Source organism: Billgrantia bachuensis (assembly GCF_011742165.1).
GTDB classification, from domain to species: Bacteria; Pseudomonadota; Gammaproteobacteria; order Pseudomonadales; family Halomonadaceae; genus Halomonas; species Halomonas bachuensis.
On the sequence record NZ_JAAQTO010000028.1, the window covers coordinates 1 to 226267 of the forward strand.

Consider the following 226267-nt stretch of genomic DNA (forward strand, 5'->3'; position numbering starts at 1 on the left):
ATCGTCATTACCCTGTCGTTCTTTCTGATGCATCTGGCACCGGGGGGACCGTTCGACGGCGAGCGCCAACTGCCGGCCGAGATCGAGGCCAACCTGCGCGCGGCCTACCACCTCGACCAGCCTGTATGGCGGCAGTATCTGATCTATCTGGGCAACCTGCTGCAGGGGGATTTCGGCCCTTCCTTCCGCTACAAGGACTTCACCGTCACCGAACTGATCGCCCAGGGTTTTCCGGTCAGTCTCGAGCTGGGCCTGTGGGCCATTGTCCTGGCCATCGCACTGGGGCTTCCGCTCGGCATCGTGGCGGCGCTACGGCGCAATACCGGCGTCGACTACCTGGTGATGGGCACGGCGCTGGCCGGGGTCGCCATTCCCAACTTCGTCATTGCGCCGATCCTGGCCCTGGTCTTCGGCGTGCTGCTGGCGTGGCTGCCGGTGGGCGGCTGGAACGATGGCCACTGGCGCAACATGGTGCTGCCGGTGGTGGCGCTGTCGATCCAGCAGATCGCCTATATCGCCCGCATGACCCGGGCCAGCATGATCGAAGTGCTGGGTAGCCACTTCATACGCACCGCCCGCGCCAAGGGCCTGTCGGAGCGCGAAGTGATCTGGCGCCACGCGCTGCGCCCTTCCCTGTTGCCGGTGGTCTCCTACCTGGGGCCGGCCATCGCCGGGATCATTACCGGCTCGGTGGTGATCGAGCAGATCTTCGGCATTCCCGGCATCGGGCGCTACTTCGTCCAGGCCGCGCTGAATCGCGACTACACCCTGGTGATGGGCACGGTGGTGTTCTACGGCATCCTGATCGTGCTGCTCAACCTGATCGTCGACCTCCTCTATTCCGCCCTCGACCCGCAGATCCGCTATGACGACTGAACATACGACGACCCACCCGGGCGCCGGCGACCTGCCGGTGGGCGACAGCCTGGGACGCGACGCCTGGCGCCGCCTCAAGCAGAACCACGCCGCCATGGTCAGCCTGGTGCTGCTGACCCTCATCGCAGTGGCCTGCCTGGCGGGCCCCTGGCTCACGCCCTGGGGGCTCAACGAGGTGGACTGGGCCGCCTTCAACGCACCGCCCAGCCTCGCCGACGGCCATTACGCAGGGACCGACGCCAACGGCCGCGACCTGCTCACGCGGACGCTCTTCGGCGGCCAGATCTCGCTCTCGGTGGCCGTGGTGGCCACCTTCGTCTCACTGGTGATCGGCGTGATCTATGGCGCCGTAGCCGGCTATCTCGGGGGGCGCGTCGACAACCTGATGATGCGCTTCGTCGACATCATGTATTCGCTGCCGTTCATGTTCCTGGTGATCCTGCTGATGGTGGTGTTCGGCCGAAACATCCTGCTGATCTATGCCGCTATCGGCGCCGTCGAGTGGCTCGATATGTCACGCATCGTGCGCGGCCAGACCCTGGCGCTCAAGCGGCGCGAGTTCGTCGAGGCAGCCCGCGCCCTGGGCGTTCGGTCGCGCACCATCGTCATGCGCCACCTGATTCCCAATACGCTGGGGCCGGTGATCGTCTATGTCACGCTCACCGTGCCCAAGGTGATCCTGCTGGAGAGCTTCCTGTCGTTCCTGGGGCTCGGCGTACAGGAGCCAATGACCAGTTGGGGCGTGCTGATCAGCGAGGGCGTGGACATGATGCAGAGCGCCCCCTGGATGCTGCTGGTGCCGTCGATCTTCCTCGCTGTCACCCTGCTGTGCCTGAATTTCCTCGGCGACGGGCTGCGCGACGCCCTCGACCCACGCACCCGCTAACGGAGGCCTGCATGTCTCAGCCACTACTGGAACTCGATCGCCTGCAGGTCGACTTCGAACTGCCCCATGGCCGGGTGCCCGCGGTCAAGGAGGTCAGCTTCTCGCTCCATGAAGGCGAGACTCTGGCGCTGGTGGGCGAATCCGGCTCGGGGAAGTCGGTCTCCTCCACCGCCATCCTGCGTCTGCTGCCGGAATTCGCCTCGACCCGGGGCGCCATCCACTGGCACGGCAGCCAGGGCAGGGAGGAGCTGCTCGGCGCCACGCTAAAGCGCATGCGCCGGATTCGCGGCAACGAGATCTCGATGATCTTCCAGGAGCCCATGACCTCGCTGAACCCGCTGCAGCGCATCGGCCGCCAGGTACGCGAGGTACTCGACAAGCACACCACGCTGCGCGGCCAGGCGGCGAAGCGGCGTGTAATAGAGCTGTTCGAGCAGGTCGGCATTCCCGAGCCGGAGCGGCGCGCAGCGAGCTACCCGCACGAACTCTCCGGCGGCCAGCGCCAGCGTGTGATGATCGCCATGGCGCTGGCCTGCGAGCCGCGGCTGCTGATTGCCGATGAACCCACCACGGCGCTGGACGTTACCGTCCAGGCGCAGATCCTGACGCTGCTCAAGGACCTGCAGCGCCAGTACGGCATGGCCATCCTGTTCATCACTCACGACCTGGGCATCGTCCGGCACTTCGCCGACCGCGTCTGCGTGATGCGCGATGGCGAAGTGGTCGAAAGCGCTCCGACACGGGAACTGTTCGCCTCGCCCCGGCATGACTACACGCGCATGCTGATCGACGCCGAACCCCATGGGCGCAAGGCGCCGGTGCCGAAGACTGCCCCGGTGATCATGCAGGCGCACGACCTCAAGGTGCGCTTCGCCATCAAGAAGCGCCTGTTCCGACCCAGCGACTATTTCGAGGCCGTGCGCGGCATCGATCTGACCATTCGCCAAGGCCAGACGGTCGGCATCGTCGGCGAGTCGGGCTCCGGCAAGTCGACGCTGGGCCGTGCGCTGCTACGGCTGCTGGCGAGTTCGGGTGACGTCTGCTTCGAGGATACCGACCTGACCCACCTCGACAGCGGCACGCTACGCCCGCTGCGCTCGCGCATGCAGCTGGTGTTTCAGGACCCGTTCGGCTCGCTCTCGCCGCGCCTGACCGTGGGCGAGATCGTCAGCGAAGGCCTGCGCGTCCATTACCCGGAACTGACCCGCCGGCAGCGCATCGAGCGCGTAATCGAGGCGCTGCAGGAGGTCTCGCTGGACCCCGCCACGCGACAACGCTACCCCCACGAATTCTCCGGCGGCCAGCGCCAGCGCATCGCCATTGCCCGGGCACTTGTGCTCAAGCCGCGTTTCCTGTTGTTGGACGAACCCACCTCGGCGCTGGACCGTTCGGTGCAAGCGACGGTGATCGAGCTGCTGCGCACCCTGCAACACAAGCACGACCTGACCTACCTGTTCATCAGCCACGATCTCGCCGTGGTGCACGCGCTGGCCGACACCGTGCTGGTGATGAAGGAGGGCCGCGTGGTCGAACAGGGCGAGACCGACGCACTATTCCGCTCGCCCCGCGAAACCTATACCCGCGAGCTGATACGCGCGGCCTTTCTCGACCAGGCGGCGTAGGAAAGATGCAAAGCAACAGGCCCGGCATGCGCCGGGCCTGGGAAGTACTAACCACAGAGGGCTTCGATACGATCAGAAGCGGTAGGTCAGCTGAGCGCCGAAGCCATGGGCTTCGTTCTTGTAGTCGGAAGCATAAGTGGAGGTCACCGGCGGCGTACCAGAGAAGCTGTCGGTGCGCTCCTGCTCGACCTGGGTGCCGCGCTCGGTCAGGTAGGAGTATGCGAAGTCCACAGTCAGGTTCTCGGTAGGCGTCCAGCCGGCACCGATGGAGAAGATCCGCCGGTCGTCGGAGGGAATCCGCACGCTGCGATACTGATCGCTCGTCGGTGTAAAATCGAGTGTCACACCGGCACGCAGCGCCAATTGAGGATTGAGCTGGTATTCGCCACCTACGCCATAAGCCCAGGCATTGGAGTAATTCTGTACCTCGCGGGTGATCTCGGGAATGCTCTCGCCTTCGATCAGGATCTGGTCGAACCGGCTCCAGCGGGTCCAGGAGGCGCCCAGCATCAGTTTGAGCCTGTCGCTCATTTGCTGAGTCACGGAGAAATTGACGGTTTCGGGTGTCGTCAGGTCGAGCGAGGCGTTGTCCGTGACTTCTACGCCGACATCCTGTGCGACGGCGCGGAAGTCCCCCGTTAGGTTGTAATCAACCTTGGAGCGATAGGTTAGGCCAAGGGTAGTTTCCGGCACTGGTTGGAAGATGACCCCGAGATTGTAGCCCCAACCATCATCGTCACCCTCGACGCGGGAGTCCGCTTCGGTATACACCGGCGCACCAGGCGCCCCGCCTATCAACACCGGGACCTGACGATGCAATTCACCTTCGACACGGTTGTAGGTAATACCCGCCCCGACCGACCACTGCTCATTGAAGCGGTAGGACACGGTAGGCTGAGCGCTCATTACCTTCAACTCGGTGTAGTTGCCCAGGTTGCGCCCCAGGAACCCGTCTTCGTAGTCGGTCTTGGAACCGAAGGGGGCATATACACCAAAACCGAAGGCAAGTCGGTCGTTGACGGGATGGGCATAGAAGGCGAAGGGAATTAGCGTGCCGGGCACCATGTCTCCGTCGGTCGTGCCCGAAACAGGCACCCCCACTCCTCCTGTCAAGACGCTACTGCGAGTCGCTTCGGCATTGCTGATCTCGCTATTGACGTTCAGATAGGTCCCGCCCGCGGTCAACTGAGCGCGGTCGAGGAAGGACATGCCCGCCGGGTTGCCGAAAACGATGGTCGCGTCGTTGATGTTGGAGCTCCGACCCGCGTGGCCATAGCCCTGGCCGCTGACGCTCTGTTCGTTGATCTGATAACCGCCGGCGTTGGCCTGGCTGGCGAAGGCGGCGGCCGCGATGGCCACGGCCCAGGTGATCTTGTTGAACTTGTTCTGCATGTCTCGACGTCCTCTTCCAGATGCGAGCTGGAGCTGGTTATTTGTTCCGCCCTCCCCGGAGCGGTGCCCTACCTGGTCAGTTTTCGCCAAACATCCGTTCGGTTCAAGGCCAAACGTTCGTTTTAATGCGAGATTTACTAATACTTTAGTTTCAATCTGCCCTAAGTCATTGAACTTTTTCATTGTGCAATGCAGCATCTCTCACTCACGGACCCCGCTAGACGCATTGACCCGCTAGGCAGGCATAGAGGTAGCACCTGCTAAGCTGAAGAACATATGGCAGAAGGAGAGAAAGCCATGCCCAGACTCAACGGCGTACTGGAGACCGCGCTCTACGTCGACGACATGGATCGGGCGCGGGTCTTCTTCGAAGGTGTGATGGGGCTCGAGCCCTTCAATGCCGACCATCGCTTCACTGCCTACGATGTCGGCGCCGGCTCGGTGCTGCTTTTGTTCCTGCAGGGCGAGACGCTGGAAACCGTGGTGCTGCCCAATGAGATGGGTACCATACCGCCCCACGATGGCAAGGGACGAGTGCACGTTGCCTTTGCCATTGCCAAGCCAGAGCTCGCCGCCTGGGTGCGTCAACTCGACGACCACGGCATCGCCATCGAAGGCCGCACCCACTGGCCCCGTGGCGGCGAGAGTCTCTATTTCCGTGACCCCGACGGACACTTGATCGAGCTGGCAACTCCAGGCGTCTGGCCCAACTACTGACAGAGCTATGCCCGTCACATTGCCGAGCGCAGCCACTTTTCAGCTCACGCCCATGTAGCGGCCGGGCTTGTGGTTAAGGGCAACGATCAGGTTGAGCGCCACGGCGCCCAGCACCGATAGCCCGACTCGCTCGGGCGGCAGCACCAGGAAGGCGACCAGCATGATCAGCCCATCGATGCCGAGCTGCACGTAGCCGGCACGCAGGCCGTAGCGCCCCTGCAGGTAGAGCGCGAGGATGTTGATGCCGCCGAGGCTGGTGCGGTGACGAAACAGCACCAGCATGCCGATGCCGATCAGGCTGCCGCCCATCAGCGAGGCGTAGAGCGGATTGAGGCTATCGAAAGCGACCCACTGGCCGGTCAGCTCCGAGAACAGCGACACCAGGGCGATGGCACCGAAGGTGCGCAGCGTGAACGACCAGCCCATGCGCTTCACCGCCAGGTAGTAGAACGGAAGGTTGATCAGGAAGAACCACACGCCGAAGCGCCAGCCCGTGGCGTACTGCAGCAGGAAGGCCATGCCGGCGGTACTGCCGGTCAGCAGCAGCGCCTGAGTATAGAAGCTCACCCCGAGCGCGACGAACAGTGTGCCCACCAGCATGGCCATCACGTCCTCGTAAGGGCGATGGGGGTCGGTGGGGAGGTCTTGTGGATCCATGCGGAATACCTTGCAACTGGCAGGCGATGTTCGATTGGCCGCACCGGCCGGGCTTGTAGGTCGACCGCTGGGTAGGAAGCCGGATTCTAACGGGGTCGAGGGCTCGTCACCTTGACTCAGCTCAGCCGCAGGTATCGCGGCCGCCCCGGCGATCAGCGACCAATCGGCTCGGCATACTCCACCATCAACTGCAGCGACTCCTGCCCCCGCCAGCGATTGCGATTCAGCCGGTAGGCACAGCGCAGCCTATCTCCCAGGGCGAAGGCCGGCAGCTCGCCGGGCGTGAGGGCACGAAACCAGATCGCCTTGAGACTCGTCGGCCCGGTGGAAAGAAGCATGGAGAGGTGAGTACCGTCGGCACCGACGGAGCGCATCGACTCGACCAGGAACTCCCCCTCGAACAGCGGCGCATCGAATTCTCGACCGTAGGGGCCCAGTGCCTCGAGTTCGCCCAGCGTGGCCAACTGGAACTGCTCGGGCGAAAGCGTCCCGTCGGTCAGCACGTGGGGAAACAGCTCGACCCCGTTCAACTGCTCGCCCACCGCCTGCAGGAAAGCCGCTCGGAAGGTCTCCAACTGATCGACCGGCACGCCAACCCCGGCCGCGCCACGATGACCGCCAAAGCGCGGCAGCGCCTCCGGGGCGAGGTCAAAGGTGCGCTGCAGCGCCTCGCGCAGGTGCAGCGCCTCGATGGAACGCCCCGAGCCGGTGAGCATACCGGGAGCCGCCGCCGGTGTCAGAACCAGCGCGGGACGGCCATAGGCCTGTACCAGGCGCGAAGCGACGATGCCCTGCACGCCCGGGTGACCGCTGTCGAGGAACACGACGAGTGCCGGCTGATCGGACTCGAGTTGCGGCAAGGCCAACGCACGGGCTTCCTCCACCATCTCCGCCTCGATCGCCTTGCGTGACTGATTGTCGTCATCGAGTGTCTGCAAGTGGCGTATCGCCGTGGCATCATCGGCTGCCAGCATGAAATGCAGCGCCGCGTAGGGATCGTCGAGGCGTGAGCGAGCGTTGATGCGCGGCCCCATCTGGAAGGCCAGGGTCTCGGCGGAGAACGGCACGCTGTCCTCACCCAGACGTGCCGCCATGGAGCGCCAGCAGGCGGCCTCCATGCGATTGATCAGCGCCAGGCCGTGGCTGACCACGGCGCGGTTGGCCGGGCTCGCTCCCAGTGACACGCAATCGGCCACGGTGCCCAGCGCCACGTAGGAGAGCCAGGCGGAGAGCTTGGGCGTGGCCTCGGGCAATGCGCCCCATTCGACCAGCACGCTGCGCGCCAGCGACATCGTAAGCCACGCCACCATGCAACCGGCAATGGTGCGGTCGGGGTAGCCGCAGTCGTCTCGCGTCGGGTTGACGGTGGCATAGGCCGAGGCCGGCGGCCCTTCTATCGGCAGTGCATGGTGGTCACTTACCACCACGTCGATGCCCGCCGCCTTGAGCCGGGCAATACGCGGCTCATCGGAGCTGCCGCAGTCAGCGGTAATCACCAGGCTCGGCCTCGGCGTCAGCTTCAGCGTACGCTCGACCAGCGGCAGGCTGATACCGTAGCCGTCATGGATGCGGTGACCAATCAGGCTGTGCAAGCGCGATTCCGGCACGCCAAACAGTTCCACCAGGGTACGCCGAATGACCACGTGGGAAGTGATGCCGTCGACATCGTAGTCGGTGAGGATGCCGATATGCTCACCATCCACCACGGCCTGAGCAATACGCTCGGCGGCACGACGGCCGTCGGCCAGGCGCTCCGGGTGTTCGAGGTAGCGCAGGCTGGGCTGGGTCAGCGGTGCCAACTCGCCCTCGTAGCCGGCCAAGCGGCCAGCCAGTACGCGGGCCTGCAGCTCGGTCAGCCCCTCGGCGAGAGCGCGGGCATAGAGTGCCTCGTTGCGTGGGCGCAGCAGCAGCCTTGGCTTGAGGCGGGCGTGCAGGTCGGGCGGCGCGGTCACGTCCAAGCGTGGCTCCTGTTACATGAGGGGGGGGGTTGCGGCCAACTTACGGAGATTGCGGCGCGGCTTCTCGAGCTGGCCTCGATGCGGGGGCGCCGGGCATCGCCCACCGCTCGGGCTAGCCCGCGGCAGGTCGACGAGGAGGCGCTGTGAACCCATCCCTGGGCGCTACCGATGCCATCCCTGGCATCGGACCCCCTCAGCGACCTGCCCCCGGCGCCGCTCATCTTGGCGCTCCCAGTCTCGTTCCAAATTACTCCGCGGGAGCGAATTCCAGCAGCACATCCCCCTGGCCTACCGTATCGCCGGCGTTGAAGTGGAAGCTTTCCACGTGGCCGTCGGCGGGGGCGGTCATGGTGTGTTCCATCTTCATGGCTTCCATGACCATCAGCGGCATGCCTTTCTCCACCTTCTGACCGGCTTCCACCAGCAGCGCGACCACGGTGCCGTGCATCGGCGCGGTGAGGGTCGATTCGGCTTCGTGGTGGCCGTGGTCGATGGCGTCGATACGGCGCCAGAACAGACGGGTTTCGCCACGCGGATCGACCATGACGACGACGCTACCGTTGCGCCGGGCCTGCAGCCGGCGGCGGTGGCCGTTGAGGGTAACGGCCACGGCGTCGCCTTCCAGATGCTGCAGGCGGGCGGTGAGGGTCTCGCCGCCGATGGTCAGGTCCCATGGGTCCGCGCCGCTGGCCCGGGTGCCTTCCACGACCACCACGCTCGCTTCGTCCTGCACATGGGCCGGGTCGCAAAGCGAGATGCGGATGGTGTGCGGGGCGTTGAGGCGGAAGCCGTCGTGGCGGTCCCAAGGGGAGTCGCTCTCGCACTCGCGGGCAAGCTGGTTGAGGCCGATCAGGGCGGCGCCGGCGTACTCCTCGGTGGTGTACTGTTTGGGCGCGAACAGGGTAGCTTCGTTCTTCTCGATGAAGCGGGTATCCAGCTCGCAGGCCTTGAACGCGGGGTGCGTGGCCAGCCGCTGCAGGAAGGCGCGGTTGGTCACCACGCCCTGCACGTCCAGCGCGGCGAGCGCGCGGTTGAGGGTGGAGAGCGCCTGGTCGCGGTCGTCGCCGTGGACGATCAACTTGGCGAGCATGGGGTCGTAGTGCATCGAGACCGCGTCGCCGGTTTCCACGCCGCTGTCCAGGCGCACCTGGCGCGGGTCGAGTCCGGCGCCCTTGAGGTCCATGGCGAAACGCTCGAGCTTGCCGGTGGCAGGCAGGAAGTCCTGCTCCGGGTCTTCGGCGTAGAGGCGCGCCTCGAAGCTGTGGCCGGTGATGGTCAGCTCCTCCTGCTTGAGCGGAAGGGCTTCACCCATGGCCACGCGCAGCTGCCACTCGACCAGGTCCTGGCCGGTGATCATCTCGGTGACGGGGTGCTCCACCTGCAGGCGTGTGTTCATCTCCATGAAGTAGAAGGAGCCATCCGCATCCAGGAGGAATTCGACGGTCCCGGCGCCCACGTAGCCGATCTCCTTGGCGGCGCGCACGGCGGCTTCGCCCATCTCGCGGCGCAGCTCGGGCGTCATGCCGGGGGCGGGGGCTTCCTCGAGCACCTTCTGGTGGCGGCGCTGCACCGAGCAGTCGCGCTCGAACAGGTAGACGCCGTTGCCATGGCGGTCGCAGAACACCTGCACTTCGACGTGGCGCGGCTGGGTCAGGTACTTCTCGATCAGCATGCGGGTGTCGCCGAAGGCGGCCTGGGATTCGCGACGGCAGCCGTCCAGGGCGGCCTGGAACTGCTCAGGGGCTTCCACCACGCGCATGCCCTTGCCGCCGCCCCCGGCACTGGCCTTGAGCAGCACCGGGTAGCCGATCTTGTCGGCCTCGGCCTTGAGCAGGGCGTCGTCCTGGTCGTCACCGTGGTAGCCCGGTACCAGCGGCACGCCGGCGTTGGCCATGCGCGCCTTGGCGGCGGACTTGTCGCCCATGGCGGCAATCGCCGAGGCAGGCGGGCCGACGAAGGTGATGCCGGCAGCATCCAGCGCCTCGACGAAGGCGCCGTTCTCGGAGAGGAAGCCGTAGCCGGGATGAATGGCGCCGGCGCCGGTGCGCTTGGCGGCTTCCACCACGGCTTCTACCTTCAGGTAGCTCTCGCGTGCGGCGGCCGGGCCCAGGCGCACGGCCTCGTCGGCTTCGCGCACGTGGCGTGCGTTGGCGTCGGCGTCGGAGTACACGGCCACGGTGCGCAGGCCCATGGCGCGGGCGGTGCGCATCACGCGGCAGGCGATCTCGCCGCGGTTGGCGACCAGCAGGGTGTCGAAGGGCGTGGTGCGGGAATCGTGGGTCTGACTCATGAGCGGCGCTCCGAGGAATTCGTGTTGTCGTCGGCCCAGGCGGGGCGGCGCTTCTCGAAGAAGCTGGTCAGGCCTTCCTGACCTTCGGCGCTCACGCGCAGCTCGCTGATCACGCGGCAGGTGTGCTCGCGGGTGGCCTTGCTGTCGGCGTCGCGAGCCACTTCGGCGAGCAGCGACTTGGTGGCGCGCTGGGCCTGGGGCGAGCCGGCCAGCAGGGTCTCGATCATTTCACTCACGGCCTCGTCGATATGATCGTGGCCGACGATCTGGTGGGCCAGGCCCAGTTCCAGCGCCTTGTCGGCGTCGATCACCTCGGCGGTGAGCGCGTAGCGGCGCATCTGACGCGAGCCCAGGGCGCGCTGCACGTAGGGGCTGATCACGGCGGGCGAGAGACCGATCTTGACCTCGGAGAGGCAGAACTTGGCCTTCTCGGAAACGATCACCACGTCGCAGCAGGCGGCCAAACCTACGGCCCCGCCGAAGGCGGCCCCCTGCACGCGGCACACGGTGGGGCAGGGCAGGGTGTCCAGGCCGTGCATCAGCTGCGAGAGCTTGCGCGAGTCGGCCAGATTGCCCTCGAAATCGTACTCCACCATGCGCTTCATCCAGTTCAGGTCGGCGCCGGCGGAGAAGCTCTTGCCCTCGGAGCCCAGCACCACCACGCGCACCTCGCCGTGGCGAGCGGCGTCGTGGAGCTTGTGGAGATGCTCGTTGAGCTCGGCGATCAGGCTGTCGTCGAAGGCGTTGTGCACCTCGGGACGGTTCAGCGTCAGCCGGGCGGCGCCGCGATCGTCGATGTTCAGGTTCGAATATGTCTGTGTGGTCATGTCACTGTCCTGATGGCTGCGAGCCCGAGGAAGAGTGCGGCTGCGCCGCTATAAGAGGGAAGAACGGCGCTGCGCGCCTTGAAGAGGGAAGAACCCCTATCTTGCCTTCCTTCTTCTGTATTCTTCACTCTTACATCTTCTCTCTTCCTTCTTACCTCTTCCTTCTCGCGCAACGCGCGGCTACATCCGGAAGACGCCGAACTTGGTTTCCTGTACTTCCGCATTCATCGCCGCGGCGAGCGACAGCCCCAGCACGTCGCGGGTCTGGGCCGGGTCGATCACGCCGTCGTCCCACAGCCGCGCGCTGGCGTAGTAGGGGTGGCCCTGGTGCTCGTACTGCTCGCGGGTGGGCTGCTTGAAGGCTTCCTCCTCCTCCTTACTCCACTCGCGGCCTTCGCGCTCGTACTGTTCGCGCTTGACCTGGGCCAGCACGCCGGCGGCCTGTTCGCCGCCCATTACCGAAATGCGCGCGTTGGGCCACATGAACAGCAGGTTGGGTTCGTAGGCGCGGCCGCACATGCCGTAGTTGCCGGCGCCGAAGCTGCCGCCGATCAGCACGGTGAACTTGGGCACCTTGGCACAGGCCACGGCGGTGACGAGCTTGGCGCCGTGCTTGGCGATGCCTTCGTGCTCGTACTTGGAGCCGACCATGAAGCCGGTGATGTTCTGCAGGAACACCAGCGGGATCTTGCGCTGGGCGCACAGTTCGATGAAGTGGGCACCCTTCACCGCGGATTCGGAGAACAGCACACCGTTGTTGGCGACGATACCCACCGGGTAGCCGTGGATGTGGGCGAAGCCGGTGACCAGGGTGTCGCCGTAGTAGCGCTTGAATTCGTCGAAGTCGGAGTCGTCGACGATACGGCCGATCACCTCGCGCACGTCGAACGGCTTCTTGAGGTCGGTGCCGACGATGCCGTAGATCTCGCTGGGGTCCAGCCGCGGGGGCTTGGGCTCCTGCATCTTGAGCTGGCCGCGCTTCTGCCAGTTCAGCCGCGACACACAGGCGCGGGCGAGCTGGAGGGCGTGGGCGTCGTTCTCGGCGTAGTGGTCGGCCACGCCACTCTTCTTGGCGTGCACGTCGGCGCCGCCCAGGTCCTCGGCGCTGATGCTCTCGCCGGTAGCGGCCTTCACCAGCGGCGGGCCGCCGAGGAAAATGGTGCCCTGCTGCTTGACGATGATCGACTCGTCGGCCATGGCTGGCACGTAGGCGCCGCCCGCGGTGCACGAGCCCATCACCACGGCGATCTGCGGGATGCCTTCGGCTGAGAGGGTGGCCTGGTTGTAGAAGATGCGCCCGAAGTGGTCGCGGTCGGGGAACACTTCGTCCTGGCGGGGCAGGAAGGCACCGCCGGAGTCGACCAGGTAGATGCACGGCAGGCGATGCTTGCGGGCGATCTCCTGGGCGCGGATGTGCTTCTTCACCGTGAGCGGGTAGTAGGTGCCGCCCTTGACGGTGGCGTCGTTGGCGACGATCACGCACTCCACGCCACTCACACGGCCGATGCCGGTGACTACGCCGGCGGCGGGTACGTCGCTTTCGTATACCTCATGGGCGGCCAGCGCCGAGAACTCGAGGAAGGGCGAGCCTTCGTCGATCAAGTGGTCGATGCGGTCGCGCACGAACAGCTTGCCGCGGGATTCGTGCCGGGTGCGGGCCTTCTCGCCGCCGCCCTGGCTGATCGCCGCGGTCAGCTCGCGCAGTTTCATCACCTCGTGGCGCATGGCCTTTTCGTTGGCCTGGAAGCCGTCGCTGCGCGGGTTGACCTGGGTGTTCAAAATCGCCATCGGGGCTCCCCTTACTTGGACTCGTTGAAGAGTTCGCGGCCGATCAGCATACGGCGGATTTCACTGGTGCCGGCGCCGATCTCGTACAGCTTGGCGTCGCGCAGCAGGCGCCCGGTGGGGTACTCGTTGATATAGCCGTTGCCACCGAGCAGTTGGATGGCGTCCAGCGCCACCTGGGTGGCCTTCTCAGCGCAGTAGAGGATCACGCCGGCGGCGTCCTTCCGGGAGGTCTGGCCGCGATCGCAACCGGCCGCCACGGCATAGAGATAGGCGCGGCAGGCGTTCAGCGTGGTGTACATGTCGGCGATCTTTCCTTGTACCAGCTGGAACTCGCCGATTGACTGGTCGAACTGCTTGCGCTCGTGGATGTAGGGCACCACGACATCCATGGCGGCCTGCATGATACCGATGGGGCCGGCGGCGAGCACGGTGCGCTCGTAGTCCAGGCCGCTCATCAGCACGCGCACGCCTTTGCCTTCCTCGCCCAGCACGTTCTCGATCGGCACTTCGCAGTCCTGGAATACCAGCTCGCAGGTGTTGGAGCCGCGCATGCCGAGCTTGTCGAGCTTCTGGGCGGTGGAAAAGCCCTTGAAGTCCTTCTCGATGATGAAGGCGGTGATGCCCTTGGAGCCGGCTTCCGGGTCGGTCTTGGCGTAGACCACCAGCACGTCGGCGTCGGGGCCGTTGGTGATCCACATCTTGTTGCCGTTGAGCACGTAGTGGTCGCCTTCGCGACGCGCACGCAGCTTCATCGAGACCACATCGGAACCGGCGCCCGGCTCGGACATGGCCAGCGCGCCAACGTGTTCGCCGCTGATCAGCTTGGGCAGGTACTTGGCTTTCTGTTCGGCACTAGCGTTGATCTTGAGCTGGTTCACGCACAGGTTGGAGTGCGCGCCGTAGGAGAGACCCACTGAGGCGCTGGCGCGGGAGATTTCCTCCATGGCGATGCAGTGCGCCAGGTAGCCCATGCCGCTACCGCCATCCTCTTCCGGCACGGTGATGCCGAGCAGGCCCATGTCGCCGAACTTGCGCCACAGATCGTTGGGGAACTCATTCTTCTCGTCGATCTCGGCGGCGCGCGGGGCGATCTCGTCGCGGGCGAAGGCATTCACATGGTCGCGCAGCATGTTGAGTTCGTCATCGAGGCCGAAGTCGAGGGGCTTGTAGGACGTGAACATGGCGGCGGAACTCCCTAGTGTCAGTGGTAGACCAGCTGTCTGGTGATGCGGGCCGCGCAGGCGCAACCCGCAGTGCTATTTACGAATGGTACTAGACTAGGCGAGGTTTACGTTAACGTAAAGTGCAGCTTCCGGGGGTGCGACGAATGTCGAAGATGGAGAGCGGGAAGGGACGTAGAACAGGGGCTAAAGGGAAGCGTGGCAGAAGGTTGGGATGGGCGCCACCGGTCGGTATGGCCGGTGGCGCAGCGCCAGGCTCAGCTTGACTCAGCCCAGCCACATGGCGAGCTGGTGGTAGATGGGGATGCCCACGATCACGTTCAGCGGGAAGGTAAAGCCGAGCGAGGCCAGCATCGCCAGGCCGATGTTGGCCTGGGGAATGGCGGTGCGCATGGCGGCCGGGGCGGCAATGTACGAGGCGCTGGCAGCGAGGGCGGTGAGGATCATCAGCGAGCCGGTCGGCAGGCCCAGCAGCAGCCCGACCGCGAGACCGGCCATGGCCAGCGCGAACGGCGCTGCCAGGGCGAAGGTAAGCAGGCGCCAATGGAACCAGGGAATCGGGCGCAGGGTTTCCGCCGCGGTCAGGCCCATCTGCAGCAGGAACAGGGCCAGCACGGCATGGAAGGCGCCGGTGAGCAGGTCGGTGACGTTGGCGCCTTCGGCAGGGCCGTACATGGCGCCGATCACCGCGCCGCCGGCCAGCAGGATCACGCCGCGGTTGGTCAACGTCTCGTGCCAGATGCCTTGCAGCGCTTCGCTGGAGTCCTTGCCCGAGTGGCGGCGAAACAGCGCGATGGCGACCATGATCGCCGGTAGCTCCATCATCACCAAGTAGAGGGTGACCTCGGCGCCGATGGGCAGGGCGCGGCTTTCGGCGAAGGCCAGCGCCACGGCAAAGGTGCCGGCGCTGACCGAGCCGTAGTGGGCGGCAATGCTGGCGCTATCGGCCGGCGATAGCCGTACCAGGCGACGCAACACCGGCATCAGGGCCAGCGGGATCAGCCCGCCCAGGGCGGCTACGGCGAGCAGTTCGGGTATCAGCGACCAGCTGAGGTTGCCGTACAGGGACATGCCACCCTTGAGGCCGATGGTCAGCATCAGCAGCAGGCTCAGGGTGTCGTAGGCGGCCTTGGGAATGGTGAGATCGGATTTCACGACGCCGGCGAGCAGGCCGAGCAGGAAGAACATCACGACGATGTCGGGCATGGGCTCTCTTCTTCTGGAACGCAATGGCAAGGTAGTCGCGGATTGTGAGGAATGCCTGGTATTGATTCCAATTGAATGTCATGACAATTAGTATAGATATTTATCTATGAAAGCTGTTTCGGAGCTGCGCCGTGAACGTACGCCATCTGACGTTTCGCCTGCTGCAGGTGTATGTTGCCGTGGTGCGAACGGGCTCGGTCAGCGAGGCCGCACGGCAGCTTCACCTGACCCAGCCCACCGTTTCCCAGCAGCTCAAGCGGCTGGTCGAAGCAGTAGGGGAACCGCTGCTGCAAAGCGGCCATGGGCGATTGACCACAACGCAAGCAGGCCAGGAACTCTACCGCGCCAGCCGCGAGGTGCTGGGCCGCTTCGACGACTTCCAGGATTACCTCACCGCACTGCGCGGCGGCGAGCGGGGGCGCTTCAGCATCGCCCTGGTCAATACCGCCCAGTACGTCCTGCCGCGCCTGCTCGGCCCCTACAGCCAGGCCTTCCCCGATGTCGACGTGACCCTGCACATCGGCAACCGCCGCCAGATGCTCACGCGCTTCGAGCGCCAGGACGACGATCTCTACGTGTTCAGCCACCCGCCCTCGCTGGCCCATGCCCTGGCCGGCCGCTTCCTGCGCAACCCCCTGGTGGTGGTCGCGCCACAGGGGCACCCCCTGGCGGATCGCGACCGTATCGCCATGAGGGAGCTGCTTGGGGAACGCTTGCTGCTGCGCGAACCGGGCTCGGCGACGCGCATGATGTTCGAGGGCTGGCTCCAGGAGCATGGCCTGTCGCTGGGCCCCACGCTGCAGATGGCCAGCAACGAGGCGATTCGTGTCGGCGTGGCGGCCGGGCTGGGCCTGGCCGTGCTATCCGAGCACGTGCTGCCACCGGAACACCCCGATATCGCGATCCTCCCAGTGACCGATTTCCCCATCGAGAGCCACTGGCAGTTCATCGTGCGCCGCGACCGCCGCCTGCCCCATGCCGCGCTGGGATTCCTGCGCTTCGCCTCGGAGCATCTCGACGAGTGCGTGGAGCCGCGCTTCGTGGCCAATGAGTTGGAGGTGATGCTGGGGCGGCGGTTGGAAGACTCCTCATGAAGGTCTCAGGCAGCTTGATCCTGCGACTGGCGACGATGACGCAGCGTCTTCCACAGCTGCGAGAGCAGCACCACGGCCAGCAGAGCGATGATGCCCAGCGAGATGGGGCGGGTGAACAGCACCGTCCAGTCGTTCTGGGCAATCAGCATGGTCAAGCGGAAGTTCTGCTCCGCCATGGGGCCCAGCAGCACCCCCAGCACCACGGGCGCCAGCGGGAAACCAAGCCGGTTCAGCAGGTAGCCGGCCAGGCCGAAGGCCAGCATCACGTAGAGATCCGTGACGTTGCCGTTCACGGTGTACACGCCCACCGCCATCAGCACCAGGGTGGTGGGCACCAGCAGCGCGGAGGGCATGCGCAGCACCTGGGCGAACAGGCGCGTCGCCACCATGCCGCCGAGCAGCAGCAACAGCATGGCCGTCAGCAGCATCTGCCACATGAAGCCGAATGCCACGTCGGGGGAGCGGGTGAACAGCTGCGGACCGGGTTGCAGCCCATGGATCATCAGTGCGCCCAGCACCAGTGCCGCAACCAGGTTGCCGGGAATGCCCAGCGTCAGCGAGGGGATCATGGCTGCCGCGTTGTCGGCGCTGTTGCCGGACTCCGCCGCGGCGACGCCGACCGGATTGCCGCTGCCGAAGGTCTCGGGGTCCGGCGCCTTGCGCTTGGCCTCGTTGTAGCTGAGCAGGGCGGCCAGGTTGCCGCCGGCGCCCGGCAGGATGCCCACGGCCACACCGATCAGCGAAGAGCGGCTCCAGGTACGCCAGTGGCGGCGCAGCAGGCCCAGGCTGCCACCGCTCGGCTTGGCGCGAAAACTGTCGCTGTTGAAGTAGGATTCGTTGCGCTTTTCCGCCATCTCGAGCACGGGCGGCACGGCATACAGCCCGATCAGTACGATGAGTAGCTCGAAACCGCCTGACAGATAGAGCGAATCGAAAGTGAAGCGCTCTTCCCCGCTGATGGTATCGATACCCACCAGGCCGATGATGACGCCGAGCAGGGCGCTGAGCATGCCCTTGCTGACATCCTGGCCCACCAGCACGGCGATGCTGACGAGGCCGAATACGGCCACCCAGAAGTACTCCGCCGGGCCGAACGCCAGGGTTACCTTGGCCAGCATGGGGGCCAGCGTCATCAGGGCCAGGGCGCTGACGATACCGCCGATGGCGGACGACCAGCAAGCCGTCTTCAGGGCCAGCCCGCCTTCGCCCTTGCGTGTCATCGGGTAGCCGTCGAAGGTGGTGGCGATGGCAGCGGGCGTGCCGGGAATGTTGAGCAGGATGGCGGGAATGGCGCCGCCGTACATGGAGCCGTTGTAGATCCCGGCGACTAGCCCCAGGGCAATGATGGGGTCGAAGCCGTAGGTCAGCGGCAGCATCAGGGCAATGGCCATGACCGGATTCAAGCCGGGCAGCGCACCGATCAGGATACCGATCAGCGTGCCGACGAACAGGCTGATCAGCGAGCCGAGCTGCAGGGCCACCGGGAGCGCATTCAGGAGCGATTCGAACATGAGCTGGACCCTATCTAGGAGGCGAGGAAGAACTCGACGGGAAGGGGGCGCTTGAGCACCACGGCGAACAGGGCGTACAGCAGCGTGATGAAGCCCAGGGTAATGCCCGCCACCACGGCGGGGCGCCGCTCTCCCAGCAGCACGGCCAGCAGCGTGATGAACAGGGCGCTGGTGGTATAGAAGCCGACGATCGGCAGGGCCGTGTAGTACACCAGACAGCAGCCCAGGGTTGTGGTGAAGCGCGGCGCGTGATCGACCAGGGCGGGAGCCGGGTGGGGCGTCGTGTGGCGGCCGGCGGCGGTCGTGGTTCGCGCGGCCAGCACGCTCTTCATGCCTCGCCAGATCAGGGGCAGGGAGAACGCGCCCATCAGGGTGCCGACCCCGATGGGAACGTAGGCGGCATCGGCAAAGAAGCCCTTCCCCATCCAGACGGTGGTGACGCCAATGATGAGGAAGGCAATGCCAGAGAAGAGATCTCTGTAGTTCATGGTCTTATCGATGCCTTTGCCGGTCACTGTTGCTTGAGGCCGAGGTTTTCCAGGGTCTCGCCGATGGCCTGGGTTTCCTGTTTCAGGCGTTCGCGCAGTTCTTCACCACGAACCAGGTTGAGGGTTTCGCCCTGGGCGGCGAGGAATTCCTGGAACTCCGGGTGCTCCACGGCGCGGGCCACGGCATCGGCGACCGCTTCGGCGCGCTCTTCCTCCATGCCTTCGGGGCCCAGCATCATGCGCCAGAGCACGGTCTCGAGCTCGGGATGGCCCAAGGCGGCGAGTCCGGATGCCTGGGGCAAGGCTTCGTTGTCATCGGCAGAGGTGACCAGCAGGCACTTGGCCTGGCCTTCCTCGACATAGGGCAGCACCGGCGTGATGGAGCCGCCGTAGATGTCGACGTGGCCGCCGAGGAAGTTCTGCAGGGTCTCGCCGGCACCGCCGAAGGGAATCGGGCGGGCGGTGATGTCGTAGGCTTCGAAGATCCGCTCCGCCGCCAGGCGCATGGTGCCGCCGACGCCATCGTTGCCATAGGTATACTTGCCGGGGTTGGCTTGCAGCTCGGCAAGGAACTCCTCGCCGCTCTCGGCGGGGAAGTCGGGCGCGACGCAGAGGGTATAGGCGCTCTGCGAGGTGCTGGTAATGGGGGTCAGCGTCTCGTAGGAGTACTGCACACGCTGCATGTGCGGCACCGTGGTGATGGGGCTGTTCCAGGTGGAAAGCAGGGTATAGCCATCGGGGCGCGCGCGGGAGAACTGGTTGACGCCGATGGCGCCGCCGCCGCCCGCCACGTTGAGCACGGCGACGGGCTGGCCCAGTTCCTCCTCGAGGTACTGGTTGAGCATGCGCGCCACGTTATCGGTGCCGCCGCCTGCGGGTGCCGGCACGATGAGCTCGATGGGGCGGTCCGGATAATCGGCCATGGCCGGGGTGAAGGCAAGGGCCGATACGGTGGCGGTGGTGAGGAGCAGCGTGGTTTTCATTTGTCGTACCTGTTGTTGGAGTCGTTGGGACATGGGGCGGGCATCGAGGCCCGCTTCAGGCGTTTTGCTCGCCAAGGGTGACGCGATAGCGGAAACGCTCGGGTCGGCCATGCACGAGTCGATACTCGATGACGCGGCCCACGGGGTTGCGCGCGATGCGCTCGATGACGGCAACCGGCGAATTGGCAGGCAGTTCCAGGTGCCTGGCGCTTGCCTGGGTGGCGGTGCCGAACGAAAGCTCATCCGTCGCTGACGTGATGAGAATCCCGAACTCCTGAAGGAAGACGGGGTAGAGCAGCGGTCCCATGTCCTTGGGATCGAGCGCCAGCAGCCCTTCGAAATCGGGCAGGCGCAGGTAAACCTCCTCGAACAGCATCGGTTCGCCGGACCACAGGCGAACGCGCTCGAGCTTGATGCAGCGCGTCGCGTCCGGCTCGCCGAAGGCCAGTCGGACCTCGGCGGGCGTTTCGACTTCCTCACGGCTGAGAATGCGGCTCTCTGGAATCATGGAGCCGTCGGGATCGTCGGCATCGTGCACATGGAAGAAGCGGAACAGGTCGGCGCGAAACGCCGGCTGCTTGACGAAGGTGCCGGTGCCGCGGCGACGCTCCAGCAGGCCTTCGTCCACGAGCTGCTTCAGCGCCATGCGCATGGTGGCCAGCGCCACGCCGTACTCTTCGGCCAGGCGGTTCTCCGAGGGGATCGTGTCGCCCGGCGACCACTCCCCATTGGCGATCCGCGACGCCAACTGGTCGCGCAGCCGGGCATAGAGGGGAAGGCGCCCGTCGGCTTGGGGCATGCGCAGTGCACACATGGGTTCGTTCTCCTGGATTCGCTGCCTTGTTGCTGTCACTAAAGACCAGTGTATACTTCTAGTCAACCAGTTCTCTAGAGAACTAGACTTAAGTCTAGGCAAGGCACCCTCGAGTATTCAGCAAAGGGCCAGGCGATGGGGAAGCCGGGTGAGGAAACCAGGATGAGGAAACCAAGGTGGGAGCCAAAGTGAAGCAAGGATTCGACTGTCACGCCCATGTCTATCCGCAGGTGGATGAGATCGAGGGCTCCAACTATCGTCCGTCGCGGCCGGCGCCCTTGCATGAGTGGCAGGCACATCTGGAGGCATGCGAGCTTCGCGGTGGCGTGCTGGTGCAGCCGAGCTTCCTCGGCCACGTCAATCGTGAGCTTTTGCTTATCCTCGGCGAACTGGGGGGAAACTACCGCGGAGTGGTCCAGCTTCCCAAGGAGGCCAGCTTGACCGAGATGCGCCAGCTCGATGCGGCCGGCATCGTCGGCGTGCGCTGGAACCTGATCGAACGGCGCCGCGAACTTCCTGACCTGGATGATCCGCAATGGATCGATTTCCTCGACCGGCTGAAGGCGCTGGACTGGCACCTGGAGCTGCACCTCGAGGGAGATCGCCTGCCCGAACTCTTCCCCGCGCTGCACGAGCATGGCGTCACCCTGGTGATCGATCACCTGGGTCTGCCCGTCGAGGCCGATCCTGGCGCCGATGCCGGTTTCCGCCTGTTGCTGAAAGCCGGCCGGTACGGCCACACCTGGGTCAAGCTGTCGGCACCTTATCGCTCCCCGGTGCGCGACCTGCGCCCCCATGTGCGCGAGTTGCTGAGCGAGCTGGGGCGCGAGCGGCTGGTGTGGGGCAGCGACTGGCCCTGGACCCGCCATGAGGGCAAGCATAGCTACCGGGACACCTTCGACTGGCTGGCCGGTTGGATCGGCGATGAAGACGACCGTCGTTATATCCTGGAGGAATCGCCACAAGCTCTCTTTCGGTTGGGCGACGTTACCTGACTGGGGAAGGACCGAATGATAGAGAGGGCCCCGCCGCTCAGTGCGAGCGGCTGGGGCCTGGGGTTTTGGGTAGCCGTCAGGCGAAGGCGTCGTGACGCCGTCCTGCCGTGGCCAACCAGCCCGCAAGGTGGAGACTCAGGTCGCGGGCATCGTCGTCGGCGCCGTGAATGGCGCCCGACTTGCGCCGACGCATGAAGGGCAGGCCCATGGCGTAGAGGCCTGGCGCCACTATGCCGCCCTCGTGCCGCAGGCGTCTGCGGGCATCGAATACCGGTGCGTCCAGCCAACTGAAGTCTGGCTTAAAGCCGGTGGCCCACAGCACCGTGCGGATTTCGCCGCTGGCGAGGTCGAGCCCGAGGCAGGGCCGCTGCGGTACCCGCGTAGGGGGCAGGCGTTCCGGGGCGGGCAGGGCGTCGTGCCAGCCGTGGGTGATGGCCCAGGCATCCAGGTTCTCGAGCAGCCGCCCCAGCTTGAGGTCCGCCGCCGTGGCGTGCATGGCAAGCGAGCCTGAAAACTGCAGCTGGGTGCCGGCCAGGCCTGCCAGACGACCGACCAGACGAACGCCGCGCTCGCTCAGAGCGTTGAGGTCCAGGTCCTGCGGCTCGACGCTGCCCAGCAGCTGCGGCGAGGGCTGGCGCCGGGCGCGGGCCAGGTCGTCCACCTCGTCGAAGCGCTGGTCGAGCATTCCCGCTCGTTCCAGCCACCACTGGATGTCACGGCCGCGGTAGCGCCGCGGCAAGCGCAGGTGTTGCCCCACGGCAAGCGTCACGGGGCGGCCGCTGCGCTGGATCTCGTCGGCCAGCTGCACGCCGGTGGCCGAGGCGCCCACCACCAGTACGCCGCCCGGCGGCAACTGCTCCGGGCGACGATACGCATGGGGCGTAAGGCTTTCGATCCAGGGCGGTAGGGCCTCGGCCATGGCGGGCACGACGGGAAGCTGGCAGGCGCCGGTGGCGATCACTACCGCCCGGCAGTGCCAATTGCCCCGGTTGGTCACTACCCGGTAGCCGCCATCAGAGGGCCATACCGCTTTCACCTCGGTGCCCGTATGCAGCGGGGCCGAGAGGCCCCGTGCATAGCGGTCGAGCAAGGCGACCAGTTCCGGCACGCCCATGAAGCCTTCCGGATCCGGTCCGCCGTAGGCCTGGTCGGGCAGCCGCGTCTGCCAGTTGGGCGTGAGCAGGCGCAGCGAGTCCCAGCGTTCATTGCGCCAAGCATTGGCCACTTCGCCGCGCTCCAGGATCACATGGTCGATGCCACGTCGCGCCAGATGGTGGCTCATGGCGAGCCCGGCGTGTCCCGCGCCGATGACCACGGTGGTCACGGCCTTCATTACTTCACCTCGACCTTCACGTGGGTGGGGTTGGTGAGCAGGTCGTAGACCGCCGAGCGCTTCTGCGACTGGGCCACCAGTGCCTCGATGTCGGCGCGGCTGGCATCGGCGTCGATCTCGAACATCACGCGGATGTCGTCGAAGCCGTTGCGGACGTCGGGGTCCATACCGAGGATGCCCTGGATGTCCATGCCGCCTTCCACCATGGCCTTGACCGAGTGCAGCTGAATGCCGCGATGCTGGGCCACGGCGGCGACGCCGGCGGTGAGGCAGGCGGCCAGGCCGACCAGCACGTACTCCACCGGGGTGGGGCCGTGATCCTCGGAAGCGAACACCTCGGGGTGGTCCGCCTCGAAGGTGAAGCGTGAGCGGTGCTGCTGCGCTTCGCCCAGGCCATGGAAGTCCTCGACGGCGATGCGGCTGTGGGTGCCACGGACCCAGTCGCAGTGAGCGCGCCAGGTGAAGCGCGCGGCGGCGGGGGCCTGGGCCAGCGCCTCGCGGGCGCCCAGCAGGGCGGTGACGTTGACACCGTTGTCGATCGGTTGGGTGGCGGTGTGCATCTTACTCTCCTCGTCGTCTTGTTTTATCTCGTCAGGGGTTGACCGTCAGCGGTCAACGGCGAGATTCGGCGGGCGAGGTGTAAGCCAGCGTGGGAGAGGGCGTGGTTTTTCAGATGAGTGGTGTGGAATCCACCACGGGGGCGATGCGCTGAAAGGCCCAGACGTGGGTGACCGGCATGCCGGCCTGATGCTGGGCCAGGCGTACCGATTCGGCATCCGGGGCCTGGTAGAGGCAGAGCATGCGCTGCCGGTCGAGCGAGAAAATAGTACGCACGAAGCGCACCTGATGATTGTCCAGACACGCGGATCCGGCCTCTTCCAGGGCCTGGATCGCCTCGAAGGTCACCGCCGCGGCGAAGCGGCGCTCCACCATGACGTTGGCAGCCGCCAGGTCCGTGATACCCAGGCTGGGGGCGTCGTGCACGCTGCCGCCCCACAACGAGCTGATGTCGGCGCCGGCCTGGCGCAGGCCGATGCGTGCCGATTCCACGTCGGGGGCCTGGAAATGGCAGACCAGACGGCGTCCATCCCGTGCCAGCAAGCTCTCCTGCCATTCAATCCGATGCAGGTGGAAGCAGGGCTGGGCCGCCTCGCTCAGCGAGCGAACCAGTTGCGATTCGAGGGGGCGGTCGAAGCCGCGCTCCAGGATGACGTCGATCATGCCTCATCCTCGGCTGCGGGCTGGGCCAGAAGCGCTTGCCAGCGTCGTCGGGCCCAGCCGGCGACGGGCTCCCGTGCCAGTGCTTCGGCGGCCTGGGCATGTTGATGCCGGCCGGCCGTGTCGCCAAGGCGTCGGGCGCACTCGGCCAGCAGTGCATGGGCCAGCAACTGCTCGCTGCGACGCTCCAGCACCCGGGCGTGCTCCAGGGCTTCGGTGGCGCGATGCTTGGCGCTTTCAGCTCTCATGCGGGCAAGGTCGAGCCGGGCCGCCTGTAGCAGCAGAACGGCCAGGCGATGGCGGGCGTCGGCGTGGCGCAGGGTGACGAGAGCGACGCCGAAGGGGCCGGGGTCGTCTTCCAGGGCGTAGTGGCACAAGGCTTCGGCAGCGGCGGCATAGGGGGCCTCGCTGCCGTCGCGCAAGCGTTTGCCGAGTTCGCGCAACTGGGCGCAACGATCACGGGCCGGGGCGTATTCGTCACGCTCGAAGTCCATCAGCAGCAGTGTCTCCTGGGCCTGGAATTCGCCCAGCTTGTCGCCCATGGCCTTGCACAGGGTGCGGGCTTCCTTGAAGTAGGATTCCGCTTGATCGAAGCGATCCTCATGCAGGCTGAGCAGGCCCTGGGCCAGAGGAATGGCGGGATGGCCGATATTGTGCTGGATGGCCAGTTCAAGAGCCTGGGCCAGCAGCTCGGCCGCCTGGTGCAGGTCGCGCTCGAGCATGGCCAGGCAGCGGGCGGTTTCGGCCATGGCAATCACCTGCTCACGTCTTTCGCCGCAGCGGGTCGCGCGTTCCGCCTGCAGGGTCTGCTCATGGGCGTCGCTCCACTGACCGTGGGCCCAGCGAATATGGCTGGCCAACTGGTAGCCGAGCCGCGCATGGGCCAGGGCGCCATGCTCCAGGGCTTGCTCGGCAAGCGCGACCACTTCGCCGGCACCGGCCTCCCAATCCGCCAAGGGCGCGGCACTGTAGAGAAGGTCATGGAGCTCGAGGGCCAGGCATACGCGCCGGGTACCGGTCATGTCGTCGATCAGCGCCAAGCCTCGCTGGGCAAAGTGTTGGGCTTCTTGGTTGGCGAAGATACGCAGGCAGAAACGGCCGGCTTCGACCAGTGCCCGAGCGGCCAGTTCGATGTCGCCGCTGGCGTGGGCGTGGTGGGCCAGGCTGCTGGCCTGGTGCATGTCGTTGAGAGGCCCTTCGGCCAGCCATTCGGCAACGCGACGATGCATGGCCTGGCGCCTAAACGGGGAAATTGCCTCATACAGCTCGGTAGCCACTTCGCTGCGTGTGAAGCGCAGCCCCTGGGGGCCGGTGGTGAGCCACTGGTGCCGTTCGGCCACTTCCAGGGCCATGCCGATACGGTTGGTGTCGAGCCCCGAGACCCGACCCAGAGTGGCGGGGTCGAGCTCGGGAGCCAGCAGCGCCGCCCAGCGCATCACTTCGAGGGTATCGCCCTCCAGCACCGAGGGGCGTTCATTGTCGGTTGGGCGTGGCGGTATCGCCGTGTGGGTACTTGGCTCCAGCGGGCCTTGAGCGAGCTTGGGTTCGCGCCAAGCACGCAGCAACTGGCCGTTGAGCGGCAGGCCCGCCTCGCGAATGAGTCGCGTACCCAGCTGCAGCTGTCGTTCGGCTTCTCGCGGCCGGTGCAGGGCCAGCAGCAGACGCACCAGCCAGGCGCGTGCCGCCTCGTCGAAGGGGGCGAGGCGCACCCAGGCATGGGCGTGGGGCAAGGCGCGTTCCGGTTTATCGGCGAGTCGCCCGACCAGCGTCGTCAGCAGGTTCGTCTGGGCGCGCATGGCAGCTTCCCGCTCGGTCAGGCACCAGGCGTGGAAGTCGGGAAACCTGTCCAGCTCCAGGCCTTCCAGGAAGGGGCCGCGGTACCGACAAGCGGCATACTCGAGCACTTCGATGTCGGCCGTCGCCAAGCCCTCTTGGCATAGCGCATGCAGGTCGATCACGTCGATGTCGATGTCCGTGGTATCCAGGCTCACGCCCAGCCGGTCCGCCTTTAATCTGCTCCTGTCTGCATCGTTGACCAGGCGGCGCAGCTTCGACAGGCTCCAGCGCAGCGAGCCGCGCGGGTCGTCGGGCAATTCCCACAGCAGATCGCACAGGTGTTCACGACTCAGGGGGCGGGAGTGGCGGGCCAGATAGGCGAGCAGCGCACGGGTTTTCCTTGAGGGCGGCAGCGCCAATACCTGCCCGTCCCGAATCACTTCGAGATCGCCGAGCAGGTTGAGGGCCAGCGCATTCATGTCAGGACCCTATGGGAGAACGCTAGCAGTATAGTTCGCGATCGTACCGGGCCGTCCGACCATTTTTTTACTTCTTTGGCAGGAAAACCACGCTGGTTTACACGCCGGCTCCCTCGGCATGGGCCAACGCTGTCGGTCTACTCACCCGAGGAGACTCACCATGACCCGCTACGCCAGCATATTGGAAACCATCGGCCGCACGCCGCTGGTACGGCTTGCCCGGCTCGCCCCGCCGGACATCAACGTGCATGTGAAGGTGGAAGCCTTCAATCCCATGGGCTCGGTGAAGGACCGCATGGCGTTGGCAGTGATCGAGGCGGCCGAGCGCAGCGGCACCTTGCACCCGGGCCAGACGGTGATCGAAGCCACTAGCGGCAATACCGGTATCGGCCTGGCCATGGTGTGCGCCCGCAAAGGCTACCCGCTGGTGGTGACCATGGCCGAGAGCTTCAGCCTGGAGCGGCGGCGTCTGCTGCGCTTCCTCGGTGCCCGGGTCGTGCTCACGCCGGCCTCCGAGAAGGGCAGCGGCATGCTGGCCAAGGCGATCGAACTGGCCGAAACCCATGGTTACTTCCTGTGCCGCCAGTTCGAGAACGAGGCCAATGCCGAAGTGCACAGCCGCACCACGGCGCGGGAGATCCTCGACGACATGCAAGGGGAGCCGATCCATGCCTGGGTGACCGGCTTCGGCACCGGCGGGACGCTCAAGGGCGTCTCCCGGGTGCTGAAAGCCGCCGATCCGGCGACCCGCGTGGTGGTCGCCGAGCCCGACAATGCCCCGCTGCTGGCCAGTGGCGAGGTCCAGCCGGCAGGTAGGAGCCACACGCGTTTCCGCCCCCACCTGATGCAGGGCTGGAGCCCCGATTTCATCTCGGCACTGACCCAGCAGGCGGTGGCTGCCGGCATGGTGGACGACGTCGTGCCGGTGGCGGGAGAGGATGCGCTGCGCCTGGCCCGCGAGCTGGCCCGCAAGGAGGGCATCTTCGTCGGCATTTCTGCTGGCGCGACCCTGGCCGCGGCTTTGCAGGTGGCTCGGCAGGCGCCGGCCGGCAGCCATGTGGTCTGCATGTTGCCCGACACCGGCGAGCGCTATCAGTCAACGCCGCTGTTCGAGGGCATCGAGGACGAGATGAACGAGGAGGAGCTGGCGCTGTCGCGCTCCACGCCCGGTTGCCGCTTCGACACGCCCGCGCCCACTCCCCAGCCAACTGCCGTGCCCGCGGCACGAGTCACCGCAGCACAGGAAGCGGTGAAGGATGCTGAAGCCGAGCGCCGGCTCGATGACTGCCTGGCTCAGTCCCCGGTGGTCATGTTCGCCCTGGCCTGGTGCGAGTTCTGCTGGGCGGCGCGCAAGCTCTTCGCCCGGCTGGGGGTCGATTACCTGAGCGTGGATCTCGATTCGCCTGACTATCAGGCCGACGACATGGGCGTGCGCCTGCGTCCTGTGCTGGCGCGGCGCACCGGGGCGCCTACCATTCCGCAGATATTCATCGGCGGCGAGCCGCTGGGCGGCTGCGGTGAGCTGTTCGAGGCCTGGGCCGACGGCAGCCTTGGCGAACGCCTTGCAGCCTGTGGCGTCGCTTTCGACAGCGGGGCGAGGATCGATCCCGAACTCCTGCTGCCGGCCTGGCTGCATCCACGCTCCACCACGGCCTGAATCGGAGGAAGCCGACATGAGCTACATCGATACGATTGCCCCGGAACTGGCCGAGGGCGAGGTCAGGGAGATGTACCGGCGCCAGGAGGCCCACTTCGGATTCTTGCCCAACTATGCCCGCGTGTTTTGTCACCGCCCCGAGGTAATGAAGTGCTGGGCGGCGCTGATTGCGACTATCCGCCGGCCCATGGAGTCACGTCGGTATGAGCTGGTAACGCTCGCCGCCGCCCGGGCCCTGGGCAACACTTACTGCTCGCTGGCCCATGCCAAGGCGCTGTCGCAGCTCATGGGCATGGAGGCCGCCCAGGCCATGCTGGCGGGCGAGGCGGGGCCGCTCAGCGAGGCGGAACGCATAATGATGGAATTTGCCGCCAAGGTGGCCTGCCGTGCCCAGGAGGTCGGCGCCGAGGATATCGAAGCGCTACGGGCTCACGGCTTCGCCGACGACGAGATCTTCGACATCGTTGCCGTCGTGGCGGGGCGCGCCTTCTTTACGCGCATTCTCGACGGCCTCGGGGCCGAGGCCGATACCGTCTTTCGCCAGCTCCCCCCCGGACTGGTGGAGCCGCTCAGCGTGGGCAGGCCGATAGCACGTGACACAGCGCAGGCCTGAACCGTCGACGAACTACGCCGAAACGGATCAGGGGGCTAGCGTTCGGACATATCGGGCATGTTACGGGTGCGCGCCACGCCCGGGAGCCGCCGACGCAGGGCGGCCTTGCCCAGCATGTGGGCGCTGACCGGGGCGGTGACGAACAGGAAGATCGTCACCAGCGCCTCCTGGAACGAGACGCCGCCCTGCTGGTAGCTGTAGTAGAGCAGCGAGCCGATCAGGGTGCAGCCGACGCCCAGGGTGCTGGCCTTGGTCGGGCCATGAAGGCGCGTGTAGAAATCGGGCAGCTTGGCCAGCCCCCAGGAGCCGATCAGTGCCACCAGCGCACCGAACAGCAGGAATGTGGCGACGACGAGCTCCAGGTACCACGGCATGTCGATAGTGGTCATTCGATGACGTCCCCCCGTAGCAGGTACTTGCTCATGGCGACGGTACTGACGAAGCCCATCAGCGCGATCAGCAGGGCCAGCTCGAACAGCACACCCAGCCCCATCCGGATGTCCGCCAGCACGATCAGCGCGATGCTGTTGACCATCAGGGTGTCCAGCGCCAGGATCCGGTCGACGATATCCGGTCCGACGGTCAGCCGGTAGAGATTGAGCAGGGCGGCAATGGCGAAGAGCGTCATGGCGACCGTGATGACGGTGGCGATCATCGGAAGATCTCCTCGAGCGGCTGCTCGTAGCGTTCGCGAATGGTGGCGATGGCCTCGGCTTCGTCCTCCAGGTGCAGGGCGTGGACCAGCAGGGTGTTGGCCTTCGCATCGTAGTGGATCGAGACGGTGCCTGGCGTCAGTGAGATGGTGCTGGCCAGGATGGTGATGGCGAAGTCGTCGTCCAGGGTCAGTGGGTAGAGGAAGAAGCCCGGCTGCAGGTGCCTGGCGGGGCGCAGGATGCGAATGGCCACCACCAGGTTGGAGCGCAGGATGTCCACCAGCAGTACCAGCAGGTAACGCAGCAATGGCAGGGGGCGCTTGATCTTCGCCTCTTCGGCCCAGAAGGCGTGGGTCACGAAGGGAATGGCCACGCCCAGGGCCAGTCCCAGCAGGGCATGGGCCACGCTGAAGTCGTTGACCATCAACAGCCACAGCAGTGCCAGGAACAGCGAGAACAGTGGATGCGGCAGCCAGAACTGCCGCGAGCGGAACGGCGACGGCGTCATGGGGCGATCTCCTGTGCCGCAGCGTTGGCCTGCGGCAGCACGGCGGCAATATAGGCCTGTGGGTCGAGCAGCTGATCCGCGGTCAGCTCGAGATAACCCATCACCGGCTCGCCGAATGCCGCCAGCAGCCCATTGAGGCCGACCATGACGGACACCAGGGCCAGCGGGCCGCGCTCGAGCGGGTATGGCTTGGCCATGTCCTCGGGTCGCCAGAACCAGTTGCTGCCGGTGCGGCTGAGGGCGATCAGGGTCAGCAGCGCGGCGGTGAGCAACACGCCCCACAGCCACAGCCCCTGGGGCTCCTGCGAACTCGCCTGAAGGATCCACGCCTTGCTGACAAAGCCGCTGAACGGCGGCAGGCCCGCCATGGCGATGGCGGCGACGAAGAACAGAGTGCCCAGCAGCCAGCGATGGCCGATGGGGCCGATCGCCGAGAAGCGGTCGTAGCCCGCCTCGCGCTGCCGGCCCAGCAGGTCGGCGAGCAGGAAGAAAACGGCGGTCATGCCGGTACTGTGGATCAGGTAGAAGAGCGCGGCGCCTAGCGAGTCTGGGGTGACAAAGCTGATGATGGCCAGCAGGGTGCCTACCGAGAGGATTACCAGATAGGCGGTCAGGGTGCGCAGGCTGTTCGAGCCCAGCACCCCGACGCCGCCCAGCGCCAGGGTCAGCAGCGCCAGCGGCCACAGCCAGGCCCAGGCGGTCGCGTTGACCGGCGCTTCGCCCAGCGCGAAGACCAGCAGGAAGACCCGCAGGATGGCGTAAACGCCGACCTTGGTCATGATGGCGAAGAGCGCGGCCACCGGCGCACTGGAGGCCGAATAGGCGCGGGGCAGCCAGAACAGCAGCGGCAGGATGGCGGCCTTGATGCCGAACACCACCAGCAGGATCAGACTGGCGGCGGCGAGCAACGGCGCATCTTCCGGCGGTGCCTCCGCCACGCGCAAGGCCAGGTCGGCCATGTTGAGGGTGCCGGTGAGGCCATAGAGGGTACCCAGGGCGATCAGGAACAGCGCGGAGCCCGCCAGGTTGATGACCACGTAGTGCAGCCCGGCGCGGCTGCGGGCACGGCCGCCCCCGTGAAGCAGCAGGGCATAGGAAGCGATCAGCAGAATCTCGAAGAACACGAAGAGGTTGAACAGGTCACCGGTCAGGAAGGCGCCGTTGAGGCCGGCCAGCTGGAACTGGAACAGAGCGTGGAAGTGCGCGCCGCGCCTGTCGGCGCCGCTGCTGGCATAGAGCAAGCAGCAGAAGCCCAGCACGGCGGTCAGCGCCAGCATGATGGCGGAGAGTCGGTCGAGCACCAGCACGATGCCGAAAGGCGCGGGCCAGTCACCGGCGTGGTAGAGCTGGTACTCCCCCGAGCCGGCCATGGCCAGCCCCCACACCCCCAGCAGTACCAGGCCCAGGGTACTGGCGACACCCACCAGGCGCTGTACGCCGAAGGGCAGCCGGTAGAGCAGCAGCTGGCTCGCTCCGGTGACCAGCGGCAGCAGTATCGGCAGGATCAGGGCGTGGTTCATGCAAGGTCCTCGTCCGGATTCTCGCCGTCGACGTGGTCGTTGCGCAGCTCCACCGCCGCCTTGAGAGCCAGCACTACCACGAAGGCGGTCATGGCGAAGCCAATGACTATGGCGGTCAGCACCAGGGCCTGGGGCAGCGGGTCCGCCGTTCGTTCGCTGTAGCCGACGATGGCCGGCGCGCCGGCGACCAGGCGGCCCGAAGCGAACAGGTAGAGGTTGACGGCGTGGGAGAGCAGAGTGAGCCCCAGGATGACCGTAAAGGTGCGCGCCCGCAGCAACAGATAGATTCCGCAGGTGGTCAGCACGCCCAGGGTTATCGCATAGAGCAGTTCCATCAGCCGATCTCCTTGCCGGGGCCCGCCACGGTCATCAGCTTGCCGAGGTTGGCCAGTATCAGCAGCGTTGCCCCGACCACGGTGGCATAGACCCCGAGGTCGAAGAGCATCGCGGTGGCCAGCTCGAAGTCGCCGATCAGCGGCAGGTGCATGTGGCCATGGGCCGAGGTGAGGAAGGGGTAGCCGAACAGCCAGCTGCCGAGGCCGGTGAGCACGGCGATGAGGATGCCGGCGCCGATCAGTGGCCGGAAAGCGGTCAGCATGCGCGCCTGCGCCCAGACCAGCCCGCCCGCCATGTACTGCAGCGTCAGCGCCACGGCGGTGATCAGCCCGGCGATGAAGCCGCCGCCCGGCAGGTTATGGCCGCGCAGGAAGATATAGGCCGAGACCAGCAGGGCGATCGGCAGTACCAGCCGAGCCACGGTGCCGAGCATGATCGGGTGCGGCTCGGCGACCCAGTGCTCGGGGTTGGTGTCGACCACCCGCTCCTTGAGGTGCAGGTCACGGGTGAAGGCGAACACCGCCACCGCCGCGATGCCCAGCACGGTGATCTCGCCCAGGGTATCGAAGCCGCGGAAGTCCACCAGAATCACGTTGACCACGTTGGTGCCGCCGCCGCCGGGCAGGCTGTTGGCGAGGAAGAAGTCGGAGATGCTCTGCTGCGGCCGGGTCAGGATGGCGAAGCTGAAGGCAGCCACGCCGACGCCCATCAGGCCGGCGATGGCGAGGTCCCGTCCCATCCTGAAGCGCGTGGCTTCCCTGGGCGATTGTTGGGGCAGGAAGGAGAGCGCCAGCATCATGATCACTACCGCCATCACTTCCACCATCAACTGGGTCAGGGCGAGGTCCGGCGCCGAGAAGCGGGCGAAGGCGACGGTGACGAAGAGCCCGGTCACCCCGAGCAGCAACAGGGCCGGCAGCCGATAGTGGTGGAAGACCACCACGCCGATGGCTGCCAGGCAGAGCAGGATGGCGGCCAGCACGGTCAGCGGGTCGAGAGGTGCCAGCGGCACGCCGCCGTTCCAGCGCGCCACGGCGAGCAGTTCCACGCCGACCAGCACCACGACGGTAACCATGATGAAGGTCAGGTAGCGCTGCTGCGAGCCGTTCTCGAGCTGGAAGACGCGCTGCTGGGAGAAAGCGATGATGCGCAGCATGATCCAGTCGAAGATCTCCTTGGCATCCACCTCGGGCAGCCGGGCGTGGAGGCGGAACAGCGGATCGCGAATCATGTAGAAGAGCGCGCCGCCTGCCAGCGCGACAAGGCTCATGAGCATGGGCAGGGTGCCGCCCAGTGTGGAGAAATCGTAGGCGGAGAGTTCGGCCTGGCGCGAGGCGAGGAACGCGGGGTGGACCAGTAGTGCGTTGAGTCCTGCCGGTGCCAAGCCTACGTAGAGCGTGGCCAGGGCCAGCAGTGCGATGGGCGTCAGGGCCGCCAGGCGGGGTTGCCTGGGCGGCCAGACGGGCAGATCGATGGGCCTGCCATTGAAGTAGACGTTGTGGAAGATGCGAATCGAGTAGGCCACCGAGAACAGCCCGGCCAGGGTCACCCAGACGGGGATTACCACAGTCGCCCAACTGGGCGTCGTTACCAGCAAGCTTTCGCCGAACAGCATCTTCTTGCTCAGGTAGCCGCTCATCAGCGGCAGGCCGGCCATGGCGGCGGCGGGGATCGCCGACAGCACCATCAGCACCGGCATGAAGCGCCACATACCGTTGATCTGGCGCATGTCGCGGGTACCGGTCGCACGGTTCACGTAGCCCGCCATCATGAACAGCGGTGCTTTGAACAGCGCGTGGCACACCAAGTGGAATAGCGCCGCCGCCACCGCCATGGGCGTGCCCAGGCCCAGCAGGAGCATGATCAGCCCCAGGTGCGAGACCGTGGAGTAGGCCAGCAGCCCCTTCATGTCGTGCATGAACATGGCCACGAAGGCACCCACCATCAGCGTCAGCATGCCGGTCGGGGTGACCAGGTGGAACCACAGTTCGGTCTCCGCCAGGGCAGGATGCAGCCGGGCGAGCAGGAACAGCCCCGCCTTGACCATGGTGGCGCTGTGCAGATAGGCGGAGACCGGTGTCGGCGCGGTCATGGCGTGGGGCAACCAGAGATGGAAGGGAAACTGGGCCGACTTGGTGAAGGCTCCGAGCAGGATCAGGTTGAGCATCAGGGCGTAGTGCTCATGGGCGCGGATTCGCTCGCCGGCCTCGAGCACCACCGAGAGTTCATAGCCGCCGGCGGCCTGACCCAACAGCACGATGCCGCCCAGCAGCAGAAGTCCGCCGCCGCCGGTGATCACCAGCGACATCCGTGCGCCCAGCCTGGAGGCATGACGGTCGCTGTGAAAGCCGATGAGCAGGAACGACACCAGGCTGGTCAGCTCCCAGAACACCAGCATGAACAGCAGGTTTTCGGATAGCACGATGCCCAGCATGGCCGCCATGAACAGCAGCATCAGGATGTAGAAACGCGCGACCGAAGCGCTGCCTTCGAAGTAGTAGCGGGCATACAGCAGGATCAGGCAGCCAATGCCGGTAATCAGCAGGGCGAACAGCAGGCCCAGGCCGTCCAGGCGCAGCGCCACGTTCAATCCCAGCGAGGGCAGCCAGCTCAGTTCGAGAATGACGGTCTCGCCGCTCGAGACTCGCGGCAGCCAGCTCAGCAGCAGGGCGAGACTCGATATCGCGGGAAAGGCGGCGAGAGTCGCCAGCTGCCGGGACGAGCCGCCCTGGCGAAGCGCTGGCAGCAACGCTCCCAGCAGGGGCAGCAGGATCACGAGGGCAAGGGACATGCGGTCGCTTGCGGCTATCGTGGGGAGGCGTGCTGACGGCTGGACCGCCTCAGGCGCCGGCCCGGAGGCGCGGGTTGACTCGCATATGGGTGTGGATACCGGTGAATGATCCCTCGCATGTCGCCCCCTGAAGCCTGAGAACTTCATCGCATCGCCGCGGCGTCGCCAGTGACGGGGCTGGCGTCGCCTGCCGGAAGATGTCGTCAACGGCATCAATATAGTGGGCTTTGGCGGCCCGTTCCTTGGCTCGTGTCAACGCTGGGCGAGGTTTCCGATCCTCGCAGGCGAGCGCTTGGCCAGCGACACCTTGGCATGTCGGCGCACGGTGATATCTGCCCGGCCCTGGCTCCGGGCATTTCAGTCAGCGGGCTGCTGGTTGGGCGGCACGATCCCCAGCCGTTTCATGCGCCTGTAGATGGTGGGGCGGGAGAGCCCCAGCTCCCGGGCCGCCGCACTGATGTTCCATTGGTGACGAACCAGGGCGCGGTAGAGCAGGTCCTGCTGCGGCGTGTGCGCTGTGGCCGGGTGCGCCGATGAGTCGGAGCAGCCGCGGCTGGCACCGGGGTGCGCGAGCTGGCCATGGGTACACTCCTCGGGCAGGTCGTCGACCACCACCTCGTCTCCGTCGCAGGTGGCCAGGGCGAAGCGCAGGGCGTTATGAAGTTCGCGAATGTTGCCGGGCCAGGGGTAGGCGAGCAGGGCGCTCATGGCATCGCCGCGCAGGCGCACGCGTGAGTCGCGCTCGCCGTTGATCTCGTCGAAGAGCCGGCGAATCAGGTAGCCCTTGTCGGCGCGTTCACGCAGCGGCGGCAGGCGCAGGCTGGCGCCGTTGAGGCGATAGAACAGGTCCTCGCGAAAGCGCCCCGTGTGGATCAGCTCGCGCAGGTCGCGGTGGGTCGCCGCCACCACACGCAGGTCGACCTTGATCGGTCGGCTGGCGCCGATGGGCAGCACCTCCTGTTCGGCCAGCACCCGCAGCAGCCGGGTCTGCAGCTGTAGCGGCATGTCGCCGATCTCGTCGAGAAACAGCGTGCCGCCGTCAGCCTGGGCGATCAGCCCCTTCATGCCCTTGCTGCGCGCCCCGGTAAAGCTGCCCGGCTCGTAGCCGAACAGCTCGCTCTCGATCAGCGACTCCGGCATCGCTGCGCAGTTGATCGCGACGAAGGGTTTGTCGTGGCGTCGGCTCGATTCGTGCAGGGCACGCGCCATGCGTTCTTTTCCGGTTCCCGTCTCGCCGATGACCAGGATGTTGATCGGCTCGTTGCGCAGCCGGGCGGCACGGGTCAGGGTGTCGCGCATGCTGGGGTCGTCGTCGGCCAGGGCTTCCAGCGGTGCCAGGCTGGAATCATGCTGGCTGGGCTGGCCCGATGCGCTGCGGCGGGGCGGTTCGATCAAGGTGGCGAAGTGGATCTCACGGTGGCGACGAGTATGGAAGGCTCGCACCCGGTCGTCGCTGTGGTGAGGGATGCCGAGAATCTCGTCGGCCTGGGCGTCGAGCAGGTCCTGGATGTTCCAGGCCTGGAAGGGGCGCGGCTCGCCGGCCTCCGGCAGGGGGAGCTGATGGTGTCGCAGCAGTTTGCGCCCGGCGGTGTTGGCCGCTACCAGCCTGCCGTCGGGTTCGATGGCGAGCAGGAAACGCCGATTGATCTGGACGAACTCCCGCGAACGATCCAGGCAGAGGATGGCATGATCGCCGTAGCGCTGAAGGAAGTAGGCATCTTCGATCATCTTGGCGGTGAACCTCACCACCTGCAGGGCGAAGGTCTGGGAGTCGCGGGCCGTCGGTGAGCGATAGGCGGAGATATCGAGCACCGCAAGCAACTGGCCATGAGGGTCGAAGATGGGGGCCGCGGTACAGGTCAACTGGATGTGATGGGCACTGAAGTGATCGCTATGGTGGCAGGTCAGGGCGCTGCGTTCGTGGATGCAGGTACCGACGGCGCAGGTCCCGGCATGAGCCTCGCTCCAGTCTGCGCCCAGGTAGAGCCCGGTGCGCTGGTGTTCGCGCTGGTCGGCCTTGGCACCGAGAAACTGCACGGCGATGCCTCGGGCGTCGGTCAATAGCACCACGTAGCCGAGCGGGGCCACCTGGCGATAGAGCTGTTCCACGCCGGCCCTGGCCACCTGCAGCAGGTCATCGGCCTGGTCCTGGCGTTCGCGCAACGTGGCGCCCGGCACATAGCGCGGCGGCGTCGGGCGAGCCGGATCCAGGCCGTAGCGATCGATGCAGCGCCGCCAGGAGCGACTGATGATCGTGTTATCGCTGGGCGGCTGTCCTGCTTCGGGGCTGGCCACGGTCTGCAGAATCGTGTCGATGTGCTCGCGCTGGCTGATGGTCGTCGGCATGGCGTGCCTCTGCCGCTAACGGCGTGCTTTCAAGTTTATTGTTTTCCTTTCTTCAAGGTACGAAGAGCGTGTCCGGCATGAGATACGACCTTCGTCGCCCCTCGTTACACCTGCGTTCGCCCACCTGTCAACGAAACTGTCACGCCGCGCCTGATTCACGGCTGGCTGGCTCCTTGTGGATTTGAAAAATATCAAGACTAACAGTGGCTTGGAATGATTGTTCGTCGAGCTGGCACGGAAGCTGCCTTGGTTGGAGCGTGGCCGCCATCGCGAATGGCGGATTCCAACAACAATCGAGGATTCACACCATGACCACGCCTCTCGAGGCGACACTGAGTCGCCGCCGCTTTCTCACCTTCACCGGTGCCCTGGCAGGCGCAGGCCTGACGCTGGGCATGAGCTCCCTGTGGCCGCGCTGGGCACAAGCCGAGCCGGACCTTGCCGGGCGCCTGTTGCGCCTGGGGCGTGACATCTACCCCCACGCAGCCATCGAGGATCGTTACTACCTGGCGCCGCTGACGCCGCTGCTCGAGGAACGCCACGAGCTGATCGTCGCCGGACTCGATGACCTGGATCGTCGCGCGCACGAGGCGCATGGCCGCGACTACACCGCCATCGAGAGCGCCACCGAGCGCGAGGCGCTGCTGCGCCAGATCCAAGATGGCGAGTTCTTCCAGGCCGTACGCAACACCTTGGTGGTGGGGCTCTACGACACGCCCGAACTGTGGCAAGCCCACTTCGGCTACGAGGGCTCCTCGTGGGAGCAGGGCGGCTATGTCGGCCGCGGCTACAACGATCTGGTGATCGACTGGCTGTGACGCACGCGCGCCACGCACCACAACAACAAACGCTGCAATGAGGAGACACGCCATGAGTACCCGATTCGAGCATGACGACGACGGGGTGGTGGTGATCATCGGCTCCGGTGCCGGCGGCGGCACCCTGGCCCACGCCCTGGCCCGCAAGGGCATCAAGAGCGTGGTGCTGGAAGCCGGCAAGCGCTATGCCCTGGAGGATATCGAGAACGACGAGTGGGCCATGTTCGAGAAGATATCCTGGCTCGACGAGCGCATTACCGCCGGTCCGCGCCAGCTGACCGAGACCTTTCCCAACCTGCCGGCGTGGATCGTCAAGGGCGTGGGCGGTAGCACCATTCACTGGGCCGGGGTGGCGCTACGCTTCCAGCCCCACGAGTTCCGCCTGCACAGCGAGGTGGGTGACATCGCCGGCGCCAACCTGCTGGACTGGCCCCTCTCGTATGAGGAGCTCGAACCCTACTACGTCCAGGCCGAGCGGCACATGGGCGTGACCGGCGAGGCCTCGGGCATGCCGCTGCACGACTGGAACAACAACTTCATGGTACTGGCCGAGGGGGCCAGGCGGGTGGGCTACGAGAAGCTGCGCGCCGGCCCAATGGCGATCAACACCCGGCCTTACGACGACCGCCCCCAGTGCATGCAGGCGGGCTTCTGCATGCAGGGCTGCCGCTTCGGCGCCAAGTGGTCGACGATGTACACCGACATTCCCCGCGCCGAGGCCACCGGCTACTGCGAAGTCCGCCCCGACGCCATGGCGCTCACCATCGAGCACGACGAGCGCGGCCGGGTCAACGCCGTGGTCTACGCCGATGCCGAGGGCAACCGGCAGCGCCAGCGGGCTCGGGCAGTCTGCGTGGCCGGCAACTCCATCGAGTCGCCCAGGCTGCTGCTCAACTCACACTCCGCGCTGTTCCCGGACGGCCTGGCCAACTCCTCCGGCCAGGTGGGGCGCAACTACATGACCCACGCCACCGCCTGTGTCTTCGCCGAAATGCCCAAGCCGGTGAACATGCACCGCGGCACCACCTTCGCCGGCATCATCTCCGACGAGGCGCGGCTCGACCGCTCCCGCGGCTTCGTCGGCGGCTACACCCTCGAAGTGATGTCGCTGGGCCTGCCGTTCTTCGCCAAGTTCATGGACCCCGCCAACGGCGGCTGGGGGCGCGATTACGCCGCGATTCTGGAGAAGTACGACCACCTCTCGGGAGTGTGGATCTGCGGCGAAGACCTGCCCATGGAGGAGAACGGCATCACCCTCCACGACACCCGCAAGGATCAGTACGGCCTGCCGGTACCCATCGTCTACAAGGGCGATCACCCCAACGACGAGGCCCTGCGCCGCCACGGCCAGCAGCAGGCACGGAGCTGCTACGAAGCGGTGGGCGCGGTGCGGGTGTTCGACGTGCCGGACTTCCCCACCAGCCACAACGTGGGCACCAACCGCATGAGCGCGCGCCCCGAGGACGGCGTGGTGAACCAGTGGGGGCAGGCCCACGACATCGACAATTTGTTCGTCTCCGACGGCAGCCAGTTCACTTCGAGCGGCGCCGAGAACCCCACCCTAACCATCGTCGCCCTGGCCCTGCGCCAGGCCGATCACATCGCCGAGCGCATGTCGCGCGGCGAACTCTGACAGGAGCCATCCCATGCAACCGACAGCCGACCAGCGGCGCTGGATGTACCGCCACATGGTACTCAGCCGCTACCTCGAGGAGCGCATCGAGGCGCTCTACATGGAGGGCAAGACCCCGGTCTTCAACATGGCCAAAGGGCCGATTCCCGGCGAGATGCACCTCTCCAACGGCCAGGAGCCCTGTGCGGTGGGCGTCTGTGCGCATCTCGACGCTGACGACATCGTCACCGCCACCCACCGGCCACACCACATCGCCGTGGCCAAGGGCGTCGACCTCGACGCCATGGTCGCCGAGATCTTCGGCAAGGCCACCGGTCTCGCCGGCGGACGCGGCGGCCACATGCATCTGTTCGACGCCGCGGTGAACTTCTCCTGCTCGGGCATCATCGGCGAGGGCCTCGGCCCGGCGGTGGGCGCCGCACTGTCGAGAAAGATGCAGGGCAAGCCGGGCGTGGCGGTGGCCTTCATGGGCGAGGGGGCGGCCAACCAGGGCGCCTTCCACGAGGCGCTCAACCTCGCCGCGGTATGGCAGCTGCCGGTGGTGTTCGTCATCGAGGACAACGCCTGGGGCATCTCGGTGGCCAAGCAGGCCTCCACCGCGGTGCCGCGCAACGACCTGCGCGCCGCCGCCTACGGCATCCCCGGCCACCACGTCGCCGACAACGACGTGGAGGGCGTATTCGCCGCCGCCGGCGAAGCCATCGCCCGGGCGCGAGAAGGGCAGGGGCCGAGCCTGATCGAGATCGAGACCGCACGGCTCGCCGGCCACTTCATGGGCGACGGCGAGGACTACCGGCCCGAGGGCGAGAAGGAGGGGCTCAAGGCCCGCGACCCGATCCCGCGCTACCGCCAGGCGCTGCTCGACGCCGGCGTGCTCGACGAGGCCGGCGACGCCGCGCTGGTGGCCGAGGCCCACGCGCGGGTCGAAGCGGCCATTCGCTTCGCCCAGCAGAGCGAGTTCCTGCCGCCCGAGGCGGCGCTCGAGGCTGTATTCGCTTGACGCGAGGAGAAGAAGCATGACGACTACTACCAAGAGTTCCACACGCAAGCTCACCATTGCCCGGGCCATGGCCGAGGCCACGGCCCAGGAGATGCGCGTCGATCCACGGGTCTTCGTGATGGGCGAGGACGTCGGCCCCCTGGGCGGCGTGTTCGGCAACACTCGCGGGCTGTTCGACGAGTTCGGCGCCGAGCGGGTGCGCGACACGCCGATCTCCGAGACCGCCTTCATCGGCGCCGCGGTGGGTGCCGCCTCCGATGGCATGCGCCCCATCGTCGAGCTGATGTTCGTGGATTTCTTCGGCGTGTGCATGGACGCCATCTACAACCTGATGGCCAAGAACACCTACTTCTCCGGCGGCAAGGTCAAGGTGCCGATGGTGCTGATGACCTCCACCGGGGGCGGCTACTCCGACGCCGGCCAGCACTCCCAGTGCCTCTACGCCACCTTCGCTCACCTGCCAGGCATGAAGGTGGTGGCGCCGAGCAACGCTTACGATGCCAAAGGACTGATGACCGCAGCGATCCGCGACGACAATCCGGTGGTGTTCATGTACCACAAATCGCTGCAGGGCATGGGCTGGCTGGGCACCGAGAAGGGCGCCACCGTGCCGGTTCCCGAGGAATCTTACACGGTGCCCATCGGCAAGGCCGCGGTGGTGCGCGAGGGCCACGACGTGACGCTGGTCAGCCTTGCTGCCGGTGTGCACCACTGCCTGCGCGCGGCCAAGGTGCTGGAAGAGGAGGGCTTTTCCGCCGAAGTCGTCGACCTGCGCAGCCTGGTGCCGCTGGACCGCGAGACCGTACGCACCTCGGTGGCCAAGACCGGACGCCTGATCGTGGTCGATGAGGACTACCACAGCTACGGCGTCAGCGGCGAGATCATCGCCACCGTCGCCGAGCATGTCGCCTGCCGACTCAAGGCCGCACCGAAGCGCGTGGCCTACCCCGACATTCCGATTCCCTTCGCGCCGACCATGGAGCAGTGGGCGCTGCCCAATGCCGACAAGATCGTCGCCGCCTTTCACCAGATGATGCGAGACCAGTGAGGAGACCTGCATGACGAACGATATCCGTGTGCCCGATGACCTGTGGGAAGGCGACACCGTGGGCGTCATCACCGCCTGGTTGGTCAGCGACGGCGCCGAAGTCGCCCAGGGGGACCTCGTCGCCGAGGTCATGGTGGAGAAGGCACAGTACGAGATCGAGGCGCCGCTCTCGGGCAAGCTCACCATCGCCAAGGAGGAGGACGAGGTGGTGGAGAAGGGCAGCGTGATCGCCACGCTGGAGAGCTGAGGAGAGCAGCCATGAAACTCGATAGCACGACACGACTCGACACGACCCGCCCTGTGGGGGCGGGTCCGTTGTCGGCCCGAGCGGGCGACGAACCACTGAGCGAGGCCACGGCGAGAGAGATACCGCTGAAGGGCATGCGTGGCATGATCGCCTCGAAGATGCTGCAGAGCCTGCAGACCTCGGCGCAGCTGACCCATCATGCCAGCGCGTGCCTGGAAGCGCCGCAGGCGCTGAGAGCGCACTGCCGGCAGCAGAGGCTCGCCGTGCCCTCGCTGCAGGACCTGTTGCTGCGCCTGGTGGTACAGACCCTGGCCGACTTCCCTGCGCTCAATGCCACACTGGAGAAAAACCGAATCGTCGAGCATGGTTCGGTGAACCTAGGCCTGGCGATACCGCTGCCCGACGACCTGCTGGTGGCACCGGCCCTGTTCGGTGCCGAATCGCTGGGCCTGGGCGAGCTGCCCGCAGCGCGGCGCACGCTGACGGCCAAGGCCCAGGCGGGCCGGCTCGGCGTGCGCGAGCTGACCGGCGCTACCTTTACGGTGTCCAACCTGGGGCGCTCGCGGGTGCACCACTTCACGCCGATACTCAATGTGCCGCAGGTGGCCATCCTGGGTATCGGTGGGATCGAAACGCGCCCTGTGCCACTATCCGATGGCTGGCGGGCGGCTGATTTCATCGGCCTCTCGCTGACGTTCGACCATCGTGCCGTCAACGGTGCACCGGCGGCGGCATTTCTCGATGCGCTGTGCGAGCGCATCGAGACGCTGTCCCCGGATGCCTTCGATCATGAACTCGGCGAGACATCGAGCTCCTAGCGAACTTCGAGAGCCCTTGGAGAGAGGAAACCTGCCATGACCGCCGTGCCGCCCATCGACGGAAACGGCCTGCAGCGGCTCAGTGTGGAAGCCGGCCTGGCTGCGGAGGAGGCCCGGCTGGAGGCAATCTGCCAGGGCGAGAGCCAGTTCGAACTGCTGGCCTGGCAGCCGCTGGATCGCGCCCTGGTGATGCCGCGCCGCCACGAGCGCAACGAAGGCTTTCCCGAGGCGCGCCAGGTCCTGCGCAAGCTGGGCTGGCCGATCCTGTTCCGCGCCACGGGCGGCACGCCGGTGCCGCAATGCGCCTCGGTGGTCAATGTGGCGTTGGCGCTGCGCTGTCGGGTGGGCAGCTCCGCGGCGCATCTCGAGTGGGGTTACCATCGCCTGGGTGAGCCCTGGTGCGAGTGGCTGGCCTCGCTCGGGGTCGAGGGGGCCGATCTGGGCGAAGCGCCGGGCGCATACTGCGACGGTCGCTTCAACGTGCGTATCGGCGGGCGCAAGCTAGTGGGCACGGCTCAGCGCTGGCGTCGGGTACGCGGCTGCCGCGACATGGCGATGCTGGTCCACGGTGCCATGCAGGTGAGCGGCGATCCGGCTGAGCTCGTCGGTGTCGTCAATGCCTTCCAGGAAGCCATCGACGATCCCCAGCGCTTTCTGGCCGCGAGTCACGTCGCGCTCACGCAGGCGCTGCCCGGGGTGGACATCGGGACGGCGCTGCCCGATCTGCTATGGCGTCTGGCCAACGCGCCATGAGTCGGCGATGACATGACCTTGAACCGCTGGGCCTGATCGTATCGATAGCGGCGCCGACATGGCGCCGCTGTTTTTACTCAATGGCGCGGATCCCACAGCCGGCTGCCGGTTTTGGCCTCGTAACCCATGCCATGCGGTGAACTGACCAGCTCCAGCTGCATGCCCCAGGGTGCCATGAAGTAGACCCAGGTCAGCCCGCTCATGGGGCCTTCGGTAAAGGTCTTGGGTTCGCCGAGCACATCGAGCCCCTGTGACTCGAGATAGGCCACGGCTTCGTCCATGTCATCCACGTAGAAGGCGATGTGATGGCCGCCGATATCGCTGTTGCGCGGTTGTTCAGTACGTTGATCGGGCGCGGTGTACTCGAAGATCTCGAGGTTGGTGCCGTTGCCGCAGCGCACCAGGTGGGCGGCAGGAATGGTCGCCTCTGCATGCACGTCGAGGTTTTCCGTCATCCAGTCGTTCCCGAAGGGACCGAAGGGGCCGATGGTAAAGAAAGCTTCGCAGCCCATGACGTCGACGAAGAAATCTACCGCCACCTGTCGATCGGGTACGGTAAAGCCGAAATGCTGCGTGCCGCGCATGCCCGGCAGTTCTGCGTGTGCGGTGTGGCTGGTCAGCAGCGCTGCAAGGGCGGGCCCCACCCATTTGGTCTTGTTCATGGCATGACTCCTTGTTGTTGCCGTTTTTTGGCGGCTTGTTTGCCACCGAAGTTATGACGGCAAGGAGCATGCCAAGGCGGTACAGAAAATAAGCTCCTGTTTTTCCATGTCAGGGAGGCGGAAACACGAGGCCTGGGTGTACTCCACGATACAGCCATGTGACAGCTGTCACGTTACGCTCATGAGCCGTCACCACCTGCCACGTCCTCGCTCCGGCACCATGCGGCCGAAGTAGAGCAGCCCGAAGGCCAGCCAGGCCACGGTGAGTACCAGCGTCAAACCGAGGATGGTGAGCGGGCCGAACTGGGCGATCAGCGGGAGCGAGGCGGCGGTGAACAGGCCGCCGCCGACCACCGGTTCGAACATCAGTTGCTTGTAGCCGAAGCTTTCGAAGGCGCCGGAGCGGTTCTTGGGGTCGGCCATGCGCATCAACAGCAAGCCGGTGACGGTGACGCCCATCGACTGGCCGAAGTCGCCGATGCCGCGCTCGAACCAGTTCTCGGGAATCACCCGCGGGGCGATCACGATCAGTACGAACAGGCACCAGCCGATGCCGGCCGCGGCCAGCAGCAGGAAAGGAATGAGATATTCGCCCAGGGCGGTGAGCGACAGCGTGGCCAGGGCCGCGACGATGGTGAAGTCCAGCGCGGTGCCGGCGATACGCGCCATGGTGCGGCTCGAGACGTGGGGCTCCAGGCCGAAGCGGGTAACACACAGCTGCACGATCACGCCGCCGATCATGGCGAGGGGAAACAGCGGCACATGAGCGAGGATTTCGATTCCGCCGTCGCTGGCCCAGGTCTGTTGCTCGACCCACTGCAAGGCACTGAGGATCAGCCAGCCAATGACGATGGCGATGCCCACCAGGCCGATGTGCAGGCTCAAGGGATCGGCCGTTTCCTCTTCCTGGGCCAGATCCTTCTTGAACTCGGCGTAATCCTCGGTAGAGGGCAGCTCACTCTCCTGCTCGCTATCGATCTCCTGGGCCTGGCGTTGGCTACGGGGTGTCTCGACCTTCTCCTCCAGTTTGATCACCCCGCGCCGGGCGGCCAGGTTGATCATCAGCGTGCCGATCAGCACGCCCGATACGATACCCACGGTAGCCAGCCCCAGGGCCAGGTCGGCACCCTCCTCGAAGCCAAGCTCGTCGAAGGTATCCGCCATGCCAGCCGCCGTGCCGTGGCCGCCTTCGAAGCCGATCTCGATCAGCGCGCCGGCCATGGGGTTCATGCCGAACACGGGAGCCAGGACCAACAGCGCCAGCGAGAGGCCGACCACGTACTGGCCCCAGGCCATGGTCTGGCCGACCACCACCTGTGGTCCGGCACGCAGCCAGATGGTGCGCAGGCCGGGGATCGGACGGCCGATGAAGAGTGCCGCGAACACCACGTTGATCAGCAGGCCGGGCAGGGCGGCCCAGCTTTCGTGAACGAAGGCGGGAAACAGCCCTGCTGGTTCTTCGAAGGGCAAGGGCACGACCTGGCCAAGCGCATCGGGCCCGAGCAACAACAGGATCAGGCCGCCTATGACGGAGCTTGGCAGGAACAGGCGCCGCAGCATGGCGGAGTGCGACAGAACGACATTGCTCGCCAGCAATGCCAGTGAGATCAGCATCAACGCGACGAACAGCTCGCCTACGGAAAACGACATGAACGACTCCTTCCTTGGACTGTCTGGGTGCCATTCGAGGCAGCTTGTCTCAGCGTAGACGAATCCCTCCTCTGTCCCGAGCAGTGCCGAAGCAACGATGACCATGGTGGGCGCGAGAGGCGGATGCGCGGCATGGCCCGAACATGTCAGTATTGGAGCTGGCCGTTCTTGCAAGGAAGCCATTCATGACCCGACTGTTCCAGAAGCACTATCACCCGGCCGGCACGGCGCCCGGCACGCTGCGCGACCTGTCCCTCGAACAAGTCGCCCTGCAGGGGCCGGCGACGTTCCTGCTGGCACGACGCGAGGGCGGCCGCTGGGGCGAGATGCGCGAGATCGTGTCCGAAGCGATCCCCGAAGTGTCGGCGGAAGGGCCGCTGTGCTGGCTAGACGTGCAGGGCATGCCGACGACCGAGGAGCTCGAACTGTTCGGCGAGCGGGTGGGACTGCATCCGCTGGCCCAGGAGGACATCCTCAACGGCGGCCAGCGGCCCAAGGTCGAGCGCTTCGAGGAATCGTTGGTGGTCACCCTCGGCATCCCCGAGGTGGACGACGAAGGTAACCTGAACCTCTACCAACTGACCCTGTTCATGGCCGGCAACATCGTCGCCAGCGTCATGGCCGAAACGTTGGATCCGTTCGTCGAGGTGCGGCGTCGGCTCAAGGAGCGCGGCGGGCGCGCCTTGGGAGAGCCGGACGACCTGCTCTATGGCCTGCTCGATGCCGCCGTAGACCACGCCTTCCCGGTGCTGGATGAAGTGGGCGAGCGCATCGAGGAGCTCGAGATGGAAATCCTCAATCAGCCCGACAACTCGACGCTGGAGCGCCTGCACGGGCTGAAGCGCGACCTGATCATGCTGCGCCGCGACCATGACGACCTGTTCACGCCCGATACGCGCTTGTGGATGCGAGACGTCTACGACCATACCGTGCAGGTGCTGGACCTGGTGGAAAGCTATCGCGACATGACCGCAAGCCTGCTCGACATCTATCTCTCCAGCATGAGCCATCGGCTCAACGAGAGCATGCGTAAGCTCACCATCGTCGCCACCGTGTTCATGCCCCTGACCTTCATTGCCGGCGTGTACGGCATGAACTTCTCTCATCCCACCAGCCCCTTCGCCATGCCCGAGCTGGGCTGGTATTGGGGCTATCCTATGGTGTGGGGCCTGATGGTCGCCGTCGCCATCGGCATGGTGGTGTGGTTCAAGCGCAAACACTGGTTCTAGCATGGGGTCTGACACTCTGGAACGTCCGGTTGTCGAGGCGCGACGCTACCCCGATCGCGTGCTGAGCGACCGTCATGATTACCACCAGCTGCTGCTGGGGCTCGACGGTGCGTTGGAGCTCGAGTCGGCCGGCCAGCTCATGCACGTGACCCGCGGCATGCTGACCCCGGTGGCGAGCGGTGACGTTCACTACTACCTGGCGCCTGGCGACAACCGCGTGCTGGTGCTCGACCTGCCCGAGGCGTGGTGCGAAGCGCTGGCCTTCGAGGGAATGTTCGACAGACAGGCCCGACGCCTGCCCGAGGCGCTGGTGAGCCGGGGCGAAACCTTGTGTGAAGACCTGGATAAACGGGAGCTGGGAAAGACGAGCCAGGCGCTGGCCCACTGGCTTGAGCTGGCGTTCGCTGCCGGTGGCCGGCGCGCGGTACCGCCGCGGCTGAAACTGCTCGAGCTGCTGCCCACCGTGCGTGCCGAGCTGGCGTACCCATGGCGTGTCGCCGACATGGCCCGGCGTTGCCACCTGGCCGAGGCCGTATTCGCCCGGCAGTTCCGAGCCTTGACCGGCCTGTCGCCCCACGCGTGGCTGGTCCGTCAGCGGTTGGCTCACGCCTGTGAGCTGCTCAAGGTCGGCGGTGCCTCGCTCACCGAGGTGGCCCTGGCCAGCGGCTTTGCCGACAGCGCCCACTTTTCGCACAGCTTCCGACGCCGACATGGTGTCTCGCCGAGCGAATGGCGGCGGCTGCAGGCCTCGGGCGGCAACCCGTCAAGAGGTCAGGATTCGACAAGCCTCGCCGCGCCCTGAGACCCATGCTGTGGCCTCGACAACGCTGACGAGGTCTCATCATGTCCGCTCCGACCCGACGCCAGGCCACGTCCATTGGCGCCACCACCATTCTCAACTGGGCGCTGCTCGCTACCCTGACCCAGCTCTCGGGGCCGGTACCGCCATTCCTGCTGACCGGCCTGGCCTTCGGCATCGCCTTTTTCTGCTTTCTCGCCTGGAACCTCGTACGGGGCGAGTCGTTTATCGCGCCGCTACGCCAGGCTACTTCGGTCTGGGCGCTGGGGGTCGGTGGGCTGTTCGGCTATCACGCGCTCTACTTCGTCGCCCAGCAAAATGCGCCGCCGGCCAACGCCGGGCTGATCAGCTATCTGTGGCCGTTGTTCATCGTGCTGCTCGTCGGTCTGTTGCCGGGCGAGCGCCTGCTAGCCAGGCACGTGGTCGGCGGGCTGTTGGGCTTCGCCGGGGCGGCGCTGTTGATCGGCGGCGACCTGAGCGGTGGTGGCAGCGCACTGGGCTATGGAGCCGCTTTCGCCTGTGCCTTGGTGTGGAGCGGTTACTCCGTGCTGTCGCGGACCAAGAGGGCGGTACCTACGGCGACGGTGGGCGGTTTCTGTCTGGTAACGGCGTTGCTGGCCTTCGTCTGCCATGGGTTTTTCGAGGCGCCGCGCTGGCCCCAGGGCATGCAATGGCTGGGCGTGATCGGCCTGGGTCTGGGGCCGGTGGGCAGCGCTTTCTTCACCTGGGACATCGGCGTCAAGCACGGTGACCTGCATCTGCTTGGGCTGCTGGCCTACGCTACGCCGCTGCTCTCCACGGTAGTACTGATCGTGGCCGGCCATGCCGAGGCCACGCCGCTGCTGGCGCTGGCGGCCGGTGTGATCACGTTGGGCATGCTGGTCGGCAGCGGTGCGCTGGGCCGACGCCGGAAGCGGGAGACGCCGGCGCGCACCGATCCCGCCTGAGGTCGGGGTGGCCTGGCCGGTGTGCGGTCATGCATTGTCCGGTCGATCGGCAGAGCGAGAAACGGGGCGGAACGTGTCGCTGAACACGGCATCTAGATCGAAAGTGGAGTGGTGGCCCAAGGCGTCGAAGTTCTCCGCGAGCCAGAGATCGGCCCAACCTCGGCCCTGGCGATACAGCCGCGAGACGAAGTCCCACTGGGCGTTGAACTTGCTCGATGCTGAGAGCTCTTCCACCTCCTGTTCGGCGTGGATCAGGTGCAGGCGCATGGAGCGGTAACGCTCCACGTCGAGACCTTCGGCATCGATCAGCTGCTGCAGTAGCTGGATGCTGCGCAGTTCCTTGATCAGGCTGGTGTTGAAAGTGATCTCATTGATGCGATTGATGATATCCCGGGCGCTGTCGGGCAGCCGCTGACGTACCAGCGGGTTGACCTGCACCACCACCAGATCCTGGCAATCCATGTCGTCGACCAGCGGGAAAAGTGCCGGGTTACCGCTGTAGCCGCCGTCCCAGTACGCTTCGCCATCGATTTCCACTGCAGGGAACATGAACGGCAGGCAGGCCGACGCCATTACCGTATCCACCGAAATCTCCGGTTGGCGAAACACCTTGGCGCGCCCGGTCCTGACATTGGTGGCGGTGACGTATATCTTGGCCCTGCGGCAGGCGTTGACGCGCTCGAAATCCACCAGCTTGCACACCAGATCCCGTAGCGGATTGATCTTCAGCGGATTGAGCTTGGCGGGGGCGATGAGCTGGGTGAGGCTCTCGAACATCAGGTAGCTGGGCGAATGATCGAGGCTGCCGCTACCGGTCAGCCACTCCCATGGCGTCGGTTGAATGGGCGAGAATCGAGCCGCTTTGCTGACGCCGCGCCAGAAGGCATGGAGCGCTTCGCGCGCCCCGTCGCGGCCGCCGCGGTGCAGCCCGTCGGCCAGTACCACAGCGTTCATCGCACCGGCGCTGGTACCGCTTACGCCGTCGATTTTCAGACGTTCCTCCTCCAGCAGCCTGTCCAGCACGCCCCAGGTCAGCGCGCCGTGGGAGCCGCCTCCCTGCAGGGCGAGATCGATGTGCTTGCGTTCTCCCTTGGGCATGCCATCTCCTGTGTCATTCATGCTGCAATGCAGTGTAGTCCTCTTGTGGGCGTACCCGATACCGGTGCCTTCTTTATCTGCGTTACAGAATGCCTGCCACTTGCCGTTCAGGAGCCGCTCGGGGAATCGGTAGCTTGCAGCTTGATCAAGGTGGTCACCAGACGCTGGCAAAGCGCATCGAGCCGCTGCTGCTGGCTCTCGTCCACCAGTTCGCCGTTTTCGCCGAAGGCCTGGGCGGCGCGGGGAACGGCCAGCGGGTTGGGCAGCACGGTCACTCCGAGGTTGCCGAGCAACTGGCGGATCAGCGCCAGGCTGCGCATGCCGCCAAGCGCACCCGGCGAAGCGGAAACCACGGCTGCCAGCTTGTCGGCGAACAGCGTCAGGCCGCTGCGATCGCCGTCCGAGCGCGACAGCCAGTCGAGGGTGTTCTTCATCAATGGTGTAATGAAGCCGTTGTACTCCGGCGAGGCCAGCAGCAGGCCCTGATGCTCGGCAAGCAAGCCCTGCAGGCTTCGAGCGCTGGCCGGCAGGCCCTCCCGACCCTCCAGGTCGCCGTCATAGAGGGGGAGCGGGTAGTCGCGCAGGTCGACGAAGGTCGCCTGGCCACCGACCCGGTCGAGCCGCTCGGCGGCCAGGCGGGCGAGGCGCTTGTTGTGGGAATCCTCTCTGGCACTGCCGGCGAATACCAGAATGCGCGGTGGCTTATGTAGCGTCATGGGCAATGGTTCCTCTCGTCAGTGGTCGCTGAAGTCGCTTAGTGCTGTCAGGCTCGCCAGGGCAGTGGTGGTGGCATCAGGCGTTCTCCCTGAAACTCGGGGATATCACCGAAGCGCTTACTGCCGACTTCCCAGTCACGCTGGGCCTCGATGATCTCGGCCTTGCTGTGGCCGACGAAGTTCCACCAGATCAGAATCTCTTCGCCGAGCGGTTCGCCACCCACCAGGATGGCGCGCCCTCCCTCCGGTAGTTCGAGATCGACTTGGCTGCGCCCGCGCCCTAGGTAGGCTAGTTCGTTGACGCTGAAGCGTTCGCCCTCGATGGCGAGCTCACTTTCCAGCGGTAGCAGGCCGTATTCGAAGTCCTCGCGCAGCGGCAAGGTCAGCGAGCGGGCCGTCGTCGCTCGCAGGTCCAGACCCACCAGCGGCGAGAAGGCCAGCGTCGGGGCGCGGTGGCCGGCGAATTCGCCGGTCAGCAGGGTGAGTTCGAAGTCTTCTTCGCGCCACTGCGGTAGCTGCGGATAGTGGTCGAAGCGCGGGTCGGTGCAACGCTGGGCCTCGGGCAAGGCGATCCACAGCTGGGCGGCATGCAGGTGCGTCTCGCCCGGTACCGACTCCTCGGTGTGGCTGATACCGCGGCCGGCCGTCATCAGATTGACCTGGCCGGGGCGAATCACCTGCTCGTTGCCCAGGCTGTCGCGATGGAGGACTTCCCCCTCGATCATCCAGGTGAAGGTCTGCAGGCCGATGTGCGGGTGAGGGCCGACGCGAAGCCCGCTGGCGCCACCCTTGAACACGGCGGGGCCGGCATGATCCAGGAAGCACCAGGCGCCGATCAGGCGGCGCTGGCGCGAGGGCAATACCCGGTTGACGGGAATGCCGCCGACATCGGCCGTGCGCGGCGCGACATGCTGTACCTGGCGCTTGCCTTCGACCACCGGGCAATCGAGCGAGGAGGTGAGATCGGCGTCGTTGACGAGGTTGCTCATTGTCATTTTCCTGAGAAGATCGAAGTAGGCAGGGCGGCCAAGCTTGTTTCAGCATAGGCTCTCGCAATTCGCATCGCCTGCCGGCAAGTGGCCATGCCTCAACGAAACAGCCAGGGTGCCACCAGTTTCACCACCCGGGGCATGATGACGTAGACCACCAGGCCCACAATGGTGGCGGCGACCAGGCCGTGACGAATGCCCCAGGTGTCCAGCGCCGGTAACAGGCCGAAGAGCGGCAGCCACAGCAGCGGCACGATCATGGTCAAGGGCCAGATCACCGCCGTGGTCACCAGCCACTGCTTCCAGCGCGTCGGCTGCCTGCTGGCGGGGGTGGGCGGGGTGAACCAGTAGTCGATGCCGCTGACGATCTCCACCCGCTCGTCCTGCTGCAGGTCGGGCTGGATGGCTCCCATCAGCTCATGGCGCTCGTGGGACTCCCGCCAGCGCCGGGCGTCGGCGTCGCTGGCGAAGCGCACGGCGATCTCGTAGTCGTGATGGCCTTCGGGCGGACGCAGGATATGTACCCCCTGATGGCCGGGAAAGCGCCCGGCAGCCTCGATGATCTGGCGCAGCCAGGTCTCGTAGCGATCCATGGTCTCGGGCCTGACCCGATGATGGATGCGGATGGTGGCTCCCTCGCGATGGACTGAGGGGGCGGGTTCGGGGCGAGTCATGGAGCCTCCGTGGCGGTCGGGTGGCCAGTGGATAGAGCCCGGCAGCAGCCGGGCCCCGTTTCCTCAACGCTTGTGCGCCAGGCTCTGCTGCTCGTAGCTCTGGATCAGGTTGGCGTAGGCGGGCAGGTGGCCGGCCAGCAGGCCGCCGAAGCCCTCGATGTCGTTGCGCCAGTCGCGGTGCAGCTCGCCGCCGACGGCGAACCAGGTCATCAGTTGGGCACCGGCCTGCGACATGCGATCCCAGGCGGCGTCCCGCGTGGTCTGGTTGAAGGTGCCGGAAGCGTCGGTGACCACGAATACCTCATAGCCTTCTTCCAGGGCCGAGAGTACCGGGAAGGCCACGCACACCTCTGTTACCACGCCGGCGATCAGCAGCTGCTTCTTGCCGGTGGCCTTGACCGCTGCGACGAACTCTTCGTTGTCCCAGGCGTTGATTTGCCCGGGGCGGGCGAAGTAGGGCGCATCGGGGAAGGCTGCCTTGAGCTCGGGCACCATGGGCCCGTTGGGGCCGTCCTCGAAGCTGGTGGTGAGGATGGTCGGGATATCGAAAAACTTGGCAATGTCGGCCAGGGCCAGCACGTTGTTCTTGAAGTCGTCGGGGCTGAAGTCGCGCACCAGCGAGAGCAGGCCGGACTGATGGTCGACCATCAGCAGGGCGACATCGTCCTTGTTCAGGCGATTGTAGACATAGGACATCTCGTTTCTCCTTGGCTTTCTCGAGTGAAGCGCCCGGCAGCGAGACCGGGCGCGGTTGGGCGCGGCGGATCCGCTAGCCCTCCAGGCGGCCGAACTTGCCGGCCTGGAAATCGGCAAAGGCTTGGTGAATGTCAGCCTCGCTGTTCATCACGAAGGGGCCGTATCCCACCACCGGCTCGTTGAGGGGGGTCCCCGCGAGCAGCAGCAGCTTGGCGTTGTTGTTGGCCTCCAGGCGTATCTCGTCGCCCTGGCGTTCGAAGCACACCAGGCCGGTGTCGCGTACCACGGCGTCGCCGTTGACCTGCACGGTCCCTTCGAGTACCACAAGCAGCGTGGTGTGGCCTTCGGGAACTTTCAGGGTGGTTTCGGCGCCCGGTTCAAGCCGCAGGTCCCAGACTTCGATCGGTGTGAAGGTGTGAGCCGGGCCTCGATGTCCGCGATACTCACCGGCAATCACCCGCAGCTCCCCGGCCCGTCGCGGAAGCGCGACCCGCGGAATATCGGCATCGAGCAGTGTCTGGTAGGCCGCGGGGGCGGACTTGTTCTCGGCCGGCAAGTTGACCCACAGCTGCACCATTTCCAGGGTGCCGCCTTGCGCGGTGAAAGCGGGCGAATGGAACTCTTCGTGCACGATGCCCGCCCCGGCGGTCATCCATTGGACGTCGCCTTCTCCGATGCGCCCGCCGCTGCCGGTGGAGTCGCGATGCTCCAGTTCGCCCTGGTAGACCAGGGTCACGGTCTCGAAGCCGCGGTGCGGGTGAGCACCGACGCCGCGCGGCCGGCTGGCCGGGGCGAAGTCATACGGGCCGGCATGGTCGAGCAGCAGGAAGGGGCTCAGGTGGTCGGCGCCCAGGCGGTCGTAGGCAAATAGCGAGCGTACGGGAAAGCCATCGCCCACCCAGTGGCTGCGGGGGGCACCATAGATGCCGAGAATCTTTTTCATAGTGTGGCTCCAGCATGTTTGGCCTTTCGGTCATTACAAAAAGAGCCTAATGCGGCAACACTATTGCCGGTAGAGGGTGAAATTCGTACTCTTCGTTCTAGAAATAGAACGACAAAGGCATGCCCATGCAGGACCTCAACGATCTCTACTACTTCGTCCAAGTGGTGGACCACGGTGGTTTCGCCCCGGCGGGACGTGCGCTCGGGCTGCCCAAGTCGAAGCTGAGCCGGCGCATCGCCCAGTTGGAGGAGCGGCTGGGTACCCGGCTGATTCACCGCTCGACGCGCCATCTCTCGGTCACCGAACTGGGCCAGGCCTACTACCGCCACTGCGCGGCGATGCTGGTGGAGGCGGAAGCCGCCGAGGAACTGATCCAGCGCAACCTGGCATTACCGCGCGGCACGGTGCGGCTGAGCTGCCCGCCGAGCCTGCTGCACTACCTGATCACCCCGCTGTTGGTGCGCTTCCTGGCGCAGTGCCCCGACGTTGAGGTGCAGGTGGAGGCCACCAGCCGCCGCGTGGACGTGATCAGGGAGGGCTTCGACATGGCCATCCGGGTGCGCTTTCCGCCGCTCGAGGACAGCGATCTCTCGATGAAGGTACTGTCGCGCAGCCCTCAGCGCCTGGTGGCCGCTCCCGCGTTTTTCGAGGCGTGGCCGATGCCACGTGCGCCGGGCGATCTGGCCGGGCTGCCGAGTCTCGACTTCGATCAGGTGGGCAGGCAGCACGACTGGGCGCTCGACGGCCCCGAGGGTGCGACAGCTGAGATTCGTCATCACCCCCGTCTGGTGACCGACAACGCCGAGACGCTGCATCAGGCCGCGCTGGCAGGACTGGGTGTGGTCAAGCTGGCGCTGCTGGTGGCAGGGCAGGACCTGCAGGCGGGGCGTCTCGTCGACGTGCTACCCGGCTGGGAGCCGCGGGGAGGGATCCTGCACGCCGTCTTTCCGTCGCGTCGCGGCGTCCTTCCCGCGGTGCGGGCATTGCTCGACTTCCTGGCCGAGAACATCGACGAGATCGATTTCGCCAGCGAAACTGCCTGGGCAGTGGCGCAAGGCGAGAGCGAGACACGTGAAACGAGTCAGCCATGAGGCAAACTGCATGAGCGACTACACGGACTACTTGCAGGATGTCTTCGCGCAGTTCGGGCCGGTGTCCGTGCGCCGCATGTTCGGCGGTCACGGCATTTATCATCAGGGCTTGATGTTCGCCCTGGTGGCCGACGACATGCTTTATCTGAAGACAGACGACGGCAACGTGGGCGATTTCGAGCGCAAGGGGCTGGAGCCGTTCTTTTATCACAAGGCTGGCCGCGAGGTGAGAATGTCCTACTACCGCGCACCTGAGGCAATCTTCGAGGATCAGGAGCTGGCGGCGAAGTGGGCGGACGCTGCCTTCGCGGCGGCGTTACGAGCCAAGGCGGGCAAGCACTAGGAACGTATCAGCACAGCCGCGTGCCGAGCAGTAGCAGTGAGGCGTCGGCCGCCTGCCAGCCCCACCATGCCAGTGCCAGTGCTGCGCCGAGAGTGAGCAGCACGGCGAGTCTCACCGATTGAATTCGGCTCATGCCTGAACCTCCCTGGGTGCTGGGCGTTTGACGGGCGCCTCGCTGATGAACCAGTGCAGCAGGGCGGCCGCTACTGAAAGCAGGATGGCGAGCTTCCATACCACATCATAGTCGCCATGCAGGTCGTAGAGCATGCCGCCCAGCCACACGCCGGTGAACGAGCCGACCTGGTGGAACAGGAAGACAATGCCGCCGAGCATGGAGAGGTGGCGTACGCCGAACACCGAGGCCACGATGCCGTTGGTCAGCGGCACCGTGGAGAGCCACAGCAGGCCGATGGCGATGCCGAACAAGTAGGCGCTGGCGGGGCTCAACGGCAGAAACACGAAGGCGGCGATCACCGCGCCGCGGGTCAAGTAGAGCCAGCTGAGCAGACGCGGCTTGGAGTAGATGCCCCCCAGCCAGCCGGCAGTGTAGGTGCCGAAGATGTTGAACAGCCCGACCAGCGCCAGCGTGGTACTGCCCACCTGCACGGCCAGGCCGTTATCGAACAGGTAGCCGGGCAGATGTACGCCGATGAACACCACCTGGAAGCCGCATACGAAGAAGCCCAGGCACAACAGCCAGAAGCCGCGGTGCCCGGCGGCTTCGTCCAGCGCCGCGCGCAACGAGAGATCCGTGGCTTGGCGAGCGGAGGGGCGGTCCTTCAGCATGGCACCGAGCGGCACCATCATGGCGGCCAGGGCGCCCATTGCCAGCAGCGCGGCCGACCAGCCGAGCCAGCCGAGCAAGCCCAGGGTGCCCGGCAGCATGGCGAACTGGCCGAACGAACCCGCCGCACTGACGATGCCCATGGCCATACTGCGCTTCTCGGGTGCCACGGCACGGCCCACGGCGCCGAGGATCACCGAAAAGGTAGTACCCGAGAGCCCCAGGCCGATCAGCACCCCAGCCGAGAGCGACATGCCCAGCGCCGATTCGGAAAGGCCCATGAACAGCAGGCCCAATGCGTAGAGGACACCGCCGACCGCCACCACGCGGGCCGCGCCGAAACGGTCCGCCAGTGCCCCGGTGAACGGCTGGGCAAATCCCCAGATGAGGTTCTGCAATGCCAAGGCAAAGGCGAATACCTCACGCCCCCAGCCCAGCTCTCTGCTCATCGGCTCGAGGAACAGACCGAAGCCGTGGCGCAGACCCATGGCCAGCGAGATGACCAGACTGCCGAGCAGGATCAGCAGTAGCGTATGGCGGCGAAGGGCGTCCATGGTAGTCGTCCAGTTTGCAGGCTAACGAGCATGCACTATCGCGCTTTCTCCATGGGCTGGCAATGTCACTGATTGGCGACACTTGTGTAGCCGGTGTGCCACATGTGTAAAGGCGCTGTACTCCGCTATCATGAACACTGTTCGTCAACTTGGAGATACGTCATGTCACGGCGCCTGTTGTTTCCTTTCGTTCTGATGCTTGCCGCCATGTTGGTGGCGGGTTGTAGCTACCAGCCGGCACGTATCAAGTCCGAGCCGCTGATCGTCATCGATGATGGCCACGGTGGGCATCATGGGGGTGGCTTCTGTCCTCCGGGGCAGGCGAAGAAAGGGCGCTGCTGAGTCAGCACTCTCCACAGGCGCGCTAGACTGACTAGAGTCGTAGCCATAACGACTTCGAACGGGAACCGGAAGGGGCGTCTGGAGTTCTTGCACTTGCGAGGTACATGCCATGAGAACGTCCCGCTTGCTCACCCTGGCCATCTTGCCCCTCATGTTGGCCCTGGCCGGCTGCAGCTATTCGCCGGCGCGGATCACGCCCGAGCCTCTGGTCGTGGTCGATGGCTCCCATCGTCACTATCACGGTGACAGGCATGATCATCACCGCGAGCGCTACGCGAAGCGCCACTATTATCGTGACGGCCACCGATATTACGACGATCGCCGTTATCGGAACCGACACCGTCATCGTGGCGGCTTCTGTCCACCCGGGCTGGGTATGCAGGGCCGTTGCTGATAGGTAGCGGGCCGGTTTCAAGATGCCGCTCGGCAGGGTAGTGTAGGAGTTTCCCTGACCGAGCGGGCGTCAAGAAACCGTCATGTCTCTACTCGACCTGCGTGCCTCCAACCTGGGCCAGGAACATGTCGCCCATGCCCATACGCATCACCAGTTGATCCTGGCGACTTGCGGTGTCACCGAACTCGATATCGAGGGCATCGGCGATCGCGTGACCGGTGGGCGTGGTTGCCTGATTCCCTGTGCGAGTCACCATGAGTACGAAGGTGATGGCCGCAATCGCACGCTGGTGCTCGACGTGCCACTGGCCGCGCTGGACGGCATGCGCGACGGTGAGGACCTGCAGCGTCTGTTCGAGCGGCCGCGTTTCTTTCCCGTATCGACCCGCCTCAATCATCTTGCCGTCACGCTGATGGCCCAGCTCGAACAGTTCCCGGCGCTGCACAGCGAGATCGCTGCGCTGCTGCTGCGCGCGCTTTATCTGCAGCTCAAGGACGAGGCGCCGAGTACGGCTCCATTCGGCCGCCACGCCAGTGAGCGTATCGACCTCGACAGTCTTGATGTCTGGATCGACCGGCATCTTGCCGACGAGATCCGCGTCGACCAACTGGCGGCGCTGTGTGCCCTGAGTCCAGGGCATTTCCATGCACTGTTCCGTGAACTCACCGACGCCACGCCCTTGGCCTACGTGCAGCAGCGCCGGCTCGAGCATGCCCGGGCGCTGGTTCGGCACAGTCGCCTGAGCCTGGGGCATATTGCCAGCCTGGTCGGCTTTTGCGATCAAGGCAGCTTCAGCCGCGCCTATCGGCGTCATTTCGAGGTTTCCCCTTCCAGCGAGCGTCGCCATTGCTGAGTCTGGGGCAAGAAGAGGTGAGTCAGGGGCAAGCGGGGCGCAAGGTCTCCTCTTAGGCTTGATGTGGAAATCCATAAAACACAATCATAATGAGGTGGATCATGACCCCGAAGTCGCTGACCCGTCTGGCAGCGCTCGCCGCACTACCGCTGGCCATTGCCAGCGCCAACGTCCAGGCGCAATCCCACGAAATGGCCATCGCCACGCTGTTGCCCGAGGACATGAGCAACAACGAGGTCTACCCGGCGCTGGTGCACTTCAAGAACCTGGTCGAGACCCGCACCAACGGTGAGGTAGAAGTCGTGATCTTCGGTGGCGGCCAGCTCGGTTCCGAAGTGGAGACCGCCTCCGAAGTGCAGGGCGGGCGGACGCTGCAGTCGACGATCATCACCACGGGTGCGATGTCGTCCTTCTACGACGACTACCAGCTGATGACCGCCCCGTTCCTGTTCGACAACTGGCGCCAGGCCTGGGCATTCTTCGATAGCGAATGGTTTGCCGATTTCATGTCCGGCACCATCGAGGAAGCCAACATGCGCTACCTCGGCACCTTCGACGATGGCGGCGGTTTCGTGGCGTTCACCAACAATGAGCGCTTGATCGAGACGGTGGAGGACCTGGAAGGGCTCAACATTCGCACCGAGGAGAACCCGGGGCACGTGGCGATCATGAAGGCACTGGGGGCCTCGGCCACGCCGCTGCCATGGGGCGAATTGATCACGGCACTGGAGACCGGCCTGGCCGATGGCCAGTTCAATGCGCCGGTGCTCAATACGACCTTCAACTTCGACGAGGTAACCGACTACACCACGCTCACCGGCCACGTCTACAACAGTGCCGCCTGGCTGATTAGCGAAGACTGGTTTCAGGAACTGAGTGAGGAGCAGCAGGTAGCCGTCGTCACCTCGGCGCGCGAGGCCATCGAGCTCTCCCACGGTATGTCGGGGGCACTGGCTACCGCCAGTTGGGAGGAGTCCTGCGAGCGTTTCGAAGCGTGCCATATCATGCCCACGGAAGAGCGTGAGCGGATGGCGGACATCGCCCGGCCGGCGTGGAAGGAGTGGATAGTCGGTGACTTCGGCATCGAGGAAGAGCGTGTCGATGCCTTCCTCGCGGAAGTGTCCCGAGTCGGGGAGGAAGTGGCCGAGTCGGACGCGGCGGTCTATGGCCAGTAGCCCACGGTTCGCTTGCGTGCCCAACGTCGCCCCTCGGCCGGTAAGGCCGGTCGAGGGCCCTTCGAGGTGAACCGATGCAACTCCTTCGGCCCTTGCGCCGCCTGAGCAACGTGGTCAATCAGGTGGCGATCGTGATCTGTGTGGCCTGCGTGCTGATCATGCTGGGCATTTCGTTCACGGCGTTTCTCTATAAGCTGATCACGGGCAGCTCGCTGAGCTGGACCTATTCGCTGGCGCGGCTGTTCCTGCCCTGGATCGGCTTTCTCTCGATGACCATCTCGCTGCGCTACGGTGAGCACGTAGCCATGACGCTGCTGGTACGCAGCCTGCCGCGTGCGCTGCTGCAGTTCGCCGCGGGCTTGTGCCTGGCGGTGATCGGCCTGTTCGGTGCGTTGCTGCTGTGGTACGGCTGGGATTACTTCCTGGGCGCTTCCCAGGTCTACATGGTCTCGGATCGAATCCAGATTCCCGGCAAGTTCACCGCCATCGTGATGCCTATCAGCGGTGCTGTCATCCTGCTTCACCTGGTACAGGGCTTCGCCCTGCTCGAGCACTTCATCGATGACGAGACGGTCATCGACGAGCTGATCGAGACCATCGACACCGAAACCATCGAAACGGAGAAGCGCACATGACGCCTGCTATCGTGACCTTCGTCGTGCTGCTGCTGATTGGTGCTCCGGTGGCGGTGGTGATGGCGCTTTCCGGCCTGGCCGGCGGCTTTGCCATGGGCGGCGAGCGCATGCTCGGGATCATCGCCGATCGCATGTTCTCCGGCGTCTCCGGTTTCCTGCTGATCGCCGTTCCCTACTTCATCTTCACCGCCGAGCTGATGAACCAGGGCGGACTGACCCACAAGCTGATCGCCTTCAACAATGCCCTGTTCGGGCGCGTGCGCGGGGCGCTCTCTCACGTTAACGTCTCGGTGTCGGTGTTCTTTGCCGGCCTGACCGGAGCAGCGATTACCGATACCGTGGCCATCGGCAAGATCATGATTCCCGAGATGAAGCGGCAGGGCTACGACGCGGAATATGCAGCCGCGATCACAGCCTGCTCTTCAATCATCGGGCCCATCATCCCGCCCAGCGTGGTGATGGTGGTCTATGCCACGTTGCTGCGCGACATCTCGGTGATCGACCTGTTCGCCGGCGGCATCATACCCGGGCTGTTGATGGCACTGGCCCTGCTCGGCGTCAGCTTCTTCCTGGCCTGGAAACGGGGATATCCCAAGCAGGCGCCGACGCCCTTCAAGGTGGCGGTCTTTTCGTTCCTGGCGGCGCTGCCGGCGATGATCGTGCCGCTGATCATCCTGGGGGGCATTCTTTCGGGCCTGACCACCATTACCGAGGCGTCCGGGTTCGCCGCCGTCTATGCCATTGCGATCGGCGTGTTGCTCTATCGCAACCTTAGCTGGCAAAAGATCTGGCACTCGCTGGTGGTGACGGTGCGCTTCTCGGGCGTGGTGTTCTTTCTGCTTGCCACCTCGGCAGTGCTCGGCTGGTTCGTGACGCGTTCCGGAATCGCACGAGACGCGGCGGGCCTGATCACCACCTTCAGCGACTCGGCCTTCCTCCAGCTGATGCTGGTTTGTGCGCTGCTGATCATGATCGGCACCGTGATGGACGTACTGCCGGCGCTGGTGGTGGTGGCGCCGGTCCTGGTACCGGCGATGATTCAGCTGGGGTTCGATCCGCTACACTTTGCCATCCTGATGATCGTGGTGCTCAATATCTCCAATGTGACGCCGCCGGTAGGAATGACCCTGATGACGGCGGCGCGCATCGCCAACGTGCCGTACGAACGGGCGATCGTCGCTTCGCTGCCGTTCTACGTGGCGTTCCTGGTGGTCATCGTGCTGCTCGCGGCCTTTCCGGCGCTCTCCACCTGGATCCCTTCGCTGCTCGACTGAGGAACGCTGAATGCAAGGAACGATACGATGAAGTTCTTCTACCATCCCGACCAGGAGTACCACGCACCTGCCAGCTTTCTGGTGCGTGGCCAGCTCACGGCCTCCCCGGAGGGGCCGGTGCGCGCCGAGATGCTGTCCCAGGGATTGGCCGCATCGGGCTTTACCTTGAGCGAGCCGGAAGAGGTCGATACCCCGCGCCTGCGCAGCCGACTGGCCCAGATCCACACGCCGCGCTACCTCGACTTTCTCGAGACCATCCACGCCCGCTGGCGCGAGCTGCCCGGGGCTTCCGAACTGGTGATGCCCAACATTCACCCGTGCGGCGGCGGCCACCACTATCCGCGCCACCCGGTGGGGCAGGCAGGCTGGCACTTGCACGACATGGCATGCCCCATCGGCGCCGACAGTTTCCGCGGCATTCTGGCCAGTGCGGCCACCGCCCAGGCCGCAGCCGAGGCATTGCTCGCCGGCCACGGTACCACCTATGCGCTGTGCCGCCCGCCGGGCCACCACGCCGGGCCGGACCGGGCAGGGGGTTTCTGCTGCCTCAACAACTCGGCGCTGGCGGCCACGGTGCTGCGCGAGCAGTTCAAGCGCGTGGCGATCCTCGACGTGGACCTGCACCACGGCAACGGTACCCAGGACATCTTCTACTACCGGGGCGATGTCTGGACCGGTTCGCTGCACGTGGACCCGGCCGACTTCTATCCCTTCTTCTGGGGCGGTGCCAACGAGGAGGGCATGGGTGAGGGGCTCGGCGCCAACGTCAACCTGCCGCTGCCGCTGGGCAGCGACGGCACCGTCTTTCTCGATGCTCTGGAGACGCTGGTTGAACGCATGCAAGCTTTCCGCCCCGAGGCGGTGGTGATCGCGCTGGGGCTGGATGCCCATCGCGACGATCCGCTGGCCGGCATGACCCTCGAGACCGAGGATTTCGCCGTGGTTGGCCAACGCCTGCGTCGGTTGGGACTGCCCACCGCGCTGGTACAGGAGGGCGGTTATCCTACCGAGCACCTGGATGCCAACCTGGCCGCCTTCATGCAGGGTTTCACCGGCGGCTGACGCCACTCTCGCAACGTGCAAATATCCTCAATCTGCAGTATCGACTGTTCCCGACATCCAACATCATCGAGAGAGACCGACATGATCGACATGAGCGTTCATTACCATGAAAGCAACTCCCGCATGAGCCAGATCGCCGTACATAACGGCACTGTCTACCTGGCGGGCCAGGTGCCGAGTGACGCCACCGCTGACATGCGCGGCCAGACCGAGCAGGTGCTGGCGCGAATCGACGAGCTGCTGGCCCAGGCCGGCACCTCCAAGCGGAACCTGCTGTCAGCCCAGGTCTGGGTGACCGACATGGCGGAGTTCGGCCAGATGAATGAGGCCTGGGAGGCCTGGGTGGTACCGGGCCGCCCGCCGGTGCGCGCCGCGCTCGAGGCCAAGCTGGCCAAGCCCGAATGGAAGGTCGAGATCATGGTAGTCGCGGCCCTGCCGGAGGCCTGAGATGCGAATCGTCACAGCCGAGGAAGTGGCCGGCGCACTGCCCTGGCCGGCGCTGGTCGAACGCCTGGCGCTGACGTTCCGCGAGGGCGTGGAATCACCGCCGCGCCATCATCACGCCATGCATCGGCCGGATGGCGAGGCCACCATGCTGCTGATGCCGGCCTGGGAACGGGCCGGTTACATCGGCGTGAAGATGGTCAATGTCTTTCCCCAGAACGCCGACCACGGCCTGCCGGCCATTGCCGGCGTCTACCTGCTCAGCGAGGGCGCCCATGGGCGCCCATTGGCTTGCCTCGATGGCAGCGAGCTGACCCGGCGCCGCACCGCGGCGGCCTCGGCCCTGGCGGCTCGCGAGCTGGCCCGGGAGGACGCCGAGAGCCTGTTGGTGGTTGGCACCGGCAAGCTGGCCCCGATGGTGATCGAGGCCCACGCCGCGGTGCGTCCGGTCAAGCGTGTACGGATCTGGGGGCGGAACCCGGAGAAGGCGCGGCGCCTGGCTGCCGAATACGCCGATCGTTTCGACTGCGAAGCGGTGGAAGATCTCGAAGCGGCCGTGCGCGAGGCCGATCTGATCAGCTGCGTGACGCTCTCCACCGAGCCGCTGGTTCGCGGTGAATGGCTTGTGCCGGGTACCCATCTCGACCTGGTCGGGGCGTTTCGCCCGACCATGCGCGAAACCGACGCCGAGTGCCTGCGCCGCGGCGAGGTGTTCGTCGATACCTATACCGGCGCCCAGGGTGAAGCGGGCGACATACTCCAGGCCATCGAGGAGGGGGCGTTCGCCCTCGACGACATCGCTGCCGAACTGAGCGAGCTGATGCGCGGCGACAAACCCGGTCGCAGCTCGGCCGAGGCCATCACCGTCTTCAAGTCGGTGGGTGCGTCGCTGGAGGACTTGGCGGCCGCCATCGAAGTCTGGGAGCAACTGGAGGGGTGTGCATGAGGAATAGTGGCAGGACCGGCTTCTTCTGGCACGAGCGCTGCTTCTGGCACGACCCCGGAGCCATCGGAGTGTTCTCAGGGCCGGGAGAGTTCCTGCAGCCGCAACCCGCTTCGGAGAGCCCCGAGAGCAAGCGCCGGCTGAAGAACCTGCTCGAGGTCTCGGGGTTGATCGACGAGCTCGACGTACGCAAGGCCCCGCCGGCCAGCCGCGAGGACCTGGCGCGCTTCCATACCGGCCGTTATCTCGACGAGCTGGAGGAAGGCGACATGACCCGAGGCGGCGACGCCGGTGAATGCGCTCCCTATACGCCGGGCAGCCTGGCCGCAGCCCGCCAGTCGGCGGGGCTGGCGATTGCCGCGGTAGAGGCGGTAGCCAGCGGCGAGCTGGCCAACGCCTATGCCCTGTGCCGGCCGCCGGGGCATCATGCGGAGGCCGACCGCGGCCGCGGTTTCTGCCTGCTGGGCAACGTCCCGGTGGCGGTGATGCGCGCCCGGGCGAAGGGACAGGCCAAGCGCGTGGCGATACTCGACTGGGACGTGCACCACGGTAACGGCCAGCAGGCAGCGTTCTACGACGACCCCGACGTACTCACCGTGTCGATTCATCAGGCCGGCAACTATCCGCTGGACAGCGGCGATTTCGACGAACTGGGCGAGGGGGCGGGGTATGGCGCCAACCTCAACCTTCCGCTGCCGCCTGGCAGCGGCATCGGCGCCTACCGCTATGCGATGCAGGAACTGGTACTGCCCGCCATCGGCGGCTTCGCCCCGGACCTGATCGTCGTGGCCAGCGGCTATGACGCTTGCGCCAAGGACCCGCTGGGCAAGATGATGCTCAACAGTGCCGCCTTCGCCGCCATGACCCAGCAGCTCAAGGCCCTGGCCGAGCGCATCAGCGGCGGCAAGCTGGTGATGATCCACGAAGGCGGCTACTCCGAAGGCTATGTACCGTTGTGCGGCCATGCAGTGATCCAGGCGCTGTCGGGCAGCCGCACCGAGGTGCCCGATCCGCAGAACGACGAGATTGCCGCCTGGGCCTACCAGTCGCTGCAGCCCCATCAGCGCGCCTTGATCGACGGCTGGTGCGACGAGTGGCGGCGCATTGCACTCAAGTGAACCGACGAGGACGACATGACACCGCTCTACGATAGGGATGGTTGGATATGGCTGGATGGCGAGTGGCTGCCATGGCGCGACGCTCAGGCCCACTTGCTGACCCACACCCTGCACTACGGCATGGGCTGCTTCGAGGGCGTGCGGGCCTATGCCGGGCCGCAGGGAACGCATCTGTTCCGTGTCGTCGAGCATACCCGGCGCCTACTCGACAGTGCCCACGCCCTGGACATGCCGGTCGCCTTCGGCGCAGCGGAATTGATCGAGGCTCAGCGTCAGTGCCTGGTGCGCAACGAACTGCGCAACGCCTATCTCAAGCCGACGATCTTCTTCGGTGCGGAAGGGCTGGGGCTGCGCGCCAAGGGTCTCACCGTGCACGTGATGATCGCTGCCTGGGACCTGGGCGATTACATTTCGGCCGAGGCCGCTTCACTGGGCCTGCGGGCGCTGACTTCCTCCTGGGCACGGCATCACGTCAACATCAGCCTGTGCCGCGCCAAGACCAACGGCCACTACGTCAACTCCATGCTGGCGCTCAACACCGCCGTGAAGGCGGGTTTCGACGAGACCATCATGCTCGACCCCGAGGGCTATGTGGCCGAGGCCTCCGCGGCCAATGTCTTCCTGCTGCGCGACGGCGTGCTGCATACTCCCGAGGTCACCTCCTGCCTGCAGGGCATCACCCGCGACAGCGTGATCCGCCTGGCGCGTGACGTGCTCGGTATCGAGGTGCGCGAGCGACGCATCACCCGCGACGAGCTCTACATCGCCGACGAAGCCTTCGTCACCGGCACCGCCGCCGAGCTTCTGCCGCTACGCGAACTCGATGGACGCCACATCGGAGCCCGTGTCGGTGCGCCGCCCGCGGGACAGCCGATCGCCGAGGACTCCGTGACGGCCGAATTACAACGCCTTTATCATCGCCTTACGCGTGGAGAACCGAGCGGGAATTTGGCTGTTTTCCACGACTGGCTGACCCCGATCTAAGCCGTTCGCCTGAGTGTGCTCCATACTTCGAGACGCGCAAGGCCATATTTAGACTGCTAATATGGCGGCACTTCGAAGATAGTGGGGCGTAATGACTCAAGCGATCGTAGGTTTTTTGGTTAGTGCTCTGTTGGCCGTGGTCATGGCGTGGGGAGCTGCCGCGCTGTGGTTTCGCCTGCCGGGGTCACGAACACGGCGACGCTTGGCCGTGGTCGGCTGGGGAGTGGTGGCCCTGGTGCTGTTACTGCTGGGCATGCGTGGACAGTGGCTGGCGAACGTGGCCCAGCTGTTGCTGCTGACAGCGCTGTTCGTCTGGTGGTTTCGGCTGCAGCCGACCCATGACCGGCCCTGGTCCGACGACGTGACCTACCTGGCCACCGGCGAGGTGAGGGACGACCGGTTGACGCTTCATCATGTGCGCGACTTCGACTGGCGGACCCGCGACGAGGCTTTGGTGCACTGGGAAGAGCGAAGCTATGATCTCGACCGGCTCAATTCGGTCGACATGATCGTCTCTAGCTGGGGGCGGCCGGGAGTCGCCCACGTGATGATCTCGTTCGGCTTCGAAGGTGAGAGGTTCGTGCTCTTCTCGGTGGAGGTGCGGCGCCTCAAGGGTGCGCGTTTCTCCGAGATCGGCGGTTTCTTCCGCCAGTACGAGCTTGCCATCGTGGCCGCCGACGAGCGCGATGCGGTGGGCCTGCGTGCCGAGGTGCGGGGTGAGCGGGTTTCGCTGTTTCGGCTGCGCATGCCGCAGAGCGCCATGCGTTCGCTGCTGCTGGCCTATGTCGAGGAAGCCAATGCACTGGCCGAGTCGCCACGCTTCTACAACACCATTACTGCCAACTGCACCACGCTGATTTTTGCCATGGCGCGCGGCATCGGGGCACGCCTGCCTTTCGACTATCGCCTGCTGGTGACCGACAGGCTGCCGGGCTATGCCTTCAAGGTCGGTGGGCTATGGCCTGGCTATACGTTACCCGAACTGGAAGAGTGCGGCAGAATCGACGAGCAGGCTCGTCGGGCGCATCGCGCTGCCGATTTCTCGCAGCGCATCCGCCAGGAGGTGCCCGGCTGGGAGTCATTGGACCGAGAGTCGCTGGAAGGAAAAGGTAGCGGGAAATAAAGAGCGCCACGGGCCTGAGGCCACGTGGCGCATGTCTCCCTGGGCATGGTCCTTCATGCCGACATTCCTGCACCGGCTTCCTGCCCGGTCGCATCCGTGTCGCAGCTCGACAGTATCCCTTGTCTTTTGCCCTGGCGGGGCACGAACCTTTATCCCATCAACAGGTGACATTGCCGTGACGGCAGGGTGAAAAACGGTCGGATAAAGGCAATTCCAAGATTAGTCGTCCTTCACTGACTCTTCCAGTGAGCGAAGCAGGCCGCGCAGCAGCGAGATCTCCTTGCGGCTGGGTCGTGCCCGCGCGAACAGCGCCTGCAGCTGGACTTCGGTGCGAGCGTGGGGCTGGGTCAGAAAGCCGCTGGCCTGCATGACGCGGCCCAGGTGCTCGTGAAAATGAGTGAGCTGCTCGCGGGTTGGCTGACGCTCCTCGGCGGGGCGAGGTTGGCGATACTGGCTATCTGGCCGCTGGCGCCACGCCTTGAACGTCTCGTAGGCCAGCACCTGGACTGCCTGGGAAAGATTGAGAATGCCGTAGTCGGGGTTGGCCGGAATGCTGACCTGATGGCTACAGCAGCGGATCTCGTCATTGGTCAGCCCGAAGCGCTCGCGGCCGAACACCAGCGCCACCGGATCGGTCGCGGCATGGGCGACCAGCTCTTGTGCCATCGCCTCTGGCTCGTCGAAGTGGGGCAGGGGCAGGCTGCGCAGACGGGCGCTGGCGCCCACTACCTGCACGCAGTCGGATACCGCCTCCTCGAGCGTTTGGACGACACGAGCCCCGTCGACCACGTCTTCGGCGCCGGCAGCCAGGCGTGAGGCCTCGCTATCGGGGAAGCAGCGGGGGCTGACCAGCACCAGGTCGGTCAGGCCCATGGTCTTCATGGCCCGTGCCGAGGCACCGATGTTGCCGGGATGGTAGGTCTGGACGAGAACGATGCGAATATTGGTGAGCATGTAAGCAAGACGGAAGAGTAAAGAAGGAAGACTGACGCTTCGCGCCATGACGAACACATTCTACACGGCCTTGGATTCTTCCTCCTGCCTAAGCTGCCGGGCAAACAAAACCCCCGCCGGCTTCCCGACGGGGGTTGGATCAGGCGGATGCCTGGGGTTGGTCAGGGGCGATTACATCATGCCGCCCATGCCGCCCATTCCACCCATGCCGCCCATGTCCGGGCCGCCTTCCTTCTCTTCCGGATCGTCGGCGATCATGCACTCAGTGGTGATCATCAGGCCAGCCACGGAACCGGCGGACTGCAGCGCAGAGCGGGTCACCTTGGCCGGATCCAGCACACCCATTTCGAACAGGTCGCCGAACTCGCCGGTCTGGGCGTTGTAGCCGAAGTTGCCTTGGCCTGCCTTGACCTCGTTGAGGATCACGGAAGCTTCCTGGCCGGCGTTGGTCACGATCTGGCGCAGCGGAGACTCCATGGCGCGCAGGGCAATGGCGATACCGTGGGTCTGGTCATCGTTCTCGCCCTTGAGATCCTTGATCTTGGTCAGAACGCGGACCAGGGCGGTACCGCCGCCAGGCACCACGCCTTCCTCGACCGCGGCGCGAGTGGAGTGCAGGGCATCCTCGACGCGAGCCTTCTTCTCCTTCATCTCCACTTCGGTGGCAGCACCGACGCGGATCACGGCCACACCGCCCGCCAGCTTGGCGACACGCTCCTGCAGCTTCTCGCGATCGTAATCGGAAGACGTCTCTTCGATCTGCGCGCGAATCTGGTTGACGCGGGCTTCGATATCGCCCTCGTTACCGGCGCCGTCGATGATGGTGGTGTTCTCCTTGGACATGGTGATGCGCTTGGCGCTGCCCAGGTGATCCAGGTTGGCCTGCTCCAGGGTCAGGCCCACTTCCTCGGAGATCACGGTGCCGTTGGTCAGGATGGCGATATCCTGCAGCATGGCCTTGCGACGGTCGCCGAAGCCGGGCGCCTTGGCAGCCGCAACCTTGACGATGCCGCGCATGTTGTTGACCACCAGGGTGGCCAGCGCTTCGCCTTCGATGTCCTCGGCGATGATCGCCAGCGGCTTGCCGGACTTGGCGACGGCTTCCAGCACCGGCAGCAGCTCGCGGATATTGGAGATCTTCTTGTCGACCAGCAGCAGGTAGGGGTCTTCGAGCTCGACCGCCATGGTGTCCTGGTTGGTCACGAAGTAGGGCGACAGGTAGCCGCGGTCGAACTGCATGCCCTCGACGACTTCCAGCTCGTCCTCGAAACCACGGCCTTCGTCGACGGTGATGACGCCTTCCTTGCCGACCTTCTCCATCGCTTCGGCAATGATCTCGCCGATGCGCTTGTCGCCGTTGGCGGAGATGGTGCCGACCTGTGCGATGGCCTTGGAGTCGGTGCAAGGCACGGCCAAGGCTTGGATTTCCTTGACTGCGGCGATGACGGCTTGATCGATGCCGCGCTTGAGGTCCATCGGGTTCATGCCGGCAGTGACGCCCTTCATGCCCTCGGTGACGATGGACTGAGCCAGTACGGTGGCGGTGGTGGTGCCGTCACCGGCGACGTCGGAAGTCTTGGAGGCGACTTCCTTGACCATCTGTGCGCCCATGTTCTCGAACTTGTCTTTCAGTTCGATTTCCTTGGCGACGGAGACGCCGTCCTTGGTCACGGTAGGGGCGCCGAAGGACTTCTCCAGAACCACGTTGCGGCCTTTCGGGCCCAGGGTGGCCTTGACGGCGTTGGCCAGAACGTCAACGCCACGGGCCATGCGCTTGCGGGCGTCGTCGGAGAATTTGACTTGTTTCGCTGCCATTTTTCGTTACTTCCTGTCAGTTCGTGAACGTCTTATGGGAACGGAGTAGTTGCGTTGGCTTAGCCTTCGACCACGGCGAGGATATCGGACTCGCTCATGATCAGGACTTCCTCGCCATCGATCTTCTGCTTCTCGACGCCAAAGCCTTCCTTGAAAATCACGGTGTCGCCGACCTTGACGTCCAGCGGGCGAACGTCACCGTTGTCGAGAATCCGGCCGTTACCGACGGCGAGCACTTCGCCACGAGTCGGCTTTTCCTGGGCATTGCCCGGAAGCACGATGCCGCCAGCGGTTTTTTGCTCTTCTTCAACGCGACGGACGACGACGCGATCGTGCAAGGGACGGATGTTCATTGCTCACGTTCTCCTGATGGTCAGTTGTGCCATGGCAAGCATGGCGGTTCATCAATTCCTCCCGGTCGAACCGGAAGTGGAGGGCGAGGACGCCTTCCTTGTTGAAGATGCCGAGTTCCACTCGGCACCGTAGCCTTGTGCTGACCGAGAAATGGGGCCGGGCAAATCCCTTTCAAGGGCCAGCGGTAAAAATTTTTTGCCTGGGTGTTTCACTGGTTCGGGCTAGCGGCGTGGCTCGTTGCGACTAATGAAATCGCCTTCCAGAGGCTGACCGTCGCTGCCACTCGGTTGTTCTTCATCGGCACTGCGCTCATGTGCATCGCTCTCGGGGCGGTGCCAATCGCCGCTGCGTCCCGGGTTGCCTCGTGACCCGCGATGGGCCACGCCAAGCAGTCGTAAGTTGAGCAGTGCCAGCAGGCGTGCAAGCAAACGACGTGCGCCGGGCAAGACGCAGAGCAGGCCGAGTGCATCGGATAGGAAGCCGGGGGCGAGCAGCAGGGCGCCGCCGAAGATCAGTGCCGCTCCCGTCAGCAGTTCGCTCGAGGGCAGCTCGCCTTGCGCCATGCGTTGGCGAGCGCGGGCGAGAGTGGCGGTGCCCTGTTTTCGAATCAGATAGAGCCCGATGAAGCCGGTGGCGAGAACCAGCGCCAGGGTGGGCAAGAGACCGATGCGGCTGCCAACGGAAAACAGCACGATGAAGTCGAGCAGGGTGAAAAGCGTAAAGAAGATCAGTAACGGCATGTCGTCTCCGGGGGTGGCGTTCTGCTGATCATGGGGGCGATCGGCGCAAATACAAGCGTATTGGTCCACTGGCGTGAGTTCATGATATTCTTGTGTTGCAGTGCACAAAAACGGTTCCGCCCTCAAGTCGACTGAGCTTTCTGCCGAAAAGACAGCATGGCGAGAAGAATATGAGACAGCGGGACGGATGCCTTTGCTCCTGAATCGACGGGCATCGAACCGGCTCACTACTTACAGGGGACAGCGAATGAAACTGGACAAGACCGTGATCGGCATTACCGGCGGCGCCAGGGGCCTTGGTTTCGCCATGGCGCGTCGCCTGGGTCGGCAAGGCGCCATAATGGCGCTGCTGGACATGGACAGCGACGCTCTGGACAAGGCCGTATCCACGCTGCATGCAGAAGGCATCGAGGCGGGGGCCTTTCGCGTCAACGTAGCGGACGAGGCATCGGTCAAGCAGGCTTTCGGCGACGTGGCGGCCACCCTGGGTCCTGTCGGCGGCCTAGTCAATAATGCCGGTATCCTGCGTGATGCGCTGCTGGTCAAGGCGAAGGATGGCAAGGTCGAGAAGACCATGTCGCTGGAGCAGTGGCAGTCCGTCATCGACGTCAACCTCACCGGCGTGTTCCTGTGCGGTCGTGAGGCCGCCAGCCAGATGATCGAGGCTGGGCATGACGGGGTGATCGTCAATATTTCCAGCATCTCGCGGGCCGGCAACATGGGCCAGAGCAACTACGCGGCCGCCAAGGCTGCCGTGGTGGCGTTGACCACCACTTGGGCCAGGGAGCTGGCGCGCTACGGGATTCGCGTGGGTGCGGTGGCCCCGGGTTTCATCGAAACCGACATGACCGCCTCGATGCGTGACGACATGCTCGAGAAGCTGACTGCCGGCGTGCCGCTCAGGCGGCTCGGCGATCCCGACCATATCGCCCAGAGCGTGGCGTTCATCATCGAGAACGACTATTTCACCGGCCGGGTGATCGAGTGCGACGGCGGTCTGCGTATATAACGGCGGTTTGCGTAGTATGAGGGAACCCCTGCCCATAACGGCAGCGAGGCCGGCTATCGCCGGCCTCGCTTCGTTTCAGCCAAGGCTGGATCCTGGTTTTAGAAGGCCACTTGGTCGCGGAAACCATCCACGGTGGCCGATCCGATACCGCTGACCCGGGTCAGGTCATCGGCGCTTTCGAAGTTTCCGTTGGCTTCGCGATCCTCGATGATCGCCTGAGCACGGCTCGGCCCGACGCCCGGAAGCTCGGCGAGCAGCTCTGCATCGGCCGTGTTTACGTTGATCGGCGCCACGTCCTGGGCCATGGCCAGTGAGGCAAAGCTCAGCGTCAGTGCCAACAAGGCAGCTTGAATGACTCCCTTCATCTTTATTTTCCTCTTTCTGAAGTTTTCAACTTGGAGCGTTCGAGACCCGGTTAGGTCTCGCCCTTCAAGCTAAACGAGCCAGGCGGGGAAAAAGATAGGCATATCGCCATTTGCTACGTAAGAAAAAGCCGATAGTGTTTGGGCGAAATTGGCCAATGCCTCTGTGAGACTTCTGACAAGAAGGCGGAGGAATGGGTGCTGTAAGCGTCCCCGCCCGATGCCGAAGCTCGGGCGAGGTGAGAGGACTGATCAGCCTGTTTCGGCAACCTTGTCGGTGCGGGCGGCGAGAATGAAGTCGTTCTTGTGCAGCCCCTTCATTTCATGGGACCACCAGGTCACGGTGACCTTGCCCCACTCCGTCAGCAGAGCGGGGTGGTGGCCCACTTCCTCGGCGATCTCGCCGACGCGATTGGTGAAGGCCAGGGCCTGCTTGAAATTGCGAAACTTGAACATGCGTTCGAGCTGCTTGACGCCGTCGCGCTCCACCACGCTCCATTCGGGGATATCGCGCTTGAGCGCATCGATCTCGGCGTCGCTGACGTGCGGGGCATCCCAGCTGCAGGCTTCGCACTGCTGTTCGGAAAGTTGGCTCATGTTGGCTCCTCGTCGAAGTGTTTTTGGTTTTGGTCAGGGTAGTCGGCCAAGGCTGCCGAGCAAGGGCGCTCAGGCCTTGGCCTTTGCCGCCTTGGGGGCCGGTTCGAAGCGCGGTTCGTGCAGGCCCAGCTCCATGGCCTGGTGCACCATGGCCATGATGTCCTGCTGTGAAAGTTCGTGCAGGGTCGAGAGGTCGTCCAGCACATAGTAGAGCGGCTGAAGGATGTCGATGCGATAGGGCGTGCGCAGGGCCTCGATGGGGTCGAACGGCTGGTGCACCGGCGTATCCGACAGCGCATGCAGGGTCTCCTTGGGCGAGGAGATGATACCGCCGCCGTAGATGCGCCGACCGTCCGGCGTGTCCACCAGGCCGAACTCCACCGTCATCCAGTACAGCCGGGCCAGATAGACCCGCTCCTTGGGTTCGGCGGCGAGGCCAAGGCGGCCATAGGTGGCGGTGAACTCGGCAAAGGCCGGGTTGGTGAGCATGGGGCAGTGACCGAAGATCTCGTGGAAAATGTCCGGTTCCTTGAGATAGTCGAGCTCCTCCGGCGTACGGATGAAGGTGGCCACCGGGAAGCGTCGGTTCGCCAGCAGCTCGAAGAAGGTATTGAACGGTATCAGCGCCGGTACCTGGGCGGTCTGCCAGCCGGTGCTGGCCTCGAGCACGCGGTCGATGTCGGCGAGCTGGGGAACACGGTCCTCTGGCAGGGCCAGTCGCTCCAGGCCGTCGAGATACTCCTGGCATACGCGACCCTCGAGCATGCCGAGCTGGCGCTGCATCAGGGTCTGCCAGGTGGCGTTGTCCTGCTCGGGCCAGTCGATGAAGCCGTTTTCGTCGGGCAGACGCGCACGGTAGCCGGTCTTGCTGGCGACATCGCTGAGATGAGGATTGGATGACGTCATGGGGTCACTCCGGTCGGCTGTCTTGTGTTTGTCTTGCGAACCTTTTGACCCGAGTCTAGGGCCGCAGCACCCCGGCTTTTCCTCTCTTTGAGGCACGTCGGCGGCAGCCAGCCAGCCCTGGCGTAAAGAAAATCTGACGACTTGCTGCAGGCTCGTGCTCGCTTTCGTCAAACCGAGACCCAGGTGTATTTGAGTCGGTTGAGGTGTCACGTTATCTTTACAGTGGAGTCACGTCGTCTTGACGTAATTTTGCCGGCGGTCTCGCCTTCGCCGCGTTCCGTTCACGCCCCCAGAGGCCAAGCCCAATGAGATTGAGGTTTCACTGCCAGAACCGTATCGGCATCCTGCGGGATATCGTCTCGCACTTCGTCGATTACGGCCTCAACGTCGCGCGTGGCGAGGTCGGGGGTGAGCATGGCAATGCCATCTACCTTCATATTCCCAATCTGCTCAATGCCCAGTTGGCCACGCTCAAGCCGGAGCTCGAGGCGGTGCCTGGCGTGTTCGGCGTGCGCCGGGTCAGCCTGATGCCGAGCGAACGGCGTCACCTTGAGCTCGATGCACTGCTGTCGTCGCTCTCCGACCCGGTGATGTCGATCGACATGGAGGGGCACATCGTCGCCGCCAACCGCGCCGCCGGCCAGCTGCTCGGAGTGCGCATCGACGAGGTCCCGGGGCTGTCGCTCAACCGCTACCTGCCCGATGTGGATCTCCCGGCGCTGATTCGGCGCAACAATGCGCGGGTCAACGGGCTGCGCATCAAGCTGCGCGATGCCACCTTCCTGGCCGACATCGCCCCGCTGCACCGTGAGCACCATGACGACGTGGCCTCCCTGGCCGGCGCCGTAGTGACCCTGCACAGCGCCGATCGCATCGGCGAGCGCATCTATCAGGTGCAGCGCCAGGAGCTGCGCGGCTTCGATGCGCTGTTCCAGGCAAGCCCAAGGCTTGCCGCGCTGATTCGCGAGGCGCGGCGCATGGCGCCGCTGGATGCGCCGCTGTTGATTCACGGCGAGACCGGTACCGGCAAGGAGCTGCTGGCGCGGGCCTGTCACCTGGCCAGTGCACGCGGGCAGGCGCCGTTCATGGCACTCAACTGCGCGGGGCTGCCGGAGTCGATGGCCGAGACGGAGCTGTTCGGCTATGCGCCGGGCGCCTTCGAGGGTGCGCGCCCCGAGGGCAAGCTCGGCCTGCTGGAACTGACCGCGGGCGGTACCATCTTCCTCGATGAGGTGGGAGAGATGAGCCCCCGCCTGCAGGTCAAGCTACTGCGCTTCCTGCAGGACGGCGGCTTTCGTCGGGTGGGCAGCGACGAGGAGACCTACCTCGACGTGCGGGTGATCTGTGCCACCCAGCAGGACCTGCCCAAGCTTTGCGCCGAGGGGCTGTTTCGCCAGGATCTCTACCACCGGCTCAACGTGCTGTCGCTGGCGGTGCCGCCGCTGCGCGACTGCCTCGACGGCATCGAAGCCATGGCGCTGCACTTCATCGACCGTGCCGCACGCCAGATCGGTTGCCGCATGCCCGGGCTGTCGCCGGCGGCGCTGGCGCGGCTATCCACCTACCACTGGCCGGGCAATGTGCGCCAACTGGAGAACGTGCTGTTCCAGGCAGTGTCGCTGTGCGAGGGCGATGCCATCGAGCCGGGCCACTTGCGCCTGCCGGACGTGGGGGCGGCGCCGGGACTCTCCGGCATCGACCTGGACGGCAGCCTGGCCGGCATCATGAACGACGTGGAGCGGCGTGTGCTGGCCGCGCTCTATCCGCAGTACCCTTCCAGCCGGCAACTGGCCAAGCGCCTCGGAGTGTCGCATACCACCGTGGCCAACAAGCTGCGCCAATATGGCATCGGGCCCGGCACGGGCGAGTTGGGCTGACAAAGCCATACGTGACGGGGCTGCTAGAGTAAAGGCATTCGGTAAGGAGAGCTTCGATGGCTCACGGTGCGCCCTGGCATCTCCATCAGCATCGCCTGCCCCTCTGGCTGAAGCTGGCATTTACCGCCTGGATCCTCGTCTGGGCGCCGACCTACTGGATGCTGCTGGGTCCACAGAACTACTTCTGGCTGTGCAATCTGGCCAATTTCCTGATCCTGATGGGGCTATGGAGCGAGAGCCGGCGGTTGATCTCGATGCAGCTGCTATCGGTGCTGTTGGTTGGCAGCCTCTGGGCGGTGGACGTGGGCTCCGCCTGGATCACGGGTGTGCATCCCATCGGCGGCACCGAGTACATGTTCAACCCCGAACAACCGTTGGTGACCCGGCTGCTTTCGCTCTACCACCTGGTGTTGCCTGTGATATCGGGCCTGGCCGTCTACCGGCTTGGATACGATCGCCAGGCGCTGCTGTGGCAGACGGCGCTGACCTGGATCGTGGTGCCGCTGGCCTATGCGGCTACCGAACCCGAGCGCAACGTCAATTGGGTTCATGGGCCCTTCGGCCAGCCCCAGGAAATGTTAGACCCGCTGCTCTATCTCACGGGCCTGACGCTGCTCTGGCCGGTGGCGGTCTATCTCCCGGTGCATCTACTGATGGTTGCCCTGCAGCGAAAGGGCTGGCTGCGCTGAGCCTTGCTGCTTCAGCCCCGGTTCAGCCAGGTTACGTACCTCGGCATAGCGATAGGCCTCCAGTGCCCCGAAACCGGCCAGGCGCCTTGCTTTGAGGCGAGTGAGCAGGGGGCCGCTCAGGCCGCACAGGAAACGCGCGAGCAGGTCGGGCGTGACGGGGTGGGCCTCGTCGCTGCTGGCCAGTTGTTGAACCAATTCGCCCGCCAGCCGTTCGATGGTTTCTGCCGTCAGCGGTTCGAGCGGCGCGGGGTCGGGCAGGCGCGCGACCTGACCGCGGCAAGCCGAGCAGTGGCCGCACTGCTCGGGCGCGCGCTGGTCGCCGAACCACTCGGCGAGCCGGCGGCTGAGGCACGCCTCGCTCTCGAACAGCGCCAGCATGGCGTGCAACCGCTCGACCTCGGCGTGCTCCTTGTCGCGAAAATAGGCGTGCAATTCCTCGGTCAGGGCGGCAGGGTCGAGATCGTCGCGCAGCACATCATAGACCTCGGTCATCTGCTTGCTCTCGAGCACCATCCAGCCCTGGGCGACGAAGTAGTCCAGCGCGGTGATCACCCGGGCTCGCTCGACGTTGAGGCCGCGTTCGCCGCCCAGGCGCTGGAGCGCCTCGAAATCCAGGTTGAACCAGGTGCGCGCGCGCTGCGAGGCGTCGAGGATCGCCTGGACGAAGGCGCTGCGCTCGCCCTCGAAGCGGGCCACCAACGCCTCGGGTTCGTCGTGCAGGCGAAAACGGTACTCGGCGAAGTAGCTGTAGCGCGGCGCGATGATGCCGCGCAGTTCGAGCTGTACCAGCAGCGTCTTGAGCGGTAGGGGGCGGATGTTGCTGTGCTGCGATAGTGAGTTGAGCACCAGCTCCCACTGGCGTGCGGCACCGCCTTGGTTCGCTCTGGTCAGCTCGTCGATCACGCGGCGAATGCCATCGGGCTCCGGCGTGTCGCCGTAGACGAAGTTTTCCAGCACGTTGACGTGATCGCGCCCGGCCAGCATCAGGCAGTCTGAGGGGTTACCGTCGCGGCCGGCGCGGCCGATCTCCTGGCTGTAGTTCTCGACCGACTTGGGCAGGTCGAAGTGGACCACGTTGCGGATGTCGGACTTGTCGATGCCCATGCCGAAGGCGATGGTGGCGACGATGCAGGGCGTGTGGCCGGCCATGAAGTCGCGCTGGATACGTTCGCGGGTCTCGCCATCGAGCCCGGCGTGGTAGGCAATGGCACTTATGCCCGCCTTGCTCAGGTAGGCCGCCAGGCGTTCGGCGGTCTGCTGCAGGGTGACGTAGACGATGGTGGGCTCGGGCGGCTGGGCGCCAAGCTTGGGCCGCAGCCAGTCGACCAGCCGGCGTGGGCGCATCTCGGCCGGCACCGGCGCCACTTCCAGGTTGAGGTTGGGGCGATAGAAGCCGGTGGCGGTCACGTCACCCTCGGCAATGTCGAAGCGCTCGCGCATGTCGGCGATCACCCGCGGCGTGGCCGTGGCGGTCAGCAGCAGCACCTGGGGAATGCCGAACTCACGGCGATACTGGGGCAGCTTGAGGTAGTCCGGGCGAAAGTTGTGGCCCCACTCGGAGATGCAGTGGGCTTCGTCGACCACCAGCAGCGAGATCGGCACGCGGCGGATGAAGGCGCGGAAGCGCTCGTTCTTGAGCCGCTCCACCGAGATCATCAGGATACGGATCTCGCCGCGCTTGGCGCCCTCCATGACCGCGGCTGCCTCCTCGCGGCTCTGGCTCGAGTCGATGCTGGCGGCGGCGATGCCGTGGCGCGCGAGAAAGGCGAGCTGATCCTGCATCAGCGCCAGCAGCGGGGAGATGACCAGGGTGAGATGCGGCAGATGCAGGGCGGGCAGCTGGTAGCACAGCGACTTGCCCGAGCCGGTGGGAAATATCGCCGCCGCCGAGCGGCCCGCCGTGATCGCTTCGATGACCGGGCGTTGCCCGAGGCGGAAGTCGTCATAGCCGAAGACCCGCTGTAACGTCTGATCGATCATGTAGGCACTCCCTGCGCTGTTGTTGTAAACACAGAATTCTATCGACTTTGAGGCGGAGGCCATGGCGACCACCGGGCGGCAGCGCACATTCTCGCATATCGTCGGCTTCGACGATTGTCCGTTCCCGCGCGGGCACCGCGGCGACGTGGCCATCGTCGGCACGGTTTTCTCCAGGCTCCGCCTGGAGGGCGTGCTCTCCGGCAAGGTGCGCCGCGATGGCGTCAACAGTACCCGCGAGCTGATCCGCCTGGCCGGCAGCTCGCGCTTTGCCGCGCATCTTCAACTCGTCATGCTGCAGGGGGTGGCACTTGCCGGTTTCAACGTTGTCGACGCCGTGCGTGTGCACGAAGAGCTAGGGCTGCCGGTGCTGGTGGTGGCTCGCCGCGCACCACGCCGAGACGCGATGCGCCGGGCGCTGCTCGAGCGCATTCCCGGCGGTGCCCACAAGTGGGCGCTGGTCGAGCGGCTGGGCGAGATGGAGCCACTCGAAGGCGTCTACGTGCAGCGCGTTGGGCTGAGCGTGGAGGAGGCGGCAGCGACCCTGCGCGCCACCACGCCTCACGGCAGCGTACCCGAGCCGCTGCGCGTGGCGCATCTGATCGCCGGCGGCGTGACCACGGGCGAAAGCAGCGGCCGCGTGTAATGGAGGCGATCGTGTGCCTACACTTTGAGAGATACCGAACTGTCACCGAGCAGAAGAGCTATCACCAACCAGTAGAAGGGCTATCACGGAGCAAGCAGGAGGTGGCCGTATGTCCACACCCAGGAGTGTCGAGATCGATGCGGACGGTGTCACGCTGGAAGGGGACCTGATCCTGCCCGAGGGTGCGACCGGCATCGTGGTGTTCGCCCATGGCAGTGGCAGCAGCCGCTTCAGCTCCCGCAACCGCCGGGTGGCGCAACACCTGGCAGATCAGGGGCTGGCCACGCTGCTGTTCGACCTGCTGACCGCCGACGAGAACGAAATCGACATGCGCACCCGGCAGTTGCGCTTCGACATTCCGCTGATCGGCTCACGCATGACCGCGGCGGTGGGCTGGGTGGCCACGGCCGACCCCACCCGGCATCTCTCGATCGGTCTGTTCGGCGCGAGCACCGGGGCGGCCGCGGCGCTGATTGCCGCCGCCGAGCGCCCCGAGCAGGTACGCGCGGTGGTGTCCCGCGGCGGGCGTCCGGACCTGGCCGGTCGGCATCTGGCGTCTGTCAAGGTGCCGACCCTGCTGCTGGTCGGGGGCAATGACGAGCCGGTGATCGAGCTCAACGAGCGGGCTCGGGAGCGGATGACCGAGGCCGGAGAATGCGAGCTGGTCATCGTGCCCGGCGCGACGCACCTGTTCGAGGAGCCGGGCAAGCTCGAGGAGGTGGAGCGGTTGGCGACCCGCTTCTTCCTGGAACATCTTTAGCAGCGTTCCTGGAGGTGTTGCCGCGGGTCCCCTGCGGGCGTGATCGGCAACCAAGTCCGGGAGCGTAGAAAGACAGGCACAACCACGTCATGACCCGAGCAGCCTAGCTTGGCATAATGCCCCTCTTTTCTTTGCCTGCAGGGAAGTTTTCATGACCGCCTGGAGCAAGCTGCTGATCGCCACGACGCGGCTGATCGACCTGCACGACAGCGCCCATGAACCCGGCTCGCCCTTCGTGCAGGTCAGTCAGGAACAGCGTCGCGGCCTGCGTGACGGCTACTGGCTCGACCTCGGCTGCCTGCTGCTCGACTACCTGCTCGACGAGGACTTCGCCACCAATAGCGCCTTCGTCTCGCAGAGCCGCTGCCTCAATCACCTGCGCGAGATTTATCCGCAGCTGCCGCACGATGACTTGAGCTTCGTCATCAACCTGCTGGCCACGCCCAGCGAGATTCACTTTCGACAATCGTCTCCGACCTCGAGCGAGATGGGGGAGGGCCGCGCCCGGCGCAGCACCAAGCGCACGGCACTCGTCGAGAAGCAGGGCCAGACCGGCCAGGTGCGGCTCACGCCGAGCGGCCGCCAGGCGGTAACGCTGGCCAGCCAGGTCGAGGACCTGCTCTATTCCGAATACGACGCCGCCAAGGTGCTGGCGGCGCTGGCGCGGGGCGATTTCGCCCGCATTCCCGACATCACCAACCAGATCCTGCTGGCCATTCGTGCGCTGACCCAGGAGCTGCGCCGGGTGCGCGAGAATCCCACCCGCGAGGGCAAGCTGGCCGCGCTGCTCGACAACGAGCGCCACTATCACAACGCCTTGACCAACATCCAGCAGACCCTGCTCGATGCCCGTGCCCAGCTCGCCACGCCGCGGCTGATGGAGCGCTTCGAAAGCTGGCGCGAGGTGCAGGAGGAGGAGTGGGATCTGCGAGTGCTCTCCAGCGCCCTCGGCCGGGTACTCAACGCCATCGAAAACCTCTCGCGCCGTCTCTCGGAACTTCTCGCCGACATCGCCGAGGGGCGCATCCAGGCCATGGGCGTGATCGATTTCCAGGACATGGCGCGCCAACTGCTCGAGGCGCCGCCTGCGGCCGCGCTTCGCGACGCCGTGGTGGCGCGCATGATGCCGCTGCACGTGCAGGCGACGTTCCCGCGCCTGGCGCCGCTGGTGCCGCTGCTCGAAAGCCGCCGTGCCGAAGCCAGCGCCTCGGCACTGGTGTTCGACGAGGCCGGCGACGAGGCCCCCGAGGACCCGCTGCTGGCGCGCTTCCTCGAGGCGCGCGGCCCGGCGCTGCGTCAGCGCATCCAGCAGGCACCGCTATCGCTGCCCGAGGCGCTGGCCGAAGGCTGGCACCGCTTCGAGGAGGGCGATTGCCTGGCGCAACTGCTCAATACCTTCGTCGACACCGAGCTGCTCGACCCGGGATTGACGGTAGGTATCGACGCCACGCCGTTCGAGCTTGCACTCGACGACGGCCGCCGCATCGAAGGGGCCGTGACCCCGTCCCTCGGCTTCTTTTCACAGGCGCCCGGGGCCGCGCCGCACTCCTTACAGGCGCCCGGGGCCGCGCCGCATTCCTTACAGACGCCCGACGCCTCGAACAACGCCACATCGCGAATCGATCAGGATGAGCCCGTATGAATATGACCGAAATGGGCGAGGTGGTCGCCTACCTGCTGCGCTACCGCAGCGCCGAACGCACCCCGGGCGGCGGGCGCAAGCGCCGTGCCGCTCGCGAAGGCCAGCTCTCCGAGCGTGACGTGTGCGCCCTGATCGATGACGCCAGCGAGGGCGAGCGCGAGGCGCTGCGCGACTTCCTGGGCGGCCAGGGCCTGCGGCTCAAGGCCTTCGAGGCTGGAGACTACCCGGGCATCGCGCCGGGGTCACGCTACTACGCACTGCTGCCCGACCCGGAGCTGGAGCAGCCGCCGCTGTATACCCGCGAGCCGGTATTCGAGGCGCTCAAGCTACGCCAGGAGAGCCGCGCCGAGCTGGCCCAGTGGTACCTGCAGCTGTGGCTGTTGATGCATACGCTGCTCTATACACGCTACAACCGCGCGCTCTCAGACGTCAGCCGCTACCAGGAGGCCACCTTCTCCGGCGCCGAACTGGTCGAACTGATGCGCGACCAGCTCGAGTCATTGCGCGCCTTGGGTGAGGAGGCGCCAGAGGCCAGCCGGGCACTGCTCGAGGAGCGCGGCGAGGACATCAGCCGCCGGGTGCGCGCCTTCATCGACCTGCAGGTGCGTGCCGGCCTGCTCGAGGGCCTGCGCGAGGCCGATCCCGGAGCGGCCACCGAAGAAGGGAGCGGCGAGGTCTGGCAGCAGACTCTGCTCGGGGCGCTGGAAAGTGAGCAGATCGGGATTCACCAGCTCGCCCACCTGCATGACTTGGCCCAGGGCCGCGTGGCGAGCCGGCATGCGGACGAGAATGCAATGCCCATCGACGAGCACGAGGAGACCCAGGCATGAGCGTGATCAACCGCATCGAGGTCGCCAACCTGCTCAACAAGCACGGCGACGTGGCCTCGCCTTGGGACGCCAAGATGCGCCATGTGCTGCTCGACCTGCGCGGCCAGTCCAGCGCCATCAGCATGGAGAACGGCTTCGGCAAGACCACGCTTGCCGAGGCGTTGATCGGCCTGCTGTCGCGCGACCGCACGCTGCTCTCCCGCACGCGGCGCAAGTGTTCGCCCTCGTCGGTGGGCGGTGAAGGGAGAAGCTGGAGTCACCTGCGGGTGGAGTTCCGTTCACGCAGCGGGCTCGAGCGCCAGGACGACATGCTGGCGGTGGCCGGAGAGGAAGTGGCCGGCGAGACTTTCGTGTTCGGCTTCTACGGCTACAGCGACGGCAGCGGGCTCTCCTTCTACCATTATGCCGGGCGTCTCGAAGACGTGCCGGTGCATCACCTGACACTCGACGGCAAGCTGGCGCTCTACGCCAACCGCGACGTCAAGGCCGTGATGGCCGAGCGTGGCGTGCGCCTGACTCACAACCGCGAGGAGTGGCTGGAGGCGGTGGGTGCCCACGTGTCGCGCCGCGAGCTGGCCCAGCTCGCGGCCTTCCAGAAGGAGGGTGGCGCCGACAAGAGCCAGATCTTCAACGCCATTAAGCCCCGCGCCGGCGAGAAGGCCGACCAGGCGTTCTTCTTCGAGGTGCTGGCGCCGGAGATCCTCTCCGGCGCCACCCGCGGCGAGACCGACGAGAGCGAGGAACTGATCGAGGAGGTCATCCTCAACTCCGGCACCAACATCACCGAGCTGCGCCAACGCCTCGAGGAGGCCGAAAGCGACCAGCGCCGCGCTAGTGACAAGGTGGTGCGCTTGGCGGAGCTGCGTGAGCAGGGCGAGACCCTGCGCGATGCCCGCGCTCGGTTAAGCGAGCTGGACCAGGGCCTGGCGGCCAGCGAAGCGCTGCTGGGCGGCCAGGCCCTGCTTGGTCTGCCCGGGCTGCCGCGCGCCAGCGCAGTGGACGATCCCGAAGAGAGTGGGGCCGCCCCGCTGGAAGGCTTCGCCTGGATTGCCGGGGATACGTCGCGCCCTCGGGTCTCGACCTCTTTGCTGGCGACCCTTTCCGGCCTCTCCGAGCGGGCGGTGCGGCATGCGCTCTCCGAGCGCGGCGCCCGGGTCGACGTGCATCGGCGCCTGATCCACCTGCCCGAGGCGGAGTGGCCGCTCAACCGCGACGTGGGTCACGTCAGCTTCAAGGCCGCTCGCGAGTGGCTGAGCGAAAGCCACGCCCTCAACGATGATACGGCTCGCGACCGGGCCCTTTCCGCCCTGGACGAAGGTGCCGACGCCTTCGAGGCGGCCGACGGTAACCGCTTCCGCGAGGAGGTGATCGGCGACGGCGTCTATCTCGAGGAACTGACCCGCGACCTGGCTGCCCTCGACGAGCGCCGCGACGACATGGAGCAGGAGCGCGAGCGGCTCGAATCCCAGCAGCGCGACTTTGTCGATAACCAGAGTTTTTACACCCAGGCGCTGTCCGAGGGTCTCTTCAGCGAAGCCGAGCTGGAAACCCCGGAGGCCAGCGCCGAAGCGGCCAAGACCGAGGCCGCCGACGCACGTCGGGCACTCAACCAGCACTTGGGCCGGGTCGGTGAACTCAAGCAGGTAGCCGCCTGGCATGACGCTTTCCGCCGCGAGTGCCCCGGTACCGCACCGGCCGAGCGGCTGGAAGAGAAGCTCGACCGTGAGGCCGAGCTGGCTGAGACGCTCGACGAACTGACCGGTCGTCGTGACGAGGTGGCCACCGCCTTCGAGACCGCTCGTGCAGAACGCGAGCGACTCAACGGCGAACGCGAACGCTTGACCGGCGAACAGGGGTTGCTGGCCCGCGGCCAGGCGCCCTGGCGCGCCTTCGTCGAGGGTTGGCCGGGCGAGGAGGTTGGCGGCTTCTGGTCGCGGCGGAAGACGGCACTGGCCGAGCTGCAGACGAACTCCCGCGAGGCCGAGCAGCGCCGCCAGGACGCCGAGCGCACCTTGTCACGGCTGGCGCCGCTGGCCGAAGCCGCGCGCCGCTACGGTGAGCTGCACGGCGACGACGAACCGGTGCATCTGCGCGCGCGACTGCGCGAGCGCGAACGCGAACTGGCCGACGAGCGTCAGCGGCTGACGGAGGAAGAGAGCCGCCTGCGCACGCTGCACCGGGCGCGGCTCGATTTCGCCGAGCGCAGCGAGCTGGCGGCCGAGAAGTGGCTCACCGACGCCCGGCGCCGCTACCCGCGACTGTTGCGAGAGGCGGAGACGCTGGAGGCTGATATCGCCGCCCGCGAACGCTACCTGGAAAGCCTCTCCGGCGACCCGCTGGAGCGGCGCGTGGTGGAGGCCGAGGCCCATCGTCACCTGGACGATAGCGGCATCGCTTGGCAGCCGCTGCATGCGGTGCTCAACGTCGCGACTCATACCCCCGAGCAGCGCCGCGAATGGCTGGTGCAGGCCGCCGGCGTACTGTTCGCCCCGGTGGTGGCGGGGCGCGAGGCGGCCGAGTCCGCCGCCGCCGCGCTGATCGAGGCGGGCCTGGCGGTGCCGGTGTTCGAGGCCGAAGCGCTGGCCGACTTGCTGGCCCGGGGCGAGCCGCCCCTGGGCGCCGTGGCCGGGGTGGAAACCCTGGCGGTCAAGGCCGCGCTGGACCCGAGCTACCTCGAGGCGCTGCGCGAGGCCACCGAGAAGCGGCTTGCCGCCGACCGCGAGCGGCAGAAGGCACTGGCCATAGAGTGCGAGCGACTCGATCCCCATGGCGACACATTCGCCTTGGCGCTGCGCGCCCGTGAAGCCGACGAGGCGGATGTCGAAGTGGCGCTGGAGGCGCTGGCCGAGCAGCAGGCAGCGCTGGCCGAGCGCGAGGCCGAGCTGGCCCCGCGGCTGAGCGATACCGCGCTGGCCTGTATCGACGACTATCAGCGCTACCTGCAGGAGGGCGGCGAGATCGCCCAGCAGGAAGCCGCCGAGGCGCGGCTCGAGGCCGAGACGACGCTGGCCGAGCTGACGCCCCAGCGTGAGCGTGCGGCCCGCGAGCTGGAGGCCCACGGGCCGACCTGGCTTGCCGCCGAGCAGTTCAGCGATGCCGGGGGTGTCGAGCGGCTGCAGGCGTTGGAGACGCGCCTCGCCGAACTCGAGCGTCACCTGGCCGAGGCCGCGGCCAGGCTGGCCAGCGCCGAGGAGGAGAAGGAGGCGCTTGCACGGAAAGTCGTCGAGACCGAGGCCCGGCTGCGAGGCATCTTCAGCGACGGCGAGCGAGACCGGCTGCGTGCCCTGGCGAGTTTCGAGGCCGATGGCGGGGTCGCCTTCATGTCCAGCGCCGCCGAGGTGCAGGCCGAGTTGGAGGCGTCCCAGGCGCGGGCGACCCGGCGTGCCGACTTCGATTTCACGCGCATCCGTGCCTATCTGGAGGTGCGCGACGCCGGTGGCGGCAGCCAGAAGCTCGAGCGCGAGATCGCCCGGGTCAAGCGTGAGCTCGGCGAGCTGCGCGACAAGCGCAAGACGCTTTCGGCGGAGCGGGACGTGCTGGAGGCGCGCCTTGCCGAGCAGCGCCGGGCACTGGCCTGCGTCGACCAACTGGCGGTGGAGTGGCTGCGGGTGCTGCGCGAGCTGCCTGAGGGCTGGCCGCGGCGCCTGGCGGCGCTGGTCGATCTCGAAGAGGCCAGCCGTTGGCCCAGCGACACGGATGAGCTCGAGGCGCGCAACGCCGCCCTCGACGCTTGGCGCGTCATGGCCGGCGATAAGAGCGAGCAGGGCGAATTCGACGCCGAGGCGCTGGAGGCATGCCAGCAGACCCTGGTCGACGCCTTGGGCGAGCTCAACCTGGGCGAGCGAGCGCGTAACCGCGAGCGCCAGGCCCGCCAGGTCGAGGGCGGTGAGCGCAAGCTGGCCGAGGCACTCGCCGAGGCGGCGCATAGTCGCCTCTTCAGCGACACCGAGCGTGCCCGCCTGGCGGGCCTGACGCATGCCAGCGCCGAGGCGCTGGACGACCTCTCCCGGCTGCACGATCTGCTCGCCGGCCAGCTCGACGAGCATCGCGTGCGGGTCGAGCGGCTGCATGCCTCGCGCGAGCAGATCGAAGGCACCCTGGTGGAGCGGCTCAGCTCGATCATCTCGGACGCCGCCGGCAATCTCGACATCCTCAAGCGCGTGGCCAAGAGCAGCGGCGAGGGCGGCGCCTTCTTCGAGGTCAAGGCTTCGCTGATCGGCCCCGACCAGCTGCGCGATCTCATCGCCACGCTGCTCGCCGACATCGACGAGCACCAGGCGGCCATGCGCCGCCGCGCCGAGCGTGACGGCGGCATGGTCGACGGCGAGGCGCGCCGGCGCGACGACGACTTGCTGCGCCAGATCCGCCGGCGTATCTATCGCGGCCTGTTCCACGACGTGGCGATCCGCCTCAAGCACGACGCCATTCGCCCGCACGGGCGGCTGTTCTCGCTCAACGAGGAGATGTCGGAAGGCCAGCGCGAAGCGGTGTCGCTGATGTGGCTGGTCAAGCTCTCCGAGTTCGCCATCGAGCGCGAGTTGCGTGAACTTCCGGGGCACCACCGCCGCCGCGCACGCACCAGCCGCGAGAGCGTGATCCTTCTCGACGGCCTGTTCTCCAAGCTCTCGCATCGTCGCCTGATCCAGGACTCGCTGGAGTCGCTGCGCAACACCCGCGGGCGCTTCCAGATGATTGGCCTGATCCACAACCCCAACTACGAGAACGACCCCGACATCTTCCCCACCTACCTGGTGGGCAGCGTGATCGGCGGCGCCCAGGGGCAGGGCGGCCACGTGATGGTGCGCGACGGCCGCATCACGCCGCCGGAGTCGGTAGGGCGCAGCGTCGGCGAGGCCAGCCTGTTCGGCATTCACGTCAGCGAGCCGGAGCCGAGCTGAACCGATGCTCAACGGATAGGAGAAAACATATGCACGTCATCATCGATCTCTGCGTCGTCCCGCTGGGCGTAGGGGTGTCGGTCTCGCCGCAGATCGCCGCCTGCCAGCGGGTGATCGAGGCCTCGGGTCTCGAGCACCACATGCATGCCTACGGCACCAACATCGAGGGGCCGTGGGACGAGGTGATGGCGGTGGTCAAGCGCTGCCACGAGGTGGTGCACGAGATGGGGGCGCCGCGCATCACCACCACCATCAAGCTGGGTACACGCACCGACCGCGAGCAGTCCATGGCCGACAAGGTGACGAGCGTGGAGAATAAACTGCGTAGCCCCTGAGCCGTCATCACGCAGCGTTGTTCAGGCCGGCAGCGGCGCCAGCCAGGCGTCGCCCAGGCGCAGCAGGTGGTCGGTGAGAGCGTCGAGGATCCTGCCGCCCTGGCGCCAGTGATGCCAGTAGAGCGGCACGTCGATCACCTGGCCCGGCGAGAGGTCGACCAGGCGGCCGTCGGCCAGGTGGGGACCGGGGTCGATCTCCTGCAGCCGCCCCTCGCTGAGTTCCCGCTCGGCCTGGCGCTCCGGCACCATGCCGTAGCCGAGTCCTGCCAGCGCCAGGCCGACGAAGCCCTCCGACGAAGGACACAGGTGATGGGGGAAGGGGGGCTCCACGCCGTACATGGCCAGGAAGCGATGCTGCAGCCGGTCGTCGGGGCCGAAGACGATGGCCGGTGCCTGGCGCAGCGCTTCCGGCGTCACGCCGTCGGCGAAATAGCGTGCCATGAAGGTGGGGCTGGCCAGGGCGCGATAGCGCATGCTGCCCAGGCCGTGGCTGCGCGCGCCCTGGACCGGCGTGGGTGAATCGCAAATACAGCCGGCCACGTCGCCGTCGCGCATGCGCTTGAGCGCCACCTCCTGATCCTCCACCACCAGCTCGAACAGTACCCGGTAGTGCTCGCAGAAGCGCCCGATGGCCTCCGGCCACCAGGTCGCCAGGCTGTCGGCATTGATGGCCAGGCGCAGGCGCTGCTCGCCGCCGCCTAGCGCGGGCACTTCTCCCAATAGGTCACTTTCGAGCAGGCGTACCTGCTGGGCGTGGTTGAGCAGGCGTCGGCCCAGCGGCGTGGGGGCGAGGCGTGGGCTGCGCACCAGCACCGGCTGCCCCAGGCGTGCTTCGAGCAGCTTGATGCGCTGGGAAACCGCCGATTGGGTCAGGCCCAGATGGCGAGCGCCTCGTTCGAAGCCGCCCTGGTCGAGCACGACCACCAGTGCTTCCAGCAGTTTGTAGTCGAGCATCGATTCTGCTTATCCCCTAGTGCCTTTATTTATTTCTTTAATTGCTGCGGTGAGCTTAGCCTTGGTGATTACGACTTGCCAGGGAGAAATCATCATGTGGTTGTCATGGCTCAATGGGCTATTGATCTGTGCGGGATTGATTGTCGCCATCGGGGCGCAGAATGCTTTCGTGCTGCAGCAGAGCCTGCGCCGCCAGAACGCCTGGCTGGTGGCCGGAGTCTGTGCGCTTTGCGACTGGCTGCTGGTGGGGCTGGGCGTGTTGGGGCTCGGCGTGTTGATTGCCCAGCAGGAGGCGCTGATGGAAGTGGCGCGCTGGGCCGGTGCCGCCTTCCTTGCATGGCAGGCCTGGCTGGCCCTGCGCCGTGTCCTGGGCGGCCAAGCCTTGACGGCCGGCGGCGGCAGTGCGCAATCGTGGCAGGCGGCGCTGGCCGCCACGCTTGCCGTAACCCTGCTCAATCCCCAGGTCTATCTCGAAACCGTGGTGCTGCTGGGCGCCATCGGTGCGGTGCAGCCGAGCCCGCTGGGGTTCTTCATCGGTGCGGCGATGGCCTCGTTCGGCTGGTTCTTCGGCCTGGCGGCTGCCGCCGGCTGGTTGGCACCGCGGTTGGCGAGCCCGCGGGTGTGGCGCGCCATCGATCTGGCGATTGGCCTTATCCTGGCTTGGGTGGCGTGGAGGTTGGCGAGTGGCGCCATGATGCCATAGGTAGGCGACGACTGTTGTAAAGCTATCTTTACGCTGTGTCAGGCTGGCGAACCACTCCGAAGGCAGGATTTATGGAGTTCGGAGCGCTGTAAGGTTTTGCTTACGATATAGGTGAGGGCGGACATCTGCCGCCCACGCTCAAGGTCGTAAAGCAGCGTTTCTAGGGGGGAGCGTGCGCACTAGGCTGGGGGCACCAGTTCGGCATCCATGACTGCACGACATAACAACGGTAAATCCCCCTGGAGGTAACCATGAACGCACCCGCCAAGACCGTGTCACCGATCAGCCAAGAGAACCCCATCGGTACCAACGGCTTCGAGTTTGTCGAGTACAGCGCGCCGACCGCCGAAGGCATCGAGTCGCTGCGTGCGCTGTTCAACCGCATGGGTTTCACCGAGACCCGCAAGCACCGCTCCAAGCAGGTGTTCCTGTTCCAGCAGGAGAATGTCAACTTCGTGCTCAACGCCGAGCCCGATAGCCATGCCGCCGAGTTCGCTCGCGTACACGGCCCTAGCGCCTGTGCCATGGCCTGGAAGGTAGCCGATGCCAAGCAGGCGTTCGATTACGCCGTGGCTCACGGCGCCGAGCCGATGGAAAACCCGGTCGGCCCCGGCGAGGTGGGCATTCCCGCCGTACGCGGCATTGGCGGCTCGCTGCTCTACTTCGTCGACAACAGGGTCGACGATGCAGGGCGCACCATCTACGACATCGACTTCGAGGCGATTCCCGGCCGCTCGCGCAACGACAACAGCGTGGGCCTCAAGGTGCTCGACCACCTGACCCACAACGTCGATCGTGGCCAGATGGACGTCTGGGCCGATTTCTACACCGAGATCGCCAACTTCCGCGAGAACCGCTACTTCGATATCAAGGGCAAGAAGACCGGCCTGCATTCCCGGGCCATGACCGGGCCATGCGGCAAGATGCACATTCCGATCAACGAATCGGCCGACGATACCTCGCAGATCGCCGAGTTCCTGCGTGAGTACAACGGCGAAGGCATCCAGCACCTGGCCATGGCCACCGACGACATCTACGCCACGGTGCGTGCGTTGCGCAACAACGGCGTCACCTTCCTCTCGACGCCGGACACCTACTACGAGAAGGTCGATGCGCGCGTACCCAACCATCAGGAGAAGGTCGAGGACCTGCGTGAACTCAGCCTGCTGATCGATGGCGGCGAAGGCGAGGGCGTGCTGCTGCAGATCTTCACCGAGACCGTGATCGGCCCGATCTTCTTCGAGATTATCCAGCGCAAGGGCAACGACGGCTTCGGCGAGGGCAACTTCAAGGCCCTGTTCGAGTCGATCGAGGAGGATCAGATTCGCCGCGGTGTGCTCAAGGCGGATTGATCCCGATGGCCCCTACCCACTCACTTGGGTGGGGGCCATTTCGTCCGATATGAAACGACTGAAAGCAAGCCATTTCTACAAAAATAACGTTGCATCGCATGGATTGCAGCGTGCATATTGCTGCGTCGAGCGATAACAACGATTTCCCCTGGTGATCAAATGACGACTCAACAACAACCCCGCGTTCAGTGGCTCAGCCGCTGGGGCTTCGTACTGGCGGCGACGGGTTCCGCCGTCGGCCTGGGCAATATCTGGAAATTCCCCTACATGACCGGCGAGCATGGCGGGGGCGCCTTCGTGCTGGTTTATCTGGTGTGCATTCTGGCGGTCGGCGTGCCGGTCATGATGACCGAGATCGCCTTCGGGCGGCGCGGCCGTGGCAGCCCCATCGATGCCGTGCGGCGTGTGGTGAGCGAATCCGGGCGCTCCTCGGTCTGGTCGCTGCTGGGCTGGATGGCAATGCTGTGCGGCTTCATGATCCTCTCGTTCTACGTGGTGGTGGCCGGCTGGTCGTTCTCCTACCTGTGGAAGATGCTGACCGGCGGCCTAGCAGGCAGCGGCGTCGACGACATGGCGGCGATTTTCGTCGCCAACAACGAGAACCCCTTTAACCTCGGCTTCTGGAGCACCCTGGTGACGCTTGCGACCATGCTGATCGTGGGCAAGGGCGTGCAGGCGGGCATTGAGAAGAGCGTGAGCTGGATGATGCCGGGCATGGTAATCATGCTGCTGATCCTGATCGGCTACGGCGTGTTCTCGGGCGGCTTCGGCGAGGCGTGGAGCTTCCTGTTCTCGTTCAATACCGGCAGTCTGTCCAGCGAAGGGATGCTGGCCGCGCTGGGGCATGCGTTCTTCACCTTGTCACTGGCGTCCGGTGCGATTCTCACCTACGGCAGCTACCTGCCCGCCGGTGCCTCGATAGCGCGTACCACCCTCGGCGTGGCGGTGGCCGATACGCTCGTGGCATTGATGGCCGGCCTGGCGATCTTCCCGGTGATCTTCGCCAACGGCATGAGTCCCGAAGGCGGGCCGGGGCTGCTGTTCATGAGCCTGCCGCTGGCCTTCCAGGCCATGCCGATGGGTACGCTGTTCGGCGTGCTGTTCTTCATCATGCTGTCGATGGCGGCGTTGACCTCGTCGATCTCCATGGTCGAGGCCACCGTCTCCTGGCTGGTCGACAACAAGGGTATCACTCGCCGCACCGCGGCCTGGGGAACCGGTATCGTGCTGTGGCTGGTCAGTACCTTGGCGATGCTGTCGTTCAACGTCGGCGCCGACTGGACCCTGGCGGGCAAGCACTTCTTCGACTGGCTCGACTATCTCACCTCGCGCTGGATGATGCCGCTGGGCGGGCTGGGCATGGTGCTGCTGGCCGGCTTCGTGTTGAAGAGCGAAACCTTCCGCGAAGAGCTGGGCCTGGCACCGCACTGGCACGCACTGTGGCTGTTCATGGTGCGCTACGTCAGCCCGCTGGGCATCCTTGTGATCTTCGTCGATGCGCTGGGCATCGCGCGCCTGCAGTTCGGCCTGCACTGGCCGTGGCTGTTGGGCGTGCTGGTGCTGATCACCCTGATCGGTGAACTGGCCAGCCCGCGCCTGCGGCGGACTCTGGCCGGCTGAACGCTTGCCTGCCGCGAGGCTTGACGCTAATGTCGGGCCGGTCCGATGGGGACGTCTTCGTCGAGGTGACAGGATGAGCGTTCGTTCCATTCTCGGTGCCGGCCCTTCTGCCCCCCGCTTGGTGCGGGGCGTGCTGGTCCTGCTGCTGCTCGCATTGACCGTCGGCTGTGCTGGACGAGACGGTCGACAGGTCGAGCGCGCCTCGCTGCCATCCGGCTGGCATGGCGAGCAGGGGCAGGCCTCGTTCTATGCCGACCGTTACCATGGTCGGCGCACCGCCAGTGGCGAAGCCCACGACCGCAACGCGCTGACGGCGGCGCACCGCAGCTTGCCATTCGGCACCCGGGTCCGGGTGACGCGGCTGGACAACGGCCGCGAGACGGTGGTGCGCATCAACGACCGCGGGCCCTTCGTGCGCGGTCGTATCATCGATCTCTCGCGACGTGCGGCCGAAGAACTCAACATGCTCGGGCAGGGCGTGGCGGAGGTGCGATTGTCGCCTGAGTGAAGCGTTCTCACCTGGCGTCTGTTTTTTCCTCTTTGGCTCCGATAGGGAAAGCAGTGGCGGGGCTCGCTATGGCGCTCAGCGCAGCGCCGGCACCTCGCGCTGGAATTCGCGACGCCAGCGGGCCAGCAGGGCCTCGCGCTTGAGTCGATCCAGAGTGGCCAGCAGGCCGGGACCGATCGCGATCGGGCGCAGCGCGTCGCCGACTTCGTCGCGCAGCGCATCGGCGGTGCCCGGGCCGGACAGGGCGGGGTGCATCGCCCCCAGGTGGGTCTGTTCGGCTATCACGCGCTGGCCGTCTTCGCTGAGCAGGAACTCCATGAACAGGGCGGCCGCTTCCGGATGCGGCGCCAATCGCGGAATGAAGGCGAGGCGCTGGGTGACCAGCGCATAGTCCTCGGGTACCACCATGACCAGTTGCGGGTGGTCGGCCACCGCGTCGCGCACGTAGCTGCCGAGCAGGTTGTAGCCCAGCAGGTAGCGTCCCTCCTCGAGTCCGTCGAGCATCTCGCCGGTAGTGCCGGTGAGCACCGTGCGGGCGCGTCCCAAGGCCGAGACCAGGTCCCAGTAGCGCGGCGAGAGTCGAGACTCCTCGATGGCATAGGTATATCCTGCGCCGCTGCGTACCGGGTCATAGCTGACGATTCGGCCCGCCAAGGCGTCGGCGTGATCGCTCAACAGCTCGAGCAGGTCGCCATGACTGCGCACCTCGCCGAAGCGTTCGATCAGGTCGCGATGCACCACCATCACGATCGGTTCGAAGGTGAAGGCGAACAGTTCGCCGCGCCACTGGGCCCATGCCGGCCAGCGCCGCACCACGTCACTCTCGAGTGGCTGGGCATGGCCGTCGTTGGCGAGATGATACTGCCAGGGCATAGCGGAGGAGAGCACCACATCGGCGGCATCCGGGGCGTCCAGGAAGCGCTGGTGAAGCTCCAGGGTCGTCAGGTTGCGGTAGGTCAGCTCGATGCGTGGGTGGCTCCGGTGAAACGCTTCGAGCACGGGGCGTGCCTGAGGCAGGTCCAGGGCGGCATGGATGACCAACGGCTGGGGCGTCCCCGCCGTTGGGTCGGCAGGATAGTGCAGGGCATCCTCGGCCGTGGCGGCCAGGCTCCACAGGACGAGAAGCCACCAGAACAGGGCACGGATCATGGGCTCTCCTCGCTGAAGCGCAGACGCACGATGAGTCCGCTTTCGTTCGGGCCCTGGGTCAGCTCGAGCCGTGCGCCGTGAGCGCGGGCAATGCTGTCGACGATGGCCAGGCCTAATCCCGAGCCTTCGCCTCCCTCCTCGCCGCGGTGAAAGGGTCGCAGCACCAGCAGGCGGCGGGATTCGGGAATGCCGGGGCCGTCATCCTCGACTTCCAGCATGGGCGGCTGTGCATGGGTGCGCAGCGTGATGCGCTGGGCACCGTAGCGACAGGCGTTGTCGATCAGGTTGTTCAAGGCTTCCTGCAACTGCCAGTCGATGCCATGGACCCGGACGGGCCGTGGGGCACACTCCACGCCAAGGTCGATACCCTGGCGATGGCAGCCGGCCCAATGGTCGCGAACCGCCTGGCGCGCGAGGTCGTTGAGGTCCAGGGGCGTCAGTTCGGGGCGGTACTCGGGGTTGTCGAGCCGCGTCAGCGACAGCAACTGCATGGCCAGCCGCGCGGTACGCGCGCTGGTCGCCTGCATGGCGCTCAGGGCGTCGCGCCAGCGGGCGGGGTCGTCGTGGCGCAGGGCCAGCTCGGCTCGCGCCGAGAGCCCCGCCAGCGGGGTGCGCAGTTGATGCGAGGCGTCGCCGATGAAGCGCTCCTGGTTGGCGCGCACCCGGCGCATGCGTGCCAGCAGTTCGTTCAGGGTCTCGCGCAGTTCGGCCAGCTCACGGGGCAGTGCCAGGTCGAGGGGTTCCAGGGTGCGTGGGTCGCGGGCACGAATGGCGCGCCTCAGTCGCGTCAACGGTCTCAGTGCCGAGCGAATAGCCACCAGCAGGACCACGACGGCAACCAGGGCCATGGCAAGAATATAGGCGAGGTTGGCGCGCAGCAACTCATGGGTCAACGCATTGCGACCCTCGCGGCTGTGCGCCACGCGGATCTCGAAGCGCTCCCTGAGGCGCCAGTCCTCCAGTCGGGAGCGGCGCACGCCCTGGCGGAGCGTCATGCCCTGCCACTCGACGTTGCGGTAGAGCAGGGTGTCGCCATCCTCGCTGTCGCCGCGTTCGTCACCGGGCAGCTCGGCGTTGCCGGTAATGAAGTGCCCGTCTCGATCCACCAGGCTGTAGAAGACGCGTTCCTCGGCGTCGGTGGCGAGCATGTCCAGGGCTGCCGGGGGCAGGTCGAGCCACAGCCGGTCGTCCTGCCACTGGACCTGTTCGGCAATCGCCAGGCTGGCCGCCTCGAGCAGACGGTCGAAAGCGCGATCGGCGGTGTTGCGCGCGTCCACCCAGGCCTGGAACACCATCAAACCGCCAAGCGCCAGCAATGGCAGCAGCAACCAGGCCAGCAGCCTGCGATAGAGGCTGTCACCGCGTTTCACGTCGCCTCCAGCAGGTAGCCGAGCCCACGCACCGTGCGCAGGGCGACGTCGCTGCCGTCCAGCCGCTTGCGCAGCCGATGCACGTAGACCTCGATGGCGTTGTCGCCCATGGCTTCGCCCTGGAAGGCTTCATCGGCCAGGCGTGCCTTGTCGACGGGCTCGCCGGCGTGACGCATCAGGCAGCCGAGCAGGCGCTGCTCTCGGGGCGGCAGGGCCAAGGTCTCGCCGGCGAGAGTGAAGCGTTGTGCCAGGCCATCGAAGTGCAGCGTCCCGACGCGCAATTCCTGGCCTCGTACTCGCCGCCTCAGCAGCGCGCGTACTCGGGCCTCGAGTTCTTCCAGCGAGAAGGGCTTGGCCAGGTAGTCGTCGGCCCCGAGGTCGAGCCCACGCACGCGATCCTCCACCGCGCCGCGGGCGGTGAGGATCAGCACCGGCGTGTCGCGGTCGTGGCGTCGCAGGGTCTCGAGCACCTCGAGCCCGCTGGCACCGGGAAGATTGAGGTCGAGCAGTATCAGCGCGTGGTCGTGCTGGGGGTTCTCCAGGTGTCGGCGCGCGGCGTCGCCCCCGGCCAGATGCGTCACCGCATAACCCTCCAGGGCGAGGGCGTCCTGGAGGGTTTCGGCCAGCAGGTGGTCGTCCTCCACGAGCAGCAGGTTCATGCCATGGCCTCCACTTCGCTCACGGCCGTCAACTCGTCCCGCGCCGCTCGTAGAGCGGCCTCGCTATTTCTATCGAGGCGGCTTGCCGGGCCCGAGAGAGTCAACCAGCGCCGCGGCTCGCCGGGAACGCAGGGCAAGGCTTGCAACAGCATATCGCCGCCAGGAAGTTCAGGGCGAGGGTCTTCGCTCGCGGCGAGAGGCCACTGGCTACCCGGGCGTAGCTCATGACGCAGTGCGGCGTCGGGCAGGGCAACCAGCCGGCATTCGACCAGGCCTCCATGATTCTCGAGCAGGGCGGCGGTCTCGCCGGTTTCGGCGGCCAGTCGGTCGAGCAATGGCTGGACGCGAGTGGTCAGATGGCGGCTGGGGGGATGGCGTCGCGCCAGGCGAAGCGGCGCGCTACCCAGGCTCCAGCGCCCATCGCGGCTGCGCTGTACGTAATCGAAACGGGCCAGCGAGCCCAGCAGGCGCAGCAGGGTGCTCTTGTAGTAGCCGGTTGCCTGGGCGAGTTCGGCCAGGGTGAAGGTTTCCTGATCGACATCGAACGCTTCCAATACGGTCAATGCGCGCTCGACGGCCTCGACGCGATCCTGGGCCATGCCATGGGTCTCCTGAGTCTGGAGGCATTGAACTTTGGTCGCAATTGCAACCCCATGCATTGACGCTGCCTGTCGGCACGCCTAGTTTCTATCCTGAAGAACGTTGTTCTGCCTTACAGAATTGTAAGGTAGCCGATGGAATACCGCAAGCCACTTTTCACAACACGCCAAGACCGGAGGGACAACAACAATGTCCACGAAAACGCCACTCAAACTCATCGCCATCGCCGCTTTCACACTGAGCGCAGGCAGCGCCATGGCTTTCGAGCCACAGGGTAAAGTGGAGTGTCTCGCCCCGGCCGATCCCGGCGGCGGCTGGGATTTCACCTGCCGCAGCGTGGGCAACGTCATGGAGGAGCTGGGCCTGGTGCCGCGCAGCGTACAGACCGTGAACATGGCGGGTGCCGGCGGTGGCGTTGCCTTTGCCCATACCGTGTCCAAGCGCGCAGGTGACGAGCAATTGCTAGTTGCTGCTTCTACCGCCACCACCACCCGTCTGGCCCAGGGGCAATTTCCGGGCATGACCGCCGACATGGTCAACTGGATCGGGGCGCTGGGTGCCGACTATGGCGTCATTGCCGTGGCCGCCGACTCCGAGTACGACGACTTGCCCGAGCTGATGGATGCGCTCAAGGAAGATACGCGCAGCGTCAAATTCGCCGGTGGCAGCGCCAAGGGCGGCTGGGACCACCTCAAGGTCCTTATCGCGGCGGATGCTGCCGGCGTCGAGGAGCTGCCGCGCATTGCCTATCTCTCGTACAACAACGGCGGCGAGGCCATGACTCAGGTCGTGGGTGGGCACGTGGAAGCCTTCACCGGGGATATCAGCGAGGCACAGGGCTTCCTGGAATCCGGCGACCTGCGCGTGCTGGCGGTGCTGTCCGATGAACGCCTCCCGGGTGACTTCTCGGATATTCCCACCGCCAAAGAGCAGGGGATCGATGCCGTCGGCCCCAACTGGCGTGGCTTCTACATGCCGGCGGATATCTCCGACGAGGCCAAGCAGTACTGGGTCGAGGCCATGGATACCATCTACGAGAGCCAGGAGTGGCAGGACATCATGGCGAACAACGGACTGATGCCATTCCACATGAGCGCCGGTGAATTCGAGACCTTCGTCACCGAGCAGATCGAGGACATCGAGACGCTTTCCAAGGATATCGGGCTGATTCAGTAATGACTTTCAACGACCGCATTTTCGGTGTTCTGCTGATTGCCCTGGCCGTCGCGTACGGCTGGGGCGCCAGCCAGTTTCCCGAACCGTTCGGTGGGTCCGAGGCGATCGGACCCGATACCTTTCCTACGCTGCTGGCCGTGGTCTTGGGTCTCTGCAGCCTCTACCTGATCGTGCGGCCCGACCCGGATCATGCCTGGCCCTGGAGCCGCACCGGCGTTGAACTGGTCATCGCCGTGGTTGTGCTTGTGTTCTACGCCATGCTGCTCGAGCCGCTCGGCTTCATCATCAGCACCACGCTGGCCGTCGGCACCTTGTGCTGGCGCATGGGGGCCGAGCCGCTGCGCGCTTACCTGGTCGGGGCGGTCGCAGGCGTGGTGGTGTTCCTGCTGTTCAACTTCGCCCTCGACCTGGCACTGCCGCTGGGCCTGCTCTCGTTCTTGGAGGTGAGCTGATGGAAACCCTGGGCTTTCTGATCGATGGCTTCGGGGTGGCACTCGCCCCGCATAACCTGATGTTCGCTCTGATGGGAGCCTTTCTCGGCACCCTGATCGGCGCGCTGCCGGGCCTGGGGCCGGCCAACGGGGTGGCGATCCTGATCCCGCTGGCCTTCTCCCTGGGGCTGGCCCCGGAAACCGCGTTGATCATGCTCACGGCGGTCTACGCCGGGGCCATGTATGGCGGGCGGATCTCCTCGATCCTCCTCAATATTCCCGGCGACGAGCCGGCTATGATGACCTGTCTCGATGGCTACCCCATGGCCCAGCAGGGCAAGGCCGCCGAAGCACTGGCGATCTCCGCCATCGCCTCCTTCATCGGCAGCCTGGTTGCCACGGTGGGGCTGATCCTGCTGGCACCGGTGCTGGCACGCTTCGCCCTGACCTTCGGGCCGGCCGAGTACTTCGCGTTGTTCCTGCTGGCATTCGCCACCCTGGGCGGCATCACCGGCAAGAACCCCGTCAAGACGGTGGTGGCGGCCTGCCTGGGCCTGATGGTAGCCACCGTGGGGATCGACTCCACCGGCGTGCAGCGCTACACCTTCGGTACCCTGGAACTCTACGAGGGGATCGACTTCATCATCGCCATCGTCGGCCTGTTCGCCATCTCGGAACTGCTCTTCTTCATCGAGGAGCGTGCCGGCGGCGGAAAGAAGAAGATGGTCGTCAACAAGCTCAAGCTCAGCTGGGGCGATATCCGCAATGTTCTGCCGTCGAGCATTCGCGGCGGTATCCTGGGGTTCATCGCCGGCGTGCTGCCCGGTGCCGGGGCCTCGCTGGGCAGCTTCATCGGCTACACCCTCGAGAAAAAGGTGGTGGGCAAGAAGGGCTTCTTCGGCCAGGGCGACCCGCGCGGCGTGGCTGGCCCCGAGGCGGGCAACAATGGTGCCTCGAGCGGTGCCCTGGTGCCCATGCTGACGCTGGGCGTGCCGGGCAGCGGCACCACCGCGGTGCTGCTGGCGCTGCTGATCTCGCTCAACATCACCCCCGGTCCGCTGATGTTCACCCAGAACGCCGACATCGTCTGGGGCGTGATCGCGGCGCTGCTGATCGGCAACTTCCTGCTGCTGATACTCAACATCCCGCTGGTCGGGATCTTCGTCAAGCTGCTGTCGGTGCCGCCGATGTACCTGCTGCCGTGCGTGACGATGATCGCCTTCGTCGGCATCTATTCAATCAGCAACACTACCTTCGATCTCTACTTCATGGTGGCCTTCGGTATCGCCGGCTACGTGCTGCGCAAACTTGAGATCCCGCTGGTGCCGGTCATCCTCGGCCTGCTGCTGGGGCCGGAAATGGAGAAGAATCTAAGCCACGCCATGGACATCTCCGATGGCGACTGGACTATTTTGTGGAACAGCGGCCTGGCCATCGGGCTGTGGGTGTTCGCCGGCGTGGGACTGATTCTGCCCTACATCGTCGGGCCTATCCTGCGGCGTCGCATGAAAGTGGACGCGGCGGCGACCGCTGGTAACCCGGAAGGCGACTGAGCCGGGAGTTGCCAATCCCTCCATCGGGGGCGCCGAGCGATCGGCGCCCCCGATGCATTTATGGATGCTCGCCAAGTCGGTGCAGGCAGCGGGTCGTGCTGTTGCTTCGTGGTGCGCCTGCACTGGACTACTGCCCCCTGGCGGTGCGTCGAAAGCGTGACACGCGGCCGGGAAAGTCAGCTAACTATTTGAATTAAAGAAGTCTTACCCAGGAGAGAGGCGAATGGCGCATCCTTGCAAAGGACCCTTGGCTGAGCCAAGCGCTGCGCGGCAGCGCTGACATCACAACAAGCCCTTTGCTCAGCAGGGCGCAAGGAGGTTCACGTGAACGCTTCCCGTCGCAACATGCCTTTCCACCCCCTGAAAACTCCGCTTCGCTTCGTTGCCGCAGCTTTGCTGTCGCTCGGCGTCGCAGCGCCGGCACTCTCACAGGACGAGCCGATCAAGGTCGGTATCCTGCACTCGCTGTCGGGCACCATGGCGATCAGCGAGTCGACCCTGAAGGACACCGTTGAAATGCTGATCGAACAGCAGAACGAGCAGGGCGGCCTGCTGGGTCGCGAGCTCGAGGCGGTGGTAGTCGATCCCGCCTCCGACTGGCCGCTGTTCGCCGAGCGCGCCCGTGAGCTGCTCGCGCAGGAGGAGGTCGATGTGATCTTCGGCAACTGGACCTCGGTATCGCGCAAGTCGGTGTTGCCGGTAGTCGAGGAACTCAACGGCCTGTTGTTCTACCCGGTGCAGTACGAGGGGGAGGAGTCCTCGGAGAACGTCTTCTATACCGGGGCGGCGCCCAACCAGCAGGCGATTCCCGCCGTCAATTATTTGCATGACGAGGTTGGTGTCGAACGCTGGGTGCTGGCCGGTACCGACTATGTCTACCCGCGTACCACCAACCGCATTCTCGAGACTTACCTCAAGGAGGAGCTCGGCGTTGCGGACGAAGACATCCTGATCAACTACACACCGTTCGGTCACTCCGACTGGCAGAACATCGTTGCCGAGATCAAGCGCTTCGGCAGCGAGGGCAAGAAGACCGCCGTCGTATCGACCGTCAACGGCGATGCCAACGTGCCGTTCTATCGCGAGCTGGGCAACCAGGGCATCGATGCCGCCGATATCCCGGTGGTGGCGTTCTCGGTGGGCGAGCAAGAGCTCTCCGGCATCGATACCGGGCCACTGGTAGGTCACCTGGCTGCCTGGAACTACTTCATGAGCGTCGATACCGACGCCAACTATGACTTCATCGACGCCTGGATCGAGCACACCGGTGACGAAGAGGCAGTCACCAACGATCCCATGGAAGCGCATTACATCGGCTTCAACATGTGGGCAGAGGCGGTACGCAAGGCCGGTACCACCGATGTGGATGCGGTCAAGGAAGCGATCATCGGCGTGACCGTGCCCAACCTCTCCGGTGGCTATGCGGCGATGCTGCCCAATCACCACATCACCAAGCCGGTGATGATCGGCGAGATCCAGGACAACGGCCAGTTCGTGGTGGTGTGGGAGACTCCCTCCACCGTGGCCGGTGACGAGTGGTCCGACTTCCTGCCCGGCTCGCGCGATTTGATCGCCGACTGGCGCAAACCGATGGAGTGCGGCAATTACAACGTTCGGGAGGGCCGATGCATGGGGAGCGATGCCGAAGCCCAGGCTGAAGAGGCCCTGGCAGGAAACTGAGGTCTCAGCGGGTCCGGCATCGGTCGGGCCCGCGTTTGCTCAACGACAACGGACGATACGCCCCCGAGCACCGCCCGACGCAGCTGCCGAACGGCCTGAGTCCAGGTGGGAATCGCTCGCGGCCAGCGTTCGACCAGCGATACACGCCACTCAAAGGACACATCGCATGAGGATCCCTGACGCGTTCAAGCTGCCCGTCATGACCAGGATCGTCACGTTGACCCTGTTGTGCCTGCTCGCCTGCCTGCCCGCCGTGGGTGCGGCCCAGAACGACAGGGGCCACGCCTTGCTGGAAGGCCTCGTTTCGCGCAGCTTCAACGACAAGGCCGACGCCATCGAGGCCATCCTCCAGAGTGAGGATGAGCGAGCGAATGACTGGCTGCAGGCCCTGCTCGACGGCAACCTCCAGCGACTCAAGGAGGATGGCCGTTTCGTGGTGGTCGTCGGCAACTCGGGGCGCGAGTGGCCGGTTCGCGATGCCCTAAGCGGCGAGGCGCTGGGGGAGATCTCCCGTCGCGACCTGGACCGGATCACCATCAACAATGCCCTGCGCGGCCAACTGCGCTCGGCTCTCTCCCTTGTTGAACTCTACGCGGGCGACGAACGCTCACGCCTGGCCGCCGCCGAGGGCATCATCGGTGAGGTCGACGGCGAGCTGGCTGCAGCGCTCGAGTCGCGGCTCGAGGAAGAAGAGAGCGACAAGGTTCGTCACCGCCTGAGCCAGGCGCTGGCCGTTCATCGCCTGGAGCGGGGCGAGGCGGATGCCGTCGAGACGCTGGCCGGTAGCCTCAACAGCAACGTGCGCGTGGCGCTGACCCGGGCCGCACAGAGCGACGATCCTGCCCTGGCCGACGCCGCCCGGCGCGCACTGGCCGATATCCAGCAGACGCTCAAGTTGAACCGCGTCGCGGAGACGCTCTACTTCGGCCTCTCCATGGGCTCGGTGCTGGTGCTGGCGGCCATCGGGCTGGCGATCACCTTCGGCGTGATGGGCGTGATCAACATGGCTCACGGCGAATTGATGATGCTCGGCGCCTACACCACCTGGGCCATGCAGCAGTTGTTGCCCGGTCAGCCGGGATTGGCGCTGCTACTGTCGATTCCCGCCGGCTTCCTGGTGGCGGCACTCGTCGGCATCGCCATCGAACGCGGCGTGATCCAGTTCCTCAAGGGGCGCCCGCTGGAAACCCTGCTCGCCACCTTCGGCATCAGCCTGATTCTGCAGCAACTGGTGCGTACCGTGATCTCGCCGCTCAACCGCAGCGTGGTGACACCCGAGTGGATGAGCGGTTCGGTAGCGATCAACGACGCGCTGTCACTCACTCTCAATCGGCTGTATGTGATGGGCTTCGCGCTGCTGGTGTTCGCCGCACTGATCCTGATCATGCGCCGTACCCGGCTGGGACTGGAGGTGCGCGCGGTGACGCAGAACCGTGCCATGGCCCGTGCCATGGGCATCCGTGCCACGCGGGTCGACATCCTGACCTTTGCCCTGGGCTCCGGGGTGGCGGGGCTGGCCGGCGTGGCGCTCTCCCAGCTCACCAATGTGGGCCCCAACCTGGGGCAGAGCTACATCATCGACTCGTTCATGGTGGTGGTGTTCGGTGGCGTGGGCAACCTCTGGGGCACGCTGGTGGCGGGCCTGTCGCTCGGTGTCATCAATCAGGTGCTGGAGCCTTGGGCGGGGGCGGTGCTGGCCAAGATCATGGTGCTCGTTTTCATCATTCTGTTCATCCAGAAACGCCCGCGCGGTCTCTTTCCGCAGAAGGGCCGGGCCGCGGAGGGCTGATCGATCATGCATTGGCTAGGACAACCCTTCAGGGAGCGCTCGACGCTTGTCTTCCTCGGCGTACTGCTGCTGGCACTGGCTGCGGTGACGCTGCTGCATGTCGCCGTGCCGCCGGAGCACCCACTGTACGTGAGTATTTATACCGTTAACTTGTTTGGCAAGTACCTGAGCTATGCGCTGCTGGCGGTGGCGGTAGACCTGGTGTGGGGCTATCTCGGTATCCTCAGCCTGGGTCACGGTGCCTTCTTCGCCCTGGGTGGCTACGCCATGGGCATGTACCTGATGCGCCAGATCGGCGATCGCGGCGACTACGGCAATCCGGACCTACCGGATTTCATGGTCTTTCTCAACTGGGACAGCCTGCCGTGGTACTGGCAAGGCTTCGACATGGCTTGGTTCGCTTTTCTGATGGTGCTGCTGGCGCCCGGACTGCTGGCACTGCTGTTCGGTTTCCTGGCGTTTCGCTCTCGGGTCACCGGGGTGTATCTCTCGATCATCACACAGGCGCTGACCTTCGCCCTGATGCTGGCGTTCTTTCGCAACGAGATGGGGTTTGGCGGCAATAACGGTCTGACCGACTTCCGCGAGATTCTCGGCTTCAACCTGCGCAGCAGCGACACGCGGCTGGGCTTGTTCCTGGCCAGCGGGGCGGCACTGGCCATCGGTTATGTGCTGTGCCGGGCGATCGTTGCGAGCAAGTTGGGTCGGGTCTGCGTGGCGACCCGTGACGCCGAGGCGCGTACGCGGTTTCTGGGCTACCGGGTCGAGCGCTTCCAACTGTTCGTGTTCGTCGTGTCGGCCATGTTGGCGGGGTTGGCCGGGGCGCTCTACGTCCCTCAGGTGGGCATCATCAACCCCAGCGAATTCTCGCCGCTGTTCTCCATCGAGATCGTGCTGTGGGTGGCGCTGGGCGGTCGCGCGACACTCTACGGGGCAGTGATCGGGGCGATACTCGTCAATTACGCCAAGACGGTGTTTACCGGCGTGATGCCCGACGCCTGGCTATTCTCCCTGGGTGGGCTGTTCGTGCTGGTGACGGTGCTGTTGCCGCGCGGCGTGGCCGGGCTGCTGGCCTTCAGGTTCAGGCGTCGCGGCAAGAGTCCGGGTTCCTTGAGCGGCAGGGAGGTATCGGCATGAGCATCCTGGGTTCGCTGGCCAGCCGTGACCGGGTCTTCGACTTCCTGGTGCCGGCCGATTCGCCCGTCGACGTTCGCCACGGGCCGATTCTCTATCTCGAAGACGTCACGGTCAGCTTCGACGGCTTCAAGGCCATCGACACGCTCAATCTGACTATCGACGACGGTGAGCTGCGCTGCATCATCGGCCCCAACGGGGCCGGCAAGACCACCATGATGGACATCATCACCGGCAAGACGCGCCCGGATAGCGGCAAGGTGTGGTTCGGCAGCCGCCATGATCTGCTCACCATGAGCGAGCCGCAGATCGCCAGCCTCGGGATCGGGCGCAAATTCCAGAAGCCCACGGTATTCGAGGCGCTGAGCGTATTCGAGAACCTAGAGCTGGCGATGGCCGCCGACAAGCGCATTCTGCCCACACTCACCGCGCGCATGACCGGTGAGATCCGCGAGCGTATCGACGAGGTGCTCTTGACCATCGGGCTCGTCGAGCAGCGCCAGCGTTCGGCAAGCATTCTCTCCCATGGACAGAAGCAGTGGCTGGAGATCGGCATGCTGTTGATGCAACGTCCGCGCCTGCTGCTGGTCGACGAGCCGGTGGCCGGCATGACCGAGCAGGAAATGGAGCGTACCGCCGAACTTCTTACCGGGCTTGCCGGCAAACAGTCGGTGGTGGTGGTAGAGCATGACATGGGCTTCGTGCGCTCCATCGCGCGCAAGGTGACGGTGCTGCATCAGGGTAGCGTGCTGGCGGAGGGCAGCATGGATCAGGTGGCAAGCGATCCTCGCGTCGTTGAGGTGTATCTGGGGGCCGAAGCCGAAGAGGAGTTGGCCTGATGCTTTCAATCGACAGGCTCAATCAGTTCTACGGTGAGAGTCACACCTTGTGGGACCTCGATCTCAGTGTGCCGACGGGGCAGTGCACCTGCGTGATGGGGCGCAACGGGGTGGGCAAGACCACCTTGATGAAGGCAATCATGGGCGAGGTGGCGGTGCGCTCCGGCAGCATGTGCTACGCCGGTGGCGTGGAGCTGACTCGCAAGCGCGTCGAGGATCGCTCGCGTCTGGGCATCGGTTACGTGCCCCAGGGGCGGCAGATCTTTCCGTTGCTGAGCGTGGAAGAGAACCTGCGTACCGGCCTGGCTGCTCGGCGTGACAGTCGCATCATTCCGGCGCGTGTCTTCGAGCTCTTTCCCGTACTTGAGGAGATGAGACATCGCCGCGGTGGCGATCTTTCCGGCGGCCAGCAGCAACAGCTGGCGATCGGCCGCGCGCTGGTGCTTGAACCGAGCCTGCTGATCCTCGACGAGCCGGGTGAGGGCATTCAACCCAATATCGTCACGCTGATCGGCGAGGTGATCCGCAAGTTGATTGCCGAGGATGGCCTGACGGTGCTGCTGGTGGAGCAGAAGCTTCCCTTCGCCCGCAAGTACGCCGACCGCTTCGCCATCATGGATCGCGGCCGGCCGGTGGCGAAAGGCGGGATTGGCGAGCTTTCGGATGCGCTGATCAAGGAGCACTTGACGGTATAACCGGCAAGCCGCGCCAGCCTGCGGCCCGCTCAAGAGAAGACGCAAGCGCCCGGGGGAGGGGCCGTAGGAAGCTATCCAGGCCTCTCTCCGGGCGCATTCCCTGCGTTCAGCGAGGGTGGAGCCAGGTAGGCAGCAGGGTGTAGGGATCCGTGTCGACGCTGGCATCGTAGCTGAGCTGCAAGGCTTCGAGGCGATCGAAGAGCTTGCCGCTGCGGATCTCATCGAATAGGTCGGTGCAGCCGCCAACGAGCTCCCCACCGATGAAGATCAGCGGCAGGGTACTCCAGCCGGTCTTCTGCTTTAATACCGCTCGCATTTTTCCACCCAGATCGTCTACCTGATAATGCACCGAATCCAGGTCGAGGGCGCGGTAGGGGATACGGTAGCGGTCGAAGACCTTGCGCACCGACCAGCAGAACTCGCACCACTCCAGCGCGAACATGACAACCGGTTGTCGCGGATCAGCCAGGGCTGCCTCCACTTGGCGCTGCGCCTCGGGGTCAAGTTCCCGATCATCCAGGGTAGGCGATGTGCTTGCGCCGCCATCGAATCGGTAGCCGGGCGTCGAACGTGACAGGGCCGTTTCTTCCTCGGTCATATCCACCGCCACGTCCTCGAACAGCGGCGTGGAGAGGTAGCGCTCCCCAGTGTCCGGCAGCATGCAGAGGATGTTGCTGCCAGCGGGAGCGTCGGCTGCCACTTGCAGTGCCCCGGCGAACGTCGCACCGGCGGAGGTTCCTACGAAGATGCCCTCCTTGCTGGCCAACTCGTGGGCGCAGCGCAAGGCATCCTGGCCATTGATGCCAAGAAAGGCGTCGTAGCGATGCTCGTCGATGACCGGATCTAGCAGTTTGGGAATGAAGTCCGGCGTCCAGCCCTGCATCAGATGGGGGCGAAAGGCGGGGTGGCTCTGGCTGTGGCTGCCGTCCGCACTGCGTGGCTGGGGAATGCCGCTGGCCAGGATCGCCGAGTTGTCGGGCTCGCACACCACGATTCGGGTCTGCGGGCTGCGGGCCCTGAGCACGCGCGAGACACCGTTCAACGTGCCGCCGGTGCCGAAGCCAGTGACCCAGAAGTCCAGCGTGACGTCCTCGAAGTCATCGAGGATCTCCACCGCCGTGGTGCGTGCGTGAACGTCCGCGTTGGCGGGATTCTCGAACTGTCGCGACCGCCACCAGCCGTGCTCTCGCGCCAGCTCATCGGCCTTGGCCACCATCCCCGAACCCTTCTCCGAGGCGGGCGTGAGGACCACGCGGGCCCCCAGGAAACGCATCAGCTTGCGCCTCTCCACGCTGAAGTTCTCGGCCATGGTGACCACGAGGGGGTAGCCCTTCTGGGCGCATACCATTGCCAGGCCGATGCCGGTATTGCCGCTGGTGGCCTCGACGACGGTCTGCCCCGCAGTGAGTTCACCGCGGCGCTCGGCGTCCTCGATCACACCCAACGCCAGGCGATCCTTCACCGAGCCCATGGGATTGAACGCCTCCACCTTCACGTACAGGTTGACATGCGACGGACCGAGATTATTAACGCGCACAACGGGTGTGTTGCCTACGGTTTCCAGAATGCTGTCGTAACGTTTTCCCATGTTCAGTTACCTCTCGATGTCCGGCATGGTGCCGCTGTTGTGGGTATCGGGTTCAGGGCCCTGGGTGAACCGCGCACCGAGAGCCAGCACCTCGTCCACCAACGCCTGCGCCTGGTCAGGCCCGGTGCGCGCGCCCAGGAAACAGGGGCGGATGGCCAGCCGACCGTTGACCACGGTGGTGCTGGGAATGTGGCGCCCCTGGCGCACCAGCGCACGATGGATCCGTGCATTGAGCGCGTCGAGATCCGGGTAGGCCGCGTTCACGTAGCGGAAGCAACAGATGGACAAAGTGGGCCTCTGCAGGACTTCCAGGTCGGGATGAGCGTCCGCCCGCTCGGCCAACTGGCGTGCCATGGCGTTATGCCGGCGGATTCTCGCACGCAACCCGCCGGCGCCGATCTCCCGCAGCAGCGCCCAGACCACGGCCCCGCGCGAAGGGGCGGACAGCTCCACACCGAAGTCGCTGTACGGAATGCCCAGGCTATCCATGGAATGCTGTGCCGTTTCCTGGGTGCACGCCCGCTCCAGGTAGCTGGAGGCTTCCTGGGTGAAGGCGCGCTGTAGCAGGGCGCGGTCCCGCACGAAAGTGGCGCCGATGCCCACCGGCGCACCCAGCCACTTGTGCGGATCGACGATCACCGAGTCGGCCAGCTCGAGGCCCGCGTACAGAGGGCTGACCTCGGGGTCCAGGATGCCCGGCAGGCCATAGGCGCCATCGACGTGAAACCAGATGGCATACCGGTGCGCGAGAGTGCCGATAGCCTGAAGCGGATCGATGGCCCCGGTGTCCGTGGTACCTGCATTGGCCACCACCGCGACCGGCACCATGGCCTGGTCGCGGTCCCTTTCCAATTGCTGTTCCAGCGCCGCGGGGATCATCCGCCCCTCGGCGTCCGTGGCGATCGTCACCACCGCATCGCGCCCAAGACCAAGCACGGCTGCCGCGCGGCGAATGGAATGGTGGCTGGCGCTGCTGGCGTAGAGACGCGCCGCGCCACGGACGCCGTGCCGTGCCGGATCGATGCCCACTGTCTCGAACGCATGCTGACGGGCCGCGCCCAGGGCGACAAGATTGGCTACCGAGCCCCCGCTGCTGTAGAGGCCCTTCATCGCGGGAGGAAGTTGGAGCAGTTCGGCGAGCCACTCCAGGGACTGCTCCTCCAGGAAGTTGAAGGCGTTGAGCGAGAGGCGCTGAGGCGAGGCCACCGCACCGGCCAGCGTCGCCAGAGCGCCGACCGTGGTCGCGCCCGTAGTGATGAAAGCCGTGCAGCCAGGGTTCGGAATAGCCGAGCCGTTGGGGATCAGGTATCGGGTCATCTCTTCCATGACGGCATCGACCCCGATGCCGAAGGCAGGCAGTGGTCGCTCCAGTACGGCACGCCAACGCGCCGGCTCGTGCATGGCATCGGGATGCTGAAAGGTCAGGAAGCGATCAAGCGTGTGCCCCAGCGTCTGCAGGTAGGTCTCCAGCTTTCCGCATTCAGCCTGTTCGGTCGCCATGGTGCCTCTCCTTTACTCGAAGTATGGTCACCGGCGCTGCCGTCGTCACTGGCGACGGCAACGCGGCGCCTCAAGCCAGCAAACTAGCGCCACTGGCAAGGTAGGCCGTGGTACGAGGGGCTCCGGCGATTTCGACACCGGGAAGAAGATCCTCCGGCGACAAGCCCTTGGCCTTGACGCAAACCGGGCAGACCCAGAGCTGTCCGCCGTTGGCCTGGTACTGGGCGACCAGGTCGGCGATGGGCTCATACCCTTCGGCCACTAGCCCGTCGAGGGCTCCTCTTACGCATAGCTCCGTGGCGTTGGAACTGATGAAGACCGCAGTCTCGGAGGTCTTCGAGGCGCTGCTGGCCAGGATGAAGGCGATGGTGGCGCGTTCCAGGTTGTCGGTACCGTACTGGCAGTTGACCAGGAATTTCCGGTTCGAGAGGTTGTGCTCGGACATGATTGTGCTTTCCTCGGGTTATAGGGGCGATGCATGAAACACATCACCAGCCTAGTGACAGTCTCCCGGGAAGGCTTGAAGGTGAACTGGTGTTATTGTGGTGAAGTGCTGCAGAGCTGACTGAGACGGTAAATCGCCATGCGCTACCGATTCGATGACTTCATTCTGGACACCGACCGCTTCGAGCTGTGCTGCAACGACCAGCCGCTGCGCTGTGAACCGCAGGTCATCGAGCTATTGGTCCTGCTGGTGGAGCACCGCGACCGCATGGTCACCAAGCAGGAGATCAATGAGGTGGTGTGGAGGGGGCGTATCGTCTCCGAGGCGGCATTGAGCAGTCGGATCAAGCTGGCCCGCCAGCTACTGGGAGACGACGGGCGCAGCCAGACCTATATCCGCACGATTCATCGCAAGGGATTCCGATTCATGGGCGTCGTGCAAGCCGACGACCCAGGTGAGTTCGTGCCGCCTGCCACGCAGCTGTATGCCCCCGACCCGTTGCACAAGCCGGCCGTGGTCGTGTTGCCCCTGATCAACCTGTCCCGAGAGGCCGACCACGAGTATTTCGCCGATGGCATCACCAGCGACATCATCGCTCTGCTCAGCAAACATCGCTGGTTGAACGTGGTGGCGCGCAATACGGCCTTCGGTTTCAAGGACCAGGCTCCGGACCCGCTCGAACTGCGCCGGATTCTGGCTATCGACTACGTGGTGGAAGGTAGCATTCAGAGGGCTGGGAATCATGTGCGGATCAATGTACAGCTCGTCGATGCCGCCACACGGCTGACCCGATGGGCGGAACGCTACGATCGGGAGAGGTGCGAAATCTTTGCCCTTCAGGATGAGATCACGGAAACCATCGCCGCTCGGCTGGAACCGGAGATCGGGTTCGCCGAACGACACAAGATCGTGGTATCGCGACCGACGAACATGCAAGCCTGGGATTGCTTCCACCTGGGGTGTTACCACCTGTTCCGCTTCACGGGGGAGGACAACCAGGAGGCCCAGCGCCTGCTGCGCCAGAGCCAGCTTCAAGATCCCATGTTCGGGGAGGCGAAGGCCTGGTGGGCCTATGCCGTCGTGCTGGGTATGGTCTACTGGGACACGCCGCCGGATCGGAAGCTGCTGGACGAGGCGCTCGCCGCCTGTGACAGGGCACTGCTGATCGATCACCAGAACGCGACGTTCCACATGCTGCGTGGCCGTGTGTTGCTGGCTCGCCGGGAATATCGGCGGGCCCTGGCCGATAACCGGATCGCCATCGACCTCAATCCAACCTTCGCCGCGGCCTATTGCGGTATGGGGGATTCATTGGCCTACGAATGTCGCTATGAAGAGGCCATGGTGCAATTCGAACGTGCCATTGCGCTGAGTCCCAACGACCCGCAGCTTTGGGCTTTCTACACCTATGGCGCACTGGCGCTTATCTTCAAGGGTGACTACGAGCGTTCCCTGGAATGGACGGAATGCGCCTCCAACCTGCCCAATTGCCAGTACTGGACCCCCGCTCACCGCGTCGTTGCCCTGGCTCACCTGGGCCGGCGCGATGATGCCGTCGAAGCGAAGGAACGGCTTCTCGCCATACAGCCCGGCTTCAGTTGCGCCTTCGCCACCGAGAAGTTGTTTTATCTTCAGGAATCCAGGCAGGTCATTCATTATCTGGATGGGTTGCGATGGGCGCTGGTGCCGGAGCGTTAGCCAGGGTGTCGCATCGTCGATGACGCCGCCTCCTTACGTCAGTTGCACCAGAGGCACTTGCACCAGAATCAGTGCACCAGCCCGTACCGGCTCCCCGTTTCATTCACGCCCATGGTGCACTCATTGGCTGGGCGTGCACCGCTTCGGTGCGCTAGCGGAACGATTGAGCTTATAGCGACTTTTTGTATACGATATAAATAACTGAATCTGTTCTATAAAACCGATTTTTCACCGTTATGGTACAGCGGTTGCCAGTGAAAGGGGCAGAGCCTCGAAAAGAGGCAAATCCCCGCACAGAAGGCCGCTGACAATGACGGCTCGTTTCGATAGCGCCACGCTTCAGCTTCCCTGCGCCTCCGGCCATTGCTTCGATGGCGGGCGTCGTTGGGCGGCATCGCTCCAGCTTGGCTTCGCCCGGCGCCAGGGCGTTTGCCGCATGGTATCGGCTCGTCACCAGGGCCCGCTGCGGGTGCAGCGACCTTTCTATCCAGAGGGCCGCGATGGCGCCTGCCACGTCTATGTACTGCATCCTCCTGGCGGCCTGGTCAGCGGCGATGCACTGAACGTATCGGCTCGGGTCGAGACCGATGCCCACGCGCTATTGACCACACCTGCCGCCAACAAGCTTTATCGCGCCGACAGCCATGGCGTGGCCTGGGCACAACACACCAGGCTCAGGGTGGATGACGGTGGCGTCCTCGAGTGGCTGCCACAGGAGACCATCGCCTTCGACGGCTCGCGGGGCGAGCAGGTCACGCAGATCGACCTGGCCGGGGATGCGCGCTGTCTGGGCTGGGAAGTGCTCGCCCTGGGTCGGCCGGCCAGCCGCTTGCCCTACGTTTCCGGCCGTATCGATCAGCGCTTTCGGCTCACCCGTGACGGCAAGCCGCTGTGGCTCGAACGCCAACCGCTCGATCCTTCCCATCCCCGTTTCAAGGGTCGCTGGGGGCAGGGCGGCGCCAGCGTACAGGCCACGCTATGGGCAGTGGGCCTTTCCGATGAGACTGGCGCCATCGAGGCGGTACGGGACGTCATCGCGACGAGTCCGCGCTGGGCCGTCACCGTTCGCCACGGCGTGCTGCTGCTTCGCTACCTGGGCAATGAACGCAATGAGGCCTGGGAGCTTTGCCAACAAGCATGGGCATGCCTCAGGCCGTTGCTTGCCTGCATCCCAGCCTATCCTCCCCGTATCTGGCTGACCTGACTTACCAGGAGACTCGCATGGAACTGACCCCAAGGGACAAGGACAAGCTGCTGCTGTTCTCGGCCGCCCAACTGGCCGAGCGACGCCGGGCACGAGGCCTCAAGCTCAACTATCCCGAAGCCGTGGCGCTGATCAGCTTCGAGATCATGGAAGGGGCTCGCGACGGCCGCAGCGTGGCCGAGCTGATGAGCTACGGCCGCGAGATCCTGGGTCGTGACGAGGTGATGGAGGGCGTGGCGGAAATGGTTGACGAGGTTCAGGTCGAGGCCACTTTTCCGGATGGCACCAAGCTGGTCACCGTGCACACCCCAATCGTCTAGGGAGTAAGAAAGGGCCCTAGTTCGCTCAGTTTTAGCTGTTCAACGGTTTTAGCTGTCAACGGCAGCCACAACATAGAGGGAAGGTTCCAATGATTCCCGGTGAGTATCAGTTGAAAGATGGCGAGATAGAACTCTGTGCGGGGCGCGAGCGGATCAGCGTGGAGGTCGCCAATACTGGCGACAGGCCGATCCAGGTCGGCTCCCACTACCACTTCGCCGAGGCCAATCCAGCGTTGGAATTCAACCGCGGCAAGGCGCGCGGTTATCGCCTGGACGTGGCGGCTGGCACGGCGATTCGCTTCGAGCCGGGCCAGACCCGTGAAGTGACCCTGATCCCGTTCGCCGGAACGCGCCAGATCTACGGCTTCCGCGGCGAGGTGATGGGCAAGCTGGATGGAGGTGACGCATGAGCACCAGCATCAGCCGGCAGGCCTATGCCGACATGTACGGCCCCACCGTGGGCGACCGAGTGCGCCTGGGCGATACCGAGCTGTGGATCGAGGTGGAGCGCGACGCGACTCACTACGGCGACGAGGTGAAGTTCGGCGGCGGCAAGGTGATACGCGACGGCATGGGGCAGAGCCAGCGCCTCGACGACACGGTGATGGATACCGTGATCACCAACGCCCTGATCCTCGACTGGTGGGGCATCGTCAAGGCCGATGTCGGTATCCAGGCCGGGCGGATCAAGGCCATCGGCAAGGCCGGCAACCCCGACACCCAGCCCGACGTGGAGATCGTCATCGGCCCCGGTACCGAGGTGATCGCCGGCGAGGGCAAGATCCTCACCGCCGGCGGCATCGACGCGCATATCCACTTCATCTGCCCCCAGCAGGTGGAAGAGGCGCTGATGAGCGGCATCACCACCATGCTTGGCGGTGGCACCGGGCCTGCCACCGGTACCAATGCCACCACCTGTACGCCGGGCGCCTGGCATATCGGCAAGATGCTGCAGGCTGTTGATGAGCTGCCGATGAACATCGGCTTTCTCGGCAAGGGCAATGCCAGCCTGCCGGAGGCCCTGGAAGCCCAGCTCGAGGCGGGCGCCATGGGGCTCAAGTTGCACGAGGACTGGGGCACCACCCCGGCATCGATCGACAACTGCCTGAGCGTGGCCGAGCGCTACGACGTTCAGATCGCCATCCATACCGACACCCTCAACGAGTCGGGCTTCGTCGAGGATACCCTGGCGGCCTTCAAGGAGCGCGGCATTCACACCTACCACACCGAGGGCGCCGGGGGCGGCCATGCGCCGGATATTCTCACGGCCTGCTCGAAGCCGTACGTGCTGCCTTCCTCCACCAACCCGACTCGGCCCTACACGGTCAACACCATCGACGAACACCTCGACATGCTGATGGTGTGCCACCACCTCGACCCCAGCATTCCCGAGGACGTGGCCTTCGCCGACTCGCGCATTCGCCGCGAGACCATCGCCGCCGAGGATATTCTGCAGGACCTGGGCGTGATCTCGATGATCGCCTCGGACTCCCAGGCCATGGGCCGCGTCGGCGAGGTGGTGTGCCGCACCTGGCAGACCGCCCACAAGATGAAGGTTCAGCGCGGCCTGCTGCCCGAGGACGAGGCACTCGGCGCCGACAATTTCCGTGCGCGGCGCTACATCGCCAAGTACACCATCAACCCCGCGATCACCCACGGTATCGCCCACGAGGTGGGCTCCATCGAGGTAGGCAAGCTGGCCGATCTGGTGCTGTGGAAACCGGCTTTCTTCGGCGCCAAGCCGGCGCTGATTCTCAAGGCGGGCATGATCGCGGCCGCCCCCATGGGTGACCCCAACGCCTCGATCCCTACGCCGCAGCCGGTGCATTACCGCTACATGTTCGGCGCTTTCGGCCGTGCCGCCAGCCAGACGCGTCTCGGCTTCGTCAGCCAGGCGGCGCTGGATGCGGGCATCAAGGAGCGGCTTGGCCTGCAGAGCGAACTCTCGGCGTGCCGCGATGTTCGGGGCGTAAGGAAGGGCGACATGAAGCTCAACGACGCCTGCCCGGAGCTCAGTGTCGACCCGCAAACTTATGAGGTGCGTTGCGATGGCGAGCTGCTGACCTGCGAGCCGGCCACCGAGCTGCCATTGGCTCAGCGCTATCACCTGTTTTGAACCATGACTATATCGCCAAGCCAGCTTGTCATCGCGAAACCTCGCGTGACCGCTGATCCCTCGGGCGAAGCGACGCGGTCGATCTTCATGGATGAAGATCGAGGAAAGCCGGCACAGGGATGTGCCGTCTTTCCGACCGCAGGAGTCCGCCCGAGGGGGCAGGGTTTCGGTCACGTGGCGTTGAGCGAGGGCAAGGCTGGCGACCAGCGAAGAGGCACATGCCGATGCTGAAACTGATTGAACGCCTGGGGCCCATCGAGGCGAGCCAGGATATCGACACCCTGACGCTGCCCTACGAGCTGCGTATACGCGGCCGGCTGAAGGCAAAGAGCGATGCCGGCCGCGAACTGGGGTTATTTCTCGACCGCGGACCGGTGCTGCGCGACGGCGAGGGGGTGCGTGCCGAGAGCGGCGAGATCGTATGTATCCGGGCGGCCATCGAACCGGTAGTCACAGCGCGCGTGGCCGCCGGTTTGCCGCTCGCCAGGCTCGCCTATCACCTGGGCAATCGCCACGTCCAACTGGCACTGGGTGAGGATGGACGGGGAGGCTACGTACGATTCCCGCCGGACCATGTGCTGGAAGAACTGTCCGAGCTGCTGGGGGCGACCCTTGAGCGACACGAGGCGCCGTTCGACCCCGAGCCTGGTGCCTACAACCAGCTTGGTCACGCCCATGCTCACTCACACGACAATGGCCATCACCACGAGCACGGCCACTCCCATGCGCACTGAGGCGGCGCCTGTGTCTAGTGAGGCGCAGGGCGACGACCTGGCGCTGCTCGGGCTGATGCAACTGGTCAGTCCGGCGTTGCCGATCGGCGCCTTCGCTTTCTCGCAGGGGCTCGAGAGCGCCTTCGAGCTGGGTTGGGTCAGCGACGAGACAAGCCTGGGCGAGTGGTTGGCCGGCGTGCTCGATGACGGCCTGACCCGCTGCGAATTGCCTGCCCTGGCTCGCCTGCAGCAAGCCTGGGCGAGAGGAGATGGTGAGACGATCAGCTATTGGGACCAGTGGCTTGCTGCCAATCGGGAAACCGCTGAACTGGTGGCGGAGGACGCCCGCCTTGGGGCATCGCTTGCTCGTCTGCTGGGCAGTCTGGGGTTGCTGCCCTCCGATCTTCCAATCAGGGCGCTGGTACTCCCGAAAGAGGCGGGCTACGTGACCGTTTTCGCCTGGGCCGCCCACATGCGGGGGCTGACACCGCGTCAGGCCATGCTCGGCTTCGCTTGGGCCTGGTTCGAGAACCAACTGGCCGTTGCCTGCAAAGCGCTTCCGCTGGGGCATACCTCCGCCCAGCGCCTGATCGAGCGGCTGCGCCCGGCGCTAGTCGCGGCAGTGGATGAGGCGCTTGTGCTCGAAGATGACGAGCTCGGTCCGGCACTGCCCGGTCTGGCACTGGCCAGCGCCCTGCACGAAACGCAGTATTCGCGATTGTTTAGAAGCTAGTAGGAAAAGAGAAGAGGGAAGAGGGAAGAGGGAAGAGGGTAGGCAGGGCGTGAGTGTTCTTCCCTCTTCGAGTCGCGAAGCGACGTCTTCCTTCTCGTGACTTTCCGAACGTCGAATTCATGAAAGGAGCAAGACGATGACACATTGCCTACGCGTCGGCGTCGGCGGCCCGGTGGGCTCCGGCAAGACGGCCCTGCTCAAGCAGCTCTGCCTGACGCTGCGCGACCACTACGACATCGCCGTGGTCACCAACGATATCTATACCCGCGAGGACGCCGACTTCCTGCTGCGCCACGAGGCGTTGCCGGCCGACCGCATTCTCGGCGTGGAGACCGGCGGCTGCCCGCATACGGCAATCCGTGAGGACGCTTCCATGAATCTGGCCGCCATCGACGAGCTCCAGGCGCGCCACCCCAACCTCGAGCTGGTACTGGTGGAGTCGGGAGGCGACAACCTTTCGGCGACCTTCAGCCCGGAACTTTCCGATCTCACGCTCTACGTGATCGATGTTTCGGCAGGCGACAAGATCCCGCGCAAGGGCGGGCCGGGCATCACCAAGTCGGACCTGCTGATCATCAACAAGATCGACATCGCCGAGCAGGTGCATGCCTCGCTGGAGGTGATGGAACGCGACTCGAAGAAAATGCGCGGCGAGCGCCCGTTCGTCTTCACCAACCTCTACGACGGCGTGGGCCTCGAGGAGATCATCCAGTTCATTCTCGACCGCGGCATGCTGCCGGAACGCCGGCCGCATACCCAGTCGGCCAGCGCCTGATTTTCTTTACCACTTCAATGGCAAGGAGAACGCTCCCATGAACCGTCATCGCTACGCTTACGCCTCCCGTCTGGCGCTGGTCGCCTCACCGGCCTTGTTGCTTGCCGCCGGCCTGGCCATGGCTCATACCGGACACGACCACGCTCACGGCAGCGGCTTCGCTGCCGGCCTGACCCACCCGCTGCTGGGGCTCGATCATCTACTGGCGATGCTGGCGGTGGGGCTCTGGAGCGTGCGCCAGAGTCGTGCATTCAGTCTCGCCGCTCCGTTGCTTGCTGCCGGCGGCATGCTGTTGGGGGCGGGGCTGGCCTGGGGAGGGCTGGCGCTTCCTGGGGTGGAGCTGGGTATCACCATGTCGGTGCTGCTGGCGGGAGTGCTGATCGCTGCGCTGGCGAGGGTGCCGGTTGCCGTCGGTGCCGGCGTGGTGGTGCTGTTCATGCTGTTCCACGGCCACGCCCACGGCAGCGAGATGCCTCACGGCGCTTCCATGCTGGCCTACCTGACAGGCTTCACCGTGGCCACGCTGGCGATTACCTATACCAGCAGGCTAGCTGGCGGGTTCCTCATGCAGCGCGAAAACCGTATCGTGCGTGCCCTTGGCGTAGCGCTCACGGCAGCAGGGGCTCTATTCGCCTTTGGCTGAGTCCAAGGTGACGGTGACACGTCCGGCCTGGCCGGACGTGTCGCATTAGCAGAAGTTGACAGAAAACATGGCGCCGCCCAGCTTGAAGGGAGCCAACAAGAAAGGGAGGGCGCATGGACACGCTACTGCTGGCGGTAAAAATCCTCGTCACGCTGTTGGTCGCGATTCTTTTCGTGCAGAACATCGCCCTGGTCGAGGTGCGCTTTCTGACATGGAGTATGGAGCTGCCGCTGGCGCTGCTTTTGCTGGTGATCTATGTGCTGGGTATGGTCAGTGGCAAGGCTCTGTTTCATCTGTTGAGCCGCCTGCGCAACCGTCACCCCCGTCACTGAGACCGGCTCACTCCACATGGGTTACTGCTTCACGCCGCGGGTCGACGTACCAGGGCAGGCCGCGACGGGCGTTGTATTCGAGCTCGGCGATCACTTGGGCGCCGAGCAATACGATCATGGCACCGACTTCCAGCGTGAGCAGGACCACGATCAACGTGGCCAGCGAGCCGTAGACCACGTTTACCAGCGACACATTGAGAAAGTAGAACATCAGCAGGAAACGCACGCCTTCCCACAGCAGCGCCGCGACGAAGCCGCCTATCAGCGCTCTCTTCAGTGCGATTTTGACCACCGGTAGTACCTTGTAGATTGCACTGAAGAGCAAGAAGACACCGATGAAGCTGAACAGATTCAGCAATGGTTCGGAGAGTCCTGCCAGGGGCATGTCGCGCCCGGCCACCACTTGCCACAAGGTGCCGATCGCCTCGGCCAGGGCCACCATCAAGGTCAGCGCCAGCAGTCCGGCGCCCAGCACCAGCATGAAGAGGTAGGGAAGCAGTACGGAAACCCAGATCCTGCGCTTGGGGTGAGCCTCGGGAGTGTGGAAGATGATCGCCAGAGCGTCTTCCAGCATGCGAAAGACGAAGGAGCTGAAGATCAACAGCGTGAGTATGCCGAACAGCCCGATCACGTCGCGTGAGGCCAGCAGGGTGCGCACGGCCTCCATCAAGCCCTCGGCATGGGCGGGAGCGAGGTGTGTGACCTGAATGCTGAGCACCTCCAGCAGCACTGCTTCGTCGACGATCTGAGTCAGCAAAACGCCCAGCAGGGCGAACAGTGGAACGATGGAGAGCAGAATATTGTAGCCGACGCCACCGGCCAGCAGAATGCCGCGATTGCGCAGGAAGGCAGACAGGACTCGCCACAGGAAAGCGCCAATTCGCGGGATCAGCACGAACATGGCCCGCTGCGACCTGTGGTCTCGAGACATGGTAAGGGTCACTCCTTGTGCCGGTTTGGGGATCCTGCTGATTCAAGGTATTCGTGCCGGCCGGCGGCTACAAGCCTGTCACTATGCTGGATGCTTCGTGCAGGTCCGCTACACTGGGGGCTGACGGTGCCTGGTGGTGCCGGGTCGAACTTCCTGAACTGAACAGCAAGGAGAGCTGTATGCGCAATATCATCTATATCATTGGCTTGATCGTGGTGGTGCTGTTTATCCTGTCAATGCTGGGGTTGCGCTAGCCCACGTAGTACTTTCCGAGCCGCGTTCGCTTGACGCGTGTCCCGGCCAGCGGGACTTTGGGAGGCAGGACATGGGCAACCGATTCAGCCGGTTACGCTGGCTGGGCGCTGGGTCGTGTGTGTTGTTGCTGGCTGGCTGCGTTAGCCGTGTCGTGCCTCCAGAACCTGATTCGCTTACCAAGCCTGTCGATGTCTACCTGCTCGATCACGGTCGTCACTCCAGCTTGGTATTGCCACGCGAGGAAGGCGGCGTAGTGCGCTACAGCTACGGCGAATGGCGCTGGTACGTAGAAGGACGCCGCCATCTGCCGACAGGAGCCATGGCCATGCTATGGCCTACCAAGTCAGGGCTTGGGCGAGGCGTGTATCCCGCTATCGACACACTCGAGCAGTTTCATCGGCTGGCTCCGGAAGGGTTGACCGATGTCTACCCGTTCCCGGTCGAGGCGGGGCGCGTCCTGGCCTTGCGGCGACGGCTCGATGGGCATTTCGAGCGAGCCGACGTCGAGCCGATGTCGAGCGACGAGTTCGGACTTGAATTCGTCCCTTATCCGCGAGGGTATTCTGCCATCCACCAATCGAACCTGGTCGTAGCACGCTGGCTACGCGCATTGGATGTCGAAGTTCATGGCTCACCCTGGTTCTCCCGTTGGCGAGTTGCCACGCGTTGAGCTCCCATTTCGCTGCATTGTGCGGAGCTGAGCCAAGGGCAGGCTCGCTTTCTTTCGCCCATGGGTATGGCTATGTATGCTGAAGAATGAGCGGCAAGAGAATACCAAAAAGAACCATCTGGAGGGTTTAGCCCATGTCGGAGACACCCGAAAGTCCACTCTACAAGAATAGGCGCGTCTTGGCCCTGGTGGCCGTGGCCGTGCTCGCCATCATCTGGGCAATCTTTGCTCACAACAGTGCCACTGATCACCGCGACCGCAGTGAAGCGCTCGAAGAGCAACTGGCGGCGATCGAGGGCGAGCATCAGGATCTGCTTGCGGAACTCAATGAGCGTAACCAGGCCGGTGAGGATATCGAGTCGATGGAAGCACGCTTGGCCGAACTCGAAGAGGAGCGGCAGTCGACCGAAGCGGCCCTGCATGACGAACAGCAAGCGGCTCGTAGCGAGATAGAGCGTCTCGAGGGTGAGGCCCAGCAGGCCGAGGAGCGTCTCAGCCAGCTGCAGGAAGAGCAGTCCTCGCTGGAGAGCGATCTCGAGGCGCGTCGCAATGAGCAGGCCGAGATCGAGGAGACCGTAGCGGCGCTGCGCGAAGAGTACCAGCAAGTGGACCAGGCCCGCGTCGAAGCGGAGGAAGCCCGACAGGCGGCGGAGCAGGCGCGCCAGGAAGCCGAATCCGCTCGTCAGACAATCGAGGAGGAACGCCAGCAGGCCGAGGAGGCGCGCCAGCAAGCCGAAGCGGAACGCGAGCGGGTTCAGTCGGAACTGGGCGACCTGCGGGAGAAGGCGGATGCCGCCGAGGAGCGCTTGAATACCTTGAACGCGGCGATCGACGAACGCGAGCAAACCCTTGAAGCACTCGAGAACGACATCGAGGCCATGGAAACCTTGCGTAGCGAGATCGAGAGCGAAATGGGCACCCTTCGCGATCAGCGTGACAGCGCCATGACCGAGTTGGAGTCGATCCGTCAGGAGCGCGATGAGCTGACCAATGCCATCGATGCGGGGCGCGACGAACTACGCCAGGTCGAAGAGCAAGTCGAGCGTCGTCGGCAGCAGCTGCGGCGTCTCGAAGCACAGCTCGCCGAGTGGCGAGATACTCTGTCCGAGCTGGAGCTGGACAGCGCGGAAGAGAGTAACGCGAGTCAAGGCCAGTCCCAGGCGCAGCAAGGCCAGTCTCGGGAGCAGCAGGGCCAGCCGCAGGAGCAGCAGGGCCAGTCTCGGGAGCAGCAAGGCCAGCCGCAGGAGCAGCAAGGCCAGTCGCAGGAGCAGCAAGGCCAGTCTCGGGAGCAGCAGGGCCAGTCCCAGGCGCAGCAGGGCCAGTCTCGGGAGCAGCAGGGCCAGCCGCAGGAGCAGCAAGGCCAGTCGCAGGAGAGTGATACGGAAAACGAGGAGGCCGAGGAGAGCGCAGAGGCCGAGGAGAGCTGAATTGGCAAGGTTCATGTCGGCGGCGGGCTTCGGCCCGTCGCAGACCATTTCGGCCATCAGGAAACGGCGCGCTATACTGGCGCCCGTTCAGCTACCCTAGAGTAACGCGACAATTCTCAGCACAAGGAGCGGAATGTGATCGAAGGGGTCAAGCATATCGTGGCGGTGGCCTCCGGCAAGGGCGGGGTCGGCAAGTCCACGGTCACCGTCAACCTGGCGTTGGCCATGGCGGCCGAGGGCTATCGGGTGGGTGTACTCGATGCCGACATTCATGGCCCCAGCCAGGCCCAGATGTTGGGTGTGCCGGAAGGCGTAAGACCCCAGCAGGCCGGCGAGAACAAGTTTCGGCCTCTGGAAATGCACGGCCTACAGGCCATGTCGATGGCTTTTATGGTCGACACGCGCGAGCCCATGGTGTGGCGCGGGCCGATGGTCGCGGGTGCCTTCCAGCAGCTGCTGACCCAGACGGCATGGAAGGATCTCGACGTGCTGTTCATCGACATGCCCCCGGGCACCGGCGACATTCAGCTGACCCTGGCGCAGAAGGTGCCGGTGGATGGTGCGGTAATCGTCACGACACCACAGGACATCGCGCTGCTCGATGCCCGCAAGGGTATCGAGATGTTCCGCAAGGTGAACGTGCCGGTGCTGGGTGTGGTGGAGAACATGAGCTTGCACGTATGCTCCAACTGTGGCCAGGCCGAGCCGATCTTCGGTGAAGGTGGCGGCGAACGCATTGCCGACGAGTACGATACGCGGGTGTTGGGCCGGCTGCCGTTGGCGCTGTCTATCCGCGAACAGGTCGACGGTGGACGGCCGACGGTGGTCGCCGAGCCGGAGGGAGAGGTGACCGGCACTTTCCGCGCCATGGCGCGGCAGATTGCCGAAGAACTCGAGGGCCAGGCGCCAGGTGAAGGTCCAAGCATCAGCTTCAGCGATTGAGACCATTGCGCGGGGCCCGTGACGCCCGCCACGAGGGCCGCTATGATAGCGGCCCTACTTGTTTTGTTCGGCACATCATTTCAGGACGTCCCATGAGCATCAGACCCGACAGTTGGATCCGCCGCATGGCCGAGCGGGAAGGCATGATCGAACCCTTCGAAGCCGACCAGGTGCGTTACGTGAACGATCAGCGGGTGATCTCCTACGGGACCTCCAGCTATGGCTACGATGTTCGCTGCGCCGATGAGTTCAAGGTGTTCACCAACATCCACTCCGCGGTGGTCGACCCCAAGGCGTTCGACGAGAAGAGCTTCGTCGACATCAAGGGCGATGTCTGCATCATTCCGCCCAACTCCTTCGCCCTGGCGCGTACCGTCGAGTACTTTCGCATTCCGCGTAGCGTCTTGACCATCTGCCTGGGCAAATCGACCTATGCCCGTTGCGGCATCATCGTCAACGTCACGCCGCTGGAACCGGAGTGGGAAGGGCACGTGACCCTGGAGTTCTCCAACACCACCAATCTGCCGGCCAAGATCTACGCCAACGAGGGCGTGGCGCAGATGCTGTTCCTGGAGTCGGATGAGGTCTGCGACACTTCCTACAAGGATCGCGGCGGCAAGTATATGGGGCAGAGGGGGGTGACTCTGCCCCGTACCTGAGAAAGCGTCGATTTATTGCTGCGCTCGACGACCCACAGGGATGTGGGAAGTGCTTTCTATTCTTCGTCCAGTTCCTCGGCGGCGTCGGCGTGTGACATTCGCATGCCTTGCGGGGGAAGCGGCATGCCGTCGAAGGTGGCAATTTCTCCCTCGAGGCGCAGGCGTCCCTCCAGGAACCACTTGACGGCGATGGGGTAGATCAGGTGCTCGCGGGCGTGCACCTTCTCCTTGAGGCTGGCTTCGGTTTCGCCTTCGCTCACCTCCACTACGGCCTGGATCGCCACTGGACCGCCGTCGAGTTCCTCGGTGACGAAGTGCACGCTGCAGCCGTGCTCGGCCACGCCGTCTGCCAGCGCTTTGGCGTGGGTGTTCAGACCACGATAGGCGGGCAGCAGGGAGGGGTGGATGTTGAGCATGCGGCCGTGGAAGCGCTGCACGAAGCGTGAGCTGAGGATGCGCATGAAACCGGCGAGCACCACCAGGTCGGGCTCGTGACGTTCGATCACCTTGATCAGAGCGCCGTCGTAGGCTTCACGGCTGTCGTACTCGCCGTGGGGCAGTACCACCGCATCGATGCCGGCATCTCGAGCGCGCTGCAAGCCGTAGGCATCCGCCACGTTGGAGATCACCGCAACGATCTCGCCGCCCAGTCGTTCGTGGGTCTGCTCGTCGATCAGCGCCTGCAGATTGCTGCCGTTACCGGAGATCAATACCACCACCCGGCGCGCGGCGTTTGGCTCGGGGGTGAAGCCGTTGAGGGTATCGCTGACGGATGACTCGCTCATGCCTCGAGATTCTCCAGTTGCACCGCTTCCTCGTCTTCCCCGCGTGCTACGATATCGCCAATGCGATAGACCGTTTCGCCCTGTGCCTGCAGGTGAGCGCGGGCCTGGTCGGCCTGGTCGGCAGGCACGACGACGACCATACCGATGCCGCAGTTCAGCACGCGGTACATTTCATGCTCGGCCACGTTGCCCTGCTCCTGCAGCCAGTCGAACAGCGCCGGACGGGCCCAGCTCTTCGCATCGATGCGGGCGGAGAGCGTTTTCGGCAACACCCTAGGCACGTTCTCCAGCAAGCCGCCACCGGTAATATGTGACAGGGCATGCACCGCTACACCGCTCTCCTTGATCAATGACAGTAGCGGCTTGACGTAGATGCGCGTGGGGGCGAGGAGGGCATCGCCGAGTGGCTGGCCGTCGATGGCGGTATCCAGGGAAGCGCGGCTGACCTCGAGAATCTTGCGAATCAGCGAATAACCGTTGGAGTGTGCTCCTGTGGAGGCGATACCCAGCAGCACGTCACCTTCACCGACCTTGCTGCCGTCGAGGATCTCGGACTTCTCCACCACGCCGACGCAGAAGCCGGCCAGGTCGTAGTCGCTGCCCTCGTACATGCCGGGCATCTCGGCGGTTTCGCCACCGACCAGCGCGCAGCCGGCCCGCTCGCAGCCTTCACCGATACCGGCCACCACGTCGGCGGCAATGTCCACATCGAGCTTGCCCGTGGCATAGTAGTCGAGAAAGAACAGCGGCTCGGCGCCGGCCACTACCAGATCGTTGACGCACATGGCGACCAGATCGATGCCGATGGAGTCATGACGACCCAGGTCCATGGCCAGGCGCAGCTTGGTGCCCACCCCGTCGGTACCGGAGACCAGCACCGGTTCGCGATAGCCGGATGGCAGCTGGCACAGGGCGCCGAAGCCACCCAGTCCACCCATCACCTCGGGGCGCATGGTACGCTTCGCGACGCCCTTGATGCGATCGACCAGGGCATTGCCGGCATCGATATCAACGCCGGCATCCTTGTAGCTCAGCGAAGCCTTGGCATTGTCGGGAGAGGTGGAATCGGTCATGGCCTGTCCTGTAGGAAGAGAAACGCAGTGAGTGGTTCGTTGGCTGACGCCAGGCGGCTCGTCGTCTGATGGCCGCCGCAGTGGGCAAGATCGGGCCGGAATTGTAGCATCACGATACACGGCTCGCATCGCCGTGAACGACTAATGCAGGGAGGTGTGATGCGCAGAGAGTGGTGGGTCCTGATCGGTGCGGTGGCAGTGGTATGGCTACTGTTCCAGTTGGAAGCGATGTTGATGCCGTTCATTGCCGGCACGATTCTGGCGTACCTGTGCGATCCCCTGGCTGATCGGCTCGAGCGCCTGGGGCTGTCGCGTATGCTGGCGGTATGCGCCGTGTTTCTGGTCATGTCGATCGTGCTGGCGATTGCGCTGCTGATCCTGATACCGCTGCTCATGCAGCAAATCCGTCAGTTCAACCAGATGATACCGGGAATGTTTACCTGGGGGCAGACGGTGCTGGCCCCTCAACTACAGAGTTGGACAGGGCTCGACCTGACCGCCGATCTCGATGCCATACAGCAAACACTGGCACAGAACTGGCAGAATGCAGGCGAGTATGCGGCCCAGTTCCTGGGCCAGGTAGGACGCTCGAGCATGGCCTTCATCACCTGGATCACCTACGTGGCGCTGATTCCTGTCGTGACCTTCTACCTGCTGCTCGACTGGGATCGGATGATGGCCAACCTGCATGATATGCTGCCACGCCGCTGGGAGCCGGATGCAGTCCGTCTCAGCCAGCGCTGCGACGAGGTGCTGGCGGCTTTCCTGCGCGGTCAACTGTTGGTCATGCTGTCGCTGGGAGCCATCTACGCCATCGGCTTGACACTCCTCGACGTGCGCTTCGGACTGTTGATCGGGATTGCGGCGGGGCTGGCCAGTATCGTGCCGTTCCTTGGATTTATCGTCGGGCTTAGCGTGGCATTGATCGTGGCGTTCTTCCAGTTCGACGGCTGGCTGGCGCTGATCGGTGTCGTGGCAGTATTCGCCACCGGGCAGGTGCTGGAGAGCATATTGCTGCAGCCCAAGCTGTTGGGAGATCGCATCGGGCTTCACCCGGTGGCGGTCATCTTCGCCGTACTGGCAGGTGGCAAGCTGTTCGGCTTCACCGGCGTGCTGCTGGCGCTGCCGGCCGCTGCAGTGATCATGGTACTCTTGCGCGAGCTCAACGATCGCTACAGGCGAAGCACTCTCTACGACCTGGACAGGCGAGAGCATCGCAATGAGGATTCATCATGAGCCGAGCGCCTGCGCAACTGCCATTGGGTGTGGGGCTGCGCGACGATGCGACTTTCGATAGCTTCCTGCCGGCAGCCAACGCCAGCCTGGTGGAACACCTCTCCCGTCAGCTCGATGCCGACGGTGAACCGTTCCTGTACGTGTGGGGAGCATCCGGCAGTGGCCGTAGTCACCTGCTGCAGGCAGCTTGCCACGCGGCTTCGGATCGCGACCTGCGCGCGCTCTACCTGCCGCTGGAGGACCTTGGTCATTTTCCTCCCTTGATGCTCGAGGATGCCGAGCGCCTCGACCTGGTGGCCATCGACGACGTGGACAGCGTCATCGGGCGGCGGCGCTGGGAAGAAGGACTCTTCCACGCCTTCAACCGTCTGCGCGACGCCGGCAAGCGGTTGGTGGTGTCCGGTGCCGTGGCGCCCCGCCAGCTACCGGTAGAACTTCCCGACCTGGCCTCACGCCTGACCTGGGGCGTGACTTTTCATCTGCAGCAGCTCGACGATGGCGAGCGGCTTCAGGCCCTGCAGCTTCGTGCCCGGGTACGTGGGATCCAGCTTCCCGACGAAGTGGCGCGCTACATTCTGCATCGCGGCCCACGGCGTCTCGACGAGCTGTTCGAGGCGCTGTCCGTTCTCGATCGCGCTTCGCTCTCCGCCCAGCGCAAACTGACTATTCCCTTCGTCAAGCAGGCGCTGGGCTGGTAACCCAGGGTCAACGACTCAGGTTGACCTCGAGTCGCTGGCCGTTACGCAGCGAAACTTGGCGCAGTACCACCTGGCGTTGGCCATTGGCGGGGTTGACCGCGCTGCCCGAGACGTAGAATTCCCCGGCTGGAAGGCCCTGCAGGGTAAAGTTGCCGTTGCCGTCGGTACGTGTGGTGTGGGTGTACTCGCGTGCCCGAGGGTCGGCAGGCTCGACCGCACGCCCAGCCAGCGCGTGCTCGGCGGCTTCGGCCGAGTAGGTGGTGACGGGGGCGACGGAAACGGTCTCGCCTGCACCCGGCCTGCCGTTCAGGCTGAGTCGGCCGGTAATGGCTGCGCTGCCGGTCTTCGGCAGTGTGGCATACTCTTCGACCGGGAAAGCCACTTGTCGAGCGATGCGCTCCGGTGCCGGTGGCTGCGCGTCGGGGCGTTCGCTATCGGGACGTTGCGGCTCGCCGATCTCGATGATTTCGATGCGCTCGCGAGGCGGGCCGGGCTCCATCATCTGGCAGCCGGCAAGAATCAGGCCCAACAGGGCTATGGATATCCATGCTTTCATTCGGTTGCGTCCTCACTGCCATGCCCGTACGCATCGAGCATAAACGATGGGGGCAGGGGGATGACAGGCCAAAAAGGAAAGGCCCACCGAGCCATGCTCGGTGGGCCTTCCCGGATGCGGGGCGTACTGCTGCGTCAGGCTTTGGCCGTTTGGCTTGAAGTGGCCTGCTGCGCCTGCTTAAGGCTGCTCTCCGCGAGCTTCTGGCTCTGCTGGAAGAAGTCCTGGTTCAGGGAGACGATCTTCTCGGCATCGCCCTTGAAGCGCTCGGTCATGTCCTTGGCGAATTGCTGCTGCCCTTCGACGTAGCTGCGCAGGCCATCGGCGTCGCGCACTTCGAGCAGCTCGCGGGCCTGGGCCAGACCGGTGTCGGCACACGCCTTGGCGGTATCCAACTGGGTGGCGAGAAGCTTCTCGGTATATTCGATGCTCAGGGCGGCATAGGCACGGGCCGGGCCGAGAAGCATGGCTTCGAACGGCTTGGTGTCGAAGCTGAATGTCTTCATCATTTCCTGTGAACCTCCAGGTTCGCGATAGATAACGAACGGGAATCCGTTCTGCTGCATTGCAACATAGCAGAGTTGTTTTTGCGCTGCAATAATAGTTTCGGTAAGCCTCTGTCGCTTTCTGTCAGGCAGCATATTCGATGCGATTGCGACCGTTACGCTTGGCCTGCAGCAAGAGATTGTCGGCGCGATGAATCAGATCGACGACGAAGTGGTCGGTAGGTTCCAGGCTGGCGATTCCGATGCTGATCGTAAGGGAAGACGCCTGGGTGAGTGTTCGCCGCAAGCGTTCGGCGATCTCCCGTGCCCCGTCAGCCGTGGTTTGCGGCATCAGAATGATGAACTCGTCGCCGCCATAGCGGCCTACCAGGTCGCACTCCCGGACCGTGGCCAGTATCGTACGGGCAACGCGACGCAGGGCTTCGTCGCCAGAGAGGTGGCCCTCGGTGTCGTTGATCTCCTTGAAATGATCGATATCGAGCATCATCAGGCATAGCGACTGTTCGTAGCGAGAGGCGCGGCGAAGTTCCTGTTCGGCCAATTCCAGCAAGTAGCGGCGGTTGTAGATGTCGGTCAAGGAGTCATGAGTTGCCAGGTGAGTCAAATGCTCATTGGCGGCGACGAGCTCTGCCGTGCGCTCATGCACCCGTCGTTCGAATTCCTTGCTATCGGGGTTAGCCCCAACAGGTTGTTCAGGCAACTGCGACATGTCACGGGACACGCCGAACAAATGGCTAATGTAACCCTCCTGGTCGGTGATCGGCACCAGCAATGTCTGCCAGTGGCCTTGTTGATAGATCCCGTTGCGGTCGATGTACCCCCCTTCCTCTTCATAGCGAATGGGGCTGCCGCACTCGACGCAGCGGCTCAGGTTGGCGATAACTCCATGGCACAACGGAGGCGGGAGCAGTTGTTCGATGCGTTTTCCGATGGCGACGGTGTCATTGCCGAGCATGGCTTGACGGGTCGGATTCATGGCTTCGATCACGAAGTCGGTAGGCCCCTCGACGCGAACGATGAACATGTGCTCGGGGCAATATTCCCAGAGGCTGCGCACCAATAGCATGCCAGCGTTGGCATTGAGCCGGCTGAGAATGTCAGACGTCATCCAGGGTGTCTGGTGCATGGCTAGGTTCCCTTTTAGTGGCGTTCCTCTTTGTCCCAGAGGTAACGCTGAGCCTGCGGCACTGCAGCATTAACACTAGGTTGCGGCTATTTTTCGTGCAGCATGATTTTCGTCATGACATCGGTGGGTGGGGTTTTAGCTCGCCTAGGTCGAAGCATGATGGAACTCAAACTGCAGGGGAGCGACGCACTCCTATACTTGTCTATACGTCCATGGAGAGGAGAGCCGCACTATGCCGAGCCATGGCAGGGACGAACATGGCGTGACGAAGGCCGCCGGATGCCTCTCGTGCTATCTGAAGGCCCTGTGCGTTCCACAAGGGTTGTCGCCCGACGAGACAGCGCTACTGGATGAACTCGTCTTCCCTCCCATCCGCTTGGAAAAGCGCGAAGTGCTCTGTATTCAAGACGCGTCGTTCGATAGTCTCTATGCCGTGCGCACCGGCTGTCTCAAGCAGGAGACGGCTGTCGAAGGAGCCGAGAATCTCCTCACCGCACTCTGGCTTCCCGGGGATATCATCGGCTGCGATGCCATCGGCCTAGGGCGTTATCCCGGTACCGTGAGTGCGCTCGAAACCGCAACGCTGTGCAAGCTCCCTTTCGATCAGTTCGAGGCACTGACACAGAGGATGCCCAGGCTACGCCGGCAACTGCAGCGCAGTATCAGCCGAGCCATGCATGAAGAGCGGTTGAGCCTGCATCAGTTGCTGTGTCGCACGGCCGAGGCGCGCCTGGCATATTTTCTGCTGGCCGTATCGGCTTGCTTTCATCGCCGCGGGTATTCGTCTTCACACTTTCGCTTACCCATGTCGCGCAACGATATTGGCAGTTACCTGGGGCTCACCCAAGAAACCGTCGGCAGAACGCTTGCGGCCTACCAGACCCGACGACTGCTTCGCGTGCACGGGCGCGAGTACCACCTCCTCGACATCGCTCGACTCCAACGGTTGGCTTCTTCTACCGGCAGACAGAAGAAGCCCTAGGAAGTAGCCTGGTTCATCAGGCTCGCTGATTCATCACGGCGACTCGACGCTGCTCCCAGAATTCAAGCAGGACCCTGCACTCACCTTCCTTCTCCTTGACGAAGTTCACTAGTGGCTGATGCAATTTCGGGGTGGCATTGGTATTCAACAGCCAATCAAAGAAATTCTTCGACTCTACCGCGGCGCGAACGGCCTGTTCGATGACCTGGTCTCCCATGAAGTCGTCGACGACGAAGAAATGCCGCTGGTCCCAGGCAAAGCTCGGTGCACATACCGGCATCTCCCTGATACAGGCTTCGAGTTCCAAGCCCCTGGCTGCTTGGCGAAGCATGTCGAGGCGCTTTTCGCATTGCAGGCCCAGGGTGGCCATCAGGCGACTGGTCTGGGGTGCTTGCGGCAGAAAGCTGAGCGTCAAGCGGCGATAGCGTTGAAGCTCGGCTGTTTCGTGCGCGTTGGCGAGGGTGAGTTGCTCGTATGGCAGCAGAAGCAGGGATTGAGTCTTGTCCATGAATTGTTACGTCCGCTTTGTTCTACTCGGGTTGGTTCGATATCGGTTTTGCCTTGGAGTGGGTAGGCAAAGCGATCTTAGGGAAGGGGGCTTCTGCGCTGCAATGACAGTTATCATGTTCCACTTCGATAAGATCGACACGATGACGAAGGTTGATAACTGTCAAGACCTGCCCGGCCTTGCATGAGGCAAGGCTTGGCACCATGGTGAAGGAAGGATCGACAAGCGAGGGAATGACATGAGCGAACATCGTATCGAGCGCGACAGCATGGGCGAGCTTCGAGTACCGGCTTCGGCGCTCTATGGTGCCCAGACTCAGCGCGCCGTGGAAAACTTCCCCGTCTCGGGCCAGCCGTTGCCGGTAGCGTTCATCCATGCCATCGCCCGCATCAAGCTGGCCGCGGCCAAGGTCAACCGGGATCTCGGCCTGCTGGATGGTGAGCGGGCCGAGGCCATCATCGCGGCCGCCCAGGCGATCGTCGACGGCAAGCATGACGACCAGTTCCCGGTGGATGTGTTCCAGACCGGCTCGGGTACCTCGAGTAACATGAACGTCAACGAGGTCATCGCTCATCTCGCCAGCCATGATGAGCTGCTGGTTGGCCCCAATGACCATGTCAACATGGGGCAATCGAGCAACGACGTCATCCCCACCGCCATCCACCTTTCCGCCGCGCTGGAGGTGACCTCCCGGCTGCGTCCCGCTCTGGTGCAACTGCGTACGACTATCGACGAGCGCGCTCTGGAGCTGGACAGGGTAGTCAAGACCGGGCGCACCCACTTGATGGACGCCATGCCGCTACGGCTGGGCCAGGAACTGGGTGGCTGGTCGAGCCAGGTTGGCCAGGCGATCGAACGCATCGACAGCGCCATGCTACGCATCGCACGGCTGGCTCAGGGCGGTACGGCGGTGGGGACCGGTATCAATGCTCACCCTGAGTTCGCCGAACGCATGGCACGCGAGCTCAGTGAACAGACCGGCCTCTCACTTAGCCCCAACGACAGTTTCTTCGCCAGCTTGGGCTCCCAGGATGCCGCCGTGGAGCTGTCCGGACAGCTCAAGGGCCTGGCATGCGTAATCATGAAGATAGCCAACGATTTGCGCTGGATGAATTCGGGGCCCTTGGCCGGGCTGGGCGAGATCGAGCTGGAGGCGCTTCAGCCCGGCAGCTCGATCATGCCGGGAAAGGTCAATCCGGTAATACCCGAGTCTGCCGCCCAGGCCGCCGCCCAGGTGATCGGACTCGACGCGGCAGTTACGGTGGCGGGGCAGAGCGGAAACTTCCAGCTCAATGTGATGCTGCCCTTGATTGCCAATAACCTGCTGACATCGATCGGGCTGATGGCGAATACGGCGCGGCTACTCGGGGAGCGTGCCATTGCGACCTTCCGCGTGCGCGAGGATAGCCTTGCCGAGCCGCTGGCGCGCAACCCCATTCTGGTGACGGCGCTGAACGGCGTGATCGGCTACAACGCTGCCGCGGCCATTGCCAAACAGGCCTACCAGGCCGGACGACCGATCATCGAAGTGGCCGAGGAGCAGACCGATCTGAGTCGTGCGGAGCTCGAGCGACTGCTCGATCCGGAGCAACTGACCTACGGCGGAATTCCGGAGTGAAGGCGCCTTCATGGCTCCTGCTCACGGCTTCGAGCTTCGCGAATCGTCTGCCGCGCCCACGCCCGTTCGCCATCATCGGCTTCGGGATTGTCGTGTTCGTCGCTGCGTGAAGGTCGAAAGCAGAGCGTAGCCAGGATCGGAAAGTGGTCCGAGCCGAAGCCCGGCAGCCGCTCCAGCCTCTTCAAGGTGAAGTGCTCGCTGGTGAAGATGTGGTCCAGCGGCCAGCGCAGCAGCGGGTAGCGGGCGTGGAAGGTGCTGAACCTTCCTCGCCCCTGACGGGGGTCGAGCATGCCGCTGATACGACAGAACAGGCGGGTGGTGCGCGACCAGGCGACGTCGTTGAGGTCTCCGGCGACGACGGTGGGGGCTGGGTGGCGATGGATCTCCTTGCCGACCAGCAGCAGTTCGGCATCGCGCCACAGGGACTCTTCGCTCTCGTTGGGTGCGGGAGGTCGAGGATGCAGAGCGTGCAGCGTCAGACTGTCTCCGCTCTCCAGCTTCACATCGGTATGGATCGAGGGGATGTCGTCCTGGATCAGCCGTTCGACGCGGGTATTGGCCAACGGCAATCGCGAGTAGAGGTGCATTCCGTAGAGGTTGTCCAACGGGATCTTGACGCTGTTGGGCCAGTTCCCCTCGAGCGCCTGATCGAGACGCTCCTGCCACCAGGCGTCCGATTCCAGAGTCAAGACGACATCGGGGTCGTGCTGTCGGATGATTTCGATGAGCCGGCTGGCCTGGCGGTTGGGTGTCAGCACGTTGGCGATCAACAGCGTGATGCAGCGTTCCTGCTGACCCGGTTCGGCGCTGTGTACCTGGACTGGCCACAAGCGAGTCCAGGGCAGGATGAAGCGAGCCTGCAGGACCACGACGAGAAGGCTCGTGCCGAGCAGCACCCAACGCCAGGGCGACTCGAGTGGAAGCGAAAGCAGGGCGGTCAGTAGGGCGGCAAAGGCTAGCTGCAGGCGTGGAAATTCACAGGCCCGTATCCACCACCAGCGAACCGGCAGCTTGGCTAGCAGAGTGGCAGCGATCAGCAGCGCCACCACGGCGCCGAGTACGAGCGAATAGAGGGCCATGCAGGTGTCTCTGGTTTGAACTGGCCGGTATTGGCTGAATCCCCCTCCCAGAGCTTAAGTGATCGAAGCCTCAGGCAGCTAGTCCGTGCCGGTGCTTTTCGGTATGTCGTTTCAGTGCTTCCACCTGACGCGGTGTCAGGCGCAGGCCAAGCTTGGTGCGCCGCCACAGAATGTCTTCGGCGCTGAGAGCCCATTCATGATCAATGAGATAGTCGGCCTCGGCGGCGGTGAAGCCGGCGCCGAAGTCTTGCCCCAGGTCGTCCGGAGCCTTGGCATTCTCGAGAAAACGCAGGCACAGGCTGCCGTAGCTACGGGCGAAGCGGCGTGCACGCTCCTCGCCGAGCCAGGGGTAGTCGTGAAGCAGGCGGGCCATGAAGTGCGCCTGGCTGACGATATCGCCTCCCGGCAAGGTGGCATCGGCGGTCCAACTCGGCCCCATGCCAGGCAGTGCAGGAGCCAGCATCTTCAGCGCGGCTTCCGCCAGCTTGCGGTAGGTGGTGATCTTTCCGCCGAACACAGAGAGTAGCGGGGCGCCGCTGTCGTCCAGGGCCAGGGTGTAATCGCGGGTCATGGCCGAAGGGTCGGCCGATTCGTCATCGCATAGCGGGCGTACGCCCGAGAAGCTCGTGATGACGTCGCGGCGGTCTAGCTGGCGTCGAAAGTGTTCGTTGACCACGCCGAGCAGATAGTCGATTTCCCCCTCGCTGATGGTGACCTGGGTCGGGTCGCCCTGATAGCGCCGATCCGTCGTGCCGACCAGGCTGAAGTCGTCCTCGTAAGGCAGGACGAAGACGATGCGGCGGTCGCTGTTCTGCAGGATATAGGCGCGGTCGTCGGCGTTGAGGCGCGGTACGACGATATGGCTGCCCTGGATCATGCGGATGGAGTAGTGCGAAGTGCGCGCCGCCTGCTCGCGTACCACTTGCTCGACCCAGGGCCCCGCGGCATTGACGAGGGCTCGCGCGTGGCGCTCGAAGCGCTCGCCGGTTCGCACGTCCTCGAGTTCGATGTGCCAGATCCCGCTCTCTTCCCGAGCCCCGGTGCAGCGTGTGCGCACGAGGATCTCCGCACCGCCTTCACGTGCTTGCAGGGCGTTGAGGACTACTAGCCGGGCATCGTCCACCCAGCAATCGGAGTATTCGAAACCGCGCATCATCTCGGGCTTCAGCGGCGAGTCGTCGGCGAAGCGAACGCCGCGTGAGCCGGGCAGTTTCTTGCGCTTGCCAAGGTGATCGTAAAGGAACAGCCCGGCACGGATCATCCAGGCCGGGCGCAAGTGTGAGCGGTGCGGCAGAATGAAGCGTAGCGGCCAGATGATGTGCGGCGCCTTGTGCAGCAGAACCTCTCGTTCGCGCAGGGCTTCCCCAACGAGGCGGAACTCGTGGTGTTCGAGATAGCGCAGGCCGCCGTGAATCAGCTTGCTGCTCGCCGACGATGTGGCGCCGGCCAGGTCGCCTTGTTCGCACAGGCCGACCGTCAGCCCGCGGCCGGCTGCGTCGTTGGCGATGCCGGTGCCGTTGATGCCGCCGCCGATGATGAACATGTCGAGTAACTTGCGAGACGTCTGCGCCATGGAAGGTAAGGCTCCGAACTTGCGGCCCCGCGGGAGTGGAACCGATGCAACTGCTGATGTTTGAAAACGAACATAGATCAATCGAAAGCGAACATCAAGAGCCTGAAGACAACAATGCCGACACCAGGGTGTCGGCAGAGCGGTTCGGCCTGGCGTTTATCGTTCAGGCGATATGCAGGGCGACCTCATTGACCTGCATGAGGTGGACAATGCGCTCGGGAGGCTGGCGGTCGGTAAACAGGGCATCCAATTGAGCGATGTTGCCTTGGCGTACCACGGGGTTGCGATGGAATTTCGAGTGGTCGGCGGTCAGGTAGACCTGGCGTGAGTTATGGATGATGGCCTGGGCGACGCGTGCTTCCTGATAGTCGAACTCCAGCAGCGAGCCATCCTCGTCGATGCCGCTGATGCCGATGATGCCGAAGTCCACCTTGAACTGATTGATGAAGTCGATCGTCGCCTCACCGATGATACCGCCATCCCGCGAGCGAACCTGGCCGCCGGCGATAATGACGTTGAAATCCTCCTTGTGCTGGAGAATCGCTGCCACGTTGAGGTTGTTGGTGATGACCTCGAGGCCCTGATGGTCGAGCAGGGCTTCCGCCACCACTTCGTTACTGGTGCCGATGTTGATGAACAGCGAGGCGTGATCGGGAATGTGCCTGGCGACCAGGGCGGCGATGCGCCGTTTAGCGTCGAGATTGAGGTTCTTGCGCGTGCTGTAGGCGGTATTCACGGTGCTGGATTCAAGCCCCGCACCGCCGTGTACACGGCGAATCATGCCATCTTCCGACAGCGCGTTGAGGTCGCGACGTATGGTCTGAGGGGTGACCGAGAAGTGCTCGGTCAACTGCTCGATGCTGGCGTAGCCCTGGCGGCGTACCAGATCAACGATGGCATCTTGTCGTTGTTGCTGGTTCATGTCGGCTCCCTTTCGATCACGCGAGTGTAAGCGATTCGGCACGCTGTCGGCAGGTGATCACGGTTTTATTCTACGAAAGTCGTAAAGCATTGCGAACATACTCGAGTACTCTTGGTGATCATAAACGAACATACAACGACGGGACGCAACATGGCCGACTATCTACTCGCGATCGATCAGGGCACCACCAGTTCACGCGCCATTCTTTTCGACCGTGGCGGCCATGTACTTCACGTTGCGCAGAGGGAGTTTCCCCAGCACTTTCCGTGTGACGGCTGGGTCGAGCACGATCCGCAGGACATCTGGGACACGGTGTTGGCCACATGTCGCGAGGTGGTGCAGGAATCGGACGTCGCGCTCGATTCCCTCGCCGGCATCGGCATCACCAACCAGCGCGAGACCGCCCTGCTGTGGGATCGGGCGACGGGACGCCCGCTCTATAACGCCATCGTCTGGCAGGACCGGCGAACGGCCGACCTGTGCCAACAATTGCGCGATGCGGGTCACGGTGATCTCGTCCAGGCGCGCACCGGACTGCTGATCGATCCCTACTTCTCGGCAACCAAGCTGGCCTGGCTGCTGGACAACGTGGATGGCGCCAGGGAACGTGCCGAGCGTGGTGAACTCGCCTTCGGCACGGTGGACAGCTACCTGCTCTGGCAACTGACCGGTGGCCGTGTCCATGCCACCGATGCCACCAATGCCTCGCGCACGATGCTGTTCAACATCCATACCCAGCAGTGGGACGAGGAACTGCTCGCTCTCTTCGGTATCCCTCGCGACTTGCTGCCTGAAGTGCGCGACAGCAGCGATGACTTCGGCACCGCCCAAGCCCGGTGGCTGGGAGCCGAACTACCCATCGGCGGCATAGTCGGCGATCAGCAGGCTGCGCTGGTAGGGCAGGCCTGTTTCGAGCCGGGCATGGGCAAGAGCACCTACGGCACCGGTTGCTTCATGATCGTCAATACCGGCGACAAGCCGGCGACATCGCACAACCGACTACTGACTACCGTGGCGTATCGACTGGGGGGCAAGACCACTTATGCCATGGAGGGAAGTATCTTCGTGGCCGGTGCGGCCGTGCAGTGGCTGCGTGACGGCCTCAAGCTGTTCAAGGATGCGGCCGAGACCGAGGCCTTGGCCAAGCAGACCCGTGACGGCCACAGCGTCTACCTGGTACCCGCTTTCACGGGGCTGGGGGCACCGCATTGGGATCCCAAGGCACGCGGGGCGATCTTCGGCCTGACCCGGGACACCGGTATCGCCGAGATCGTTGCCGCAGGGCTGCAGGCGGTGTGCTACCAGACTCGCGACCTGCAGGCCTGCATGAGCGACGACATGGGAGTGCCCCCGGGCACGCTGCGCGTCGATGGTGGCATGGCGGCCAACTCGTGGCTGGTGCAGTTTCTGGCCGATATGCTGGGGGTACAGGTCGACCGTCCTACGGTGCTCGAGACCACGGCGCTGGGTGCCGCCTACATGGCGGGGCTGCGCTTCGGCTGGTACCGGGACCTGGAGGAGATTGCCGAACTCTGGCGCTGTGAGAGAACGTTCTCGCCCAGCATGCCGGAATCCGAGCGTGAGCGGCTTTATGGGGGCTGGCTCGAAGCGGTGGGGCGTGTAAAAAGCACTGCCTGAAGCTTGCAAAAGGCAGCGATATCGGTAAGATATGCATCCGTTGCCGCAGCGAAGGTTCGACGGTAACAGGCTGCCGTCGCATTCTGAGTTGAGTAGGAATGCATGCCAGCCGCGGAAAGTCGGAAGCAGGACCATAGCTCAGTTGGTTAGAGCGCCACGTTGACATCGTGGAGGTCGGCGGTTCAAATCCGCCTGGTCCTACCAGCTTTCCCAGCGATTTTCAGGACCATAGCTCAGTTGGTTAGAGCGCCACGTTGACATCGTGGAGGTCAGCGGTTCAAATCCGCTTGGTCCTACCAGCATCCCGGAACGCCCCGTGGCTCAGCGCCACGGGGCGTTCTCTTTTCCGGGCCGCACGGCTACGGCGCAGCGAGCAGATCCGGCAGGGTCGTGCGCTCGAGAAATACCGCGACCAACCGCTCAATGCCGGCCTGATCCTCTTCGCTGAAGCGGGCGTGGCGTGGGCTGTCCAGATCAAGCACGCCCCACAGCGTTCCCTCTCGCATGACCGGCACCACCAGCTCGGAATTAGAGGCGGCATCGCAGGCGATGTGGTCGGCAATGGCGTGAACGTCGTCGACGCGCTGGGTCTGTCGACTGCGGGCGGCCGCGCCACACACGCCTTTGCTGAACGGGATCGGGTTGCAGGCGGACTTGCCCTGGAAGGGGCCGAGGGTGAGCAGCTCGGGCTGGCGCTGCAAGTAGAAACCCACCCAGTTGAGTTCCGCGACCTGCTGCATGATGAAGGCGCAGGCCTGGGCGGTGTTGACCAGCCAGTCGTCACTATCCAGCAGTGCATCGAGCTGTCGGGCAAGCAGCGCGTAATCGGGGGCGGTCGATGCCATGGGGTCTCCTGCGTTCGGATTCGGGGTTTGAACAATGTCCGTGGCGACACTAGCTTTCGGGTAAGGATACCCGTTGGTCGATCAGGAGGATTGAGTATGCGTGTGGTTGCCGATGTCAACGTAACGCCGATCGGGGCCGGAGCCTCGCTGTCGTCCCATATCGCCGCCTGCGAGGAGATAATCGAGGAGGCCGGGCTCAAGTATCGTCTGCATGCCCATGGCACCAATCTCGAAGGCTCGTGGGACGAGGTGATGAGGGTCGTCAAGCGCTGTCATGACGTGCTGCACGAGCGCGGTGCGCCACGGGTGGACAGTGCGATCCGTATCGCCACCGCCAGCGACAAGGACCAGAGCCTTGAAGGTCGCATCGACAAGGTCGAACAGAAGATCGATTGAATCTCGATCGGCTTTGCTGCGCAAACGGGCCGACGCCATGCGTCGGCCCGTTGTCGTTCAATCGGCGATAAGCCTCGGCTCACTCCCAGCCGGGCACGGCACCGCCGTCGAACAGTTCCTTTGCCTTGGCTGCGACTTCGTCGCTCTGGTAGGCGGAAACGAGCTGCTGGATCTCCTCGCGCTCCTCGTCACCCGCGCGAACCGCGATCAGGTTGACGTAGGGCGACTCGGGACCCTCCTTGATCAGGGCATCGTCCAGGCTCAGGCCGGCCGGCTGGGCGAAGGTGTTGTTGATGAAGGCCAGGTCGACGTCCTGCAGCACGCGCGGCAGCTGGGCCGCCTCGATCTCGCGGAACTGGAAGTCATGCGGGTTCTCGACCACGTTGACCGGGGTGGCCTCGAGGTTCTCGTGATCGTCCAGCTCGATCAGGCCGGCGTTGTGCATCAGGATCATCGCGCGACCGCCGTTGGTGGGGTCGTTGGGCAGGGCGATAATGGCGCCTTCGGGCAACTCCTCGATGCTGTCGTGCTTCTCGGAGTAGGCACCGATCGGATAGACGAAGGTGCGCCCGGCCACAGTCAGGTCGTAGTCGCGATCGTCGATCATGCTCTGCAGGTAGGGCTCGTGCTGGAAGGCGTTGGCGTCGAGGCTGCCGTCGGCGAGCGCTGCATTGGGCGAGACGTAGTCGGTGAACTCAATGATCTCGACATCGAGATCATAGCGATCCTTGGCGATCTGGACGGCCACCTCCATCACCTCCGACTCGGGGCCGGACATGGTACCGACCTTGATCGAGCGCGTTTCGGCGGCATCGTCGTTGCCGCAGCCGGCGATCAGGCTGGTAGTGGCGAGAGTGCCGACCAGTGTGGCGGCGCCGAGCAGACGGGTCAGAGTTGCTTGCATTGGGTCGTTCTCCTTGGGTGTTGCGTCATTTGCGATCCGACTTGCGTACCAGGTAATCCCCCAGGCTCTGGAAGCCCTGCACCATGACCACCAGGATGGCCACGGTGATCAGCATGACTGTCGGGTTGAAGCGGTTGTAGCCGTAGCGGATGCCCAGATCGCCCAGGCCGCCACCGCCCACGGCCCCGGCCATGGCCGAGTAGCTCACCAGGGTGACCACGGTGATGGTCAGCCCGGTGATGATGCCGCCGCGAGCTTCCGGCAGTAGCACCTTGGTAATGATCTGGTGGGGCGTGGCACCCATCGACTGGGCGGCCTCGACCAAGCCCGGCGGTATCTCGTTGAGCGCACCCTCCACCAGCCGTGCGACAAAGGGAATGGCGGCAAGGGTCAATGGCACGATAGCCGCATTGGTGCCGATGGATGTGCCGACGACCATGCGCGTGAAGGGGATGATCGCTACCATCAGAATGATGAAGGGTATCGAGCGGCCGACGTTGGTTACCATGCCCAGCGCCTGGTTGACTGCCGGGCGGGCGAGGATCTGGCGCGGGCGGGTGACGTAGAGCATTACGCCCAGCGGTACGCCGAGCAAGGCCGAGATCACGCCCGAGACGGCGACCATGTAGAGCGTGTCCAGGGTCGCCTGCAGGATCAGGTCAATCATCGCGTTGGACATGGCCGAGCACCTCCACGTGAAGATCATGGGTTTCGAGGTAGTCGATGGCGCGCCGAGTCTGCTCCGGCGAGCCCAGCAGCTCGGCGATCATCAGGCCCAGGGTGCGCTCCTGGATCGACTCCACCTTGGCCTGGAGAATGCTCACGTCCACGCCGCACTCCCTGGCGAGCCGAGAAATCAATGGGGTCGAGACCGCATCACCGGAGAAGGCCAGGCGTACCACGGGGTGGGTATGCTCGCCCGGTTCGTCTTCGAGTCTTTCCACCAGGGCCTTGGGCGGCTCGAGCTGAAGAAAGTCGTTGAGGAACTCGCGGCCGAGTCGGGTGCGCGGGGCGGTGAAAAAATCGCCCACGTCAGCCTCCTCTACCAGCTCACCGTCCGATATCAGGCTGACGCGGTGGCAGATCGACTTGACCACTTCCATCTCGTGGGTAATCAGCAGGATGGTCAGGCCGAGCTTCTGGTTGATCTCGCGCAGCAGGGTCAGGATCGAGCCGGTGGTCTGCGGATCCAGTGCCGAGGTTGCCTCATCGCACAGCAGTACACGAGGCTCACTGGCCAGTGCCCGGGCGATGGCCACGCGCTGCTTCTGGCCGCCGGAGAGCTGGGCCGGGTACTGGCGCGCCTTGTCGGAAAGGCCGGTGAGTTCGAGCAGTGGCAGCACGCGTTCACGAATGGCGCTGCGCTTCATGCCCATCAATTCCAACGGCAGGGCGACATTGTCGAAGACGTTGCGTGTCGTCAGCAGATTGAAATGCTGGAAGATCATGCCGATGCGATGCCGCGCCTGGTTGAGCGCGGTGGCGGAGAGATCGGTCATCTCCTGGCCGTCGACGACCACGCTGCCGCTCGTCGGGCGCTCGAGCAGGTTGACGCAGCGGATCAGGGTCGACTTGCCGGCGCCGGACAGGCCGATGACGCCGTGAATGCTGCCCTGGGGGACATGAAGGTCGACGTTCCTGAGTGCCTCGATCGTCCGGGACGAGGTGTCTTTTCGGTGCGCAGTGAACGGCAGCCGGCTTCTGGGGCCGGCGAGATGGTAGGTCTTGGAAACGTTGCGTAGCGTGATCATCTGGCTTCCTGAGAGGCCGTCCCCGGTGAGGCGGGCGCAGCGTTAGCCAGATGGATAGCCGAAAAGAAAAAAAGGCCACCCTGTCGGGTGGCCATCAACGCTGGACACACCCTTTTAGCTGCACTTCACGCCAACGGGAATGGAGCAATTCCATTTCCCGCTGGCGTGGGCGCCCGCAATCCGGGTACAAATCGGCGCCTGAAATGTGATGGCGAATACTAGGACCAAAGAAGCATGCTGTCAATGCATTGGTGTATGTTTGCACTCGATGCCTGAATACTCAGGAAGAAATGCTGGCTCCGGCGTTTTCGGCGTGACTTCGTTCTGGCGAATGAGTTGTCGATCATAACCACGCCAATGGACGTCGCGTTGCCGAATTCTTACACTGCGAAACTCATCAACTCTCGCCCCGGCAGGGGCTGCCCAGGAGGCGTCATGTTCACAGGCATCGTGCAGGGGACGGCCGAGATCGTCGCCATCAACGAAGCGGAGGCATTCCGTAACCATGTGGTAAGCCTGCCCGAGCAGCTGCGCGAAGGCCTCGAGCTCGGAGCCTCGGTGGCTCACAACGGCGTCTGCCTGACCGTCACCGCCATCGAAGGCGAGCGGGTCAGCTTCGACCTGATGCGCGAAACGCTGCGCGTGACCAATCTCGGTGCGTTGCGCGAAGGGGATCGCGTCAATGTCGAGCGGGCGGCGCGCTTCGGTGACGAGATAGGCGGCCATGCGATGTCCGGGCACGTCATGGCCATGGCGGAGTTGGTGGAGCTGGACCAGGCGCCCAATAACCGCCGGCTTTGGTTCGAGGTGCCTCATGCGCTGGGGCGCTTCCTGTTCGACAAGGGCTACATCGGTGTCGACGGCATCAGCCTGACGATAGGTGAGGTGCGGCGTGCCACAGTCGACCATGGACCGCGCTTCTGCGTCGATCTGATTCCCGAGACACTGGAGCGCACCATCCTGGTCGATCGCGTGCCGGGTGACCGGGTCAATATCGAGATCGATCCACAGACCCAGGCCATCGTCGAGACGGTCGAGCGTGTGCTCGCATCGCGTGGTGGCTGATTCTGGTTCAAATGACCGTTTCGTCAAGTCTGCGTTGGTAGCCGCGCTGGCGCATGGCGCAGAGTTTGCTTATACAGAGCGAACCGTGCCGCGGCATGGCGTTCAGGGCGACCTCGCATCGTCGGCAGCCTTTGGGTACCATGTGCGGCTTTTCTCGCTCCCAGGCCGAATAACCAGCCCTAGTGCGCAGGAATGCCAAAAATGAAGAATCTCCTCGAAAGACACTTCAAGCTGACAGAGCACAATACCAGCGTGAAGACCGAGGTCATTGCCGGGATTACCACTTTCCTGACCATGGCCTACATCATTTTCGTCAACCCCAGCATTCTCTCCGAAGCGGGGATGGATTACGGCGCGGTGTTCGTCGCGACATGCTTGGCTGCTGCCGTCGGCTGTCTGATCATGGGCATATGGGCGAACTATCCGATCGCCCAGGCGCCCGGCATGGGACTCAATGCCTTTTTCACCTATGGCGTCGTGCTCGGCATGGGCTACACCTGGGAGGCGGCACTGGGGGCCGTGTTCCTCTCCGGTTTCTGCTTCTTCCTGCTCAGTATCTTCAAGATCAGGGAGTGGATCATCAACTCCATTCCACTCTCCCTGAGGTTGGGGATCGCCGCCGGTATCGGCCTGTTCCTGGCCATGATCGCGCTGAAGAATGCCGGCATCGTGGTAGCGAACCCGGCCACCTACGTGGCGCTTGGCGACCTCTCCGAGCCTGCTGCCATCTATGCGTTGCTGGGCTTCTTCGCCATTACCGCCATGGCTTATCTGCGCATTACCGGGGCGGTAATGATCGGTATCCTCGGCGTGACTCTGGTGGCGATGCTGCTCGGGCACAACGAGTACGGCGGGCTGATGTCGATGCCGCCTTCCATTGCGCCGACCTTCATGGCCTTGGACCTGGCGGGTGCCCTCGACGTGGCCATGCTCAGCGTGATCTTCGCCTTTCTGTTCGTCGACCTGTTCGACACCTCCGGTACGCTGGTGGGGGTGGCGCACAAGGGTGGCCTGCTCGACAAGGACGGCAAGCTGCCGCGTCTGGGTCGCGCAATGATGGCCGACAGCGGTGCTTCAATGGCCGGTGCCGTGCTGGGTACCTCGACCACCACCAGCTATATCGAGTCCACTGCCGGTATCGTCTCGGGTGGCCGTACCGGGCTGACTGCCGTGGTAGTGGCCGCGCTGTTCCTGATCAGCCTGTTCTTCGCGCCGTTGGCGGGCTCGATCCCGGCCTACGCCACTGCTGGCGCACTGCTCTACGTTGCGGTGCTGATGGCTGGTAGCCTGGCCCACGCCAACTGGGACGACCCGACCGATGCCGCCCCTGTGTTGATTGCCGCTCTGGCCATGCCGCTGACCTTCTCCATCGCCGAAGGCATTGCGCTGGGCTTCATCAGCTACGCTGCTATCAAGACCCTCTCCGGCCGCTTCCGTGACCTCAACCCGGCCGTGGTCGTGCTGGCGATCCTGTTCGTATTGAAGTTCCTGTTCCTAGACTGACATTTCCTCACCGAGAGCTGCGATGAGCATTTACGGCGACTACATCAAGTCCGTGATCCGAACCGTCCCCGACTGGCCGCAGCAGGGGGTCAACTTTCGCGACATCACGCCGCTGCTGCAGAACAGCTCGGCATTCCGCAAGCTGATCGACAGCTTCGTGCATCGCTACCAGGACATGGAACTGGATGCGATCGCCGCCATCGACGCGCGGGGGTTCATCATCGGTGCACCGGTTGCCTACGAGCTGGGCTGCAGCTTCGTGCCGGTACGCAAGAAGGGCAAACTGCCGTTTCGCACCATCAGCGAGACTTATACGCTCGAGTACGGACAGGCCGAGGTGGAGCTGCATTCCGATGCATTTCGCCAGGGTGACAGGATCCTGATCATGGACGATCTGATCGCCACCGGCGGTACCATGCTGGCCGCCGCCAAGCTCATCACGCGTACTGGTGGGCAGGTGGTGGAGACCGCCACCATCATCGACCTGCCGGAGATCGGTGGGTCGGCAAGGATTCGCGAGGCCGGTTTCGGCGTCTTTGCGGTCTGCTCCTTCAATGAGGACGAGTAACATCACCATGAGCAACGCCCGCTATCATCAGCACTTCACCGTCTCCTGGGATCAGTTGCATCGAGACGTGCGCGAACTCTGTCACCGTCTGGTCGAACGCGACTTCAAGGGCATCGTGGCGATCACTCGGGGCGGTCTGATTCCGGCGGCCCTGTTCGCCCGCGAGCTCAACGTTCGCCTCATCGATACCGTCTGTATCAGCAGCTACGACCATATGGACCAGGGTGGACTGGATGTCATGAAGGGCGTCGATCATGACGGTGACGGCTGGCTGCTGGTCGATGATCTGGTCGATACCGGCAAGACGGCGCGCAAGGTGCGCGAGATGCTGCCCAAAGCGCACTTCGTCACCGTTTATGCCAAGCCGGAGGGGCGACCGCTGGTCGATCAGTACCTGACCGAGGTGGCGCAGGACTGCTGGATCCAGTTTCCGTGGGATATGGGGGTTGCCTATGTGGAGCCCCTGGTCGATCAGGTCAAGCGATAAGCGAGTCGAGCACGACATGAACTGTCCATTACCGGAGAGCTGGCAGCGCTGGCTGGGGAGCGAGTTCGAGGCCTCATACATGCAAGCGCTACGTGATTTCCTGGCTGCCGAGAAATCAGCCAGGAAGGTCATCTACCCGCACTCCTCGAACTGGTTTCGGGCGTTCGAATTGACGCCGCTGGAGCGGGTCAAGGTGGTCATCCTGGGGCAAGATCCCTACCACGGCCCCAATCAGGCCCACGGACTGTGCTTCTCGGTGATGCCCGGGGTGGCAACGCCGCCGTCGCTGGTCAACATCTACAAGGAACTGGTCGCCGACGTCGGCTTCCAACCGGTCGATCATGGCAATCTCGAGTACTGGGCGCGTCAGGGCGTACTGTTGCTCAACACCTCGCTGACGGTAGAGCAGGGCAATGCCGGTTCGCACCGCGGCAAGGGCTGGGAGCCCTTCACAGACCGTGCCATAGAGGTCGTCAATGCCCATGCCGACCCCTGCGTGTTCCTGCTGTGGGGCAGCCATGCCCGGCAGAAGAAGGCGCTGATCGATACATCGCGACACCTGGTGCTGGAGTCACCGCATCCGTCGCCGCTCTCGGCGCACCGGGGCTTCTTCGGCAATCGCCATTTTTCCCGGGCCAATGCGTTCCTCATGGCAAACGGACGTGAGCCGATCGATTGGCAGCTTCCCGCGACACCCTGAAGCTGCGCCTTAACCTCGCTACGGGATAAGGGTAAAATGGCGCGCGATTCGTCCCGGCAATGATTGAGTCACTCCAACCCCCACGCCAAGAGGTCCGTCATGAGCGTCCACGCCATCCAACATCCGCTGGTCCAGCACAAGCTGGGTCTGATGCGCGAAGCCGGCATCAGCACCAAGAGCTTTCGTGAGCTGGCCGGTGAGCTGGCCAAGTTGCTCACCTACGAGGCGACCCAGGATCTGGAGCTGGAAGAACAGAATATCGACGGCTGGAGCGGCGAACCGATTCCGGTAAAGCTGCTCAAGGGCAAGAAGGTGACCATCGTGCCGATCCTGCGTGCCGGGCTCGGCATGCTCGACGGTGTGACCGACCTGATCCCGAGTGCACGGATCAGCGTGGTGGGGCTTTATCGTGACGAGGAGACGCTGCAGCCGGTGCCCTATTTCGCCAAGTTCGCCGGCGACCTCGACGAGCGCATGGCCATCGTCATCGACCCGATGCTGGCGACCGGCGGCACCATGGTGGCGACGCTCGACATGCTGCGCGAGCGTGGCTGCCAGCAGATGAGAGTGATCGTGCTGGTGGCGGCCCCCGAGGGGATCAAGCGGGTGCAGGATGCCTATCCCGACATCGAGATCTATACCGCCGCCGTCGACGACCATCTCGATGATCACGGCTATATCGTGCCGGGCCTGGGGGATGCCGGGGACAAGATCTTCGGCACCCGGTAATTTTTCGCCTGCTTTCGCTCGTCGAGGTTCATTGGCAAAAAACACAAGATGCTGCCCCTGAGATCGCGGTCCAGGGGCGTTTTTCTGGGCAGGATGCCTTCATTCGACCAACGACACTAAAGAAGGATAGCTTCCCATGAGCGAACAAGTGGCGGCTGCGCAGGCGCCGACCGACTCCCTGCCCAGGGTTCTCCTGACCGGGGCGCAAATGCTTTTCGTCGCCTTCGGCGCCCTGGTGCTGGTGCCGCTGTTGACCGGGCTCGACCCCAGCGTGGCGCTATTCACCGCCGGAATCGGTACCCTGCTGTTCCATGGCGTGACCCGGGTTACCGTGCCGGTCTTCCTGGCCTCGTCGTTTGCCTTCATTGCACCGATCCAGGGTTCGGTGGCCAACTTCGGTGTGCCCGCCACCATGGGTGGGTTGATGGCGGCGGGGCTGGTCTACGTGGCGATCTCCCAGGCGGTGCGCATGAAGGGCACGGCCTGGCTGCACCGCCTGTTGCCGCCGGTAGTGGTGGGGCCGGTGATCATGGTGATCGGTCTGGCACTGGCCCCGGTAGCGGTGAGTATGGCGACCGGTGAAACCAGCGACCATATCGACTATGGGCCTGCCATTTTGCTGTCGATGGCCAGCCTGCTGGTAACGCTGGTGCTGGCCGTTTTCGGGCGTGGCCTGCTGCGGCTGGTGCCGATCATGGGCGGCATTCTGGTGGGCTATGCCATGGCCTTGATGATGGGGCTGGTGGATTTTACGCCGGTGCATGAGGCGGCATGGCTGGCCATGCCCGCGTTCACTGCGCCGAGTTTTCACTGGGCGGCGATCCTGTTCATGATCCCGGTGGCCATTGCGCCTGCCGTCGAGCATATCGGCGACATGATCGCCATCGGCTCGGTCACCCGCCAGAACTACCTGGAGAAGCCGGGGCTGCACCGCACCCTGCTGGGCGACGGGTTGGCGACCTCTGCCGCGGCGCTGTTCGGCGGCCCACCCAACACCACCTACTCGGAAGTGACCGGGGCGGTCACGCTGACCCGGGCGTTCAACCCCAGGATCATGGTAGTGGCCGCCTGCTTCGCCATCGGGCTGGCCTTCGTCGCCAAGCTTGGCGCGTTGCTGCAGACCATTCCCGGGCCGGTGATGGGTGGCATCATGACCCTTCTGTTCGGCTCCATCGCGGTGGTGGGTATGAATACCCTGGTTCGCGCCGGGCATTCGCTGACTGCGCCGCGCAACCTGGTCGTGGTGTCGCTGATCCTGGTGTTCGGTATCGGCGGCATGCAGTTCGGGGGCGGGCAGTTCACCCTGCAAGGAGTGAGCCTGGCCGCGCTGGTGGGCATCGTGCTGAATTGGGTGCTGCCCGGCGCCGAAGAGGAGAGCTGAGCCTCGTTGGAAACGCCGACGAGCGCAGCCAGTTTTCGGACAAAGCTCAGGTGTGATGCATCTCCCTGCCGCCTTCAGAAAAGGTCGGCGGGGAGTTGGCGCTGACGATGACGCACTCCTCGTTGCTGACGTTGCGGAAGCGGTGGGGCAGGCGTGAGTCGAAGTAGTAGGCGTCACCGGCGCGCAACAGTCGCGCTTCGCCGGCTACGGTGAGTTCGATCTCGCCGGCTACCACCACGCCGCCTTCCTCACCGTCGTGCTCGAGCATCTCATCGCCGGTGTCGGCTCCGGGCGGGTAACGCTCATGGATGATCGACATGCTGCGATCGGGGCGGCGTGCCGCCACCAGGCGCCATGACAGGTGGCCGTCGCCTATTTCGGTGAGCTCAGCGGCAGGGTAGAAAGCACGCGGCGGGGAGGGTTCGTCGCCGGCGAAGAAGGCGCTGATCGATACCGGCAAGGCATCGAGAATCTTCTTCAGTGAGCTTACCGAAGGGCTGACGCTGTTCTGCTCGATCAGCGAGATGGTGCTGTTGGTGACGCCGGCTCGTTTGGCCAGCTCCCGTTGGGACAGCTTGCGTGCCTTGCGTAATTCGCGCAGGCGGGTCCCCACATCAAATCCATCCATTGTCAGGTCCAGAGTCGTTCGATTTGTTTGACACATGATACCTGCTGTCGCCGTCATGTATAAGATGATCCGGATCATGGTGGGGTGGGATTGGCTCACTGGCCATGGCACCGGCGTGCCGGCTAAGGCATCATGGTGGATATGTCCGATCGACCCGTCATCAGCATGCCGAACCCACTGACCGATGTTACCGGCCTGATCCTGGCTGGTGGTCAAGGTCGCCGCATGGGTGGGCGCGACAAAGGGCTGGAGTTGTTGGGTGGTGTTTCGCTGGTTGCCCATGTTTGCGAACGCCTGGCGGGCAGGGTCGCCGAGGTGCTGATCAGTGCCAATCGCCATCTCGAACGCTACCGGTGCCTTGCCGACCGTGTCGTGACCGACGCCGAGGGCGGCTTCCAGGGACCGCTGATGGGTATTTACAGCGGCCTGCGTGCCGCCACCACGCCATGGGTGCTGGTCGTACCCTGCGATACGCCGTTACTGCCGCCTGATCTGGTGGACAGGATGGTGGCTGGTGTCGGTCGCCATCGCATCGCCGTGGCGCATGATGGAGAGCGCCTGCATCCGGTCGTGGTCCTGCTGGAGCGAGCGCTGGCGGAGGACCTGCATGCCGCTCTTGCGGCGGGAGAGCGAAAGGTCGGTCGCTGGTTCGAGCGTCACGCCTGGACCCGTGTGGATTTCAGCGATTGCCCCGAAGCTTTCGGCAATCTCAATAGCGAAGAGGACAAGCGGCGCCTGGAGGCGCGCCTTGACGAGGAGAGTCGCCCCTGATGTCACGACCTCAGTATGCCCCGCTGAGCCTCGACGATACGCCGCCGCTGCTCGGCATTGCCGCCTGGAGCGGGACCGGCAAGACCACGTTGCTCGAGAGCCTGTTGCCACGCCTTACGGCACGTGGGTTGCGTACGGCTGTGATCAAGCATGCGCATCATGGTTTCGACGTCGATCAGCCGGGCAAGGACAGCCATCGCCTGCGCCAGGCGGGTGCCACGCCGATGTTGGTTGCCTCCCGGACCAGGTGGGCCATGATGATGGAAACTCCCGAGCAAGAGGAGGCCGACCTTGCGCAGCTGATCGAGATGCTACGCCCCCAGCGCCCGGACCTGATACTGGTGGAGGGCTTCAAGGCATGGCCCTTGCCCAAGCTCGAGCTGTACCGGGAAGCCCTCGGCAAGACACTTCGTGTGGCCGAGGATCCTTGGATAAAGGCTGTGGCCAGTCACCCACCGCTCCATGTGCCGGCCGGTGTCGATTGGCTCGATCTGGACGATCTGGAGGCCATCGCCGAGTGGGTAGCCGCCTGGCCGTCGCGATGGCCGGAAGAGCGGGTACCGCGTGATTGATCTGATCGGCTTGCCCGCTGCGAAATTGTGTTCGAACAACCGAATTCGAGGCTGCCTCACATGAGTCTGACCCATCTCAACCAGCGCGGCGAGGCCCACATGGTCGACGTCGCCGACAAGGCCGAAAGTCGCCGCGAGGCGATTGCCTCCGGTCATATTCAGATGAAGCCCGAGACGCTGACACTGCTCAGCGAAGGCGGGCTGCCCAAGGGCGACGTACTGGCTACTGCGCGTATCGCCGGTATCCAGGCCGCCAAGCGAACCCATGAGTTGATTCCGCTGTGTCATGCGCTGCCACTATCGAAGGTGGCAATCGATTTTCGCCTGGATGAAGTGAATCACCGGGTCGAAGTGATTGCCACCTGCCGCCTCAACGGCCGTACCGGGGTGGAAATGGAGGCCCTGACTGCGGTCTCGGTGGCTTGCCTGACGCTCTATGACATGTGCAAGGCAGTGGACAAGGAGATGGAGATCGGTGCCATTCATCTCGACGCCAAGCGTGGCGGAAAATCGGGCGACTATCAGCGCCAGCCAGGCTTGACAGCGGCTCCGATCGTCACCGGGGAGGGTGCCGCGGGTCAGGTGTCGGTGGGCAGTCGCTGCGATATCGACTCGCCTTGCGTCAGGGTCAAGTTTCTCGCCGAGTTGCGTGAGCGGCTTGGCGTCAGCGAGTTGACCCTGCCGCTCGACACCCTGCCGAGCACCGATGTCGGCGGGCTAAAGAGCGCGCTGTTGAAGCGCGATGCGCGCTTTGCGCGACTGAGCGAGGGGCGGGTGCTGTGCGCGGTGAATCAAGTCATGGCGCTTGATCCCACGCCGATCACCAATGACGATGAAGTGGCATTCTTCCCACCGGTAACGGGAGGCTGAGCGGCATGATCCGGGTACAACAGGCGCCCTTCGATGCTGGTAGCGAACAACGGCAGCTACTGGAAGGGCGTTCGGACATCGGGGCAGTAGTCAGCTTCACCGGGCTGGTACGCGACTTCAACGAGCGCCCCGACGTAAACGCGTTGACGCTCGAGCACTACCCGGGCATGACGGAATCCGCCCTGGGGGAGATCGTGGCGGAAGCCGAGTCGCGCTGGCCGCTCCAGGGGATACGTGTCATACATCGGGTTGGACGCCTTTCCCCGGGGGAGCCTATCGTATTGGTGGTTGTCGCCAGTGCTCACCGCCGTGCGGCTTTCGAGGCCTGCGACTTCATCATGGACTACCTGAAGACCCGTGCGCCTTTCTGGAAAAAGGAGCATAGCATCACCGGGGACTACTGGGTTGCCGAGCGCGAATCGGACCACCGGGATGCCAGCCGCTGGGAGAGCGATGATGACAAAATCCCCTGAGACCTTGCCGTCCGAATTGGTCGACGGCTTCGGCAGAAGAGTTCGCTATGTGCGGATCTCCGTCACCGATCGCTGCGATTTCCGTTGCGTCTACTGCATGAGCGAAGAGATGACCTTCCTTCCTCGAGCACAGATCCTGACGCTCGAAGAGCTAGGCATGGTGGCACGTGCGTTCATAGAGATGGGCGTGGAGAAAATCCGCTTGACCGGCGGCGAGCCCCTCGTGCGGCGTGGTATCGACCAGCTGATCGAGCAGACCAGCGCCCTGCCTGGGCTGCGCGACCTGGCCATGACCACCAACGGGGCGGGGCTGGTCAAGCACGCCAGACGCCTGCGCGAGGCTGGCCTGGGCCGGCTCAATATCAGCCTCGATACCCTCGATCCACAGCGCTTCCGCCAATTGACGCGTACCGGAAATCTCGAGCAGGTGCTGGATGGACTGCGTGCCGCGCGTGAGGCAGGCTTCGAGCATATCAAGCTCAATGCCGTAATTCTCAAGGGGCGCAATGATGACGAGGTGCTCGACCTGGTGGAATTCGCCAGGTCCGAAGGCGTCGACCTGAGCTTCATCGAAGAGATGCCGCTGGGGGACGTGTCCGATCACTCTCGCGCCGAGACTTTCTGCTCGAGCGATGACGTGAAGGCCTTCATCGAAAAGCGCCACGAGCTGATTCCTACCGCCGAATCAACACTTGGTCCTTCGCGCTATTACCGTATGACCGATAGTGACAGCCGCATCGGCTTCATTTCTCCCCATAGCCATAACTTCTGCGCCAGCTGCAACCGTGTGCGTGTCACTGCGGAAGGGCGGCTATTGCTTTGTCTGGGTAATGAGCACTCCGTCGATTTGCGTGCCGTGCTGCGTCAGTATCCCGGCGACATTGATGCCTTGAAGCGCGCTATCGTCGCAGCCCTGCCGCTCAAGCCCGAGCGCCATCATTTCACTACCGATGGCGACGTGCAGATCGTTCGCTTCATGAACATGACCGGTGGCTGAGCATCAACAAGAAGGCCCACTTTTTCTCACCTTCTTTCCATGTTATTCGGCCTTGCGTTGGAAAGGCCTTTTCTTGCCAATTCGGCAATTCGGCATATACTTTTGACGAGTGAGCCTTATGGCTGACTCGTCGTTTTCTTGCATGGAGGAGGCCAATGTCCAGCGAAACCCTGGAGCGCATCGCCCGTAACAAGAACGTGGCTCGTGCCGCGGCTCGCCAGTTGAGCATGGAACAGCTGCATAAGCTGTCCGATGTGATCGGCGAGGTCATCGAGCAGAAAAACGAAGAGGAGAAGCTCCGCAAAAAGGAAGAAGCGGACAAGGAAAAGAAACTGGCTGAGATCCGCGAGGCCATGAGTGATGCCGGTCTCTCCGTGGAAGATCTCGTGGGAGAACAGCCGCGCCGTCGGCGTGGTCGTCCACCCAAGAATGCCAGCGGTTCGTGAGCCGTCGGGGCACGAATCGTCTGCTCGCGCAAATCGGATCGGGGGTGATGCATGGGGCGTCACCTCCGATCTGCTGATTTTTACCTTTCTTTGTTTTCTGTCGCTCTTGAACCAGCGATTCAGCGGTAGGCCGGCACCTCCACGGCAATCAACTGGAGGTGAACGTCGGGTAATTGACGCAGGTGCTGCCCCAGCCAGGAAGTAATGAGGGGCTGCAGGGCGGTACGAAGTTCGGCCAATGTTTCCGCCTCGACTTCCTCCAGGCGCTCGTCGAGCCAATCGGTAAAGCTATCTTCATCCATGGCGCTGACTCGGTGGGCATCCATCATGAGCCGCCCGATGCGTGTCCAGCCGCTCCTCGTCGAGGCGACAGAGAGGGCAAGATGCAGAATGCCATGGCGTGAGGATCCTCGCTCCGCCGTAAGCCCCGGCAAGGGAGTGATGGCGTTCTGGCTGACGATGCAGGGGCGCTGGGGGTGTCGCGATTCCAGGCTCAACCCATCCCCGTCGAGCCGAATCAGATCTCCATTGACCGGCGCCAGCGGTGCCTGTATTCCCATCGACTCCGCCAGTTCCTGGTGTGCCTGTTGATGACGGCGTTCGCCATGTACCGGCAGTAGGTGGCGCGGCTTTATCCAGCCGTAAAAGGTGCGTAGTTCATCCTGGGCGGGGTGGCCCGAGGCATGAAGCTCGGGATGATTGAATTCATCCCATATCGCTATGTCGAGGTGGCCCAGGGCATGTTTGAGGCGCTCTATCTGGCGTTCGTTACCGGGGATTGCCTTGGCCGAGAAGAGGACGGTATCGCCCGCCATCAGTTCGAAGCTGTGGTGCCGACCGTTGGCCAGGCGGCTGAGGGCGGCACGAGGCTCGCCCTGGCTGCCGGTAGCAATGACCAGGACTTCTTCCGGCGGGAGGTAACCAAGGTCGCTGACCGGTACCAGCGGTGGCATGTCGTCCAGGTAGCCTAGGCCGCGGGCCACCGCCACCATGCGCTCCATGGCCCGACCCATCAGGCTGACTCGGCGACCGCAGCGTTCGGCGGCACGGGCCACGGCCAGTACCCGGGCCAGGTTGCTGGCGAAGCAGGTCACCACGACGCGCCCCGCGCATTGGGCGAGGCGGCTCTCGAGAGCCCTGGCTACTTCGCCCTCGCTGCGCGAATGGCCCGGCATGGGAGCGTTGGTGGAATCCCCGACCACTAGATCGACCGGGGCGAGGGCACGAAACAGCGAGCCTTTCATCGGCGCTCCGATCAAGGGCTCCGGGTCGAGCTTCCAGTCACCGGTATGCAGCACTCGGTAGTCGCCGGCGGCGATCAGCAGGGCACAGCTTTCCGGTATCGAGTGGGTCAATGGCAGGTAGCGCAGGGTGAAAGGGCCGCTCTCCAGGGCTTCGCCAGGCTCGATCACCTGGATGGCCTCGGTGCTCAGGCCGAGTTCATGGAACTTCGCCCGCAGCAGGCCGGCAGCCAGCGGTGTGGCGTATACGGGGCATTGCCATTTGGGCCACAACCAGGCGACAGCACCGATATGGTCCTCGTGACCATGGGTGATGGCCACGGCCGCAGGCTGAATGCCGAGTGACTCGGGGGTTTCCAGGCTCGGTACTTGCAGCGGCGTTTCCGGCAGATCCTGGCGAATCATCATGCCGCAATCGACGGCAATCCACTCATTCTCGTGCCCATAGAGTCCCAGGTTCATGCCGATCTCGCCGCAGCCCCCCAATGGCAGGAAGTGAAGCGGGGAACGGCGGCGGGGACGTATGGTGGCTTGAGTCGAATGCATCGGCAAATCATGACCAGACAATGGAAACTTCACTATACGGGAACGTCGCGACCTACCACAATGCGATGCCGGTGGTGAGTGGCGGAGTTGGACGTTGGACGTGTCCGGGTCTGACGAGTTCGCTACAATGCGTGCTTCCTGAATACCGTCCGCACCAGGTTGGGTCCATGTCTCACTATTATCGTCTCGTCGTTTCCTGCCCCGATCGCCGTGGCATCGTGGCCCGCGTTTCCGGTTTCATTGCCGGCCACGGTGGCTCCATCACGGAGGCGAGCCAGCACTCCGACCTGGAAGCCGGGCGTTTCTTCATGCGCTACGAGATCCTCGCCGACTCCATCGGCATGACCGCCGCCGAACTGAAGGAGGCTTTCGAACCCGTCGCCCGTGAGTTCGACATGGATTGGGCGCTACGCGATACGCGTCGGCGGCCGCGGGTGGTGATCATGGCCTCGCGCGAGTCGCATTGCCTGGTCGACCTGCTGTACCGCTGGACGGCGGGGGAGCTGGAGGGCGACATCGTCGGGGTCATCTCGAACCACGACGACATGCGCAGCATGGTCGAGTGGCATGGCCTGCCGTATCACCATGTGCCGGTTGGCGACGACAAGAGCGCGGCGTTCGACGAGGTGGAGCGGCATGTCGAAGCGCTGGAGGCCGATAGCGTGGTGCTGGCCCGCTACATGCAGATCCTGCCGCCTCGAATCTGCCGGCGCTATGCCGGCAGGGTAATCAACATTCACCACAGCTTCCTGCCATCGTTTGCCGGTGCGCGACCCTATCACCAGGCCCACTCGCGGGGAGTCAAGCTGATCGGCGCCACCTGTCACTACGTGACCGAGGAACTGGATGCCGGGCCGATCATCGAACAGGACATACACCGCGTGAGCCACTGCCATACGCCACAGGATCTGGTCCGTTTCGGCCGCGATGTGGAGAAGGCGGTACTGGCACGCGGCTTGCGCTGGCATCTGGAGGATCGGGTGCTGATTCACGGCAACAAGACCGTTGTCTTTGCCTGACGCCGGTAGGTAGTGCGGCAATGAGTTTTTCCGAGCCGATTCTGGCCTCATGGCTGTTGATTGCCTGCGGGGCGAGCTCAATTGTGGGGCTATTCCTGGGGCTGATGCAGCGTCCCTGGCAGGCCCTGCTGGCCGATCGTGGCCAGCAGCATCGCTGGCTGGCCGCGAGCGTGGCGGTCGTGCTGTTATGGCAGCTCAGGGCCCAGTCGGTCGACTGGCTGACCCTGCACTTGATGCTGACGGCACTGATGACGCTGATTTTCAAGGCGCCGCTGGCCTTGGTGACCAACCTGCTGGCCAATCTCTCGCTGGTCGTACTGGGCAAGGCAGGCTGGCCTCTGCTTGGCGTCAACGTGCTGATCACCGGAGTGGTACCGATCGCGATCATGGTGGCGATATGGCGCATCGTGGATCGCTACCTGCCCGATAACCTGATGATCTTCCTCTTCGTATGCGGCTTCTTCGGCGCTGCGCTGGCTACGCTAGGTACCGGGCTCGCGGGCCTGGGGTTGGTAATGCTGGGTGCTACCGATCCTGAGGCGGTCCACCTGGCCAAGGAGTACGCGCTGTTCCTGCCGTTGCTGATGCCCTCGGAAGCCTTCCTCACCGGCATGCTGCTCAGTGTGCTGATGGTCTACCACCCCGAGTGGGTCGCGACGTTCAACGATCATCGCTATATCGATACCAAGTGAGCCTAAAGCGGCAGGCTGAGCTGGCGTCGTGCGTCGTCTGCCACCAGCCGTACTCCGACACCCAGCAGGCGTACCGGGCGCTGGCGCCTGGCCCACGCCTGTTCCATCAGCGTGGTGAAGGTGTCGAGCGTGGGCAGGCCGCCGCGGGAATCGAGGGTGGTGAGAGAGAAGTCATCGAAGCGCACCTTGACGAAAATGCCTGCAATAGGCGGATGGCCATGGCGGGCAAGGCGTGCCTCGAGGCGTTCGCATAGCGGCGACAGCTGAGTGTGACAGTTCGCCAGGTCGGGCAGGTCGGTGGCGAAGGTGGTCTCCACGCTCACCGACTTGCGCTCTCGCTCGATGCGCACCGGCCGGTCGTCGATTCCACGTGCCAGCTCGAACAGGCGTCGCCCGAACTTGCCGAATTCCTGCAGCAGGCGTTCCAGCGGTATGCGTTGCAGGTCGGCGCAGCTTACGATCTCCAAGGTTTGCAGGCGCTTGGCCGTGGCCGGTCCAACGCCGTGCAGCTTGGTAACGGGAAGCTCGCGCACGAAGTCGTCCACCTGGGACGGGGTGATCACGGTGAGGCCATCCGGCTTCTCCCAGTCGCTGGCAATCTTGGCCAGGAACTTTGCTGGGGCGGCGCCGACCGAGACGGTGATACCCACGCGCTTGGAGCATTCCTCCTTCAGCCAGCGTGCCATCCAGGTGGCGCTGCCCGAGAAGCGGGTCACGTCGGTGACGTCGAGAAAGGCCTCGTCCAGGGAGAGCGGCTCCACCAGCGGTGTCAATTCATGAAAGATCGCCAGTAGCTGCCGCGAAGCCTCGCGGTAGCGATCGAAGTCGCCAGGCAACAGGGTGAGGTGAGGACACAAGCGCAACGCCCGCGCCGTCGGCATGGCGGAGTGGATGCCGTAGGCCCGAGCCGGGTAATTGCAGGTCGAGATGACGCCGCGCCCCTCGGCGCTGCCGCCGATCGCCAAGGGAATGTCGCGCAACGCCGGGTTGTCGCGCATCTCCACTGCGGCGTAGAAGCAATCGCAATCGGCGTGCAGGATTTTGCGGCTCATCGATACGTTGTTCCGCTCAGCTGGAGCGCCGTATGGCCGAGTTCAGGAAGCGATCAACCCAATGCTTGGCCGCTGCCGCCGCGAATCACTCCCACCCCGATACCCTCGATTTCGAGCGGCTGATGGCGCAAGTCCACCTCTATGGGAGCGAAGTCGGCGTTTTCGGCTTCCAGCACCACGCGGTGCCCCTGGCGATGGAAGCGCTTGACCGTGACCTCGTCCTCCAGCCGTGCCACGACGATCTGGCCGTCGCGCACGCGGTCGGTGCGATGCACGGCCAACAGGTCGCCTTCAAGGATGCCCGCATCCTTCATCGAAAGCCCGCGAACCTTGAGCAGGTAATCGGCTCGGGGGGTGAAGAATTCCGGGGGCAGGGGGCAGTAGCGGTCGATGTGCTCGGCGGCGAGAACGGGACTGCCGGCCGCGACTTCGCCAATGATCGGCAGTCCTTCGACATTCGGCTCGGTGGCAGCGGCGTCGGCCTCCTGGGCCGGCAATCGAATGCCGCGAGACGTGCCGCGAATCACTCGTATCACACCTTTGCGCTCCAGCGCTCGCAAATGCTCCTCGGCGGCATTGGGAGAGCGGAAACCCAGCGCCCGGGCGATTTCGGCACGGGTCGGGGGGTAGCCGAACTCGTTCATGGTCTTGACGATGAAGTCGTAGACGTTCTGCTGGCGCGAGGTGAGAGGGCGTGTCATGGCAAACTCCAGTGGCGTGACTGCCGTATTGGTCAAGTATACAGCATGGAAGCCCATACAGTAAAAAGGTGATCGTCCGCCGTCGCCAACCGCTCGGGAGATGTTTGAAACGCTACTGGATCTCTATTCATTGAGGGACGAGACGTAATGACGTAGACTTTTGTAATGTTTAAAACAGACGTTTCCAGCGGGAACTGAACATGGCCCAGACCGATACCGTCACGCGCATTCTCGACACCGCCGAGGTGCTGTTCGCCGAGCGCGGCTTCGCCGAAACCTCGCTGCGCACCATCACCAGCAAGGCACGCGTCAATCTCGCCGCGGTCAACTATCATTTCGGCTCGAAGAAAGCACTGATCCAGGCGGTCTTCTCGCGCTATCTCGACCCCTTCACCGTGCGTTTCCATCACGCCCTCGACGAGTTAGAGGCGCGTCACGCCGGCGGCGTCATCCCGTTGGAAGAGCTGCTGGAAACCATGGCGCGAACCGTGCTCGAAGTGCCCGCCGAGAAGCACAGCCTCAAGGTCTTCATGAAACTGCTGGGGCTTGCCTACAGCCAGGCCCAAGGGCACTTGCGTCGCCACATCCAGGAAGAGTACGGCAGTGTGTTCACCCGCTTTACCGAGCTGGTGAGGCGCGCCACCCCGGAGCTGCCCGATGCCGAGCGATTCTGGCGCCTGCACTTCGTCCTGGGTACGGTGATCTTCACGCTCTCCGGCCTCGACGCGCTGCGCGACATTGCCGAGAAGGACTATCACGAGCACGTCTCGGTGCGTGACTTGATCCGTCGCCTGCGCCCGGTGGTAGTCGCCGCCATGAATGCCCCTTTGCCGCCACCTCCCGCCGCTCAGCCGGCCAAGGCGAGCTGACATGCGCACCCCTCGGCTGGAAGCATTGCCGCCCCGGGATGGGTGCTGGTTGGAGGTCGATGTCGGTCGCCAATGCCTCGTCCAGTGGCAGGGCGAGCAGCCCCAGATGGAGTGGCAGATTTCGACGGCGCTGGCGGGCACGGGGCAGCGCGAGGGCAGCGGTTGCACACCGCTGGGCTGGCACTACGTGCGGGCGGCGATCGGCGCCGGTCAGCCCGCGGGCACGGTGTTTCGCGGCCGGCGCCCAACCGGTGAAGTCTACAGCGCGGCGCTGGCCGACGCCCATCCGGGGCGTGACTGGATATTGACCCGCATCCTGTGGCTGTGCGGACTCGAGCGTGATGTCAATCGCGGCGGCGACGTCGACTCCCAGAGACGCTATATCTATCTACACGGCACTCCGCCGGACCAGCCGATGGGGGTTCCCCGTTCGCATGGTTGTATTCGCATGCGTGACGAGGCGTTGCTGGAAGTCTTCGCACTGGCACTGCCGGGCACTCCCGTCTGGCTGCACGATTGACCCAATAGGGCGACATGCCGGTTCCAACTGGGTTCGGATCGGGTGTGTCATGGATGGCTGTTGCCGTAGGCGGCTTTAGTCTAGAATCAGCTCCCTTTCATGCCCAAGGACTCCGATCATGACCCAGACCCTCGGCCCGGTGATGCTCGATCTGGAAGGCACCGCATTACGTAAGGAAGAGCGCGCACTGCTCAAGCGTCCCGAAGTGGGAGGTGTCATCCTGTTCGGCCGCAATGTCGAGCATGCGCGGCAGGTGCGGGAGCTTTGCGATGGCATTCGGCGGGTTCGCCCCGAGTTGCTGCTGGCCATCGACCAGGAAGGCGGTCGTGTCCAGCGGCTCCGCGAAGGAGTGACTCGGCTGCCCGCCATGGGCCGTATTGGCCGTGACTATGAGGTGACGCCGGAAGTGACCCTGAGGCTGTGCCTGGATGCCGGCTGGTTGCTGGGCATGGAGATGGCCGCCTGCGGGCTCGATCTCAGCTTTGCTCCGGTGCTCGATGTCGATACCGGCATTTCCAGCGTAATTGGCGATCGCAGTTTCTCCTCCAGTCCTCAGGCCGTGGCGGCCATGGCCGGTGCGTTCATTGCTGGCCTGCACGAAGCCGGCATGGCAGCGGTGGGCAAGCACTTCCCCGGGCATGGCGGCGTGGCGGCAGACTCCCACCTTGAACTGCCGGTGGACGATCGCCCCCTCGAGGCGCTTCGCCGGCACGATCTGATACCCTTTGCCGAACTCGCCCCCCGGCTCGATGGCGTCATGCCGGCCCACGTCATCTATTCCGCCTTCGATTCGCGTCCGGCGGGCTTCTCCGGTAGCTGGCTGGGGCTGCTACGCGAATCGCTTGGTTTCAAGGGCACCATCTTTTCCGACGACCTCGGCATGGCGGGTGCCGGCTTCGCCGGCGCCCCGGGCGAGCGAGCCCTGGCGGCGCTGGACGCCGGTTGCGACATGGTGCTGGTGTGCAACGACCGCGCCGCTGCGCTCGAAGCATTGGAAGCCTGCCAGGGGCGGACGACACGGCCAACGGCGCGCCTGCGCTACGGCCGGGCGCGTCCCGACATCGAGGCGCTCGAGGCCCTGGGGCGCTGGCGCCGTGTGCACGCACGGCTCGAAGCCATGGCGTCACTCTGACTTGCCTGATCGTTTCTATTCGTTTACCTGCATCTGACACGAGTCCCTCATGCCCAAACTCGAAGCCGATTTTCACGAATCCCTGGCCACCATGCGCGATGTCATGGAGAACGCCGACTGTCTGATCAGTCATGAGGAGGTTGAGCGAGCGCTGGATCGCATGGCCGAGCAGATCACCGTCGACCTGGGAGACAAGCTGCCGGTGTTCTACTGCGTGATGAACGGCGGGCTGATCACCACTGGCCACCTGCTGACACGCCTGGGCTTCCCGCTGGAAGTCGATTACCTCCATGCGACCCGCTACCGCGGCGGCCTGCGCGGGGGGGAGCTGTTCTGGCGGGTCTCGCCGGAGATACCCATGGCCGATCGCCACGTGGTGATCGTAGACGACATCCTCGACGAAGGCGCCACCCTGGCGGCGATACTCGCTTATTGCCGCGAGGCAGGAGCGGCCAGCATCTCTACCGCGGTACTGGTGGACAAGCGCCACGACCGCAAGGCGGTACCGGGGCTCAAGGCCGACTATTGCAGCCTCGAAGTGGTAGACCGCTACGTGTTCGGCTTCGGCATGGACTACAAGGGCTACTGGCGCAACGCGCCGGGAATCTTTGCTCCTAAGGGGCTTTGATTCATCCATTCAGGAATGGGTAAATCGCGTCATGCTTCCATCAAGCTGAAAATACGCTTTAACCCTTTAAAGCCGCCTTCGTTCATAACTTTTGGGAATGCATGAGCGTCTTTTTTTCGTTTGTGAAACGGGTTGGCCGTCTGCTCTCATTGAAGCCACTCAACCTTTGACGAGTGCAGACATTTATTATGAATTTTCCTCACATCAGCCAAGCCTTGGGTGTCGTGCATCCCATCTGCATCGAACGGGGGCGCAATGCCGAAGTGTGGGATGACCGCGGCAACCGTTATATCGACTTCGTCGGCGGCATCGGCGTACTTAACCTGGGCCATTCGCACCCCGTCATCATCGAGGTGGTAAAGGCACAGGTCGATACGCTGATGCATTCTGCGTTCAATGCCGTGCCGCACTGCGGCTATCTGGCAGTGGCCGAAGCCTTGGCCGCCTTCGTACCCGTTTCCTATCCGCTTTCCTGCATGTTGACCAACAGCGGGGCCGAGGCCACCGAGAACGCGCTGAAGGTGGCGCGCGCAGCGACCGGGCGTCAGACGGTCATTGCCTTCGACGATGGCTTCCACGGCCGCACGCTGGCGGCCTTGAATCTCAACGGCAAGGTCAAACCCTACAAGAACCGGCTGGGTGCCTTGCCCGGTCCGGTTCATCACATCCCCTTTCCCAGTGGCGACAGCGATGTCGACGCCGACCAGGCGATGGCCGCGTTGGAGCGTCTATTCGAGGTCGAGACGCCTGCCGATGAGGTGGCATGCATCGTCGTCGAGCCGGTCCAGGGCGAAGGGGGCTTCCGGCCGCTGTGTCGTGACTTCGCCACACGGCTGCGTGGCGTGTGCGATCGTCACGGCATCGTGCTCATCCTCGACGAGATTCAGTCGGGGTTCGGGCGAACCGGGTCGCGCTTTGCTTTCTCCCGCCTGGGAATCGAGCCCGACCTGCTGCTGATGGGCAAGAGCATGGCCGCGGGACTGCCGCTGGCGGCGGTGGCGGGCAGGGCGGAACTCATGGATGCCGTTCCCAAGGGCGGCTTGGGCGGTACCTATTCGGGCAATGCCGTGGCCTGTGCCGCGGCGCGGGCGGTAATGGCGCTGATGAGCGAGGAGGCCCTGGCCGCCTGGGGCAAATGTCAGGAGAGGCTGATCGTCGAGGCCCATCGGCGCTGGCAGGCAAGCGGCCGCTTTCCGATGGTAGGGGCGCTCAGCGGGGTGGGCGCCATGCGCGGAATCGTCTTCGAGGATACCGCCAGGGCCAGCGGCGGCGAGCATCTGGCCAGGCTGCTGACGGCGGCGCGTGAGGCCGGTGTACTGCTGATGCCGAGCGGCCGTCGGCGTAACGTGCTGCGCCTGCTGGCACCCCTGACCGCCGAGCCCGAAATCATGATGGAAGGACTCGCTCGCATTGAGCGTGGCCTGGAGTCACTCATTCAACTCGAGACCAAGGAGGCATGAAGGTGCCCGTGTCCTGTTTTCTCTCTTCCGATGACATCCGCGAACGTTTCGCCCGGGCCATGTCGACCATGTACCAGGCCGAGGTGCCCCAGTACGGGACCCTGCTCGAACTGGTCGAACGCGTGAACCGGGAAACCCTGGAGGCCGACTCCGCGCTGGCCGAGCGCCTGGCAGCCCACGGCGAGCTGGAACGCCTGGATGCCGAGCGCCATGGCGCCATCCGCGTGGGAACGGCCCAGGAGTTGGCTATGCTGCGCCGGCTGTTCGCGGTCATGGGCATGGTTCCGGTGGGCTACTACGACCTTTCCGCTGCCGGTGTACCGGTACATGCCACGGCCTTCCGCCCGATCGACGAGGCGGCGCTGGCCCGTAACCCCTTCCGGATCTTCACCTCGCTGCTGCGTCTCGAGCTGATCGAGAGCCAGGCATTGCGGGAGCGTGCCGCCGCGATACTGGCCCGGCGCGACATCTTCACCGAGGGCTGCCGTGAGTCGATCTCGCTGCATGAAGCGCAGGGCGGGCTCGACGAGGAGCAGGCCGAACGCTTCATCGCCGAGGCCTTGGAGACCTTCCGCTGGCATCGCGATGCCACGGTGGATCTGGAAACCTACGAGGCGTTGCATGCCGAGCATCGCCTGATCGCCGACGTAGTCTGCTTTCGCGGGCCGCATATCAACCACCTGACGCCGCGCACGCTGAATATCGACGAGGCGCAGCGACGCATGCCCGATGCCGGCATGAATTCCAAGGCGGTGATCGAAGGGCCGCCCCGTCGCGCCTGCCCGATCCTGCTTCGCCAGACCAGCTTCAAGGCCCTGGAGGAGGGGATTCGCTTTGCCGGCAAGCGGCAGGGCACGCATACCGCCCGCTTCGGCGAGATCGAGCAGCGCGGCATGGCGCTGACCGCCAGGGGACGGGAGCTTTACGACAGGCTGCTTGGCGATGCACGGCGCCGCACTGCCGGCCTCGACAACGAGGCGCATCAGCGCGTGCTTGAAGAGGTCTTCGCCGATTTCCCCGACGACGAGACGGTTCTACGGCGCGAGGGCCTGGCCTTCTTCCACTACCGTCTGACCGACGCTGGTGCGGCAGCAGATCGGTTGGACGGCGCTGACTTGGAGACGCTGATCGCCCAGGGGCTGGTGGAAGCTGTGCCACTCACCTATGAAGATTTTCTGCCGGTCAGTGCGGCAGGGATCTTTCAATCGAACCTGGGGGGCGGGCAGAACGAGGCCTATGCCGGCAACGCCAATCGCGAGGCCTTCGAGCAGGCTCTGGGGACGCCGGTCGCCGACGAGCTGGCGTTATATGCCGAGCGTGAGCGGATTTCTCGCGAATCGGTATTGGAGGCAATGTCGGCTGAATAGCCGTCGCCCCGAGGAAAGAAGCCGTAATGAAAAGCCGAACCAGGGGCCTGGTTCGGCTTCGCCATGCTGGTGCCTGGCCTCAGGAGGGGAAGGAGAACTGCGCTCCCTCACGAACCCCGGCCGATGGCCAGCGCTGGGTGATGGTCTTGCGCTTGGTGTAGAAGCGCACGGCATCCGGTCCGTAGGCGGCCAGGTCGCCGAACAGCGAGCGCTTCCAGCCGCCAAAGCTATGGTAGGAGACCGGTACCGGCAACGGTACGTTGATGCCGACCATGCCGACCTGAATGTTGTCGCTGAAGTAGCGGGCCGCCTCGCCGTCGCGAGTATAGATGCAGGTTCCGTTGCCGTACTCGTGATCGTCGATCAGTTTCATGGCTTCCTCCATGGAACCGGCACGAACCACCAGCAGCACCGGCCCGAATATCTCCTCCTGATAGCAGGTCATCTCGGGGGTCACACGGTCGATCAGAGTGCCACCGACATAGAAGCCATTCTCGAAGCCGGACACCTTCACTCCACGGCCGTCGACCACGATCTCGGCACCCTGGGCCTCGGCGCTGTCGATGTAGCCGCAGACCTTCTCCTGGTGGGCCTTGGTGATCACCGGGCCGAAATCGTTGCCGGCGTCGGCGAAGGAGCCGACCTTGAGGGTTTGCATCTGCTCCTGCATCTTGGCGATCAGGGCGTCAGCAGCAGCGTCGCCCACGGCGACGGCCACGGATAGTGCCATGCAGCGCTCACCGGAGGAGCCGAAGGCAGCCCCGGTCAGGGAGTTGACCACGTTGTCCATGTCGGCATCGGGCATGACGATGGAGTGGTTCTTGGCGCCGCCCAGCGCCTGGCAGCGCTTGCCGTTGGCGCTGGCGCGGCCGTAGATGTACTCGGCGATCGGCGTGGAGCCGACGAAGCTGACGGCCTGCACGCGTGGATCGTCGAGCAGGGCGTCGACGGCTTCCTTGTCGCCGTTGACGACGTTCAGCACGCCGGCGGGAAGGCCTGCCTCCAGCGCCAGCTCGGCGATGAACAGCGTCGAGCTCGGGTCGCGCTCGGAGGGCTTGAGCACGAAGGTGTTGCCGCAGGCGATGGCCATCGGGTACATCCACAGGGGAACCATGGCCGGAAAGTTGAAGGGCGTGATACCGGCGACCACGCCCAGCGGCTGGAACTCGCTCCAGGAGTCGATACCCGGTCCGACGTTCTTGCTGTGCTCACCCTTGAGCAGCTCCGGTACGCCGCAGGCGTATTCCACGTTCTCGATGCCGCGCTGCAGTTCGCCCTGGGCGTCGTGCACGATCTTGCCGTGCTCCTGGCCGATCAGTCGGCAGATCTGGTCGGCATGCTCTTCCAGCAGCTGCTTGAAGCGGAACATGACGCGGGCGCGCTTGGCCGGCGGGGTGTTGCGCCAGGCCGGGTAGGCGGCCTGGGCGGCAGCGACGGCTTCCTCGACGGTGGCCTTGCTGGCCAGGCTGACCTGGCCGCCGACTTCGCCGGTCGAGGGATTGAAGATGTCCTGGGTGCGCCCCTCGCTGTTGACGCGTGCGCCGTTGATCAGGTGGCCGAGCGTGGTCATATGCTTCCTCTCTGAGTTCTTCAGTTCGATAAGGTGGTCGACATTGGCGGAGTGCTCGGGGCTGATCCGTCGACGGGGCTGCGAGGAGGCGCCGTAAACCCTTCCATGGGGGCTACTTTTGCCATCCATGGCAAAAGACCTCCTCTTCGCCCCGTCCCCGGCGCCCCTCGTCTTCCACCGCGACTGTTCCGTTTATTCCAGCTCACCGAGCGCGTCGCCCAATGCATTCATGAGACGGTCGATCTCGTCGCGCTCGACGATGAAAGGCAGGCCGAGCTGGATGGTATCGCCGCCATAGCGCACGTAGAAGCCTTTCTCCCAGCACTTCATGGCGATCTCAAAGGGGCGCCGGGCCGGCTCGCCGGGGTAGCTTTCTATCTGCAGGGCACCGGCGAGCCCGTAGTTGCGAATGTCGCTGACATAGCGGGTGCCCTTGAGGCCGTGCAGTGCGGCTTCGAACACCGGGCTCATCTCGCGCACGCGATCGATCAGGCGGTCGTTCTCGAGCACGTCCAGCGCCGCCAGAGCCGCGGCACAGGCCACCGGGTGGCCGGAGTAGGTGTAGCCGTGGGGCAGCTCGAGCATATAGTCGGGGCCGCCCTGATCCATGAAGGTCTGGTAGATCTCGCCCTGCACGATCACAGCACCCATCGGCACCGCGCCGTTGGTCAGCTGCTTGGCCACGTTCATGATGTCCGGCACCACGCCGAACTCCTCAGCGCCGGTCATGGAGCCCATGCGGCCGAAGCCGGTGATGACCTCGTCGAAGATCAGCAGGATGTCGTGCGCATCGCAGATCTCGCGCAGCCGCTGCAGGTAGCCTTTGGGTGGCGGGATCACGCCGGCCGACCCGGCCAGGGGCTCGACGATCACCGCGGCGATGTTGGAAGCATCGTGCAGGGCGATCAGCTCCAGCAGCTCCTCGGCACGCTCGGCACCACGCTCGGGCATGCCCTTGGTGAAGGCATTCTCAGTGAGCAAGGTATGGGGCAGGTGGTCGGCATCGACGCCCTGGCCGAACAGGACACGGTTGGCGCCGATGCCGCCCAGGCTGATGCCACCGAAGTTGACCCCGTGATAGCCCTTGGCGCGACCGATCAGCTTGGTCTTGGTCGGCTTGCCTTTCTTGCGCCAGTAGGCGCGGGCGATCTTCAGCGAGGTGTCGGCGCTTTCGGAGCCAGAGCCGGTGAAGAAGACGTTGTCGAGCCCCTGCGGGGTCAGCCCGCGAATGCGGTGGGCCAGCTCGAAGGCCTTGGGGTGGCCGTACTGGAAGGCCGGGGCGTAATCCAGCTGCTGCAACTGGCGGGTCACGGCCTCGGTGATCTCGGGGCGGCCATGCCCGGCACCGCAGGTCCACAGGCCCGAGAGAGCGTCGTAAATGCGGCGACCGTCGGCGTCGGTGAAATAGCTGCCCTCGGCACCCACGATGATCCGCGGATCGCGCTTGAACTGACGATTGCCGGTATAGGGCATCCAGTAGGCGTCGAGCTGCGCCTGGCTCAGACCTGCGGCCCGTGGAGATTCCTGGACTGACATGGCTCCACCCTCTGTTGGCGTTGCTGTTGTTGGTGATATGAAGACAGGCTAGTTCGGGTCGATGCTAAGTTAAATCCAGATATTTTTAATTTCACGCAAGCGATTGCTTAACTTTCCTGTCTGGCAGCGATACCCTCGAAACCGAACGTCATGCCGTAGGGGAACGCCAATGTCACGCCGCAAGGAGGCCTTATCGGCCCAGCCCAGCGATGCCGATCTGCGCCTACTGAAGATCTACCGCAAGGTGGTCGAGTGTGGCGGCTTTTCTGCCGCCGAGGTGGAGCTGAACATCAGTCGTGCCGCCATCAGCATGGCGATGAACGATCTCGAGACCCGGCTCGGCCTGCGGCTATGCCAGCGTGGGCGCAGTGGCTTCTCGCTGACCGACGAGGGGGCGGAAGTCTACGAAGCCACCATGCAGCTGCTGGCCGCGGTGGAAGGATTTCGTACCCGGGTCAACGGCCTGCATGCCTGGCTCAAGGGCGAACTCAATATCGGCATTACCGACAATCTGGTGACCATGCCGCAGATGCATATTACCAACGCCCTTAGTGCTCTCAAGGAGCGCGGTCCGGACGTGCATATCAACATTCGCATGATCCCGCCCAGCGACATCGAGCTGGCCGTGCTGGACGGCCGCCTGCATACCGGGGTGATACCGGCACTCAAGACTTTACCGGGGCTCGATTATCTCTCGCTGTATGCGGAGACCTCGCAGCTCTATTGTGCCTCCGAGCATCCCCTGTTCGATAGCGAAGCAGTGACCGAGAAAGAGCTGGCAAACTGCGACGCCGTGGTTCCCGCCTATGCCCAGACGCCGGAGGTCAAGGCGCTGCATGAACCCCTCAGGGCCGCCGCCTCGGCCACGGATCGCGAGGGCATCGCCTTCCTCATTCTTTCCAATCGCTATATCGGCTACCTGCCGACCCACTATGCCGAGCGCTGGGTGAGCTGCGGCCGGATGCGCGCTCTGAATCCTGAGCGCTGGCACTATCTCACCCACTACAGCGCCATTACTCGCAAGGGAGCCCCACCCAACCTGGTGCTGGAGACCTATCTCGAAGAACTCCGCCACATGGTGGGTGGGTGAGGTGCGGCTGGGTGCAGGATGCGATGGAGTAATTTGAGGAACGCGAAACCCAACAGGCATGGCCTGCTGGGTTGGAGGCGTGTCCCGCGCGGTGACGGGGCGCTGATTCAACTCGCCCGTGGCGCAGGGGCGGCGTTTGTTGCAGTCATGCCAGCCGCGGCGCCCAGGTCGGTCGCGATGGCTTCGCCTTGTTCCTTCCAGAGCTGGCGCTCTTCCTCGCTGGCTCGCGGTGAGAACAGGCCGGTCTGCGCATAGATCAGGCCGATTACCGGCGACAGCCAGCAGGCGAAGGCCAGCGGGATGTAGAGCAGGTTCTCGACGTTGCCGTCGGCGATACCCAGTGCCAGGGCACTGATCACGAAGGCGCCGCCGGCGTTCCAAGGGATCAGAGGCGAGATGAGCGTGCCGCCTTCCTCGATGGCGCGCGACAGGTTCAGTGTCGAATAGCCCATGCCGCGGTAGGTGGGGGCATACATGCGGCCGGGCAGGGCAATGGAGAGGTAGGGGTCGCCGGCGACCAGGTTGGTGGAAACCGAGGTCAGGACGGCCGAGGTCTGAAGCCCGGCGAAGCTGCTTACCTTGGTCATGATGGCGCGAATGATCGCCTCCAGGCAGCCGGTCTTTTCCAACGCACCGCCGAAGCCCAGCGCGATGAGCACCAGCGAGATGGTCCACATCATCGACTGAATGCCGCCGCGGTTGAGCAGGCTGTCGATGGCTGCGACGCCGCTGTCGATCGAATAGCCGCTGTTGGCATAGGTCAATACGTCATGTACCCCGACTCCCTGCACGACCATGGCGGTAACCGCACCGGCCAGGGCGCCGGCGAACAGCGACGGGATGGGCGGCATGCGCTTGACCGCGAGCACGATGACCAGCACCGCCGGCAGCAGCAGCCAGGCCGAGATGGTGAAGTTCGCCTGCAACGCTGCCGTGATGGCATCGATCCGATCGAATGAGGCGGAGTTATCGTCGATCAGGGTGAAACCAGCGCCGAGATAGATGGCGAAGGCGATCAGCATTGCCGGGATGGTCGTCGGCATCATGTTCTTGATGTGCGAGAACACGTCCGTTCCGGTGACCGCCGGGGCAAGATTGGTGGTATCCGACAGCGGCGAGACCTTGTCGCCGAAGAAGGCGCCCGATACTACCGCGCCGGCGGTCCAGTACATCGGAATGTCGAAGCCGGCGCCGATGCCCATCAGGGCCAGGCCGACCGTACCGACGGTACCCCAGGAGGTACCCAGCGCCAGCGACACGAACGAGCAGAGCAGCATGGCCGCTGCCAGGAAGATGGTCGGCGAGAGAATCGTCAGGCCGTAGTAGATCAGGGTCGGCACCGTGCCGCTGGCGATCCACACGCCGATGATCATGCCGACGCAGATCAGTACCGAGACGGAGGGCAGCGACACGTGAATGACGTGGAAGACGCCCTCTTCGATCTGCTTCCAGCGGAAGCCGAGCTTGACCCCTACCAGCGCCGTGATCGCCAAACCGATGGCCAGCGGGATATGGGGAGTGAAATCGCCGAAATAGAACAGTTGCACCGCCAGTACCAGCAGTGTCAGGACGACGGGAGTCAGCGCCAGCAACAGGCCTGGCTGCTTGTAAGTCTTTGGATCCTTTGGACTTGTCATGTCATTACCCTGGGGTTGATACGTGTTGCTTCATCTCGTTGTTTGATCGATGTCCAGCCTGACGATCCAATATCTCAGGGATCGATAAGGTTCGGCTGGAATCGCCGGATATCCTCTTGGTCGGGCAATCATTTCCTCCCATGTTTTCCAGTTACAGCGACACCTTGCCATCGGCAGGTATTGCAGCGATCGATGTGCCGGCGGCATGGCCGCGGGGTGGCTCGTTATCGTTGTCACTTCCTGCTGGCCTTGCAGGCTCAGTATTGGCCAGAATGACTAGGAATAGGCTCCAAATAACGCTAGATTGTTTTCCTATTGGCCTTCTAAAACCCTATAAGTAGGCAATATGGCTACCAAGCTGGATCGCATCGATCGCCGTATCCTCTACCAACTGCAGGAGCATGGACGCCTTTCCATCGTCGAACTGGCCAGCCGGGTCAACCTCACCAAGACACCCTGTGCCCAGCGCGTGCGTCGGCTCGAGCAGGCCGGGATCATTCGCGGCTATCGAGCCGACCTGGACCCGGCCCAGCTCGGCGCCGGGCACGTATTGGTGGTGCTGGTGACCATGGAAAAGACCAGTGAGGATGCCCTGGAGCGCTTCAACGCGGCCGTTCGCCTTATTCCCGAAGTGCAGGGCTGCTACATGGTGGCGGGGAATTTCGACTACTTGCTCAAGGTGAGGACCCACGACATCACTCATTACCGCGCCGTGCTCGTGCAGCAGATTGGCCGGCTGCCGAATGTTCACCAGACGCACTCCTTCGTGGTGATGGAACTGGTCAAGGATGAAGTTACAGTACCGGTACCCATCGACGCCTTTCCCGAGCGGTAGCTTTCCGATGTCTCCCTAGAGACCATGGCGGGCTCAGATCAATACACGCAGGCACTGTCCGGTGTGGTAGAGCGTGAATCCGCCTTCATAGCTGGAACTTCGCAGCGACCTGGCGCGTATCGGCTTGGGGGAGCGAATCGGCAGGGGCAGCGCGTCGTCGTCGCCGCTGATCAGGTACTGGGCAAAGCCCTTGCCTACCACGGTGCCGGTGGTAATACCGCGGCCGTTGTAGCCCGACACTCCGAGTACCCCAGGCGCGAGTTCGAACAGGCGCAGCGTATGATCGGGCGTGAAACCGATTCGCCCGCTCCAACTGCATTCCCACTCGATGCTGCCCAACTGGGGGAAGTAATGACGCTGGATGCGATTGGCCCAGCAGCGCAGGAAGGCGGCGGGCTTGCCGTCGCCCTTGCCCAGGCTGCCGAGGATCAAGCGACCCTCGGCGTCGCGGCGCATGCTGCTCAGCACCATTCGGGTATCCCAGGCGCCCTGACGCTCAGGCAGGATGTCGCCGGCCAGTTCCTCGGGTAGCGGCCGGGAGGCGACCTGGAAAAAAAAGCCGGGAAAGAAGTGATGACGAATTTCGTTCCAGCGATCCTCGGTGTAGGCATTGGTCGCAAGTACCAGACGCCGGGCCTTGACGCTGCCATGGGGGGTAGTAATCGACCAGTCTTCCCCCGTTCGGCTGACCCCGGTAGCGGCGCTGTGCGTGAAGAGGCGTGCCCCGACTGCCTGGGCGGCACGCGCCAGGCCGCGGGTATAGGCGTTAGGGTTCAGCGTGCCGGCGCGATGGTCGAGGAGGGCGCGGCGGATGCGCTGTGTGCCCACGAGCCGCTGGCAGTCGTCTGCCTCGAGCAACTCCACCGGGGCGCCGCGTCGCTGTAGCTGTTCCGCGCGGCGTGCCAACTCCTGATCGCCCTTGCCGTTGTGGGCGAGGTGCAACGTGCCGGTGCGGGTCGCCTGGCATTCGATTCCATGTCGCTCGATCAACGAGAAGACGAGCGCTGGCGCGCCGCCAAGAATGGAGTTGGCGCGTTCGCCGATCTCCTCGCCAAGAACCTCGACTATGTCGTCCGGCGGAATCCACAAGCCCGCATTGACCAGCCCGACGTTGCGCCCCGAAGCGCCACTGGGCACGTCGCCCGCTTCGATCAGGGTCACGCTGATGCCGGCTTCGGCCAGGTGCAGGGCGGTGCTGAGTCCGGTAATGCCGCCGCCGATCACCAGCACATCGGTAGTGTGGTCGCCCTGCAACTTTCCCAGATCGAGGGGCGGCTCCGGTGAGGTGTCGTGCCAGAGACAGCGTTCCTGCATGGTACCTCCCGTACTTGGAGCACTTGGAAAGGCCCCGGCGCAGCGCTGCGCCGAGGCCAGTGACGCGGCAGGCTCAATCGAACTTGATGCCCTGGGCGAGGGGGAGCTCCCGGGAGTAGTTCACGGTATTGGTCTGGCGGCGCATGTAGCTCTTCCACACGTCGGAGCCCGATTCGCGGCCGCCGCCGGTTTCCTTCTCGCCACCGAAGGCGCCGCCGATCTCCGCGCCGCTGGGGCCGATGTTGACGTTGGCGATGCCGCAATCGCTGCCCACCGCGGAGACGAAGGTTTCGGCTTCGCGTACGTCGGTGGTGAAGATGCAGGAAGAGAGCCCCTGGGGCACGTCGTTGTTCAGTGCAATGGCCTCACCGAGCTGCTCGTAGTCGATCACGTAGAGAATCGGCGCGAAGGTTTCGTGCCGCACCAGGTCGTTCTGACCGTCGACCTCGACGATGGCCGGCGCCACGTAGTAGCCCTCGGGATACTGCTCGGCGAGCTGGCGCTGGCCGCCGAACACGCTAGCGCCCTGTTCGCGGGCCTGGGTCAGCACCTGCTGCATGGTGTCGAAGGCCTGGCGATCGATCAGTGGCCCGATCAGGTTGCCCTCGAGCGGGTTGCCGATGCTGATACCGGCATAAGCCTGCTTGAGGCGGGCCACGACGTCCTCCTTGATGGAGCGATGCACGACCAGACGGCGCAGGGTGGTACAGCGCTGCCCGGCGGTACCCACCGCCGAGAAGAGGATAGCGCGCACGGCCATGTCGAGATCGGCGCTGGGTGTGAGGATCATGGAGTTGTTGCCGCCCAGTTCGAGAATACTGCGGCCGAAGCGAGAGGCGACACGGGGGCCTACCTCTCGGCCCATGCGGGTGCTGCCGGTGGCGCTGATCAGAGGAACACGGGGATCTTCGGTCAACTGCTCGCCAACGGCGCGCTCGCCCGTGATCACCTGGCTGAGATGCTGGGGTGCGTCGTCGCCGAATTCGGCCATGGCTCGCTCTAGCAGTGCCTGGCAGGCAAGGGCCGTGAGCGGCGTTTTTTCGGAGGGCTTCCATAACAGGCTGTCGCCACAGACCAGCGCCAGCGCCGCATTCCATGCCCAGGGGGCGACTGGGAAGTTGAAAGCGGTGATCAGCCCCACCGGGCCGAGCGGATGCCAGCTCTCGCGCATGTGATGCCCGGGGCGTTCGGAGGCAATGGTGAGACCGTAGAGCTGGCGCGACTGACCCACGGCCAGGTCGCAGATATCGATCATTTCCTGCACTTCGCCGAGCCCCTCCTGGAGAATCTTGCCGCACTCCCAGGTCACCAGGGCGCCCAGGTCCTCCTTGTGGCGGCGCAGCTGTTCGCCGAACAGGCGCACCAGTTCGCCACGGCGCGGGGCGGGCACCTGACGCCAGGCTTCGAAGGCCTGCTGGGCGTTGGCGATGGCCGTGTCGACCTCGTCGGAGGTGGCGATGCGCACGCGACCGATCTCGCTGCCATCGATGGGAGTGGAGACCACGATCTCACCGTGCTGGTACTGTTCGGGCGCCACGCCGAGACGCTGCATCAGGGATTCGATCATTCTTTCTCCTATCGTTATCGTCTATGAATATCGTGACTCCAAGTATTGCTAGCGTCGTAAAGCGGCAACAAGCGATGATTACGATACATATCATTCCTTAATTTCATGCTGTGAGTTTCATGAGTCGACGACACCTCCCTTCATTGGCCGGGCTGCAGTGTTTTGAAGCGGCGGCCCGTCACTTGAGCTTCACCCGCGCGGCGGACGAGCTGAGCCTGACCCAGAGCGCCGTGAGCAAGCAGGTCGCGCAGCTGGAATCGATCCTGGAGCACCCGCTGTTCCGGCGGATCCGACGGCGCCTGCACCTCACGCCCGAGGGGGCAATCTACCTGAGCGAGGCGCGCAAGATTCTCGCCCAGGTCGAGATGTCGACGCGCTACATGCAGTCCTATGGCGGAGACGCCGACGTGCTCAACGTTGCCACCCTGCCCACCTTCGGAGCACGCTGGCTGATACCGCGGCTCAACGGCTTCCGTTTTCGGTATCCGAACATCAATCTCAATATCAGCAATCGCGTCGAGCCATTCGACATGCAGCAGGAGCGGGTGGAGGTGGCGTTCTTCTTCGGCCATGGCGCCTGGCCCAAGGCCGAGTGCATCAAGCTGCTCGACGAGGAGATCGTGCCGGTCTGCTCCCCGTTGGCGCTGGCAGGGATGAGCGTGAACGAGCCCTTGGCCCTGACCAGGCTGGTGCTGCTACAGAGCACCACCCGACCGGAGGCCTGGCACGACTGGTTCGATGCCCAGGGCCAGTACACCGAGCAGAGCTACCATGGGCCTCGCTTCGATACCTTCTATATGGCACTGCGGGCGGCACAGGCCGGCTGCGGTGTGGCCCTGGTGCCGCGCTTTCTCGCCCAGGAGGAGATCGACGAGGGCAAGCTGGTGGTTCCCTGGTCCTTCAGCCTTAAGAGCCGGGATGCCTACTACATGGCCTACCCCGAGCACATGGCCGATCTCTACAAGGTGCGTGCCTTCATCGACTGGATTGGCGAGCGAATTGCGTGAGGCGGTAAACGGCAAGCGCCCCTGGCGGAGCAGGGGCGCGGTGAGGGGCGGGCAAGTGCGGAGCCGCGATGCGTTCAGGCCAGGCCCAGCTCGTGGGTGGCTTCCTCGCGCATCTTGAACTTCTGGATCTTGCCGGTGACGGTCATCGGAAACTCGTCGACGAACTTCACGTAGCGCGGAATCTTGTAGTGGGCGATCTTGCCCTTGCAGAACTCCTTGAGCTCGTCGGCACTGAGCTGTTGTCCATCTGCCAGCTTGACCCAGGCCATGACCTCTTCACCGTACTTCTCATCCGGCACGCCGATGACCTGCACGTCGGAGATGGCCGGGTGAGTGTAGAGGAAGTCCTCGATCTCGCGCGGGTAGATGTTCTCGCCGCCGCGGATGATCATGTCCTTGATGCGCCCGACGATGGCGATGTAGCCGTCCTCGTCCATGGTCGCCAGGTCGCCGGTGTGCATCCAGCCGGCGCTGTCGATCGACTTGGCGGTGGCCTCTTCATTGTTCCAATAGCCGAGCATCACACTGTAGCCACGGGTGCACAGCTCACCGGTCTCGCCGCGCGGCACCACCGCTCCGGTTTCGGGGCTGACCAACTTGACCTCGAGGTGGGGGTGGATGGTGCCCACCGTGGTCACGCGCTTCTCCAGCGGAGCGTCGGTCTGGGTCTGGGTGCTGACCGGGCTGGTCTCGGTCATGCCGTAGCAGATGGTGACGTCTTCCATGTGCATCTTTTCGATGACCTTGCGCATTACTTCGATGGGGCAGATCGAGCCCGCCATGATACCGGTGCGCAGGGTGGAGAGGTCGTACTGGGCGAAGTTGGGGTGCTCCAGTTCGGCGATGAACATGGTCGGCACTCCATACAGCGCCGTGGCTTTCTCGTCGGCGACCGCCCTGAGAGTGGCTTCAGGCTCGAAGCCGTCGCCCGGGTAGATCATGGTGGCGCCGTGAGTCACGCAGCCCAGGTTGCCCATCACCATGCCGAAGCAATGGTAGAGCGGCACCGGGATCACCAGGCGGTCCTTTTCGCTGAAGCCCATGGTGCGGGCAACGAAGAAGCCGTTATTGAGAATGTTATGGTGAGAGAGCGTGGCCCCCTTGGGCGCCCCGGTGGTACCGGAGGTGTACTGAATATTGATCGGCTCGTCGAACTGCAGCGTGGCCTGGATCTCGGCCAGACGTTCGGCTGAAACCTCGTCGGCGTGCGCCAGCATGCTCTGCCAGCTGAACATGCCGGTCAGTGCACGCTCGGCGTCGAGGCACACCACGCGCTTGAGCTCGGGCAACTTGGCGGCCGAGAAGGTGGAGGGCGCACCCTCGCGCAGCTCCGGTGCCAGCTCGGCGAGGGTGGCGACATAGTCGGAGGTCTTGAATTGGCCCTGCAGGATCAGCGTCGAGGCGCCGGACTGCTTGAGTGCGTACTCCAGCTCGTGAGTGCGGTAGCTGGGGTTGATGTTGACCAGAATGGCGCCGATCTTCGCCGTGGCGAACTGGGTGATGGTCCACTCGGCGCAGTTGGGCGACCAGATGCCCACCCGGTCGCCTTTCTTCACGCCCAGGGCGAGCATGGCACGGGCTGCCTGGTTGACCGCCTGCTGCAATTCCTTCCAGGTGTAGCGCAGACCCTGATGCAGGCTGAGCAAGGCTTCGCCGTCGGGAAAGCGTGCTACCGTCGAGTCGAAGCAGTCGCCAATGGTTTCGCCCTTCAGCGGCGTGTCGCTGATACCGCTGACGTAACTGTTCGGGACGCGTTCTTGAAGTGCTTGGCGTGTCATCGTGTTACCCGTCTTGTTGTGGCAGTTTGCAAATAATCGGTTGCCGCTGGATGCCGATCACTGGGGCTGATACTGCAAGGACGCCGCGGCGTTTCGGTCAATTCTGGTCGAGGCGCTCCAGGACTTCGCGTGCGCGCATCTCCACGTCGTCGAGTTCACGCTGCATCAGGCGAATGTCCTCCAGCTGGCGCTCCATGTTGCTACGCTTGTCGGACAGAATCTCCAGCAAGCGCTTGAGCTGGCGCGCGTTGCCGTCGGGCATGGCGTCGTACATCTCGATGACCTCGCGAATCTCGGCCAGTGAGAAACCCAGCCGCTTGCCGCGCAGGGTCAGCTTGAGGCGAACGCGGTCCTTCTCATGATAGATGCGGGTCTGGCCACGGCGCTCCGGCGCCAGCAATCCTTCCTGTTCGTAGAAACGGATGGTGCGTGGCGTCACCTCGAACATCCGGGCCAGTTCGCCGATGGAGTAGGTGCGGCGATGCCGGGACAGGCTGCCGTTGACCGCGAGTGTGGCTTCCGGTTTGGGTGTGCTCATTGCTACCTTCCTATGTGTAGGGCGGGCCGTCGTGCGGTGTCTCGCCACGTAATCGCAACACTAGACGACGTTGACGTTAACGTAAAGTGGTTGTCGACCAAGGGATGTGTGCGGTAAAACCTAGCAAGTGCTAGGTTGGTCGGCATCAAGCGCTTTGCGTTTCCCTGGTCAGCGGCGGGGGCTGAGTCGCGCTTTGGCATGCGGCCTGACAAACAAAACACACGAGGTTACCCGGATGGATTTCTCTCTTACCGATGACCAGAAGGCGCTCGTCCAGGCTGCCGCGGACTTCTCGCGAGCCGAGCTGGCCGACCATGCCGCCGAATGGGACGCCACCTCTTATTTTCCGGTCGAGGTCATTCGTCGCGCCGGCGAAGCGGGGTTCCTGGGCATCTACATTCCAGAAGAGCGCGGTGGCCTGGGGCTGTCGCGGCTGGATGCTTCGTTGATCTTCGAGCAGCTCTCCCAGGGCTGCATCTCCACGACCGCCTATCTTACCATTCACAACATGGTGGCCTGGATGGTGGCGAGCTGGGGCAACGAGGCGCTGCGCGAGACATGGGTCGAGCGGCTGATCGGCGGCGAGTGCCTGGGCTGTTATTGCCTGACCGAGCCCGGTTCCGGCTCGGATGCGGCCAGCCTGCGGACCAAGGCCGTGCGCGAGGGTGACGAGTATGTCATCAGCGGCTCCAAGATGTTCATTTCCGGCGCCGGCGCTAATGACGTGCTGGTAGTCATGGCGCGCACCGGCGCACCCGACAGCGGTGCCGGCGGGGTGTCGGCGATCTTGGTGCCCGCGGACGCCGCGGGCATCGAGTACGGCAAGAACGAGGAGAAGATGGGTTGGAAGAGTCAGCCCACCCGCCTGGTCAGCTTCGATGGGGTGCGCGTGCCGATCGGCAATCGCCTGGGCGAGGAGGGTGAAGGCTTCAAGCTGGCCATGAAGGGGCTTGATGGTGGCCGCCTGAACATCGCCAGCTGTTCGCTGGGGGCAGCCCAGCACGCCCTGACCCTGTCGCGCAACTATCTGCAGGAGCGCAAGCAGTTCGGCCGCGAGCTGGCGCATTTCCAGGCGCTGCAGTTCAAGCTTGCCGACATGGCCACCGAACTCTCTGCGGCGCGGCTGATGGTGCGCCATGCCGCCTGGCGGCTCGACCAGAGCGACCCGGAGGCCACCGCCTACTGTGCCATGGCCAAGCGCTTCGCCACCGACATGGGCTTCAACGTCTGCAACGAGGCGCTGCAGCTGCATGGAGGATATGGTTACTTGAGGGAGTTCCCCCTGGAGCGCATGGTGCGCGATACCCGAGTGCACCAGATTCTCGAGGGCACTAACGAGATCATGCGTGTGATCGTGGCCCGCCGCCTGCTGGCGGACGGCATGATCGAAGCGTTGCAATAATCAGAAGGAGAATAGTGGCATGACGGACCTTGCGGTCATCTTCGATGAGTTGCCGACCCGCGACGGGGGGAGGATCGGTGTCGCCACCCTCAACTCGCCGAAGTCGCTCAATGCACTGACGCTGGACATGGCGCGACAGTTGGACGCCAAGCTCGAGGCCTGGGCGGTGGATCGCAGTATCGTCGCGGTGTGGCTGGAGGGCGCGGGGGAGAAAGCTTTCTGTGCCGGGGGCGACGTGGTGGCGCTGTACCGCTCGATGACCGAAGAGGGCGACAACCGCGGTGCCGGACGCGACAGCCTCTTCGCCGAGACCTATTTCACCACGGAATATCGCCTCGATTATCGCATCCATACCTACCCCAAGCCGGTCCTGGTGTGGGGCGACGGTATCGTCATGGGTGGTGGGCTGGGCCTGATGGCGGGTGCCTCGCGGCGCTTGGCAACGCAGACCACGCTGATCGCCATGCCCGAGATCACCATCGGCCTCTACCCGGACATCGGCGCCAGCTGGTTCCTCAATCGCATGCCGCCGGGGGTGGGGGCCTATCTCGGGATCACCGGGGCCCAGCTCAACGCCCGCGATGCGCTGGACCTGGGGCTGGCCGACCACTTCGTGCCGCGCGAGCGACGCGATGCGTTGCTCGAAGCCCTCGGCGAAGCCGACTACGGTTCGCGTAGCCCTCGCGACCTCGAGGCCGGCGTACAGCGGGTGCTCGACGAACTCGAGGATCGCGCCCAGGCACCGGACGCCCAGGTCTGGCCGTTGCTCGACCATCTCCAGGCCCTCTGCGGTCAGGTGGATGCCCCGGTGGCAGTGAAGCGTATCCTGCAGGACGATCGCGACGATGCGTGGCTTGCCGCCAACCGCAAGCGGCTCGAGGCCGGCAGTCCGCTGAGTGCCCATCTGGTCTGGCGCATGCTCGAACGCCATCGCCATACCAGCCTGGCCGATGCCTTTCGCGATGAGCTCAACCTCTCGGTGCAGTGCTGCCGCCAAGGCGATATCGCCGAAGGTGTGCGAGCCCTGCTGATCGACAAGGACAAGAACCCCAAATGGCTGCACGAGAGCGTCGATGATGTACCTGAAGAGGATCTGCAGGCGCTGTTGGCACCGCTGTGGAGCGGAGAGGAGCATCCCTTGCGCGACCTCGGCAGTGGCAAACGAATGACCTGAACCTATCGATTCCAGAGATTCACTTTCTATAACGACAACCAGGAGCAGCTCGCATGAAAATCGCCTTCATCGGCCTCGGCAACATGGGCGCCCCGATGGCCCACAATCTGGTCAAGGCCGGTCATGAGGTCAGCGTCTTCGATCTGGTCGATGCCGCCATGAAACGCCTCGAGGAAGCGGGGGCCAACGCTTGTGCCAGCGCCCAGAGCGCGGCCAGTGATGCCGAGGTGGTCATCTCCATGTTGCCGGCCGGCCAGCATGTGCGCCGCCTCTATCTCGGTCGCGAGGACTCGCCGGGGCTCTTCGATGCCCTGGATGGCAAGCCACTGATCATCGATGCCTCCACCATCTCGCCGGAGGATGCCCGTTTCGTTGGCGCCGCGGCTACCGAGCGCGGCTTGACCTACCTCGATGCACCGGTCTCCGGCGGCGTCGGGGGCGCCCAGGCCGGCACCCTGACCTTCATCGTCGGTGGCAGCCAGGCCGGCTTCGAGCAGGCCAGGCCGGTGCTCGAGGGCATGGGCAGGAACATCTTCCACGCCGGGGAGATCGGTGCCGGCCAGGTGGCCAAGATCTGCAACAACATGCTGCTCGGCATTCTCATGAGCGGTACTGCCGAGGCCCTGGCCCTGGGCGTCAAGAATGGCCTCGACCCGGCCGTGCTGTCCGAGATCATGAAGCAGAGCAGCGGCGGCAACTGGGCGCTCAACGTCTATAACCCCTGGCCTGGCGTGATGGAAGGCTCCGCCGCCTCGCGCGACTATCAGGGCGGCTTCCTTACCGACCTGATGGCCAAGGATCTGGGATTGGCCTGGGAGTTGGCATTGGGCTGCAAGGCCACCGTGCCAATGGGCTCCCAGGCGCGCAACTTGTTTGCCCTGCACTCGGCCCAGGGCAACGGTGGACTCGACTTCTCCAGCATTCAGAAGCTCTACCGCTCGGGCGAGGAGAGCTGAACCCCGCTTTTGGCTGCTTGGCGAGAAACGGGCACAATCCTTTGCTCGTTTCTCGTTTCGAGGTCCCATGTCAACGTCTCCTTCCTCCGCTGAAGGCGGCTCGCGACGCCCCGTGCGCCGTGAGCTGCTCGAAGGCCCCATCGCCCTGACCCTGCTACGCAAGTGCCTGCCCGTGGTGGGCGGCATGATTGCCATGATGAGTTTCAACCTGGTCGATACCTGGTTCGTCTCACGGCTGGGGCCGGCGCCGCTGGCGGCGGTATCGTTCACCTTCCCGGTGGTGTTCGCGGTGATCAGCCTGGCCATTGGCCTGGGGATCGGCACCTCGGCGGTAGTGGCCCGGCGCCTGGGGCAGGGCGATATCGAGACCGTCCGGCGACGTGCCACCGATGCCGCGCTGCTGGCGCTGGTGGCTGGCGTGCTGTTGAGCCTGCTGGGCCTGACCACGCTCGAGCCGATGTTCCGGCTATTGGGGGCCGATGCAGAGCTGATGCCGCTGATCCAGGACTACATGGGTATCTGGTACCTGGGCGCGGCGGCGGTGATCGTACCGCGCGTACTCAACAGCGTCTTGCGTGCCCAGGGCAATACGCTCATCCCCGGGTTGATGATGGCGCTGGCCGCGCTGCTCAACGGCCTGCTCGACTGGCTGCTGATCTTCGGCGTGGGGCCATTCCCTGCGCTGGGTGTACAGGGCGCGGCCTTGGCCACGGTGCTGAGCTGGGGCGCGATGACAGCGGCACTGTTCTGGCAGCGCGAGCTGCGCGACTGTCTCGATCTGCGCCGACTCACCCTCGGCGGGCTCGTGGCTTCCTGGCGTGAGCTGTCGCGGATCGCTCTGCCTGCCGCCATCACCAGCGTATTCACGCCCTTGGCCCTGGCTCTGATAACGCGCATCGTCGCCGGTCATGGCCACCAGGCCGTGGCGGGTTATGGTGTCGGCACGCGTATCGAGGCCATTGCCCAGATCGCCGTGCTGGCTCTGTCGATGACGCTGCCGCCGCTGGTCAGCCAGAACGTAGGGGCTGGTCAGCACGAGCGCGTGCGGCGGGCCATCTTCGGCTGCTTCGTGTTCGTGCTGGCTTGGCAGCTCGGCGTATGGCTGCTGCTGCAACTGCTGGCCCCCTGGCTGGTGGATGGCTATACCGCCGGGGAGGCGACGGGATCGGTTCTACGCGACTTTCTATGGTGGGTGCCGCTGGGCCTCGGCGCCCAGGGCGTGGTGATCCTGGCGGTGTCATCGTTCAATGCCCTGCACGAACCTTCCCGGGCCATGCGCCTCTCGGTGATCCGGCTGTTCCTGCTTACGGTGCCGCTGGCCTGGGTGGGTAGTGTGATTGGCGATACTCGAGGCATCTTCGTCGGCTTGTTCCTGGCCAACGTGCTGGTGGGGCTGGTGGCATGGCGCACCCTGCGCCGGCGGCTCGACGCCATGCTCCCCGTCGCACCCAAGGTTGAATCGAATGATTCCCTCGAGAAAAAAACATGACGAAGGGTTGGCAGAGAATCTGGTTTGGTCTACATTCGATAAAAATGTAGAAATTTTACCAGGAGAGTCGCCATGAGCCAGATCACCCCCGTTACTTGGGAAGACCCGTTCCGTCTGATCGACCAGCTCGACGAAGACGAGCGCATGGTACTTCAGACCGCACACGATTATTGCCAGGACAAGCTGATGCCGCGTGCGCTCGAGGCCAACCGCCACGAGCGCTTCGACCGCGAGATCATGAACGAGATGGGCGAGCTGGGCCTGCTCGGCGCAACTATCGACGGCTATGGCTGTGCCGGCATGAACTACGTCAGCTACGGCCTGATCGCTCGCGAGGTGGAGCGCGTCGATTCCGGCTACCGCAGCGCCATGAGCGTGCAGTCGAGCCTGGTGATGTACCCCATCCACGCCTTCGGCAGTGAAGCGCAGCGCGAGAAATACCTGCCCAGGCTGGCGACCGGCGAGTGGGTGGGGGCTTTCGGCCTCACCGAGCCGGATCACGGTTCCGACCCGGGCAACATGTCCACCCGCGCCGTGCGCACCGACAACGGCTGGCGCCTCAACGGCACCAAGACCTGGATTACCAACTCACCGATCGCCGACGTCTTCGTGGTGTGGGCGCGGGACGAGCAGGGCGTGGTCAACGGCTTCATTCTCGAGAAGGGCATGAAAGGGCTTTCGGCTCCCAAGATCGAAGGCAAATTCAGCCTGCGTGCCTCCGTTACCGGGCAGATCGCCATGCAGGATGTGGAAGTGACCGACGAGCAGCGCTTGCCGGGCGTCACCGGGCTCAAGGGGCCGTTCTCGTGCCTCAACCGCGCCCGCTACGGTATCGCCTGGGGCAGCATGGGCGCCGCCGAGGCCTGCTGGCACGCCGCCCGCCAGTACACCCTTGACCGCAAGCAGTTCGGCCGTCCGCTGGCCGCCAATCAGCTGATCCAGAAGAAGCTCGCCGACATGCAGACCGAGATTGCGCTGGGCCTGCAGGCGGCGCTGCGCGTGGGCCGCATGATCGACGCGGGCCAGTTGGTGCCGGAGGCGATCTCGCTGATCAAGCGCAACAACTGTGGCAAGGCGCTGGACATCGCCCGCGTCGCCCGCGACATGCACGGCGGCAACGGCATCGCCGACGAATATCACGTGATTCGCCACATGATGAACCTCGAGGCGGTCAACACCTACGAAGGTACCCACGATGTGCACGCCTTGATTCTTGGTCGGGCGCAGACCGGTATCCAGGCTTTCGCCAATTGATATGCGATGACGCGAGGAGGGAGCATGAGCGGACCGCTTGACGGTATCGTGGTGCTCGATATGTCGCGCGTGCTGGCCGGCCCTTGGGCCGGCCAGCTGCTCGCCGACCTCGGCGCGCGTGTGATCAAGATCGAGCACCCCGAGCGCGGCGACGACACCCGCGGCTGGGGGCCGCCGTGGCTTGGCGAAGACCTGGAGGCGGGAAGCGTCGAGAGGGTGGCGGCCTATTTTCTGTGCGCCAACCGTGGCAAGCAGTCTCTGGCGGTGGATATCGCAAGCGAGCGGGGCCAGGCGCTGATCCGTCAGCTCGCCGAGGGTGCCGATATCGTGCTCGAGAACTTCAAGGTCGGCGGCCTGGCCAAGTACGGCCTGGACTACGCCAGCCTGAAGACGCTCAACCCACGGCTGATAGGCTGTTCGATCACCGGCTTCGGCCAGGATGGTCCCTATGCGCACCGTGCCGGCTATGACTTCATGATCCAGGCCATGGGCGGGCTGATGAGTATCGGCGGCGAGCCGGATGGCATGCCGATGAAGACCGGCGTGGCGATCACCGACGTGATGACAGGGCTCTATGCCACCATAGGCGTGCTCGCTGCGCTGCATGAGCGAGACCGCACCGGTGAAGGGCGACACGTGGACGTGGCGCTGCTCGACGTGCAGGTAGCGGCACTGGCCAATCAGGCACTCAACGCACTGGTCAGTGGCGTCTCGCCCGAACGCCATGGCAACGCCCATCCCAACATCGTGCCCTATCAGGCCTTTGCCTGTGCCGACGGTCATCTGGTCCTGACGGTGGGCAACGACGGTCAGTTCACGCGGTTGGCCGAGTTGCTGGGTCATCCCGAATGGGCTGACGATCCGGCATATTCTACTAATGCCGCCCGCGTGGGCAATCGTGACGTATTGGTGCCGCGGATCCAGGCGATCTTCCTGACGCGAAAGCGCGATGAATGGCTTGCCGAGCTCGAGGCTCGCGGCATTCCTGCCGGGCCGATCAATACCATCGCCGAAGTCTTCGACGATCCCCAGATCAAGCATCGACATATGCAGCGCACGTTGAAGCGTGGTGAGCTCGAGGTACCGCAGGTGGCCTGTCCGCTGCGCTTCGACAGCCAGCCCGCCGTGAGCGAGGTGGCACCGCCCCGGCTGGGCCAGGACAGCGATACGATACTCGCCGAGATGGGCCTGACCGCCGACGATATCGAGCGGCTGCGGCGCGAGGGTATCGTGCGCTAGCTTGGGGACGAGCCGCTTAGCCCGCCGCCACGGCGGGACACTCTCCCGGTGACTGGCCGTATGCGGGAGTCAGCAACCCCAGAGTGCCGATTCCCGGAAGCTTGATACCCAGCGCAGCTGGGTCGATGCCGAGTATCAACCCGCCAAGATTGAGTTCCAGGCCCTCTTGCAGTCCCACTGCGGCACCGACCAAGCCGCCCAGTGAGACCTGAACCCCCGTGCCACTGGGACTGGTCGCCACCAGTTCGTCGCCCAGAAAGTCCTTGCCGATGGCAGTGGACGGTAGCGATACGGAGAGTTCCGGTATCTCGCGGATCAGCCAGGCCACGAAGGTATTGCTGTTGGGACCGGGCCAGGCGCGGTAACGGTCGCGATAGGGGTAGTCCGGCAGGATGGTTTCGATGCGTTCGATGGCACGCTCGGCCTCTCTGCCGCACAGGGTGGCATGTACGGTGGGTTGGCTGCCGAACCAGGCGCGGTCGGGGCCGCCAATACGTGAGGAGAGGGCGGGGTATCCCCATCCGGTGACCTGGTGCACGGTATAGTGCGCGGCACCTCGTGGCTTGGTCGCTACCCAGGCGTGTACGGCAAAGATGCCGCGCCAGTCGAAGGCCCGGGCCGAATAGACCTGGACGACAGCGGCGTGGGTCTGGGTCGGGTCGGGCGCCAGCCCCATGCTGCTACGATCGGCGCTGCGCCAGTCACCCCGAGTATCGATGCCGCCGAAACCCCACATATAGAGTGGCCCGCCGCCCAGCAGCAAAACCAGGGTCAACGCACCGAGGAGTAGCCTGAGCACGGCGAGGCTCCCTTCCGCTCAGCGCGGCGAGAAGCGGCGCGTCAGCCCCGTCTCGGCAATCATGCGGGTCGAGATCTCCTCGATGGAGAAGCGCGTGGTGTCGATATAGGGGATGTGCATCTGGCGGTAGAGCCCTTCGGCCTGCTCCACTTCCTGGACGCACTGGTCCAGCGAGCTGTAGCGGCTGTTGGGGCGCCGTTCATGGCGAATGGCGGCCAGCCGGCGGGGGTCAATGGTCAGCCCGAACAGTTTGTGGCGGTGCTGGGCGAGGGCCCGTGGCAGCTTGAGACTGCCATCCTCGTCGAGATCGTCCTCGGTGAGCGGATAGTTGGCGGCGCGAATACCGAACTGCAGGGCGAGGTAGAGCGAGGTCGGCGTCTTGCCGCAGCGTGACACCCCGATCAGGATGACGTCGGCCTGGTTGTATTGGTGGGTGCGGGCACCGTCGTCGTTGTCCAGGGCGAAGTGGACCGAGTGAATGCGATCCATGTAGACCTCGTCCTGGCCGATGGAGTGGGTGCGGCCCACGGTATAGCTCGAGTGAGTGCCGAGCTCCTTTTCCAGCGGCTTGAGGAAGGTCGAGAAGATATCGATCTTGAAGCCGGGCGCGCTGCGGATCACCTCCCGAATCGATTCGTCGACGATGGTGTCGATGATGATCGGCTCCTCGCCATCACGCGCCGCGGCGCCCGTAATGATATCGACCAGGGTTCGCGCCTTGTCGAGAGTGTCGATATAGGGCTTGGTGAGCATGCGCAGCTCGACGTTCTCGAACTGCGCAAGCAGGCTACGACCCAGGCTCTCGGCGGTGATGCCGGTGCCGTCGGAGATGAAGAAGGCGGTTCGGGACATGGTGTCGAGGGTATCCGTGATGATTCGAATATCTCATTGTCAGCGCTCGTGGCGCCGTCGGCAAGGCGTGACTCCAGTGCCTGTCGATGCCTCCCGACTACAGGAAACGCAGGAATCGGGCAATTGTTGTAAAAAACCTCCAGTGACTTCGATGTTAGACCAATGGCGAATATGGCCGCTTGCGTTTAAGGTGGGCAGCATTGCGCTTTCGCCTGAAGCCTAGGCAACGGACATTCAAGGGGGTTACGTGGAAGACTACATCCTGTGGTTCGATCAGCTCGGCATGGACGATGTGGAGCGGGTGGGTGGCAAGAACGCCTCTCTCGGCGAGATGATCTCCAACCTTTCGGGAGCTGGCGTCACCGTACCTGGCGGCTTTGCCACCACTGCCCATGCCTACCGCGAATTCCTCGCTCATGAGGGGCTCAACGAGCGTATCAATCAGGCGTTGAAGCGTCTCGACGTCGACGATGTCGCAGAACTCTCGCGAGTCGGCGCGGAGATCCGCCAATGGGTGATCGAGACGCCGCTGCCGCCGACCTTCGAGGAGCATCTGCGCACCGCCTACGACAAGCTTGCCAGCCAGCACCCGAACCTCAAGGCGGCGGTGCGCAGCTCGGCTACCGCCGAGGACTTGCCCGATGCCTCCTTCGCCGGACAGCAGGAAACCTTCCTCAATATCGAGGGCTTCGACAATATCAAGCGTGCCGTGCACGAGGTGTTCGCCTCGCTATTCAACGACCGCGCCATTTCCTACCGCGTGCACCGCGGCTACGCCCACGAGAACGTGGCGCTATCGGCGGGTATCCAGAAGATGGTGCGCTCGGAGACCGGAGCCTCTGGCGTGATGTTCACGCTGGATACGGAGTCGGGCTACCGCGATGCAGTGTTCGTCACCGCTTCCTGGGGCCTGGGCGAGACGGTGGTGCAGGGCTCGGTCAACCCCGATGAGTTCTACGTGCACAAGTCGACCCTGGCCGCTGGCCGGCCTGCGGTGCTGCGCCGCAACCTCGGCTCCAAGCTGATCAAGATGATCTACAGTGACGATGCCAGTGCCGGCAAGTCGGTCTCCACGGTAGACGTGCCGCTCAAAGATCGTGCCCGCTTCTGCATCAGCGATGACCAGGTCATGGCGCTGGCTCGCCAGGCGGTCACTATCGAGCAGCACTACGGTCGGCCGATGGACATCGAATGGGCGCTGGACGGCGACGACGGTGAACTCTACATCGTGCAGGCGCGTCCGGAGACCGTGGTGTCCCAGCAGGAGGGTGGCAAGCTCGAGCGTTTCCACCTCAAGGAGAAGGGACGCACCTTGGTCACTGGCCGGGCTATCGGCCAGCGCATAGGCCGCGGGGCGGTGAAGATCGTGTTCACCCCGGAAGAGATGGACAAGGTCAACGCCGGCGATGTGCTGGTCACTGATATGACCGACCCCGACTGGGAGCCGATCATGAAGCGCGCCTCGGCGATCGTTACCAATCGCGGTGGCCGTACCTGCCATGCGGCGATCATCGCGCGCGAGCTGGGCATCCCCGCCGTGGTGGGCTGCGGCGACGCCACCGATATCCTCGAGGACGGCCGCGACGTCACGGTTTCCTGCGCCGAGGGCGACACCGGCCATGTCTACGAGGGTTTGCTGGATTACGATCGCCGTGTTACCAGCGTCGACTCGATGCCCGAGATCCCGTTCAAGATCATGATGAATGTCGGCAACCCCGATCGCGCCTTCAGCTTCGCCAGCTTGCCTCACGCCGGCGTCGGCCTGGCGCGCCTGGAGTTCATCATCAACCGCATGATCGGCGTGCATCCCAAGGCACTGCTCGAATACGACACCCTGCCACTCGACCTGCAGCAGACCATCAACCTGCGTACTGCCGGCTATGCCAGTCCCGTGGATTTCTACGTCGACAAGCTGGTCGAGGGCATTTCTACCCTGGCGGCGGCGTTCCACCCGCAGCGGGTGATCGTGCGGCTCTCCGATTTCAAGTCTAACGAATACGAGAACCTGATCGGCGGCAAGCTCTACGAACCGGGCGAGGAGAATCCCATGCTCGGCTTCCGTGGCGCCTCACGCTATGTCTCCGATGCCTTCCGTCCCTGCTTCGAGCTAGAGTGCCGGGCGCTCAAGCGCGTGCGTGACGTGATGGGATTGGACAACATCGAGATCATGGTGCCGTTCGTGCGCACTACCGAAGAGGCGCGCGAGGTCGTCGAACTGATGGCAGCCAATGGGCTCAAGCGGGGTGACAACGGGCTCAAGGTAATCATGATGTGCGAATTGCCGGCCAATGCGCTGCTGGCCGAGGAATTCCTCGAGCATTTCGATGGCTTCTCTATCGGCTCCAACGATCTGACCCAACTTACGTTGGGCCTGGATCGCGACTCGGGTATCGTGGCGCACCTGTTCGACGAGCGTAATCCTGCGGTGAAACGCCTGCTGGCCATGGCCATCCAGGCCTGCAAGGCCAACGGCAAGTACGTCGGCATCTGTGGTCAGGGACCGTCCGACCACCCCGATCTTGCCAAATGGCTCATGGAGCAAGGCATCGATTCCGTATCGCTCAATCCCGACGCGGTACTCGAGACCTGGTTCATGCTGGCGGGGGAAACACTCTCATAGCTAATTCTGATTAGGTTTACAAACTTGCCCGATTGATGACTCTTAATCGGGCTTTTTTTCGCCTATGCTGTACAACTCTTACATGGAGTTACCGAGAGGCCCACTCATGGACATCCGATCAGTTTCTGTTCGTCGATACTGGTTAGTTACCGTTACCGCGGCTTGCGTGCTGAGCGCGCCGTTGATGGCGCCAGCCGAGGTGGCCTTTCAATACGAAGCTCCGGCCATCGAGCCGGAGGCCGCGTCCGGCTATAACGAAAAACCCGGCTGGGCCACCGAGCGCTTTGCCGTGGCGGCAGCCAATCCCCTGGCTACCGATGCCGGCTACCAGGTGCTGAAGGCCGGGGGCTCGGCTGTGGATGCCGCTATCGCCGTACAGATGGTACTGACCCTGGTGGAGCCCCAGTCGAGCGGCATCGGCGGCGGCGCTTTCCTGATGCACTACGATGGCAGTGAGGTGAAGGCCTACGATGGACGCGAGACGGCTCCTCGCGCAGCCAGCGAGTCGTTGTTCCTCAATGGTGGTGGCGAGCCTCTCGAGTTCATGGACGCGGCGGCCAGCGGTCTCTCGGTCGGCGTACCTGGCACCGTGCGCATGCTCGAGCTGGCCCATGAAAAACATGGCAAGCTGCCCTGGGCGGAGCTGTTCGCACCCGCTATCACCTTGGCCGAGGAGGGCTTCGAGGTCAGCCCACGGCTACATAGCAGTCTTGCCGCCGAGGAGAGGCTTCGCGACGACCCGCTTGCCAGCGAATTCTATTACACCAAGGAGGGTGAGCCGCTACCTCACGGACATCGTCTGCAAAACCCGGCGCTAGCCGAGATCCTGCGCGACATTGCCGAGAACGGCAGCAAGGCGCTGCATACTGGGCCGATTGCCGAGAATCTCGTTCAACGTGTGCAGGGACATGCCGAACGGCCGGGGGCGATCAGCCTGGAGGACATGGCAACTTATGTGGCGAAGGAGAGAGATCCGCTGTGTTCCGATTGGCAGGATTACCGGATCTGCGGTTTCCCGCCGCCGTCTTCGGGGCATCTCACCATCATGCAGATCCTGGGCGTCCTGAAGAACCTGCCGACACTCGATGAGCCGCTGGAGGAGGATCGCCCCAGTACCGAGTGGCTGCACCGTTTCCTCGAGGCGTCGCGGCTGGCTTTCGCCGACCGTGACAAGTACATCGCCGATCCGGACTTCGTCAATCCTCCCGGCGGCGACTGGAACAGCATGCTCGATGAAGAGTACCTGGCCGAGCGGGCCGAACTGGTCGACGAGCGCAGCATGGGGCCCGACGGGGCCGAACCAGGCAATCCCGGCGAAGTGGAAATGGCCTGGGCCGTCCAGCCCTTCCAGCCCGAGTACGGTACCAGCCACATCAGCATCATCGATGAAGAGGGCAATGCCGTGGCCATGACCACGACCATCGAATCCGCCTTCGGCTCGCGTATCCTGACCGATGGCGGCACCGGGCTGCCGGGCGGCTACCTGCTCAACAACGAACTCACCGACTTCTCGTTCCGGCCGCTGGACGTCGACGGCTCACCGATCGCCAACCGTGTCGAGGCCGGCAAGCGGCCACGCTCCAGCATGAGCCCGACGCTGGTATTCGACCGTGAGAGCGATGAGCTGATCGCCAGCCTCGGCTCGCCGGGCGGGGCTGCCATCATCCACTACACCGCCAAGGCTCTGGTGGCCATGCTTGACTGGGGGCTGGATGCGCAGGAGGCGCTCAACCTGCCTCATGCCATTACGCTGGGTGGTCCGGCCTACCTCGAAGAGGGGCGTTTCCCGGCTCATGTAATCGAGGAGCTGAACGACCTCGGCCACGAAGCCAGCGAGCGTGAACTGGTCAGTGGCCTTCAGGCCATCCAGCGCACCGAGGACGGGTTCTTCGGTGGTGCCGACCCGCGCCGTGAGGGCGTGGTGATGGGAGATTGACTCGCTTCGGTGACGCCCGTCAGGGCGTCACATCAACGTCGTAGCCAATTGCGCAGCTTCACCAGCAGGACCTCCCCGTCACTCAATTCGCGACGGTCGCGGATAAGTTCGGCGAGGCGGTCCGGATAGTCGGTGATGATGGCGTCAACACCAAGATCGATCATCTGCGACATACGCGCCCGATCGTTCACCGTCCAGGCGTGTACCTCATAGCCGAGTTCACGCGCCAGCCGTATCTCGTTGTCGGTGATGCGGTTGTGGCGCAGCCCCAGGGCGTCGAAACTGCGTCGATCGAGAGTGCCCGGCATCACCAACTGGGCCAGCAGGGTCACGCGCAGGTCCGGCTCGCGTTTCTTGACCTTCTCCAGCACACGGGTCGACATCACCGCCAGTCGTGTCTCTCCGCTCACGTCGGGGCTGCCACAGCGGGCAGCCTGTGCCGGCGTCACCCGGGCGAGGCACTCCCGCCGCGCTTCGGTTTCGCGCTGCATTGCATCGAGCACGGCCTCCACCAAAGCGTCTTCCGTTCCGGGATCCGGTTTCATGTCGATCATCAGGGCGCTCTTGCCGCGCACCGCTGCGAAGGCCTCGGCCAGGGTAGGGATGCGCTCCCCGATGAAGGCATCGCCAAACCAACTGCCAACGTCGTATTCGCGCAACTCCGCGAATGTCACCTCCTGCAGGCTGCGTGGGTCACCGGTCAGGCGCTGAAGGCTTCGATCGTGGTACAGCACCACCTCGCCATCGGCCGTCAGCTGCACGTCGACCTCCACGTAGTGGGCACGATCCTCGTTCGCACGCTCGATCGCCGACAACGTGTTCTCGGGTGCGGCCATGGAGCTGCCGCGATGCGCGATGATGGCGATGTCATCGCGCAGTTCGAAACTGTTGACGATCCACCAGGCCTGTACCAGTGCAAACAGCAGCACGGCCAGTTCGACGCCCCAGGCGAGCCGGCCCGGATGGGCATCGGGTGGCGGTGGGGCCGGGCGAGGCTCACGGTGGGCCAGGCGCAGGTAGAGGCAGGCGGAGAGCAGTGCGTTCGCCGCGATGCCGATGAAGGTGATGGCCAGCGTTGCCAGTACGTAGCCCGTCACATAGGCCAGCATGGCGGGGATCAGTACCGCATTGCGTTCCGGTAGCCACCACAGCATGGGCGTGAAGACGTGGTCGAAGAGCGTGCTGGCAAGGAAGGGCAGGGCAACGATGATCAGCAGGACGGAGATCACGACCAAGGCTACCTTGCCGCGGTGGCCCCGGGTCAGTTCACGGCTGCGCTTGAGTGAGGCAACCGCCGATAAATTCTCCAGTGTGGCCACCGGCAAGGCCAGGATCCAGCGCACGTAGAACCATGCTGCAGTGAGCGCCCAGCCGAGTATCAGCGGTGCAGCGGTGGCCAGGAAGTACCATAGCGCTGGCGGACGCATGCGCAGCACGTAATAGGGATCGAGCCCGCCTATGATCAGCTCGTATAACCAGCCCAGCAGCAGCGCGACGGGCAGCAACAGCAGCAGGTGTGTGCCCACCTGCAGCACCACCAGGCCGACCAGGATGGGTAGCCGACGCAGGGTCTGCCAGAGGGCGGTGAAGGCCAACTGGTAATGATTGTCACGGCGTTTGACCGCCACCAGGATCATGCCGGCCTGCTGCAGGTAGAGGATCAGGAAGGTGAGGCCGATGGCCGCCAGCAGCCAGAGTACACCCGCCGGGCTGAGTAGCAGATCGAGCAGTGCGGCATTGGTGACGACAGGGCGGTCGAAGTGTCGGAGCAGGCCGGTCAGGGTCCAGGCGACGCCAGGCAGCAGTAGACTCGAGGCGAGCAGGGTGAAGAAGAGGTGGTACGCCACCAGCGGACGCAGGTGCTCTCGCAGGCTGCGCAGCACATCCACGCCTAGTGACGTCATCGGTATGAAAACTCTCGCTGCGGATTCATGTCATCAGCGTGGCATCACGGTCGCCTGGTGGGCAAGTGCCGCCGCGATGCCGGAGGGTTCAAGTGTCGAGAGGCAGACGCTTTTCGGCAATTACGATGCCATTGTTGTCGGCATACAGCCACTGCCCCGGACGCAGGGTCACGCCGGCAAAGGTGACCGGAATGTCGCGGCTTCCTTCGCCGCGCTTTTCGCTCTTGCGGGGATGCGCGCCGAGCGCCTGCACGCCAAGATCGGTTTCGGCCAGGACGTCGACGTCGCGTACGCAGCCATACATGACGACACCCGACCAGCCATTGTCCACGGCCTGTTCCGCCAGCATGTCGCCGAGCATGGCGCAGCGATGAGAGCCGCCGGCATCTACCACCAGTACGGCGCCCTCTCCGGGTTCGCCGACGGCCTGCTTGACCAGAGAGTTGTCCTCGAAGCACTTGACGGTGCGCACCGGCCCGCAGAAGGCCTCGCGACCGCCGAAGCTGACGAAGATCGGGTCGAGCACCTGCACGTGCGGATGGGCATCGCAGATATCGGGCGTGATGATTGCGCTCATCGCGGATTCCTTGCCTGGGGGAGAATGGTCGGATGATGTCATGGTTCGGGCGAGCGGACTCTCGTCGATTCGTCGCAGGCGGACTCGACACCGGCCGGAGCCGGTGTCGAAGGTAAAGCAGGAGGCAAGCGAGCTAGAAGCGTAGCCCCACCGAGGCGGTGAAGGTGTCGATGGTATAGTCGCTGTCGAAATCGTAACGCTCGTACTCGGCGCGGATCAGTACCGGGTTGAAGTTGAACTGGGCGCCGAGGCCGTAGACCGGATCGAAGCCGTCGTTGTCCTGCAGATCGATGCTGGCGTCGCCGAGGTTGCCGTCGACGTCGGTTTCCCAACTGGCGGCCCCGACCTTGGCGAAGGGAGTGAACCAGGGCGTGATCGGGAACTGGCCAACCAGGTTGGCGCCGTAGGCGGTCGACTCCAGGTCGGTATTGGCACCGTCGTTGCCACGCAGGCGTACACGCCCGAGGTCGGCATAGAAGGCCTCGGCGGCCAGGTAGCGGTTGAACTGGTAGCCAGCGAAGCCTTTCCAGACGTTGTCGTCGTCGTCGAGGTCGAAGTCGCTGGCACCGCTGTCGATGAAGTTGTCCACGTCTTCACGATCGTTTTCCAGCGAGCTGAAGCCGGTGCCCAGGCCCAGATAGGCATATTGCTCGTGAGGTTCGGCTTGTGCCTGGGCCCCGGTGGCAACGAGTAGAGAAGCGGATAGGGTTGTTGCGGTGAGGAGCGTTCTGGTTGACATATTCTGACTCCTTGAAAAATCCCTCGGACTCCGTCGGGAGACACGCTTACCTGCGCTTGGCAAGTGTGTACGAAGCCCAGCCTTGAAATCCCTCTTTCTTCTAATGCGCAGTCGACCATGCCGACCGTGCTCGACGCATGTAGGCTTTCTAAACGTAGACTCGTGGCCATCGCCACTCAAGGAGTGCCGAGTAAAATAACGTACCGAGGCGTCGCCGAGCGGCGACGGTAAGGGCGAGGGCTAGAACAAAAAAAGCGCCCCGTACGGGGCGCTTCGTTCATCGGCTCAGGTACCAGGTACCGTCGATGTTGCGAGCATCGGAGTCGAACCTGATTCTATCAGAACCCGAAGTATCAGGCTTCTTGAGCGACGGGGATCACATTGGAAGCGGCGTTCTGATACTCCTCGATTTCATGGAAGTTCATGTAACGATAGATCTCGCCGGCCATGGCGTCGAATTCTCCCATGTAACGCTGGTACTCTTCGACGCTCGGCAGGCGACCTTCCACCGCCGCCACCGCGGCCAACTCGGCCGACGCCAGATAGACGTTGGCGCCGTCGCCCAAACGGTTGGGGAAGTTACGGGTTGAGGTGGAAACCACGGTGCTCTTGGCGGCGACACGGGCCTGATTGCCCATGCACAGCGAGCAGCCCGGCATCTCCATGCGCGCGCCGGCACGACCGTAGATGCCATAGTAACCCTCTTCGGTGAGCTGGTGCTGGTCCATCTTGGTCGGCGGCGCCAGCCACAGGCGAGTCTTCAGGCTACCTGCAGGCTGCTTTTCGAGCAGTTTGCCGGCGGCGCGGAAGTGGCCGATGTTGGTCATGCACGAGCCGATGAAAACCTCGTCGATCTTCTCGCCGGCCACCTCGGAGAGCAGGCGGGCGTCGTCAGGGTCGTTCGGCGCGCACAGTACCGGCTCCTTGAGCTCGGCCAGGTCGATTTCGATGACCTCAGCATATTCGGCGTCCTTGTCGGCACGCATCAGGCTCGGGTTGGCCAGCCACTCTTCCATTGCCAGGATGCGGCGCTCGATGGTGCGCTTGTCGCCATAGCCGTTGGCGATCATCCATTTGAGCAGGGTGATGTTGGATTTCAGGTACTCGGCTACGCTCTCTTCGCCCAGGGTGATGGTGCAGCCGGCGGCACTGCGCTCGGCTGAAGCATCGGAGAGTTCGAAGGCCTGCTCGACGGTAAGATCCTCGAGACCCTCGATCTCCAGCACTCGGCCGGAGAAGGCGTTCTTCTTGCCTGACTTCTCTACGGTCAGCAGACCCTGCTTGATGGCGTAGTAGGGAATCGCGTGGACCAGGTCGCGCAGGGTCACGCCGGGCTGACGCTTACCCTTGAAACGCACCAGCACCGATTCCGGCATGTCCAGCGGCATCACGCCGGTGGCCGCGGCAAAGGCCACCAGGCCGGAGCCGGCCGGGAAGGAGATGCCCAGCGGGAAGCGGGTATGGGAGTCGCCGCCGGTGCCTACGGTGTCGGGCAGCAGCATGCGGTTCAGCCAGCTGTGGATGATGCCGTCGCCCGGACGCAGCGAAACGCCGCCGCGGTTCATGATGAAGTCGGGCAGGGTGTGGTGGGTCTCCACGTCGACCGGCTTCGGGTAGGCGGCGGTGTGGCAGAACGACTGCATCACCAGGTCGGCCTGGAAGCCGAGGCAGGCGAGGTCCTTGAGTTCATCGCGGGTCATCGGACCGGTCGTGTCCTGGGAACCCACAGTGGTCATCTTCGGCTCGCAGTACATGCCCGGGCGCACGCCCTCCATGCCGCAGGCCTTGCCGACCATCTTCTGGGCCAGGGTGTAGCCCTTGCCGGTGTCGGCGGGCTGCTCGGGCAGGCGGAAAACGTCGGACTGGGGCAAGCCCAGCGACTCGCGTGCCTTGCCGGTCAGGCCGCGGCCGATGATCAGCGGGATGCGACCGCCGGCGCGCACCTCATCGAGAATCAACTGGGTCTTGAGCTCAAAGGTGGAGACCACTTCATCGGTGCCGTGCTTGCACACCTTGCCTTCGTAGGGATAGACATCGATGACGTCGCCCATCTCCATCTTCGAAACGTCCATCTCCACGGGCAGAGCGCCGGAATCTTCCATGGTGTTGAAGAAGATCGGGGCGATCTTTCCGCCGAAACAGAAGCCGCCGGCACGCTTGTTGGGCACGTTGGGGATGTCGTCGCCGAAGAACCACAACACCGAGTTGGTGGCGGACTTGCGCGAAGAGCCGGTGCCGACGACGTCGCCGACGTAGGCGACCGGGTAACCCTTGGCCTTTACTTCCTCGATCTGCTTGAGCGGACCGGTGGTGCCCGGTACTTCGGGTTCGATGCCGTCGCGCTCATTCTTGAGCATGGCGTTGGCGTGCAGCGGGATGTCTGGGCGCGACCAGGCGTCCGGGGCGGGGGAGAGGTCGTCGGTGTTGGTCTCGCCCGGCACCTTGAATACGGTGAGGGTGATCTTTTCGGCCAGCGCGGGCTTGGACAGGAACCATTCGGCGTCGGCCCAGGACTGCATGACGTCCTTGGCTACGGCGTTGCCGGCCTTGGCACGCTCTTCCACGTCGTGGAAGGCGTCGAACATCAGCAGGGTGTGCTTGAGCTGCTCACCGGTCTCCTTGGCCAGCTCGGCGTCGTCGAGCAGTTCGACCAGGGAAACGATGTTGTAGCCGCCCTGCATGGTACCCAGCAGCTTGACGGCATGCACCCTATCGACCAACGGAGACTCTGCCTCGCCCTTGGCGATGGCAGTGAGAAAGCCGGCCTTGACGTAGGCGGCCTCGTCGACGCCCGGCGGAACGCGATTGGTCAGCAGGTCGAGAATGAACTCCTCTTCGCCGGCCGGCGGGTTCTTCAGCAGCTCGATCAGCGCGGCGACTTGCTCGGCATTCAGGGGCTTCGGCGGGACGCCCTCGGCGGCGCGTTCTTCGACATGTTGGCGATAGGCTTCAAGCACGTTTGGGGGCCCTCATCTGGTGTGTTGCCCAAAGCAGTTCGATACGGCGATGAACATCGGCGAAAATACTGCCTTGGCGGTGAAACAACCGTAGTCACTGGGTGGCGCGATTCTACGGGAAACTGTCGACAATGTTAAGTTGGCCCTTATCCGCCGAAGCCTAGACTTTGGTCGTCGCGATGTTTGCTGAACTACAGCGTGCCAGTCAGGGCGGGGCGCGTTACCATTGCCGAATGAACAAGGGGAAGTGAATGTGCGCACGTATCGCCTCGCCGTGCGTGGGGCTCTGTTCGACGACGCTGGGCGATCCGGTGTGCCGGGGTTGCCAGCGAACGGATGATGAGATCGTGGTGTGGATGGCCTTGTCCGCCGAGCAGCGCGACCTTCGCATCGCGCAGCTCGATACCTTGCGTGAGCGTGTCGCCGCCCGCTTTCTGAAAGTTACTGACGAAGCCCGTCTCGAAGCGCAACTGCGCCAGCATCGTATCCGCTTTCGTCCGGAGCAGCCGCCGTTGTCGCGTGCCGTTGAGTTGCTGCGGGTCGGGCGCGATCGGATTCGCGAGCTGCATCGCTACGGACTGGCGCCACAAGAGAGCGCTGTGGGGCTCAGCCCTGCCGATCTCCATGCGCGACTCAACGAGCAGTTGCTGGTAGAGGCGAACGAACGCCGATGCGCGGACCAGGTTTCGATTCCCCACCGTTAACCGTACGAGCCAGATTGCCGAGCCACAAATGCCAGAGATTTTCGAAGCGACCCTCAACGATGTCGAGCTACCGCCGGGCCTGCTCGCCTTTCTTGCTTGTGCCACGCCTGATGCTTGGATCGAGTGGGCGCTGGACAATCCCGAGCTGCTGCTGATCGATCACGCCCAATGCGAAAAGAAGGCCGCCTCGACCGCGATGAGCCTGCTCTACCGCTATGTCGACCATCCGCTGCTGCTGACCAAGATGTCGCAGCTCGCGCGCGAAGAGTTGCTGCATTTCGAGCAGGTGGTCAAGTTGATGGAGGCGAGGGGCATCGAATACCGCCATCTCAGTGCTTCGCGCTATGCCGAAGGACTGCGTCGGCACGTGCGCCCTCAAGAACCGGAGCGTCTGGTCGATATTCTCATCATAGGGGCATTTATCGAGGCGAGAAGCTGCGAACGTTTCGCCAGGCTGATTCCTCACCTCGACCCCGAACTGGCCCGGTTCTATCGTTCGCTGGTCAAGTCGGAAGGCCGCCACTACGAGGATTATCTCATGCTGGCGCGGTATCTTTCGTCGGATGCCATTGACAAGCGGGTGGGTTTCTTTGCCGAATGCGAAGCACAACTAATAGTCACGCCGGACACGGCGTTTCGTTTCCATAGTGGCGTACCGGCTTGATATCGCCACTTTGCCATGCAGGGTTCCGTCATGCAGGACGCTTCAGTAACCGAGCATAACAGTGATGATGGGGATCACCTGGCGTTGTTCGGCCAGTTTTCGCTGGCACTGGGTGATGATGTACTGACCCAGTTCAGCTACGACAAGGTCAAGGCGCTGCTGGTCTATTTACTGTTGCACCACCAGCCGGTCAATCGGGCCAGCTTGGCTGAGCTGCTCTGGCCGGATCAGGGGCTCTCCTCGGGGCGCACCAATCTGCGCCATGCCCTCCATTGCCTGCGACAATCGTTGGGCGAGGAGGCCGAGCGCGTGCTGGTCGTGTCACGCCAGACCATCGCCTTCCGGCGGCCCGAGAGCTGGCGCTTCGATCTGCACGAACTCCAGCAGTTGCTGGAGGGCACGCAGGACGTTGCGACGCTTGAGCAGCTGTTGCGGCGCTATCGCGGCGACCTGGTGGAGGAGCTGCAACTGCCGGCCTGCACCGAATTCCAGCGCTGGCTGGTGCAACTGCGCAACGAATGGCGCCAGAGGGTGATCCGTTTCGCCGAAGGGGTCCTCGAGCGCAACGACGAGGTGCCCGACGCCCTGCTGCAGACACTGGTCAGCCGCTTCTCCGGCTACGGTCCGTTCCATGAGCGCCTGGTGCGGCAACTCGCCGAGCAGGGTCAGCTGGCCGCAGCCCACGAGCAGTACAACGCCTACCTGCAATTGCTGGCGCTTTCCGGCCAGCAGCCCGAGCCCAATTTCCTGCAGTTGGCGCGCTACTGGTCGGATGGCAACCCCGATCTTCAGAGTCTGTCGCCGCAGGGTGCCTTCTCGCGCACGCTGGCGGCCGGCAGTTCGCCGCTGCGTGAGGACGAGATCGAGCAGCGCCAGCTTTCGGTGATGGCGATCCGGCTGCGCGTCAAGGGAGAGTTCTCGGCCCGCGACGAGATCCGCGCCTGCCTGGCGTTGCAGATCGAACTGATGCGCTGGCTGGAGCAGCAATGCCACCACTTGGGAGGTTTCTGGTTACCTGGAGCAACCGGTGGACTGGGACTTGCCTGTTTCGGTACTCACGGTCCGGCACACCAGCTGGCCGAGCTGGTAGCGCTCTACGAGCACTGCCGGCGTGTACTACCCGACGAAGTGGCACGGCATTGGAGCGGCGAAGAGGAAGCCCCGCGCATCGAGTTGGCGGCCGGCCTCAACAGTGGTCGAGTCGTCTACCTGCCCGAGCGCCAACTGGTCGACCCGCTTGGTCAAGTGACCCAGGGGGCGCTGGATTTGATGTGCGCCGCCGAAGGCAGCGAGCTGGTCATTTCTCAGGAGGCCAGCCAGCACATGCCGCCGGCGCTGGACCTGCAGCCGCGTCTCTCCTCGCGGCTGGTGGCGAGCGACGGCCGCGTGCGGCTGCGGGCATTGGTGCTGGGCCATAACGAAGGCGGTCGCGATGCCACGCCGCCGAGCCTGGTCGGCCGCGAGGCCCCGCTGCGTGTGCTGCGCGATGCCTTGGCGCGCGCCGGCATCGGCTTGCGTCAGAGCGTACTGGTCAGAGGTGCCTCCGGCATGGGCAAGTCGGCCCTGATGGTAGGGTTCCGCCAGCTTGAGCTGAGCCGTGACGCGGCGATCTGCTGGCAGCCCACCACTCGCCTGTCGGTATTGGAGCCTTACGGTGTCGCCCGCACGCTGCTGCGCTGGCGGCTCGATGGCAAGCTTGACGAGGCGGGGCTCGAGGAACTGATTGGCCAGTGCGAACTCACGCTGAGCCCGGAGCAACTGGGGCTGCTGGAGGAAGCGCTGGGCGTCAAGGAATCTCCCGAAGTGGCGCAACTGGCCAAGAGCGGCGAAGCGGCGGATCTGGTCGTGGCGCTGCTATGCAAGGCCATCGAAAGGCAGGCCGCCGAGCGTACCCAGGTTTTGATGATCGATGATCTGCAGTGGCTCGATGAACCGTCGTTCCGGGTGCTGGCGGGCCTGCAGGCTCGGCTGCCGATCAACTGTGCCTTCCTGTTGGTCGCCAGCCACCATGGTCGCGAGAGTCTGCCCACGCGACTGCATTGGGACCAGCAGGTCACCCTGAGCCATCTCGATGCCATGCAGTCGTCACGGCTGCTGTCGCAGTTGGCCAGGCGCTACCGGCTGCATCTCAGCCCGCGCCTGCGGGGGCAGATCATCGAGCGCTGCGATGGTGTGCCGCTCTACATGCAGGAGATCTGCCGGCGCCTGGAGATGGATCGCCGTGAAGGGCGCAGCGTGCAGCTCGATGAATTGCCCAGGGGCCTGCTCGGCCTGCTCGCCGGGCGTATCGATCAGCTCGACGGCGACCGGGAGGTTGCACACGTTGCCGCAGTACTGGGACGCCGTTTCCGACTCGACTTCCTGGCCGAGTGCAGCGGCTGGGAAATGGCTCAGCTCAATCGCGCCCTTGAGCAGATGCGCCGCCTCGAGATCATCGAGTCAGCCGGCGGCGAGGGTGGATGTCGCGAATACCAATTCAGTCACCAGTTGCTGCAAGAAGCCGCGTACCTCTCCTGCCCGCGCGACGTGCGGGTACGTATCCATCGTCAGGTCGTCAGCCTGATCGAGGAGCGTTTCCCGATGTGGATCGGCAGGCACCCCGGCGATTTTGCCACTCATCTGCGGCGCAGCGGCCACTATGCCCGTGGGGCACGTTATTTCGAACTGGCGGCGCGCGAGGCGCTCAAGGTCAGCGCCAATCGCACCGCACTGAAGATGGCCGATTTCGGCCTGGCCAGCCTGCGCCATGTGGAAGGCCAGGAAGAGCGCGAGATCAGTCTGTTGACCGTGCGTGGGCAAGCCGCCTTCGCCCTTGAGGGACACGGCTCGCCGACCGCCCACGAGAGCTTCGTCCGCGCCCGTGAGTTGCTGGTGGAGCACGGGGGCTGCCATGCCGAGGACGCCGAAGATCTCGAGCAGGCCTTCCTGGTCAAGTGGGGGCTGTGGGTAGGCTGCAGCCAGCGCCACGCTCACGCCGATGCCTTCTCGCTGGCTGCCAGCCTGGCTTCCATTGCCGTCCGCCTCGAGGATCCGCGCTACCAGCGTCTGGCCGACTATGCCAGGGCCAACTGTGAATACTGGGCCGGGCGAATCAGGCAGGCGTACGAACACCTCGACGAGATTGCGCCGCTGGAGCGACCGATGATCATCGAGTGGCTGCCGTTCTCCGAGCATCCCCAGGTGGCCGCGGCCTGCTTCCAGGGCTGGGCGATCTGCCTGCGTGGCGACTACCGGCGCGCCGAGCAGCAGGTCGAAGCGGCGATCCGTCTGGCCGAGCGAATCGGTCACCCCGGATCGCTGGCCATGGCGCTGCTGTTTGCCGCTGCGCTCTATCGGCAACTTGGGCATGTGCATCTGGCGGCACGTCGCGCCGAACAGGCCGTGGCTCTGACCGAGACTCCCGACCTGCACCTGTGGCAGGTGTCGGCCCAGGCGATTCTCGGTTGGCGTCGGGCGCTATCCGGCGATCGCGATGGCCTGACGAAAATGGAGCTGGCTCAGGAGGAGTTGGGCGAGGTCACCGGGCGCGATCGCTACCACCGCCCGACGCTGTGGTATAGCGATGCCTGCCTGGCACTGGACGAACTCTCCCGGGCCGAGGATTATCTGGACCAGTGCCTGATGATCGCGCGCGAGCGCAGTACGCTGTTCGTTTCCGAGCTGGCTGTTCAGCTCGCGCGTGTTCGCCAGCGCCTGGGGCGTTCGGTGAACGAGGTGCGGCTGCTGGTGGAGCAAGCACTGGAATGCGCACGCCTGCATGAGAACCGTCACCAGGAACTGTGTGCACTCGAGGCTTGGCTGACGCTGATCGACGATCAGGATGAGGCCGTGCGTGAGCAGTTCCGAGCCCTGCTCGACAGCGTGAGCCACAGCGATGCCCCGGTCCTGATTCGCTGGCGTATGCTGCTCGAGCGGCAACTGCCTCAGGCGAGCAGTGCGGAAGGGCGCGTGGCCGTCGGCAACGGCTAGTTTCCCTCGGCGAGGGTGCCGCATTCGAGGAGGGCGATTCGCTGCAATGCCTCGGCGCGGTTCTCGCCGCATAGCTCGAGGTCGAAAGCGAATCGCTCGCATACCACGGGGCGGCGGGCATCGCCGAACAGGCGGCAGAGATTGTTCTCATCGAGCTGTACGCAGCGTACGCCGGCCGGCTTGCCATGGGGCATGCCGGGTATCGGCGAACTGATCGAGGGTGCAATGCAGCAGGCGCCGCAGCCTGGTCGGCAGCCCGCGGGTGCGGGCTGGCTCTTTGTCCGAGCGGCATCCATGTTCACGGTCTTGCCTCGGCGATCGCACCCTTGTCGATCCCTTCGAACGCCTGCACCCGTGTGGGCTTTCCCGTCTCTTCCGCGATCTTTCGTGCCAACCAGGCTGCGATGTGTTCGACCGTGGTCGGCGAGTCGAGCACGATGCAGCGTTCCTGCGGCAGCCGCAATTGAAAGCGGCCCTGTTCGGCGCGGTAACGGCTGGTCAGGCTGGGATAGATCTCGGGTTCGGCCTGGTCGATGATGTCGCCCTGGTCGACCAGGTAGCGATCGTCCAGATGGCCGGCCCACCGGGCCTCAAGCATCGGGCTGCGTTCACCGTGTTGCCAGATGTGCAAACGCGAGCGATGGCCGTGAGCGATACGCTGGCAGTTGCCGGCGTGGTGCTTGAGCCCGTGACTGTAGGTGTAGGCGGCCCCGTCGATGGTCTCTTCACGCAACCGCAAACGTATGTCGCTGACTCGCGGCGGTGGGCGTTTCATCAGTTCCCGGGCGAGAGAGTCGGCAAGCCGCTCGGGAGTGATCTCCTGCCAGGGCAGCAGAGTGAAGGCCTGGCGCGGTGCGCGCACTTCCAGCGTGTAAGGCAGCGAGGTGCGTACGCTGATGCCCTCGCTGCATTCGCTGATGCTGATGCCGGGTGCGCGGGTCGGTAACAGCAGCGTATGGTCGGCGCTCGCATCCAGGCGCGACTTGATCCACGGCTTGACCTGACCGAAGTCGAACAGCATGCCATCTTCACCGAGTTCGCCGTCGAGTTCGGCATCGACGTACCAACTGACGCCGATCAGGCCGCGCCGAGGGCACCAGAGTGAAGCGTCGAGCTGGGTCAGTCGGTTGACGAATAGGGTCATCAGTCGATTCCCGTGATCTTGTGGGTCTGTAGTGACAGCCGCCACTGTGGGTGAGCCAGGCAGTAAGCCACGGTCGCATCCCGGTGGTCGGTTGCGTCAATGAGCGGCGTGGTATCCATGGGTTGCAGGAAGTGATACTGGAAGTCGAGGTCGATGAAGCGCTCGGGGGGAGCTTCCGCCTGGGGATAGACCAGCTTGAGTTCATCGCCTGAAGTCAACGCCAGGGGCGTGGAAGACTTGGGGCTGACACATAGCCAGTCGATGCCGGCCGGAGCGGGCAGGGTGCCGTTGGTTTCCACCGCCACTTCGAAACCACGGGAATGCATGGCGCCGATCAATGCCTCGTCGAGCTGCAGCAACGGCTCACCGCCGGTAAACACTACGTAGGGCTTGGCCATGCCGCCCCTGCTTGGCCAAAGCGCCGTCAGGTGGGCGGCGAGTGCGTCGGCATCGGCGAAGCGTCCACCCTGCTGACCATCGGTGCCGATGAAATCGGTGTCGCAGAAGCGACAGGCGGCGCTGGCTCGATCCTGCTCGCGTCCCGACCACAGGTTGCAGCCGGCGCCTTCGCCCTGTAGCGAGTAGAAGGCTTCTTTCACGTGATACATCAGCCGTCACCTCCCGATGAGCCGCCGCTGCTGGTCGCGGGCCGCTGTGATGCGGCGGTATCGGGTCGCTGTGAGGCGGCGGAATCGGGCCGCTGCAAATAGCCGAGCGGATCGCTCACGCCATTGGCGGCAAAGGCGTCCAGCCGTTCACGGCAGCTACCACAGCGCCCGCAGGCCAGTGCCTCGCCGCGATAGCACGTCCAGGTATCGCTGTAGTCGAGGCCCATGGCCAGGCCATCGGCGAGTATCTCCGCTTTGCTCGAACGCAGGTAGGGCGCGTGAATCTCGACCGCCTCGAAGTTGGCGATGCCGGCGACCGCATTCATGGCCTCGACGAATTCGGGACGACAGTCGGGGTAGAGAATATGGTCGCCACCGTGGGCGCCGTAGTCGACGCGTCCCGCCCCGACATTGACTGCCTTGGCGATGGCCAGTGACAGCAGGATCATGTTGCGGTTGGGTACCACCGTCGCCGTCAGGTTCTCCTCGCCGTAGTCGCCTTCGGGCATGCTTCGGCTGGCATCGGTCAACGCCGAGTTGTCGATCAGACCATGTATGGCGCGTATGTCGACCACCTGATGAGGTACGTCGAGCTGCCGGCAGACGCGAGCCGCCACCTCGAGTTCTCGAGCGTGACGCTGGCCGTAATCGAAGGAGAGGGCGCTGACCTCGAGCCCTTGTCGCAGGGCGCGGTGGAGCACGGTGAAGGAGTCCATGCCGCCGGAGTAGATCACCACGGTGGCGCGTGGGTTAGCTTGAGTCATGGTGAGGCTCTATGTCGGAGAATTTGTCGCTCCCCGTCGATGACGGGGCGCCGGGATCCGGTCCGGCGCGCGTCAGTCTACCGGCTCCGGCAAATGCTGGCCAGGCTTGGCGCCAGTTGCTAGACTTCTCGCCCCTCTTCCTCGGTTCTGTTCGAAGCCTCGCCAGGCATAGGCGGCTTCGCGCAGTACTGCATCGTCCTGTAAACGGTGACCCACATGAAAGCTCCCGAACTGCTCTCCCCGGCGGGGACGTTCAAGAACATGCGCTATGCGTTCGCCTATGGTGCCGATGCCGTCTATGCCGGCCAGCCGCGCTATTCGCTGCGTGTGCGCAACAACGACTTCAAGCTGGAAAACCTGCACAAGGGCATCGCCTACGCCCGTGAGCGGGGCAAGCAGTTCTACGTGGCGTCCAACATCGCGCCGCACAACAGCAAGCTCAAGACCTATCTGCGTGACATGGAACCGGTGATCGAGGCGGGGCCCGATGCGCTGATCATGTCAGACCCCGGGTTGATCATGATGATCCGCGAGCGCTGGCCCGAGCAGGTCATCCATCTCTCGGTGCAGTCCAACGTGGTCAACTGGGCAGCAGCAAGGTTCTGGCAGCAGCAGGGTATCAGCCGCATCATCTTGTCGCGGGAGCTGTCGCTGGAGGAGATCGCCGAGATTCGCGCCGAGTGCCCCGACCTCGAGATCGAGACCTTCGTCCATGGCGCGCTGTGCATCGCCTATTCCGGCCGCTGTCTGCTCTCCGGCTACTTCAATCATCGCGACCCCAACCAGGGCACCTGCACCAACGCCTGCCGCTGGCAGTACAACACCGTGGCCGCGGCCCAGGACGAGACCGGCGATCTGGTACCGGCCAACTCGGCGGCAGCGCATGCGGCCAGTGGCGTCTGGACCCCTGGCCAGAGCGGGCTAATCGCCTCGGGCGGTGGCAGCACCACTTACAGCACGGCGACGGCCGGCGGCGTGGAGGGGCAGGACGAGCTCTCGGCACTGATCGAGGATGCCACCCGGCCGGGTGAGCTGATGCCGATCTTCGAGGACGAGCACGGCACCTACATCATGAACTCCAAGGACCTGCGCGCCGTGCAACACGTGCCCAGGCTTACCGAGATGGGAGTGACGTCACTCAAAATCGAAGGCCGCACCAAGTCGCACTACTACGTGGCGCGCACCGCTCAGGTCTATCGTCGCGCCATCGACGATGCCGTGGCCGGGCGCCCCTTCGACATGCGCTTGATGGACGAACTCGACAACCTGGCCAACCGTGGCTACACGGAAGGCTTCTACCGTCGACACGTGCACGACGAATACCAGAATTACGAACGCGGCAACTCGGTGGGCGTGCATCAGCAGTTCGTCGGCGAGGTGATCGGCTACGACCCCGATCGCGGCGTACTCGAGGTAGACGTCAAGAACCGCTTCGAGGTGGGTGACGGCATGGAGCTGATGCTGCCCGGCGGCAACCGGCGTTTCATCCTCGAGCACATCGAGAACAAGCGCGGCGAGTCGGTGCAGGCCGCGCCGGGCTCTGGCCACGTGGTGCGGATTCCGGTACCGGGCGAGGCCATTGCTCCCGAGAGGATCGAGTTCGCACTGCTGATGCGTGACCTGCCGGGCTAGCTCTGGTCGAGCCTGCTTCGGGCTGTCGTGGGTACGAATGATGCGAGGGGGCGGCCAATCGGCCGCCCCCTCGCATCATGTCATGAAGGAGCGTGTTCAACCGGTGCGCCCCGCTACGCGGAGGGGTCCGGTTCCTCGTAGTGGGCCACGCCGTCTCGGCCGCCATGCTTGACGCCGTACATGGCCTGGTCGGCAGCATCGACCAGGGCGGCGGCATCCTCGAATTCGCCGTCCTCCAGATCGGCGATGCCGATGGAGGCGGTCACGTGAAGCGGCTCACCGTCGGCCTGGGCCAGCGGCTGGCTGGTCAGGTACTGGCGGATGCGGTCGGCCAGGATGCCCGCCTGCTGCCGGCGCGTGTTGGGCATGATGACGAGGAACTCCTCGCCGCCATAGCGGCCCGCAATGTCGCTCTCGCGCACCATGTTGTTGAGGGCCGCAGCGAAGTGTATGAGCACTTCGTCGCCGAAGCGATGGCCGAAACGGTCATTGATGAGCTTGAAGTGATCGAGATCGATGAACATCACCGCAAGTGGCTGGCGGGCTCGCTTGGCGCAGTCGAAGTGCTGTTCGAGGCGTTTTTCCAGCCAGGGGCGGTTGGCCAACTGAGTCAGGTGATCTGTGCGGTGCTGTTCGTCGAGCACGACGTGGCTGGCATGCAGCGCCTCGAGCTCGCGCTGCTGCTCGGCCAGGCGGATGGTCATGCGCAGGTTCTGTTCGAACAATAGCTCCTTGGCCTCGGCCAGCAAGTGTGTGCTGTCGATGGCTGGAGGGCAGGTGATTTCGAACAGGCGTGCCAGCGAAGGCAGGCGATGCTGCAGCTCCTGCATCACCGTCATCAGCATGACGATGTCCAGCGAGGCGACCGAAGCGAGCTGGCGCAGCAGGGCGCTGAAGGCGGAGGCCGAATCGGCTGCCAGCCAGCAGTCGGCGATACGGCAGGAGAGGCGCAGGCAGAGTTTACGCGCATCTCCGTCGGCCAGGGGGCCATGGCTGTCGATGATGCCGACCGCAATGGGGCTGGGCACTCCCCAGCTGACTGCGAGCCAGGCGCCAACCAGGGCGTGATCGCAGCCGTACCGTTCGTTCTCGGCCTCACTCAGCTTCTGGTGCTGACGAAGATCGGGAATGTGTGCGGCATAGGCATCGCCATCCAGAGCTTCGAAAGCCAGGATGCCAATGTCCTGCAGCAGAGCGGTGGTAAACAGCTGCGGGGCCTCGTGTGGGCAGAGATGCTGGGCCAGTTCCTGGGTGGCTGTGGCTGCAATGATCGCTCGCTGGCACAAGTACTCGTGATCGAGCACGGCATTCTTGCCGGGGCGGGGAAGGCCGAAGCTCAGTGCTATCGCCAGGGTTGCATCCAGGCCGATGCGCGAAACGCCATCCAGGCAGGTGGAGACTGGATTCCCACCGCGCGAGTATGAGGCGCTATTGGCCATGGAAAGGAGTCGCAGGGTGAGCGCTGGGTCTTGTCCAATGGTACGAGCGTAGTCGCCCAGGCACGGGTCCGGGGAGCGTGCAATGGCGATGACGCGTGCCGCTGCCGCCGGCAGGCTGGGTAGCGTGCGGCATTCGGCCAGACGGGTGCGCAGGGTGTCGGGCAGGGGTGGTAAATTGGCGAGACCAGCCACGCCAGAAGACTCCGTTATCGATATCCTATCGATCGGCATATTTTTCCCCGCCATAATGGTTCTTGTTATCCCCTGCCAAGCCTATCAGAACGGCCGTGAACCAAGCGTTTGAGAACTCACCGCTTCCTCAACGATGCGTCGAGGTGGTCGACGACCTCGGCCCAATCGGCATCCTCCTCGAGTGCCGCTTCGAGAAACTCTGCCTGTGCCGGGTTCCAGAATGGCGCCTCATGGAGCGCCATGGCCGAGGGCAACGGAGCGTGACGCTCGAGGAAGGCCTTGATCGAGGCATCATCGGCATCGAGGCCAAGCTGCTCGAAGAGTTCGCTGAAGGGATGCACGGGATGCTCCATGTCGTAACTCCTTAACGCCTGCAGTTCCGCTCGGTTACATTCAACTTAGCTTGGCGGCCATAGGAAGTCAGCCGGTTCCATGCGCATGGCAACCGAGCAGCGGTGTTCAGCGTTCGCCCACCAGCGGGGTGAGGAAGCGCCGGCGGCGCTCCTGCTCGTCGAGTGGCTGCGCCAATAGGTGGACGAGCTTGGTCATGGCGGCTTCCGATGTCATCGCGTCTCCCGACAGGACGCCGGCCTGCAGCAGCCCCTGGCCGGCCGCATAATGGCCTGGGGTGATACCGCCAACTGGGCATTGGCTGATCGCGGCGAGCAGCTTGCCTTCACCGCTTGCCTTGGCCAGGACGCCGATCAGCTCGGGGTCCGGTGGAACGTTACCACCGCCCCATACTTCGAGCAGCGCACCGCGGACGCGTGAGTCGCTGAGCCAGGCGTCCAACTGCCAGGCCTGGATCCCGGGCCAGAGTACGAGCCTGACCACACCACCATCGGCCAGTATCGAGTAGTCCGGCAGCTCGAAGCGAGGCGCTCCGCGCTGCTGGGTTTCGAGCCCTCGACCGGGGTAAAGGATCACGTCGTCGTCGATGCGCTCGCCGAGCACGGCATAGTTGAGACTGACAAAGGCGTCATCGGCTTCGCTATGGATCTTGCGCGTGCGAACGCCACGCAGCAGGCGTCCGGCGAAGGCCACGACAACCTCCTGCAGTTCCGGCTTGGCGGCGTAGCGCAGGGCCAGCTCGATGTTGTCGAGCGCATCGCTGCCCTCGGCTTCGAGGGGGTGCATGGCGCCGGTGACGACCACGGGGCGATCCAGCCCCTGGAGCTGGAAAGCCAGGCTCGAGGCGGTCCAGGAAAGCGTATCGGTCCCATGCAGTACGACCACGCCGGCATGCTCGCCTACCTGGGCGGCGATGATCGCCCCCAGCCGCTGCCAGTCGCGAGGGCTGGCAGCGCTCGAGTCGATGGGGTCGTTCACCGACTGGACCGTGAATCGAGGCAGTCGTGCCTGGCGACTAGGGGGCAGGCCGGCCAGCGCCTGTCGAAGCCTCGACTCGATATCGCCGCCCGGGGCCAGCCCTTCGGCACTGGGCACCATGCCCAAAGTGCCGCCGGTGTAGAGTACCAGCACGGGGCGGTCGGCGGAGGAAGACTCATTCATGGCAGTTCCTGGCGTCGAGGTGTTCTTGGGGCACCGAGCGGTGCGCAGCGACAATGATACCGGGAGTCGTGCAGGATCTCACTCGTCGACCACGAACCCGACGCCTACGGCGACTCGATCACTGGGGTGGGGGAGCCGCCGGCACTTTCAACGCGTGAATAGCCTGCCATCCCTGCCGACATCCAGGCGCAGGTCGCGTCCGGCCAGCAGGGCAAAGGCGGCCGCCAGTGCCACGATCAGCAGCAGTACGAGGGTGAGCACATTCATGCTCACCTCGAGCTGCAACAGCACGCCAACGGCCAGCGGACCCATGGCCGCCAAGGTATAGCCACCGCCCTGGGCCAGGCCGGACAGTTTGCCGGCCAGTCGGGAGTTGGCCGTACGCAGCACGATAAGGGTAAGGGCGAGGCTGAAGCTGCCGCCCTGTCCCAGTCCCAGCAGCACCACCCCGGGCCAGCGCCAGTTCTCGCCGCTCTGCAGCAGCAGCCAAAGGCCGGCTGCCACGCAGCCAAGCACCAGCAGCAGGGCCGGCCGCTGGTCGCGGCCGAAGCGTGCGAGCCAGGGGGCGCCGAGTGCCGAGACAAGTTGCACCATCACCGAAGCGCCCATCATCCAGCCGGCCTCGGCTTCGCTGTAGCCGCGAGCCTGCAGCAAGGTCGGCAGCCAGCCGAAGACGATATAGGCCAGCGAGGACTGGGAGCCCATCAATACCATGACCTGCCATGCCAGCGGCTGGCGGAGCAGCTCGCGCATGCTGCCCCCGGCAGGGGGCGTGGCAATCGAGCGCGGCGTGCGCGGCATGAGAGTCATCCAGGCCAGCAAGGCCAGTCCGGCGAGCAGCCCCCAACTGATCAGGCTGAAACGCCAGCCTCCCAGTATGTTGGCCAGAGGGATGCTCAGCCCGGCGCCAAGGGCGCCTCCCAGACACAGGGCCATGGTATAGACCCCGGTCATGAGGTCCGCTCCGCCGGGAAGCTCGCGCTTGACCAGCGCCGGAAGCAGCGTACCGGCGATGCCGATGGCAGCACCCACCAGCAAGGTGCCGATGAAAAGCAGCGGCACGCCAGGAACGCCGCGCAGCACCAGGCCGAGGATCAGTATGCCCAGCGCCAGGGCCAGGGTGTGCTCGGGGCCTACGCGCTTGGCGAGCCAGGGTGCCAGGGGCGCGAAGATGCCCAGGCAGAGAACCGGTAGTGTCGTCAGGGCGCCGATGGCCAGCGGTGTCAGGCCGGTGTCTGCCCCGATACGTACCAGCAGCGGGGCGAGTGAGGAGAGGGCGGGTCTCAGGTTGAGACCCACCAGCACCATCAGAAAAAGAAAGAGGACAACACGTCGAGGATCGGGGCGGGCGTCAGTCGTCATGGCCTCGCCATTTGTCGGTTCGTCTGCTGGCGTCGTGTCTCGCGGAAGCGTCTTTTTCATCGCGGCGAGCGAGCAGGGAGTGTTCGTTCACGCCACGAGGATCGAAGTTGACCCGCCCCGGATCGGTGGACTCCTGAGCCTGGCGGCGGATGTCAGAAACGTCCTCGACGCTGACCAACTGTTCCTGATTGCCCAGTACCTGTCGCTGGGTGACCAGCCGTCCCTCGAAGGTCCAGCAGCGCTGCGGCACTTGGGCGACGTACCAACCACGGCCTTGCCAGTGGGCATGACCCTGCTCATCCAACTGCAGGGCCTCGAGCGGAACCAGGGCGGCAAACAGCCGCGCGTTTAGCACCATGCCGCTGCTGGTCATGTTGACGGCGCCTTGGTAGCGCCCGGCGTGGAGATCCTCGAGGACATCGCTGCGCTTGGTTCTAGGCTCGATGCTTCCCTGGCCACAGAGATGCAGCAGGCGGTCATCGATCTGCTTGATGACCCAGACCGGAATAGGTTGCTTTCCGGTCAGCCATTTGAGCATGCTCGAGCCTCCTTGCGTGGTCTGGCGAGATTCAGTGAGTCATCAGTCGCTTAAGCCGGGCTGCCTATGTGAAAGACAGCACGACAAACCGTATACCATTCCTTACGACTCGCCAACCACAAAGCCTGACTGCTCAGGCTCGGCGAGTGCCCTGCCCGCGGCTGCGCCGCCGACGCGGTGCCTGCGCATCGCCGCCGGCCGAGTTACCGTTGCGCTGCCCCGACTGGCCGCGACCGGCACCGCCCTGGCGAGCCTGGCCGCCGCGCCGGTTGCGACCGTTCTCGATCGGCTCGGGCTTGGCGTTCGGGTCGGGCTCGAAGCCGGGTTCGATGTGTTTATCCAGGTCGCGCTTGATCAGCCGCTCGATACCCTTCAGCAGGCCATGCTCGTCGACGCAGACGAGTGAGACGGCCTGGCCTTCGCTGCCGGCACGGCCGGTGCGGCCAATGCGGTGAACGTAATCCTCGGCGACGTTGGGCAGCTCGAAGTTCACAACATGAGGCAGTTCGCTGATGTCCAGGCCTCGGGCGGCGATGTCGGTCGCCACCAGCACCTGCAGGTCGCCGCTCTTGAAGGCCGCCAAGGCCTTGGTGCGTGCCGACTGGCTCTTGTTGCCATGGATTGCCATGGCCGGGATGTCCTGCTTGGAGAGCTGCTCGGCCAAGCGGTTGGCACCGTGCTTGGTGCGGGTAAAGACCAACACCTGATGCCAGGCGTGCCGAGTGATCAGGTGGGCCAGCAGCTCGCGCTTCTTCTCCCGGTCGACGCGATAGATCGCCTGGTCGACAGTTTCCGCCGTCGTGTTGCGGCGGGCCACTGCGATTTTCTCGGGATTGTCGAGCAGCTTGGCGGCCAGCGCCTGGATCTCGTCGGAGAAAGTGGCCGAGAACAGCAGGTTCTGACGCTTTGCGGGCAGTACCCGCAGCACTTTCTTGATGTCGTGGATGAAGCCCATGTCGAGCATGCGGTCGGCTTCATCGAGTACCAGGATCTCCACCTTGGAGAGGTCGACGTGCCTCTGCTGCTGCAGGTCGAGCAGGCGGCCGGGGGTCGCCACCAGCACGTCGAGGCCGGGACGAATGGCGTCCACCTGGGGTTGCTGGCCGACGCCGCCGAAGATCACATGGCTCTTCAGGGTCAGGTGACGGCCGTAGTCGGCGACGCTTTCGCCCACCTGGGCCGCAAGCTCACGGGTGGGTGTCAGCACCAGGGCGCGTACCTGCCGTTGGCCGGGGCGTGGGCCGTCGGCCAGGCGCTGCAGCATCGGCAGGGTGAAGCCGGCTGTCTTGCCGGTGCCGGTCTGGGCGCTGGCGAGCAGGTCGCCGCCCTTGAGCACGGCAGGAATAGCCTGAAGCTGGATCGGGGTCGGCGTGGTGTAGCCCTGCGCCTCGACGGCACGCAGCAGTTCGGCCCGCAGGCCGAGATCGGAAAAGAGAGTCATGCGGTCTCCGCAGATACGTCCTGGCCTTGTCGTGTGCGACATGCACATGACCAGTCCCGGGCCAAGACGTGAGAAATTCGGTTCAGGGGCGCGGCAGGAGGGACCACGAATCGCCGCGAGCCGCCAGTATGCCACACCAACGTCGAATATGCAGCAGTGCCGTGGCTCAGCGCGCCTGCCGGATGCCCGTGGCGATCTCGGCGGCCACCTTGTCCCAATTGGTGCCCAGCGCGCGAACCAGGGCTGGGTAGCCGTCGTCGTCGAGTTCCGTTTCGGTATGGAAGCGCTGCATGGCCAGCAGGCGCCCGTCGGGTGCCAGGAGCTGCCACTGACCGCTGGCGATGGCCAGACCGTCGTGACGACCCTGGAAACGATCCACTTCGAGGCGCAGACGCAAGGCCTCGCTGCGCCCGAGGCTGCCCTCGTCGCGCATGATCCGCGTGTCGGGGAGCTGCTCGGCCAGCCTTGCGCGCAGGCCGCGCTCCAACTGGCGTCCCAGCGGTTCGACCCAGAGGTGGTTGCGTGCGGCGTTGAGCGTGATGTCGTCGAGTTGCAGGACGATGCCGTCGGTATCCAGGTAGTGCGCCAGGCGTGGCGGCTGTACGACCAACAGGTGCGCTGCCGCCGGGCCGCCACCCGACGGCGCGGTGCCGCTGTCGGGCAGCATGTAGCGGTTGGCCGGGGTCGTGGGCGAAGCGCAGCCGGCAAGCAGCATGCTCGCTAGCAGGGCAAGCCAGATCATCCACCTCATGCAGCACCTCCTTTCGACGCGATGACGACAGCATAGCGATTCACCGGGCGGACCTCATCAGTTGCCTTGCGGTGCGCGCGGTATCGGATCCTCGGCATCGAGGCTATCGAACAGCAGCGCCCTGGGATTCTCGTTGAGTGTGCGTGTGACCGGCTGCAGATCGCGCATCAGGCGCTCCAGTCGCTCAGCGGTAGCGGTCAGCTCACGATAGGCGTTGGAATCCGGCGACAGGCCCTCCAGGGTTTCCTGCAGCGCCTCGAGCGAGGCATTGAGATTGGTCGGCAGGTTGCGCGTACCGGGGTCGTCGAGCATGTCTTGCAGCGAGGCAGTGAGCTCGCGCACCTCGCTCAGCATGGCTTCGGAGGCGACAAGGTTGCGGTCCAGGCTGGTGAGAAGCGGTTCGACCTCAAGCGCGTTGAGCTTCTCCAGCAAGGCGGTGACCTGGGCCTCGATCTGTGCGAAGCCGGTCGATGTGGTGGGGAATACGGTGTGCTCGCTGAAGATTTCAGGCACGTAATCCCCGGCTTCTTCACGGTAGAAGTTGATATCGACGAACATCGAGCCGGTGAGAAGGTTGCCTGACTTGAGCGAAGCGCGCAGGCCCACGCCGAACAGCCGCTTGAAGCGTTCGTCCCACTCGTCGAGGTCGACCTGCTGGTTCTCGATGCCGAGTCGTTGCGGCTCGATCCTGATCAGCACCGGGATGGCGAAGCCGTTGCGCGTTTCCGGTTGCTCGGCGGTGAACTGCCAGGGCACGGCAGCCACGGTGCCGATGCGTACGCCACGGAATTCCACCGGAGCTCCCCGCGACAGGCCACGGACACTGTCTTCCACCAGCAGCACGTATTCCAGATAGCGATTGAAGGTACCCTGACGGGCGCTCTCCTCGTCGGGATACAGCGTGAAGGTGGCTTCGTTCTCCACCGGACCGCCGCTCGGCAGATCTTCAGGCACGCCGAAGGTGACGCCGCCGCCGAGCAGGGCCTCGAGGGATTCCACGTTGACCCGGATGCCATCCGCGTCGAGACGCAGGTCGATGCCGCTGGCCGACCAGAATCGCGTGCTGTCGGTGACCAGGCGGTCGTAGGGGCTCTCGATGAAGATGCGCTGGCTCATACGCCGGGTGTCGGCGTCGAACTTGGCTTCCTCGACGCGACCCACGGTATAGCCCTGGTAGGTCACGGGATCGCCGGCGCGCAGCGAGTTGCCGAGCTGGCTGACCAGATTGATGCGTAGCCCGGCGGCGTCGGCCGGTGCCACGGGAGGGATGTCGCTGACTTCGAATTCGCGCACGCCTGGCTCGCCGCTACCCGGCTGGAGCTGGATGTAGGCGCCCGAGAGCACGGTGCCGAGCCCGCTGATGCCCTCGCGGCCGATGCGCGGCTTGACCACCCAGAAACGGCTGCCTTCGGTCAGCATGGGTTCGGTATCGGGCGACATTCGCGCGGTGATCACGGTATGCGACAGGTCGTCGGAGAGCTGCACGCGCTCCACCCGGCCTACCTCGACGTTGCGGGTCTTGATCAGGGTGCTGCCGGCCTCGATGCCTTCCGCATTGCTCATTGTCAGGGTGATCAGCGGGCCACGGCTACGGTAGTTGTCGTAGACCAGCCACAGCCCGATCAGCATGGCCACGATGGGAACGATCCAGATCGGCGACAGGCGCCGCTGCGGCGTTGCTTTGGCCCGGTGCATGTCACGGGTGGCCTCGTTGTCGCGAGGTGTGTCGCTCATCCAATGGTTCCTTGCGTTTCATGTCGATCACGCGGCAGGGGCGTGTCCCAGATCAATCGGGGATCGAAGGTCATGGCAGCCAGCATGGTCAGTACCACCACGGTAGCGAATGCCAGGGCAGCGGGGCCGGGGGTGATCGACATCAGCGAGCCGGCGCGAATCAGCGCCACCAGGATGGCGACCACGAAAACATCGACCATCGACCAGCGGCCGATGAATTCGGTCAGGCGGTAAAGCCGCGTGCGGTTGCTGGCGTTGAGTTCACTGCTGCGCTTGACCACCAGGCAGAGCCAGGCTAGCGCTCCCAGCTTGCCCACCGGGACGATGACGCTGGCCATGAATATCACCGCGGCAACCGGCCAGGAGCCCATCTGAATCAGTTCCACCACGCCGCCAATGATGGTGGAAGGATCGCTATGACCGAGGCTGGTAGTGGTCATGATGGGGTAGACGTTGGCGGGGATATACATGAGTGCTGAAGCGGCAAGCAGCGCCCAGGTGCGCTGCAGGCTGTGCGGCAAGCGTGCGTGCAGGCGTTCGCCACAGCGTCGGCAGTGTCCGCGCCCGTCCGCCTCCAGGCGATTGACCAGTCCGCAGGTGGGGCAGCCGGTCAGGCCCTGGCTGGCGGCTGTCGATCCGGTGCGGGCGCCCTCGGGAGCGAGCGGTTCGCCGGCCAGCGAAAACCACATCCAGTCCGAGTCGATGGACTGGGTCGTGGACAGCAGCAGCAGAGCAAAGGCGCAGAAGGCCCAGAACGAGAGGCCAAGCTCTATTTGCGCGAGGTCCGCTACCTTGATCAGGCTGACCAGCGCGCCAATGATGAAGACATCGGCCATCATCCAGGGGTTCAGATGGGACAATGCGCGGGCAATGCCGCGGCTGCCCGGCAGAGGCTCTCCTTGCAGCAGGCCCAGTTGCAGCCACATCACGCCGAGCAGATAGATGCCGGGCAGCACGGCGATCGTCATGATCACCGCAATCGCCACCAGCGGCTGATCGAAGCCGATCAGTGTGGTTGCCGTTTGAGTCAGCTCGATGCGGTTGCCGACACCGCTGGTGCTGAAGCTGACGAAGGGAAAGGAGATCGCCAGCAGCAGCGCAACCATGGACGCCATGGCCAGTGCCATACTGCGCTGCGCAGGGTGACGGTGGCGAGTTGCCAGGACATGCCCGCAGCGGGGGCAGTCCGCCCTCTGACCCGGCCGCAGCGGCGGCAATGCCACGAGCCAATCGCACTCGTGGCAGGCACGCAAACGCCGGCGTGAGGTGCGTGCCTCGGGCGGGACCTGATCGACCATGGGTGCGGTCGGGACGAACGATGGGCGCTGAAACCTGTAGGGCACTGACGAGTCGACTCGATGGCTAATGGAGCGAGGTTGCCCCCCGCTCTGAAATCGGAAAGCCGTGTCGGCTATATCCAAAGTGTGGCATGTTGACGCCGCGCGTACCATATACAAACATTCGCCCCTGAATGTTCCTTGAGGAGACGACATTGTTACTTCCCCTGTTGGCCGTGGTTGCCGGTCTTGTGCTGCTGGTCTGGAGCGCTGAACGTTTCGTCGATGGAGCGGCATCGACATCCCGACGCTTGGGCGTGTCACCGCTGCTGGTCGGCATGCTGGTGATTGGCTTCGGCACCTCCGCGCCCGAGTTGATGGTTTCCTCGTTGGCGGCGGGGCAGGGCAATCCGGGTCTGGCGCTGGGCAATGGCTACGGCTCCAACATTGCCAACATCGGCTTGATCCTGGGGCTCATGGCGGTCATCTCGCCGCTGGCGGTGCACTCCGGCGTGATTCGGCGTGAACTGCCGATTCTGGTTGCGGTGACGTTCCTGTCGGCGCTGCTGATGTGGGGCGGGGTGATCGGTCGCCTCGAAGGCAGTCTGTTGCTCGTGCTGCTGGCGGCCATGATCGGTTTCAGCATCTGGCATGCCCGGCGCAGCGGCCCCGACCCGCTTGCCGACGAGACCGAGGAGAGCCTGCAGGCGCATCCCATGTCGCTGAGAAGCGGCGTGACCTGGACTGTGGTCGGCCTGCTGCTGCTGGTGCTGAGCTCGCGTGTGCTGGTATGGGGCGCGGTGGAAATCGCCGTTGGTTTCGGTGTCAGCGATCTGATCATCGGGTTGACCATCGTCGCCGTCGGCACCTCGCTGCCGGAGCTGGCGTCGTCCTTCAGCGCCCTGCGCAAGGGCGAACACGACCTGGTGGTGGGCAACGTGGTCGGTTCCAACCTGTTCAATACCCTGGGGGTGGTGGGGCTGGCCGCGGTCATTCATCCCATCGAGGCAGGGTCCGAAGTCCTGATGCGGGACTGGACGCTGATGACCGTGATGACACTGCTGATGACGGTTTTCGCCATTGGCTGGAGGGGGCGTCCGGGGCGCATCAACCGGCTCGAGGGTGCGATGCTGCTGTCACTGTTCATCGGCTATACCGTATTCATGGTGCAGTTGGTCCTGCGCAGTGCCGGCTCGCTTTGAACGGGGGTTAGCGCCAACCTTGCTGCGACATCCCGACACAGCAGGAAACCGGGACCCGGTGTCCGCGCTCTAGTAGGCTTGGTGGCTAAGCACAGGATGCAGTGACGAGCTTTGATTCACGTCAGTGTCATGCCATGTAGGGTTTTGTAAGTATCGGCACCCTGCATGGCTGTCTGTTCTAGGCTCTTGAAAAAACCAGCCGAGTGTCGAGGTGAAATGCGCCACGGACATGTCCAGGAAGGACGTGGTCGGAAGCACAACAACAGCACCCAGTGTGCTTTCGCATCCCTTGAGACGTTGACTCTTTCGCAGCCAAGAGGTACGTCATGGAGCTTGATCCGGTATTGCTGTCGCGATTGCAATTCGCTTTCGTCGTCTCCTTCCATGCCATCTTTCCGGTCTTTACTATCGGCCTGGCATCCTATATCGCCGTGTTGCATGGTCTTTACTACAAGACCCAGAACCCGGCATGGGATCGCCTGGCGCTGCTGTGGACCAAGGTCTTTGCCGTCGCCTTCGGCATGGGGGTGGTATCGGGCATCGTGATGTCCTTCCAGTTCGGCACCAACTGGAGCAATTTCTCCCAGGCGAGCGCCAATTTCATCGGGCCGCTGCTGAGCTACGAGGTGGTCACTGCCTTCTTCCTCGAGGCCGCCTTCCTCGGCATATTGCTGTTCGGCCGCGGCCGAGTGCCTCAGGGCGTGCATCTGTTTGCCGCCATCATGGTCGCCCTGGGTACCTTCATCTCCACCTTCTGGATCCTGGCCGCCAATAGCTGGATGCATACACCGGCGGGGGTCGAGCTGGTTCAGGGCACCTTCCGGGTCACGTCGTGGACCGAGGCCATCTTCAATCCTTCGTTCCCGTTCCGCCTGGCGCACATGGCGGTGGCCTCGTTCATTACCGGCGGTTTCGTGGTGGCCGGGGTGAGTGCCTGGTACCTGCTGATCGGCCGCGACGTCGAGGCCAACCGCAAGGCGCTTTCGATGTGCCTGTGGATGCTGCTGGTACTGACGCCGACCCAGGCGCTGGTGGGCGACTTTCATGGCCTCAATACCTTCGAGCATCAGCCGGTCAAGCTCTCCGCCATGGAGGGCAACTGGGAGACCCGGCGCGGTGCGCCGTTCCTGCTCTTCGCCTTGCCGGATCAGGAGGCGCAGGAGAACCGCTTCGAAATCGGCATTCCGTATGCGGCGAGCCTGATCCTGACCCATGAGCTCGACGGCGAGATACCAGGCATTATCGAGGTGCCGCCGGAAGAGCAGCCCCCGGTGGCCATCGTGTTCTGGTCGTTTCGCGTGATGGTTGGCCTGGGCCTGCTGATGATTGCGGTTTCGCTGCTGGGGCTGTACCTGCGTCGCGGCGGGCGGGTCTACCGTTCGCGCCCCTACCTGCAGACGCTGCGACTAATGTCCGTCACGCCTTTCGCCGCCGTGCTCGCCGGCTGGATCACCACCGAGTCGGGGCGGGCGCCGTGGCTGGTCTACGGCATGATGACGCACGCCGAGGGTGTCACGCCGTCGCTGACCGGCGGCATGGCCCTATTTACCCTGCTCGGCTACATGGCGGTCTATGCGGTGGTCTTCTATGCCGGTACCTACTACCTGACGCGGGTCATCCGCTACGGCATGCAGGAGGAGAAGAGCGAGGAGGAGATGATCGAGGACTTCGAGACACCCAAGCGGCCCTGGTCGGCGACCCATACCCCGTTCGACGACGAGCCATCCAAGGAGGGAGTCTGATCATGGAGATGTTCGACCTGTCGCTGATATGGGCGCTCATCATCGGCTTCGCCATCATGATGTACGTACTGATGGATGGCTTCGATCTGGGGCTTGGCATCCTCTTTCCGTTTGCCCCCGACGAAGACGCCCGCGACGTCATGATGAATTCCGTCGCCCCGGTGTGGGATGGCAACGAAACCTGGCTGGTACTCGGTGGGGCCGGGCTGCTGGCGGCCTTCCCGCTGGTTTATTCGGTCTTCCTGCCGGCGCTGTACATCGGCGTGTTCCTGATGCTGGCGGGGTTGGTATTTCGCGGCGTGGCCTTCGAGCTGCGCTTCAAGTCGCGCCGCGGCCTGCGCGGCCGGCGGCTATGGAACCTCGCTTTCAGCGGCGGCTCGGCCGTGGCGGCTTTCGCCCAGGGGGCCGTGGTGGGCACCTACATTCAGGGCTTCGCCACCGAGAACAGGGTCTACGTGGGGGGGCCGTTCGATTGGCTGACGCCGTTCACCCTGCTGACCGGGGTCGGCATCATGATCGGCTATGCGCTGCTCGGCACCACCTGGCTGATCCTCAAGTCGGAGGGGTATATCCAGCAGTGGGCCTTCCGCCTGACCACGCCGCTGCTGCTGGCCGTGTTGGTGATCTTCGGCATCATCAGTATCTGGACGCCGCTGGTGAATGAGATGGTCTGGGAGCGCTGGTTCGGTCACCTCCATGTGATCTGGATACTGCCGGCACTGACCCTGCTGTGCATGTTCACGGTGTACTGGGCGTCACATCGCGGTTACGAGGTGCTGCCGTTCATCGCCACGCTGGGTATCTTCCTGTTCACCTACCTGGGCCTGGTAGTCAGCAAATGGCCCTGGATCGTGCCGCCCAACTACACCATCTGGGATGCCGCTTCGGCACCCGAATCGCAGCTCTTCCTGATGATCGGCGTACTCTTCGTGCTGCCTTTCGTGCTGTTCTATACCTTCTGGTCCTATTGGGTGTTCCGCGGCAAGGTGCGTGTCGGCGAAGGCTATCATTGAACCCATGACCCACGACGCCGGCAGGGAACCTTCGCCGAAAAGCTGGCTGGCGGCTCATGCCGCCGGCCAGCGTCGCTGGCTGGGTCTGGCGGCCACCGCCGGGGTCCTCGTCGGCTTGCTGACGGTCGTACAGATGGTTCTGCTGGCCCTGATCGTCAGCCGCCTGCTGGTCGATGGCGCCTCGCTGGCTACGCTGAGCTGGGCCTTCCTCTCTCTGGTCGTCGTACTGGTCGCGAGGGCGCTGTGCCAGTGGGGGCAGGAGGTGGCCGGCCAAGAGGCGAGCCTGCGCATTCGTCAGTCGGTGCGTGGCGAGTTGCTGGACCATCTAGCCGCGATGGGGCCGGTGAGAGCAGGGGCTCGTCACTCGGGCGGGCTGGCCAGTCAGTTGGTCGAGCAAGTCGAGGCGCTCGACGGCTACTTCGCACGCTTCCTGCCGCAACTACGCCTGAGCGTGGCCATCCCCTTGCTGATTCTCGTCGTCGTGGTATGGCTCGACTGGCTGGCCGCGCTGTTCCTGCTGCTGGCCGCTCCCTTGATCCCGCTGTTCATGGCGCTGGTGGGCATGGGCGCCGAACGCCTCAATCGCGAACAGTTTGCCGCCGTCAGCCGTCTTTCGGGGCATTTCCTCGACCGCGTGCGCGGCATCGCCACGCTGCAGCTCTTCCATCGCACCCGCGAAGCAGGCGTGGAGGTCCATGAGGCGGCGGATCGCTATCGGCGCCTGAGCATGCGCACGCTGCGGCTGGCCTTTCTCTCCTCGGCGATACTCGAGTTCTTCGCTTCGGTGGCGATCGCCGTGGTCGCGATCTATGTGGGCTTCGGCCTGCTGGGATACATCGACTTCGGCCCCGCGGAGGAGCTGTCGCTGTTCAGCGGCCTGCTGGTGCTGCTGCTGGCGCCGGAGTTCTTCCAGCCGCTGCGAACCCTGGCGCAGCACTACCATGACCGTGCGGCTGCCCTGGGTGCCGCCGATGGCATGCTGGCGCTGCTTGGCGAGCCGGTACGTGAACCTGCCGATACTGAAGTGCGGGCGCTGCCGGCGGGTCGGTTGGTGGTGCTGGAGCGTGCAACGCTGGCCCACCCCGGGCGCGGTCGGGTGCTGGGGCCGCTCACTCTCGAGGTGGCCACCGGCGAAACGCTGGTCGTCACCGGCCCCTCCGGCGCCGGCAAGTCTGCGCTGCTGCATCTGCTGGCGGGCTTCGTGACACCCGATGAGGGTGAACGGCGCACGCAGGCAGGGCTGAAGTTCGCCTGGATGGATCAGCGCCCGGTGCTGATCCACGGCAGCCTGGCCGACAACCTGCGCCTGGCCGCCCCCGAGGCGAGCGAAGCCGATATGCAGCAGGCACTCGAGCGTGCCGGGCTGGCCGAACTGATGGCCACGCTACCGCAAGGGATCGATACCCGGCTGGGAGAGCGGGGCTCGGGGCTGTCGGGCGGTCAGGCACAGCGCCTTGCGTTGGCTCGCGTCTTCCTCTCGGATGCCAAGCTGGTACTGCTCGACGAGCCCACCGCGAGCCTCGACGAAACGAGCGAAGCGCGGGTCATCGAATCGCTGCGAAGCTTGGTCGAGGAGGGCAGGACGCTGGTCATCGCCACCCATCATCCGGCGCTGATGGCAATGGCCAGCCGGCGGTTGGCGCTCGCCGAAGGTCGCTTACAGCCATGAGCAACCGGAATACGCGCCCATGAGTGACGAATCGCTGCGTGTAACGCTTGCCCCCTGGCTGCGGCTGCTCGGGCGCCGCCCGCGGCGGCTCGCCATCGGTGCGCTGCTGCTGATGCTGACGGTATTCTCGGCGGTCGGCCTGCTGGCGCTGTCGGGCTGGTTCATTACCGCCAGTGCCCTGGCCGGGCTGGCCCTGGCTGCGGGGCTCGCTGCCAGCCTCGACGTGTATGTGCCAGGAGGGGGGATTCGGTTCTTCGCCCTCAGCCGCACCGTGGCGCGCTACCTGGAGCGGCTCTACAACCACGACACCGTGCTGCGCCTGCTCGCCGACCTGCGTGGCCGTATGTTCGCCGCCATGGCCGGGCTCGATGACCGCAGCCTGGCCCGGCATCGCGCCAGCGACTGGCTCAATCGCCTGACCGCCGACATCGATACCCTCGATAGCCTCTACTTGCGCCTGCTGGCACCGCCCGCGGTGGCGTTGGCGGCGGTGCTGCTGGTCTCCGCCTTTCTGGCGCTGTGGGTCCCGGCGGTGGGGCTAGCATTAGCCATGCTGCTACTGCCTGCCTGGGTATGGCTGACCGCCGGGCAGGCGTGGCTGGGAATGGCGGCGAGCCGACGCCAGGTGGAGCATCTCCAGCGTTTGCGCAGCCAGGCGATCGATCATCTGGGAGGGCTTGCCGAGCTCGAGGCCTACGGCAGCCGGGCCTGGCATAGACGCGGATTCGGCAAGCTGGAGGAGGCGCTACGGCGCGACCAGCGCCGCACCGGCAGGTTGGCAGGCTTCGGCTTCGCCCTGGTGAACCTGGTGGTGGGGCTGGGCATGGTGATGGCGCTGTGGCTGGCGGCGATGGCCTGGCAGCGGGGCGCGATCACCGGTGCCGTGATGGTCATGATGCCGCTGGCAGTACTCGCCATTGGCGAAGCGCTGGGCTTGTTGCCTACGGCCTTCACTCAACTGGGGGCGACCCGAGGCGCGGCCGAGCGGCTCAATGCGGTGGAGCGGGCAAGTGAGGTGGTGTCCGATTCGGGCAGCGTCACTCTTCCCAGCGGCGCCTTGTCCGTCGGTCTTGAAGCCGTCGACTTGCATTATCCCGGTGCGCTCACGCCAGCGCTGCAGGGGCTCGATCTGACGCTGGCGCCCGGTGAGCGGCTGGCATTGACCGGTGCCTCCGGTGCCGGCAAGAGCAGCGTCGCGGCGCTGCTGACCCGCCGCCTGCCACCCAGCCGAGGGGAGATAACCCTTGGCGGCGTGCCGATCGATCGAGTCGACGAGCAGTCGCTGCGCGAACGCGTGGCGATATTGGGGCAGCGCATCGACCTGTTCCAGGACAGCCTGGCAGCCAACCTGCGACTGGCAGCGCCGGGTGCCGGCGAATCCCGCTTGTGGCAGGCCCTGGAGTGGGTCGACCTGGCGGAGTGGGCCGGCAGCCTGCCGCACGGGCTTGCCACGCTGGTGGGTGAGGGCGGACGATCGCTCTCCGGTGGGCAGGCGCGGCGCCTGGCCCTGGTCAGACTGTGGCTGCGAGACCCCGGGTTGGTCATTCTCGATGAGCCCTTTGCCGGCCTGGACGCGGCAACCGTATCCCGGCTCTTGCCGCGGCTAGATGGTTGGCTCAAGGGGCGCAGCGTTCTCTACCTAGTGCATCAGCTCGACGGTGGGGCGTTCGATCCACCAGGCATCACCCGGGAATGGCGTCTCGAGCAGGGAGAACTGACCGTTTGCGCAAAATCCTTGTATCCATCAGGATAAGGAAATAAAGGTGATGAGGTGTAACATGCGCGACTTCCTGAAGCGACTGCCAAAGGCCGAACTCCACTTGCATATCGAGGGCTCGCTGGAGCCGGAGCTGATGTTTGCTCTGGCCAGACGCAACGGGGTCGAACTGCCCTTCGATTCCATCGAGGCGGCGCGTGCAGCCTATGATTTCCAGGACCTCCCTTCTTTCCTCGATCTCTATTATCAGGGCATGAGCGTTCTCAAGCGCGCCGAGGATTTCCACGACCTGGCCATGGACTACTTCCGGCGTGCACATGCCGAAGGGGTGGTGCACGTTGAGATGCACTTCGACCCTCAGGCGCACCTGGCCCGTGGCGTCGAGCTCGACGTCGTCATGGAGGGATTGAGCCTGGCCCGGCGTGAGGCCGAGCGCGAGTTGGGCATGTCCACGGCGCTGATCATGGCCTTCCTGCGCGACCGACCCGCCGACGAGGCGATGAAGGTGCTGGAGAGCGCCGCCCCTTACTGGGAGATGCTCGATGCCGTGGGGCTCGACAGCGCCGAGCGTGGCCATCCGCCCTCCAAGTTCACCGAGGTCTACCAGCGCGCGAAAATGCTGGGCATTCCCCGGGTCGCTCATGCGGGGGAAGAGGGGCCGCCCGAATACATCCGCGAGGCACTCGACCTGCTCGATGTCTGCCGTGTCGACCACGGCGTGCGCTGCCTGGAGGATCAAGAACTGGTCGCGCGGCTGCGCGACGAAGGCGTGGTGCTCACCGTCTGCCCGCTATCCAACGTCCGCCTGAAGGTGGTGGAAAATATGCAGGAACACCCCTTGCCCCAACTGCTCGATGCGGGGCTCCGGCTGACGCTCAACTCGGATGACCCGGCCTACTTCGGCGGCGGCATGCTGGACAACTTCGTGGCCTGCCATGAGGCCTTCGGCTGGTCGCGCGAGACCTTCATCCAACTCGCCGGTACCGCCATCGAGTCCGCCTTCATGAGCGACGTGCGTCGGCTCGAACTGCATCGGCAACTGGCCGAGAGCGCCTGAACGACAGCGCCCCCGGCGGTTGCCGGGGGCGCATCCCCCTTGCTCTCTGCCCCAGACCGGCGATTCAGGGCGTATCGCTACCGAGTCAGGGCAGCGCCGGCACCTCGAAGTCGGGCATTTCACCGGTAAGCGTGTGCAGGAAGGCGGTGATGTCGGCGACGGTGGCATCGTCGAGCTCACGGTTCAGCATTTCCCGGCCCATGATCGCCACGGCTTCTTCCAGTGTCTCGGTGGCACCGTTGTTCATGTACGGATAAGTCACGCCGACATTGCGCAGCGTGGGGGTACGGAACTTGTGCATGTCGGCTTCGTTACCGGTGACCTCGAAGCGCCCTACATCGGTGGAGCCGGGAACCTGGATGGCGTAGAAGTTACTGTCGGTGAAGGCCGGGCCGCTATGACAGGCGATGCAGCCGTTGTCTGCGAAGGCCACCATGCCATCCTTTTCCTGCTGGTTCAGCGCATTCATGTCGCCGCGCAGGTAACGGTCGAACGGTGAGTTCGGCGTGTTCAGCGTTCGCTCGAAGCTGGCGATGGCCATCGCCAGGTTATCCTTGTTGATCGGGTTCTCGTCCTCGGGGAAGGCAGCGGCGAATTTTTCCTGATAGAGAGGGAAGCCGTCGAGGCGCTCGATGGCCATGTCGAGCGCCATGGCCATCTCGATATCGGCCTGGATCGGGCCGAGCGCCTGGCCCTCCAGGTCGGGCTCGCGGCCATCCCAGAACTGTGCCCCGAGGAAGCCTGAGTTGAGCACGGTCGGCGTGTTGCGCTCGCCGATCTGGCCGTCGTGGCCGGTGGCACGAGGAATCCGGTCGCTCCAGCCCAGCGCCGGGTTATGGCAGGTGGCGCAGCTGATCACGCCACTTGAAGAGATCCGCGGCTCAAAGAACAGCATGTTGCCGAGCTCCACCTTTTCCTCAGTCAGGGAGTTTTCCGCCGGCAGCGGCGGCAGGTGGGGCAGTGGCTGGAAGCGTTCGCGGTAGTTGCCGAGGCCATCGTCGGCGGCCACGCCGGTTGCCGCCATTGCGGCGCTCAGCGATACCGCGGCGGCAAGACGAGCCGGCCGGGTGAGAGCGTGATGTGTCATGACGAATCCCCTTGGTTGCAAGCTAGAGACGGTTTTAGCCTGTTATGCAACATCAGGTTACGGATGCGTCTTGAGCGGTATCAACCAAGTGAAATGGTCGGAATGGAGTGCTTGTTGAGGTGGGTCAAACTTTGATTCGTTCCGTCCCTTACGGGCGAACAAACGCTTGTCTAAAGGCTCCTGAGTGTGATTCTCGATTGCTGCGCAATAAGGTTGGTAACGGGGCCGGCTTGTACCGGCCCCGTTTGGTCAGTGGGTGGTGACCAGCATCACCACGCTGAGCGCGGCGGAGACCCACATCGCCGGCTTGATGTCGTAGAGCTTGCCGGTGGCCAGCTTGATCAGCACGAAGCTCAGGAAGCCGAAGGCGATGCCCAGGGTGATCGAGTAGGTCAGCGGCATCAGAATGATGGCCAGGAATGCGGGGAACGCCTGCTCGAAACGCGTCCAGTCGATCTTGCTGATCGGGGCCAGCATGAACAGCCCCACTAGCACCAGCGCCGGCGCCGTGGCGATACCCGGCACCAGCGACAACAACGGCGACAGGAACAGGAACGGCAGGAACAGGAAGGCAATGGTCACCGCCACCAGGCCGGTGCGGCCGCCCTGGGCCACGCCGGCACCGGATTCGATGAAGGTCTGCGCGGCACTGGTGCCGAGCGGAGCGGCAATCATCGAGGCAAAGGCGTCCACGGTCATGGAGCGCTTGAGGTTGCGCGGGTTGCCGTTCTTGTCCTTGAGGTCCGCCGACTCCGAGAGCGCCATGAAGCACGAAAGCGCATCGAAGAAGTTGGTGAACAACATCACGAAGATGAACGGAAGGTAGGCGACCTTCAGCGCGCCCCAGATGTCGACCTTCATCACGGCGCTGAAGTCCGGCCAGGCGGCCAGGCCGCTCCACTCCACCACCACGTCGCCGCCCCACAGCCGCCCCATTGGCGTCGCCAGCAGGGTGGTCAGGGCGATGCCCAGAATCAGCGCGCCGTTGAAGCGCATGATCACCAGGATGGCGGTGGCCATCATGCCGATGAAGAAGGTGATCAGCGAGGCGTCCATGTTGCCGAGCGTGACCAGGGTGGCGTCGCTTCCGACGATGAAGCCGGCGTTCTTGAAGCCGATGAAGGTGATGAACAGGCCGATGCCGCAAGTAATGGCATAGCGCAGCGAAGGTGGGATGGCCTCGATGATCGCCTCGCGCACGTTGAACATCGCCAGGGTGGCGAACAGCACGCCGGACCAGAACACGCAGCCCAGCGCCACCTCCCACGACAGGCCGGCGCCCAGCACCAGGGTATAGGTGAACAGCGCGTTCATGCCCATGCCCGGTGCCACAAGGATCGGGTTGCGGGCGTACAGCCCCATCGCCAGGCTGCTCATGAAGCTGATCAGCACGGTCGCCGAGAGCGCGGCGGAGAAGGGGATGCCGGCGTCAGAGAGGATCGCCGGGTTGACCACGATGATATACATCGAGGCTAGGAAGGTAGCGATACCAGCCAGAATCTCTGTCTTGACGCTGGAGCCGCGTCGGCTTGCGCCGAAGTAGGTGTCCAGCCAGTTGCCTTGTCCCGAGGCTCTCGCGGGGGACTGGTCTTCTGCTCTATCGGCCAGGGAGGAGGTCGGTTCCATAGCTTGTGTCCATTGTTGTTGGAGATGTCGTTGAAGAAGCGTCGCTGGTGAATCATGACGTATCTGACCGTTTGGTCAGGTGCGTTCGGCTACAGCCTAGACGTTATTTGACCGATTGGACAGGTGGGTTGCGAC

The 226267-nt window shown here is 64.5% G+C and carries 210 protein-coding genes and 2 tRNA genes; 117 read left to right on the forward strand and 95 right to left on the reverse strand.

Annotated features, from left to right (window positions below; all coding sequences use genetic code 11):
- From oppB to HBJ55_RS10710, 3 genes are all read left to right on the forward strand, one after another.
- Nucleotides 1–876: oligopeptide ABC transporter permease OppB (gene oppB, locus HBJ55_RS10700; protein ID WP_167114130.1), on the forward strand; the 876-nt coding region annotated here is incomplete at its 5' end.
- A complete protein-coding gene (locus tag HBJ55_RS10705) occupies nt 866–1762 on the forward strand; it encodes an ABC transporter permease (RefSeq protein WP_167114133.1) in 897 nt (298 codons plus the stop codon). The genes oppB and HBJ55_RS10705, both read left to right, overlap by 11 nt.
- Before the next feature lie 11 nt (nt 1763–1773).
- Entirely contained in the window at nt 1774–3384 is a 1611-nt protein-coding gene (locus HBJ55_RS10710; protein ID WP_167114135.1) for an ABC transporter ATP-binding protein, read from the forward strand.
- Between the two features lie 72 nt (nt 3385–3456).
- Here the strand turns inward: HBJ55_RS10710 and HBJ55_RS10715 are convergent, their stop codons facing one another.
- Nucleotides 3457–4776: an OmpP1/FadL family transporter gene (locus HBJ55_RS10715; RefSeq protein ID WP_167114138.1), complete on the reverse strand. Its 1320-nt coding sequence runs from the start codon at nt 4774–4776 to the stop codon at nt 3457–3459.
- A 297-nt stretch (nt 4777–5073) separates the two neighbouring features.
- Here HBJ55_RS10715 and HBJ55_RS10720 point away from each other — a divergent pair, with 297 nt between their 5' ends.
- The gene (locus HBJ55_RS10720; protein ID WP_167114141.1) at nt 5074–5493 is read left to right on the forward strand and encodes a VOC family protein; all 420 of its coding nucleotides are present in this window, start codon (nt 5074–5076) and stop codon (nt 5491–5493) included.
- A 39-nt stretch (nt 5494–5532) separates the two neighbouring features.
- On the opposite strand, the gene HBJ55_RS10725 is transcribed toward HBJ55_RS10720, so the two are convergent.
- From HBJ55_RS10725 to HBJ55_RS10755, 7 genes are all read right to left on the reverse strand, one after another.
- Entirely contained in the window at nt 5533–6150 is a 618-nt protein-coding gene (locus HBJ55_RS10725; protein ID WP_167114144.1) for a YitT family protein, read from the reverse strand.
- A gap of 152 nt (nt 6151–6302) precedes the next feature.
- Nucleotides 6303–8102 carry a single-stranded-DNA-specific exonuclease RecJ gene (locus HBJ55_RS10730; RefSeq protein ID WP_338072008.1) on the reverse strand — a complete coding sequence of 600 codons (1800 nt, stop codon included), beginning with the start codon at nt 8100–8102 and terminating at the stop codon, nt 6303–6305.
- A gap of 253 nt (nt 8103–8355) precedes the next feature.
- Nucleotides 8356–10398, reverse strand: a complete 2043-nt coding sequence (locus tag HBJ55_RS10735) for an acetyl/propionyl/methylcrotonyl-CoA carboxylase subunit alpha (protein ID WP_167114150.1) — start codon at nt 10396–10398, stop codon at nt 8356–8358.
- Nucleotides 10395–11225, reverse strand: coding sequence for an enoyl-CoA hydratase-related protein (locus HBJ55_RS10740; RefSeq protein WP_167114153.1), 831 nt, complete (start codon nt 11223–11225; stop codon nt 10395–10397). The genes HBJ55_RS10735 and HBJ55_RS10740 overlap by 4 nt, the downstream gene beginning before the upstream one ends.
- A gap of 180 nt (nt 11226–11405) precedes the next feature.
- A complete protein-coding gene (locus tag HBJ55_RS10745; protein WP_167114157.1) occupies nt 11406–13013 on the reverse strand; it encodes a carboxyl transferase domain-containing protein in 1608 nt (535 codons plus the stop codon).
- 11 nt (nt 13014–13024) lie between these two features.
- Complete coding sequence (locus HBJ55_RS10750) at nt 13025–14194, reverse strand: isovaleryl-CoA dehydrogenase (RefSeq protein ID WP_167114160.1); 1170 nt, start codon at nt 14192–14194, stop codon at nt 13025–13027.
- Nucleotides 14195–14461: 267 nt separating this feature from the next.
- Nucleotides 14462–15400 carry a sodium-dependent bicarbonate transport family permease gene (locus HBJ55_RS10755; protein WP_167114163.1) on the reverse strand — a complete coding sequence of 313 codons (939 nt, stop codon included), beginning with the start codon at nt 15398–15400 and terminating at the stop codon, nt 14462–14464.
- Between the two features lie 131 nt (nt 15401–15531).
- Here HBJ55_RS10755 and HBJ55_RS10760 point away from each other — a divergent pair, with 131 nt between their 5' ends.
- Nucleotides 15532–16494 carry a LysR substrate-binding domain-containing protein gene (locus HBJ55_RS10760; RefSeq protein ID WP_167114166.1) on the forward strand — a complete coding sequence of 321 codons (963 nt, stop codon included), beginning with the start codon at nt 15532–15534 and terminating at the stop codon, nt 16492–16494.
- A gap of 5 nt (nt 16495–16499) precedes the next feature.
- Here HBJ55_RS10760 and HBJ55_RS10765 read toward each other — a convergent pair whose 3' ends face one another.
- The 4 genes from HBJ55_RS10765 to HBJ55_RS10780 are packed head-to-tail and all read right to left on the reverse strand — an operon-like array spanning nt 16500 to nt 20290.
- Nucleotides 16500–18005, reverse strand: coding sequence for a tripartite tricarboxylate transporter permease (locus tag HBJ55_RS10765; protein ID WP_167114169.1), 1506 nt, complete (start codon nt 18003–18005; stop codon nt 16500–16502).
- 14 nt (nt 18006–18019) lie between these two features.
- A complete protein-coding gene (locus tag HBJ55_RS10770; RefSeq protein WP_206022509.1) occupies nt 18020–18493 on the reverse strand; it encodes a tripartite tricarboxylate transporter TctB family protein in 474 nt (157 codons plus the stop codon).
- Between the two features lie 23 nt (nt 18494–18516).
- On the reverse strand, nt 18517–19476 hold the full coding sequence (locus tag HBJ55_RS10775) for a Bug family tripartite tricarboxylate transporter substrate binding protein (RefSeq protein WP_167114175.1): 960 nt from the start codon (nt 19474–19476) through the stop codon (nt 18517–18519).
- A gap of 55 nt (nt 19477–19531) precedes the next feature.
- The gene (locus HBJ55_RS10780) at nt 19532–20290 is read right to left on the reverse strand and encodes a GntR family transcriptional regulator (RefSeq protein ID WP_167114178.1); all 759 of its coding nucleotides are present in this window, start codon (nt 20288–20290) and stop codon (nt 19532–19534) included.
- 176 nt (nt 20291–20466) lie between these two features.
- Here HBJ55_RS10780 and HBJ55_RS10785 point away from each other — a divergent pair, with 176 nt between their 5' ends.
- Nucleotides 20467–21285, forward strand: coding sequence for an amidohydrolase family protein (locus HBJ55_RS10785; RefSeq protein WP_338072000.1), 819 nt, complete (start codon nt 20467–20469; stop codon nt 21283–21285).
- Nucleotides 21286–21361: 76 nt separating this feature from the next.
- Here the strand turns inward: HBJ55_RS10785 and HBJ55_RS10790 are convergent, their stop codons facing one another.
- The 4 genes from HBJ55_RS10790 to HBJ55_RS10805 all read right to left on the reverse strand — a co-directional run bounded on the left by HBJ55_RS10790 (nt 21362) and on the right by HBJ55_RS10805 (nt 26091).
- A complete protein-coding gene (locus HBJ55_RS10790) occupies nt 21362–22618 on the reverse strand; it encodes an NAD(P)-binding domain-containing protein (RefSeq protein WP_167114181.1) in 1257 nt (418 codons plus the stop codon).
- Nucleotides 22618–23178: an OsmC family protein gene (locus tag HBJ55_RS10795; RefSeq protein WP_167114184.1), complete on the reverse strand. Its 561-nt coding sequence runs from the start codon at nt 23176–23178 to the stop codon at nt 22618–22620. The genes HBJ55_RS10790 and HBJ55_RS10795 overlap by 1 nt, the downstream gene beginning before the upstream one ends.
- 109 nt (nt 23179–23287) lie before the next feature.
- Complete coding sequence (locus tag HBJ55_RS10800; protein WP_167114187.1) at nt 23288–23839, reverse strand: DUF4242 domain-containing protein; 552 nt, start codon at nt 23837–23839, stop codon at nt 23288–23290.
- Entirely contained in the window at nt 23836–26091 is a 2256-nt protein-coding gene (locus HBJ55_RS10805; RefSeq protein WP_167114190.1) for an ATP-binding protein, read from the reverse strand. The genes HBJ55_RS10800 and HBJ55_RS10805 overlap by 4 nt, the downstream gene beginning before the upstream one ends.
- Before the next feature lie 160 nt (nt 26092–26251).
- Between HBJ55_RS10805 and cysK the strand changes: the two genes are divergently transcribed.
- Both cysK and HBJ55_RS10815 read left to right on the forward strand, forming a co-directional pair.
- The gene (cysK, locus tag HBJ55_RS10810) at nt 26252–27748 is read left to right on the forward strand and encodes a cysteine synthase A (protein WP_167114193.1); all 1497 of its coding nucleotides are present in this window, start codon (nt 26252–26254) and stop codon (nt 27746–27748) included.
- A gap of 16 nt (nt 27749–27764) precedes the next feature.
- A complete protein-coding gene (locus HBJ55_RS10815) occupies nt 27765–28361 on the forward strand; it encodes a peroxidase-related enzyme (RefSeq protein WP_167114196.1) in 597 nt (198 codons plus the stop codon).
- Nucleotides 28362–28396: 35 nt separating this feature from the next.
- Here HBJ55_RS10815 and HBJ55_RS10820 read toward each other — a convergent pair whose 3' ends face one another.
- The 7 genes from HBJ55_RS10820 to HBJ55_RS10850 form a co-directional block, all read right to left on the reverse strand.
- A complete protein-coding gene (locus tag HBJ55_RS10820; protein ID WP_240936069.1) occupies nt 28397–28750 on the reverse strand; it encodes a Na+/H+ antiporter subunit G in 354 nt (117 codons plus the stop codon).
- Nucleotides 28747–29016: a K+/H+ antiporter subunit F gene (locus HBJ55_RS10825; protein WP_167114199.1), complete on the reverse strand. Its 270-nt coding sequence runs from the start codon at nt 29014–29016 to the stop codon at nt 28747–28749. Before HBJ55_RS10825 ends, HBJ55_RS10820 begins: the two co-directional genes overlap by 4 nt.
- Nucleotides 29013–29522: a Na+/H+ antiporter subunit E gene (locus HBJ55_RS10830; protein ID WP_167114202.1), complete on the reverse strand. Its 510-nt coding sequence runs from the start codon at nt 29520–29522 to the stop codon at nt 29013–29015. The genes HBJ55_RS10825 and HBJ55_RS10830 overlap by 4 nt, the downstream gene beginning before the upstream one ends.
- Complete coding sequence (locus HBJ55_RS10835) at nt 29519–31042, reverse strand: monovalent cation/H+ antiporter subunit D (RefSeq protein ID WP_167114205.1); 1524 nt, start codon at nt 31040–31042, stop codon at nt 29519–29521. Before HBJ55_RS10835 ends, HBJ55_RS10830 begins: the two co-directional genes overlap by 4 nt.
- Nucleotides 31039–31377, reverse strand: coding sequence for a Na+/H+ antiporter subunit C (locus tag HBJ55_RS10840; RefSeq protein WP_167114208.1), 339 nt, complete (start codon nt 31375–31377; stop codon nt 31039–31041). The genes HBJ55_RS10835 and HBJ55_RS10840 overlap by 4 nt, the downstream gene beginning before the upstream one ends.
- A complete protein-coding gene (locus tag HBJ55_RS10845; RefSeq protein ID WP_167114211.1) occupies nt 31377–34169 on the reverse strand; it encodes a monovalent cation/H+ antiporter subunit A in 2793 nt (930 codons plus the stop codon). Before HBJ55_RS10845 ends, HBJ55_RS10840 begins: the two co-directional genes overlap by 1 nt.
- 357 nt (nt 34170–34526) lie before the next feature.
- Entirely contained in the window at nt 34527–36515 is a 1989-nt protein-coding gene (locus HBJ55_RS10850; RefSeq protein WP_167114214.1) for a sigma-54-dependent Fis family transcriptional regulator, read from the reverse strand.
- A 308-nt stretch (nt 36516–36823) separates the two neighbouring features.
- Here HBJ55_RS10850 and HBJ55_RS10855 point away from each other — a divergent pair, with 308 nt between their 5' ends.
- Genes HBJ55_RS10855 through HBJ55_RS10885 form a run of 7 tightly spaced genes read left to right on the forward strand, consistent with a single transcriptional unit; the run spans nt 36824 to nt 42832 of the window.
- Nucleotides 36824–37333 carry a gluconate 2-dehydrogenase subunit 3 family protein gene (locus tag HBJ55_RS10855; protein WP_167114217.1) on the forward strand — a complete coding sequence of 170 codons (510 nt, stop codon included), beginning with the start codon at nt 36824–36826 and terminating at the stop codon, nt 37331–37333.
- Between the two features lie 52 nt (nt 37334–37385).
- Nucleotides 37386–38966: a GMC family oxidoreductase gene (locus HBJ55_RS10860; protein WP_167114220.1), complete on the forward strand. Its 1581-nt coding sequence runs from the start codon at nt 37386–37388 to the stop codon at nt 38964–38966.
- A gap of 13 nt (nt 38967–38979) precedes the next feature.
- Nucleotides 38980–39966 carry a thiamine pyrophosphate-dependent dehydrogenase E1 component subunit alpha gene (locus tag HBJ55_RS10865; RefSeq protein WP_167114223.1) on the forward strand — a complete coding sequence of 329 codons (987 nt, stop codon included), beginning with the start codon at nt 38980–38982 and terminating at the stop codon, nt 39964–39966.
- A gap of 16 nt (nt 39967–39982) precedes the next feature.
- Nucleotides 39983–41014, forward strand: coding sequence for an alpha-ketoacid dehydrogenase subunit beta (locus HBJ55_RS10870; RefSeq protein WP_167114226.1), 1032 nt, complete (start codon nt 39983–39985; stop codon nt 41012–41014).
- Between the two features lie 10 nt (nt 41015–41024).
- Nucleotides 41025–41261 carry a lipoyl domain-containing protein gene (locus HBJ55_RS10875; protein ID WP_167114229.1) on the forward strand — a complete coding sequence of 79 codons (237 nt, stop codon included), beginning with the start codon at nt 41025–41027 and terminating at the stop codon, nt 41259–41261.
- A gap of 11 nt (nt 41262–41272) precedes the next feature.
- Nucleotides 41273–42079, forward strand: coding sequence for a 2-oxo acid dehydrogenase subunit E2 (locus tag HBJ55_RS10880; protein ID WP_167114232.1), 807 nt, complete (start codon nt 41273–41275; stop codon nt 42077–42079).
- 36 nt (nt 42080–42115) lie between these two features.
- Nucleotides 42116–42832 carry a lipoate--protein ligase family protein gene (locus HBJ55_RS10885; protein ID WP_167114235.1) on the forward strand — a complete coding sequence of 239 codons (717 nt, stop codon included), beginning with the start codon at nt 42116–42118 and terminating at the stop codon, nt 42830–42832.
- 77 nt (nt 42833–42909) lie between these two features.
- On the opposite strand, the gene HBJ55_RS10890 is transcribed toward HBJ55_RS10885, so the two are convergent.
- Nucleotides 42910–43494: a VOC family protein gene (locus HBJ55_RS10890; protein WP_167114237.1), complete on the reverse strand. Its 585-nt coding sequence runs from the start codon at nt 43492–43494 to the stop codon at nt 42910–42912.
- 189 nt (nt 43495–43683) lie between these two features.
- Nucleotides 43684–45144 carry a sodium/glutamate symporter gene (locus HBJ55_RS10895; protein ID WP_167114240.1) on the reverse strand — a complete coding sequence of 487 codons (1461 nt, stop codon included), beginning with the start codon at nt 45142–45144 and terminating at the stop codon, nt 43684–43686.
- Nucleotides 45145–45329: 185 nt separating this feature from the next.
- Between HBJ55_RS10895 and corA the strand changes: the two genes are divergently transcribed.
- From corA to yddG, 3 genes are read left to right on the forward strand one after another with little or no spacing between them, the layout of a single operon-like run.
- Nucleotides 45330–46373, forward strand: coding sequence for a magnesium/cobalt transporter CorA (corA, locus tag HBJ55_RS10900; protein WP_167114243.1), 1044 nt, complete (start codon nt 45330–45332; stop codon nt 46371–46373).
- 1 nt (nt 46374) lies between these two features.
- Nucleotides 46375–47175 carry an AraC family transcriptional regulator gene (locus tag HBJ55_RS10905; RefSeq protein ID WP_240936070.1) on the forward strand — a complete coding sequence of 267 codons (801 nt, stop codon included), beginning with the start codon at nt 46375–46377 and terminating at the stop codon, nt 47173–47175.
- 41 nt (nt 47176–47216) lie between these two features.
- On the forward strand, nt 47217–48119 hold the full coding sequence (gene yddG, locus HBJ55_RS10910) for an aromatic amino acid exporter YddG (protein WP_167114246.1): 903 nt from the start codon (nt 47217–47219) through the stop codon (nt 48117–48119).
- A 27-nt stretch (nt 48120–48146) separates the two neighbouring features.
- On the opposite strand, the gene HBJ55_RS10915 is transcribed toward yddG, so the two are convergent.
- The 6 genes from HBJ55_RS10915 to HBJ55_RS10940 form a co-directional block, all read right to left on the reverse strand.
- Entirely contained in the window at nt 48147–49217 is a 1071-nt protein-coding gene (locus HBJ55_RS10915; RefSeq protein WP_167114249.1) for a patatin-like phospholipase family protein, read from the reverse strand.
- 107 nt (nt 49218–49324) lie between these two features.
- Nucleotides 49325–49933, reverse strand: a complete 609-nt coding sequence (locus HBJ55_RS10920; protein WP_167114252.1) for an NADPH-dependent FMN reductase — start codon at nt 49931–49933, stop codon at nt 49325–49327.
- Between the two features lie 47 nt (nt 49934–49980).
- Entirely contained in the window at nt 49981–50922 is a 942-nt protein-coding gene (locus tag HBJ55_RS10925) for a pirin family protein (protein ID WP_167114255.1), read from the reverse strand.
- 98 nt (nt 50923–51020) lie between these two features.
- Nucleotides 51021–51596: an antibiotic biosynthesis monooxygenase gene (locus HBJ55_RS10930; RefSeq protein WP_167114258.1), complete on the reverse strand. Its 576-nt coding sequence runs from the start codon at nt 51594–51596 to the stop codon at nt 51021–51023.
- A 63-nt stretch (nt 51597–51659) separates the two neighbouring features.
- Nucleotides 51660–52292 carry an isochorismate family cysteine hydrolase YcaC gene (gene ycaC / locus HBJ55_RS10935; RefSeq protein ID WP_167114261.1) on the reverse strand — a complete coding sequence of 211 codons (633 nt, stop codon included), beginning with the start codon at nt 52290–52292 and terminating at the stop codon, nt 51660–51662.
- Nucleotides 52293–52365: 73 nt separating this feature from the next.
- On the reverse strand, nt 52366–53235 hold the full coding sequence (locus tag HBJ55_RS10940) for a pirin family protein (protein WP_167114264.1): 870 nt from the start codon (nt 53233–53235) through the stop codon (nt 52366–52368).
- A gap of 119 nt (nt 53236–53354) precedes the next feature.
- Here HBJ55_RS10940 and HBJ55_RS10945 point away from each other — a divergent pair, with 119 nt between their 5' ends.
- Both HBJ55_RS10945 and HBJ55_RS10950 read left to right on the forward strand, forming a co-directional pair.
- Nucleotides 53355–54326: a LysR substrate-binding domain-containing protein gene (locus HBJ55_RS10945; RefSeq protein ID WP_479688605.1), complete on the forward strand. Its 972-nt coding sequence runs from the start codon at nt 53355–53357 to the stop codon at nt 54324–54326.
- Nucleotides 54327–54336: 10 nt separating this feature from the next.
- On the forward strand, nt 54337–54669 hold the full coding sequence (locus HBJ55_RS10950) for a TfoX/Sxy family protein (RefSeq protein ID WP_167114267.1): 333 nt from the start codon (nt 54337–54339) through the stop codon (nt 54667–54669).
- Nucleotides 54670–54676: 7 nt separating this feature from the next.
- Here the strand turns inward: HBJ55_RS10950 and HBJ55_RS22545 are convergent, their stop codons facing one another.
- Nucleotides 54677–54802, reverse strand: a complete 126-nt coding sequence (locus tag HBJ55_RS22545; protein ID WP_277345645.1) for a hypothetical protein — start codon at nt 54800–54802, stop codon at nt 54677–54679.
- Entirely contained in the window at nt 54799–56007 is a 1209-nt protein-coding gene (locus HBJ55_RS10955; RefSeq protein ID WP_167114269.1) for an MFS transporter, read from the reverse strand. The genes HBJ55_RS22545 and HBJ55_RS10955 overlap by 4 nt, the downstream gene beginning before the upstream one ends.
- Nucleotides 56008–56169: 162 nt before the next feature.
- Here HBJ55_RS10955 and HBJ55_RS10960 point away from each other — a divergent pair, with 162 nt between their 5' ends.
- From HBJ55_RS10960 to HBJ55_RS11015, 12 genes are all read left to right on the forward strand, one after another.
- Nucleotides 56170–56349, forward strand: a complete 180-nt coding sequence (locus tag HBJ55_RS10960) for a hypothetical protein (RefSeq protein WP_167114274.1) — start codon at nt 56170–56172, stop codon at nt 56347–56349.
- 109 nt (nt 56350–56458) lie between these two features.
- Nucleotides 56459–56743 carry a hypothetical protein gene (locus HBJ55_RS10965; protein WP_167114276.1) on the forward strand — a complete coding sequence of 95 codons (285 nt, stop codon included), beginning with the start codon at nt 56459–56461 and terminating at the stop codon, nt 56741–56743.
- An 82-nt stretch (nt 56744–56825) separates the two neighbouring features.
- Complete coding sequence (locus tag HBJ55_RS10970; RefSeq protein ID WP_167114279.1) at nt 56826–57596, forward strand: AraC family transcriptional regulator; 771 nt, start codon at nt 56826–56828, stop codon at nt 57594–57596.
- A gap of 101 nt (nt 57597–57697) precedes the next feature.
- The gene (dctP, locus tag HBJ55_RS10975; RefSeq protein WP_167114282.1) at nt 57698–58771 is read left to right on the forward strand and encodes a TRAP transporter substrate-binding protein DctP; all 1074 of its coding nucleotides are present in this window, start codon (nt 57698–57700) and stop codon (nt 58769–58771) included.
- Nucleotides 58772–58845: 74 nt separating this feature from the next.
- A complete protein-coding gene (locus HBJ55_RS10980; protein ID WP_167114285.1) occupies nt 58846–59406 on the forward strand; it encodes a TRAP transporter small permease in 561 nt (186 codons plus the stop codon).
- Nucleotides 59403–60680, forward strand: coding sequence for a TRAP transporter large permease (locus HBJ55_RS10985; RefSeq protein ID WP_167114288.1), 1278 nt, complete (start codon nt 59403–59405; stop codon nt 60678–60680). Before HBJ55_RS10980 ends, HBJ55_RS10985 begins: the two co-directional genes overlap by 4 nt.
- 27 nt (nt 60681–60707) lie before the next feature.
- Nucleotides 60708–61742, forward strand: coding sequence for a histone deacetylase family protein (locus HBJ55_RS10990; RefSeq protein WP_167114291.1), 1035 nt, complete (start codon nt 60708–60710; stop codon nt 61740–61742).
- Nucleotides 61743–61832: 90 nt separating this feature from the next.
- Nucleotides 61833–62189: a RidA family protein gene (locus HBJ55_RS10995; RefSeq protein ID WP_167114688.1), complete on the forward strand. Its 357-nt coding sequence runs from the start codon at nt 61833–61835 to the stop codon at nt 62187–62189.
- A 1-nt stretch (nt 62190) separates the two neighbouring features.
- Entirely contained in the window at nt 62191–63132 is a 942-nt protein-coding gene (gene lhpI, locus HBJ55_RS11000; protein ID WP_167114294.1) for a bifunctional Delta(1)-pyrroline-2-carboxylate/Delta(1)-piperideine-2-carboxylate reductase, read from the forward strand.
- Nucleotides 63129–64247 carry a class II histone deacetylase gene (locus HBJ55_RS11005; RefSeq protein WP_167114297.1) on the forward strand — a complete coding sequence of 373 codons (1119 nt, stop codon included), beginning with the start codon at nt 63129–63131 and terminating at the stop codon, nt 64245–64247. The genes lhpI and HBJ55_RS11005 overlap by 4 nt, the downstream gene beginning before the upstream one ends.
- Before the next feature lie 15 nt (nt 64248–64262).
- Nucleotides 64263–65231 carry a branched-chain amino acid transaminase gene (locus HBJ55_RS11010; RefSeq protein WP_167114300.1) on the forward strand — a complete coding sequence of 323 codons (969 nt, stop codon included), beginning with the start codon at nt 64263–64265 and terminating at the stop codon, nt 65229–65231.
- A 91-nt stretch (nt 65232–65322) separates the two neighbouring features.
- Nucleotides 65323–66354, forward strand: a complete 1032-nt coding sequence (locus HBJ55_RS11015) for an Lnb N-terminal periplasmic domain-containing protein (protein WP_167114303.1) — start codon at nt 65323–65325, stop codon at nt 66352–66354.
- A gap of 219 nt (nt 66355–66573) precedes the next feature.
- Here the strand turns inward: HBJ55_RS11015 and HBJ55_RS11020 are convergent, their stop codons facing one another.
- The 4 genes from HBJ55_RS11020 to HBJ55_RS11035 all read right to left on the reverse strand — a co-directional run bounded on the left by HBJ55_RS11020 (nt 66574) and on the right by HBJ55_RS11035 (nt 70217).
- Complete coding sequence (locus HBJ55_RS11020) at nt 66574–67308, reverse strand: RNA methyltransferase (RefSeq protein WP_167114306.1); 735 nt, start codon at nt 67306–67308, stop codon at nt 66574–66576.
- A gap of 171 nt (nt 67309–67479) precedes the next feature.
- The gene (groL, locus tag HBJ55_RS11025) at nt 67480–69123 is read right to left on the reverse strand and encodes a chaperonin GroEL (protein WP_167114309.1); all 1644 of its coding nucleotides are present in this window, start codon (nt 69121–69123) and stop codon (nt 67480–67482) included.
- Nucleotides 69124–69182: 59 nt separating this feature from the next.
- Entirely contained in the window at nt 69183–69476 is a 294-nt protein-coding gene (locus HBJ55_RS11030) for a co-chaperone GroES (protein WP_104204123.1), read from the reverse strand.
- 222 nt (nt 69477–69698) lie between these two features.
- A complete protein-coding gene (locus tag HBJ55_RS11035; protein WP_167114312.1) occupies nt 69699–70217 on the reverse strand; it encodes an FxsA family protein in 519 nt (172 codons plus the stop codon).
- A gap of 247 nt (nt 70218–70464) precedes the next feature.
- Here HBJ55_RS11035 and HBJ55_RS11040 point away from each other — a divergent pair, with 247 nt between their 5' ends.
- The gene (locus tag HBJ55_RS11040; protein ID WP_167114315.1) at nt 70465–71226 is read left to right on the forward strand and encodes an SDR family oxidoreductase; all 762 of its coding nucleotides are present in this window, start codon (nt 70465–70467) and stop codon (nt 71224–71226) included.
- 98 nt (nt 71227–71324) lie between these two features.
- On the opposite strand, the gene HBJ55_RS11045 is transcribed toward HBJ55_RS11040, so the two are convergent.
- The 3 genes from HBJ55_RS11045 to phhA all read right to left on the reverse strand — a co-directional run bounded on the left by HBJ55_RS11045 (nt 71325) and on the right by phhA (nt 73091).
- Nucleotides 71325–71591 (reverse strand): ComEA family DNA-binding protein, encoded by a 267-nt coding sequence (locus HBJ55_RS11045; RefSeq protein ID WP_167114318.1) that lies wholly within the window; start codon nt 71589–71591, stop codon nt 71325–71327.
- 249 nt (nt 71592–71840) lie between these two features.
- Nucleotides 71841–72185 (reverse strand): 4a-hydroxytetrahydrobiopterin dehydratase, encoded by a 345-nt coding sequence (locus HBJ55_RS11050; protein ID WP_167114321.1) that lies wholly within the window; start codon nt 72183–72185, stop codon nt 71841–71843.
- A gap of 69 nt (nt 72186–72254) precedes the next feature.
- The gene (phhA, locus tag HBJ55_RS11055) at nt 72255–73091 is read right to left on the reverse strand and encodes a phenylalanine 4-monooxygenase (protein WP_167114324.1); all 837 of its coding nucleotides are present in this window, start codon (nt 73089–73091) and stop codon (nt 72255–72257) included.
- A 305-nt stretch (nt 73092–73396) separates the two neighbouring features.
- Between phhA and HBJ55_RS11060 the strand changes: the two genes are divergently transcribed.
- On the forward strand, nt 73397–74968 hold the full coding sequence (locus HBJ55_RS11060) for a sigma-54-dependent transcriptional regulator (RefSeq protein WP_167114327.1): 1572 nt from the start codon (nt 73397–73399) through the stop codon (nt 74966–74968).
- A 56-nt stretch (nt 74969–75024) separates the two neighbouring features.
- Nucleotides 75025–75657 carry a hypothetical protein gene (locus tag HBJ55_RS11065; protein ID WP_167114329.1) on the forward strand — a complete coding sequence of 211 codons (633 nt, stop codon included), beginning with the start codon at nt 75025–75027 and terminating at the stop codon, nt 75655–75657.
- On the opposite strand, the gene HBJ55_RS11070 is transcribed toward HBJ55_RS11065, so the two are convergent.
- On the reverse strand, nt 75616–77637 hold the full coding sequence (locus HBJ55_RS11070) for a RecQ family ATP-dependent DNA helicase (RefSeq protein ID WP_167114332.1): 2022 nt from the start codon (nt 77635–77637) through the stop codon (nt 75616–75618). The genes HBJ55_RS11065 and HBJ55_RS11070 overlap by 42 nt on opposite strands.
- 61 nt (nt 77638–77698) lie before the next feature.
- Here HBJ55_RS11070 and HBJ55_RS11075 point away from each other — a divergent pair, with 61 nt between their 5' ends.
- From HBJ55_RS11075 to HBJ55_RS11100, 6 genes are all read left to right on the forward strand, one after another.
- Nucleotides 77699–78280, forward strand: coding sequence for an endonuclease dU (locus tag HBJ55_RS11075; protein WP_167114334.1), 582 nt, complete (start codon nt 77699–77701; stop codon nt 78278–78280).
- Between the two features lie 109 nt (nt 78281–78389).
- Nucleotides 78390–79040 carry a dienelactone hydrolase family protein gene (locus HBJ55_RS11080; protein ID WP_167114337.1) on the forward strand — a complete coding sequence of 217 codons (651 nt, stop codon included), beginning with the start codon at nt 78390–78392 and terminating at the stop codon, nt 79038–79040.
- Nucleotides 79041–79191: 151 nt separating this feature from the next.
- Entirely contained in the window at nt 79192–80682 is a 1491-nt protein-coding gene (locus tag HBJ55_RS11085; RefSeq protein WP_240936071.1) for a hypothetical protein, read from the forward strand.
- Nucleotides 80679–81512: a hypothetical protein gene (locus HBJ55_RS11090; protein WP_167114340.1), complete on the forward strand. Its 834-nt coding sequence runs from the start codon at nt 80679–80681 to the stop codon at nt 81510–81512. Before HBJ55_RS11085 ends, HBJ55_RS11090 begins: the two co-directional genes overlap by 4 nt.
- Complete coding sequence (locus HBJ55_RS11095) at nt 81509–86410, forward strand: coiled-coil domain-containing protein (protein ID WP_167114343.1); 4902 nt, start codon at nt 81509–81511, stop codon at nt 86408–86410. Before HBJ55_RS11090 ends, HBJ55_RS11095 begins: the two co-directional genes overlap by 4 nt.
- 29 nt (nt 86411–86439) lie before the next feature.
- On the forward strand, nt 86440–86745 hold the full coding sequence (locus tag HBJ55_RS11100) for an MTH1187 family thiamine-binding protein (protein ID WP_167114346.1): 306 nt from the start codon (nt 86440–86442) through the stop codon (nt 86743–86745).
- A gap of 21 nt (nt 86746–86766) precedes the next feature.
- On the opposite strand, the gene HBJ55_RS11105 is transcribed toward HBJ55_RS11100, so the two are convergent.
- Complete coding sequence (locus HBJ55_RS11105) at nt 86767–87699, reverse strand: LysR family transcriptional regulator ArgP (protein ID WP_167114349.1); 933 nt, start codon at nt 87697–87699, stop codon at nt 86767–86769.
- Between the two features lie 94 nt (nt 87700–87793).
- Here HBJ55_RS11105 and HBJ55_RS11110 point away from each other — a divergent pair, with 94 nt between their 5' ends.
- The 4 genes from HBJ55_RS11110 to HBJ55_RS11125 all read left to right on the forward strand — a co-directional run bounded on the left by HBJ55_RS11110 (nt 87794) and on the right by HBJ55_RS11125 (nt 91882).
- Entirely contained in the window at nt 87794–88402 is a 609-nt protein-coding gene (locus HBJ55_RS11110) for a LysE/ArgO family amino acid transporter (RefSeq protein ID WP_167114352.1), read from the forward strand.
- A 251-nt stretch (nt 88403–88653) separates the two neighbouring features.
- Nucleotides 88654–89754, forward strand: a complete 1101-nt coding sequence (gene hppD / locus HBJ55_RS11115; RefSeq protein WP_167114355.1) for a 4-hydroxyphenylpyruvate dioxygenase — start codon at nt 88654–88656, stop codon at nt 89752–89754.
- A 159-nt stretch (nt 89755–89913) separates the two neighbouring features.
- Nucleotides 89914–91374 carry a sodium-dependent transporter gene (locus tag HBJ55_RS11120; protein WP_167114358.1) on the forward strand — a complete coding sequence of 487 codons (1461 nt, stop codon included), beginning with the start codon at nt 89914–89916 and terminating at the stop codon, nt 91372–91374.
- A gap of 73 nt (nt 91375–91447) precedes the next feature.
- Nucleotides 91448–91882: a septal ring lytic transglycosylase RlpA family protein gene (locus HBJ55_RS11125; RefSeq protein ID WP_167114361.1), complete on the forward strand. Its 435-nt coding sequence runs from the start codon at nt 91448–91450 to the stop codon at nt 91880–91882.
- A gap of 75 nt (nt 91883–91957) precedes the next feature.
- Here HBJ55_RS11125 and HBJ55_RS11130 read toward each other — a convergent pair whose 3' ends face one another.
- From HBJ55_RS11130 to HBJ55_RS11145, 4 genes are read right to left on the reverse strand one after another with little or no spacing between them, the layout of a single operon-like run.
- Nucleotides 91958–93031: an ABC transporter substrate-binding protein gene (locus tag HBJ55_RS11130; protein WP_167114363.1), complete on the reverse strand. Its 1074-nt coding sequence runs from the start codon at nt 93029–93031 to the stop codon at nt 91958–91960.
- Complete coding sequence (locus tag HBJ55_RS11135) at nt 93028–94401, reverse strand: sensor histidine kinase N-terminal domain-containing protein (protein ID WP_167114365.1); 1374 nt, start codon at nt 94399–94401, stop codon at nt 93028–93030. The genes HBJ55_RS11130 and HBJ55_RS11135 overlap by 4 nt, the downstream gene beginning before the upstream one ends.
- Nucleotides 94398–95060: a response regulator transcription factor gene (locus HBJ55_RS11140; protein WP_167114367.1), complete on the reverse strand. Its 663-nt coding sequence runs from the start codon at nt 95058–95060 to the stop codon at nt 94398–94400. The genes HBJ55_RS11135 and HBJ55_RS11140 overlap by 4 nt, the downstream gene beginning before the upstream one ends.
- Nucleotides 95057–95659, reverse strand: coding sequence for a helix-turn-helix domain-containing protein (locus HBJ55_RS11145; RefSeq protein ID WP_167114369.1), 603 nt, complete (start codon nt 95657–95659; stop codon nt 95057–95059). Before HBJ55_RS11145 ends, HBJ55_RS11140 begins: the two co-directional genes overlap by 4 nt.
- A gap of 190 nt (nt 95660–95849) precedes the next feature.
- On the opposite strand from HBJ55_RS11145, the gene HBJ55_RS11150 reads away from it, so the two are divergent.
- The 8 genes from HBJ55_RS11150 (at nt 95850) to urtE (ending at nt 104957) form a co-directional block, all read left to right on the forward strand.
- Nucleotides 95850–96836 carry a Bug family tripartite tricarboxylate transporter substrate binding protein gene (locus tag HBJ55_RS11150; protein ID WP_167114371.1) on the forward strand — a complete coding sequence of 329 codons (987 nt, stop codon included), beginning with the start codon at nt 95850–95852 and terminating at the stop codon, nt 96834–96836.
- Nucleotides 96836–97288, forward strand: coding sequence for a tripartite tricarboxylate transporter TctB family protein (locus HBJ55_RS11155; protein ID WP_167114374.1), 453 nt, complete (start codon nt 96836–96838; stop codon nt 97286–97288). The genes HBJ55_RS11150 and HBJ55_RS11155 overlap by 1 nt, the downstream gene beginning before the upstream one ends.
- Nucleotides 97288–98820: a tripartite tricarboxylate transporter permease gene (locus HBJ55_RS11160; protein WP_167114376.1), complete on the forward strand. Its 1533-nt coding sequence runs from the start codon at nt 97288–97290 to the stop codon at nt 98818–98820. The genes HBJ55_RS11155 and HBJ55_RS11160 overlap by 1 nt, the downstream gene beginning before the upstream one ends.
- Nucleotides 98821–99165: 345 nt before the next feature.
- Entirely contained in the window at nt 99166–100500 is a 1335-nt protein-coding gene (gene urtA / locus HBJ55_RS11165; protein ID WP_167114691.1) for an urea ABC transporter substrate-binding protein, read from the forward strand.
- 199 nt (nt 100501–100699) lie between these two features.
- Nucleotides 100700–102289 (forward strand): urea ABC transporter permease subunit UrtB, encoded by a 1590-nt coding sequence (gene urtB, locus HBJ55_RS11170; protein ID WP_167114694.1) that lies wholly within the window; start codon nt 100700–100702, stop codon nt 102287–102289.
- Between the two features lie 6 nt (nt 102290–102295).
- Nucleotides 102296–103426 (forward strand): urea ABC transporter permease subunit UrtC, encoded by a 1131-nt coding sequence (gene urtC / locus HBJ55_RS11175; RefSeq protein ID WP_167114379.1) that lies wholly within the window; start codon nt 102296–102298, stop codon nt 103424–103426.
- Nucleotides 103423–104262, forward strand: a complete 840-nt coding sequence (gene urtD, locus HBJ55_RS11180; protein ID WP_167114382.1) for an urea ABC transporter ATP-binding protein UrtD — start codon at nt 103423–103425, stop codon at nt 104260–104262. Before urtC ends, urtD begins: the two co-directional genes overlap by 4 nt.
- On the forward strand, nt 104262–104957 hold the full coding sequence (urtE, locus tag HBJ55_RS11185) for an urea ABC transporter ATP-binding subunit UrtE (RefSeq protein WP_167114385.1): 696 nt from the start codon (nt 104262–104264) through the stop codon (nt 104955–104957). Before urtD ends, urtE begins: the two co-directional genes overlap by 1 nt.
- A 106-nt stretch (nt 104958–105063) precedes the next feature.
- Here urtE and HBJ55_RS11190 read toward each other — a convergent pair whose 3' ends face one another.
- From HBJ55_RS11190 to HBJ55_RS11200, 3 genes are all read right to left on the reverse strand, one after another.
- A complete protein-coding gene (locus HBJ55_RS11190) occupies nt 105064–106545 on the reverse strand; it encodes a pyridoxal-phosphate dependent enzyme (RefSeq protein ID WP_167114387.1) in 1482 nt (493 codons plus the stop codon).
- Nucleotides 106546–106551: 6 nt separating this feature from the next.
- Nucleotides 106552–108045 carry a pyridoxal phosphate-dependent decarboxylase family protein gene (locus HBJ55_RS11195; protein WP_167114390.1) on the reverse strand — a complete coding sequence of 498 codons (1494 nt, stop codon included), beginning with the start codon at nt 108043–108045 and terminating at the stop codon, nt 106552–106554.
- 70 nt (nt 108046–108115) lie between these two features.
- On the reverse strand, nt 108116–108490 hold the full coding sequence (locus HBJ55_RS11200) for a DsrE family protein (protein WP_167114393.1): 375 nt from the start codon (nt 108488–108490) through the stop codon (nt 108116–108118).
- Between the two features lie 138 nt (nt 108491–108628).
- Between HBJ55_RS11200 and HBJ55_RS11205 the strand changes: the two genes are divergently transcribed.
- From HBJ55_RS11205 to HBJ55_RS11250, 10 genes are all read left to right on the forward strand, one after another.
- Nucleotides 108629–110188 (forward strand): winged helix-turn-helix domain-containing tetratricopeptide repeat protein, encoded by a 1560-nt coding sequence (locus HBJ55_RS11205; protein ID WP_167114396.1) that lies wholly within the window; start codon nt 108629–108631, stop codon nt 110186–110188.
- 310 nt (nt 110189–110498) lie between these two features.
- Nucleotides 110499–111392: an urease accessory protein UreD gene (locus tag HBJ55_RS11210; RefSeq protein ID WP_167114398.1), complete on the forward strand. Its 894-nt coding sequence runs from the start codon at nt 110499–110501 to the stop codon at nt 111390–111392.
- Nucleotides 111393–111409: 17 nt separating this feature from the next.
- The gene (locus HBJ55_RS11215) at nt 111410–111712 is read left to right on the forward strand and encodes an urease subunit gamma (protein ID WP_167114401.1); all 303 of its coding nucleotides are present in this window, start codon (nt 111410–111412) and stop codon (nt 111710–111712) included.
- A gap of 89 nt (nt 111713–111801) precedes the next feature.
- Complete coding sequence (locus HBJ55_RS11220) at nt 111802–112122, forward strand: urease subunit beta (RefSeq protein WP_167114404.1); 321 nt, start codon at nt 111802–111804, stop codon at nt 112120–112122.
- On the forward strand, nt 112119–113828 hold the full coding sequence (gene ureC / locus HBJ55_RS11225; protein WP_167114406.1) for an urease subunit alpha: 1710 nt from the start codon (nt 112119–112121) through the stop codon (nt 113826–113828). The genes HBJ55_RS11220 and ureC overlap by 4 nt, the downstream gene beginning before the upstream one ends.
- A gap of 224 nt (nt 113829–114052) precedes the next feature.
- Nucleotides 114053–114562 (forward strand): urease accessory protein UreE, encoded by a 510-nt coding sequence (ureE, locus tag HBJ55_RS11230; protein ID WP_167114409.1) that lies wholly within the window; start codon nt 114053–114055, stop codon nt 114560–114562.
- Nucleotides 114552–115274 carry an urease accessory protein UreF gene (locus HBJ55_RS11235; protein WP_167114412.1) on the forward strand — a complete coding sequence of 241 codons (723 nt, stop codon included), beginning with the start codon at nt 114552–114554 and terminating at the stop codon, nt 115272–115274. The genes ureE and HBJ55_RS11235 overlap by 11 nt, the downstream gene beginning before the upstream one ends.
- Nucleotides 115275–115410: 136 nt before the next feature.
- Nucleotides 115411–116049 (forward strand): urease accessory protein UreG, encoded by a 639-nt coding sequence (gene ureG / locus HBJ55_RS11240; RefSeq protein WP_167114415.1) that lies wholly within the window; start codon nt 115411–115413, stop codon nt 116047–116049.
- A 37-nt stretch (nt 116050–116086) separates the two neighbouring features.
- Nucleotides 116087–116692, forward strand: a complete 606-nt coding sequence (locus HBJ55_RS11245) for a HupE/UreJ family protein (protein ID WP_167114418.1) — start codon at nt 116087–116089, stop codon at nt 116690–116692.
- Between the two features lie 113 nt (nt 116693–116805).
- Nucleotides 116806–117024, forward strand: a complete 219-nt coding sequence (locus HBJ55_RS11250; protein WP_167114421.1) for a lipopolysaccharide assembly protein LapA domain-containing protein — start codon at nt 116806–116808, stop codon at nt 117022–117024.
- A gap of 7 nt (nt 117025–117031) precedes the next feature.
- Here HBJ55_RS11250 and HBJ55_RS11255 read toward each other — a convergent pair whose 3' ends face one another.
- On the reverse strand, nt 117032–117955 hold the full coding sequence (locus tag HBJ55_RS11255; RefSeq protein ID WP_167114424.1) for a YihY/virulence factor BrkB family protein: 924 nt from the start codon (nt 117953–117955) through the stop codon (nt 117032–117034).
- Between the two features lie 325 nt (nt 117956–118280).
- Here HBJ55_RS11255 and HBJ55_RS11260 point away from each other — a divergent pair, with 325 nt between their 5' ends.
- From HBJ55_RS11260 to dcd, 4 genes are all read left to right on the forward strand, one after another.
- Nucleotides 118281–118880, forward strand: coding sequence for a hypothetical protein (locus HBJ55_RS11260; RefSeq protein WP_167114427.1), 600 nt, complete (start codon nt 118281–118283; stop codon nt 118878–118880).
- A 134-nt stretch (nt 118881–119014) separates the two neighbouring features.
- Complete coding sequence (locus HBJ55_RS11265) at nt 119015–120307, forward strand: coiled-coil domain-containing protein (protein WP_167114429.1); 1293 nt, start codon at nt 119015–119017, stop codon at nt 120305–120307.
- A gap of 135 nt (nt 120308–120442) precedes the next feature.
- The gene (gene apbC / locus HBJ55_RS11270; protein ID WP_338072004.1) at nt 120443–121249 is read left to right on the forward strand and encodes an iron-sulfur cluster carrier protein ApbC; all 807 of its coding nucleotides are present in this window, start codon (nt 120443–120445) and stop codon (nt 121247–121249) included.
- A 92-nt stretch (nt 121250–121341) separates the two neighbouring features.
- The gene (dcd, locus tag HBJ55_RS11275) at nt 121342–121908 is read left to right on the forward strand and encodes a dCTP deaminase (RefSeq protein WP_167114432.1); all 567 of its coding nucleotides are present in this window, start codon (nt 121342–121344) and stop codon (nt 121906–121908) included.
- A 56-nt stretch (nt 121909–121964) separates the two neighbouring features.
- Here dcd and purN read toward each other — a convergent pair whose 3' ends face one another.
- Nucleotides 121965–122693: a phosphoribosylglycinamide formyltransferase gene (gene purN, locus HBJ55_RS11280; RefSeq protein WP_167114435.1), complete on the reverse strand. Its 729-nt coding sequence runs from the start codon at nt 122691–122693 to the stop codon at nt 121965–121967.
- Nucleotides 122690–123766 (reverse strand): phosphoribosylformylglycinamidine cyclo-ligase, encoded by a 1077-nt coding sequence (gene purM / locus HBJ55_RS11285; protein ID WP_167114438.1) that lies wholly within the window; start codon nt 123764–123766, stop codon nt 122690–122692. The genes purN and purM overlap by 4 nt, the downstream gene beginning before the upstream one ends.
- 159 nt (nt 123767–123925) lie before the next feature.
- Between purM and HBJ55_RS11290 the strand changes: the two genes are divergently transcribed.
- Nucleotides 123926–125002: an AI-2E family transporter gene (locus HBJ55_RS11290; RefSeq protein ID WP_167114440.1), complete on the forward strand. Its 1077-nt coding sequence runs from the start codon at nt 123926–123928 to the stop codon at nt 125000–125002.
- A complete protein-coding gene (gene hda / locus HBJ55_RS11295) occupies nt 124999–125700 on the forward strand; it encodes a DnaA regulatory inactivator Hda (protein ID WP_167114443.1) in 702 nt (233 codons plus the stop codon). The genes HBJ55_RS11290 and hda overlap by 4 nt, the downstream gene beginning before the upstream one ends.
- 7 nt (nt 125701–125707) lie before the next feature.
- Here hda and HBJ55_RS11300 read toward each other — a convergent pair whose 3' ends face one another.
- The 3 genes from HBJ55_RS11300 to HBJ55_RS11310 all read right to left on the reverse strand — a co-directional run bounded on the left by HBJ55_RS11300 (nt 125708) and on the right by HBJ55_RS11310 (nt 127885).
- The gene (locus tag HBJ55_RS11300) at nt 125708–126256 is read right to left on the reverse strand and encodes a carboxypeptidase-like regulatory domain-containing protein (protein ID WP_167114446.1); all 549 of its coding nucleotides are present in this window, start codon (nt 126254–126256) and stop codon (nt 125708–125710) included.
- Between the two features lie 134 nt (nt 126257–126390).
- A complete protein-coding gene (locus tag HBJ55_RS11305) occupies nt 126391–126762 on the reverse strand; it encodes a phasin family protein (RefSeq protein WP_338072005.1) in 372 nt (123 codons plus the stop codon).
- Nucleotides 126763–126883: 121 nt separating this feature from the next.
- Nucleotides 126884–127885 carry a sensor domain-containing diguanylate cyclase gene (locus tag HBJ55_RS11310; protein ID WP_167114449.1) on the reverse strand — a complete coding sequence of 334 codons (1002 nt, stop codon included), beginning with the start codon at nt 127883–127885 and terminating at the stop codon, nt 126884–126886.
- A 262-nt stretch (nt 127886–128147) separates the two neighbouring features.
- Between HBJ55_RS11310 and HBJ55_RS11315 the strand changes: the two genes are divergently transcribed.
- Nucleotides 128148–128867 carry a helix-turn-helix domain-containing protein gene (locus HBJ55_RS11315; protein WP_167114452.1) on the forward strand — a complete coding sequence of 240 codons (720 nt, stop codon included), beginning with the start codon at nt 128148–128150 and terminating at the stop codon, nt 128865–128867.
- Nucleotides 128868–128883: 16 nt separating this feature from the next.
- Here HBJ55_RS11315 and HBJ55_RS11320 read toward each other — a convergent pair whose 3' ends face one another.
- On the reverse strand, nt 128884–129375 hold the full coding sequence (locus tag HBJ55_RS11320; protein WP_167114455.1) for a hypothetical protein: 492 nt from the start codon (nt 129373–129375) through the stop codon (nt 128884–128886).
- Nucleotides 129376–129613: 238 nt separating this feature from the next.
- Here HBJ55_RS11320 and HBJ55_RS11325 point away from each other — a divergent pair, with 238 nt between their 5' ends.
- Entirely contained in the window at nt 129614–130993 is a 1380-nt protein-coding gene (locus tag HBJ55_RS11325) for a class II fumarate hydratase (RefSeq protein ID WP_167114458.1), read from the forward strand.
- 8 nt (nt 130994–131001) lie between these two features.
- Here HBJ55_RS11325 and HBJ55_RS11330 read toward each other — a convergent pair whose 3' ends face one another.
- The 3 genes from HBJ55_RS11330 to HBJ55_RS11340 form a co-directional block, all read right to left on the reverse strand.
- Nucleotides 131002–132072 carry an endonuclease/exonuclease/phosphatase family protein gene (locus HBJ55_RS11330; RefSeq protein WP_167114461.1) on the reverse strand — a complete coding sequence of 357 codons (1071 nt, stop codon included), beginning with the start codon at nt 132070–132072 and terminating at the stop codon, nt 131002–131004.
- 70 nt (nt 132073–132142) lie between these two features.
- Nucleotides 132143–133645, reverse strand: a complete 1503-nt coding sequence (gene glpD / locus HBJ55_RS11335) for a glycerol-3-phosphate dehydrogenase (RefSeq protein ID WP_167114463.1) — start codon at nt 133643–133645, stop codon at nt 132143–132145.
- A 163-nt stretch (nt 133646–133808) separates the two neighbouring features.
- The gene (locus tag HBJ55_RS11340) at nt 133809–134567 is read right to left on the reverse strand and encodes a DeoR/GlpR family transcriptional regulator (RefSeq protein WP_167114465.1); all 759 of its coding nucleotides are present in this window, start codon (nt 134565–134567) and stop codon (nt 133809–133811) included.
- A 150-nt stretch (nt 134568–134717) separates the two neighbouring features.
- Between HBJ55_RS11340 and glpK the strand changes: the two genes are divergently transcribed.
- The 3 genes from glpK to HBJ55_RS11355 all read left to right on the forward strand — a co-directional run bounded on the left by glpK (nt 134718) and on the right by HBJ55_RS11355 (nt 136504).
- Nucleotides 134718–136205 carry a glycerol kinase GlpK gene (gene glpK / locus HBJ55_RS11345; RefSeq protein ID WP_167114468.1) on the forward strand — a complete coding sequence of 496 codons (1488 nt, stop codon included), beginning with the start codon at nt 134718–134720 and terminating at the stop codon, nt 136203–136205.
- 127 nt (nt 136206–136332) lie between these two features.
- A tRNA-Val gene (locus HBJ55_RS11350) sits at nt 136333–136409 on the forward strand.
- Between the two features lie 18 nt (nt 136410–136427).
- Nucleotides 136428–136504 (forward strand) — tRNA-Val (locus tag HBJ55_RS11355).
- A 60-nt stretch (nt 136505–136564) separates the two neighbouring features.
- On the opposite strand, the gene HBJ55_RS11360 is transcribed toward HBJ55_RS11355, so the two are convergent.
- Entirely contained in the window at nt 136565–137050 is a 486-nt protein-coding gene (locus tag HBJ55_RS11360; RefSeq protein WP_167114472.1) for a GAF domain-containing protein, read from the reverse strand.
- 96 nt (nt 137051–137146) lie between these two features.
- Between HBJ55_RS11360 and HBJ55_RS11365 the strand changes: the two genes are divergently transcribed.
- Nucleotides 137147–137446: an MTH1187 family thiamine-binding protein gene (locus HBJ55_RS11365; RefSeq protein WP_167114475.1), complete on the forward strand. Its 300-nt coding sequence runs from the start codon at nt 137147–137149 to the stop codon at nt 137444–137446.
- A gap of 79 nt (nt 137447–137525) precedes the next feature.
- Here the strand turns inward: HBJ55_RS11365 and HBJ55_RS11370 are convergent, their stop codons facing one another.
- The 3 genes from HBJ55_RS11370 to HBJ55_RS11380 are packed head-to-tail and all read right to left on the reverse strand — an operon-like array spanning nt 137526 to nt 140101.
- A complete protein-coding gene (locus HBJ55_RS11370; RefSeq protein ID WP_167114478.1) occupies nt 137526–138350 on the reverse strand; it encodes a MetQ/NlpA family ABC transporter substrate-binding protein in 825 nt (274 codons plus the stop codon).
- A 25-nt stretch (nt 138351–138375) separates the two neighbouring features.
- On the reverse strand, nt 138376–139029 hold the full coding sequence (locus tag HBJ55_RS11375) for a methionine ABC transporter permease (protein ID WP_167114480.1): 654 nt from the start codon (nt 139027–139029) through the stop codon (nt 138376–138378).
- The gene (locus HBJ55_RS11380) at nt 139010–140101 is read right to left on the reverse strand and encodes a methionine ABC transporter ATP-binding protein (protein WP_167114483.1); all 1092 of its coding nucleotides are present in this window, start codon (nt 140099–140101) and stop codon (nt 139010–139012) included. Before HBJ55_RS11380 ends, HBJ55_RS11375 begins: the two co-directional genes overlap by 20 nt.
- A 435-nt stretch (nt 140102–140536) precedes the next feature.
- Between HBJ55_RS11380 and HBJ55_RS11385 the strand changes: the two genes are divergently transcribed.
- The 7 genes from HBJ55_RS11385 (at nt 140537) to HBJ55_RS11415 (ending at nt 146534) form a co-directional block, all read left to right on the forward strand.
- The gene (locus HBJ55_RS11385; protein WP_167114485.1) at nt 140537–141166 is read left to right on the forward strand and encodes a riboflavin synthase subunit alpha; all 630 of its coding nucleotides are present in this window, start codon (nt 140537–140539) and stop codon (nt 141164–141166) included.
- 201 nt (nt 141167–141367) lie between these two features.
- Nucleotides 141368–142669, forward strand: a complete 1302-nt coding sequence (locus tag HBJ55_RS11390) for an NCS2 family permease (protein ID WP_167114488.1) — start codon at nt 141368–141370, stop codon at nt 142667–142669.
- A 22-nt stretch (nt 142670–142691) separates the two neighbouring features.
- On the forward strand, nt 142692–143237 hold the full coding sequence (locus HBJ55_RS11395; protein WP_111412090.1) for an adenine phosphoribosyltransferase: 546 nt from the start codon (nt 142692–142694) through the stop codon (nt 143235–143237).
- A 7-nt stretch (nt 143238–143244) separates the two neighbouring features.
- Nucleotides 143245–143724: a xanthine phosphoribosyltransferase gene (gene gpt, locus HBJ55_RS11400; protein WP_167114490.1), complete on the forward strand. Its 480-nt coding sequence runs from the start codon at nt 143245–143247 to the stop codon at nt 143722–143724.
- A gap of 16 nt (nt 143725–143740) precedes the next feature.
- On the forward strand, nt 143741–144424 hold the full coding sequence (gene ung / locus HBJ55_RS11405) for a uracil-DNA glycosylase (protein WP_167114493.1): 684 nt from the start codon (nt 143741–143743) through the stop codon (nt 144422–144424).
- 99 nt (nt 144425–144523) lie between these two features.
- Nucleotides 144524–145153: a uracil phosphoribosyltransferase gene (gene upp, locus HBJ55_RS11410; RefSeq protein WP_167114496.1), complete on the forward strand. Its 630-nt coding sequence runs from the start codon at nt 144524–144526 to the stop codon at nt 145151–145153.
- A 136-nt stretch (nt 145154–145289) separates the two neighbouring features.
- A complete protein-coding gene (locus HBJ55_RS11415) occupies nt 145290–146534 on the forward strand; it encodes a uracil-xanthine permease family protein (RefSeq protein WP_167114499.1) in 1245 nt (414 codons plus the stop codon).
- A gap of 46 nt (nt 146535–146580) precedes the next feature.
- Here the strand turns inward: HBJ55_RS11415 and HBJ55_RS11420 are convergent, their stop codons facing one another.
- Entirely contained in the window at nt 146581–147162 is a 582-nt protein-coding gene (locus tag HBJ55_RS11420) for a cupin domain-containing protein (protein ID WP_167114501.1), read from the reverse strand.
- A 141-nt stretch (nt 147163–147303) separates the two neighbouring features.
- Between HBJ55_RS11420 and mobA the strand changes: the two genes are divergently transcribed.
- From mobA to HBJ55_RS11450, 6 genes are all read left to right on the forward strand, one after another.
- Entirely contained in the window at nt 147304–147933 is a 630-nt protein-coding gene (mobA, locus tag HBJ55_RS11425) for a molybdenum cofactor guanylyltransferase MobA (protein WP_167114504.1), read from the forward strand.
- Nucleotides 147933–148505 carry a molybdopterin-guanine dinucleotide biosynthesis protein B gene (gene mobB, locus HBJ55_RS11430; protein ID WP_167114507.1) on the forward strand — a complete coding sequence of 191 codons (573 nt, stop codon included), beginning with the start codon at nt 147933–147935 and terminating at the stop codon, nt 148503–148505. Before mobA ends, mobB begins: the two co-directional genes overlap by 1 nt.
- 60 nt (nt 148506–148565) lie before the next feature.
- Nucleotides 148566–149375, forward strand: a complete 810-nt coding sequence (gene moaC, locus HBJ55_RS11435) for a cyclic pyranopterin monophosphate synthase MoaC (protein ID WP_167114510.1) — start codon at nt 148566–148568, stop codon at nt 149373–149375.
- Nucleotides 149376–149380: 5 nt separating this feature from the next.
- Nucleotides 149381–149848 carry a molybdopterin synthase catalytic subunit MoaE gene (gene moaE / locus HBJ55_RS11440; RefSeq protein ID WP_167114513.1) on the forward strand — a complete coding sequence of 156 codons (468 nt, stop codon included), beginning with the start codon at nt 149381–149383 and terminating at the stop codon, nt 149846–149848.
- The gene (gene moaA, locus HBJ55_RS11445; RefSeq protein WP_240936073.1) at nt 149832–150845 is read left to right on the forward strand and encodes a GTP 3',8-cyclase MoaA; all 1014 of its coding nucleotides are present in this window, start codon (nt 149832–149834) and stop codon (nt 150843–150845) included. Before moaE ends, moaA begins: the two co-directional genes overlap by 17 nt.
- A gap of 155 nt (nt 150846–151000) precedes the next feature.
- Nucleotides 151001–151291 (forward strand): H-NS family histone-like protein, encoded by a 291-nt coding sequence (locus tag HBJ55_RS11450; RefSeq protein ID WP_167114515.1) that lies wholly within the window; start codon nt 151001–151003, stop codon nt 151289–151291.
- 119 nt (nt 151292–151410) lie between these two features.
- On the opposite strand, the gene HBJ55_RS11455 is transcribed toward HBJ55_RS11450, so the two are convergent.
- Complete coding sequence (locus tag HBJ55_RS11455) at nt 151411–152994, reverse strand: ribonuclease J (RefSeq protein WP_167114706.1); 1584 nt, start codon at nt 152992–152994, stop codon at nt 151411–151413.
- A 251-nt stretch (nt 152995–153245) separates the two neighbouring features.
- Between HBJ55_RS11455 and purU the strand changes: the two genes are divergently transcribed.
- Nucleotides 153246–154097: a formyltetrahydrofolate deformylase gene (gene purU, locus HBJ55_RS11460; protein ID WP_167114518.1), complete on the forward strand. Its 852-nt coding sequence runs from the start codon at nt 153246–153248 to the stop codon at nt 154095–154097.
- 20 nt (nt 154098–154117) lie between these two features.
- The gene (locus tag HBJ55_RS11465; protein ID WP_167114520.1) at nt 154118–154789 is read left to right on the forward strand and encodes an energy-coupling factor ABC transporter permease; all 672 of its coding nucleotides are present in this window, start codon (nt 154118–154120) and stop codon (nt 154787–154789) included.
- A 2-nt stretch (nt 154790–154791) separates the two neighbouring features.
- Here HBJ55_RS11465 and dinB read toward each other — a convergent pair whose 3' ends face one another.
- The gene (dinB, locus tag HBJ55_RS11470) at nt 154792–155841 is read right to left on the reverse strand and encodes a DNA polymerase IV (protein ID WP_167114523.1); all 1050 of its coding nucleotides are present in this window, start codon (nt 155839–155841) and stop codon (nt 154792–154794) included.
- A 53-nt stretch (nt 155842–155894) separates the two neighbouring features.
- Nucleotides 155895–156542, reverse strand: coding sequence for a transcriptional repressor LexA (lexA, locus tag HBJ55_RS11475; protein WP_167114526.1), 648 nt, complete (start codon nt 156540–156542; stop codon nt 155895–155897).
- Nucleotides 156543–156742: 200 nt separating this feature from the next.
- On the opposite strand from lexA, the gene HBJ55_RS11480 reads away from it, so the two are divergent.
- From HBJ55_RS11480 to hglS, 6 genes are all read left to right on the forward strand, one after another.
- The gene (locus HBJ55_RS11480) at nt 156743–157411 is read left to right on the forward strand and encodes a TetR/AcrR family transcriptional regulator (protein WP_167114528.1); all 669 of its coding nucleotides are present in this window, start codon (nt 156743–156745) and stop codon (nt 157409–157411) included.
- Between the two features lies 1 nt (nt 157412).
- Nucleotides 157413–157931 (forward strand): L,D-transpeptidase, encoded by a 519-nt coding sequence (locus HBJ55_RS11485; protein WP_167114530.1) that lies wholly within the window; start codon nt 157413–157415, stop codon nt 157929–157931.
- A gap of 118 nt (nt 157932–158049) precedes the next feature.
- Nucleotides 158050–159063 carry a beta-N-acetylhexosaminidase gene (gene nagZ, locus HBJ55_RS11490; RefSeq protein WP_167114533.1) on the forward strand — a complete coding sequence of 338 codons (1014 nt, stop codon included), beginning with the start codon at nt 158050–158052 and terminating at the stop codon, nt 159061–159063.
- Between the two features lie 49 nt (nt 159064–159112).
- Nucleotides 159113–159691, forward strand: a complete 579-nt coding sequence (locus HBJ55_RS11495; RefSeq protein WP_167114536.1) for a hypoxanthine-guanine phosphoribosyltransferase — start codon at nt 159113–159115, stop codon at nt 159689–159691.
- 188 nt (nt 159692–159879) lie between these two features.
- Nucleotides 159880–161151, forward strand: a complete 1272-nt coding sequence (locus HBJ55_RS11500; RefSeq protein ID WP_167114539.1) for a 2-aminoadipate transaminase — start codon at nt 159880–159882, stop codon at nt 161149–161151.
- Nucleotides 161152–161153: 2 nt separating this feature from the next.
- Complete coding sequence (gene hglS / locus HBJ55_RS11505; protein WP_422674189.1) at nt 161154–162518, forward strand: 2-oxoadipate dioxygenase/decarboxylase HglS; 1365 nt, start codon at nt 161154–161156, stop codon at nt 162516–162518.
- 79 nt (nt 162519–162597) lie between these two features.
- Here hglS and HBJ55_RS11510 read toward each other — a convergent pair whose 3' ends face one another.
- Nucleotides 162598–164088 carry a CoA-acylating methylmalonate-semialdehyde dehydrogenase gene (locus HBJ55_RS11510; RefSeq protein WP_167114544.1) on the reverse strand — a complete coding sequence of 497 codons (1491 nt, stop codon included), beginning with the start codon at nt 164086–164088 and terminating at the stop codon, nt 162598–162600.
- A gap of 192 nt (nt 164089–164280) precedes the next feature.
- On the reverse strand, nt 164281–165624 hold the full coding sequence (aptA, locus tag HBJ55_RS11515) for an omega-aminotransferase AptA (RefSeq protein WP_167114547.1): 1344 nt from the start codon (nt 165622–165624) through the stop codon (nt 164281–164283).
- A gap of 169 nt (nt 165625–165793) precedes the next feature.
- Here aptA and HBJ55_RS11520 point away from each other — a divergent pair, with 169 nt between their 5' ends.
- The gene (locus tag HBJ55_RS11520) at nt 165794–166714 is read left to right on the forward strand and encodes a LysR family transcriptional regulator (protein ID WP_167114550.1); all 921 of its coding nucleotides are present in this window, start codon (nt 165794–165796) and stop codon (nt 166712–166714) included.
- Between the two features lie 107 nt (nt 166715–166821).
- On the opposite strand, the gene nhaC is transcribed toward HBJ55_RS11520, so the two are convergent.
- Complete coding sequence (gene nhaC, locus HBJ55_RS11525) at nt 166822–168351, reverse strand: Na+/H+ antiporter NhaC (protein WP_167114553.1); 1530 nt, start codon at nt 168349–168351, stop codon at nt 166822–166824.
- Nucleotides 168352–168697: 346 nt separating this feature from the next.
- Between nhaC and HBJ55_RS11530 the strand changes: the two genes are divergently transcribed.
- The gene (locus tag HBJ55_RS11530; RefSeq protein WP_206022515.1) at nt 168698–169186 is read left to right on the forward strand and encodes an Lrp/AsnC family transcriptional regulator; all 489 of its coding nucleotides are present in this window, start codon (nt 168698–168700) and stop codon (nt 169184–169186) included.
- 33 nt (nt 169187–169219) lie between these two features.
- Here HBJ55_RS11530 and amaA read toward each other — a convergent pair whose 3' ends face one another.
- Nucleotides 169220–170500 (reverse strand): L-pipecolate oxidase, encoded by a 1281-nt coding sequence (amaA, locus tag HBJ55_RS11535; protein ID WP_167114556.1) that lies wholly within the window; start codon nt 170498–170500, stop codon nt 169220–169222.
- Nucleotides 170501–170573: 73 nt separating this feature from the next.
- On the reverse strand, nt 170574–172067 hold the full coding sequence (amaB, locus tag HBJ55_RS11540) for an L-piperidine-6-carboxylate dehydrogenase (RefSeq protein WP_167114559.1): 1494 nt from the start codon (nt 172065–172067) through the stop codon (nt 170574–170576).
- A 119-nt stretch (nt 172068–172186) separates the two neighbouring features.
- Between amaB and gcvA the strand changes: the two genes are divergently transcribed.
- The gene (gcvA, locus tag HBJ55_RS11545; RefSeq protein ID WP_167114561.1) at nt 172187–173074 is read left to right on the forward strand and encodes a transcriptional regulator GcvA; all 888 of its coding nucleotides are present in this window, start codon (nt 172187–172189) and stop codon (nt 173072–173074) included.
- A 74-nt stretch (nt 173075–173148) separates the two neighbouring features.
- Here the strand turns inward: gcvA and HBJ55_RS11550 are convergent, their stop codons facing one another.
- Together HBJ55_RS11550 and HBJ55_RS11555 are read right to left on the reverse strand one after the other, a co-directional pair.
- Entirely contained in the window at nt 173149–174852 is a 1704-nt protein-coding gene (locus HBJ55_RS11550) for an AMP-binding protein (protein WP_167114564.1), read from the reverse strand.
- A 97-nt stretch (nt 174853–174949) separates the two neighbouring features.
- Complete coding sequence (locus tag HBJ55_RS11555; protein WP_206022517.1) at nt 174950–175390, reverse strand: MerR family transcriptional regulator; 441 nt, start codon at nt 175388–175390, stop codon at nt 174950–174952.
- A gap of 235 nt (nt 175391–175625) precedes the next feature.
- Between HBJ55_RS11555 and HBJ55_RS11560 the strand changes: the two genes are divergently transcribed.
- From HBJ55_RS11560 to HBJ55_RS11585, 6 genes are all read left to right on the forward strand, one after another.
- A complete protein-coding gene (locus HBJ55_RS11560) occupies nt 175626–176792 on the forward strand; it encodes an acyl-CoA dehydrogenase family protein (RefSeq protein WP_167114566.1) in 1167 nt (388 codons plus the stop codon).
- Between the two features lie 19 nt (nt 176793–176811).
- On the forward strand, nt 176812–177966 hold the full coding sequence (locus tag HBJ55_RS11565) for an enoyl-CoA hydratase/isomerase family protein (protein WP_167114569.1): 1155 nt from the start codon (nt 176812–176814) through the stop codon (nt 177964–177966).
- A gap of 53 nt (nt 177967–178019) precedes the next feature.
- On the forward strand, nt 178020–178922 hold the full coding sequence (gene mmsB / locus HBJ55_RS11570) for a 3-hydroxyisobutyrate dehydrogenase (protein ID WP_167114572.1): 903 nt from the start codon (nt 178020–178022) through the stop codon (nt 178920–178922).
- A 67-nt stretch (nt 178923–178989) separates the two neighbouring features.
- Nucleotides 178990–180411, forward strand: a complete 1422-nt coding sequence (locus HBJ55_RS11575) for an MATE family efflux transporter (RefSeq protein ID WP_206022519.1) — start codon at nt 178990–178992, stop codon at nt 180409–180411.
- A 72-nt stretch (nt 180412–180483) separates the two neighbouring features.
- On the forward strand, nt 180484–181665 hold the full coding sequence (locus HBJ55_RS11580) for an acyl-CoA dehydrogenase (RefSeq protein WP_167114575.1): 1182 nt from the start codon (nt 180484–180486) through the stop codon (nt 181663–181665).
- A gap of 24 nt (nt 181666–181689) precedes the next feature.
- Nucleotides 181690–182904, forward strand: a complete 1215-nt coding sequence (locus tag HBJ55_RS11585) for a CaiB/BaiF CoA transferase family protein (protein ID WP_167114579.1) — start codon at nt 181690–181692, stop codon at nt 182902–182904.
- Between the two features lie 16 nt (nt 182905–182920).
- Here the strand turns inward: HBJ55_RS11585 and HBJ55_RS11590 are convergent, their stop codons facing one another.
- Complete coding sequence (locus HBJ55_RS11590; RefSeq protein WP_338072007.1) at nt 182921–183703, reverse strand: DUF3750 domain-containing protein; 783 nt, start codon at nt 183701–183703, stop codon at nt 182921–182923.
- A gap of 18 nt (nt 183704–183721) precedes the next feature.
- The gene (gene ppsR / locus HBJ55_RS11595) at nt 183722–184555 is read right to left on the reverse strand and encodes a posphoenolpyruvate synthetase regulatory kinase/phosphorylase PpsR (RefSeq protein WP_167114582.1); all 834 of its coding nucleotides are present in this window, start codon (nt 184553–184555) and stop codon (nt 183722–183724) included.
- Between the two features lie 247 nt (nt 184556–184802).
- Between ppsR and ppsA the strand changes: the two genes are divergently transcribed.
- Complete coding sequence (gene ppsA, locus HBJ55_RS11600) at nt 184803–187175, forward strand: phosphoenolpyruvate synthase (protein ID WP_167114585.1); 2373 nt, start codon at nt 184803–184805, stop codon at nt 187173–187175.
- A gap of 106 nt (nt 187176–187281) precedes the next feature.
- Nucleotides 187282–189111, forward strand: coding sequence for a gamma-glutamyltransferase (ggt, locus tag HBJ55_RS11605; RefSeq protein ID WP_167114588.1), 1830 nt, complete (start codon nt 187282–187284; stop codon nt 189109–189111).
- Nucleotides 189112–189143: 32 nt separating this feature from the next.
- Here ggt and HBJ55_RS11610 read toward each other — a convergent pair whose 3' ends face one another.
- The 4 genes from HBJ55_RS11610 to acnB form a co-directional block, all read right to left on the reverse strand.
- Nucleotides 189144–191015: a glycerophosphodiester phosphodiesterase family protein gene (locus HBJ55_RS11610; protein WP_167114591.1), complete on the reverse strand. Its 1872-nt coding sequence runs from the start codon at nt 191013–191015 to the stop codon at nt 189144–189146.
- A gap of 88 nt (nt 191016–191103) precedes the next feature.
- Nucleotides 191104–191592 carry a ribonuclease E activity regulator RraA gene (rraA, locus tag HBJ55_RS11615; protein ID WP_167114594.1) on the reverse strand — a complete coding sequence of 163 codons (489 nt, stop codon included), beginning with the start codon at nt 191590–191592 and terminating at the stop codon, nt 191104–191106.
- Between the two features lie 133 nt (nt 191593–191725).
- Nucleotides 191726–192331 (reverse strand): porin family protein, encoded by a 606-nt coding sequence (locus HBJ55_RS11620; RefSeq protein ID WP_167114597.1) that lies wholly within the window; start codon nt 192329–192331, stop codon nt 191726–191728.
- Nucleotides 192332–192684: 353 nt separating this feature from the next.
- A complete protein-coding gene (gene acnB, locus HBJ55_RS11625) occupies nt 192685–195288 on the reverse strand; it encodes a bifunctional aconitate hydratase 2/2-methylisocitrate dehydratase (protein ID WP_167114600.1) in 2604 nt (867 codons plus the stop codon).
- A gap of 251 nt (nt 195289–195539) precedes the next feature.
- On the opposite strand from acnB, the gene HBJ55_RS11630 reads away from it, so the two are divergent.
- Genes HBJ55_RS11630 through HBJ55_RS11640 form a run of 3 tightly spaced genes read left to right on the forward strand, consistent with a single transcriptional unit; the run spans nt 195540 to nt 200625 of the window.
- Nucleotides 195540–195992, forward strand: coding sequence for a DUF1289 domain-containing protein (locus HBJ55_RS11630; protein ID WP_167114603.1), 453 nt, complete (start codon nt 195540–195542; stop codon nt 195990–195992).
- Between the two features lie 28 nt (nt 195993–196020).
- Nucleotides 196021–196656, forward strand: coding sequence for a MiaE family protein (locus HBJ55_RS11635; protein WP_167114606.1), 636 nt, complete (start codon nt 196021–196023; stop codon nt 196654–196656).
- Between the two features lie 30 nt (nt 196657–196686).
- On the forward strand, nt 196687–200625 hold the full coding sequence (locus tag HBJ55_RS11640) for an ATP-binding protein (RefSeq protein WP_167114610.1): 3939 nt from the start codon (nt 196687–196689) through the stop codon (nt 200623–200625).
- On the opposite strand, the gene HBJ55_RS11645 is transcribed toward HBJ55_RS11640, so the two are convergent.
- From HBJ55_RS11645 to queC, 4 genes are read right to left on the reverse strand one after another with little or no spacing between them, the layout of a single operon-like run.
- Complete coding sequence (locus HBJ55_RS11645) at nt 200622–200921, reverse strand: YkgJ family cysteine cluster protein (protein WP_167114720.1); 300 nt, start codon at nt 200919–200921, stop codon at nt 200622–200624. The two genes, HBJ55_RS11640 and HBJ55_RS11645, sit on opposite strands and share 4 nt — an antisense overlap.
- A gap of 2 nt (nt 200922–200923) precedes the next feature.
- Nucleotides 200924–201769 (reverse strand): 6-carboxytetrahydropterin synthase, encoded by an 846-nt coding sequence (locus HBJ55_RS11650; RefSeq protein ID WP_167114613.1) that lies wholly within the window; start codon nt 201767–201769, stop codon nt 200924–200926.
- Nucleotides 201769–202377, reverse strand: coding sequence for a 7-carboxy-7-deazaguanine synthase (queE, locus tag HBJ55_RS11655; protein ID WP_167114616.1), 609 nt, complete (start codon nt 202375–202377; stop codon nt 201769–201771). Before queE ends, HBJ55_RS11650 begins: the two co-directional genes overlap by 1 nt.
- Nucleotides 202377–203141 carry a 7-cyano-7-deazaguanine synthase QueC gene (gene queC, locus HBJ55_RS11660; RefSeq protein WP_167114619.1) on the reverse strand — a complete coding sequence of 255 codons (765 nt, stop codon included), beginning with the start codon at nt 203139–203141 and terminating at the stop codon, nt 202377–202379. The genes queE and queC overlap by 1 nt, the downstream gene beginning before the upstream one ends.
- A gap of 216 nt (nt 203142–203357) precedes the next feature.
- Between queC and trhP the strand changes: the two genes are divergently transcribed.
- Nucleotides 203358–204773 (forward strand): prephenate-dependent tRNA uridine(34) hydroxylase TrhP, encoded by a 1416-nt coding sequence (gene trhP / locus HBJ55_RS11665; protein ID WP_167114622.1) that lies wholly within the window; start codon nt 203358–203360, stop codon nt 204771–204773.
- Nucleotides 204774–204886: 113 nt separating this feature from the next.
- Here trhP and HBJ55_RS11670 read toward each other — a convergent pair whose 3' ends face one another.
- The 9 genes from HBJ55_RS11670 to HBJ55_RS11710 form a co-directional block, all read right to left on the reverse strand.
- Nucleotides 204887–206404, reverse strand: a complete 1518-nt coding sequence (locus HBJ55_RS11670; RefSeq protein WP_167114625.1) for a diguanylate cyclase — start codon at nt 206402–206404, stop codon at nt 204887–204889.
- A 116-nt stretch (nt 206405–206520) separates the two neighbouring features.
- Nucleotides 206521–206757 (reverse strand): DUF2789 domain-containing protein, encoded by a 237-nt coding sequence (locus tag HBJ55_RS11675; RefSeq protein ID WP_167114628.1) that lies wholly within the window; start codon nt 206755–206757, stop codon nt 206521–206523.
- A gap of 106 nt (nt 206758–206863) precedes the next feature.
- On the reverse strand, nt 206864–207916 hold the full coding sequence (locus HBJ55_RS11680; protein ID WP_167114631.1) for an asparaginase: 1053 nt from the start codon (nt 207914–207916) through the stop codon (nt 206864–206866).
- Between the two features lie 147 nt (nt 207917–208063).
- On the reverse strand, nt 208064–209278 hold the full coding sequence (locus tag HBJ55_RS11685) for an MFS transporter (RefSeq protein WP_167114634.1): 1215 nt from the start codon (nt 209276–209278) through the stop codon (nt 208064–208066).
- Nucleotides 209268–209816 carry a hypothetical protein gene (locus tag HBJ55_RS11690; RefSeq protein WP_167114637.1) on the reverse strand — a complete coding sequence of 183 codons (549 nt, stop codon included), beginning with the start codon at nt 209814–209816 and terminating at the stop codon, nt 209268–209270. Before HBJ55_RS11690 ends, HBJ55_RS11685 begins: the two co-directional genes overlap by 11 nt.
- A gap of 133 nt (nt 209817–209949) precedes the next feature.
- Nucleotides 209950–211257: a DEAD/DEAH box helicase gene (locus HBJ55_RS11695; RefSeq protein ID WP_167114640.1), complete on the reverse strand. Its 1308-nt coding sequence runs from the start codon at nt 211255–211257 to the stop codon at nt 209950–209952.
- 166 nt (nt 211258–211423) lie between these two features.
- On the reverse strand, nt 211424–212008 hold the full coding sequence (locus tag HBJ55_RS11700; RefSeq protein WP_167114643.1) for a PqiC family protein: 585 nt from the start codon (nt 212006–212008) through the stop codon (nt 211424–211426).
- 57 nt (nt 212009–212065) lie between these two features.
- Nucleotides 212066–213742: an intermembrane transport protein PqiB gene (pqiB, locus tag HBJ55_RS11705; RefSeq protein ID WP_167114646.1), complete on the reverse strand. Its 1677-nt coding sequence runs from the start codon at nt 213740–213742 to the stop codon at nt 212066–212068.
- Nucleotides 213739–215040 carry a paraquat-inducible protein A gene (locus HBJ55_RS11710; protein WP_167114648.1) on the reverse strand — a complete coding sequence of 434 codons (1302 nt, stop codon included), beginning with the start codon at nt 215038–215040 and terminating at the stop codon, nt 213739–213741. Before HBJ55_RS11710 ends, pqiB begins: the two co-directional genes overlap by 4 nt.
- A gap of 194 nt (nt 215041–215234) precedes the next feature.
- On the opposite strand from HBJ55_RS11710, the gene HBJ55_RS11715 reads away from it, so the two are divergent.
- From HBJ55_RS11715 to HBJ55_RS11740, 6 genes are all read left to right on the forward strand, one after another.
- On the forward strand, nt 215235–216221 hold the full coding sequence (locus tag HBJ55_RS11715) for a calcium/sodium antiporter (protein ID WP_167114653.1): 987 nt from the start codon (nt 215235–215237) through the stop codon (nt 216219–216221).
- Nucleotides 216222–216547: 326 nt separating this feature from the next.
- Entirely contained in the window at nt 216548–217963 is a 1416-nt protein-coding gene (locus tag HBJ55_RS11720) for a cytochrome ubiquinol oxidase subunit I (protein ID WP_167114656.1), read from the forward strand.
- A gap of 2 nt (nt 217964–217965) precedes the next feature.
- Nucleotides 217966–218976 carry a cytochrome d ubiquinol oxidase subunit II gene (cydB, locus tag HBJ55_RS11725; RefSeq protein WP_167114659.1) on the forward strand — a complete coding sequence of 337 codons (1011 nt, stop codon included), beginning with the start codon at nt 217966–217968 and terminating at the stop codon, nt 218974–218976.
- Nucleotides 218977–218980: 4 nt separating this feature from the next.
- Nucleotides 218981–220645: a thiol reductant ABC exporter subunit CydD gene (gene cydD / locus HBJ55_RS11730; protein WP_167114662.1), complete on the forward strand. Its 1665-nt coding sequence runs from the start codon at nt 218981–218983 to the stop codon at nt 220643–220645.
- Between the two features lie 19 nt (nt 220646–220664).
- Entirely contained in the window at nt 220665–222398 is a 1734-nt protein-coding gene (gene cydC, locus HBJ55_RS11735; protein ID WP_167114665.1) for a thiol reductant ABC exporter subunit CydC, read from the forward strand.
- Nucleotides 222399–222423: 25 nt separating this feature from the next.
- A complete protein-coding gene (locus HBJ55_RS11740) occupies nt 222424–223419 on the forward strand; it encodes an adenosine deaminase (protein WP_167114668.1) in 996 nt (331 codons plus the stop codon).
- Between the two features lie 85 nt (nt 223420–223504).
- On the opposite strand, the gene HBJ55_RS11745 is transcribed toward HBJ55_RS11740, so the two are convergent.
- Nucleotides 223505–224506: a cytochrome-c peroxidase gene (locus HBJ55_RS11745; protein WP_167114671.1), complete on the reverse strand. Its 1002-nt coding sequence runs from the start codon at nt 224504–224506 to the stop codon at nt 223505–223507.
- A 249-nt stretch (nt 224507–224755) separates the two neighbouring features.
- Nucleotides 224756–226132, reverse strand: a complete 1377-nt coding sequence (locus HBJ55_RS11750; protein WP_167114674.1) for an NCS2 family permease — start codon at nt 226130–226132, stop codon at nt 224756–224758.
- Nucleotides 226133–226267: the final 135 nt, after the last annotated feature.

Coding starts and splice junctions, on each gene's coding strand:
- HBJ55_RS10705 (WP_167114133.1), top strand. CDS start 866: ATGACGACTGAACATACGACGACCCACCCGGGCGCCGGCGACCTGCCG.
- HBJ55_RS10710 (WP_167114135.1), top strand. CDS start 1,774: ATGTCTCAGCCACTACTGGAACTCGATCGCCTGCAGGTCGACTTCGAA.
- HBJ55_RS10715 (WP_167114138.1), bottom strand. CDS start 4,776: ATGCAGAACAAGTTCAACAAGATCACCTGGGCCGTGGCCATCGCGGCC.
- HBJ55_RS10720 (WP_167114141.1), top strand. CDS start 5,074: ATGCCCAGACTCAACGGCGTACTGGAGACCGCGCTCTACGTCGACGAC.
- HBJ55_RS10725 (WP_167114144.1), bottom strand. CDS start 6,150: ATGGATCCACAAGACCTCCCCACCGACCCCCATCGCCCTTACGAGGAC.
- HBJ55_RS10735 (WP_167114150.1), bottom strand. CDS start 10,398: ATGAGTCAGACCCACGATTCCCGCACCACGCCCTTCGACACCCTGCTG.
- HBJ55_RS10740 (WP_167114153.1), bottom strand. CDS start 11,225: ATGACCACACAGACATATTCGAACCTGAACATCGACGATCGCGGCGCC.
- HBJ55_RS10745 (WP_167114157.1), bottom strand. CDS start 13,013: ATGGCGATTTTGAACACCCAGGTCAACCCGCGCAGCGACGGCTTCCAG.
- HBJ55_RS10750 (WP_167114160.1), bottom strand. CDS start 14,194: ATGTTCACGTCCTACAAGCCCCTCGACTTCGGCCTCGATGACGAACTC.
- HBJ55_RS10755 (WP_167114163.1), bottom strand. CDS start 15,400: ATGCCCGACATCGTCGTGATGTTCTTCCTGCTCGGCCTGCTCGCCGGC.
- HBJ55_RS10765 (WP_167114169.1), bottom strand. CDS start 18,005: ATGTTCGAATCGCTCCTGAATGCGCTCCCGGTGGCCCTGCAGCTCGGC.
- HBJ55_RS10770 (WP_206022509.1), bottom strand. CDS start 18,493: ATGAACTACAGAGATCTCTTCTCTGGCATTGCCTTCCTCATCATTGGC.
- HBJ55_RS10775 (WP_167114175.1), bottom strand. CDS start 19,476: ATGAAAACCACGCTGCTCCTCACCACCGCCACCGTATCGGCCCTTGCC.
- HBJ55_RS10780 (WP_167114178.1), bottom strand. CDS start 20,290: ATGTGTGCACTGCGCATGCCCCAAGCCGACGGGCGCCTTCCCCTCTAT.
- HBJ55_RS10790 (WP_167114181.1), bottom strand. CDS start 22,618: ATGAAGGCCGTGACCACCGTGGTCATCGGCGCGGGACACGCCGGGCTC.
- HBJ55_RS10795 (WP_167114184.1), bottom strand. CDS start 23,178: ATGCACACCGCCACCCAACCGATCGACAACGGTGTCAACGTCACCGCC.
- HBJ55_RS10800 (WP_167114187.1), bottom strand. CDS start 23,839: ATGATCGACGTCATCCTGGAGCGCGGCTTCGACCGCCCCCTCGAATCG.
- HBJ55_RS10805 (WP_167114190.1), bottom strand. CDS start 26,091: ATGAATGCGCTGGCCCTCAACCTGCTCGGCGATCTCGAAGTGATTCGG.
- cysK (WP_167114193.1), top strand. CDS start 26,252: ATGACCCGCTACGCCAGCATATTGGAAACCATCGGCCGCACGCCGCTG.
- HBJ55_RS10815 (WP_167114196.1), top strand. CDS start 27,765: ATGAGCTACATCGATACGATTGCCCCGGAACTGGCCGAGGGCGAGGTC.
- HBJ55_RS10820 (WP_240936069.1), bottom strand. CDS start 28,750: ATGACCACTATCGACATGCCGTGGTACCTGGAGCTCGTCGTCGCCACA.
- HBJ55_RS10825 (WP_167114199.1), bottom strand. CDS start 29,016: ATGATCGCCACCGTCATCACGGTCGCCATGACGCTCTTCGCCATTGCC.
- HBJ55_RS10830 (WP_167114202.1), bottom strand. CDS start 29,522: ATGACGCCGTCGCCGTTCCGCTCGCGGCAGTTCTGGCTGCCGCATCCA.
- HBJ55_RS10835 (WP_167114205.1), bottom strand. CDS start 31,042: ATGAACCACGCCCTGATCCTGCCGATACTGCTGCCGCTGGTCACCGGA.
- HBJ55_RS10840 (WP_167114208.1), bottom strand. CDS start 31,377: ATGGAACTGCTCTATGCGATAACCCTGGGCGTGCTGACCACCTGCGGA.
- HBJ55_RS10845 (WP_167114211.1), bottom strand. CDS start 34,169: ATGTCCCTTGCCCTCGTGATCCTGCTGCCCCTGCTGGGAGCGTTGCTG.
- HBJ55_RS10850 (WP_167114214.1), bottom strand. CDS start 36,515: ATGCCGACGACCATCAGCCAGCGCGAGCACATCGACACGATTCTGCAG.
- HBJ55_RS10855 (WP_167114217.1), top strand. CDS start 36,824: ATGACCACGCCTCTCGAGGCGACACTGAGTCGCCGCCGCTTTCTCACC.
- HBJ55_RS10860 (WP_167114220.1), top strand. CDS start 37,386: ATGAGTACCCGATTCGAGCATGACGACGACGGGGTGGTGGTGATCATC.
- HBJ55_RS10865 (WP_167114223.1), top strand. CDS start 38,980: ATGCAACCGACAGCCGACCAGCGGCGCTGGATGTACCGCCACATGGTA.
- HBJ55_RS10870 (WP_167114226.1), top strand. CDS start 39,983: ATGACGACTACTACCAAGAGTTCCACACGCAAGCTCACCATTGCCCGG.
- HBJ55_RS10875 (WP_167114229.1), top strand. CDS start 41,025: ATGACGAACGATATCCGTGTGCCCGATGACCTGTGGGAAGGCGACACC.
- HBJ55_RS10880 (WP_167114232.1), top strand. CDS start 41,273: ATGAAACTCGATAGCACGACACGACTCGACACGACCCGCCCTGTGGGG.
- HBJ55_RS10885 (WP_167114235.1), top strand. CDS start 42,116: ATGACCGCCGTGCCGCCCATCGACGGAAACGGCCTGCAGCGGCTCAGT.
- HBJ55_RS10890 (WP_167114237.1), bottom strand. CDS start 43,494: ATGAACAAGACCAAATGGGTGGGGCCCGCCCTTGCAGCGCTGCTGACC.
- HBJ55_RS10895 (WP_167114240.1), bottom strand. CDS start 45,144: ATGTCGTTTTCCGTAGGCGAGCTGTTCGTCGCGTTGATGCTGATCTCA.
- corA (WP_167114243.1), top strand. CDS start 45,330: ATGACCCGACTGTTCCAGAAGCACTATCACCCGGCCGGCACGGCGCCC.
- HBJ55_RS10905 (WP_240936070.1), top strand. CDS start 46,375: ATGGGGTCTGACACTCTGGAACGTCCGGTTGTCGAGGCGCGACGCTAC.
- yddG (WP_167114246.1), top strand. CDS start 47,217: ATGTCCGCTCCGACCCGACGCCAGGCCACGTCCATTGGCGCCACCACC.
- HBJ55_RS10915 (WP_167114249.1), bottom strand. CDS start 49,217: ATGCCCAAGGGAGAACGCAAGCACATCGATCTCGCCCTGCAGGGAGGC.
- HBJ55_RS10920 (WP_167114252.1), bottom strand. CDS start 49,933: ATGACGCTACATAAGCCACCGCGCATTCTGGTATTCGCCGGCAGTGCC.
- HBJ55_RS10925 (WP_167114255.1), bottom strand. CDS start 50,922: ATGAGCAACCTCGTCAACGACGCCGATCTCACCTCCTCGCTCGATTGC.
- HBJ55_RS10930 (WP_167114258.1), bottom strand. CDS start 51,596: ATGACTCGCCCCGAACCCGCCCCCTCAGTCCATCGCGAGGGAGCCACC.
- ycaC (WP_167114261.1), bottom strand. CDS start 52,292: ATGTCCTATGTCTACAATCGCCTGAACAAGGACGATGTCGCCCTGCTG.
- HBJ55_RS10940 (WP_167114264.1), bottom strand. CDS start 53,235: ATGAAAAAGATTCTCGGCATCTATGGTGCCCCCCGCAGCCACTGGGTG.
- HBJ55_RS10945 (WP_479688605.1), top strand. CDS start 53,355: ATGCCCATGCAGGACCTCAACGATCTCTACTACTTCGTCCAAGTGGTG.
- HBJ55_RS10950 (WP_167114267.1), top strand. CDS start 54,337: ATGAGCGACTACACGGACTACTTGCAGGATGTCTTCGCGCAGTTCGGG.
- HBJ55_RS22545 (WP_277345645.1), bottom strand. CDS start 54,802: ATGAGCCGAATTCAATCGGTGAGACTCGCCGTGCTGCTCACTCTCGGC.
- HBJ55_RS10955 (WP_167114269.1), bottom strand. CDS start 56,007: ATGGACGCCCTTCGCCGCCATACGCTACTGCTGATCCTGCTCGGCAGT.
- HBJ55_RS10960 (WP_167114274.1), top strand. CDS start 56,170: ATGTCACGGCGCCTGTTGTTTCCTTTCGTTCTGATGCTTGCCGCCATG.
- HBJ55_RS10965 (WP_167114276.1), top strand. CDS start 56,459: ATGAGAACGTCCCGCTTGCTCACCCTGGCCATCTTGCCCCTCATGTTG.
- HBJ55_RS10970 (WP_167114279.1), top strand. CDS start 56,826: ATGTCTCTACTCGACCTGCGTGCCTCCAACCTGGGCCAGGAACATGTC.
- dctP (WP_167114282.1), top strand. CDS start 57,698: ATGACCCCGAAGTCGCTGACCCGTCTGGCAGCGCTCGCCGCACTACCG.
- HBJ55_RS10980 (WP_167114285.1), top strand. CDS start 58,846: ATGCAACTCCTTCGGCCCTTGCGCCGCCTGAGCAACGTGGTCAATCAG.
- HBJ55_RS10985 (WP_167114288.1), top strand. CDS start 59,403: ATGACGCCTGCTATCGTGACCTTCGTCGTGCTGCTGCTGATTGGTGCT.
- HBJ55_RS10990 (WP_167114291.1), top strand. CDS start 60,708: ATGAAGTTCTTCTACCATCCCGACCAGGAGTACCACGCACCTGCCAGC.
- HBJ55_RS10995 (WP_167114688.1), top strand. CDS start 61,833: ATGAGCGTTCATTACCATGAAAGCAACTCCCGCATGAGCCAGATCGCC.
- lhpI (WP_167114294.1), top strand. CDS start 62,191: ATGCGAATCGTCACAGCCGAGGAAGTGGCCGGCGCACTGCCCTGGCCG.
- HBJ55_RS11005 (WP_167114297.1), top strand. CDS start 63,129: ATGAGGAATAGTGGCAGGACCGGCTTCTTCTGGCACGAGCGCTGCTTC.
- HBJ55_RS11010 (WP_167114300.1), top strand. CDS start 64,263: ATGACACCGCTCTACGATAGGGATGGTTGGATATGGCTGGATGGCGAG.
- HBJ55_RS11015 (WP_167114303.1), top strand. CDS start 65,323: ATGACTCAAGCGATCGTAGGTTTTTTGGTTAGTGCTCTGTTGGCCGTG.
- HBJ55_RS11020 (WP_167114306.1), bottom strand. CDS start 67,308: ATGCTCACCAATATTCGCATCGTTCTCGTCCAGACCTACCATCCCGGC.
- groL (WP_167114309.1), bottom strand. CDS start 69,123: ATGGCAGCGAAACAAGTCAAATTCTCCGACGACGCCCGCAAGCGCATG.
- HBJ55_RS11030 (WP_104204123.1), bottom strand. CDS start 69,476: ATGAACATCCGTCCCTTGCACGATCGCGTCGTCGTCCGTCGCGTTGAA.
- HBJ55_RS11035 (WP_167114312.1), bottom strand. CDS start 70,217: ATGCCGTTACTGATCTTCTTTACGCTTTTCACCCTGCTCGACTTCATC.
- HBJ55_RS11040 (WP_167114315.1), top strand. CDS start 70,465: ATGAAACTGGACAAGACCGTGATCGGCATTACCGGCGGCGCCAGGGGC.
- HBJ55_RS11045 (WP_167114318.1), bottom strand. CDS start 71,591: ATGAAGGGAGTCATTCAAGCTGCCTTGTTGGCACTGACGCTGAGCTTT.
- HBJ55_RS11050 (WP_167114321.1), bottom strand. CDS start 72,185: ATGAGCCAACTTTCCGAACAGCAGTGCGAAGCCTGCAGCTGGGATGCC.
- phhA (WP_167114324.1), bottom strand. CDS start 73,091: ATGACGTCATCCAATCCTCATCTCAGCGATGTCGCCAGCAAGACCGGC.
- HBJ55_RS11060 (WP_167114327.1), top strand. CDS start 73,397: ATGAGATTGAGGTTTCACTGCCAGAACCGTATCGGCATCCTGCGGGAT.
- HBJ55_RS11065 (WP_167114329.1), top strand. CDS start 75,025: ATGGCTCACGGTGCGCCCTGGCATCTCCATCAGCATCGCCTGCCCCTC.
- HBJ55_RS11070 (WP_167114332.1), bottom strand. CDS start 77,637: ATGATCGATCAGACGTTACAGCGGGTCTTCGGCTATGACGACTTCCGC.
- HBJ55_RS11075 (WP_167114334.1), top strand. CDS start 77,699: ATGGCGACCACCGGGCGGCAGCGCACATTCTCGCATATCGTCGGCTTC.
- HBJ55_RS11080 (WP_167114337.1), top strand. CDS start 78,390: ATGTCCACACCCAGGAGTGTCGAGATCGATGCGGACGGTGTCACGCTG.
- HBJ55_RS11085 (WP_240936071.1), top strand. CDS start 79,192: ATGACCGCCTGGAGCAAGCTGCTGATCGCCACGACGCGGCTGATCGAC.
- HBJ55_RS11090 (WP_167114340.1), top strand. CDS start 80,679: ATGAATATGACCGAAATGGGCGAGGTGGTCGCCTACCTGCTGCGCTAC.
- HBJ55_RS11095 (WP_167114343.1), top strand. CDS start 81,509: ATGAGCGTGATCAACCGCATCGAGGTCGCCAACCTGCTCAACAAGCAC.
- HBJ55_RS11100 (WP_167114346.1), top strand. CDS start 86,440: ATGCACGTCATCATCGATCTCTGCGTCGTCCCGCTGGGCGTAGGGGTG.
- HBJ55_RS11105 (WP_167114349.1), bottom strand. CDS start 87,699: ATGCTCGACTACAAACTGCTGGAAGCACTGGTGGTCGTGCTCGACCAG.
- HBJ55_RS11110 (WP_167114352.1), top strand. CDS start 87,794: ATGTGGTTGTCATGGCTCAATGGGCTATTGATCTGTGCGGGATTGATT.
- hppD (WP_167114355.1), top strand. CDS start 88,654: ATGAACGCACCCGCCAAGACCGTGTCACCGATCAGCCAAGAGAACCCC.
- HBJ55_RS11120 (WP_167114358.1), top strand. CDS start 89,914: ATGACGACTCAACAACAACCCCGCGTTCAGTGGCTCAGCCGCTGGGGC.
- HBJ55_RS11125 (WP_167114361.1), top strand. CDS start 91,448: ATGAGCGTTCGTTCCATTCTCGGTGCCGGCCCTTCTGCCCCCCGCTTG.
- HBJ55_RS11130 (WP_167114363.1), bottom strand. CDS start 93,031: ATGATCCGTGCCCTGTTCTGGTGGCTTCTCGTCCTGTGGAGCCTGGCC.
- HBJ55_RS11140 (WP_167114367.1), bottom strand. CDS start 95,060: ATGAACCTGCTGCTCGTGGAGGACGACCACCTGCTGGCCGAAACCCTC.
- HBJ55_RS11145 (WP_167114369.1), bottom strand. CDS start 95,659: ATGGCCCAGGATCGCGTCGAGGCCGTCGAGCGCGCATTGACCGTATTG.
- HBJ55_RS11150 (WP_167114371.1), top strand. CDS start 95,850: ATGTCCACGAAAACGCCACTCAAACTCATCGCCATCGCCGCTTTCACA.
- HBJ55_RS11155 (WP_167114374.1), top strand. CDS start 96,836: ATGACTTTCAACGACCGCATTTTCGGTGTTCTGCTGATTGCCCTGGCC.
- HBJ55_RS11160 (WP_167114376.1), top strand. CDS start 97,288: ATGGAAACCCTGGGCTTTCTGATCGATGGCTTCGGGGTGGCACTCGCC.
- urtA (WP_167114691.1), top strand. CDS start 99,166: ATGCCTTTCCACCCCCTGAAAACTCCGCTTCGCTTCGTTGCCGCAGCT.
- urtB (WP_167114694.1), top strand. CDS start 100,700: ATGACCAGGATCGTCACGTTGACCCTGTTGTGCCTGCTCGCCTGCCTG.
- urtC (WP_167114379.1), top strand. CDS start 102,296: ATGCATTGGCTAGGACAACCCTTCAGGGAGCGCTCGACGCTTGTCTTC.
- urtD (WP_167114382.1), top strand. CDS start 103,423: ATGAGCATCCTGGGTTCGCTGGCCAGCCGTGACCGGGTCTTCGACTTC.
- urtE (WP_167114385.1), top strand. CDS start 104,262: ATGCTTTCAATCGACAGGCTCAATCAGTTCTACGGTGAGAGTCACACC.
- HBJ55_RS11190 (WP_167114387.1), bottom strand. CDS start 106,545: ATGGGAAAACGTTACGACAGCATTCTGGAAACCGTAGGCAACACACCC.
- HBJ55_RS11195 (WP_167114390.1), bottom strand. CDS start 108,045: ATGGCGACCGAACAGGCTGAATGCGGAAAGCTGGAGACCTACCTGCAG.
- HBJ55_RS11200 (WP_167114393.1), bottom strand. CDS start 108,490: ATGTCCGAGCACAACCTCTCGAACCGGAAATTCCTGGTCAACTGCCAG.
- HBJ55_RS11205 (WP_167114396.1), top strand. CDS start 108,629: ATGCGCTACCGATTCGATGACTTCATTCTGGACACCGACCGCTTCGAG.
- HBJ55_RS11210 (WP_167114398.1), top strand. CDS start 110,499: ATGACGGCTCGTTTCGATAGCGCCACGCTTCAGCTTCCCTGCGCCTCC.
- HBJ55_RS11215 (WP_167114401.1), top strand. CDS start 111,410: ATGGAACTGACCCCAAGGGACAAGGACAAGCTGCTGCTGTTCTCGGCC.
- HBJ55_RS11220 (WP_167114404.1), top strand. CDS start 111,802: ATGATTCCCGGTGAGTATCAGTTGAAAGATGGCGAGATAGAACTCTGT.
- ureC (WP_167114406.1), top strand. CDS start 112,119: ATGAGCACCAGCATCAGCCGGCAGGCCTATGCCGACATGTACGGCCCC.
- ureE (WP_167114409.1), top strand. CDS start 114,053: ATGCTGAAACTGATTGAACGCCTGGGGCCCATCGAGGCGAGCCAGGAT.
- HBJ55_RS11235 (WP_167114412.1), top strand. CDS start 114,552: ATGCGCACTGAGGCGGCGCCTGTGTCTAGTGAGGCGCAGGGCGACGAC.
- ureG (WP_167114415.1), top strand. CDS start 115,411: ATGACACATTGCCTACGCGTCGGCGTCGGCGGCCCGGTGGGCTCCGGC.
- HBJ55_RS11245 (WP_167114418.1), top strand. CDS start 116,087: ATGAACCGTCATCGCTACGCTTACGCCTCCCGTCTGGCGCTGGTCGCC.
- HBJ55_RS11250 (WP_167114421.1), top strand. CDS start 116,806: ATGGACACGCTACTGCTGGCGGTAAAAATCCTCGTCACGCTGTTGGTC.
- HBJ55_RS11255 (WP_167114424.1), bottom strand. CDS start 117,955: ATGTCTCGAGACCACAGGTCGCAGCGGGCCATGTTCGTGCTGATCCCG.
- HBJ55_RS11260 (WP_167114427.1), top strand. CDS start 118,281: ATGGGCAACCGATTCAGCCGGTTACGCTGGCTGGGCGCTGGGTCGTGT.
- HBJ55_RS11265 (WP_167114429.1), top strand. CDS start 119,015: ATGTCGGAGACACCCGAAAGTCCACTCTACAAGAATAGGCGCGTCTTG.
- dcd (WP_167114432.1), top strand. CDS start 121,342: ATGAGCATCAGACCCGACAGTTGGATCCGCCGCATGGCCGAGCGGGAA.
- purN (WP_167114435.1), bottom strand. CDS start 122,693: ATGAGCGAGTCATCCGTCAGCGATACCCTCAACGGCTTCACCCCCGAG.
- purM (WP_167114438.1), bottom strand. CDS start 123,766: ATGACCGATTCCACCTCTCCCGACAATGCCAAGGCTTCGCTGAGCTAC.
- HBJ55_RS11290 (WP_167114440.1), top strand. CDS start 123,926: ATGCGCAGAGAGTGGTGGGTCCTGATCGGTGCGGTGGCAGTGGTATGG.
- hda (WP_167114443.1), top strand. CDS start 124,999: ATGAGCCGAGCGCCTGCGCAACTGCCATTGGGTGTGGGGCTGCGCGAC.
- HBJ55_RS11300 (WP_167114446.1), bottom strand. CDS start 126,256: ATGAAAGCATGGATATCCATAGCCCTGTTGGGCCTGATTCTTGCCGGC.
- HBJ55_RS11305 (WP_338072005.1), bottom strand. CDS start 126,762: ATGATGAAGACATTCAGCTTCGACACCAAGCCGTTCGAAGCCATGCTT.
- HBJ55_RS11310 (WP_167114449.1), bottom strand. CDS start 127,885: ATGCACCAGACACCCTGGATGACGTCTGACATTCTCAGCCGGCTCAAT.
- HBJ55_RS11320 (WP_167114455.1), bottom strand. CDS start 129,375: ATGGACAAGACTCAATCCCTGCTTCTGCTGCCATACGAGCAACTCACC.
- HBJ55_RS11325 (WP_167114458.1), top strand. CDS start 129,614: ATGAGCGAACATCGTATCGAGCGCGACAGCATGGGCGAGCTTCGAGTA.
- HBJ55_RS11330 (WP_167114461.1), bottom strand. CDS start 132,072: ATGGCCCTCTATTCGCTCGTACTCGGCGCCGTGGTGGCGCTGCTGATC.
- glpD (WP_167114463.1), bottom strand. CDS start 133,645: ATGGCGCAGACGTCTCGCAAGTTACTCGACATGTTCATCATCGGCGGC.
- HBJ55_RS11340 (WP_167114465.1), bottom strand. CDS start 134,567: ATGAACCAGCAACAACGACAAGATGCCATCGTTGATCTGGTACGCCGC.
- glpK (WP_167114468.1), top strand. CDS start 134,718: ATGGCCGACTATCTACTCGCGATCGATCAGGGCACCACCAGTTCACGC.
- HBJ55_RS11360 (WP_167114472.1), bottom strand. CDS start 137,050: ATGGCATCGACCGCCCCCGATTACGCGCTGCTTGCCCGACAGCTCGAT.
- HBJ55_RS11365 (WP_167114475.1), top strand. CDS start 137,147: ATGCGTGTGGTTGCCGATGTCAACGTAACGCCGATCGGGGCCGGAGCC.
- HBJ55_RS11370 (WP_167114478.1), bottom strand. CDS start 138,350: ATGCAAGCAACTCTGACCCGTCTGCTCGGCGCCGCCACACTGGTCGGC.
- HBJ55_RS11375 (WP_167114480.1), bottom strand. CDS start 139,029: ATGTCCAACGCGATGATTGACCTGATCCTGCAGGCGACCCTGGACACG.
- HBJ55_RS11380 (WP_167114483.1), bottom strand. CDS start 140,101: ATGATCACGCTACGCAACGTTTCCAAGACCTACCATCTCGCCGGCCCC.
- HBJ55_RS11385 (WP_167114485.1), top strand. CDS start 140,537: ATGTTCACAGGCATCGTGCAGGGGACGGCCGAGATCGTCGCCATCAAC.
- HBJ55_RS11390 (WP_167114488.1), top strand. CDS start 141,368: ATGAAGAATCTCCTCGAAAGACACTTCAAGCTGACAGAGCACAATACC.
- HBJ55_RS11395 (WP_111412090.1), top strand. CDS start 142,692: ATGAGCATTTACGGCGACTACATCAAGTCCGTGATCCGAACCGTCCCC.
- gpt (WP_167114490.1), top strand. CDS start 143,245: ATGAGCAACGCCCGCTATCATCAGCACTTCACCGTCTCCTGGGATCAG.
- ung (WP_167114493.1), top strand. CDS start 143,741: ATGAACTGTCCATTACCGGAGAGCTGGCAGCGCTGGCTGGGGAGCGAG.
- upp (WP_167114496.1), top strand. CDS start 144,524: ATGAGCGTCCACGCCATCCAACATCCGCTGGTCCAGCACAAGCTGGGT.
- HBJ55_RS11415 (WP_167114499.1), top strand. CDS start 145,290: ATGAGCGAACAAGTGGCGGCTGCGCAGGCGCCGACCGACTCCCTGCCC.
- HBJ55_RS11420 (WP_167114501.1), bottom strand. CDS start 147,162: ATGGATGGATTTGATGTGGGGACCCGCCTGCGCGAATTACGCAAGGCA.
- mobA (WP_167114504.1), top strand. CDS start 147,304: ATGTCCGATCGACCCGTCATCAGCATGCCGAACCCACTGACCGATGTT.
- mobB (WP_167114507.1), top strand. CDS start 147,933: ATGTCACGACCTCAGTATGCCCCGCTGAGCCTCGACGATACGCCGCCG.
- moaC (WP_167114510.1), top strand. CDS start 148,566: ATGAGTCTGACCCATCTCAACCAGCGCGGCGAGGCCCACATGGTCGAC.
- moaE (WP_167114513.1), top strand. CDS start 149,381: ATGATCCGGGTACAACAGGCGCCCTTCGATGCTGGTAGCGAACAACGG.
- moaA (WP_240936073.1), top strand. CDS start 149,832: ATGACAAAATCCCCTGAGACCTTGCCGTCCGAATTGGTCGACGGCTTC.
- HBJ55_RS11450 (WP_167114515.1), top strand. CDS start 151,001: ATGTCCAGCGAAACCCTGGAGCGCATCGCCCGTAACAAGAACGTGGCT.
- HBJ55_RS11455 (WP_167114706.1), bottom strand. CDS start 152,994: ATGAACCTGGGACTCTATGGGCACGAGAATGAGTGGATTGCCGTCGAT.
- purU (WP_167114518.1), top strand. CDS start 153,246: ATGTCTCACTATTATCGTCTCGTCGTTTCCTGCCCCGATCGCCGTGGC.
- HBJ55_RS11465 (WP_167114520.1), top strand. CDS start 154,118: ATGAGTTTTTCCGAGCCGATTCTGGCCTCATGGCTGTTGATTGCCTGC.
- dinB (WP_167114523.1), bottom strand. CDS start 155,841: ATGAGCCGCAAAATCCTGCACGCCGATTGCGATTGCTTCTACGCCGCA.
- lexA (WP_167114526.1), bottom strand. CDS start 156,542: ATGACACGCCCTCTCACCTCGCGCCAGCAGAACGTCTACGACTTCATC.
- HBJ55_RS11480 (WP_167114528.1), top strand. CDS start 156,743: ATGGCCCAGACCGATACCGTCACGCGCATTCTCGACACCGCCGAGGTG.
- HBJ55_RS11485 (WP_167114530.1), top strand. CDS start 157,413: ATGCGCACCCCTCGGCTGGAAGCATTGCCGCCCCGGGATGGGTGCTGG.
- nagZ (WP_167114533.1), top strand. CDS start 158,050: ATGACCCAGACCCTCGGCCCGGTGATGCTCGATCTGGAAGGCACCGCA.
- HBJ55_RS11495 (WP_167114536.1), top strand. CDS start 159,113: ATGCCCAAACTCGAAGCCGATTTTCACGAATCCCTGGCCACCATGCGC.
- HBJ55_RS11500 (WP_167114539.1), top strand. CDS start 159,880: ATGAATTTTCCTCACATCAGCCAAGCCTTGGGTGTCGTGCATCCCATC.
- HBJ55_RS11510 (WP_167114544.1), bottom strand. CDS start 164,088: ATGACCACGCTCGGCCACCTGATCAACGGCGCACGCGTCAACAGCGAG.
- aptA (WP_167114547.1), bottom strand. CDS start 165,624: ATGTCAGTCCAGGAATCTCCACGGGCCGCAGGTCTGAGCCAGGCGCAG.
- HBJ55_RS11520 (WP_167114550.1), top strand. CDS start 165,794: ATGTCACGCCGCAAGGAGGCCTTATCGGCCCAGCCCAGCGATGCCGAT.
- nhaC (WP_167114553.1), bottom strand. CDS start 168,351: ATGACAAGTCCAAAGGATCCAAAGACTTACAAGCAGCCAGGCCTGTTG.
- HBJ55_RS11530 (WP_206022515.1), top strand. CDS start 168,698: ATGGCTACCAAGCTGGATCGCATCGATCGCCGTATCCTCTACCAACTG.
- amaA (WP_167114556.1), bottom strand. CDS start 170,500: ATGCAGGAACGCTGTCTCTGGCACGACACCTCACCGGAGCCGCCCCTC.
- amaB (WP_167114559.1), bottom strand. CDS start 172,067: ATGATCGAATCCCTGATGCAGCGTCTCGGCGTGGCGCCCGAACAGTAC.
- gcvA (WP_167114561.1), top strand. CDS start 172,187: ATGAGTCGACGACACCTCCCTTCATTGGCCGGGCTGCAGTGTTTTGAA.
- HBJ55_RS11550 (WP_167114564.1), bottom strand. CDS start 174,852: ATGACACGCCAAGCACTTCAAGAACGCGTCCCGAACAGTTACGTCAGC.
- HBJ55_RS11555 (WP_206022517.1), bottom strand. CDS start 175,390: ATGAGCACACCCAAACCGGAAGCCACACTCGCGGTCAACGGCAGCCTG.
- HBJ55_RS11560 (WP_167114566.1), top strand. CDS start 175,626: ATGGATTTCTCTCTTACCGATGACCAGAAGGCGCTCGTCCAGGCTGCC.
- HBJ55_RS11565 (WP_167114569.1), top strand. CDS start 176,812: ATGACGGACCTTGCGGTCATCTTCGATGAGTTGCCGACCCGCGACGGG.
- mmsB (WP_167114572.1), top strand. CDS start 178,020: ATGAAAATCGCCTTCATCGGCCTCGGCAACATGGGCGCCCCGATGGCC.
- HBJ55_RS11575 (WP_206022519.1), top strand. CDS start 178,990: ATGTCAACGTCTCCTTCCTCCGCTGAAGGCGGCTCGCGACGCCCCGTG.
- HBJ55_RS11580 (WP_167114575.1), top strand. CDS start 180,484: ATGAGCCAGATCACCCCCGTTACTTGGGAAGACCCGTTCCGTCTGATC.
- HBJ55_RS11585 (WP_167114579.1), top strand. CDS start 181,690: ATGAGCGGACCGCTTGACGGTATCGTGGTGCTCGATATGTCGCGCGTG.
- ppsR (WP_167114582.1), bottom strand. CDS start 184,555: ATGTCCCGAACCGCCTTCTTCATCTCCGACGGCACCGGCATCACCGCC.
- ggt (WP_167114588.1), top strand. CDS start 187,282: ATGGACATCCGATCAGTTTCTGTTCGTCGATACTGGTTAGTTACCGTT.
- HBJ55_RS11610 (WP_167114591.1), bottom strand. CDS start 191,015: ATGACGTCACTAGGCGTGGATGTGCTGCGCAGCCTGCGAGAGCACCTG.
- rraA (WP_167114594.1), bottom strand. CDS start 191,592: ATGAGCGCAATCATCACGCCCGATATCTGCGATGCCCATCCGCACGTG.
- HBJ55_RS11620 (WP_167114597.1), bottom strand. CDS start 192,331: ATGTCAACCAGAACGCTCCTCACCGCAACAACCCTATCCGCTTCTCTA.
- HBJ55_RS11630 (WP_167114603.1), top strand. CDS start 195,540: ATGTGCGCACGTATCGCCTCGCCGTGCGTGGGGCTCTGTTCGACGACG.
- HBJ55_RS11635 (WP_167114606.1), top strand. CDS start 196,021: ATGCCAGAGATTTTCGAAGCGACCCTCAACGATGTCGAGCTACCGCCG.
- HBJ55_RS11640 (WP_167114610.1), top strand. CDS start 196,687: ATGCAGGACGCTTCAGTAACCGAGCATAACAGTGATGATGGGGATCAC.
- HBJ55_RS11645 (WP_167114720.1), bottom strand. CDS start 200,921: ATGGATGCCGCTCGGACAAAGAGCCAGCCCGCACCCGCGGGCTGCCGA.
- HBJ55_RS11650 (WP_167114613.1), bottom strand. CDS start 201,769: ATGACCCTATTCGTCAACCGACTGACCCAGCTCGACGCTTCACTCTGG.
- queE (WP_167114616.1), bottom strand. CDS start 202,377: ATGTATCACGTGAAAGAAGCCTTCTACTCGCTACAGGGCGAAGGCGCC.
- queC (WP_167114619.1), bottom strand. CDS start 203,141: ATGACTCAAGCTAACCCACGCGCCACCGTGGTGATCTACTCCGGCGGC.
- trhP (WP_167114622.1), top strand. CDS start 203,358: ATGAAAGCTCCCGAACTGCTCTCCCCGGCGGGGACGTTCAAGAACATG.
- HBJ55_RS11675 (WP_167114628.1), bottom strand. CDS start 206,757: ATGGAGCATCCCGTGCATCCCTTCAGCGAACTCTTCGAGCAGCTTGGC.
- HBJ55_RS11680 (WP_167114631.1), bottom strand. CDS start 207,916: ATGAATGAGTCTTCCTCCGCCGACCGCCCCGTGCTGGTACTCTACACC.
- HBJ55_RS11685 (WP_167114634.1), bottom strand. CDS start 209,278: ATGACGACTGACGCCCGCCCCGATCCTCGACGTGTTGTCCTCTTTCTT.
- HBJ55_RS11690 (WP_167114637.1), bottom strand. CDS start 209,816: ATGCTCAAATGGCTGACCGGAAAGCAACCTATTCCGGTCTGGGTCATC.
- HBJ55_RS11695 (WP_167114640.1), bottom strand. CDS start 211,257: ATGACTCTCTTTTCCGATCTCGGCCTGCGGGCCGAACTGCTGCGTGCC.
- HBJ55_RS11700 (WP_167114643.1), bottom strand. CDS start 212,008: ATGAGGTGGATGATCTGGCTTGCCCTGCTAGCGAGCATGCTGCTTGCC.
- pqiB (WP_167114646.1), bottom strand. CDS start 213,742: ATGAGCGACACACCTCGCGACAACGAGGCCACCCGTGACATGCACCGG.
- HBJ55_RS11710 (WP_167114648.1), bottom strand. CDS start 215,040: ATGGTCGATCAGGTCCCGCCCGAGGCACGCACCTCACGCCGGCGTTTG.
- HBJ55_RS11720 (WP_167114656.1), top strand. CDS start 216,548: ATGGAGCTTGATCCGGTATTGCTGTCGCGATTGCAATTCGCTTTCGTC.
- cydB (WP_167114659.1), top strand. CDS start 217,966: ATGGAGATGTTCGACCTGTCGCTGATATGGGCGCTCATCATCGGCTTC.
- cydD (WP_167114662.1), top strand. CDS start 218,981: ATGACCCACGACGCCGGCAGGGAACCTTCGCCGAAAAGCTGGCTGGCG.
- cydC (WP_167114665.1), top strand. CDS start 220,665: ATGAGTGACGAATCGCTGCGTGTAACGCTTGCCCCCTGGCTGCGGCTG.
- HBJ55_RS11740 (WP_167114668.1), top strand. CDS start 222,424: ATGCGCGACTTCCTGAAGCGACTGCCAAAGGCCGAACTCCACTTGCAT.
- HBJ55_RS11745 (WP_167114671.1), bottom strand. CDS start 224,506: ATGACACATCACGCTCTCACCCGGCCGGCTCGTCTTGCCGCCGCGGTA.
- HBJ55_RS11750 (WP_167114674.1), bottom strand. CDS start 226,132: ATGGAACCGACCTCCTCCCTGGCCGATAGAGCAGAAGACCAGTCCCCC.